148 protein-coding genes are annotated in these 180,180 nt (G+C 70.3%); 86 read left to right on the top strand and 62 right to left on the bottom strand.

Going from position 1 to position 180,180, the window contains the following annotated elements; all coding sequences use genetic code 11:
* On the top strand, nucleotides 1–1,470 hold a 1,470-nt coding region (locus tag K8612_RS24985; protein WP_306799720.1), incomplete at its 5' end, for an IS66 family transposase.
* Between the two features lie 508 nt (nucleotides 1,471–1,978).
* On the opposite strand, the gene K8612_RS24975 is transcribed toward K8612_RS24985, so the two are convergent.
* The 4 genes from K8612_RS24975 to K8612_RS24960 form a co-directional block, all read right to left on the bottom strand.
* Nucleotides 1,979–3,559, bottom strand: a complete 1,581-nt coding sequence (locus tag K8612_RS24975; protein WP_223764132.1) for a DUF1501 domain-containing protein — start codon at nucleotides 3,557–3,559, stop codon at nucleotides 1,979–1,981.
* Between the two features lie 11 nt (nucleotides 3,560–3,570).
* Nucleotides 3,571–4,608 carry a hypothetical protein gene (locus K8612_RS24970; protein ID WP_223764131.1) on the bottom strand — a complete coding sequence of 346 codons (1,038 nt, stop codon included), beginning with the start codon at nucleotides 4,606–4,608 and terminating at the stop codon, nucleotides 3,571–3,573.
* Nucleotides 4,608–6,290, bottom strand: a complete 1,683-nt coding sequence (locus tag K8612_RS24965) for a hypothetical protein (RefSeq protein ID WP_223764130.1) — start codon at nucleotides 6,288–6,290, stop codon at nucleotides 4,608–4,610. Before K8612_RS24965 ends, K8612_RS24970 begins: the two co-directional genes overlap by 1 nt.
* 316 nt (nucleotides 6,291–6,606) lie before the next feature.
* Nucleotides 6,607–6,840, bottom strand: coding sequence for a hypothetical protein (locus tag K8612_RS24960; protein WP_223764129.1), 234 nt, complete (start codon nucleotides 6,838–6,840; stop codon nucleotides 6,607–6,609).
* Nucleotides 6,841–6,856: 16 nt separating this feature from the next.
* Between K8612_RS24960 and K8612_RS24955 the strand changes: the two genes are divergently transcribed.
* Complete coding sequence (locus K8612_RS24955) at nucleotides 6,857–6,997, top strand: hypothetical protein (protein ID WP_223764128.1); 141 nt, start codon at nucleotides 6,857–6,859, stop codon at nucleotides 6,995–6,997.
* Between the two features lie 113 nt (nucleotides 6,998–7,110).
* Here the strand turns inward: K8612_RS24955 and K8612_RS24950 are convergent, their stop codons facing one another.
* The 6 genes from K8612_RS24950 to K8612_RS24925 all read right to left on the bottom strand — a co-directional run bounded on the left by K8612_RS24950 (nucleotide 7,111) and on the right by K8612_RS24925 (nucleotide 15,116).
* Complete coding sequence (locus K8612_RS24950) at nucleotides 7,111–7,422, bottom strand: MazG nucleotide pyrophosphohydrolase domain-containing protein (protein WP_223764127.1); 312 nt, start codon at nucleotides 7,420–7,422, stop codon at nucleotides 7,111–7,113.
* A 171-nt stretch (nucleotides 7,423–7,593) separates the two neighbouring features.
* On the bottom strand, nucleotides 7,594–9,000 hold the full coding sequence (locus K8612_RS24945; RefSeq protein WP_223764126.1) for an EH signature domain-containing protein: 1,407 nt from the start codon (nucleotides 8,998–9,000) through the stop codon (nucleotides 7,594–7,596).
* 11 nt (nucleotides 9,001–9,011) lie between these two features.
* The gene (locus K8612_RS24940; RefSeq protein WP_223764125.1) at nucleotides 9,012–9,746 is read right to left on the bottom strand and encodes a hypothetical protein; all 735 of its coding nucleotides are present in this window, start codon (nucleotides 9,744–9,746) and stop codon (nucleotides 9,012–9,014) included.
* Nucleotides 9,743–11,761: a hypothetical protein gene (locus K8612_RS24935; protein WP_223764124.1), complete on the bottom strand. Its 2,019-nt coding sequence runs from the start codon at nucleotides 11,759–11,761 to the stop codon at nucleotides 9,743–9,745. The genes K8612_RS24940 and K8612_RS24935 overlap by 4 nt, the downstream gene beginning before the upstream one ends.
* Before the next feature lie 3 nt (nucleotides 11,762–11,764).
* Nucleotides 11,765–14,602 (bottom strand): DEAD/DEAH box helicase, encoded by a 2,838-nt coding sequence (locus tag K8612_RS24930; RefSeq protein ID WP_223764123.1) that lies wholly within the window; start codon nucleotides 14,600–14,602, stop codon nucleotides 11,765–11,767.
* Nucleotides 14,603–14,738: 136 nt separating this feature from the next.
* The gene (locus tag K8612_RS24925; RefSeq protein ID WP_223764122.1) at nucleotides 14,739–15,116 is read right to left on the bottom strand and encodes a hypothetical protein; all 378 of its coding nucleotides are present in this window, start codon (nucleotides 15,114–15,116) and stop codon (nucleotides 14,739–14,741) included.
* A gap of 136 nt (nucleotides 15,117–15,252) precedes the next feature.
* Here K8612_RS24925 and K8612_RS24920 point away from each other — a divergent pair, with 136 nt between their 5' ends.
* From K8612_RS24920 to K8612_RS24910, 3 genes are all read left to right on the top strand, one after another.
* On the top strand, nucleotides 15,253–15,714 hold the full coding sequence (locus K8612_RS24920; RefSeq protein ID WP_223764121.1) for a GNAT family N-acetyltransferase: 462 nt from the start codon (nucleotides 15,253–15,255) through the stop codon (nucleotides 15,712–15,714).
* 254 nt (nucleotides 15,715–15,968) lie between these two features.
* Nucleotides 15,969–16,307 (top strand): UBP-type zinc finger domain-containing protein, encoded by a 339-nt coding sequence (locus K8612_RS24915; RefSeq protein ID WP_223764120.1) that lies wholly within the window; start codon nucleotides 15,969–15,971, stop codon nucleotides 16,305–16,307.
* Nucleotides 16,308–16,434: 127 nt separating this feature from the next.
* Nucleotides 16,435–17,076 (top strand): glutathione S-transferase family protein, encoded by a 642-nt coding sequence (locus K8612_RS24910; protein WP_223742737.1) that lies wholly within the window; start codon nucleotides 16,435–16,437, stop codon nucleotides 17,074–17,076.
* A 100-nt stretch (nucleotides 17,077–17,176) separates the two neighbouring features.
* Here the strand turns inward: K8612_RS24910 and K8612_RS39005 are convergent, their stop codons facing one another.
* Together K8612_RS39005 and K8612_RS39630 are read right to left on the bottom strand one after the other, a co-directional pair.
* On the bottom strand, nucleotides 17,177–17,308 hold the full coding sequence (locus K8612_RS39005) for a hypothetical protein (RefSeq protein ID WP_255672128.1): 132 nt from the start codon (nucleotides 17,306–17,308) through the stop codon (nucleotides 17,177–17,179).
* Between the two features lie 122 nt (nucleotides 17,309–17,430).
* Entirely contained in the window at nucleotides 17,431–18,729 is a 1,299-nt protein-coding gene (locus tag K8612_RS39630; protein ID WP_223764118.1) for an IPT/TIG domain-containing protein, read from the bottom strand.
* Nucleotides 18,730–18,920: 191 nt separating this feature from the next.
* Here K8612_RS39630 and K8612_RS24900 point away from each other — a divergent pair, with 191 nt between their 5' ends.
* The 3 genes from K8612_RS24900 to K8612_RS24890 all read left to right on the top strand — a co-directional run bounded on the left by K8612_RS24900 (nucleotide 18,921) and on the right by K8612_RS24890 (nucleotide 21,867).
* Entirely contained in the window at nucleotides 18,921–19,850 is a 930-nt protein-coding gene (locus K8612_RS24900) for a methyltransferase domain-containing protein (protein WP_223764117.1), read from the top strand.
* A 73-nt stretch (nucleotides 19,851–19,923) separates the two neighbouring features.
* On the top strand, nucleotides 19,924–21,243 hold the full coding sequence (locus K8612_RS24895; RefSeq protein WP_223742740.1) for an amidohydrolase: 1,320 nt from the start codon (nucleotides 19,924–19,926) through the stop codon (nucleotides 21,241–21,243).
* An 18-nt stretch (nucleotides 21,244–21,261) separates the two neighbouring features.
* Complete coding sequence (locus tag K8612_RS24890) at nucleotides 21,262–21,867, top strand: Crp/Fnr family transcriptional regulator (protein ID WP_223764116.1); 606 nt, start codon at nucleotides 21,262–21,264, stop codon at nucleotides 21,865–21,867.
* Here the strand turns inward: K8612_RS24890 and K8612_RS24885 are convergent.
* Nucleotides 21,845–22,489, bottom strand: a complete 645-nt coding sequence (locus tag K8612_RS24885; protein ID WP_223764115.1) for a DUF4386 domain-containing protein — start codon at nucleotides 22,487–22,489, stop codon at nucleotides 21,845–21,847. The two genes, K8612_RS24890 and K8612_RS24885, sit on opposite strands and share 23 nt — an antisense overlap.
* Nucleotides 22,490–22,729: 240 nt before the next feature.
* Between K8612_RS24885 and K8612_RS24880 the strand changes: the two genes are divergently transcribed.
* The 3 genes from K8612_RS24880 (at nucleotide 22,730) to K8612_RS24870 (ending at nucleotide 26,419) form a co-directional block, all read left to right on the top strand.
* Nucleotides 22,730–24,433, top strand: a complete 1,704-nt coding sequence (locus K8612_RS24880) for an invertase recombinase-like protein (protein ID WP_223764114.1) — start codon at nucleotides 22,730–22,732, stop codon at nucleotides 24,431–24,433.
* A 140-nt stretch (nucleotides 24,434–24,573) separates the two neighbouring features.
* Complete coding sequence (locus K8612_RS24875; RefSeq protein WP_223764113.1) at nucleotides 24,574–25,095, top strand: MarR family winged helix-turn-helix transcriptional regulator; 522 nt, start codon at nucleotides 24,574–24,576, stop codon at nucleotides 25,093–25,095.
* The gene (locus K8612_RS24870; RefSeq protein ID WP_223764112.1) at nucleotides 25,079–26,419 is read left to right on the top strand and encodes a S41 family peptidase; all 1,341 of its coding nucleotides are present in this window, start codon (nucleotides 25,079–25,081) and stop codon (nucleotides 26,417–26,419) included. Before K8612_RS24875 ends, K8612_RS24870 begins: the two co-directional genes overlap by 17 nt.
* 15 nt (nucleotides 26,420–26,434) lie before the next feature.
* On the opposite strand, the gene K8612_RS24865 is transcribed toward K8612_RS24870, so the two are convergent.
* Both K8612_RS24865 and K8612_RS24860 read right to left on the bottom strand, forming a co-directional pair.
* Nucleotides 26,435–27,298 (bottom strand): caspase family protein, encoded by an 864-nt coding sequence (locus K8612_RS24865; RefSeq protein ID WP_223764111.1) that lies wholly within the window; start codon nucleotides 27,296–27,298, stop codon nucleotides 26,435–26,437.
* A gap of 143 nt (nucleotides 27,299–27,441) precedes the next feature.
* Nucleotides 27,442–28,164: a hypothetical protein gene (locus K8612_RS24860; protein WP_223742747.1), complete on the bottom strand. Its 723-nt coding sequence runs from the start codon at nucleotides 28,162–28,164 to the stop codon at nucleotides 27,442–27,444.
* Between the two features lie 72 nt (nucleotides 28,165–28,236).
* Here K8612_RS24860 and K8612_RS24855 point away from each other — a divergent pair, with 72 nt between their 5' ends.
* Nucleotides 28,237–28,764, top strand: coding sequence for an ureidoglycolate lyase (locus K8612_RS24855; protein ID WP_223764110.1), 528 nt, complete (start codon nucleotides 28,237–28,239; stop codon nucleotides 28,762–28,764).
* Between the two features lie 9 nt (nucleotides 28,765–28,773).
* Here K8612_RS24855 and K8612_RS24850 read toward each other — a convergent pair whose 3' ends face one another.
* On the bottom strand, nucleotides 28,774–30,150 hold the full coding sequence (locus K8612_RS24850; protein WP_223764109.1) for a hypothetical protein: 1,377 nt from the start codon (nucleotides 30,148–30,150) through the stop codon (nucleotides 28,774–28,776).
* Between the two features lie 69 nt (nucleotides 30,151–30,219).
* Here K8612_RS24850 and K8612_RS24845 point away from each other — a divergent pair, with 69 nt between their 5' ends.
* Entirely contained in the window at nucleotides 30,220–31,029 is an 810-nt protein-coding gene (locus K8612_RS24845; protein WP_223764108.1) for a class I SAM-dependent methyltransferase, read from the top strand.
* A 4-nt stretch (nucleotides 31,030–31,033) separates the two neighbouring features.
* On the opposite strand, the gene K8612_RS24840 is transcribed toward K8612_RS24845, so the two are convergent.
* On the bottom strand, nucleotides 31,034–31,948 hold the full coding sequence (locus tag K8612_RS24840) for a DMT family transporter (RefSeq protein WP_223764107.1): 915 nt from the start codon (nucleotides 31,946–31,948) through the stop codon (nucleotides 31,034–31,036).
* Between the two features lie 123 nt (nucleotides 31,949–32,071).
* On the opposite strand from K8612_RS24840, the gene K8612_RS24835 reads away from it, so the two are divergent.
* The 3 genes from K8612_RS24835 to K8612_RS24825 all read left to right on the top strand — a co-directional run bounded on the left by K8612_RS24835 (nucleotide 32,072) and on the right by K8612_RS24825 (nucleotide 35,509).
* Entirely contained in the window at nucleotides 32,072–32,992 is a 921-nt protein-coding gene (locus K8612_RS24835; RefSeq protein WP_223764106.1) for a LysR substrate-binding domain-containing protein, read from the top strand.
* An 86-nt stretch (nucleotides 32,993–33,078) separates the two neighbouring features.
* Nucleotides 33,079–33,633, top strand: coding sequence for a MarR family winged helix-turn-helix transcriptional regulator (locus K8612_RS24830; protein ID WP_223764105.1), 555 nt, complete (start codon nucleotides 33,079–33,081; stop codon nucleotides 33,631–33,633).
* On the top strand, nucleotides 33,620–35,509 hold the full coding sequence (locus K8612_RS24825) for a chloride channel protein (RefSeq protein WP_223764104.1): 1,890 nt from the start codon (nucleotides 33,620–33,622) through the stop codon (nucleotides 35,507–35,509). The genes K8612_RS24830 and K8612_RS24825 overlap by 14 nt, the downstream gene beginning before the upstream one ends.
* Before the next feature lie 10 nt (nucleotides 35,510–35,519).
* On the opposite strand, the gene K8612_RS24820 is transcribed toward K8612_RS24825, so the two are convergent.
* Nucleotides 35,520–36,506: an NAD-dependent epimerase/dehydratase family protein gene (locus K8612_RS24820; RefSeq protein WP_223764103.1), complete on the bottom strand. Its 987-nt coding sequence runs from the start codon at nucleotides 36,504–36,506 to the stop codon at nucleotides 35,520–35,522.
* 106 nt (nucleotides 36,507–36,612) lie between these two features.
* Here K8612_RS24820 and K8612_RS24815 point away from each other — a divergent pair, with 106 nt between their 5' ends.
* The 6 genes from K8612_RS24815 (at nucleotide 36,613) to K8612_RS24790 (ending at nucleotide 41,997) form a co-directional block, all read left to right on the top strand.
* Nucleotides 36,613–37,236 (top strand): TetR/AcrR family transcriptional regulator, encoded by a 624-nt coding sequence (locus K8612_RS24815; RefSeq protein WP_223764102.1) that lies wholly within the window; start codon nucleotides 36,613–36,615, stop codon nucleotides 37,234–37,236.
* Nucleotides 37,237–37,408: 172 nt separating this feature from the next.
* On the top strand, nucleotides 37,409–38,230 hold the full coding sequence (locus tag K8612_RS24810) for a TadE family protein (RefSeq protein WP_223742757.1): 822 nt from the start codon (nucleotides 37,409–37,411) through the stop codon (nucleotides 38,228–38,230).
* Between the two features lie 2 nt (nucleotides 38,231–38,232).
* The gene (locus K8612_RS24805; RefSeq protein WP_223742758.1) at nucleotides 38,233–39,858 is read left to right on the top strand and encodes a pilus assembly protein; all 1,626 of its coding nucleotides are present in this window, start codon (nucleotides 38,233–38,235) and stop codon (nucleotides 39,856–39,858) included.
* Entirely contained in the window at nucleotides 39,858–40,946 is a 1,089-nt protein-coding gene (locus K8612_RS24800) for a pilus assembly protein (protein WP_223742759.1), read from the top strand. Before K8612_RS24805 ends, K8612_RS24800 begins: the two co-directional genes overlap by 1 nt.
* Complete coding sequence (locus K8612_RS24795) at nucleotides 40,943–41,800, top strand: hypothetical protein (protein ID WP_223764101.1); 858 nt, start codon at nucleotides 40,943–40,945, stop codon at nucleotides 41,798–41,800. The genes K8612_RS24800 and K8612_RS24795 overlap by 4 nt, the downstream gene beginning before the upstream one ends.
* On the top strand, nucleotides 41,797–41,997 hold the full coding sequence (locus K8612_RS24790) for a hypothetical protein (RefSeq protein WP_223742761.1): 201 nt from the start codon (nucleotides 41,797–41,799) through the stop codon (nucleotides 41,995–41,997). The genes K8612_RS24795 and K8612_RS24790 overlap by 4 nt, the downstream gene beginning before the upstream one ends.
* Before the next feature lie 16 nt (nucleotides 41,998–42,013).
* Here the strand turns inward: K8612_RS24790 and K8612_RS24785 are convergent, their stop codons facing one another.
* Nucleotides 42,014–42,748, bottom strand: coding sequence for a hypothetical protein (locus tag K8612_RS24785; RefSeq protein ID WP_223764100.1), 735 nt, complete (start codon nucleotides 42,746–42,748; stop codon nucleotides 42,014–42,016).
* Between K8612_RS24785 and K8612_RS24780 the strand changes: the two genes are divergently transcribed.
* Nucleotides 42,747–43,397 carry a hypothetical protein gene (locus K8612_RS24780; RefSeq protein ID WP_223764099.1) on the top strand — a complete coding sequence of 217 codons (651 nt, stop codon included), beginning with the start codon at nucleotides 42,747–42,749 and terminating at the stop codon, nucleotides 43,395–43,397. The two genes, K8612_RS24785 and K8612_RS24780, sit on opposite strands and share 2 nt — an antisense overlap.
* On the opposite strand, the gene K8612_RS24775 is transcribed toward K8612_RS24780, so the two are convergent.
* Nucleotides 43,378–43,998 carry a hypothetical protein gene (locus K8612_RS24775; RefSeq protein ID WP_223764098.1) on the bottom strand — a complete coding sequence of 207 codons (621 nt, stop codon included), beginning with the start codon at nucleotides 43,996–43,998 and terminating at the stop codon, nucleotides 43,378–43,380. The genes K8612_RS24780 and K8612_RS24775 overlap by 20 nt on opposite strands.
* A 161-nt stretch (nucleotides 43,999–44,159) precedes the next feature.
* Here K8612_RS24775 and K8612_RS24770 point away from each other — a divergent pair, with 161 nt between their 5' ends.
* Together K8612_RS24770 and K8612_RS24765 are read left to right on the top strand one after the other, a co-directional pair.
* Nucleotides 44,160–45,842 carry a DUF1800 family protein gene (locus K8612_RS24770; RefSeq protein WP_223764097.1) on the top strand — a complete coding sequence of 561 codons (1,683 nt, stop codon included), beginning with the start codon at nucleotides 44,160–44,162 and terminating at the stop codon, nucleotides 45,840–45,842.
* Nucleotides 45,843–45,847: 5 nt separating this feature from the next.
* A complete protein-coding gene (locus tag K8612_RS24765; RefSeq protein ID WP_223764096.1) occupies nucleotides 45,848–47,395 on the top strand; it encodes a DUF1501 domain-containing protein in 1,548 nt (515 codons plus the stop codon).
* Between the two features lie 50 nt (nucleotides 47,396–47,445).
* Here K8612_RS24765 and K8612_RS24760 read toward each other — a convergent pair whose 3' ends face one another.
* Complete coding sequence (locus K8612_RS24760) at nucleotides 47,446–48,531, bottom strand: aldo/keto reductase (RefSeq protein WP_223742767.1); 1,086 nt, start codon at nucleotides 48,529–48,531, stop codon at nucleotides 47,446–47,448.
* Nucleotides 48,532–48,625: 94 nt separating this feature from the next.
* Between K8612_RS24760 and K8612_RS24755 the strand changes: the two genes are divergently transcribed.
* Together K8612_RS24755 and K8612_RS24750 are read left to right on the top strand one after the other, a co-directional pair.
* The gene (locus K8612_RS24755) at nucleotides 48,626–49,033 is read left to right on the top strand and encodes a MarR family winged helix-turn-helix transcriptional regulator (RefSeq protein WP_223764095.1); all 408 of its coding nucleotides are present in this window, start codon (nucleotides 48,626–48,628) and stop codon (nucleotides 49,031–49,033) included.
* 87 nt (nucleotides 49,034–49,120) lie between these two features.
* Nucleotides 49,121–50,503 (top strand): hypothetical protein, encoded by a 1,383-nt coding sequence (locus tag K8612_RS24750; RefSeq protein ID WP_223764139.1) that lies wholly within the window; start codon nucleotides 49,121–49,123, stop codon nucleotides 50,501–50,503.
* A gap of 78 nt (nucleotides 50,504–50,581) precedes the next feature.
* On the opposite strand, the gene K8612_RS24745 is transcribed toward K8612_RS24750, so the two are convergent.
* Complete coding sequence (locus tag K8612_RS24745; RefSeq protein ID WP_223764094.1) at nucleotides 50,582–51,514, bottom strand: MBL fold metallo-hydrolase; 933 nt, start codon at nucleotides 51,512–51,514, stop codon at nucleotides 50,582–50,584.
* 114 nt (nucleotides 51,515–51,628) lie between these two features.
* On the opposite strand from K8612_RS24745, the gene K8612_RS24740 reads away from it, so the two are divergent.
* The 10 genes from K8612_RS24740 (at nucleotide 51,629) to K8612_RS24695 (ending at nucleotide 72,571) form a co-directional block, all read left to right on the top strand.
* Nucleotides 51,629–52,516, top strand: a complete 888-nt coding sequence (locus K8612_RS24740; protein ID WP_223742770.1) for a LysR family transcriptional regulator — start codon at nucleotides 51,629–51,631, stop codon at nucleotides 52,514–52,516.
* Nucleotides 52,517–52,555: 39 nt separating this feature from the next.
* A complete protein-coding gene (locus tag K8612_RS24735; protein WP_120587154.1) occupies nucleotides 52,556–53,143 on the top strand; it encodes an NYN domain-containing protein in 588 nt (195 codons plus the stop codon).
* 27 nt (nucleotides 53,144–53,170) lie between these two features.
* On the top strand, nucleotides 53,171–54,919 hold the full coding sequence (locus tag K8612_RS24730; protein ID WP_223764093.1) for a DUF885 family protein: 1,749 nt from the start codon (nucleotides 53,171–53,173) through the stop codon (nucleotides 54,917–54,919).
* Entirely contained in the window at nucleotides 54,916–55,794 is an 879-nt protein-coding gene (locus K8612_RS24725; protein ID WP_223764092.1) for an alpha/beta fold hydrolase, read from the top strand. Before K8612_RS24730 ends, K8612_RS24725 begins: the two co-directional genes overlap by 4 nt.
* Nucleotides 55,795–55,945: 151 nt before the next feature.
* The gene (locus tag K8612_RS24720) at nucleotides 55,946–62,704 is read left to right on the top strand and encodes a polyketide synthase (RefSeq protein ID WP_223764091.1); all 6,759 of its coding nucleotides are present in this window, start codon (nucleotides 55,946–55,948) and stop codon (nucleotides 62,702–62,704) included.
* Nucleotides 62,701–69,156 (top strand): non-ribosomal peptide synthetase, encoded by a 6,456-nt coding sequence (locus K8612_RS24715; RefSeq protein ID WP_223764090.1) that lies wholly within the window; start codon nucleotides 62,701–62,703, stop codon nucleotides 69,154–69,156. Before K8612_RS24720 ends, K8612_RS24715 begins: the two co-directional genes overlap by 4 nt.
* 28 nt (nucleotides 69,157–69,184) lie before the next feature.
* Entirely contained in the window at nucleotides 69,185–69,961 is a 777-nt protein-coding gene (locus K8612_RS24710) for an alpha/beta fold hydrolase (protein WP_223764089.1), read from the top strand.
* The gene (locus K8612_RS24705; RefSeq protein ID WP_223742776.1) at nucleotides 69,961–70,800 is read left to right on the top strand and encodes an alpha/beta fold hydrolase; all 840 of its coding nucleotides are present in this window, start codon (nucleotides 69,961–69,963) and stop codon (nucleotides 70,798–70,800) included. Before K8612_RS24710 ends, K8612_RS24705 begins: the two co-directional genes overlap by 1 nt.
* A 122-nt stretch (nucleotides 70,801–70,922) precedes the next feature.
* On the top strand, nucleotides 70,923–71,372 hold the full coding sequence (locus K8612_RS24700; protein ID WP_223742777.1) for a hypothetical protein: 450 nt from the start codon (nucleotides 70,923–70,925) through the stop codon (nucleotides 71,370–71,372).
* 149 nt (nucleotides 71,373–71,521) lie between these two features.
* Nucleotides 71,522–72,571 (top strand): LuxR C-terminal-related transcriptional regulator, encoded by a 1,050-nt coding sequence (locus tag K8612_RS24695; protein WP_223764088.1) that lies wholly within the window; start codon nucleotides 71,522–71,524, stop codon nucleotides 72,569–72,571.
* Between the two features lie 20 nt (nucleotides 72,572–72,591).
* On the opposite strand, the gene K8612_RS24690 is transcribed toward K8612_RS24695, so the two are convergent.
* Both K8612_RS24690 and K8612_RS24685 read right to left on the bottom strand, forming a co-directional pair.
* A complete protein-coding gene (locus tag K8612_RS24690) occupies nucleotides 72,592–73,281 on the bottom strand; it encodes an iron-containing redox enzyme family protein (RefSeq protein WP_223742779.1) in 690 nt (229 codons plus the stop codon).
* Nucleotides 73,282–73,368: 87 nt separating this feature from the next.
* Complete coding sequence (locus K8612_RS24685) at nucleotides 73,369–74,163, bottom strand: GNAT family N-acetyltransferase (RefSeq protein WP_223764087.1); 795 nt, start codon at nucleotides 74,161–74,163, stop codon at nucleotides 73,369–73,371.
* Nucleotides 74,164–74,370: 207 nt separating this feature from the next.
* Between K8612_RS24685 and K8612_RS24680 the strand changes: the two genes are divergently transcribed.
* The 7 genes from K8612_RS24680 to K8612_RS24650 all read left to right on the top strand — a co-directional run bounded on the left by K8612_RS24680 (nucleotide 74,371) and on the right by K8612_RS24650 (nucleotide 82,846).
* Nucleotides 74,371–76,035 carry a bifunctional aspartate transaminase/aspartate 4-decarboxylase gene (locus tag K8612_RS24680; RefSeq protein ID WP_223764086.1) on the top strand — a complete coding sequence of 555 codons (1,665 nt, stop codon included), beginning with the start codon at nucleotides 74,371–74,373 and terminating at the stop codon, nucleotides 76,033–76,035.
* A gap of 262 nt (nucleotides 76,036–76,297) precedes the next feature.
* Nucleotides 76,298–76,915, top strand: coding sequence for an RNA polymerase sigma factor (locus tag K8612_RS24675; RefSeq protein ID WP_223742782.1), 618 nt, complete (start codon nucleotides 76,298–76,300; stop codon nucleotides 76,913–76,915).
* The gene (locus K8612_RS24670; RefSeq protein ID WP_223742783.1) at nucleotides 76,902–77,282 is read left to right on the top strand and encodes a hypothetical protein; all 381 of its coding nucleotides are present in this window, start codon (nucleotides 76,902–76,904) and stop codon (nucleotides 77,280–77,282) included. Before K8612_RS24675 ends, K8612_RS24670 begins: the two co-directional genes overlap by 14 nt.
* A gap of 113 nt (nucleotides 77,283–77,395) precedes the next feature.
* The gene (locus K8612_RS24665; protein WP_223742784.1) at nucleotides 77,396–78,004 is read left to right on the top strand and encodes an ImmA/IrrE family metallo-endopeptidase; all 609 of its coding nucleotides are present in this window, start codon (nucleotides 77,396–77,398) and stop codon (nucleotides 78,002–78,004) included.
* Between the two features lie 2 nt (nucleotides 78,005–78,006).
* On the top strand, nucleotides 78,007–79,200 hold the full coding sequence (locus K8612_RS24660) for a hypothetical protein (RefSeq protein ID WP_223742785.1): 1,194 nt from the start codon (nucleotides 78,007–78,009) through the stop codon (nucleotides 79,198–79,200).
* Nucleotides 79,201–79,215: 15 nt separating this feature from the next.
* Complete coding sequence (locus K8612_RS24655; RefSeq protein ID WP_223764085.1) at nucleotides 79,216–81,423, top strand: ATP-binding protein; 2,208 nt, start codon at nucleotides 79,216–79,218, stop codon at nucleotides 81,421–81,423.
* Nucleotides 81,424–81,478: 55 nt separating this feature from the next.
* Nucleotides 81,479–82,846: a hypothetical protein gene (locus K8612_RS24650; protein WP_223764084.1), complete on the top strand. Its 1,368-nt coding sequence runs from the start codon at nucleotides 81,479–81,481 to the stop codon at nucleotides 82,844–82,846.
* 4 nt (nucleotides 82,847–82,850) lie between these two features.
* On the opposite strand, the gene K8612_RS24645 is transcribed toward K8612_RS24650, so the two are convergent.
* Both K8612_RS24645 and K8612_RS24640 read right to left on the bottom strand, forming a co-directional pair.
* Nucleotides 82,851–83,168, bottom strand: a complete 318-nt coding sequence (locus K8612_RS24645; RefSeq protein WP_223764083.1) for a hypothetical protein — start codon at nucleotides 83,166–83,168, stop codon at nucleotides 82,851–82,853.
* A 122-nt stretch (nucleotides 83,169–83,290) separates the two neighbouring features.
* On the bottom strand, nucleotides 83,291–84,478 hold the full coding sequence (locus K8612_RS24640) for a cyclic nucleotide-binding domain-containing protein (RefSeq protein WP_223742788.1): 1,188 nt from the start codon (nucleotides 84,476–84,478) through the stop codon (nucleotides 83,291–83,293).
* Between the two features lie 145 nt (nucleotides 84,479–84,623).
* On the opposite strand from K8612_RS24640, the gene K8612_RS24635 reads away from it, so the two are divergent.
* The 4 genes from K8612_RS24635 to K8612_RS24620 all read left to right on the top strand — a co-directional run bounded on the left by K8612_RS24635 (nucleotide 84,624) and on the right by K8612_RS24620 (nucleotide 89,444).
* The gene (locus K8612_RS24635) at nucleotides 84,624–85,610 is read left to right on the top strand and encodes a Rieske 2Fe-2S domain-containing protein (RefSeq protein WP_223764082.1); all 987 of its coding nucleotides are present in this window, start codon (nucleotides 84,624–84,626) and stop codon (nucleotides 85,608–85,610) included.
* Nucleotides 85,597–86,508: a fatty acid desaturase gene (locus tag K8612_RS24630; protein WP_223764081.1), complete on the top strand. Its 912-nt coding sequence runs from the start codon at nucleotides 85,597–85,599 to the stop codon at nucleotides 86,506–86,508. The genes K8612_RS24635 and K8612_RS24630 overlap by 14 nt, the downstream gene beginning before the upstream one ends.
* Nucleotides 86,505–88,031, top strand: a complete 1,527-nt coding sequence (locus K8612_RS24625; protein WP_223764080.1) for a phosphatase PAP2 family protein — start codon at nucleotides 86,505–86,507, stop codon at nucleotides 88,029–88,031. Before K8612_RS24630 ends, K8612_RS24625 begins: the two co-directional genes overlap by 4 nt.
* A 102-nt stretch (nucleotides 88,032–88,133) precedes the next feature.
* The gene (locus tag K8612_RS24620) at nucleotides 88,134–89,444 is read left to right on the top strand and encodes a DUF418 domain-containing protein (RefSeq protein WP_223764079.1); all 1,311 of its coding nucleotides are present in this window, start codon (nucleotides 88,134–88,136) and stop codon (nucleotides 89,442–89,444) included.
* Here the strand turns inward: K8612_RS24620 and K8612_RS24615 are convergent.
* Nucleotides 89,407–89,940 carry an SgcJ/EcaC family oxidoreductase gene (locus K8612_RS24615; RefSeq protein ID WP_223742793.1) on the bottom strand — a complete coding sequence of 178 codons (534 nt, stop codon included), beginning with the start codon at nucleotides 89,938–89,940 and terminating at the stop codon, nucleotides 89,407–89,409. The two genes, K8612_RS24620 and K8612_RS24615, sit on opposite strands and share 38 nt — an antisense overlap.
* Nucleotides 89,941–91,327: 1,387 nt before the next feature.
* Here K8612_RS24615 and K8612_RS24610 point away from each other — a divergent pair.
* Complete coding sequence (locus K8612_RS24610; protein WP_223764078.1) at nucleotides 91,328–92,356, top strand: FadR/GntR family transcriptional regulator; 1,029 nt, start codon at nucleotides 91,328–91,330, stop codon at nucleotides 92,354–92,356.
* Nucleotides 92,357–92,460: 104 nt separating this feature from the next.
* Nucleotides 92,461–93,732 carry a type I restriction enzyme HsdR N-terminal domain-containing protein gene (locus K8612_RS24605; RefSeq protein ID WP_223764077.1) on the top strand — a complete coding sequence of 424 codons (1,272 nt, stop codon included), beginning with the start codon at nucleotides 92,461–92,463 and terminating at the stop codon, nucleotides 93,730–93,732.
* Here K8612_RS24605 and K8612_RS24600 read toward each other — a convergent pair.
* Nucleotides 93,707–94,696: a cysteine synthase A gene (locus K8612_RS24600; RefSeq protein WP_223764076.1), complete on the bottom strand. Its 990-nt coding sequence runs from the start codon at nucleotides 94,694–94,696 to the stop codon at nucleotides 93,707–93,709. The genes K8612_RS24605 and K8612_RS24600 overlap by 26 nt on opposite strands.
* Before the next feature lie 16 nt (nucleotides 94,697–94,712).
* A complete protein-coding gene (gene coaA, locus K8612_RS24595; protein WP_223742797.1) occupies nucleotides 94,713–95,666 on the bottom strand; it encodes a type I pantothenate kinase in 954 nt (317 codons plus the stop codon).
* 178 nt (nucleotides 95,667–95,844) lie between these two features.
* On the opposite strand from coaA, the gene K8612_RS24590 reads away from it, so the two are divergent.
* From K8612_RS24590 to K8612_RS24580, 3 genes are all read left to right on the top strand, one after another.
* A complete protein-coding gene (locus K8612_RS24590) occupies nucleotides 95,845–97,152 on the top strand; it encodes a porin (protein WP_223764075.1) in 1,308 nt (435 codons plus the stop codon).
* Between the two features lie 162 nt (nucleotides 97,153–97,314).
* Nucleotides 97,315–98,322, top strand: coding sequence for a hypothetical protein (locus tag K8612_RS24585; protein ID WP_223764074.1), 1,008 nt, complete (start codon nucleotides 97,315–97,317; stop codon nucleotides 98,320–98,322).
* A 130-nt stretch (nucleotides 98,323–98,452) separates the two neighbouring features.
* Nucleotides 98,453–99,799: a hypothetical protein gene (locus K8612_RS24580; RefSeq protein ID WP_223764073.1), complete on the top strand. Its 1,347-nt coding sequence runs from the start codon at nucleotides 98,453–98,455 to the stop codon at nucleotides 99,797–99,799.
* 3 nt (nucleotides 99,800–99,802) lie between these two features.
* Here the strand turns inward: K8612_RS24580 and K8612_RS24575 are convergent, their stop codons facing one another.
* Complete coding sequence (locus K8612_RS24575) at nucleotides 99,803–101,089, bottom strand: AAA family ATPase (protein WP_223764072.1); 1,287 nt, start codon at nucleotides 101,087–101,089, stop codon at nucleotides 99,803–99,805.
* A 33-nt stretch (nucleotides 101,090–101,122) separates the two neighbouring features.
* Complete coding sequence (locus tag K8612_RS24570; protein ID WP_223764137.1) at nucleotides 101,123–101,818, bottom strand: glutamine amidotransferase; 696 nt, start codon at nucleotides 101,816–101,818, stop codon at nucleotides 101,123–101,125.
* Between the two features lie 239 nt (nucleotides 101,819–102,057).
* Here K8612_RS24570 and K8612_RS24565 point away from each other — a divergent pair, with 239 nt between their 5' ends.
* The 7 genes from K8612_RS24565 to K8612_RS24535 all read left to right on the top strand — a co-directional run bounded on the left by K8612_RS24565 (nucleotide 102,058) and on the right by K8612_RS24535 (nucleotide 109,077).
* Nucleotides 102,058–103,143, top strand: coding sequence for a M35 family metallo-endopeptidase (locus tag K8612_RS24565; protein WP_223742803.1), 1,086 nt, complete (start codon nucleotides 102,058–102,060; stop codon nucleotides 103,141–103,143).
* Between the two features lie 93 nt (nucleotides 103,144–103,236).
* Complete coding sequence (locus tag K8612_RS24560) at nucleotides 103,237–103,854, top strand: protease (protein ID WP_223764071.1); 618 nt, start codon at nucleotides 103,237–103,239, stop codon at nucleotides 103,852–103,854.
* Between the two features lie 114 nt (nucleotides 103,855–103,968).
* The gene (locus K8612_RS24555) at nucleotides 103,969–105,075 is read left to right on the top strand and encodes an isopenicillin N synthase family oxygenase (protein ID WP_223742805.1); all 1,107 of its coding nucleotides are present in this window, start codon (nucleotides 103,969–103,971) and stop codon (nucleotides 105,073–105,075) included.
* A gap of 72 nt (nucleotides 105,076–105,147) precedes the next feature.
* On the top strand, nucleotides 105,148–106,431 hold the full coding sequence (locus tag K8612_RS24550; RefSeq protein ID WP_223742806.1) for an MFS transporter: 1,284 nt from the start codon (nucleotides 105,148–105,150) through the stop codon (nucleotides 106,429–106,431).
* Between the two features lie 184 nt (nucleotides 106,432–106,615).
* Nucleotides 106,616–106,789 carry a hypothetical protein gene (locus K8612_RS24545; protein WP_223742807.1) on the top strand — a complete coding sequence of 58 codons (174 nt, stop codon included), beginning with the start codon at nucleotides 106,616–106,618 and terminating at the stop codon, nucleotides 106,787–106,789.
* A gap of 44 nt (nucleotides 106,790–106,833) precedes the next feature.
* On the top strand, nucleotides 106,834–107,403 hold the full coding sequence (locus K8612_RS24540) for a class I SAM-dependent methyltransferase (RefSeq protein WP_223764070.1): 570 nt from the start codon (nucleotides 106,834–106,836) through the stop codon (nucleotides 107,401–107,403).
* 42 nt (nucleotides 107,404–107,445) lie between these two features.
* The gene (locus tag K8612_RS24535; protein WP_223742809.1) at nucleotides 107,446–109,077 is read left to right on the top strand and encodes a fumarate hydratase; all 1,632 of its coding nucleotides are present in this window, start codon (nucleotides 107,446–107,448) and stop codon (nucleotides 109,075–109,077) included.
* 30 nt (nucleotides 109,078–109,107) lie between these two features.
* Here the strand turns inward: K8612_RS24535 and K8612_RS24530 are convergent, their stop codons facing one another.
* A complete protein-coding gene (locus K8612_RS24530; protein WP_223764136.1) occupies nucleotides 109,108–110,157 on the bottom strand; it encodes a type IV pilus twitching motility protein PilT in 1,050 nt (349 codons plus the stop codon).
* Between the two features lie 260 nt (nucleotides 110,158–110,417).
* On the opposite strand from K8612_RS24530, the gene K8612_RS24525 reads away from it, so the two are divergent.
* Entirely contained in the window at nucleotides 110,418–110,711 is a 294-nt protein-coding gene (locus tag K8612_RS24525) for a FruA-associating protein, FapA (RefSeq protein ID WP_223742810.1), read from the top strand.
* A 98-nt stretch (nucleotides 110,712–110,809) separates the two neighbouring features.
* Here the strand turns inward: K8612_RS24525 and K8612_RS24520 are convergent, their stop codons facing one another.
* Nucleotides 110,810–111,208, bottom strand: a complete 399-nt coding sequence (locus K8612_RS24520) for a MarR family winged helix-turn-helix transcriptional regulator (protein ID WP_223764069.1) — start codon at nucleotides 111,206–111,208, stop codon at nucleotides 110,810–110,812.
* A gap of 207 nt (nucleotides 111,209–111,415) precedes the next feature.
* Between K8612_RS24520 and K8612_RS39355 the strand changes: the two genes are divergently transcribed.
* Genes K8612_RS39355 through K8612_RS24500 form a run of 3 tightly spaced genes read left to right on the top strand, consistent with a single transcriptional unit; the run spans nucleotide 111,416 to nucleotide 117,244 of the window.
* A complete protein-coding gene (locus tag K8612_RS39355; RefSeq protein WP_306799717.1) occupies nucleotides 111,416–112,843 on the top strand; it encodes a TolC family protein in 1,428 nt (475 codons plus the stop codon).
* Nucleotides 112,844–112,869: 26 nt separating this feature from the next.
* Nucleotides 112,870–114,057, top strand: a complete 1,188-nt coding sequence (locus K8612_RS24505) for an efflux RND transporter periplasmic adaptor subunit (protein ID WP_223764068.1) — start codon at nucleotides 112,870–112,872, stop codon at nucleotides 114,055–114,057.
* Nucleotides 114,058–114,085: 28 nt separating this feature from the next.
* A complete protein-coding gene (locus K8612_RS24500) occupies nucleotides 114,086–117,244 on the top strand; it encodes a multidrug efflux RND transporter permease subunit (RefSeq protein ID WP_223764067.1) in 3,159 nt (1,052 codons plus the stop codon).
* A gap of 89 nt (nucleotides 117,245–117,333) precedes the next feature.
* Here the strand turns inward: K8612_RS24500 and K8612_RS24495 are convergent, their stop codons facing one another.
* Together K8612_RS24495 and K8612_RS24490 are read right to left on the bottom strand one after the other, a co-directional pair.
* Nucleotides 117,334–118,317, bottom strand: coding sequence for a hypothetical protein (locus K8612_RS24495; protein WP_223764066.1), 984 nt, complete (start codon nucleotides 118,315–118,317; stop codon nucleotides 117,334–117,336).
* Between the two features lie 148 nt (nucleotides 118,318–118,465).
* Nucleotides 118,466–120,037: a glucan 1,4-alpha-maltotetraohydrolase domain-containing protein gene (locus K8612_RS24490; RefSeq protein ID WP_223764065.1), complete on the bottom strand. Its 1,572-nt coding sequence runs from the start codon at nucleotides 120,035–120,037 to the stop codon at nucleotides 118,466–118,468.
* A gap of 193 nt (nucleotides 120,038–120,230) precedes the next feature.
* On the opposite strand from K8612_RS24490, the gene K8612_RS24485 reads away from it, so the two are divergent.
* Together K8612_RS24485 and K8612_RS24480 are read left to right on the top strand one after the other, a co-directional pair.
* The gene (locus tag K8612_RS24485) at nucleotides 120,231–121,517 is read left to right on the top strand and encodes an MFS transporter (protein ID WP_223764064.1); all 1,287 of its coding nucleotides are present in this window, start codon (nucleotides 120,231–120,233) and stop codon (nucleotides 121,515–121,517) included.
* 5 nt (nucleotides 121,518–121,522) lie between these two features.
* On the top strand, nucleotides 121,523–122,005 hold the full coding sequence (locus tag K8612_RS24480; RefSeq protein WP_223764063.1) for a GNAT family N-acetyltransferase: 483 nt from the start codon (nucleotides 121,523–121,525) through the stop codon (nucleotides 122,003–122,005).
* Between the two features lie 155 nt (nucleotides 122,006–122,160).
* Here K8612_RS24480 and K8612_RS24475 read toward each other — a convergent pair whose 3' ends face one another.
* The 4 genes from K8612_RS24475 to K8612_RS24460 form a co-directional block, all read right to left on the bottom strand.
* Nucleotides 122,161–123,393 carry an HlyD family secretion protein gene (locus K8612_RS24475; protein WP_223764062.1) on the bottom strand — a complete coding sequence of 411 codons (1,233 nt, stop codon included), beginning with the start codon at nucleotides 123,391–123,393 and terminating at the stop codon, nucleotides 122,161–122,163.
* 3 nt (nucleotides 123,394–123,396) lie between these two features.
* Nucleotides 123,397–125,028 (bottom strand): DHA2 family efflux MFS transporter permease subunit, encoded by a 1,632-nt coding sequence (locus K8612_RS24470; RefSeq protein WP_223764061.1) that lies wholly within the window; start codon nucleotides 125,026–125,028, stop codon nucleotides 123,397–123,399.
* 1 nt (nucleotide 125,029) lies between these two features.
* Nucleotides 125,030–125,650, bottom strand: coding sequence for a TetR/AcrR family transcriptional regulator (locus K8612_RS24465; RefSeq protein ID WP_223764060.1), 621 nt, complete (start codon nucleotides 125,648–125,650; stop codon nucleotides 125,030–125,032).
* Nucleotides 125,651–125,797: 147 nt separating this feature from the next.
* Nucleotides 125,798–129,070: a C45 family autoproteolytic acyltransferase/hydolase gene (locus K8612_RS24460; RefSeq protein WP_223764059.1), complete on the bottom strand. Its 3,273-nt coding sequence runs from the start codon at nucleotides 129,068–129,070 to the stop codon at nucleotides 125,798–125,800.
* Nucleotides 129,071–129,289: 219 nt separating this feature from the next.
* On the opposite strand from K8612_RS24460, the gene ada reads away from it, so the two are divergent.
* From ada to K8612_RS24440, 4 genes are all read left to right on the top strand, one after another.
* On the top strand, nucleotides 129,290–130,363 hold the full coding sequence (ada, locus tag K8612_RS24455; protein WP_223764058.1) for a bifunctional DNA-binding transcriptional regulator/O6-methylguanine-DNA methyltransferase Ada: 1,074 nt from the start codon (nucleotides 129,290–129,292) through the stop codon (nucleotides 130,361–130,363).
* The gene (locus K8612_RS24450) at nucleotides 130,360–131,043 is read left to right on the top strand and encodes a 2OG-Fe(II) oxygenase (protein WP_223764057.1); all 684 of its coding nucleotides are present in this window, start codon (nucleotides 130,360–130,362) and stop codon (nucleotides 131,041–131,043) included. The genes ada and K8612_RS24450 overlap by 4 nt, the downstream gene beginning before the upstream one ends.
* Before the next feature lie 248 nt (nucleotides 131,044–131,291).
* Complete coding sequence (locus K8612_RS24445) at nucleotides 131,292–132,611, top strand: hypothetical protein (protein WP_223764056.1); 1,320 nt, start codon at nucleotides 131,292–131,294, stop codon at nucleotides 132,609–132,611.
* Nucleotides 132,612–132,809: 198 nt separating this feature from the next.
* Nucleotides 132,810–133,874 carry a DUF3103 domain-containing protein gene (locus tag K8612_RS24440; protein ID WP_223764055.1) on the top strand — a complete coding sequence of 355 codons (1,065 nt, stop codon included), beginning with the start codon at nucleotides 132,810–132,812 and terminating at the stop codon, nucleotides 133,872–133,874.
* Nucleotides 133,875–133,954: 80 nt separating this feature from the next.
* Here K8612_RS24440 and K8612_RS24435 read toward each other — a convergent pair whose 3' ends face one another.
* A complete protein-coding gene (locus K8612_RS24435) occupies nucleotides 133,955–134,512 on the bottom strand; it encodes a cysteine hydrolase family protein (protein ID WP_171424248.1) in 558 nt (185 codons plus the stop codon).
* Between the two features lie 112 nt (nucleotides 134,513–134,624).
* On the opposite strand from K8612_RS24435, the gene K8612_RS24430 reads away from it, so the two are divergent.
* A complete protein-coding gene (locus K8612_RS24430) occupies nucleotides 134,625–135,608 on the top strand; it encodes a GlxA family transcriptional regulator (RefSeq protein ID WP_223764054.1) in 984 nt (327 codons plus the stop codon).
* Between the two features lie 38 nt (nucleotides 135,609–135,646).
* On the opposite strand, the gene K8612_RS24425 is transcribed toward K8612_RS24430, so the two are convergent.
* A complete protein-coding gene (locus K8612_RS24425) occupies nucleotides 135,647–137,065 on the bottom strand; it encodes a cytochrome P450 (RefSeq protein ID WP_223764053.1) in 1,419 nt (472 codons plus the stop codon).
* 21 nt (nucleotides 137,066–137,086) lie between these two features.
* Nucleotides 137,087–139,117, bottom strand: a complete 2,031-nt coding sequence (locus K8612_RS24420; protein WP_223764052.1) for a lipoxygenase family protein — start codon at nucleotides 139,115–139,117, stop codon at nucleotides 137,087–137,089.
* A gap of 242 nt (nucleotides 139,118–139,359) precedes the next feature.
* On the opposite strand from K8612_RS24420, the gene K8612_RS24415 reads away from it, so the two are divergent.
* A complete protein-coding gene (locus K8612_RS24415; RefSeq protein WP_223764051.1) occupies nucleotides 139,360–141,423 on the top strand; it encodes a lipoxygenase family protein in 2,064 nt (687 codons plus the stop codon).
* 6 nt (nucleotides 141,424–141,429) lie between these two features.
* Here K8612_RS24415 and K8612_RS24410 read toward each other — a convergent pair whose 3' ends face one another.
* Nucleotides 141,430–142,323, bottom strand: coding sequence for a 1,4-dihydroxy-2-naphthoyl-CoA synthase (locus tag K8612_RS24410; RefSeq protein WP_014395551.1), 894 nt, complete (start codon nucleotides 142,321–142,323; stop codon nucleotides 141,430–141,432).
* An 87-nt stretch (nucleotides 142,324–142,410) separates the two neighbouring features.
* Here K8612_RS24410 and K8612_RS24405 point away from each other — a divergent pair, with 87 nt between their 5' ends.
* From K8612_RS24405 to nth, 3 genes are read left to right on the top strand one after another with little or no spacing between them, the layout of a single operon-like run.
* Nucleotides 142,411–142,728, top strand: coding sequence for a putative quinol monooxygenase (locus K8612_RS24405; RefSeq protein ID WP_223742865.1), 318 nt, complete (start codon nucleotides 142,411–142,413; stop codon nucleotides 142,726–142,728).
* Between the two features lies 1 nt (nucleotide 142,729).
* Nucleotides 142,730–143,896, top strand: a complete 1,167-nt coding sequence (locus K8612_RS24400; protein ID WP_223764050.1) for an iron-containing alcohol dehydrogenase — start codon at nucleotides 142,730–142,732, stop codon at nucleotides 143,894–143,896.
* A 10-nt stretch (nucleotides 143,897–143,906) separates the two neighbouring features.
* Nucleotides 143,907–144,542: an endonuclease III gene (gene nth / locus K8612_RS24395; protein WP_223764049.1), complete on the top strand. Its 636-nt coding sequence runs from the start codon at nucleotides 143,907–143,909 to the stop codon at nucleotides 144,540–144,542.
* A 4-nt stretch (nucleotides 144,543–144,546) separates the two neighbouring features.
* Here the strand turns inward: nth and K8612_RS24390 are convergent, their stop codons facing one another.
* The 3 genes from K8612_RS24390 to K8612_RS24380 all read right to left on the bottom strand — a co-directional run bounded on the left by K8612_RS24390 (nucleotide 144,547) and on the right by K8612_RS24380 (nucleotide 146,887).
* On the bottom strand, nucleotides 144,547–145,332 hold the full coding sequence (locus K8612_RS24390) for a hypothetical protein (RefSeq protein ID WP_223764048.1): 786 nt from the start codon (nucleotides 145,330–145,332) through the stop codon (nucleotides 144,547–144,549).
* 114 nt (nucleotides 145,333–145,446) lie between these two features.
* Nucleotides 145,447–145,752 carry a hypothetical protein gene (locus K8612_RS24385; RefSeq protein ID WP_223764047.1) on the bottom strand — a complete coding sequence of 102 codons (306 nt, stop codon included), beginning with the start codon at nucleotides 145,750–145,752 and terminating at the stop codon, nucleotides 145,447–145,449.
* 109 nt (nucleotides 145,753–145,861) lie between these two features.
* A complete protein-coding gene (locus K8612_RS24380) occupies nucleotides 145,862–146,887 on the bottom strand; it encodes an AraC family transcriptional regulator (RefSeq protein WP_223764046.1) in 1,026 nt (341 codons plus the stop codon).
* Between the two features lie 96 nt (nucleotides 146,888–146,983).
* Between K8612_RS24380 and K8612_RS24375 the strand changes: the two genes are divergently transcribed.
* Nucleotides 146,984–147,781 carry a hypothetical protein gene (locus tag K8612_RS24375; RefSeq protein ID WP_223764135.1) on the top strand — a complete coding sequence of 266 codons (798 nt, stop codon included), beginning with the start codon at nucleotides 146,984–146,986 and terminating at the stop codon, nucleotides 147,779–147,781.
* On the opposite strand, the gene K8612_RS24370 is transcribed toward K8612_RS24375, so the two are convergent.
* On the bottom strand, nucleotides 147,778–148,095 hold the full coding sequence (locus tag K8612_RS24370) for a hypothetical protein (protein ID WP_223764045.1): 318 nt from the start codon (nucleotides 148,093–148,095) through the stop codon (nucleotides 147,778–147,780). The two genes, K8612_RS24375 and K8612_RS24370, sit on opposite strands and share 4 nt — an antisense overlap.
* A gap of 237 nt (nucleotides 148,096–148,332) precedes the next feature.
* Here K8612_RS24370 and K8612_RS24365 point away from each other — a divergent pair, with 237 nt between their 5' ends.
* Nucleotides 148,333–149,997, top strand: a complete 1,665-nt coding sequence (locus K8612_RS24365) for a M14 family metallopeptidase (RefSeq protein WP_223764044.1) — start codon at nucleotides 148,333–148,335, stop codon at nucleotides 149,995–149,997.
* A gap of 171 nt (nucleotides 149,998–150,168) precedes the next feature.
* Nucleotides 150,169–152,895, top strand: a complete 2,727-nt coding sequence (locus tag K8612_RS39350) for a CHAT domain-containing protein (RefSeq protein ID WP_373692134.1) — start codon at nucleotides 150,169–150,171, stop codon at nucleotides 152,893–152,895.
* Between the two features lie 12 nt (nucleotides 152,896–152,907).
* Here K8612_RS39350 and K8612_RS24355 read toward each other — a convergent pair whose 3' ends face one another.
* The 5 genes from K8612_RS24355 to aspS all read right to left on the bottom strand — a co-directional run bounded on the left by K8612_RS24355 (nucleotide 152,908) and on the right by aspS (nucleotide 159,360).
* The gene (locus K8612_RS24355) at nucleotides 152,908–153,789 is read right to left on the bottom strand and encodes a cupin-like domain-containing protein (RefSeq protein WP_223742843.1); all 882 of its coding nucleotides are present in this window, start codon (nucleotides 153,787–153,789) and stop codon (nucleotides 152,908–152,910) included.
* On the bottom strand, nucleotides 153,786–154,565 hold the full coding sequence (locus tag K8612_RS24350; RefSeq protein ID WP_223742867.1) for a cupin-like domain-containing protein: 780 nt from the start codon (nucleotides 154,563–154,565) through the stop codon (nucleotides 153,786–153,788). Before K8612_RS24350 ends, K8612_RS24355 begins: the two co-directional genes overlap by 4 nt.
* 518 nt (nucleotides 154,566–155,083) lie before the next feature.
* Complete coding sequence (locus K8612_RS24345) at nucleotides 155,084–156,073, bottom strand: cupin-like domain-containing protein (RefSeq protein ID WP_223764043.1); 990 nt, start codon at nucleotides 156,071–156,073, stop codon at nucleotides 155,084–155,086.
* A 61-nt stretch (nucleotides 156,074–156,134) separates the two neighbouring features.
* Entirely contained in the window at nucleotides 156,135–157,388 is a 1,254-nt protein-coding gene (locus K8612_RS24340) for a carbohydrate porin (protein WP_223764042.1), read from the bottom strand.
* A 154-nt stretch (nucleotides 157,389–157,542) separates the two neighbouring features.
* Nucleotides 157,543–159,360, bottom strand: coding sequence for an aspartate--tRNA ligase (gene aspS / locus K8612_RS24335; protein WP_223742846.1), 1,818 nt, complete (start codon nucleotides 159,358–159,360; stop codon nucleotides 157,543–157,545).
* 190 nt (nucleotides 159,361–159,550) lie between these two features.
* Between aspS and K8612_RS24330 the strand changes: the two genes are divergently transcribed.
* The 4 genes from K8612_RS24330 (at nucleotide 159,551) to K8612_RS24315 (ending at nucleotide 163,193) form a co-directional block, all read left to right on the top strand.
* On the top strand, nucleotides 159,551–160,648 hold the full coding sequence (locus tag K8612_RS24330; protein ID WP_223764041.1) for a hypothetical protein: 1,098 nt from the start codon (nucleotides 159,551–159,553) through the stop codon (nucleotides 160,646–160,648).
* Between the two features lie 24 nt (nucleotides 160,649–160,672).
* Nucleotides 160,673–161,968, top strand: a complete 1,296-nt coding sequence (locus K8612_RS24325; RefSeq protein ID WP_223764040.1) for a hypothetical protein — start codon at nucleotides 160,673–160,675, stop codon at nucleotides 161,966–161,968.
* 11 nt (nucleotides 161,969–161,979) lie between these two features.
* On the top strand, nucleotides 161,980–162,756 hold the full coding sequence (locus K8612_RS24320) for a hypothetical protein (RefSeq protein WP_223742849.1): 777 nt from the start codon (nucleotides 161,980–161,982) through the stop codon (nucleotides 162,754–162,756).
* 197 nt (nucleotides 162,757–162,953) lie between these two features.
* Nucleotides 162,954–163,193 (top strand): YHS domain-containing protein, encoded by a 240-nt coding sequence (locus K8612_RS24315; protein ID WP_223742868.1) that lies wholly within the window; start codon nucleotides 162,954–162,956, stop codon nucleotides 163,191–163,193.
* Between the two features lie 24 nt (nucleotides 163,194–163,217).
* Here K8612_RS24315 and recJ read toward each other — a convergent pair whose 3' ends face one another.
* On the bottom strand, nucleotides 163,218–164,933 hold the full coding sequence (recJ, locus tag K8612_RS24310) for a single-stranded-DNA-specific exonuclease RecJ (RefSeq protein ID WP_223764039.1): 1,716 nt from the start codon (nucleotides 164,931–164,933) through the stop codon (nucleotides 163,218–163,220).
* A 170-nt stretch (nucleotides 164,934–165,103) separates the two neighbouring features.
* Here recJ and K8612_RS24305 point away from each other — a divergent pair, with 170 nt between their 5' ends.
* The gene (locus K8612_RS24305; RefSeq protein WP_223742851.1) at nucleotides 165,104–165,688 is read left to right on the top strand and encodes an outer membrane beta-barrel protein; all 585 of its coding nucleotides are present in this window, start codon (nucleotides 165,104–165,106) and stop codon (nucleotides 165,686–165,688) included.
* Between the two features lie 66 nt (nucleotides 165,689–165,754).
* On the opposite strand, the gene secF is transcribed toward K8612_RS24305, so the two are convergent.
* The 6 genes from secF to K8612_RS24275 all read right to left on the bottom strand — a co-directional run bounded on the left by secF (nucleotide 165,755) and on the right by K8612_RS24275 (nucleotide 172,678).
* Nucleotides 165,755–166,921, bottom strand: coding sequence for a protein translocase subunit SecF (gene secF / locus K8612_RS24300; protein ID WP_223764038.1), 1,167 nt, complete (start codon nucleotides 166,919–166,921; stop codon nucleotides 165,755–165,757).
* Between the two features lie 31 nt (nucleotides 166,922–166,952).
* The gene (secD, locus tag K8612_RS24295; RefSeq protein ID WP_223742853.1) at nucleotides 166,953–168,725 is read right to left on the bottom strand and encodes a protein translocase subunit SecD; all 1,773 of its coding nucleotides are present in this window, start codon (nucleotides 168,723–168,725) and stop codon (nucleotides 166,953–166,955) included.
* Nucleotides 168,725–169,078 (bottom strand): preprotein translocase subunit YajC, encoded by a 354-nt coding sequence (gene yajC / locus K8612_RS24290; protein WP_223742854.1) that lies wholly within the window; start codon nucleotides 169,076–169,078, stop codon nucleotides 168,725–168,727. Before yajC ends, secD begins: the two co-directional genes overlap by 1 nt.
* 151 nt (nucleotides 169,079–169,229) lie before the next feature.
* Complete coding sequence (gene tgt, locus K8612_RS24285; RefSeq protein WP_223742855.1) at nucleotides 169,230–170,426, bottom strand: tRNA guanosine(34) transglycosylase Tgt; 1,197 nt, start codon at nucleotides 170,424–170,426, stop codon at nucleotides 169,230–169,232.
* Nucleotides 170,427–170,431: 5 nt separating this feature from the next.
* Nucleotides 170,432–171,520, bottom strand: coding sequence for a tRNA preQ1(34) S-adenosylmethionine ribosyltransferase-isomerase QueA (gene queA / locus K8612_RS24280; protein ID WP_223764037.1), 1,089 nt, complete (start codon nucleotides 171,518–171,520; stop codon nucleotides 170,432–170,434).
* Between the two features lie 51 nt (nucleotides 171,521–171,571).
* Nucleotides 171,572–172,678 carry a SpoIID/LytB domain-containing protein gene (locus tag K8612_RS24275; RefSeq protein ID WP_223764036.1) on the bottom strand — a complete coding sequence of 369 codons (1,107 nt, stop codon included), beginning with the start codon at nucleotides 172,676–172,678 and terminating at the stop codon, nucleotides 171,572–171,574.
* Between the two features lie 114 nt (nucleotides 172,679–172,792).
* On the opposite strand from K8612_RS24275, the gene K8612_RS24270 reads away from it, so the two are divergent.
* The 3 genes from K8612_RS24270 to K8612_RS24260 all read left to right on the top strand — a co-directional run bounded on the left by K8612_RS24270 (nucleotide 172,793) and on the right by K8612_RS24260 (nucleotide 174,357).
* Nucleotides 172,793–173,341 carry a hypothetical protein gene (locus K8612_RS24270; protein ID WP_223742858.1) on the top strand — a complete coding sequence of 183 codons (549 nt, stop codon included), beginning with the start codon at nucleotides 172,793–172,795 and terminating at the stop codon, nucleotides 173,339–173,341.
* A 38-nt stretch (nucleotides 173,342–173,379) separates the two neighbouring features.
* A complete protein-coding gene (locus tag K8612_RS24265) occupies nucleotides 173,380–173,715 on the top strand; it encodes a hypothetical protein (RefSeq protein WP_223742859.1) in 336 nt (111 codons plus the stop codon).
* A 63-nt stretch (nucleotides 173,716–173,778) separates the two neighbouring features.
* Nucleotides 173,779–174,357, top strand: a complete 579-nt coding sequence (locus K8612_RS24260) for a hypothetical protein (RefSeq protein WP_223742860.1) — start codon at nucleotides 173,779–173,781, stop codon at nucleotides 174,355–174,357.
* 13 nt (nucleotides 174,358–174,370) lie between these two features.
* Here the strand turns inward: K8612_RS24260 and K8612_RS24255 are convergent, their stop codons facing one another.
* The 3 genes from K8612_RS24255 to K8612_RS24245 form a co-directional block, all read right to left on the bottom strand.
* Complete coding sequence (locus tag K8612_RS24255; protein ID WP_223764035.1) at nucleotides 174,371–175,606, bottom strand: KamA family radical SAM protein; 1,236 nt, start codon at nucleotides 175,604–175,606, stop codon at nucleotides 174,371–174,373.
* Nucleotides 175,606–176,976, bottom strand: coding sequence for a KamA family radical SAM protein (locus tag K8612_RS24250; RefSeq protein WP_223742862.1), 1,371 nt, complete (start codon nucleotides 176,974–176,976; stop codon nucleotides 175,606–175,608). The genes K8612_RS24255 and K8612_RS24250 overlap by 1 nt, the downstream gene beginning before the upstream one ends.
* Before the next feature lie 116 nt (nucleotides 176,977–177,092).
* The gene (locus tag K8612_RS24245) at nucleotides 177,093–179,855 is read right to left on the bottom strand and encodes a serine/threonine-protein kinase (RefSeq protein WP_223764034.1); all 2,763 of its coding nucleotides are present in this window, start codon (nucleotides 179,853–179,855) and stop codon (nucleotides 177,093–177,095) included.
* Nucleotides 179,856–180,180: the final 325 nt, after the last annotated feature.

Raw genomic sequence — 180,180 nt, 5'->3', positions numbered from 1 at the left:
GAAGAGCTCAAGGCCGAGGTGAGCCGCATTGGCGGGGAGGTGGACGCCCTCAAGGGGCAGCTTGCGGCCCTGCAGCGCCACGTCTTCGGCCGGAGGACGGAGAGGCTGCCGCCGGTGGCGACGGAGCTGCGCGGGGACGCGGACTCGACGGCGGCCCGGGCCGAGGCCGCTAAGCAGAAGCGCCAGGAGCGAGCCGCCCGGAAAGCCGAGGAGGCCCCGGCGCGAGAGATTCGCCACGCGGTGCCGGCCGAGGAGCGCCACTGCCCCGCCTGCGGCAGCGAGGACCTGAAGCCCCTGGGCAAGGGCAAAACCTCGGTGGTGTACGAGTACGTGCCCGCGCGCTTCGAAAAGCAGGTGCACGTGCAGGAAGTCCTCGCATGCGCGTGCGGCCGGGGCGTCGTCACCGCTCCGCCTCCGGCCCGGGTGGTGGACCGGGGCGAGTACGGCCCCGGCTTCCTCTCCCACGTGGTGACGTCGAAGTGCGCGGATGCCATGCCCCTGCACCGGCTGGCCCAGCGGGTGGAGCGAAGCGGCGTGCCCATGAGTCGCAGCACGCTGACGGACCTCTTCCACCAGGCCGCCTCGGTGCTGCTGCCTCTGTCCCAGCACCTCTTGCGAGTCATTGCCGCCGCCGAGGTGGTGTGGGCGGACGAGACGCCGCTTCGCGTGCTGGACGTGAAGAAGACGAAGCAAGGCTACCTCTGGACCTTCCTCACCCAGACGCCCACGGGCGAGTGGCTCATCGGCTACCGCTTCAGCCTCGGCCGAGCCAGCACGACGCCCAAGGAAGTCCTGGGCGGCACCCGGGGCGCCCTCGTGGTGGATGCCTATACGGGCTACAACGCGGTGACGCTGCCGGAGGGCAGAAGCCGCGTCGGGTGTTGGGCGCACGTGCGTCGCCGCTTCTTCGACGCGCTGGCTACTGCCCCCGAGGCCCGCGAGGCGCTGGACTTCATCCTCGCCCTCTACCGCGTGGAAGCCCTGGCCCGCGACGCGGGCGTCGTGCGCACGGACGCGCACCGCGAGCTGCGCCAGCAGCAGAGCCTCCCCGTCCTCCTGGCGCTGCGCGCGTGGCTGGAGGCGCAGGCCGCGCGTCACCTGCCCAAGGGCCCCATGGGCCAGGCCCTCTCCTACGCCCTGAAGCAGTGGGACGCCCTGACGCGCTTCGTCTCCAACTCGCGTCTGCCCCTGGACAACAACCGCTCCGAGGCAGCACTGCGCAAGGCGGCGCTGGGCCGAAAGAATTTCCTCTTCGTCGGCCACGAGGCCGCAGGGGAAAACCTCGCCGGCCTCTACGCCCTCGTCGCCACTTGTGAGGCCAACCAGGTCAATCCCGAGGACTACCTCGCGGATGTCCTGCTGCGCGTCCAGACGCACCCTCACTCGCGCATCGGTGAGCTGCTACCCCACGAGTGGAAGCGGCGACATGCCGCCGACCCGCCCGAGTCACCCCTCCAGCCCAGTCCCTGAACAACTGACTCCTCGCGGCGCTCGCCGAGCACGGTCCGCGTCTGTCATCAAGCCTCGCGGCACGTCATTGGCCGGACGGTTACGGAGCACCACGCTCCCCTCCGCCTCTCCTGCTTGGGGGACCAGAAATGGCCGCAGTTGCGCGCCTGGAGCGAAGACGCCGTGGAACCTCGTGAGGTTTGTCCAAGGCGGAGGCACCAGCGACGCCACACGCCGTAGAAGTCCCAGCCCGGCAAAGAGCAGGTGCGTGGTGCCGTCCGGCAGCGGGCGTCTCATCCGCTAGGCGATGCGGCCATCATGCGCTCGTGACAACCGCTCCAGCGCCAGCGCGCCCCGCGCCCCGTAGCGGCATAGCCGCTCCAGGCCCTGCCTGCTGCGGGGTGCCGTCCTCCTTCTGAACGCCGGGGAACGGCGCCGGAAGGGACACCCCAGGGCAACAGTATTCACCGAAAAATAGAGCCCAGAGTGCCTTCCCTGCACCCTGGGCCCTCCACCCGTCCGGTCGGGACTACGCCTTCCGGAGCCCCACGACCTCGCCGTAGCCGCCGGGGATGAAGAACTCGTGCGTCTCCATGCCCAGGATGCGCAGCGCGGTCGTCACCGCGTCCGCGGAGCGGGGCACGCGCTTCGAGGCCTGGCCGTTCTCCTCGATGATGTCCACCGGGACACCGAGCCCTCGCGGGGTGTACGAGCCCACCTGCCGGTTCCCCGCCACGTTCCCGCCCGCGAAGCAGACGGACGTGTAGGGGTGGTGATCGTCCGGCAGGTAGTAGCTGCCGTCGCTGCTCCGCGAGGCCCAGCTCCGGCCGAACTCGCTCATCACCAGCACGAGCGTGTCGTCGAGCAGCGTCTTGCCGGGCTTGCCGGGCGCGGGCGCGGCCTTGAGCTCGCCGAGGAAGCGCGCGACGTTGTCCATCATCCCGCGGCCGTGCGCGCAACTGTAGCCATGGCCCAGGCCGTTGTGCGTGTCGAAGTCCTGCTGCAGCGAGACGTGCACCGAGGTGCAGAGGTCCGCCTTGAGCAGGCGCAGCGCCAGGTCCATGCGCGGGTCGAGCCCCGTGAGGTGGAAGTTCGCGAGGCCGAAGGTGTACGTGAACGACTGGTTGGACAGGTAGCTCGACAGGTACGCGGGGCGGTTCGAGGTCATCATCTCGATGCCCTTGGTCTTCTCCAGCACGGACACGACGTCCGTCGCCAGCACGCGCGACACCGACGACAGCGAGCCGTGCAGCCCCTCCAGGTAGGTGTCCACCTTCGCCGTCGAGCGGCCCAGGAGCTGCTGGGCGCGCGTCAGCGAGAAGCGCTCGATGGCCGTCGTCTTCAACGTGCCCCCGGTGGGCTTGCCGCGCGCGTCCAGCTCGGGCGCCTCGGTGCGCGCGTCGAGCCCCGTCCACCACGGGTTGTCCGAGGGCTTCGCCGAGAGCATCGGCTTGAGCGCCTCGATGGACGGCACGCGCAGGGGCGAGGCGTGGGAGGGCAGCCCCATGCCCACCGGCATGCCGCGCTCTCCGGTGACGACGACGAAGGGCAGCGGCCGGCTCTCGCGGTACTTCTGGTACAGGTGGTTCGCGATGACCGAGTGCACGGCGGGCGCCCGGTAGTCCGCGCCGGCGACACCGCACATCGAGGAGATGAACGCGCTCGAGTGGTCGTTGGTGCCCTGGTCGATGCCGTGCAGCACGCTGAGCTGATCCGCCAGCGCGAAGTGCGTGTAGCCGTACATGAGCGGGCTGTAGCTGCCGCGCGCTGCCGGGTCGGCGGGGTTCCACGACTGCCACGTCCGCAGCGGCTTGTAGGAGCCGTTCGGAGGCGCGAGGTTCACCAACTGGCTCGCCTGGAAGAAGACGGGCTCGCCGCTGTGGTTGGAGGGCGTGGGGACGCAGAGTGGGATGTCCGCGTCCTCCATCGGGGTGAAGTAGTACGCCGGCCGGTAGCCGCCGGGGATGTAGAGCACCACGAGGCGCGAGGGGACGTCGACGTCCGCGGCGTGCGCGGTGCTCGAACCGAGGAGCCCCGCGCGCTCGAGGAGCGCGAGCTGTCCCGCGCCGAGGGCCCACTTGAGCAGGGTGCGACGAGAGGTGTTCGGCATGGTGTCCTCGCTCAGTAGGTGATCCACATCGGGTGACGGATGAGCGCCGCGCAGACGCCAATCCAGGCGAGGCGCGTGCTCTGCGCCTCCAGCGGCAGGTAGACCTGCTCGTACAGCGCCTGGGCCTCCGCGTCCGAGGGCGGCTGGCCGAGCATGCGCAGGTGGAGCGAGCGCAGGTTCTTCTGCACCGCGTCCGGGTTGCTCTTGGAGGTGTCGGCGAGCGTCACGTAGCGCAGCACCGCCGGGTTGTTCTTCTTGTCCACGGCGCGCGCGCACCACGCCTGGGACATCTGCACCAGCGTCTGCGCGGCGGACGGACCGAAGCTTACGTCCCGCTTGCGGTACAGGAGCGAATTGCCGCCGCCGAGCGCCTCGAAGCGCTCGACGCTGCGCGAGTCGGAGACGTACTCGCCCGAGATGCCGGGGGCCCAGTCCCCGGGCCAGATGAAGAACTTGCCGCCGTTCGCCACGTACGGCTTGTTGCGCCAGTTGGGGTCGGTGGTGCTGACGAAGTCCTCGAGGGTGAGCCCGAGCTGATCCATCAGGCTGATGATCATCTCCTCGGCGGTGAGCCGGCGGACGCTGAACTCCTCCGCCACGGGGGCCTCCAGTTGCGCGGGCGTGGCCGGCAGGTTCCGGATCCAGTCCTCCACCTGCGCGATGGTCATCGTGACGCGGCCGCTGCTGACGAGCTCGTTGTACGGCTGCCCGGGCGGCATCTGGGGATAGCTGCCGGGGGCCACGCCGTTCAGCATCTGGATGAGCATGCTGTTCGCGGGGTCGCCGCGCTTCACGTACTTCTCGTTGTAGACGAGCCCGTTCTCGAAGGCGGTGAGCGAGGCGAAGAAGGGCTTGTTGCCGGTGAGGTGGCAGCCCTGGCACGCGGGCGCGAGCGCGAGACGGATCTCGTCGTTCTTGCTCACGGCCGCGCAGTTGTCGCCGCCCGGGTCCTCCGGCGAGTCACCAGGAGCGTCCCAGATATTTCCGACGCAGCTCACGGAGAGGAGCGCGACCGCGGCGCCCAGCAGGGTCGAACGCAACGTGTTCATCACAGGCCCCTCCGCAGCTCGGGCTGTTCGAAGAGGTATCGGATGAAGGGTCTCAGCTTCCGGTCGCCCGCGACGAACTCCCGCGCGAGCTTGTCGATGAAGCCCTTCTCCGTGGCCGGGTTCAGGTCACGGCCGATGAACAGCGAATACATCTTGCGCGCGACGCAGCGGTCGAACTCGCCGGAGCGCACGACGAGCTTCCCGAAGCCGAGCGGGCCCATGGTGCCGTCGCCGTGCTCGCCGAGCAGCGTGTACGTGTCGGGCATCGTGTCGAGCAGCACCGCCTCGGGGTTGGCCTTCACCTGCTCGGGGGTGACGGGCGTGAGGAGGGTGTTGGGGACGAACGCGTTCTTCCAGCGGTAGCCCGGCGAGGTGCCGGTGTACGGGTACTGCCCGGACAGCCACTCCTTGGTGATGCGGTAGCGGCCCACGCCCGGCATGAAGGGCCACGGGACGTAGAAGCTCTGGGCCGGGTTGAAGTCCCAGCGCTTGAAGGAGATGGCCGCGGGGTCGAGCGTCCGGTGGCAGTGCAGGCACGTGCCGCCGGTGCCGGGGTCCACCTCCAGGGGCGGGAAGTGCACGTCCGCGGGCGGTGGCGAGAAGCTCTGGCAGGCGAACATCTCGAGGAAGCGCGCGGCCCGGACGCGCTCGCGCGGGAAGGACGACAGCGAGCCGATCATGGTGAGCACGCCCGCGGTGGGGAGGCCCTGGGGCGCGTCGGTCGTGGTGCGCGGGTCGAAGCGGTAGGTGCGGTCGATGCTGCCGGAGCGCGCCCGGTTCGGGGTGAGCGAGAGGTGGAAGGGCTCCAGGTCCTCGACCACGAACTCGCGCCACGCCTGTGGATCATTCGGCGTGGGGTGCAGCGGGTCTCGCGGCGCGCTGTCCGCGTCGGGACGCCACCACGTGGTGTTCTTGTCCAGCGCGCTGGTGCCCATCTGCCGGCCGAAGCGCACGTACAGCGCGCGCAGCCAGTTGGTGCCGACCGAGTAGTTCCCGAGGAGGAGGTCCGAGAGCGGCCGGTCGTGCCACGCGAGGTGCGCGAAGAGGCGCGCGGGCTCCTCGTAGGGGTGCCGGCGCTGCACGCCGAAGTCGTGGTTGCTGTTGCCCTGGAGGCCGGAGAGCGGGCTGCACCACACCAGGTTCGGGCCGCAGCCGCACGCGGGGGGCAGCATGGGGTCGTAGTAGCCGCCGTTCGCGAGGCCGCAGTCGACCGGCTGGCCCTTGCTGTCGGTGACCTGGGTGACGTCGGAGCCGGCCTTGCCGAGCACGGTGACGGTGGTGCCCGGCGCCCACCAGGGCTCCACCTGGTGCACCTCGGGCACGGCGGGGTTGCCGTCGGCGTCCTGGTCCTGGCACTGCCTGGCCGGGTCCTTCGAATCGCCGAACTCGTGCACGGCGTAGTACGCGCCCGGGTGCGCGGTGTTGGCGCCGCACTTGAAGAGGTGGCCGGACATGTCGCCCTGGTAGGCGTCACCCGCCGCGCCGGTGGTGTATGCGCCCACCGCGAGCCACTCGTGGCCGAAGTTCACCATCCGCTCGTAGAACTTCGGCGAGGCGAGCGCGGCCTCGAGCGTGGAGCGCAGGATGGATTCCCGCGCCTCGGGCGTGGTCGCGGCCGCCATCGCCTCGTACTGCTCGACGGTGGGCGTCGTCCCCGTGAGACCGAGGACGAGGCGGCGCAAGATCCGCGTGCCGCTCATCTGGTCAGTGAGAGGGACGGCGGGGGGAGGTGCTTCGGGGCCACATTGTTGTGCGTGCGCGTCGACTCCGGTGAGCCCGGACGCCGCGAAGAGCACAGCCAGCAGGGCCGCGCGCTTCATGTGCAAGTGCCAGTGCATATGCACGAACAATACACCGGGCGCATGACTCCATGAGACAGGAAGCGCGCTCCGGGCTCAGAACGCCAGCGCTCGCGAGCGCGCCGCTGCCGAAGCACGCTTCGATTTCCCGTCTGGCTCGCTCCGGCGCGAAGAGGTTGTCGTTCGCGCCGTATGGACCTCAAGTGAAGTCCGTGGCCAGGGAGAGGGCGCGGGGGGGGGCCAGTTCCCGGGCGACGAAGGCATTCTTCTCCTCCAGAGCCAGGCGAAGTGGCGGCTGTTCCATCTTCGCCAGGGTGACCATCAGGGACGCCGCGTCCAGGAAGTCAGTGCGGGAGTAGCCGGGCTCCACCACCGTGACCTGGATGCCCAGCGGGGCCAGTTCGTCTTGAAGGGCTTCGCTCCGGCCCTCCACCGGCAAGGAGCTGGAGGTGGAGACACGCGGCTCGCTGGCCCTGAGCGACCAGATGGAGATCCTGGAGGCCGCGCTCGCGGACCTGGGGCTGGCGCATCTCTTCGAGTCGCAGGTGCAGTCTCTCATCGACCAGGGACGTCTGGTGCACGTGCTGTAGCCCTGGTGCCGCCTACTCCGGCTTCTTTCTCTACGACCCGAGCCGCGGACACCGGCCACCCGTGCTCAAGGCCTTCGTGGACTTCGTGCGGGGCCGGCCGTGAGCCGGCTTCATCACCAGGTGCGCTGCTGGTTGCGCGCGTTCTTCTCCCGGAAGGCCTGCTCCAGGTCCACGCCCGCGCGGTTGGCGATGGCCAGGAGGTAGTTGAGCACGTCCACCAGCTCCTCCCCCACGTGCTCGCGAGCCGTCGCCTCGGAGGACTTCTTCTCGTACTGGCGCACCGCCTTGAAGAGTTCGCCCACCTCCTCGCCCATCCGGAAGCAGTTGAGGACCAGGTCCTGCTGGAGCCAGCCGTGCAGCGACTCCAGGTCGTGGATGTATCGCTGGTAGTCCAGCATCGCGGCGCGCTCGGGGAGCTCGATCATGCCCCGTGTTCCGTCAGCGGAGGGTGGCTGTCAACTCCGAACGGCGACGGGAGACGCGCTGTATTCAGCCTGCGCGGAGGACCATGGTAGCGCCCCCCGCGCTCTGCATTCCCATGATGAAGACCGTCGACGGCACCTGGTGAGGAGCCATAACCTGCCACGTGCCGGGCGTCACCGGGCCCTGCGCACCACGGGTCGGGCCTGAGCGATTCCCAGCTCCAGAAGTTCCTGTTCGAAGCGGAGTTCCCACCCAGGAAGATGGGTCAACCGCTTCTCACAATGGGTCTCTTGCGTGTCCTTGAGGTCATTGTGGTGTTCCACCGGCTGGCCGTTGAGCATTTGCGCCAGCCGTCGATGCTCATAGACGTACGTGGCGTTGCCCTTGTCGGAAAACTCCACGGCCACGTACCTCTCGAACGACAACACAAACGCACTGATCTTTCCCCTCGGGAGTCGTCGGGCCCGCCGAAACGCGGCCTGCTGCTCCGCGGGCAGGTTCGCGAGCCGAGCCCTCAGTGCGTCATACGTCTCGGACGCCAGCCAGCAGGTCGTCCTCCGAATGGAGCCCAGATAATTCAACCAGAACCGCCGCCGGTCCTGCTCGTTCATCGCGCGTTCGAAGAAGAACTCCAGATCCTGTTGGATGAGCGCGGACAGGAACGCGTCGAAGGCATCTGGGGCGCGGGCACGGACCGACTGCCACGCCTGGGTCAGCGTCATGTGCCGGGGATCATCGAAAACACCGTCCCTGGCAATCAACCGCTCCTCCAGCCGGGTGAGGACGGCTGGCGCCATTCGTCCGGCCAGCCGGCACTCCAGGACCTTGGAGATGACTGCGATACGGGCTTCCATTGGCGCCGACACCGCGACGCCGTCCACGTTCCTGTGCGGCATCCAGGAGCGGCCCAGAGGGTCGTCCACGAGGAAGGCCATCGCCTGGGACAGGTCCTGACGCGTCTGGAGGCGTCCCTCCAGGTACTCCGCGATGACATGACCAGCGTAGGGACTGGTCTCCTTGATGCCGGAGTTCCGAAGCATCCCCACCACTTCCGCGAGTGCGTGGTCCCCCCAATGGCGTGCCAACGTGCTGGGGCCCTCGGCTCCCAATGCCGCCTCGACGGACATCGGCAACGCCCATCTCAGCACGCGTTTGTCCTCGACGCGCCGCCCTACCAACTGGGCCCATTTCCGCTGAGTGGCGGCATCCTCGGACGCGCTCCAGTCCCGGAGGCGCTGCCGTACCAGTCGCGGCACGCTGTCGGGGCTGCGCGTGAGAAACCAAGTCATGTGCTCCAGGCCCACCTCCCGCCACAAACCCGGCACCGCGCGCCGCTCCCTGCGGCTCAGCCCATCGAAATCCTGGGCCGTCACCTTCGCCAGCACGGCCCCGACATCCAGCACCTGCCGCAAACGGGCAAGCCGTCCCGGCTCGAGTTCGTCCGCACGCTGCTGGACGGACTCTGCGCGGAGGACGAGCTGATGCATCCCCTCCTCCACCTGCTGCTGGAAGGTCCCGAACGCGGCCAGGACGACCTTCTGCCGCGCCCCCACTTCGTCAAGCCAGTCATCCAGCCCCATTGAGTCCCCAATCACAGGCGCAGGTCGCCGCGAACACGAAGCACCAGCCGCCGGTTGGCGGGGTCACCCCCCTCCGTCCCGTTCCTGGGCGCGGTCTGCCCTCGTCCCGAAACCACGAAATTCGCATCCAGGCAGGTGCGCGCGTAGCTGGCGGCCGGAAGCTGATCTCTCACAGTGAAGAACACCTCCTGCGCACGGGAGGCGCTTGCACGGACGTTGTTCTCGAAACTGAACCGCGCCACGCCATTGCGGACGCCACACTCGCCGCTTGTGCCCAGGAAGGGACGGTCGTCCGTGTGTCCTTCCAGGATAATGGACGGCTCGGCGCCCGCGTCGCGCATTGCGTCCACCGCCGCACAGACGCGTTCGATGAGCGGCACCGCGCCCTGGCGGAACTGTTGCACGTACTCCGGAGGCGTGCGGCATTCCCCCAGACCGAACTGGAGGTTCTTGAATTCGATCTCCAGCGCATTGACCCCGCCATCCAGCCCACTCATCTCGATGAAGCCACCATCCAGATCGGTGTCCAGGGTCACCAACTCCGCTCTCAGCGCCACCAGTGACGCCTGCACGCCATCCTTCTGTGAATCCACCTTGCCAATGGCCACCTCCTTCTCACGGATGGCCTCCTCGCGCTGCTGGCGCGCGTCCAGGATGAAGATGACCGCGAGCAGCAGGAAGACCACCGCCACACCCGCCATCAGGTCCGCGAGTGAGCGGTCACTGCCCTCTCCTCCCGGGCTCATCGCCGCACCTGCTGCTTCAATGAATCCCTGAGCTGATTCACTGCGTCCGACAACTCCTCGACGCCCTGGAAGAACTCATTCGAGGAGCGGTTTAGCGCGGAGTCGACCTTGCTCACGACCTGCGTCCATTGGCTGCTCAACAATTGGACCTGCTTGCTTACGGATTCCTCATAGGTCCGCGTCAAGCCGTTGAGCACCGGCGTCACGCGCTCCAGGGCCTCGCGCTGGGCGTTCAGGAGCGTCTCCTCCTGCTTCACCACCCCCAGACGTTCCTGGGACAACTGATGGAAGGACCGGGCTGTGTCGATGAGTCGTTGCGCGACGCCCTCCATCTTCTCGGAGACCGCCCCTGCCTTGTGATGGGACTCACCGGCGCTTCGTGACGCGGTCGCCAGCCTGTCCACGGTCTCGTTGAGCTGCTTCGTCACGACGCGCAGGCTGTCCTGCGTTTCCTTCATGGCACTGGCGAACTCCGCGGCACGGGCCTGGAAGTGGCCCACGTCGGACTTGGACAGGTTCCGAAGCTCTTCCAGTTGGCTGTGCAGGGCGTTGGACTGATCCGCTGCGCTCAAGTGCATGTCCCGGGACACCGTCGCCGCGGCACGCACCATCTGGTCGGAACTGGTGCCCATTTGCGTAAGCACCCCCTGGAAGCTGCCCACGATGTTGGAGACGCTGCCCGCCAACTGATCGATGATCTGCTGGTTCTGCCGTCCCAGGTCGACGGAGGCGGTGGTGGTGCTCCTCAGCACCTGAGCGACCGCCTTCTCCATGTTGTCCCGAACGCCGTCGAAACTCCCCACCAGCTCGGACACCTTCGCGCCCAGGGCCTCCACGGCGCGCTGGTTCTCGCTGCCCCACTGCCGCGCCTGACTGCCCAGCATCTGCGTCATCGCATCGAGTTGCTTCTCCAACTGAGGGAGGACCGCCGCCAGCCCCGCCATCTGCCGGGCCATGTCCTGGGACTGTGTGTGGAACCCGCCGGACACCGTGTCGCGGAGCTGCTCGAGGATCCGTCCCAGGTCGTGTTCCTGCTGCCCGACCAGCGCCTGCTGGATGCCGTCCAGGTGCGCCTTGATGCTCGCCATCTCCAATTGCAGCGACGCGGTGAAGTTCGTGGAGATGGAGCGCTGGAGGTCCGTGGCGATGTCGCGCACCGCCTTCTCCACCGCGCTCAACTGCCGCGTGATGACGTCCCCGACCTCCTCCTTCATCATCTTCCCGAAGTGGGCCTGAACCTCCGTGCCAATCCCCTGGATCGACACATTCACGCTTTCGAGCTGTGAAAGTTGTTCGGCGAGTTCCCTCCGGGTCTGGACCAGTTCTGCCTTCAGCGAGCCCAGCGACTCCCCACGCGCCGAGGCCAGGGCGATTTCGTGCGCGTCGAGGGTCCTGGTGTACTTCTCGAAGCCCAGGCGCATCGCATCCATCTGCCCCAGGAGCCTGCGTTCGAAGGAGAATGCAACCATCTGGAAGAGCAGCGTTCCCACCAGGCCCGTCGCGGAGATGAAGAACTTGGCCCCCATCTTCCCGATGGCCTGGGAGAGCAGGTCCGATTGGGAATGGCCGCCCCCCGTGGTGGTGAGCGCCTCCTGGACGGGACCCACCAGCACGACGCCCAGCAGGCCGAAGGTCATCACCAGCGCGATGCCCGTCAGGTTCCGGCCGACTCCATGCCCCAGGGAGTGGCGAAACAACGCGCGGCAGGTCTCACGCAGCTCGCGTGACGGCGACGAACGCATGAGGACGGGCCCTGGGACCTCCTGCTTCCCGGGAGGGAAGACAAGTTGCTCGCGCACGGCCCGCCACAGGGCGCGGCTTTCGTCGCGGCTGCCCGGCTCCAGGAGACGTCCCGTCAGCAACGGCTCCAGCTTCTGCTCCAGCGTCTGGATGGCCTGGCGCAAGCGCCACCAGCGGACGACCACCGCGCCCAGGGACAGGAGCGCCAACAGCGCGATGATGAGCAGCGGAATGCGCAGGGACTCGTCCTGCAAGGCATGCATGATGATGGACATGGCTCAGCCTTCCCCCTCTTGAAACACACCTGAGTACTGCCGTGCCTCATCCGGAACGGGCGCCAGGAAGTCGCGTGCCAGCGAACGCTTGCGCTCCACGAGTTCGTGAAGCCGCATGTCGAAGCCAGCCTCGGGACGTCCCTGCCGGTGCAGCAGCGGATAGTGGACGTGGACGGGCCGGACCTGCCCGATGCGGTGGGCCCGGTCCGTGGCCTGGTCCTCCTTGGCGGGATTCCACCAACGCCCGTAATGGATGACGTGGTTGGCCGCGACGATGTTGAGCCCTGCGCCTGCGGCGAGCGGACTCAGCAGGAGGACTTGAAAGCCTTTCGCCTGGGAAAACGCGTCAATGGATTTCAGGGCCGAACGTCGGCTCTCTGGCTCCCCGTTAATGATGGGGACATCCGTCAGGCGGAAGCGTTCCTTGATGAGCGCCGACAGCAGCTCCTGCATTGCGCGGGAGAGGACAAACACCAGGGCCTTCTCCGCGTGCACGCCGCTTGACGCGGCCTCCACCCGTGCGAGCAATTCCAGGCAAAGGCGGGTCTTAGGGCTCTCCTCGAGCGCGGTGGCGGCGGAGAGCCCGCGTGAGTCCGCCAGAAGCGCCGGGTGCTGATAAAGCTTCTGAAGCGCGGACAGTGCCCATAACGCGCCACGCTTCGGAGCCTGCCGGGCGATGAGCCGCTCCTGCTCCTCCTGGAGCGCCGTCATCTCCACCAGATGGCTGTGATACCGCTTCTCCGGCAGGTCCTTGAGCGCCTCGGCCTTCTCTCGACGCATCAGCGTGCTGTCCCTGGACGGATACTTCAGCCGCGCCCGCAGGGTGGATGCACCATGCTCTCCGTCATGTTCCTCCCGGAAAGCGGCACGAGGGCCGAAGACCCGTGGCGCACGGAACTGGATGGCGTCGTAGATGGCCCAGACGTCGAACAGCTCGTTCTCCACCGGCGTGCCCGTCAGCGCGACGGCGAAATTGCGCTTGAGAGCCCGGGCGGCACGCGAGCGCAGCGTGTCCGGATTCTTTAGCAGATGGGCCTCGTCGAAGACGACGACGTCGAAGTCCACCTTCAACAGCGAGCGCTGATACGCCCCCAGCGTTTCGTAGTTGGTGATGATCAGCGTCCGCAGCGAGAGGAATTCGGTATTGAGTCCGTCCTCGCGTTTCACGGCCTGGAGTTCATTCCCGTGAAGGATGAATGCGGACTGCCAGAGGTCTTCCCGGAAGAAGCGGTTCAGCTCCTGCTTCCAGTTGTCCAACAGGATGGTGGGACAGACCACCAGCAGGGGCCGGGCGTTGCTTCTCGCAATGAGCCGGCTCAAGGTCAGGAAGCACGCGACCTGCAATGTCTTTCCAAGGCCCATGTCATCTGCGAGCAGGATGCCGGGGCTTCCAGAAACAGCATGGCGCCACAGCCACTCGAGTCCCTCCTTCTGATGTGTCTTGAGAGACACGCCTGGACGGAAGGCTTGCTCCAGCATCTCCCATGGCACGGGTGGTGCGTCGTCCGCCCCTGGGTCCGCGGACGACGAATCTTCCACGTCGCGGACGATGGCTCCGAGGCGGCCCCCAGGCTGGGGGGGGGCGTCGAGTGCCTCCTCGTCCACCTCCCCGGCAGGTGCTGAAAGGCCAAGCGCGATCCGGAGCTGACGCCCCAGCGCCTCACTTGGGGGCACCTGCTGTCCGCCCACGTTCAGGGGGGTGGGGGTGGCGCTGGCCAGCGCCGCATCGTTCCGGCCCAAGAGCTCCAGCGCAGCTTCACGCGAGTTCAACTGGAGGCGCTTGTCCGTCCCGTCGACGTGGAGGTTCAGGGAGAAGGACTCGGAGGAAGACAACGGTTCGAACCACTCCAACCCGGTGGCGTTGCGGCCTTCGCCCGGCTGGCGTCCCCGGAGGAGTTCGAAGCCCGCCACCCGGGGCGAGTACTCCGAGAGTTCCAGACTCGCGTCAAGGTCTCTCCCCTCTGGGATGAGATGTGACGGGTCCGCCATCTCGCGCGTGACGTCGGCCATGAGGCGTCGCTGAAGGGGACGGGCCCTGGCCAGTACCTCGTCCGTGTGTTCAGGAAGCAGGAGGGGGCGCCGAGCGTCTTCTCCCGCGATGCCGCCGGGGCGTACCGAGGACAGGGGGAAGTCCGCGCGCGTCCCATCCGCGAAGACGGCGTAGGGGCGAAGGGAGACAACCTCCGTGAGGTCGTCGTCATGCTCCCAACGCAATCCCAAGCGACTCACCGCGCGAGGCTCGAAGGTCTTGAGAAAGCCAGAGGGCGCGAATGGGATGCGGTTTCCAAGCAGCCCTGATACATCCTCCAGCACTCCTCGCAGCCGGACGACCACGGACAGTTGCTCCTGCGTCGAGGCATGTGTCGCGCGGTGAGCCTCGGAGCATGCCCAAGCCGCCGTGGGCGTCAGAGGGAGCGGCGTTCCTTCTGGCGGGCTGACCGTCCAGGGAAAGAGCTGTCCCGTGGCGGAGATGGGCTCGCCGTCGACGCGGACCTTGTAACGGGCACCGGCGCCTCCTGGGATTCCCACGACCTCCCAGCGGAGGGATTGCTGATGGATCCCCAGCAGGTCCATCAGCAGGTGCTGCGTCGAAGCCCATTCCTCACGTGCGTATTCACGCTCCTCCGCTTCGAAGCCCCCCTCCCCTGGACGACCCAGTGCAAGCCATTGCTGCTGGCTGAAGCACAGCCGCTGACCGTCAAGCCACCCCTTGGCGTTCCAGTCATCCCTTCGTAACCGGACCCGTTCGGCTAACTCGGGAGTCAAGAGGGTCAACGCAATGCACAGTCGGTCCGCATCCATGGACCAGCGCGGAAGCGAAGCACGGTTATCTGGGTTCACGGGCCTGCCAGGAGAGCTGTCCGTCCGTCCTTCGGTGACGTATCGCGTCCTTGACGTGCAGGACCATCACCCTGTTGGGGTATTGAGTTCCCGGACATTCCGCCACTAGCATCCGTCCCCCGAGTTCCCCCCTACCTCAGAGCCTGGTCCAGATTGCCCCCTTCGCCCTGCCGAAGAGCAGGGTGCGGGAGAGCGACATGCCGCCGAGGAAGCCGTCGTACTTGTCGATGGCCTTCCGGAACGCTTCGATGGTGTCCTGGAGGTCGATGTCACAGAGCGCGATGTCGACATCCAAGTGGATGCCCCCGACGAAGTCGAGATACAGCAGCCGCTCCAGGTCCGAGAAGTATTTGACGTCATCCCAATTGCCAGACAGCGCGGAGTTTCCCGCCCTGGCCAAGGGCTTTGACAGCCAGCCGCCGTTGTCGAGCTTCTCGATGGGGAGTACCTGATAGCCCGCCTGCTCCAACCGGCGACGCTGGTTGGCCCGCCGGGGGCGCTTGTCCACGAGCATCGGAGCGATACCTGTTCGCGCAGTTCTTCAAGCTGCGCAGCCGCCCGGACATGCAGCTCGTCGCCGCGAGGCGCGCCTTCACCCGCCTGCCCGGCGCACACCTCGGGGCCCGCTCGCGTTAAGGTGACCGGACACCATGGCCTCCTCTCCTCTCGACTGGCAGTGGAAGCGCTTCAACGAGCTCACGCTCGAGGAGCTGTACCGGCTGCTCGCGCTGCGCTCCGAAGTCTTCGTGGTGGAGCAGAAGAGCCTCTATCTCGATGCGGACGGCCTGGACGCCGCGTGCTTCCACCTGCTCGGGTGCGTCCCGGGCACGGGACAGTTGGGTGCCTACCTGCGGGCACTGCCGCCCGGCCTCAAGTTCCCCGAGGCGAGCCTTGGCCGCGTCGTCACCGCGCCGGCGCTGCGCGGGCAGCGGCAGGGCCGCGACCTGGTCGAGCGCGGCCTGCATTTCCTCTCCGAGCGCTTTCCGGGCGCGCCCGTGCGCATCGGGGCGCAGGCCTACTTGCAGCGCTTCTACGAGGGCTTCGGCTTCGTGGCCGTGAGCGACATCTATGACGAGGACGGCATCCCGCACCTCGACATGCGCAGGGACTGAAGAGATTAGAAGACGACGCGGCTGTCCGACATCATCCGGCGCAACACCAGCATCCGGAAGATCCAGAACGAAGTCTTCTACGTGAAGCAGCGCGAAGTGCTCGGCCCCCCGGCCCGCCGAGCACCACGAGCGGCGAGCCGGGCGCCCGCCCCGCGACCGACACGGCCCCACGCGCGTTGCGGCCAGCCCTCTCGCATCCCCATGTTCGACACCATGAGGCCCTCGGACGGAGGCCCCGACGCGGAGCGCGAGCCATGAAGAAGGCATGTCCCCACCTGGAAGCGACCGAGCATCACCGGACGGCTCCCATCCACCCCAGCGGCCACGGTTGCGCGGAGTGTCTGAAGGACGGAGGGGACTGGCTTCATCTCCGGATGTGCCTGACCTGCGGACACGTGGGCTGCTGCGACGACTCGCCGTCACGCCACGCGACCCGGCACTTCCACGAAAGCGCCCACCCGGTCATCAAATCGTTCGAGCCCGGAGAGGACTGGGCCTGGTGCTTCGTGGATGAGCAGTTCATCGAGCGGATCCCCACCTTCCCGGGTGAGTCGCCCCCGGTGCACTACTCGGCCCCCACGAGCGCGCCGTAGGCACCTGCCGCGCGGGACGGGCTGGGGGGTGGCACGCGGACAGAGTCCCTGACGATACCTGACAGACCCTTGTCACGCCGGGGGGATAGGACTTCCTCATCCACCCGTGCTGACCTGGAGGTCCGTCTTGAAGCTCTACTTCCACCCCCTGTCCGGAAACTCGCGCCGCGTGCTGCTCGTGGCCGCCCACCTCGACCTTCCCCTCGAGCGCATCGTGGTGGACCTCACCACGGGCAAGCAGCGCGAGGCGTCGTACCTGGGCATCAACCCCAACGGGCGCGTCCCCGTCCTGGACGACGGCGGCTTCGTGCTCTGGGAGTCGCGCGCCATCATGGTGTACCTCGCGGAGAAGACCCCGGGGCAGACCCTGCTCCCGACGGACGCGCAGGGCCGCGCCGACGTGAACCGCTGGCTGTTCTGGTGCTCGGCCCACATGGCCCCGGCGAACACCGTGCTCGTCCAGGAGAACTTCGTGAAGCAGCGCACCGGCCGCGGGCCGCCGGACCCCGCCGAGGTCGCGCGCGGCGAGGCCCTCTTCGCGCAGACGGCGCCCGTGCTGGACTCGCACCTGGCGGGCAGGACGTGGGTCGCGCAGGAGCGCCTGACGCTCGCGGACCTCTCGCTCGCCGCGTCGTTCGCCCTCGCGGCCCCGGCGCGCCTGCCCGTCGAAGGCTACGCGAACCTCCGGGCCTGGCTGGGGCGCGTGCAGGAGCTGGAGGCGTGGCAGCGCACCGCGCCCGCCATGCCGCCGCCGGCCGCCCGGGGCTGAGCAACCGCTCGCGGCGCTCCACCCGGCATGGGTGAGCACGGCGCCGTGCCTCAGCGCGGTTCCTGGGCGAACTGCTCACGATAGCGCCCCTGGAGCGTCTTCAGCTCCCCCACTGACGGAAGTAGGCGCAGGGATGGGGCGGCCGGAGAGGCTCCTGCGCCGAGCGCATGGCGTTGCAGGGCATGAGCTCGTAGATGAGCTCGACCTCGCTCGGAAGGTTGCTCGTGGACATGGGTCCCCCCTTCGGCCACGACTCGAATGGAGGCCGCGTCCGAGCACGGTGGGGGCTCCCTGACCGTCAGGAGGCCCCCTGGTGCAAGCGCATCCCTGCTGCCCCCTCGCTCGCGGCGGTCCCTACCGGGGCGCGCCCTGGGCGACCCAGTCGATGATGGCCTGCTTCTGCGCGGCCGACAGGGGGCTTCCCTTGGGCATGGCGCTTCCGGAGCACGCGGGGCTGCTGTTGGTCGCGAGGATCTTGTCGATGAGGAAGCTCTGCGCGCGCAGCGGGCCACAGGCCTGCACTCGCAGCCGCTGACCACACCCCTTGCTGCTGGTGGGGACGCCGACGAGCTCGTTGTAGGCGTTGCCGGCGGTGAGGTTCACCGGCGTGGAGGCGGTCGCATGACAGCCGCTGGTGGCGCAGGTCGCCGTGAAGATGGGTTGCACGTCCGACGCCAGCGTGGACACCTTGCTGGCCACGCCGAACGTCACGGGCGCGGACGTCTCCCGGCCCGGCGCCGGGTGGACGACGGTGACGGTGGCGGCGTTGCCGCCAGGCGCGGAGGCCACCAGCGCCGCGGGAATGGAGGCGCGCAGCTCGCTTGCGCTGATGAAGGTCGCCGCCACCGTCGTGCCGTTGAAGGAGAGGCTCGCGCCCTCCTTGAAGTTCATCCCCTTCACGGTGAGGGTGAACGTCCCCGAGCCCGCCACCGTGCCGCAGGGTGACAGCGAGGACACCGTGGGGAGCACCACGCCCGCCGCGGTGACGGTGAAGTCGCGGCTGGCGCTGACGCCGCCCCCTGGCGCAGGGGTGACGACGCGCACCTGGTGCGTGCCGGCCCGCGCCGTCACGGACGCCGCCACGCGGACCTCCATCCGCTGCGGACCGTCATGGGTCGTGGCCAGGGCGACGCCGTCCAGCTCCACCTGACTTTCATCCACGAAGCCACCGCCTCCCACGGAGAGCACCACCTCGCCCACCCCCTCCTGCACGGTGGAGGGCGTGAGGGTGTCGAGCGTGGGAACCGGGCGGGTGGGCACGCCGCCATCCGTGACGGAGGTGGACGGCTCCGGCGCACCGGCGCAGATCCACCCGGCGACGTCCCGCTGCGCGGCGGTGTCCAGGTACGGGCCGCCCTGGGGCATGCGTCCCTGCGCGTCCGGCTGAAGCTTGAGGGACAGGCGGCTGCGCTCCGGGTGGCCGGGCTCCACGAGCAGGAGCGAGGAGTCGCCAACCGAGGGCCGCTGCACGGTCGCCTGCCACAGCTCGCGCGCGTCACGGAACGTCAGGCCGCCCGCGCCGGTGTCGTGGCACCCGACCGTGCAACCGGTGGGGCGGTCCGCGGCGAAGTGCGCCGCGTAGACTTCTTCTAGCGTGCGGGGGGCGACGCCCTCACAGGCGCTCCCCGTGGAGGTGCCGGGATCGGGGAGCACCTCGGCGTCCCGCTGCTCGACACAGCCTGTCAGCCCCCACACTGTGAGGCACAGCAGCCATGCGACCTTAGAGGTGCGCGAGGTCACACCGGCCATGGGGGCGCTCCGGATGGATTCTCCCTGCATGACAGGAAGGACTCGCAACCCCTCGCGCCGGCCACACCCCTGGCGATCTGATACCGTGACGCCCCATGCCCTCCTCCGCCCCCGTCCCACCTGCCCCTCCCTGGTGGGTCGAGCGCGCCGAGGCGCTCCTGGCCACGAGCGATTTGCGGACGTTGGGACTTGGCGCGCAGTGGGAGCTCCTGGAGCGGTTCTCCTTCGTGCAGGAGAACGTGGAGCCGGAGCTGCTCCTGCTCGATGTGCGGGCCCGTCCGGAGCTTCAGGCGCTCTGGGCCGCGCTGCAGGCGCGGGCACTCCGGGTGACCGAGGCCTTGGATGCGGCCGGAGATGATGTCGCCCAGCAGCTTCGAACAGGGCTCCTCTCACCGGCGCGCTTCCGGGAGCAGTGGGAGGGGCTCGGCTTCATCGAAGCCACGGGCCGCGCGAGCACGGCGGCGGATGACTGGCTCGAGGGCCTGCTGCGCATCTCCCGCATCACCACCGGCCTGGACCGCCCCCCGTTCGGGCAGGTGAACCTGGCCTCGCGGGCCCAGCGCATCTCCGACTTCCTCTCCATCACGAGTCCGGGGCCGCGCGACACGGTCTACGACCTCGGCTGTGGCAACGGGAAGTTCGCCATCACCGTCGCCGCGAGTTCCTCCGCGCGGGTCAAGGGCGTGGAGTATGGACAGACGTACGTCGAGTCCGCGCGCCGCAACAGCCAACGTTTCGCGCTGCCCAACCTGGAGTTCATCCACGCGGATGTCCGCGACGTGGACATGTCCGACGGCACCGCGTTCTATCTCTACTTCCCCTTCTGGGGAGAGGTGGCGCACGCGGTGGCCCGGATGCTCGGGGACGTCGCGCGGAAGCGGGACATCACCGTGTACGCCTCGGGCCCCCGCCACGACTACGGCGAGCACTTCCTCGAGCAGGTGTCGCAGGGGGCGCTGCGTCTCGAGCCGCGGCGCCACGACTTCGCCGACGTGATGGTGCTGCGCAGCGCCGCCTTCGCTTGAGGGGCTTCCCGCGCGAAGCTCCGCGCAAGACGTGCTGTAGTGGGAGGTGCCCTGACGGTCAGGAGGCTCCCTGGTGAAAACGCTCCCCCTGCTTCCCCTGCTCTTCGCCTGCCTGACGGCGCCCGGCGGCCCCGTGCTCGCGGCGGCGCCCCCTCCCCCGGTCCTCGCGGGCCTGGACGCGCTGTACCCCGAACTGGACGCGCTCTACCGCGACCTTCACCAGACGCCCGAGCTGTCACTCCAGGAGGAGAAGACGGCGGCGAAGCTGGCCGAGCGCCTGCGCAAGCTCGGCTTCGAGGTGACCCCGAAGGTGGGCGGTCACGGCGTGGTGGCCCTGTTGCGCAACGGCAAGGGGCCCACGGTGATGCTGCGCACGGACCTGGACGGGCTGCCGGTGGAGGAGAAGACGGGGCTGCCCTACGCCAGCAAGACGAAGGCGAGGGATGGAAGCGGGACGGAGGTCGCGGTGATGCACGCGTGCGGGCACGACGTGCACATGACGTCATGGATGGGCACGGCCACGCTGCTGGCGCGGACGAAGGACCGGTGGCGCGGCACGCTGATGCTGGTGGGGCAGCCGGCCGAGGAGATTGGTGCGGGGGCCCGGCAGATGCTGGCGGACGGCCTGTTCAAGCGCTTCCCCAAGCCGGACTTCGCCGTGGCCATGCACACCGTGGCCACCGCCGCGGCGGGGACGGTGCGGTTCACCCCCGGCTATGCGCTGGCGAGCGTGGACTCGGTGGACGTCACCCTCTACGGCAAGGGCGGGCACGGTGCGTACCCGCACACCACCGTGGACCCGGTGGTGATGGCGGCCCGAACCGTCCTCTCGCTGCAGACGCTCGTCAGCCGGGAGAAGAGCCCGCTGGAGCCGGCGGTGATCACGGTGGGCTCCATCCACGGTGGCACCAAGCACAACATCATCCCGGACGAGGTGCGCCTGCAGCTCACGGTGCGCACATACAAGCCGGAGGTGCGCAAGGCGCTGCTGGCCGGCATCGAGCGCATCGCCAGGGCGGAGGCGATGGCGTCCGGAGCGCCCCGCCCGCCCGACGTCAACGTCACCGAAGGCACGCCCGCCACCTTCAATGACCCGGCGCTCACGAAGCGGCTGGTGGACGCGGTGGGCAAGGCGCTGGGCGAGAAGAACCTCAGCGAGACGCCGTCCGTCATGGGCGGAGAGGACTTCTCCGAGTACGGCCGCGCGGGCGTGCCCTCGGTGATGCTGTGGCTGGGCATCACCGAGCCCAAGCGCTTCGCCGAGGCCAAGGGCACGGAGGAGGCACTGCCCTCCCCGCACTCCGCCCTCTACGCGCCGGACCGCGAGCGCGCGCTGCGCACCGGCGTCACCCTGCTGACGACCTCCGCGCTGGAGCTGCTGGGCAGTCCCTGAGGCCGCGTGGTGCTTCCCTTGAAGAACAGGCTCGTCGACTACTTCCGCCGCATCGCTCCTCTGTCGGACGAGGAAGCCAGGGCCATCCTGGACAGCATGGCGGTGAAGCGCTGTCCGAAGGGTACGCACCTGCTCATGGCGGGGCAGGTCTCCACCGAGGCCTACTTCGTCCTCCAGGGCTGCGTGCGCCAGTACGCCATCGTCGACGGTGAGGAGCGGAGCAACGGGTTCTTCACCGAGGACGACTGGGTCCTCTCGATTCACAGCATGATGAACCAGACCCCGGCGGATCACTTCTGGGTCTGCGCGGAAGACACCACGGTGGTGGTGGGCACCGAGCAACGCGAAGGGGACCTGTATCGGCGCTTCCCCCGCTTCGAGAGCATCTCCCGCCAGGTGATGCAGAAGGTCCTGGCGGAACAGCAGGAGTGGTTCGCGTCCTATCTCAGGGATACGCCGGAGCAGCGCTACCTCAAGCTCTCGAAGACGCGGCCGGGCCTCCTCCAGCGGATCCCGCAGTACCAACTGGCCAGCTACATCGGCGTGAAGCCCGAGTCGCTGAGCCGGATCCGCAAGCGGCTCGCCACGCGTGGCCAGCCGGCTACGCCGCGACGGAAGGCGTGACCGTCCGGAACCCTTTCGTGATGAGCCAGCCTCCGAGCAGCAGCTCGAACAGGCCGCCGGGTCCGGAGAAGAGGATGCCCCACGGCAGCCCGAAGAGCTCGAGCACGGCCCCCAGCGCCAGGAGCCCGTAGCCCACCGCGCCCAGCAGCGGGAGCCACGCGGGAAGAAGCCGGGCGCGGTACAGCGACAGGCAGAACGCCACGCTGCCAGCTCCCAGGAGGATCATCGCGAGCTGGTATGCCCAGAAGTTCCCCTTCGAGAGGAGGTTGAGCAGCGTCGCCCGCTCCGGCGGTGCGGATTCTCCGAGCTGGAGGATGCACAGCAGGAACACCACTCCGACGGTGAGGGTCAGCGCCTCCATCACCCGCGTGCAGACGTACGCGACGGCGATGCCCGGGCTCCGTTGCCGGAGGATGGGAAAGAACAGCACGCCGATTCCGACGACCAGGATGGAGTTCAACAGGAGCAGCAGCGCGCCCCCGACGAACAGGGACCGCTGTGCGGCCAGTTGCTCCGGGTCCTTCAGGACGGCCGTGACGAGCGCGGTGCCGATGCCGTAGGCGAAGAACGGGAGGAGGAAGAGGCTTCCCAGGGCGCGGGAGTGAAGGCGGGTGATGCGCATCGCGAGGGCTCCAGGACGTTCAGCGACGTTGTGGCCTCGAGAGTAGGGAGGGGACGCACTCCCCCGCATTGACGAGGGTCAATAAACCCGGGGAGGGCCGCTGGGAGCACTCCCCGGCGATGGGAGGGGCACGGTCCGGCGTGGAGCAGGCCCCCGCCAGAGGCCGCTGAGCCCCTGCGGGTGATGGCTCTCCGGTACAGTGTGGTACGAAAGATCCAGTTCTGGAACCGGAGGCTCGCGTTGACGTTGTTTCGAGTGTGTCTGACTTCGCTGTTGGTGTTGGCCGTCGCGTGCGGCGGTGATTCGAATCCCGCGGAGACCCCCGATGCCGGGCAGACCCGGCCGGACGCGGGCGTCGAGACGCCCGACTCGGGCGAGCCGGTGCCCGACGCAGGCACCGAGACTCCTGACTCCGGCACGGAGACGCCTGACTCTGGCACCGAGACTCCTGACTCCGGCACCGAGACTCCTGACTCTGGCACGGAGACGCCGGATGCGGGCACGGAGACGCCGGACTCCGGCACGGAGACGCCGGACTCGGGCACCGGGACTCCGGACGCTGGCTCCGAGCCGACCGACGCCGGCACCGAGCCGACCGACGCCGGCGTGCCCACCGAGGTGAACGTCATCGACAACGGGGGCTTCGAGGAGTGGCCCGGGGCGCTTCCCGCGCGGTGGTCCGGGAGCACGACGAACATCGAAGAGGTCGTGCAGAAGGTCACGTCACAGCCCTACGAGGGCTTGAACGCGGCCCGGCTGATCAACACGTCGAGCACGCACAAGCGCTTCACCACCGTGGCGAAGTCCATGGCCGCGGGCCGCTACTCCTGCACCTACCGGGCGCGGGGCACCGGTGACGTCCGCAACGCCTGGTTCGGCACCGACTACTCCAGCTACTCGTCCTACACCTCCCTCAATACGCAGACGTGGACGCAGGTGAGCTACAACTTCAACCTGGCCAACGCCGTCTTCGACACCTTCGAGCTCATCTTCAGCGTCCGGAACACCAGCGGCGAGCACGTGCTCATCGACAACGTCCGCTGCGTGCGCACCCCCGAGCCCTGCGATGCGGTGAGCTGCGAGGCCTGGGCGCGGTGCGACAACGCCACCGTGACCTGCCAGCCGCTCTCCGGCCGCTGCGACGACGCCATGGACTGCAGCGAGTGGCAGGCCTGCGACGCGACCCACACCTGCGTGACCGCGGCGGACCGCTGCGTCCGCCACGCGGATTGCGCGGGGACCCCGGAGACGCCGGTCTGCGACACCGCCTCGCACCTCTGCGTGGAGGGCGACCCTTGCGCCGGCGTCACGTGCAGCAACCCGGCGACGAGCTGCAACCCCACCACGGGCGTGTGCGAGCTGGCCGAAGGCGCCTGCTTCACGACGTATGACTGCCGCGGCGCCCTGCCCGCCTGCGACCCGGCCACCCGCCGCTGCGTCGCGGCCGACCACTCCGCGAACATCATCCGCAACGGCGGCTTCGAGAACTGGAGCACCCGCCCCATCCCCTACTACGGGAACAACTACGTGCCGGATTACTGGTACGGCCTGGACAACGGCATCACGGACCCGGGCACGGAGATCAAGCCCTCGCGCCTCGCGCGCTACACGAGCGCGGTGCACGGCGGTTCCTCGGCGCTGCAGTTCGTGGTGCCCATCCAGATCGCGGAGCGCTTCACGACCGAGAAGTTCAACGTGCCGACGGGCAACTACTCCTGCTCGTACCGCGTGCGCGGCCACGGCAGCATCCGCCACCGCAGCTACTCGAGCGGCGGCTGGAGCCCGCAGACGGACTTCCTCACCGTGGACAGCGATGAGTGGCAGCCGGTGTTCTTCCGCTTCACCGGCAACGTGCGCGACTGGCGCCTGTTCTTCTACCCCAGCCGCAGCGTCGCCGACCGCGACCACCTCCAGGTCGACGACGTCGTCTGCACGAAGGACTAGGACGCGCCGTTGACAGGAAGGGAGCGGTGGGGCGTGAAGCCTCATCGCTCCCTGGCCTCCGGTCCGTCTCTCCCCTGACGCCGCGCGCTCCAACCTCCCCGGCTTGACGGCGACAATATCCGTAAGCAATAACGGAGTTCATGGATGACGTCGCGAAGCAGGGAACGGGCGCGCTTGGCTCGCGGCTGCGGCGGGTGGTGGAGCGGATGGACCGCGACGTCCACGCCATCTACCAGGCGGCGGGCGTGCGCTTCGAGCCGCGCTGGTACGCGGTCTTCACGTCCCTCCGGGACCACGGCCCGCTGACGGTGGGAGAGCTGGCGGAGCGGCTGGGCGTCACGCACGCGGCCGTCAGTCAGGTGCGCACGGCGCTGGAGCGCGAGCGGCTCATCACCGGCGAGGCCGACCCCGTGGACGGCCGGAGGCAGCGCTTGAAGCTCACCGCGCACGGCCGCAAGACCGCCGCGAAGCTCGCGCCGCTCTGGGCCGCCATCCAGACCGCGGCCACGGCGCTCCTCGACGAAGGAGCGCCCCGACTGCTCGCCGAGCTGAATGGATTGGAGCGCGCGCTCGACCACCGCGGCCTGCGCGCGCGGGTGGGTGACCTGCTGCACCTCGAAGACCCAGACGCACCAGGAGCGCCCCATGAGTCCAAGCGCTGACCGCCTGCTCCTCGCGGCGACCGCCCTGTGGCTCGTCGCGAGCCCCCTGCCCTCCTTCGCGCAACCTCCCGCCAGTGGCGCCGCCACGGCCCCAGCGCGGCTCACCGCCGCGGAGCGCGACGCGGCGCTGTCCTCCATCCAGGCGGAGCTCCAGCGAACCTACGTCTTCCCGGAGCAGCGCGCGGCGCTGGTCGAGCGTCTGGAGCGGGAGCGGAAGGCGGGCCGCTATACCGTCGACTCTCCAGCGGAGTTCGCCGAGCGCGTCAGCGCCGACCTGACGGAGGCCAGCAAGGACCGGCACCTGTACCTGGTGAACGACGCCGCGCGGTACGCCGCCGCGAAGGCGCCCAGGGCGCGGGAGACGGAGACCGACGCGTACTGGCGCCAGCGGGCCCTGCGCGAGCACCACGGCCTCACGGAGCTGCGCGTGCTGCCGGGCAACGTGCGCTACCTGAAGGTCTCCGGGTTCCACTGGGTCCAGGACGAGACCGGCACGGCCTATGACGACGCCCTGCGGTTCCTGAAGGACGGGGACGCGATCATCATCGACCTGCGGGACAACGGCGGGGGCGCCCACGCGGCGGTGCGCTACCTGGTCAGCCACTTCCTCGATGGGGACGTGCCGCTGTTGACCTTTGTCTCGGGCTCCCAGCCTCCCGAGCAGTCCAGGACGCTGGAGCACCTCCCCGCCGGGAGGTTGATGGGCAAGCCCCTGTACGTGCTGATCAACCCGCGCGTGGCCTCAGCGGCGGAGGAGTTCGCCTATCACGTCCAGCAGCTCAAGCTGGGGGAGCTGATCGGCGCCAGGACCGCGGGGGCCGCCAACAACAACGCGCTCGTGCCCGTCGCCCCCTGCTTCGTGCTCAGCGTCTCGCGTGGGCACCCGGTCCACGCGGTCAGCCAGACGAACTGGGAGGGCGTGGGCATTGCTCCGGACGTGGAGACACCTCCCGGGCAGGCCCTGGAGGTCGCGCAGTCCCGCGCCTTGAAGAAGCTGCTGGCGAACCCCGGCCTCGCTCCGGCGCTCCGCTCCGGATACGCCTGGGCGCAGACGACGGTCGAGGCCGGACTGCATCCGGTCTCCGTCCCGCCGCGGGCCCTCAAGCCCCTGGCTGGCCGCTTCGGGCCGAACGAGGTGTCCTGGCGCGACGGCGCGCTGTGGCTCCGCCGTGGAGGCCGGCCTCCCGCCCGGCTCACGCCCCTGACGGCGGAGGGGCTGTTCTCCGTGGAGGGCCATGAGTCCTTGCGCGCACGGCTGACCGGCAAGGCGCTGGAGCTGCTGTGGAGCGACGCGCCGGAGCCGGCCGTGTTCGCGCGCGGCTGAGGCCCCTCCCCCGCGTCATTTGACGTGGAATGGCACCTGCTGCTCGAACTCGCGGCTGGGGACCCCGACGACGGAGTACGCCGGAGACTGGATGGGCGGCATGGTGCGCAGGATGCGGCGGTGGAAGGTCGGGTAGCTGGCCTTGAACTTCCCCCCGTTCCACACGCGCAGCAGGTTGGCCGTGAAGAGGCCGTTGTGCACGCCGTCGCTGGAGAGCTGGTTGTCCTGGCAGCCCGAGATGAGCAGCACCGTGGCCTTGAGCGTCAGCCTGGGGTCGTCCTTGGGCAAGCCCTTCAGGATGGCGTCGTACATCGCCTTGTTGTCGCGGTACGTGCGGTGCTCGATGCCCAGGGGCATCTCCTTGAAGCGCCGCTCCGTGTGCTCCGTGCTCCGCAGCGAGTCCGCCAGCAGTTGCAGGCTGCCGCTGGCGCGCAGGGCCGCGTAGGCCACGCTGCTCACCGAGCCGCTGTGGCAACTGTCGGAGAGCATGAAGACCCGCACGCCCGCCTTGAGCTTCCCCATCGCCTGGTAGATCTCGTCGTCGACGAGCTCCCCGTCGTACAGACACCACGTCTCATCCAGGCCGTCGTCCTCGTCCCCGTTCAGGTCGGGGAGCTGGCCGCCGTGCCCCGAGTAGGTGAGCAGCAGCAGGTCGCCCGCCTGGAGCACCGACGCCGCCTCGCCCAGCTCCGCGAGCACCTTCGCGCGCGTGGCGTCCCGGGTGAGGAAGGGGCGGATGCGGCTGAACTCCTGCGCCTTCGCGATGCTGATCATGTCCTCGGCGTCCGCTTCGCACGCCTGCAACTGGCCATCCCAGCCCGCGTAGTGCTTCGGATCCACCGCGTTCAAACCGATGTTGATGGAATATCCCTGCGCCATGACAGTCCTTGCCTCCCTCCTTCACGGTGGAGACGGACGGCAGGGATGGCAGGAAGGAGGCGGGGCGCGCCGTGTCCTTCCGGCCCTGTCCCGGCCGGGAGCCCGGGGCTCGCCCCCTCCGCTGCGCGCGTGGCGGCGGTCGGTCAGTCGTCCGAGGGGACCGCCTCCCCCCAGGGGCCGTCCTTCAAGCGCAGGTGACGGCGCAGGGTGTTCGCCAGCCAGGTGACGTCGCCTTCGCTCTCGAAGCCGCTCACCAGCGTCAGTGTCCGGCCGTCTCGCGTCCTCGCGCGCAGGGCGAAGCGACGGAGGACGAGCATCCCCTTGCCGCCCTTGCGCGTGAAGGCGTGCACCGAGAGGGAGTCCAGCGTGCGCACGTCCACGGTCGCGGCGCCGGACAGCGGCAGCGGCTTCGAGAAGATGCGCATGCGGTCTCCCCGCACCTCCACCCAGGTGAGGTTGAGCGTCGCGGCGAGCGCCGGATAGAGGACCGCGAGCGCGACCACGCCCACCGCGCCCCACTGGAGGGCACTGAAGCTGGCGACCGTTTCGTGGAACCGGACGGCGAACAGGACCGCCGCGAGGAGCAGGCCCAGCATCAGGTACATCGCGTCGAAGGTCGGGGCGGTCCACCCGATGCGCAGGGCCCCGTCCTCGCGCTCCACGAGGAAGTTGGGGGGCGCCACGGAGACCGCGCCCCGGGCCTTGGCCGGCGCCTGTCCCTGAGGGGCGGCCGGGCCTCCCACGCGGCGGAAGTGGCCGTCGTCGCGCACGTGGTACGTCACACCGCAGCCCCGGCAGGTGAGAAGGACATGGCCGGGCGCCAGGCCCGGGAGTGACGTGCCGCACTGCTCACATTGCGCCTGCATCCACCGCCTCCCGGTCGCGCGAGCCTAGCCGGGAACGCGGCGCCGCAGCGCCCGCCCCCCTATAGTCCCCTCATGAAGGACGCTCCCGCCCCGCCCCGCTCCATCCTCGCCCTGCCCCTGACGCCGGAGGGCTTCGCTCCCTTTGGCGACGTCGTGTCCGCCGGGCTCAAGAGCGGCGCTTCGGCGAACCAGGGCACCGCGGTGCGCTTCGACTGGTCGGCGCGGCTGGAGAACGGCCGGCCGGGGGCGCAGCCCAACCTCGCGGTGTTCCGCTCCGTGCCGCAGCCGCTCCCCTTCACCGTGAAGCTGCTCGAACACCATCCCCAGTCCAGCCAGGCGTTCCTGCCCATGCGCTGCTCGCGCTTCCTCGTCTGCGTCGCGCCGACCGCGCCTTCGGGCGGGCCCGACCTGGACGGGCTCGTCGCGTTCGTCTGCGGCCCCGGCCAGGGCGTGAACTACCACCGGGGCGTGTGGCACCACCCCATCATCGCGCTCGATACGCCGGCCGAGTTCGCGATGCTGGCGTGGGAGGACGGGGGCGCTGAGGACTGCGTCGTGCGGCGGTTCTCCACGCCCGTCACCGTCGTCGTCGGGGGCTGAGCGGTCCCCCTACCCGTCCGTCCTCGGCTGACGCGCGAGCCACGCGCGCCACTCCTCGGCCGTCTCGTACTGCTCACCGGAGAGCTGCTTCAGCACCAGGACCGCGGGGTCCCGGTTGATGGGCGTCTGGAGCGCGGACATCTCCACCAGCCGCGCCCCCAACTCGCGGATCAGCCCGGCCCGCTGCGCCTTCAGCGCCTCCGGGGGCAGGTCGTCCAGCAGGTAGGTGAGGAGGTAGGTCGCCTTGTTGCGGTCGCCCGTCCTCGGCAACAGCACCGCGTCCGCCACGGTGGCCACGTCCAGCAGCGGCCGGGTCGCGGCCTGCTGCGTGGCCGTCAGCACGCGCAGCACGTTGTTGCGTACGCCGCCGCTCGGGTCGCGGATGAAGGGCCGCAGCCTGCGCACGGTCTCCTCGGCCGTGGGCGCATAGGCCAGCAGGAACGCGGCCCGGGCTCGCGCCTCCCCGTCCGACTCCTCGCGCAGGACCGCGGTCAGCGCCTCCAGGTGCCGGGGCACCTTCTCCAGGAACTCCGGCTCGAAGGCCGCGAGCTCCGGATGGCCGAACCCGCCCATGCAGTGCGCGACCTCGCAACCGGAGTCCTCCGCGAGCTGGCCCTGCGCCTGGAGCCGCTGAAGCCGCTGCTCGTACTCGCCCCACCGGGCGACCAGCCCCTCCGGGTCCGTGGGGTGGCCCTTGGGGTCCGGGAGGAAGCGCAGCCGGGCCGCGTCCTCGGCGTCCACCATGTCCATCACCACGAAGGCGCTGCCCTTGAGGTCGTCCGCGAAGAAGAGGGTCATCCCCAACTGGGCGAAGGCGAGGTGGTACTGCTCGCGCAGCGCGGCTTCCTTCTGCTTGAAGACCGCGGCGCTGTGCACGACGGGCTTGCCCACCTCCAGCCCCAGCACGCGCCGGACCGTCTCCCGGTCCACCCTCCGCGAACCGAACGCATCAATCCCCCTCAGCGTGAACGTCGGGAACGGAGGCTCGGTCGCCTTCGACAGGTTGGCGCGGGCCTCCGCGACGATGCCGCCCCACGCCGGCAGCGCGTGCAGCGCCGCCAGCTCCAGGTCGTATTCGAGGTGATCCGCGTCGTAGTAGCCGCCCTGGACCGCCCGCTTCAGCACCTCCACGGCCGCGTCCGTGTGGCCCGCGAGCGAGGCGCACCCCGCGGCGCGATAGAAGGACTCCGCGCGGTCCGGCCCCTCCCCGGCCGCCTCGCCGGAGGCGCGGAAGCGCTCCGCGCACCGTTCAAAGTCCAACGCCGCATAGGCCTGCTCGGCTTCCGCCGAGAGCTGCTGGGCCCGCGCGGCCGGGTCCGCCGGCTTCGGGGCATGCGCGCAGCCCGCCCCCAACGCGACCACGGTCAGCGCCATCACGACTCGCATCTGGACCCACCTTTCGGAAAAAGCGCGTATCTCATGCAAGCTGCGAGCAGGTTTCAAGGAGCGCCAACCATGGCCAACGCCATCTCGAAGACCGCGTACTACACCCTGGCCTGCCGGGCCGAGGACGCGCGCCAGCCACGACCGCTGTGCAATGACACCTTCGCCTTCCGCTTCATGGATGACGATGCGCGGCAGGTCTGGGCCCGCTTCCAGTCCTTCGACCGGGCCAACGCCAGCAACGCCGCGCGGCACCAGATCATCGACGCACAGGTGCAGGAGGAGCTGGACCGCGAGCCCAACGCGCGGGTGGTGGTGCTGGGCGCGGGCTTCGACACGCGGGCCTACCGCCTGCGCGGAGGCCGGTGGCTGGAGGTGGACGAGCCCGCCATCCTCACGCACAAGGACGCGAAGCTGCCGGTGACGGAGGCGAAGAACCCACTCGAGCGCCTCCCCATCGACTTCGCGTCGGAGTCGCTCGTCCGGAAGCTCGAACCCTACCGGGACGCGAGGCGCACGCACATCATCATCGAGGGCGTGCTCATGTACCTGTCCACCGCGCAGCGCCGCGACATGCTCGCCGTGCTCCGGGAGGTGTTCCCCCACCACGCCGTGTACTGCGACCTGATGCGCGAGAGCTTCCAGCGCGAATACAGCCGCGACCTGCACGCGGTGCTCGCCAGCATGGGCGCGTCCTTCCAGGACATGTCGGACACGCCGGAGGCCCTCTTCCTGGAGGCGGGCTACACGGCCGCGTCCTCCACCTCCGTCCCCCTGCGCGCGCTGGAGCTGGCCGGCAAGCGCATCCCGGCGCTCATCGTCCGGAACTTCATGCGGCCGGTCCGCGAGGGCTACCGCATCTGGAAGTTCGAGCGGCGCTGACGCCTCACTTCGCCTTCGGCGCCGAGGAGGACTGCCCCAGCGCCACGCTCCCCAGGATGAGGGTGCCCGCCACCAGCATGGTGGGCGTCAGCGGCTCGCCCAGGAGCAGCCACGCCCACGTCAGCGCGAACAGCGGCACCAGGTAGGTGACGACGGAGGCGCGCGGCGCGCCGATGCGCTGGATGAGCCGGTAGAACACCGCGTACCCCAGGCCGGTGCAGAGGACGCCCAGGGCCGCCGCCGCCAGCCAGGGCCGCGTGCCGATGGGCTCCGTGGGCCACGTGGCCACCGCGAAGGGCACCATCAGCACCGCGCCGCAGGCCAGCGTGGCGGCGGCGACCGCGGCGGCCGGCAGTCCGGCGAAGTGGCGGCGCACCAGGTTCGACCCGATGCCGTAGAGGAACGCGCCCGTGGTCCCCGCCGCCACGGCCCCGGCGACGCTCGCGCCCCCGGCCTTGCCGCTGGCCAGCACCACCACCCCGGCGAAGCCCGCGAACAGCGCCACCGCGCGCCGGGGCCCGATGCGCTCGCCGTAGAAGAGGAAAGCCACCAGGGCGGTGAAGAGCACCGCCATGCTGTTGGTGATGGCCCCGACGCCCGCGGGGGCCTGCCGCGCGGCCCAGGCGAACAGCGAGAAGGGCACCGCCGCGTTGATGACGCCCACCAGCGCCAGACGGGGCCACAGCGCGGGCCGCAGGGCCGAGCGCGCGCGCCAGAGGAAGGGCATCAGCACCGCCGCGCCCAGCACCAGGCGCAGCGCCACCAGCGGGATGGGGCCGAAGGCCGGCGCCGCGATGCGCAGGAACAGGAAGGACGCGCCCCAGATGGCGGCCAGCCCGCCCAGCTCCAAAGGCGTGAGCCACGCCCGGTTGAAGGTAGGAGTCACGGCCTGGGGATGGGTGAGACCGGATGCGCTCATGGCGACCCCCTCGTGCGAGGAAGGAATCAGACTTCTGTCTGGCCCTCTCTTCACGCCGCCGCCCTTTCTTCACAAGCGCATCCTTTCCGTGCCAGACATGAGCCAGATTTGAGGCTCGTCCCCATGCCCCTCCACACCGAACTGCTCCCCGCCCTGGCGGCCTTCGAGTCCGCCGCCCGCCACCAGAACTTCGCCCGCGCGGCGGAGGAGCTGCACCTGACCGCGAGCGCCGTCAGCCACCACGTCCGCAAGCTGGAGGACCGGCTGGGGGTCGCGCTCTTCCAACGGCACGCCCGGGGCGTGGCGCTGACGGCCGAGGGGCGCCAGCTCGCGGACGCCGCCAGCAACGCGCTGTCGGACATGGACCACGTGCTCGGGGGCCTCAAGCATTCCCGGGACGAGGACGCCGTGGTGCGCATCACCACGGTGCACTCGCTGACGTACGCGTGGCTCCTGCCGCGCATGCCGGACTTCACCTCGCGGCATCCGCGCATCCGGATCCACGTGGACACGGAGATGGCGCTCACCCGCTTCGACGAGGGCGGGCCGGACCTGGGCATCCGCTACGGCCAGGGGCCCTGGCCGGGCTTGAGCGCGCAGCCGCTCATGGACGACGCCCTGTTCCCCGTGGCCTCCGCGCGGCTGGCGGGCGTGGAGCACGTGCGCGACGCGGCGGACGTGGCGAAGCTCCCGCTCATCGCGGACCTCAGCCGCCAGGGCTGGCAGGACTGGTTCCGCTCGGCGGGCGTGCGCGGGACGCGGTTCGAGGAGCGCTACAGCTTCAGTGACACCACCGGCGCGCTGATGGCCGCGGTGCAGGGCCTGGGCGCGGCGCTGGCGCGCGAGAAGATCGCCACGCCCTACTTCGCGGACGGCCGGCTCCTCCGGCTGCCCGGCCCCGTCGTGCCCACCCGCGCCAGCTACTTCGTGGTGTACCCCTCGCACCGGCGCCTGCGGCCCGCCGCGCGCCTCTTCGTGGACTGGCTGATGGCCCAGCGAGACAGCGCGACGGCGCCGCCACCGCCACGCACGCCCCGGCGGTAATCCCGTCCCCGCCTCCAGGCAGCCGAGCAGCCGCCGCGCTTTCGCTTGTGCCCGCTGCCCCTGCACCGTAGGTTGCGGGCAGTTATATGGGCTCCCATACAAATCGAACGCCGGCGCCCCCGGACGTGTCCGGCGAGGTGCGCGCGGCCATGGACGGCGTGCGGCGGCTGGTGCGGCTGCTGCGGGTCTCCGCTCGCGCCTCCGAACGGCTGGTGGGCATCAGCGGCGCCCAGCTCTTCATCCTCCAGGAGCTGGCGGAGTCCGGGCCCTGCTCCATCAACACGCTCGCTGAGCGCACGCTCACGCACCAGAGCAGCGTGTCCGTCGTCGTCACGAAGCTGATCGAGCAGGGGCTGGTGAGCCGCCGCCGCTCCAACGAGGACGGCCGCCGGGTGGAGGTGGCGCTGGAGCCGAAGGGCCGCGCGCTGGTGCGCAAGGCGCCGCCCATGGCCCAGGCGCGGCTCATCTCCGGGCTGCGCGGGCTGAAGCCCGACGTGCGCGCGGGGCTGGTCCAGGGACTGGACGCCTGGGTGCGCGCCCTGGGGCTCGACGGGGACGTGGCCCCGCTCTTCTTCGAGGACGAAGCCTCGCGCCCTTCGCGGCGCCGCAAGACACAGGAGCACACCGATGAAGAAGCCTGATGTGGAACGCATCGAAGAGGGCCTGGGCGAGGGGGCGGAGGCGCGCTCCAGCCTCCCCGTGGCCCCGTCGATGGGCCCCGCGCTCGCCACCCTGCGCACCCCCGCCGCCTCCGTGGCGGTGGACTCGCGCACCGTGTTCATCAGCGCCATGGCCGTGGTGCTCGCGGCCGTGGCGGGCCTGGTGGCGCAGGGGCTGGGCGCCCTCATCCACTTCGTCACGAACCTGGCCTTCTTCGGGCGGCTGTCCGTGCAGCCGGTGTCTCCCGGCGACAACACGCTGGGTGGCTGGGGGGTGCTGGTGCCCGTGGCGGGCGCCCTCATCGTGGGGTTGATGGCGCGCTACGGCTCGCGGGCCATCCGGGGCCACGGCATCCCGGAGGCCATGGAGCAGGTGCTCTTCAACCAGAGCCGCATCCCGCCCCGCATGACGCTGCTCAAGCCGCTGTCGGCGGCGATCGCCATCGGCACCGGCGGCCCGTTCGGCGCGGAGGGGCCCATCATCGCCACGGGTGGCGCGCTGGGGTCGCTGCTGGGCCAGGGGCTCCACGTCACGGCGGACGAGCGCAAGGCGCTGCTCGCCGCGGGCGCCGCCGCGGGCATGGCCGCCACGTTCGGCGCGCCGGTGTCCGCCGTGCTGCTGGCCGTGGAGCTGCTGCTCTTCGAGTTCAAGCCCCGCTCCGTCATCCCCGTGGCCCTGGCCACCGCCACCGCCACCGGCGTGAGGATCGCCTTCATGGGCGGCGCGCCCGCGTTCGCCATCCCGGACCTGACGACTCCGTCCGGCGGGGCGCTCGCGTTCTACGGAGTGCTGGGCCTTGTCATCGGCGCCGCCTCCGTGGCGTGCACGCGCGCGGTGTACTGGCTGGAGGACCTGTTCGAGAAGCTGCCCCTGCACTGGATGTGGTGGCCCGCGCTGGGCGCCGTCGTCGTGGGCGTGGTGGGCTACTTCTCCCCGCGCACGCTGGGCGTGGGCTACACCAACATCGAGGACATCCTCTCCGGCCGCTTCGTGGGCACGGCGATGCTCGTCTTCTGCGCGCTCAAGTTCATCTCCTGGTCCGTCGCGCTGGGGAGCGGGACGTCCGGCGGAACGCTGGCGCCCCTCTTCACGCTGGGCGGCGGCCTGGGCTCCGGGCTGGGGCTGCTGGCCACGCAGGTGTTCCCCGGCCTGGGCGTGGACGTGCGCGTCGCGGCGCTGGTGGGCATGGCCGCGCTCTTCGCGGGGGCGTCCCGCGCGCTGCTCGCGTCGGTGGTGTTCGCCTTCGAGACCACGCGCCAGCCGCTGGGCCTCCTGCCGCTGCTCGCCGGCTGCGCGGCGTCCTACCTGGTGTCCGCGCTGCTCATGCGGCACTCCATCATGACGGAGAAGCTGGCCCGCCGCGGCGCCCGCATCCCCACGGAGCTGGGCGCGGACGCGCTGGGGACGGCGCTCGTGCGCGACCACGGCCTGAAGACCGTGGTGACGTTGCAGGCGGACATGCCCCTGGAAGAGGTGCGCGCGTGGCTCGCGTCCGACGCCTCGGGCTCCCACCACCAGGGCTTCCCCGTCGTGTCCCGGGAAGGGACGCTCGTGGGCGTCGTCACGCGCAGGGACCTGCTGGACGGCCACGCGACCGAGGGCCGGCGGCTGCGGGACGTGGTGAAGCGGCCTCCCGCGGTCGTCTTCGACGACAGCTCCCTGCGCGAGGCGGCGGACCTGATGATGGACGAGGGCGTGGGCCGTCTGCCCGTCGTCTCCCGCGCGAGGCCCCAGCACGTCGTGGGCATCCTCACCCGCAGCGACCTGCTCGCGGGCCACCGGCAGCGGCTGGCGAACGCCCGCACGCGGGAGCGAGGCCTGGGCTCCGCGCGTCCCCCTTCGCCCCGGACCGCGTGAGCGCTCCGGCTCAGGTCGTCGCGGCGACCGGGGCCGGGCGGGCCTTCGCCTCCTGCTCGCGGCGCAGCGCCGCGAGCGTCTGGCGGATGCCTTCCGCGTACGGCGTCTTGTGCACCGTGCCCAGCAGCCCCCGCAGCGCGGAGTCATCCAGCAGCACGGGGTTCGTGAGCAGGTAGTACATCTCCACCAGCTCGCGCATGAAGGGGTCGAAGAGGCCCGCCAGCCGCACCATCCCCTTCCCCAGCGTCATCGTCTTGGGCGCGTGGCCCGCCTGCGCGTAGATCTCCTTCACCATCTCGCGCTGGGTGGTGACGCCCGCGCCGGCCAGGTTCCAGAAGCGGCCGTACGCGCGCGGCTCGTCCATCAGCGCGGTGACGACGGGGCCCACGTCGTTCACGAAGACGAACTCATGCGGCGTGTCCAGCGGCCCGATGAGCGGGGCGCGCTTGCCCTGGCTCGCGGCGACGAAGGCCCGGTACAGGAAGCTGCGCTCCACGCCCGGCCCGTAGAAGTCCGGCAGCCGGAGGATGGTGCCCTGGATCCGGCCCGCGGCGTCCGCCTCCAGCAGCAGGTCCTCCTGCGCCTTGCGCATGCGGCCCTTGTAGGCGTTCGGCTCGCGCGGATGGGACTCCGTCACCGTCGCGGTGCGCGCCAGGCCGTACGGGTACACCGTGCCGATGAGCACCACCCGCTCCACGCCCTCCGCGATGGCCGCGTCCAACGTGCGGCGCATCAGCTCCGGGTGCAGGTGGAACTGCCAGTAGTTCACCCCCACCATGTAGATGAGGGTCCGCACGCCCCGCGCCGCGGCCCGGATGGAGGCCGGGTCGTCCGGATTCCACGTCACCACCTCCGCCCGGGGGTCCGCGCCGAACTCCCTGCGCAGGCTGCCCTCCGAGCGCCCCACCACCCGATAGGACCGCCCCTGCGCTTGCAGCGCCCGCGCCACGGACTGACCGATGACGCCCGAGGCGCCGAACAACGCAACCGTTTCCATGTCGCTCTCCTGGAAGATGAACAGCCGGACTTTTGATGAACACCGTTCAGTGAACACCGTTCATCTATTGCTATCCGTTCGGTCCGTCAAGGCCTACCCTGGTGACATGGGCATCACGGAGCGCAAGGAACGACAGCGGGCGGAGCTGCGGGAGCACATCCTGCGGGTGGCGCGGGACATGGTGATGAAGGAGGGGTTCGGGGCCCTCTCCATGCGCAAGCTGGCGGACGCGGTGGAGTACGCGCCCGCGACGCTCTACCTGCACTTCGAGAACCGCGACGCCATCGCGCGGGAGCTGTGCGTGCGCGGCTTCCAGGAGCTGCTCGCGGCGCTGGAGCCGGCGGCCGCCGTGAAGGAGCCGGTGGAGCGGCTGTCACGCCTGGCCCAGGCCTACCTGACCTTCGGCCTGGAGCGCCCGGAGACCTACCGCCTCATCTTCATGGAGGACGCCAAGCTGTCCGCGGAGCTCTTCCAGGACAAGCAGCACGGCGAGGGCCCCCGCTCCTTCGCGCTGCTGGTGAAGGCCTGCGAGGACCTGAAGGCGGCGGGCCGGACTCCAGAGGCCACGCCCGCGGAGCAGTTGGCGGAGGTCTTCTGGGCGGGGCTGCACGGCATCGTCAGCCTCAAGCTCACCTGCACCGGATTCCAGGGATCTCCCGCGGAGGTGCTGGCCGAGGCCCTCGTCGCCACGCTGGTGCGGGACCCGAAGCCCGGAAAACGCGCGCGGTAGCCTTCGCCTCACCCGCCAGGTGGCCCGCTGAAATCCGGGCGCGGCCATGTGCCCGATACCTTCTTTCTGGGTCCTGTATTGGATGCGGCTGTTTCATGGGAAGGGCTGGCGGGCGACCCGGCGACCGCCAACTGGCATCCCGATGACACGCTGTGTGAATATTGGACGTCCCATGAAAAGGTCCCCATCAACCCATCCCGGTGAGTCGGGTCAGGCGGTCGTTGAGTCCGCGCTGGTCATCCCGGTGATGGTGTTCCTCATCCTGGGCATCCTCCAGTTGGGGACGCTCCACCACGCGCGGCTGATGACGGAGTACGCCGCGTACCGGGCGGCGCGCGCGGGCATCGTCAACAGCGGCGACTGCGAGATCATGAAGGACGCCGCCTACGTGGCGCTGCTGCCCACCCTGGGTCCGCCCAGGTCCGGCGGCAAGGGCCGCGTGGACACGCTCATCAACGTGGCGCTGGTCCATGACGCGTACACGGACAAGAAGCTGGCGGCCCAGAACCAGCGCTACCAGCAGGTGAACCTGGAGCGCGTGCGCGTGGAGGTGCTCAACCCCCGGCGCAGCCAGTTGCCCATGCTCTTCTCCTCCTATGGCTCGCACCTGTCGGGCCTGGAGGTGGACTTCGACGACATCCGCAACGCGCAGGTCATCGAGGCCAACCTGCTCACGGTGCGCATCACTTACTTCTACGAGATGCGCATCCCGTTCGCGAACTGGCAGTTGCACGCCTTCTACATGGGCCGCGAGGCGCTCAACGGCCTGGCCATGCGGGGCCCCAACTTCACCACGCAGAAGGTGAACGGCGGCAGCCTCACGGACCACCTGGAGGACCAGGGCGCGGGCCAGAGCGCGGACCACCAGAAGATCCGCACGCTCGCCGACAGCAACGTCTTCGCCATCCCCGTCGTGGCCACCTATTCGATGCGCATGCAGTCCAACTTCCTCAACGGCACGCACGGCCCCACTTCGTGCGCGGTGGACGGCTAGCGATGTTCCGGATTCTGCGAAGACTGCGGCGCGACGAGCGCGGGCAGGCCATGGTGCTCGGGGTGGTGGTCATGCTGGTGCTGGCCGTCACCATCATGACGTCGGTGGGCATTGGCCAGGGCGTGTACGAGAAGATCAAGCTGCAGGACGCCGCGGACGCGCAGGCGTACTCGCTGGCGGTGAAGGAGGCGCGGGCCTACAACTTCCTCGCGTACACCAACCGCGCGATGATCGTGCACTACTCCGCGATGCTCACGCTGATGTCCTACGTGAGCCACGCGGTGTACCTGGACCGCACCATCGGCGTCGCGGCCAAGTACCTGCAATACATCCCCGGCATCGGCGCCATCTTCATGGCGGTCTCCACGGCGATAAAAACGTGGAAGGTCACGGTGGAGACCGTCTCACGATTACTCATCCCCGTGCTGACAGCGCTCAACATCGCGCTGTGGCTGGCCCAGGAGGCCATGCTCACGGGGACCCTCTTCGACCTCTACACCACGAAGGGACACGGGAACGTCATCCAACAGACCGACCCGCGCGCGGAGGTCACCGAAGACATGGACTCCGGACAGTCGTTCAACAACGCGTCCGTGTCCTCGCTGTTCGGCAACCCGAGCGACATCAACTACTCCAACGCCAAGAACTTCCTGCACGTGCTGGACGACGGCCCCTTCAGCAGCAGCCCCACCATGGGCGTGGACCCCACCGGCATGCTCGCGCGGGGGAAGCTGGTGACGGGCAACAAGCTGTCGGATCCGAACATGGCCAAGTACCGCCTGCTCATGGGCAACCTGGCCAACGGCGTGCGCCGGCGGTGGACGGCCGAGGGCGAGGGGCCCATCCTCATTGGCCGGCGCTGGGAGTTCAACCTGTGCGTCGTCATTGGCCAACTGCGCATCCGCAAGACGGCGGACAGCCAGATCAAGAGCTTCGACGAGAACTTCGAGAACAACCGCAAGGATCAGCTCTTCGCGTCGGACGACATCCGCATCGAGGTGCGCCCCACCTGCTTCCTCTTCGGCTGGAAGGACGTCTTCCGGCTGCGCTTCCGGGCGGCGGCGGACAACCGGGGCGGCTTCCACCAGGAATACGGCTCCAACAAGACGGATGACCACCACCCGTGGCTGGGCATCACGCCGTTCATCACGTCCGACACCAGCTTCGTCAGCCCCCGGCAGAACCACTTCGGCTACCCGTGCAACCTCATCGTCCTGGGCAAGGACATGGGCGCGGAGCGCAGCGGCAAGAAGCCCGTCTACGAGCTGGAGAACCTGAAGAACAACGCGTTCATGGAGGGCAGCGGGGACGGCAAGTACAACACCGCGGAGAACAACGACGAGGCCATCCGCGAGTCGTACCTGGACATGACCTGGGAGTACGTGGGCGGCAAGCAGGACGGCTACGCGGCGGACTTCCGCCAGCGCACGGGCGGCATGATGGCCATGGCCGTGGGCCGCGCCATCTACCACCGCCCCGGCGCGTGGAAGGAGGAGCCCAACTTCTTCAACCCGCTCTGGACCGCGCGCCTGGCGCCCGTGCAGACGCACTGGGACGCGGATCACCTCAAGTGGCTGGTGCCGGCCTGGGAGGACAGCGAATGGCTCATTCAAGGCATCAACTACTGATGCGCCCGGGCCGCCGTGCCCAGCGGGGCGCGGCGACGGTGGAGCTGGCGCTGCTGGCGCCGCTGCTCGTCGTGCTCGTCCTCTGGGCGAACTACTTCTGGGAGGTGCAGCGCGCGCGCCTCAAGATGGCGGAGATGGCCCGCTTCGTCGCCTTCGAGCGCACGGTGCGCCAGGACCTGTCCACCATCGCGGCGGAGGCGCGCACGCGCTACCAGGACCTGGACGGCTCCACCAAGACGGGCACGCTGGGCACGGCGTACCGCAACGGCATCACCCTCCAGGTCCAGGCCCAGAACGCGGACGCGCCGCTCGAGAGCGTGGAGATGTCCAAGATGGGCGGGCAGGCCGGCGTGGGCGGGCTGGCGGGCGCGGCCATTGGCGCGCTGGGCAGCTCGCCGGACAAGCTGGCCCAGGACATGGGGTTCGACCCGAGCGTCGGGGCGGTCCAGGCGGACGTGCAGGTCCGGCTGATCAACCACATCATCCCCCGGGAAGTGGCCCTCTACACGACGGGCTTCGACGGCAACCAGTTGGACCTGAACTTCCAGGAGCACTTCTACCTCTTCCACGACACGTGGAAGGCGTGGGGGCCGGGGGACGCGCCGTCACAGACGTACCCGCGCGTGGAGCAGCTCACGCATGACCGCTCCAGCAAGATCGTCTACGCGGGCGTCAGCGGCGGGGCGATGAACTCCATCTCCGCGGTGCTGTCCGTGCTGGGGCTCGATTTCCCCTTCTCCGACGAGTACATCCGCCAGTCCGTGGTCATCCGCGAGGTGACGGCCGCGGGCAACTTCAACGCGGTCCGGCCGACGCGCACGGTGCCCGGCGACGTGCTCCAGGCGGCCTACTGGCGCAACGACACCAGCTACTGCTACGGCAACTGCGAGCCCAGCGCCATCCGCACGAAGCGCGGCCTGCAGAACTCCGGAGGCCGGGACGACAACTGGCCCATGCGCTCGTACCGGTGCCGCGGGAACTTCTTCCAGGGCGCGGTCATCTCCAACCAGCCGGAGTCCGTCTACACGCAGTCCACGACGGCGGCGGCGGCGTACTTCCGCTACAACAGCGACGCCTGCATCCCATGAGCGGGCTGACGGACCGCACGGGCGCGCTCACGCGCTGGGTGGGCCTGGGCGGGTTGCTCGCGCTCGTGGCCACCGCCGCGCTCCTGAAGGACCCGCCGCCCCCGGCGCCGGAGTCCCCGGCGAAGCCGCCCTCCGCGCCCCAGGTCGCCCTGCCCCCGGCGCCGCCGTTTCCGGATGCCGGCGTGGGCCGGGTGCACCGGCTCATCCCGCCCTTCCCGGGTGTGGTGATGGTGCCCCTGGGCCGGCTGGTGACCAACGGCAGCCCCATGGAGATGGGCTACTTCGAAACGGAGCACCCGCCGGGCGAGGTGCTGGAGTTCTACGCGCGGGAGTTCCGCCTGCGGGGCCGCCACATCGTCACGCAGGACGACGGCGCGGGCGGCGGCTCCGTGAACTACTACGACGAGCGGCTGGGCGCGCTGGTGGCCGTCACCACCATCCGCGTGGGCGGCGCCGCGACGCGCACGCTCGTGTTCCCCTCCGTGGTGGAGGCGCGCGAGGGCATCCACCTGCAGGGCACGGCGCCCGCGTCGCTGCCGCAGCCGCCGGGCGCGGTGACGGTGCTGCGCGTGGACGAAGGCAACGAAGGCCCGGGCGCGGGCAGCACCACGCTCACGCAGGTGGCGCACGGCACGCCCCAGATGCTCGCGGAGTTCTACCGGGCGCAGATGCCCTCGCGCGGCTACGCGCCCGCGGACCGGAGCCTCGCGCGCGGCGTGGAGGTGCTCGAGTTCGAGCGCCCCGGTGAGCGGCTGTCGCTGACGCTGGCGCCGCTCGACAAGGACGGTCCCCCCGAATCCCTCATCACGTTCGTGCTCGAGCGTGCTCCCCTTCCCCAGGAGTCGAATCGATGAATGGCTGGTTGTCTCGTGGCTACCGGTGGCTGCGGCGTCCCCGCTCGCGGGGGCAGGCCATGGCGGAGTTCACGGTGCTGCTGATGGCGTTCATGTTCGGCGTCGGCGCCATCACCACGTTCGCGCCGGAGATGTTCGCGGCGCTCACCATCTACATCCGCGGCTTCTACTGCGTGCTGGGCTACCCGTTCGGCTGAAAGGGCGCCCCCCGCGTCAGGGCACGGGCACCCGGGGCAGCGCCAGCGGCACGGAGTCCAGCGCGGGCCGGGCGCCGGTGCCGCTCTTCTGCGCCGTCCAGGTGGCCTCCGCGTCGCGCAGGGACTCCACGCCGAACACGGGGACCCGGGCCGCCGTCACCACCGTCACCTGCTGGCCGGACTCCAGGCGGAAGGTCTGTTCGCGCCCCTTGCCGGCGAAGGGGCCGGCGGCCAGGTCGGTGTCGCGCTGGCGGACGGGCGTGCCCCGGAGCGCGGCGTGGTCCGCGACCAGGTCCACCGGGACGGCGACGGGCGTGTTGGGCGGCACGGTGATGGCCAGCCGCTCCACCACGGCGCGGCCCGTCCCGGCGCGGGACACCCAGGCGATGATGAGGGCGCGGGGCGACGTCTGGTAGTCCAGCTCCACCTGGTAGAGCGTGTCGCGCTCACGCGGCGTCTCGCCCACGATGGCGGCGCGCACCGGGAAGGTGACCTGCTTCGAGCGGACGGTGTATTCCACCCACGTGCCCACGACGGGCTGGAGCTGGCCGTAGAGCAGCAGGGACGGCACCAGGGCGCGCGCCTCCGCGAGGCGCTCGGGGGCGATGGGCGGATCCGCGGGCGTGGGCGTTCCCGCGCCGGAGGCGGCCACCGCCGGGGCGGGAGCGAGGCCCGCGTCGGGCGCGGCGGAGGTGGCCGGCGCGGAGGAGAGCAGCACGGCGGTGCACACGGGACACAGGAGGCGGCGCATGGGAACAGCACTATCGGTCCGGGGCTTCACGCCGGACAAGTCCGGGGGCCGCATGGGGCGGCTGCTGACGCTGCTCGCGTTGCTGCTCGTGGGCCTGGGGGCCGTGCCCGCGCGGGCGCAGGGCAGCGCGCCGGATGCGTTGTTCGGCCTGCCGCTCGTCCTGCGCGAGGGCGGCTGGGCGCGCTACGTGAACACGTCGCCGGACGGGCCCCCGGAGTTCGTCATCAAGCTGGGCGGCGCGGGACGCCACGAGGGCAGGCGCGGACGCTGGGTGCTCATCGAGCTGGACGTGCCCGCCACCGGGCGCGTGGGCTTCGACTTCCTGGTGGAGGGCGACCGCTTCAGCGCGAAGGGCGTGCTGCTCATGCGCCTGCGCGTGCCCGGCCGCCCGCCGAGCGACACGCCCGCGCCCTTCCATCAACCGGGCGCCGACCGCAAGCCCCACCCCCTGCGCGAAACCACGGAGACCCTCGCCGGCAGGAAGCTGACGGTGACGGAGTACTCGTACGCCGGAGGCATCACCGCCCAGTGGTCCCCCAGCGTCCCGGCGCTGGGCCTGGTGCGCGTCTCCGGCACGCAGTCCTTCCAGTTGGAGGCCTTCGGCGTGGGCGGAGACCCGTGGAAGGACGCTACCGCCGCCGGGCGGTGAGGCCCGCACCGGCGAGCGCGGCCCGCACCGCATCCTCGTCCGCGCTGGCGAGCCGCGCCGCCAGCAGCAGCCGCGTCCCGTGCCCCGCCTGGAGGCGCACGCGGGGCAGGTCCCCCGACTCCCGCTGGAGCGTGAACCACTCCAGCCGGGAGAACGGCGTGCGCCGCCCCAGCGAGTCGATGAAGCCCGCGGGGCCCAGGAACAGCGCGGGCACGCCATGCAGGCCCACGCCCGCGAGCCACCCGGCGACCCCCAGGCAGAACGTGGCGAGCGCGGGCCGCCCCCCTGAAGTGAAGAGCCGCAGGCCCACCAGCGCCAGCACGCCCATGGTCGCGAGCACCAGCGCGTAGGTGCCCATCTCCGCGCGCGAGCGCAGCGCCAGCAGCCTCCCGCCGCGCAGCAGCCCCACGAGCGCGCCCAGCGCCACCAGCGCCAGTCCCGCCGCGGCCACCGCCACGCCCAGCGCCATCATCCCGGGACGACCTCCCAGCTCCCGCGACTCGCGCGCGAGCCACGCGGCGCAGCCCGTGAAGAAGGCCAGCGTGACGCCCTGGAAGGCGGCCGCGGAGACGGGGCGCGTGGGGACCGGAGGACGACTCACCCGGTCCTCTCTACACCACCCGCGAAACCTCCTGCATCCCACGCTTCAAGGACTACCAGAAAAAGCTGCTTTAACTGAATTTACATACCTCCTAGAATCTTTTGAGACGTCGCGGCCCCGGCGTTCCGGGGTCTTTCCCCGCAGTCACCAGGAGGTACCGGATGCTTCGTCGCACCGCCCTGGCCCTCGCCCTGTGCGCTACGTCCTGCACACAGGCCGACGGGCCTTCCGCCACAGAGTCCCCTCCCCCCGAACAGCAGGAAGTCCTGGGCCGGGCCGAACAGGCCGCGGAGTCCCTGGAGACGCCGAGCGAGGCGAACAGCATCCGCTTCCTGGAGCAGTCCTCCTTCGGTCCCAAGCTGGCGCGCGGCGTCACCCCCGCGCCCGTGGGCACCGTGGAGCGCGTGATGTCCCAGGGCATCACCCAGTCGCTCACGGAGCAGTTCGCGCTCCAGCCCGCCGCGCCGTACGACGGGGAGAGCGCCCAGGACCTGGGCTCGCAGTTCTTCCAGCGCGCGGTGGCGGGGGAGGATCAGCTCCGCCAGCGCGTGGCGTTCGCGCTCAGCCAGATCTTCGTCGTCTCCCAGAACGGCATCCCGGAGTCCACCCGGACGCCCTACTCGGACTCGCGGGTGGCGCTCGCGGGGTACCTGAACCTGCTGTCGCAGCACGCCTTCGGCGACTTCCGCGCGCTGCTGGAGGCCGTGACGAAGGACCCCGCCATGGGCCGCTACCTGGACATGGCGAACAACCGGGCCTTCGACAAGCAGGGCAACCCCATTGACCCGAACGAGAACTACGCGCGGGAGATGCTCCAGCTCTTCACCCTGGGCACGGACAAGCTGAACCTGGACGGCACCCCGGCGCTGGACGCCAACGGCAACCGGCAGCGCGCGTACAGCGAGGAGCAGGTGAAGGCCTTCGCGCACGCCCTGTCCGGCTGGACGTGGAACGCCACCGCGTGTCCGGCGAAGGGCGCCGCCATCTCCACGCCCGACTACAAGAACCCGCTGATGCCCTGCAATGACAACCACGACACGAGCAGCCAGGTGCTCCTGCGGGGCGTGTCCACCGCGGCGGGCGGGACCATCACCACGCACCTGAACCAGGCGCTGAACAACGTCTTCAACGACCCCAACGTCCCGCCCTTCATCAGCAAGCAGCTCATCCAGCACCTGGTCACGAGCAACCCGACGCCCGCGTACGTCAAGCGCGTGGCCACCGTCTTCAAGAACGACGGCACCGGCGCGCGCGGCAACCTCCAGGCGGTGGTGCGCGCCATCCTGGAGGACACCGAGGCGCGCGGCGCCCAGCCGCCCCTGGCGCTGCGGCCCGGCTTCGGGCACCTGCGCCCGCCCGCGCTGTTCGTCACCCAGGTGGTCCGCTGGTTGGACCCCACGCTGGACACGGCGACCAAGGACCCGGGCCTGAAGCTCAGCAACTGGAGCAGGACGATGAACCAGTGGGTGCCGCGCGCGCCCTCCGTGTTCAGCTACTACCCGCCCAACGCGCCGCTGCCGGGCGCGGACGGACTGGTGGGGCCGGAGTTCGCCATCCTGGACACGGCCACCCTCACGGCCCGCGCCAACTTCCTCCACGAGTTCCTCTACACGAGCGCCGCCACCAACGCGGGCCTCACCGTGGACTACGACCTGCTGCCGTCCAGCAACGCGGAGCTGGTCGCGTACCTGGGCCGCTACTGGCTGCACGGCACGATGGCGCCGGAGCTGGAGCAGAAGCTGCTGACGGCCATGGGTGACAGCCGGGCGAACTCGCTCATCCGCAAGAAGAAGCTGGCGCTCTACCTGACGTTCCTCTCCCCCTCCTTCCAGATCCAGCGGTGAACGCCATGACCACCACCCGTCGCCAGTTCCTCCGGCGCGCCACGCAGGGCCTGGGCTTCCTGGCCGCCGCCGCCGCCCTCCCCCGCTGGGTGGGCAACGCCCACGCCGCCACCCTCAACGGCTACTCCGGCAGCCGCGTCGCCGTCTGCGTCTTCCTGCTGGGAGGCAATGACAGCAACAACATCCTCATCCCGCGCGAGGCGAACGCCTACGCGAAGTATCTGGCCGCACGGCCCACCCTCGGGCTGAAGACGGACCAGATGGACCTCATCAACCCCACGGACCTGGCCGCGGGCTCGTTCGCGCTGCCCAAGACGCTCTCGAAGCTGCGCGCGCACTTCGAAGCGGGCCGCGCCGCGTTCGTGTGCAACGTGGGCCCGCTGGTGCTCCCGCTGACCAAGGCGGACTACCTGGCCGGCGGCACCTCCGTCCCGGAGAACCTCTTCTCCCACAGCGACCAGCAGGACGCCTGGGCGAGCGCGCTGGCCAACCCCGGCTCCAGCGCCGTCACCTCCGACATCAAGGTGACGGGCTGGGGTGGCCGCACCGCGGACAAGCTCCACGGGCTCAACACCAGCGCGCCTCCGGACTACCCGGAGGTGACGTCGTTCGGAGGCAAGCCGCGCTTCTGCGCGGGCGTGGACCGCAAGCCCATGATGGTCGCCCCGGACGGCACGCTCGCGTTCCGCACCGTCACCACCCCGGCGTCGGACTTCGACCTGCTCCAGCAGGCGGCGCTGGCGGACGTGATGACGGCGCAGGACGGCAACGTGCTGGAGACGGGCTACGCGGGAATCTTCACCACGGCGCAGACCTTCTCCGCCGCCCGCGCCGCCGCGCGCGACGCGGCGTGGGCGCAACTGCCGCAGGCCACCCGTGACGCCATCGAGGGCTACTTCGTGCCCACGCTGCCGCCGGAGGACACCGCGAGGTGGACGCTGCACACGCAGCTCTACCAGGTGGTGCGCGACCTGGTAGCGGGCGCCATGCCGGTGAGCAACGCGGGCCTGGGCCTCAAGCGGCAGGTGTTCTCCGTGGGCTTCGGCTCCTTCGACACGCACCAGAACCAGGACGTGGACCAGCCGAAGCTCCTGGAGCAGTTGGACTTCGCGCTGGACGCCTTCCAGCAGGCGGTGACGCTGCTGGAGACGCAGGCCGCGTTCGGCTCCAACGCGCCGCAGGCCACGCTCTTCACCATGAGCGACTTCAACCGGACGCTGCTGGAGAACGGCGACAGCGGCACGGACCACGCCTGGGGTGGCCACGCCATCGTCCTGGGCAACCGCGTGGCGGGCCGGAAGCTCTACGGCACCTTCCCCAACCTGGACCTGTCGGGCTCGCTGGACGGCTCCACGGATGAGCGCGGGCGCTGGATCCCCACGCTCACGGTGGAGCAGTACGGCTGGACGCTGGCCTCGTGGCTGGGGCTGAACACCGCCGCCGAGCGCGACTACGTGTTCCCCAACCTCGCCGGCTACGTGGCGGACGCGGTGGCGCGCAGCTTCCCGGCGCAGGCGCGCAAGTACAAGGTCGGCTTCATGCTGGCGGACTGACGCCCGCGTGAAGGAAGCAGGCCGCGAGCCCCACAAGGCTCGCGGCTCCTTCAGTAGACCTTGTCGCCCTTCTCCACGCCGAAGGGGGAGGCCGGCATCTGGATGCCGTTCACGGACGTCCCGCCGTTGTGGATGGCCGGGAACATGGGCTCCATGCTCTGCGGGAACCCGAACGTGGGCTTCGTGAGCTCATCCAGCCGGCCCAGCTCCTGGGCCGTGAGCTTCACGTCGGCGGCCTTCAGGTTGTCCTCGAGCTGCGCGAGCCGCCGCGCGCCGATGATGGTCGAGCCCACGCCCGGCTTCGCCATGACCCAGGCCAGCGCCACGCGCGCCGGGGTGCTCTCATGCGCGCGGGCGATGGCCTCGAGCGCGTCGACGACGGTGTAGGTCTTCTCGTTCAGGTAGGGCTCGAGGAAGGCGCCCCGGTCTCCCTTCACCTGGCCCGCGTTCTTGCGGGTGTACTTGCCGCTGAGCGCGCCGCTCTTGAGCGGAGACCAGGGGGTGATGCCCAGCCCGTGCTCCAGGGCCATGGGGACCAGCTCCTGCTCCACGCTGCGCTCCAGCAGCGAGTATTCAATCTGCAACCCGATGAAGGCCGACCAGCCCCGGAAGCGCGCGGTGACGTTCGCCTCGACGACCTTCCAGGCGGGCGTGTCGGAGACGCCGAGGTAGCGGACCTTGCCGGCCCGGACCAGGTCCTCGAGCGCGGCCATCGTCTCGTCGATGGGCGTGTGCTTGTCCCAGTTGTGGAGCCAGTAGAGGTCGATGTAGTCGGTCTGCAGGCGGCGGAGCGAGTTCTCGCACGCCGAGATGATGGACTTGCGGCCGGAGCCGCCCCCGTTCGGGTCGCCGGGGTAGAGGTTGCCGCTGAACTTCGTGGCGATGACCAGGCGGTCGCGCCGGGCCGCGTGCCGGCCGACGTGGTCCCCGATGATCTTCTCGGAGTGGCTCTTCGTGTAGAAGTTCGCGGTGTCGATGAAGTTGCCGCCCAGTTCGATGAACCGGTCGATGATCCGCTGGGACTCCTCCACGCTGGTGCCCCAGCCAAGGTCTTCACCGAACGTCATCGCACCAAGGCACAGCGGGCTCACGCGCAGGCCGGAGCGGCCGAGCGTCACGTAGTGGTCGAGAGGCATGGGGTCTCCAGGGGATGTGTTACCGTTTCAGCGAGGCCGAATTGGTTCAGCCTTGAATTGATTTAATTTTGTACCAATTTCCGCGCAAGGGCCCATGTCGAGAATCGACCCGGCGAAGATCTGGTCGCTGAACTACAACCTGCTGATGTCGGTCATCGCGGGTGTCGCCCCCGACATCGCCGCGCTGGGGTTGGACACGAAGGAGCTGTTCGTGCTGGCGCAGGTGGAGGAGCACCCCTACCCGGCCGAGCTGGCGGCGACCCTGAGCATGCCGAAGCCGACCATCACGGTGTACGTGAAGCGGCTGGAGGCGGCGGGCTTCCTGCGCCGGGAGCTGGACACGGAGGACCTGCGGCGGCACCGGCTGCAGGTGACCCCGGCCGGGCGCAAGGTGACGGCGAAGGGGCTCGCGCTGTTGTCGGAGGCGTTCGGCGCGCGGCTTGGCCGCTTGAGCGCGGCGGAGCAGGCCGAGCTGCGGAGCCTGCTCGAGAAGCTGAGCTGACGGCGGCTTGAATCCGGGTGATCCCCTGGTGCGTAATTCCGGCCATGACGCCGGGGCGGTCTCCGCCCGGCCGGGAGTTCCCCATACATGCGGACGCGTCGCGCGGGTGAAGTGGTTCTGGGTGCACTGGTGTGCTGGATGCTCGCGGCCTGTGGCAGCGGCGACAAGGTGACGGTCCATGGGCATGTCACCAACAGCGCGGGACAGCAGTCGCAGGGGCTCACCGACGGCGCGCCCGCGCTGGCGGGGGATGGGACGGTCTCGGCGGCGGCCACGGTGCGGATCAGCCGCGTGGTGGCGGCTGGCGACCTGACGACGCTGGCGGAGGCGGACGTCGCGGCGGATGGCAGCTACACGCTGGAGCTGGACGACGAGGGGCAGCGGCTGATCATCGAAGCGGTGAGCGCGTCCGGCGCCACGGTGGGCTCCGCGCTGCTGGACTCCACGACGCCTCGGTCCGGAGAGGGCGCGCGCACGGCGCCGCCCATCACGAGTGAGTCCTCGCTGGAGGCGGAGGTCTTCGTCCAGATGGTGCGGGACGGGGACTCGCCGGACGGCGTGGACACGGTGGACCTGCGCGCGAGGCTGAACGCGGAGCAGGCGGCGGCGGTGCGCGGCCAGCTCAAGGCGACGGCGGCGGAGTCGGTGGAGGCGCTGGGCGCGGCGGTGCGCGCGGCGCAGGCGACGCGGATCAAGGCGTACGCCCGGGCGGGCGTGGTCGTCACGCAGGAGCGGCTCTTCAGCGCGTCGCTGGACGCGTCCGCGCGGTTGGACGCGTCGCTGGATGCCGGTGGGCAGTCCGCGGCGGACGCCTACGACACGTTCTTCGCGGCGGTGCGCGCGGCCACGCCCCAGGCGAACGACGCGCAGGACCAGCAGGCGGAGCGCGAGGCCAGCGTTTCCTATCGCATGGCGGTGGACGCGCGGCTGTCCTCGGGAGCGGGGATCGCGGTCGCGGACGCGTCGGTGCGGGCCGCCGCCGCGCTGGAGGCCCGGGCCACCGAGGCCGCCGTGAAGGCCCTGCTCCAGGGCGCGAACGCCGCCGACCTGACGGTGCAGCAGGCGAACACCGCCGCCACGTCGCTGCGCGCGAGCCTCTCTTCCGCCCCGTCCGCCAGCGCCGCCGCGACGGCCTGGACGGGCTACAACACCCAGCTCGCCACCGGCGGCAGCGCGTCCGTGATGGGCGCGCAGTTGGGGGTGACGGGCAGCAACCAGCTCGCCTTCGACTCGGCGGTGCACACGGGAGCGCAGGCAGGGGCGGTGCTGGAAGCCACGCTGGGCACGGTGCTGGAGCAGTCCGGCAAGGCCTCCGCCACGGCGCTCTCGGACGCGGTGGTCAGCGCCTTCGCCACCTATGACGCCGCGGTGCGCGGCGGAGCCACCGCCACCCTGACGGCCTTCGGCCCCAAGGCCACCACCGGCGTGGAGCTGCTGATCATCGCCGAGGGTTCCTTCCGCCTGCGGTAGTCGTGGCGCCCAGGGCCGCGTCCACCTGGACGTGGCCTGGGCACCCCGCCGCGCCCGGCCCCCGGGGAGCCTCACGCCTCAGTGCTGGTGGCCGAAGCGCACCTCCACCTCCGGGTGCGCCGCGACGAAGGCGCGCAGCTTCTTGAAGCTCTCCACGCTTCGCGGCCCGTCCTCCGTGAAGGTGCCCGGCTCCACGTCGTGCTCCCAGCCCCAGCGCGTGTGGCTGGCGTCACCCAACAGCAGCACCGGCCCCTTCGTGGAGCGCACGAGGTACGCGGTGCTGCCCGGCGTGTGCCCCGGCACCCAGAGCGCCCACACGGACCCATCCCCGAAGATGTCCACCGCGCCTTCGAAGAGGCCCTTCGGGTCGGCCGTGTAGTTCCACTCCGACAGCGGCGGCTTGCCCGCCAGCGCGCGGTCCGTGGCGCCCTGCACCACCAGGTTCCGGAAGGCGCGGAGGCCCGCCTCTCCCGGGCCGGTGTACACGGGCGTCCCCGCCGGCGCGTCCGCCATGCCGCTGATGTGGTCCGGGTGCAGGTGCGTGAGGAAGACGCCGGCGAGCGGCTGGGGCTGCTTCGCCAGCCACTCGCCCAGCGGCGCCAGCACCGTCATCTTCTCCAGGTGCATCGCGTTCGCCACGATGCCGCCCAGCGCCGAGCGCTCCGGCGCGTCCCGCAGCGCCGTCTCCACGCCGGTGTCCACGATGTACATCCCCTTCGTCGGGTGGCGCAGCGCGTGGAAGAAGACCTGCACGGGCTCGTCCCCGTCCTCCAGGTGCGCCGCCTTCGCCGCCGGGTGGTCCAGGTTGAGCAACCCGCCGCGGCCGGCGACCCAGTCGCACGAGGTGACCGTCTCCAGCTCCACCGGCCCGGGCACGGCCAGCTCCGCGAGCAGCGCGTCCGCCGGCCGCGTCACGCCGAGCGCGGACTTCTGGACGCCGTGCGAGGACGTGGCGCAGCCGGTGCCGAGACCGGCGACACAGAGGCAGAGCGCGAGCAGGGAGGACTTCATGGCGGACTCCTTCTTCCTTCCGGCGCGAAGGCACCGGGCGTTCGGGACAGGCGGCACGATGCGCGATGCGCGAGTGGATGGAAATCCGCGAAAACAGCATGATGCCATCCATTCATGGATATCTCCTGGGACGACGCCCGGCTGTTCCTCGCCATCGCGGAGACGGGCAGCTTCAGCGGGGCCGCGCGGCGGCTGCGCATCGGACAGCCCACGGTGAGCCGGCGCCTGGCCGCGCTGGAGTACGCGGTGGGCTCCGCGCTGTTCCGCCGGAGCGTGGAGGGCGCGGCGCTCACGGCGGCGGGAGAGCGGCTGCTCGTGCCCGCGAAGAAGATGGCGGAGTGGGCCGGGGAGCTGCACCGCGCGGCGGAGTCCGCGGACAGCGCCCCCCGGGGCATCGTGCGCGTGACGGCCACGCCCTACATGAGCTTCGACTTCCTGGCCCCCTTCGCCGCCTTCGTCGCCCAGAAGCACCCGGGCCTGCGCCTGGAGGTGCAGTCCCAGATCCAATACCTGGACCTGGCGCGCGGAGAGGCGGACCTCGCGCTGCGCGGACGCCCGCCCACCAGCGAAGACCTGAAGCTCGTGGACACGCTGGAGGTCCCCAACGCCGTCTTCGTGTCCAAGGCCCTCAAGGCCCGGCTGCCCAGGAAGGTGTCGCTCCAGCAGTTGCCCTGGGTGGCCTGGGCGCCCCCCTTCGAAGCCGTCCCGCCCAACCCCCAGTTGGAGTCGGTGATCCCCGGCTTCACCCCGTCCTTCACGGCGGACAACTACCTGGTGATGCTCGCGGCGGCGGAGGCCGGCCTGGGCGCCATGGTGATGGCCCGCATGGCGCACCGCTTCCCCCGCCTCACCCGGCTGGTGCCGCTGGAGCTGGACCTGGGGCCCTTCTCCCGGAGCCAGACCCACCTGGTGTGCGCGAAGTCCGCGCTGGACATCCCCCGGGTGCGGCGCGTGTCGGAGCTGCTTCAGGAGGAGTTCCAACGAATTCGCCTGGGTCGATGAAAACCCCCAACGGCCGGCAGCCCGCGTATTGTCCCCGCCATGCAATCCGTCCGCCCCGCCGCAGCCTCCTACGTCCTCATCGACGCCGAGAACGTCGACTGGGCCGTCTCCAACATCGTCGGGCGCAAGCCCGAGCCCCAGGACCGGGTGCAGTTCGACCGGCTGGTCGCCTTCTGCGACACGTACTTCCCCAAGCCCGTACGCTGCGTGGTGGTGCTCAACGCGCGCGGAGAGCAACTGCCGGACGCGATGATTGGCTTCGTGCGCGCGCTGAAGTCCGCGGGCTGTGAGGTGGCGCTGCTGCACGGCCGCCCGGACCAGAAGGTCGTGGACCTGGGCATCCTCAAGCTCCTGGAGAACATCCGCACCCAGCGCCCGCAGGCGGCGGTGGGCCTGGCCAGCCACGACGGCGCGGACTTCGCGGAGGCGCTCAAGCCGCTGCTGGAGGAGAAGCGGCAGGTCGCCGTGCTGGGCCTGCGCGAGTACGTGAGCCAGAAGTTCCGCGAGCTCACCCCGATGGGCCTGAAGGTCGTCGACCTGGAGCTCAACGCCCGCGTGTTCCAGCGCCCCCTGCCCCGCCTGCTGCCGGTCAACGTGGACGAGTTCGATCCTTCGCTGTTCGTCTAGTCGCGGTTCCTCCGCCGGAGTCCGACCATGTCATCCCAGTCCGTCCCCCAGCGCGGCGCCGCGTCCGCTTCGCTGCACGCCCTGCTGGAAGCGGAGTGGCAGTACTCGCTCCAGCAGTACCCCACCTACGCGTCGCTCCTGGGGGACCGGCGCTGGAATGACCGGTGGGATGACCTGAGCCTCGCCGCGCTGGAGGCGGACCACCAGCACAGCCACGCCGTGCTGCGCCGGCTCCAGGACGTGGACCGCGCCGCGCTGGACAGCGACGCGGACCGGCTGCACCTGGACCTCTTCCGCCGGATGCACGAGACCTGGATTGAAGAGTACGGGGTGAAGTGGCACCTCATGCCCCTCAACCAGATGGGCGGCCTGCCGGAGGGGCTCAAGCAGCCGCCAGGGCTCCAGACGGCGTACCAGCTCGCGGACACCCTGCGCTTCGAGACGGTGCGGGACTACGAGGACTGGGTGAAGCGGCTGGAGGGCTTCGGCGCCTACGCGGATCAGGTGGTGGCGCTGATGCGCGAGGGCATGCGCCAGCACCGCATCCACCCGCGCATCGTGCTCCAGCGCATCCCGCCGCAGTTGGAGCGGCAGGTGGTGACGGATCCGACGCGAAGCGGCTTCTACGGCCCCTTCACCCGCATGCCGGCGAACTTCTCTCCGGAGGACGCGCGGAGGCTCTCGCAGGCGGGCCGCGACGCCATCGCGAACACCGTGGTGCCCGCGCTGAAGCGCGCCCTGGACTTCGTCACCACGGAGTACCTGCCCGCCGCGCCGGAGGCCGTGGGCGTGTGGCAGTTCCCGGACGGCGAGGCGCTGTACACGGTGCTCGCGCGCCGGCACACGACGACGCGGATGACGCCGGAGGAGATCCACGCGGTGGGCCTGGCGGAGGTCCAGCGGCTGCGCGCGGAGATGGACGCGGTGATGGCGCGCACGGGCTACACCGGCACGCTCCAGGGCTTCTTCGAAGCGCTGCGCACGGAGCCGCGCTTCTACGAGCCCACCGGCGAGTCGCTGCTCGCGCGCTACCGGGCGCTGGCCCGCCGCATCGACCCGCTGCTCCCCCGGCTGTTCCGCACGATGCCGAAGAAGCCCTACGTCGTCGAACCCATCCCGGAGGCCATGGCCCCGGACGTGACGACGGGCTTCTACTTCCCGGCCTCCGCGGACGGCTCGCGCCCGGGCACCTTCCAGGTGAACCTCTACCGTCCGGAGACGCGGCCCGTCTGGGAGATGGTGCCCCTGACGCTGCACGAGGCCGTGCCCGGCCACCACTTCCAGGTGTCCCTGGCCTCCGAGCAGACGGACGTGCCGGACTTCCGCCGCTTCACGTCCTACGTCGCCTTCGACGAGGGCTGGGCGCTGTACAGCGAGTCCCTGGGCGACGAGCTGGGCCTGTACGACGACCCGCACGACAAGTTCGGCCAGCTCGCCTACGAGATGTGGCGCGCGGTGCGGCTGGTGGTGGACACCGGCCTGCACGCGAAGCGGTGGACCCGGAAGCAGGCGCTGGACTTCTTCATGGAGAACGCGCCGCGCCAGGAGCTGGACGTCACCAACGAGGTGGACCGCTACATCGCGTGGCCGGGCCAGGCGCTGGCGTACAAGGTCGGCCAGTTGCGCATGCGCGCGCTGCGGGACCGGGCGGAGGCCGCGCTGGGGGCACGCTTCGACGTGAAGGCCTTCCACGACGAGGTGCTGCTGACGGGCTCGCTGCCGCTGGACGTGCTGGAGGCGAAGATCGACGCGTGGGTGGCCCGGGAGTCCGCGTGAAGCGTCCGCTCGTCGCCGGGCTCCTGCTGGGGGGCGTGGCCCTGCTGGCGATGGCCGCCTGGGTCGCGGTGCGCAGCGCGCGCTACATCTCCCAGGAGGTGCACCCGCCCCGGCAGCCGGTGGGCGGTCCTCCGAACGACGCGGAGCTCGCCGGCCTGCGCGACGTGGCGTTCCAGGACCGCGACGGCCTCCCGCTCAAGGGCTGGTACCTGCCGCCGCGCGACGGGGCGCTCGTCGTCCTGGTCCACGGGCTGTCGGGCAACCGCACGCAGTTGTTGCCGGAGGCCCGCTTCCTGGCCCGGGCCGGGTACGGGCTGGTGCTCTTCGACCTGGGGGCGCACGGCGAGAGCGGCGGGACGGTGTCCACCTACGGCGACCGGGAGGCCGCGCAGGTGCGGGCGGCGGTGGACTTCGCCGCGCTCCAGCCGGAGGTGGACGCGAAGCGCATCGGCGCGCTCGGGTTCTCCCTGGGGGGCTACTCCGTGCTGAAGGCCGCGGCGGAGGACCCGCGCCTCAAGGCCGTGGTGGTGGAGGCCGCCGCCGTGGCGCCCGCGCAGGCGCTCCAGGACGAGCTGGGCCACTGGGGTCCCCTGGGCCTGTGGCCGGCGCTGGGCGTGATGAAGCGCGCGGGCGTGGACGTGAACGCCGTGCAGCCCGCGCGGCACATGGCCGCGCTCGCGGGCCGCCCCGTCCTGCTGGTGGCGGGCGAGTCGGATCCGTGGGTGCCGGACGCGGCCATGGAGGACCTGCTGCGCCAGGGGCAGGGCCCGTGGGAGAAGTGGCGCGTGCCGGGAGCGGGGCACGAGAGCTACCTCCCGGCCTCCCCTGAAGAATATCCACGCAGAGTGTTGGCGTTCTTCTCGCGCTTTCTCTGAATGTGGTGGTTGGGGAGCGGGCGAGGGGCCGTCCGGCGGTAAGAAATCTGCCCGGCCGCGATCATTCCATTCCAGGCATGGCATGCTCCATGCCCGGTTTGACCGTCTTTTCCCATCCTTCAATCGCAAACGCCTGGAACCTGACGGTCGGATGGCCCTGGGGGACAAGTCCGTGGACGCAGCGCTCATGCAGACCGTGGTGGCGCGTTTCACCGCGCAAGCGGCCCGGACACCCGACGCGGAGGCGGTCCGGTTCGAGGGAGCGGGGCTGACGTACGCGGCGCTGGACCGCCGCTCCAACCAGCTCGCGCACCACCTCCGGGGCCTGGGTGTCACCACGGACGTGCTCGTGGGCGTGTGCCTGGAGCGCTCGGTGGAGATGGTGGTGGCGGTGCTGGCCGTGCTCAAGGCAGGCGGCGCGTATCTGCCATTGGACCCGGCCTATCCCGCGCCACGTCTGGCTTTCATGTTGGAGGACGCGAAGGCGCCGGTGCTGCTCACCCAGGCGAAGCTGCGCGCGGGCCTGCCTGCCTTCGCGGGCCCGGTGTTGTGCCTGGATGAGTCCCCTGCCCTCTTCGCTCCGGAGGCCCCGGCCTCACCGGTGGACGCGTCCCGCCTGGAGGGGCTGGCCTACGCCATCTACACGTCCGGCTCCACGGGCACGCCCAAGGGCGTGGCCATGGGGCACCGGCCGCTCGCCAACCTCATCGCGTGGCAGTTGGGCCAGTCCCTCGCGGGGCCGGGCACGCGCACGCTCCAGTTCTCCCCGCTGTCCTTCGACGTGTCGTTCCAGGAGCTGTTCGGCACGTGGTGCTCCGGCGGCACGCTGGTGCTGGTGCGGGACGCGCTGCGGCTGGACGCCGTCCTGCTGTTGCGGCTGCTGGCGGACGAGCGCGTGGAGCGGCTGTTCCTGCCCTTCATCGCGCTGCAGAACCTGGCGGAGATCGCCACCTCGCACCAGCAGGTGCCGCCCGCCCTGCGCGAGGTCGTCACCGCGGGCGAGCAGCTCCAGGTGACGCACCACCTGCGCTCGTTCTTCGCCGCGCTGCCGGGCTGCGCGCTGCACAACCACTACGGCCCGTCGGAGACGCACGTCGTCTCCAGCTACGTGCTCCGGGGCGCCCCGGAGACGTGGCCCGCGCTGCCGCCCATCGGCAAGGCGGTGGACGGCTGCGAGCTGCTGGTGCTGGACGAGCAGAAGCAGCCCGTGCCCCAGGGCGAGTCCGGCGAGCTGTTCCTCGCGGGCGTGTGCCTGGCGAAGGGCTACCTGCACCGCGAGGCGCTGACGGCGGAGCGCTTCGTGCCGCACCCGCTCAAGCCCGGCACCGGCGAGCGCGCGTACAAGACAGGCGACCTGGCGCGCGTGCTGCCGGACGGCAACGTGGAGTTCCTGGGCCGCATCGACGGACAGGTGAAGGTGCGCGGCTACCGCATCGAGCTGGGCGAGATTGAAGTCGCGCTGGGCAGCCACCCGGCGGTGAAGCAGGTGGCGGTGGTGGCGCGCGAGGACGTGCCCGGCGACAAGCGGCTCGTCGCCTACGTCGTCCCGGACGGCACGCTGGAGCACGCGGCCGGGGCGCTGCGGCGCCACCTGTCCACCCGGGTGCCGGACTACATGGTGCCCTCCGCGTTCGTGCTGATGGACGCGCTGCCGCGCACGCCCAGCGGGAAGATTGATCGCCGGGGCCTGCCCGCCCCGCTGCCCACGCGGCCGGAGCTGCAGCAGGCGTTCGTCGCGCCGCGCTCGCCGCTGGAGCGCACGCTCGCGGACGCGTGGGCGCAACTGCTCCGCATCGACCGGGTGGGCGCGCACGACAGCTTCTTCGAACTGGGGGGCAACTCGCTGCTCGCGCTCCAGTGCGTGGCGCGGCTGCGGCAGGCGCACGGGCTGGAGCTCCCCATCGTCCAGTTGTTCCAGTCCCCCACCGTGGCGCAACTGGCGGCGGTGCTGACGGGGGATGCGCCCCGACCGTCGCTCAAGGAGTTGGCGGAGGCGCGGCAGGCGAAGCGGCGGCAGGCGGGGGGCGGCGCGGAGCCGGTGGCCATCATCGGCATGGCGGGCCGCTTCCCGGGTGCGCCGGACCTCGACACGTTCTGGAAGAACCTGGTGGGCGGCGTGGAGTCCGTCACCACCTTCGCGCGCGAGCAGGTGGACCCCTCCGTGCCCGCCGCCGAGCGCGACGCCCCCGAGTACGTGCGGGCGCGCGGCATCCTGGACGGCGTGGAGCTGTTCGACGCGGCCTTCTTCGGCATCACGCCGAAGGAGGCGCAGGTGATGGACCCGCAGCAGCGCCTGTTCCTGGAGACGGCGTGGGAGGCGCTGGAGTCCGCCGGCTGCGTGCCGGAGACGTACCCCGGCCTCATCGGCGTCTTCGCGGGCACGCACAACAACAGCTACGGGCCGCTGCACGTCATGCCCCGGCAGGACATCGTGGGCCGGGTGGGCGCCTTCCAGGCGATGGTGGCCAACGAGAAGGACTACGTGGCGACCCGCGTCGCGCACAAGCTGGACCTGCGCGGGCCCGCGCTGTCGCTCAACACCGCGTGCTCCACGTCGCTGGTCGCCGTAGCGCAGGCCTTCTGGGCGCTCCAGACGCACCAGTGCGACGTGGCGCTGGCGGGCGGCGCGTCCGTGACGGTGCCCCAGAAGTCCGGTCACCTGTACCAGGAGGGCGGCATGCTCTCCCAGGACGGGCACTGCCGCCCCTTCGACGCGGAGGCCACCGGCACCCTCTTCAGCGACGGCCTGGGCGCGGTGGTCCTCAAGCGCCTGTCGGACGCGCAGGCGGACGGCGACGTCATCCACGCCGTCCTTCGCGGCGTGGGCGTCAACAACGACGGCGCGGCCAAGGTGAGCTTCGCGGCGCCGGGCGTGGAGGGCCAGGCCACCGCCATCGCGACGGCGCACGCGAACGCGGGCATCGACCCGCGCACCGTCCGCTACGTGGAGGCGCACGGCACGGCGACGCCGCTGGGCGACCCCATTGAAGTGGAGGCGCTGTCGCAGGCGTTCCGCGCGCACACCTCCGACACGGGCTTCTGCGCCATCGGCTCGGTGAAGAGCAACTTCGGCCACCTCACCGCCGCGGCGGGCGTGGCGGGCCTCTTGAAGACGGTGCTCTCGCTGAAGCACCGCGAGCTGCCGCCGACGCTGCACTTCCAGGCGCCCAACCCGAAGATCGACTTCCCGCGCAGCCCCTTCTTCGTGCAGGCGAAGCGCTCCGCGTGGCCGGAGGGCACGGGCCCCCTGCGCGCGGGGGTGAGCTCGTTCGGCGTGGGCGGCACCAACGCGCACGTCGTGGTGGAGGAGGCCCCGGAGCGTCCCGCCTCCGGCCCGTCGAAGCCGCGCCAGGTGCTGACGCTGTCCGCGAAGACGCCCGCGGCCCTGACGCAGGCGGCGCTGCGGCTGGCCGCGCACCTCCAGGCGCATCCGGAGGACTCGCTCGCGGACGTGGCGCACACGCTGGCCACGGGGCGCAAGGCGTTCCCGTTCCGGCGCGCCGTGGTGGCGGGCACCCATGAGGAGGCGGTGCGGGCGCTGACGGCGGCCGAGCCGGAGGCCCCCGGACTGGAGTCCACGCCGCCCGTCGCGTTCCTCTTCCCGGGTCAGGGCTCGCAGCACCCGGACATGGCGCACGGGCTGTACCGCCACGCGCCGGCCTTCCGCGCCACGGTGGATGCGTGCGCGGAGGTGCTCGAGCCGCTGCTCGGGCGCGACCTGCGCGAGCTGCTCTTCCCCAGGGACCCGGAGTCTCCCGAGGCCGCGGAGGCGCTGCGCCAGACATCGTTCGCGCAGGCGGCGCTCTTCACGGTGGAGTACGCGCTCGCGCAGCTCTGGTGGAGCTGGGGCGTGCGGCCGGGCGCGCTCGTGGGCCACAGCGTGGGCGAGTTCGTCGCCGCGTGCCTCGCGGGCGTCTTCACGCTGGAGGACGCGCTGCACCTGGTCGCGAAGCGCGGCCAACTGATGCAGGCGCAGGCGCCGGGCAGCATGCTGTCGGTGCGCCTGTCCGCGGAGGCGGTGACGCCCCGGCTGACGGACGGGCTGGCCATCGCGTCGGACAACGGGCCGCGCCTGTGCGTGGTGTCCGGGCCCACGGAGGCCGTGCAGCGGCTTCAGGCCACGCTGGAGGCGGAGGGCACCGCGTGCCGGATGCTCCAGACGTCGCACGCGTTCCACTCGCCGATGATGGACGCCGCGGTGGCGCCCTTCCTGGAGACGCTGAAGGGCGTGCGCCTGTCCGAGCCGCGCATCCCCATCGTCTCCACGGCGACGGGCACGTGGCTGAAGGCCTCCGAGGCGACGTCCCCCGAGTACTGGGCGCGGCACCTGCGCGACACGGTCCGCTTCTCCCCCGCGCTGCGCACGCTCTGGGACCGGGGTGAGCACCTGCTGTTGGAGGTGGGCCCGCGCGTGACACTCGCCACGCTGGCGCGGCAGCAGGCCACGGCCGACCAGCGCTCGCGGGTGTTCGCCTCCCTGGGCGAGTCCACCGGCGACGCCGCGGACTGGACCGCCCTCCTGACCGCCGCGGGCCAGCTCTGGCGCCGGGGCGTGGCCCTGGACTGGCGGGCCTTCCACGCCGACGAGCAGCGCCAGCGCGTCACCCTTCCCACGTATCCCTTCCAGCGGCAGCGCCACTGGATCGACCTCGAGCGGGCGCCAGTGCCCGCCACGACACCCGCCACTGGAGTCTCCGTGAGCCCCGCCCCCGTTCCCCGTGCCGAGCGTCTCGTCCCCACCCTGCGCAACCTGTTCGAGGAGCTGAGCGGACTGGAGCTGGCCGACGCGGATCCGGGCGCGAGCTTCCTGGAGCTGGGGCTCGACTCGCTGGTGCTCACGCAGGGGGCGCTCGCGGTGCAGAAGCAGTTCGGCGTGAAGGTGACGTTCCGGCAGCTCCTGGAGGAGGTCTCGTCGCTGGGGCAGCTCGCCGCGTTCCTCGACGGGCGCATGCCCCCGGAGGCCGCCGCGCCGGCCGCGCAGCTCACCGCGAACATCCTGGGACAGCCGCACGTCTCCCCGTCCACGGGCGCCGCGTTCCCGGCCCAGGCCGCGCCTGCCACTGGCGGAATCCCCGCCCAGTTCGCGTCCGCTGGCGCCGCGTTCCAGGCCCAGGCGATGGCCGCGCCTGCCGGGAGCCTCCAGGCGGTCGTCGCGCAGCAGCTCTGGCTGATGACGCAGCAGCTCGCGCTCCTGTCCGGTCAGCCCGCGCAGGCCGTGGCTCCGCAGGCCGTCGCTCCAGCGCCCATCGCGCAGGCCCAGGCCGAGCAGGCTCCCGCCGCGCCGCCGCAGGCCGCCCAGCCCGCTCCCGCCGCGCCGGATGAGGCCGACCTCAAGGGCCCGGTGAAGTACGACGTGAAGAAGGCCTTCGGCGCCATCGCGCGCATCAGCCTGGCCCCGAAGGACGCGCTCACGCCCCGCCAGCAGACGTTCCTGGAGGACTTCACCCGCCGCTACAACGCGAAGACGCAGGGCTCCAAGCGCTACGCCCAGGAGCACCGGAGCCAGTTGTCGGATCCGCGCGTGGTGACGGGCTTCCGCCCGCTGCTCAAGGAGCTCATCTACCCGCTGACCGTGAACCGCTCCAAGGGCTCCAAGCTCTGGGACGTGGACGGCAACGAGTACCTGGACGCGCTCAACGGCTTCGGGTCCGTGATGTTCGGCCACGCGCCGGACTTCATCACCCAGGCCGTGCACCAGCAGGTGGACGACGGCTACGAGCTGGGGCCCATGCACCCCTTGGCCGGCGAGGTCGCGAAGCTCGTCTGTGAGTTCACCGGCGCGGACCGCGCGGCGCTCTGCAACACCGGCTCCGAGGCGGTGATGGGCGCGATGCGCATCGCCCGCACCGTCACCGGCCGCAGCACCATCGCCATCTTCACCGGCAGCTACCACGGCATCTTCGACGAGGTGCTGGTGCGCGGCACCAAGGGCCTGCGCACCGTGCCGGCCGCCCCGGGCATCATGGCGGGCGCGGTGCAGGACGTGCTGGTGCTGGACTACGGCACTCCGGAGTCGCTCGAAATCCTGCGCGCCCGCGCGGACTCGCTGGCCGCCATCATGGTGGAGCCCGTGCAGAGCCGCCGCCCGGACTTCCAGCCGCGCGAGTTCCTGCACCAACTGCGCGACCTCACCCAGAAGTCCGGCTCCGTCTACATCTTCGACGAGGTCATCACCGGCTTCCGCATGCACCCGGGCGGCGCCCAGGCCCTCTTCGGCGTGCAGGCGGACGTGGCCACCTACGGCAAGGTCGTGGGCGGCGGCATGCCCATTGGCGTCATCGCGGGCAAGCGCCCGTTCATGGACGCGCTGGACGGCGGCCACTGGCAGTTCGGCGACGACTCCGTGCCCACGGTGGGCGTAACGTACTTCGCCGGCACCTTCGTGCGCCACCCGCTGGCGCTCGCCGCCGCGAAGGCCGCGCTGCTGCACATGAAGGCCGCGGGTCCGGAGCTGCAGCGCAGCGTGAGCGCCAAGGCGGACACGCTCGCCACCACGCTCAACGCATTCTTCGACGAGGTGGGCGCCCCGCTGCGCATCAAGCACTTCGGGTCGCTGTGGAAGACGTTCGTCACGTCGGACGTGGCGAACGCGGACCTGCTGTTCTGCCTGCTGCGCAACAAAGGCATCCACATCTGGGATGGCTTCCCGTGCTTCTTCACCACGGCGCACTCGGACGCGGACGTGCAGCGCCTCGTCACCGCGTTCCAGGACAGCGTCACGGAGCTGCAGGACGCGGGCTTGCTGCCCGGCACGGCCCGTCCCCAGCCGCAGGCCCCCGCCGCCTTCGACTCCAACCAGCCCCCCGTCCCCGGCGCCCGCCTGGGACGTGATCCGCAGGGCAACCCCGCCTGGTTCGTCCCGCACCCCACGGTGCCCGGCAAGTTCGTCAAGCTGAGCGAGACCCGATGAAGACCCCCGCGACCCCGATCCAGGACCTGCCCGACGACTTCGATCCGTTCGCCGGGCCCGCGCTGCTGCTCACCGCGCCGTCCACCGAGCCCCAGCGCGAGGTGTGGACCGGCGTGCAGATGGGCCCGGACGCGTCGTGCGCCTTCAACGAGTCCATGTCCGTGCGGCTGCACGGCCCGCTGGACGTCGAGTGCCTGCGCTCCGCGCTCCAGGACCTGAGCGAGCGCCACGAAGCGCTGCGCACCACGTTCAGCGCGGATGGCCTCACGCTGTGCGTGGCCGCCTCCACGCCCTTCCCGCTGGAAGTCCTCGCGCTGGACGCGCTGCCGCCCTCCGAGCGCGACGCCCGCGTCCGGGAGCTCGTGGCCCAGGAGGTGGAGACGCCGCTGCCCCTGGAAGCAGGGCCGCTCCTGCGTCCGCGCCTGGCCCGGCTGTCCGCGCAGGAGCACCTGCTGACGCTGACCGCGCACCACATCGTGTGCGACGGCTGGTCCATGGCGGTGATGCTGCGCGACCTGGCGACGTTCTATTCGGCGCACGCGCGGCGCACCCCGTACACGCTGTCACCCGCGCCCACGTTCAGCGACTACGCCCGCGCGCAGGCCCGGCTTGCCACCACGCCGGAGTACGCCGAGCACGAGCGCTACTGGCTGAAGCAGTTCTCCGGCACGCTGCCGGTGCTGGAGCTGCCGTTGGACCGGCGCCGTCCGCCGTCGAAGACGTACAGCTCCCGGCGTGAGGACTGCGTGCTGGAGCCCGCGCTCGTGGAGCAACTCAAGCGCGTGGGCGCGAAGCACGGCGGCAGCTTCTTCACCACGCTGCTGGCGGGCTTCAAGGCGCTCCTGCACCGGCTGACGGGGCTGGAGGACGTGGTGGTGGCCATCCCCGCCGCGGGCCAGTCCGTGGCCGGGCTGAAGGACCTGGTGGGGCACTGCGTGAACGCGCTGCCCCTGCGCAGCAACGTGGCCGCGGAGGCGCCCTTCACGCAGGTGCTCAAGCAACTGCGCACCACGATGCTCGATGCCTACGAGCACCAGGAGTACACGTTCGGCACGCTGCTCAAGCAACTGGCGCTGCCGCGCGACCCCAGCCGCCTGCCGCTGGTCAACGTGCTGTTCAACGTGGACCAGGCCGTCACGGGCGAGCAGTTGGAGTTCCAGGGCCTCACCTGCACCCTGGCGAGCAACCCGCGCCACTACGAGAACTTCGACCTCTTCATCAACGCGGCCGAGGCCCATGGCCGCGTCGTGCTCGAGTGCCAGTACAACACCGACCTCTTCGATGGCTCCACCGTCCGCCGCTGGATGGCATGTTACGAAGAGCTGCTGCGGGGCGTGGTCGCCGACGCGGAAGCGCCCGTGTCGCGCCTGCCGCTGCTGCCCGAGGCGGAGAAGCAGCGCGTGCTGGTGGACTGGAACGCCACCGGGAAGCCGTTCGACCGGAGCGCGTTCGTCCATTCGCTCGTGGCCGCGCAGGCCCGGGCCACGCCCGACGCGGTGGCCCTGCGCGCGGGGGACGTGACGCTCACGTACCAGCAGCTCACCCAGCGCGCCCATCAGGTGGCGCACGCGCTGAAGCAGGAGGGCGTCGCGGCGGGGAGCCTCGTCGGCCTCTTCACGAACCGCGGCGCGGACATGGTCGTGGGCCTGCTGGGCATCCTCGAGGCCGGCGCGGGTTACGTCCCGCTCGACCCTGGCTTCCCGGCGGAGCGTCTGGCCTTCATGGTCGAGGACGCGAAGCTCTCCACCATCCTCACGCAGCAGGCCCTGGTGGCGTCCCTGCCGTCCACGAGCGTGAAGCCCCTGCTCATCGAGGACACGGCCTCGCAGCCCGAGTCCGCGCTCCCGACGCAGGACGTCTCGCCGGAGGCCGTGGCGTACGTCATCTACACGTCGGGTTCGACGGGCAAGCCCAAGGGCGTACGCGTGCCACACCGCGCGGTGGTGAACTTCCTCGGCGCCATGCAGGAGGCCCCGGGCCTGGGTGCGCAGGACGTGCTGCTGGCCGTCACCACGCTCTCCTTCGACATCGCCGTGCTGGAGCTGCTGCTGCCGCTCACCACGGGTGCCCAGGTGGTGCTCGCCTCGCGCGACACCGCCTCCGATGGCGCGCTCCTCAAGGCCGCGCTGGAGTCCAACGCCGTCACCGTCATGCAGGCCACGCCCTCCACCTGGCGCCTGCTGCTGGAGGCCGGCTGGCAGCCCCGCCCCGGCTTCAAGGCCCTCTGCGGTGGCGAGGCCCTTCCTCGTGAATTGGCCGAAGCCCTGCTCGCCCGCGTCGGCAGCCTGTGGAACATGTACGGCCCCACGGAGACCACCGTCTGGTCCACCACCTGGCGCGTGCAGCCTCCGCTCTCCTCCATCCGCATCGGCCGCCCCATCGCCAACACCCAGCTCTACCTCCTCGACTCGCACCTGGCTCCCGTGCCGGTGGGGGTCGCGGGCGAGCTGTACATCGGCGGCGACGGCGTGACGCTGGGCTACCTCCACCGCCCCGAGTTGACGCAGGAGCGCTTCCTGCCCAACCCCTTCCGCCCTGGCGAGCGCATGTACCGCACGGGCGATCTGGCCCGGTGGCTGGCCGACGGCACCGTGGAGTACCTGGGCCGCAATGACTCGCAGGTGAAGCTGCGCGGCTTCCGCATCGAGCTGGGTGAAGTCGAAGCGGCGCTCGCCTCGCACCCGTCCCTGGCCCAGGCCGTGGCCCTCGTCCGCGAGGACCGCCCCGGCGACCGCCGCCTCGTCGCGTACCTCATCGCGCGGCCCGGTCAGACGATCCCGGCGGATGAAGCCCTGCGCGCGCACCTCAAGCAGGGGCTGCCGGAGTACATGGTGCCGCAGCACTTCGTGGCCCTGCCCGCGCTGCCGCTCACGCCCAACGGCAAGGTGGACCGCAAGGCCCTGCCGTCGCCGCAGGTGGAGTCGCAGGAGGACGCCTTCGTCGCGCCTCGCGATGAGACGGAGCAGAAGCTCGCGGCCATCTTCGCGGACGTGCTGGGGCTGCGCCGGGTGAGCGTCACGGCGGACTTCTTCCGCCTGGGCGGGCACTCGCTGCTGGCGTCGCAGGCCCTCACGCGCGCGAGCCGCGACCTGGACGTCAGCCTCACGCTGCGCCGCATGTTCGAAGCGCCCACCGTGGAGAAGCTGGCCCGGCTGGTGCGCGGCGACGACGGGGCCGCGAGCCCCGCGCAGCGCATCTCCCCCCGCGCCGGCACCGCGCCCGCGCCGCTGTCCCTGATGCAGCAGCGGCTGTGGTTCCTGGAGCAGCTCAACCCCGGCACGGCCGTCTATAACCTCCCCTCCGCGTTCCGCCTCCATGGCGAACTCGACGTGGGCGCGCTGCGCTTCAGCTTCAACAAGCTGGTGGAGCGCCAGTCCGCCCTGCGCACCTTCGTGCGGTGGGACGAGGGCACGCCGGTGCAGCACGTGGCCCCGTCCCTGACGGTGGAGCTGGAGCCGGTGGACCTGGAGTCCGTCCCCGCGCACACGCGCGAGGAGGACCTGCTGCGCCGCCTCCAGGCGCTGGCGGACGAGTCCATCCCCATCACCGCCGCGCCGCTGTTCCGCCTGACGCTGTTCCGCCTGGGCGCCACCGAGCACGTCCTCTTCTTCATGCCCCATCACCTCATCTGGGATGGGTGGTCGTTCGACGTGTTCCTGCGCGAGCTGGACATCATCTACTCCGCGCTCACCAAGGGCCAGGACCCCAGGCTCCCCACCCTGCCCATCCAGTACGCGGACTTCACCGAGTGGCACCGGAACTGGCTCCAGGGCGAGGAGCTGGAGCGGCAGGCCCGCTACTGGAAGGGGAAGCTCTCCGGGAACCTGCCCGCGCTGGAGCTGCCCACGGACAAGCCGCGCCCCGCGCAGATGAGCCTCAAGGGCGGCACGGAGCCCTTCGTCCTCACCGGCGCGGAGGTGGACGCCCTCACGAAGCTGGGCCGCGAGTCCAACGCGACGCTGTACATGGTGCTGCTCACGGCGTTCAAGACGCTGCTGCACCGCTACAGCGGCCAGGAGGACCTGGTGGTGGGCACGCCCATCCGGGGCCGCTCGCATCCGGAGGTCGAGGACCTGCTCGGCTTCTTCGTCAACACGCTCGTGCTGCGCACGCAGCTCGCGCCGGAGCTGACGTTCCGGCAGTTGCTGGAGCGCGTGCGCACCACGTGCATGGAGGCGTTCGGCCACCAGGACATGCCCATCGAGCTGCTGATGCAGCAACTGGGCGTGCAGCGCGACCTGAGCCGCACGCCGCTGTTCCAGACGTTCTTCACCTTCCAGGACGTGCGCAACCGCGGCTCCAGCCTGGGGGACCTCACCTACGGCCAGGTGCACGTGCACGCGCACGCGACGCCGTTGGACCTGAGCTTCTGGGTGAAGGAGACGGCGAACGGCATCGTCGGCGGCATGGACTACAACACCGACCTGTTCGAGCGGGACACCGTCGTCCGCATGCTCGAACAGATCCGCACGCTGCTGCGCGCCGCGGTGTCCGACGCGGAGGTGCCGGTGTCGCGCCTGCCGCTGCTGCCCGAGACGGAGAAGCAGCGCGTGCTGGTGGACTGGAACGCCACCGGGAAGCCGTTCGACCGGAGCGCCTTCGTCCACACGCTCGTCGCCGCGCAGGCGCAGGCCACGCCCGACGCGGTGGCCCTGCGCTCCGGCGCCGTGACGCTCACGTACCAGCAGCTCCTCCAGCGCAGCCACCAGGTGGCGAACGCGCTGAAGCAGGAGGGTGTCACCGCCGGGAGCCTCGTCGGTCTCTTCACCGAGCGCGGTCCGGACATGGTGGTGGGCCTGCTGGGCATTCTTGAAGCGGGCGCGGGCTACGTCCCGCTCGATCCCGGCTTCCCGGCGGAGCGCCTGGCCTTCATGGTCGAGGACGCGAAGCTCTCGCTCGTGCTCACCCAGCGCGCGCTCCAGAGCACCCTGCCCTCCACCACGGCGAAGTCCCTCTTCGTCGAGGACACCACGTCGCAGGCGGACACGGCCCCCGAGGCTCCCGGTGTCACGCCGGAGGCCGTGGCGTACGTCATCTACACGTCGGGTTCGACGGGCAAGCCCAAGGGCGTGCGCGTGCCGCACCGCGCGGTGGTGAACTTCCTCGGCGCCATGCAGGAGGCCCCGGGCCTGTCCTCGCAAGACGTCCTGCTGGCCGTCACCACGCTCTCCTTCGACATCGCCGTGCTGGAGCTGCTGCTGCCCCTCACCACCGGCGCCCAGGTGGTGCTCGCCTCGCGCGACACCGCCTCCGATGGCGCGCTCCTCAAGGCCGCGCTGGAGTCCAACGCCGTCACCGTCATGCAGGCCACGCCCTCCACCTGGCGCCTGCTGCTGGAGGCCGGCTGGCAGCCCCGCCCCGGCTTCAAGGCCCTCTGCGGTGGCGAGGCCCTTCCTCGTGAATTGGCCGAAGCCCTGCTCGCCCGCGTCGGCAGCCTGTGGAACATGTACGGCCCCACGGAGACCACCGTCTGGTCCACCACCTGGCGCGTGCAGCCTCCGCTCTCCTCCATCCGCATCGGCCGCCCCATCGCCAACACCCAGCTCTACCTCCTCGACTCGCACCTGGCTCCCGTGCCGGTGGGGGTCGCGGGCGAGCTGTACATCGGCGGCGACGGCGTGACGCTGGGCTACCTCCACCGCCCCGAGTTGACGCAGGAGCGCTTCCTGCCCAACCCCTTCCGCCCTGGCGAGCGCATGTACCGCACGGGCGATCTGGCCCGGTGGCTGGCCGACGGCACCGTGGAGTACCTGGGCCGCAATGACTCGCAGGTGAAGCTGCGCGGCTTCCGCATCGAGCTGGGTGAAGTCGAAGCGGCGCTCGCCTCGCACCCGTCCCTGGCCCAGGCCGTGGCCCTCGTCCGCGAGGACCGCCCCGGTGACCGCCGCCTCGTCGCATACCTGGTGACGAAGCCGGGACAGGCCTACACGGACACGGAGCTGCGCAAGCACCTGCGCTCGCAGTTGCCCCAGTACATGGTGCCGCAGCACTTCGTGGAGCTGGAGGCGCTGCCGCTCACGCCGAACGGCAAGGTGGACCGCAAGGCCCTGCCGGCTCCGGCGGGCACCGCGCGTCCCGTCGAGGACGCCTTCGTCGCGCCGCGCACGCCGACGGAGCAGCACCTGGCGCGCATCTGGCGGGAGGTGCTCGGCATCGCGCAGGTGGGCGTGCACGACAACTTCTTCAACATCGGCGGTCACTCGCTCCTGTCCTTCCAGGTGGTGATGCGCGTGCGGAAGGAGCTGAACCAGGAGCTGCACCCGCGCACGCTGCTGCTCAACACGCTGGAGCAGGTGGCCTCGCAGCTCACGCCCGCGGCGCCAGCGCCCACGACCGCCGCCAGGGCGCAGCCCGTCGAGCAGACAAAGATTGCCACCCCGGAGACTTCTGTCCCCCTGGCGCAACGCTTGTTCAATAAGCTGAAGGGGAAACTGCCGGGGCGCTCGGACTGAGCGGCCCACCGAGGAGATTGGTTCAACCGTGACGCCCTGCTTCTTCGGCACCTCCGAACGACAGCTCTTCGGCGTGCACCACCCCGCGCAGGGCGCCGAGCGCTCCACCGGGGTGGTGCTCTGCTATCCCGCCGCACAGGAGTACATGTTGACGCACTGGGCCTTCCGGAAGCTGGCCGGGATGCTCGCGCGCGAGGGCTTCCACGTCTTCCGCTTCGACTACTACGGCACGGGGGACTCGGCCGGAGAGGGCCACGAGGGCCGCGTGGCCACGTGGGTCCAGGACCTCCGCAACGCCGTCAATGAACTGCAGGACGTGACGGGCGTGCAGCGCGTGGCGCTCGTGGGCCTGCGGCTGGGCGCGGCGCTCGCGGTGCGCGCCGCCGTGGAGGGACTGTCCACCGCCGCGCTCGTGCTCTGGGAGCCCCTGGTGGAGGGCGAGGCCTGGCTCCAGGAGCTGGAGCTGCTCCAGCAGCGCCGGGACACCCTCACCCTCTTCCCCCGGCCCGAGAGCCCGCTGGAGGTGCGAGAGGAGCTGCTCGGCTTCCCGTTCCCCCGCGCCCTGCGCGACGACATCCTCGCGCTGGACCTGGCCGCGCTGCCCGCGTGGCCGTCCACGCGCACGCACCTGGTGGTCAGCGCGCCCAAGCCCGGATACCAGCGGCTCCAGGAGCGCCTGGAGAAGACGGGCCTGCCCTTCCAGCACCACCTGGTGCCCGAGGAGGGCGCGGGCGGCCAGGAGTCCGCGCTCCTGTCCAACCGCATCCTGCAGACCATCACCACGCTCCTGAAGGAGGCCGCGTGATGCGCGAGCGCATCTGTACCTTCGGCCCCGAGCAGAGCCTGGTGGGCATCCTCACGGAGCCGGATCCGGCGAAGGTCCTGCCGGAGGCGCCCACGGTGGTGCTGTCCAACGTGGGCCTCAACCACCACGTGGGCCCGTACCGGCTGTGGGTGGAGCTGGCGCGACAACTGGCTGGGCGCGGCATCTCCACGCTGCGCTTCGACCTGTCCGGCCTGGGTGACAGCCGCCCCCGCCGCGAGGGCGGCGCCGACGAGTTCCAGCGCGCACGCGAGGAGACGCGCGCGGCGCTCGACCACCTGGAGCAGAAGAAGGGCCAGAAGCGCTTCGTGCTGATGGGTCTGTGCTCCGGCGTGGACAGCGCGCACGCGGTGACGGTGGAGGATCCGCGCGTGGTGGGCGCGGCCTTCATCGACGGCTACACGTACCGCACGCTGGGCTACCACCTGCGCTTCCACCTGCGCTACCTGAGCCCCCGCCGGTGGACGCGCTTCCTGCGCAAGCGCAGGCTGCCCGCCCAACTGCGCGAGGCCGGCGAGGCCGACGAGGTCTACACGCGCGAGTACCCGGAGCGCTCGCGGCTGACGCAGGACTACAAGCACCTGCTGGAGCGCGGCGTCAGCCTGTGCTTCGTGTTCTCCGGAGGCATGGGGCTGTCCTTCAACCACGAGGGCCAGTTCTACGAGATGCTCTCGCCGCTGAAGCTGGAGGGCCGCGTCACCTACGCCTTCTACCCGCGCGCGGACCACCTCTTCTCCGTGCCGGAGGACCGCACGGAGCTCATGCGCAAGCTCACCGCCTGGGCCGTGGGCACGGTTCCCCCACGTGCACTGACGGGCTGACGGCCGCCTGCCCGCACAGCAGGCGGGGACACGGCTCAAGGCCGGGTGTGCGTCGAGCGCTTGTTTCCCACCCGACGGTCGCCACCTTCGAAGCACACACGTTCTTCGAAGGAGAGCCACCCATGAAGCTCCCCCTGATGGCAGCACTGGCGACACTCGCGTTTTCCGGTCAGGCGTTCGCGCAGAGCCACACCGACCACGAAACGCCGCCCCTCCAGGAGCCGTCCACGGACGCGCCCCAGGACAGCGCGGAGCGCTGGGACAAGGCCACGGGCGGCTCGGGCGCCGCCTCGGAGGACCTCCAGTCCGCGGACGAGGTGGACGACAACGCCGTGGACCCGGGCCGCGTCGATGAAGGCGTGGGCGGCTCCGGCTCCACCGAGCAGGGGAGCAACAGCACCAGCGACCACTCGGCCGCCGCGGAGCCGGGGGCCCCGAACTCGGGCACCCCGGGCAACAAGGGGGCTCAGATGGAAGTGACGCCGCCGGCCTGGGACCAGAACAAGAACATGGGCAGCTCCGCCAGCCCCACCACGGGCACCCCGCCGGTGGAAGGCAGCGCGGGCAACTAGCGGCCTCCCCGCTTCGATAGACACCGCAATGACAGGCGCGGACGGGCTTCATGGGAGTGAAGCCCGTCCATACCCATTGTGGGGGACAGATTCCCGGGCCCTCCGACCGCTAAGTCCTTGCATGGACCGGTTGGAAGGAGGCCCGTCGGATGAACCTTACCGCGCACGAACAGGGGCTCGTGCTCGAGCTGACCCGGGCACTCTCCAGCTCGCTGGACCTGACCGAGGTCCTGGCCCGTGCCCAGGGAATCCTCACGCGGCTTCTGCCCTGTGACTACGCGGCCCTGTGCGTGTCCAGGCCGGAGCGGCCCGGGCACTACGAGTGGATGGGATTGGGTGCCCCGGGCATCCTCTTCACGCACTACCCGGAGCTGGCCACGGTGGGCGCCGCGCGCGCCACGAACCCGCTGTCGAGCAAGGAATTGAAGCGCAACCTCCTGTCCCTGCGCTGCCGGGAGATGGGGCTGCCCCTGGAGCACGTGCTGGCGGTGCTCCTGGACCTGAGCGAGGACTGGCACGGCGGCTTCACGCTGTACCGGGAGCACGCCCTGCCCTTCTCCGAAAGGGAGCAGGCCCTGCTGGAGGACCTGACGCCCTACCTGGCGAACACGGTGCGCAACTGCCGGCTGTTCGGACACGAGGCGATGCGGGGAGACCTGCTGGACGCCCTCTTCCGCCAGCAGGGCGCCGAGTGCGTCGTGGTGGAGCCACCGGAGCACGAGAAGCTGAGGACCCCGGGGGCCACGGAGCTCCTGCGGCGCTGGTACCCGGACGAGCTGAAGGCGGATGACTCCCGGCTGCCCCAGGCGCTGCGCGAGCACCTGACGCGTCTCCAGGCTTTGGGAGCGAAGCGGCCCCCGGGCATGGACACGTGGACGCGCTCCGGGGCGAAGCACGACCTGAAGGTGACGTTCGTGGAGCTGCCGGAGCAGCGCGGCCACCAGCCCTGGGGGCTGGTGTTGCAGGAGTGCTCGCGGGCCATCCCGCTGCCGGAGCCCTGGCGGCAGAAGCTCTCCCGGCGCGAGCTGGACGTGGTCCAGGGGGTCCTCTGCAACTGGACGAACGAGCTCATCGCCGAGGACCTGGGCCTGACGCTCAACACGGTGAAGACGCACCTGCGCAACATCTTCCCCAAGCTGGGCATCGAGAACCGCATGGACCTCCTCTACCAGGCCGCCTGGCGGCAGAAGCCGGGGTGAGGAGGTCCGGGCGCGCGGGCTCAGGGCTCCCGGAAGAACTTCGGGAACAGGGTGCGCGTGGTGCGGGCGGAGAGCAGCAGCGCGGCCTGCTCCTCCGGGGACGTGAGCTTGCGCAGCTCCGCCTCCAGGTCGGCCACGTGGTCGCCGTCCGCGGCGCCGTGGCCGCGCAGGAAGAGGACGGCCTTGTGGATGTTCGGGATGCCGCTCTCCGCGATGAGCCGGTCCACCGAGTCCGGGGCCCTGTTCACGGACAGGTACTCCAGCACGTAGGCCGTGCCCAGGAACGCGGTGGGCACGCCCGACTGCGTGGTGAAGCGGTTCCACTCCACGTAGGCGCGCACGGCGGGGCAGATGGGCGCGCGCTCCACGCGCTCCTCCGTCCAGCCCAGGGCCTTCAGGTCCTTGAGCAACCACTGCTCATGGCCCCGCTCCTCGTGCGCCTTCTGGAACAGCAGCTCCGCGAGCGCGGAGTTGCGGCCCTCGCGGTGCACGCGCTCGCCGGCCTCGGTGAAGAACCCCTCGCTCCAGCGCACGTACTGATACGTCTGGATGAGATAGTGGACGTAGTCGTCCTGGCGGATGCGCCCCTCGAAGAGGCGCCGGACGCCCGGCGTCGCGTCCAGCTCCCGCACGAGCATCCGGGCCTCGTGCCGCAGGGAGTCGAGCCAGTCCGTCTTCGCCGTCTGCTCATGCTTGGGCTGCTTGCACATACACGTCTCCTGACAGGGGCCCTTGGAAGGCCCGGTGGGTGTTGCGTTGAGGGTGAAGGGGGAAGGAAGGAGCGCGCCTGCCTGGGGTCAGGCGGCGTCGGCGTCCAGCGAGTCGAAGAGGTTCAGCGTCCGCGGCGGAATGGCATCCAGCGCGGCGACGAGCGGCACGGTGAAGCGGTTGAAGGCAGGGTCGAAGTGCGGCGGCGCGATGAAGCGCGCGCCCATCTTGTCCGCGAACAGCGACAGCACGGGCGGCATGCGCAGGCCGTCGAGTCCGCCCTCACGGGCCTGGGCGCGCTCCTCCGCGGTGAGCCGGGCGGCCAGGGGCTCCGCGGGCGGCGGGGGAAACTCCCGGGTCCGCACGCGGAAGCCGTTGCTCAGCCAGCCCCGGCGCGCGGCGGCCAGGAAGTAGAGGTCCGCCTCCTCCTGGCTGTCCGTCTCCATGTTGGCCGCGGCGATCCAGTGGGTGACGCCGCGCCGGCGGCTCTCGCGGTAGAGGCCCGCCTGGAGGCGCAGCACGGCGGAGTTCCGGTAGCTCCGGGTGACGCAGTAGCGCGTGGTCTCCGCGAACACGCGGCCCGGCGCGACGAGCTCCGACAGGTCGAGCTTCTTCTCGATGTCCAGCCCCACGACCGTGTCCGCGAAGGCCGCCACCTCCGCGTTGGGCGTCAGCAGGCGGGCGGTGGCCACCGGCTCCTCGCCCGCATAGACGACGACGTGCGAGGTGCTGCGGAGCGTGTCGAAGCAATCCGCTTCGCGCGGAGCCCGGGGCCGCTTGGGCCCCAGCATCCGCATCTCCTCGCCAAAAACCCGGTAACGGACGCGGAGCGCGTCATCCAGTTCGCGCTGCGCTGTGGCGACACGGCAACTCAATGAAGACATGGCGGGTCTCGCTTCCACGGTGCTTGCCGGACTTGTGTGTCCGGCCCCGACCTTTCATTCGTCGCAGCTCGGCCGAGTGCGCTCGCGGGTTGTCTTTTTTCGCTGAACCCGGCCAACCGCCCGCCACCTGCGCCCGCCCCACCCCGTGGCGCATGGCCCCCGTCCCCGCGAGTGGCTCACCTTGGACAGACGAAGGAGGAGGACACCATGACCGAGCAGACGCCCGAGGCCCCGGGAGCCTCTTCCGAGCGCACGCTGCAGAAGCTCAGCCCCTCCGAGCTGAAGGACGCGCTCCTCCAGGTCGAGGACGAGGCCGTGAGGACCCGCGAGGCGGTGATGCTCAACGCCGGCCGGGGCAATCCCAACTGGATCGCCACCACGCCGCGCGAGGCCTTCTTCCTCTTGGGCCAGTTCGCGCTCGCGGAGAGCCGGCGGGCCTGGGACGTCCCCGAGGTGGGGCTCGCGGGCATGCCCCGGTCCCCGGGCATCGCCAGACGCCTGCAGGACTTCCTGGAGGCGAGCGACGACGCGCCCGCCGTGCAGTTGTTGCGCGGCGCGCTGACGTACGGGGTGCACACGCTCGGCTTCAACCCGGACCGGTTCGTCTGGGAGCTCACGGACGCGGTCATTGGAGACAACTATCCGGTGCCGGACCGGATGCTCGCCCACGGCGAGCGCATCGTGCAGGAGTACCTGGCGCAGGAGCTGTTCGCGGGGCGGCCGCCCTCCGGGCGCTTCGACCTCTTCGCGGTGGAGGGCGGCACCGCGGCGATGACCTACGTCTTCCACTCCCTGAAGGTGAACGGCCTGCTGCGCAAGGGAGACACCCTCGCGCTGGGCGCGCCCCTCTTCACGCCCTACCTGGAGATTCCGCGCATGGAGGAGTTCGGCCTGCGCACGGTGGACATCCATCAGAGCGCCACCGCGAAGGACGGCTGCCCCACCTGGCAGTATCCGGACGCGGAGCTGCGCAAGCTGGAGGACCCGCGCGTCAAGGCGCTCTTCGTCGTCAACCCGTCCAACCCGGGCGCGGTGGCGATGCGCAAGGAGTCCGTCCACAAGCTGGTGGAGCTGGTGCGCAAGCGCCGGCCGGACCTGTTGATCATCACCGATGATGTCTACGGCACGTTCGTCAACGGCTTCCGCTCATTGGCCGCGGACCTGCCGCGCAACACGCTGCTGGTGTACTCGTACTCCAAGCACTTCGGCTGCACGGGCTGGCGGTTGGGCGTGGTGGCGCTCCACGAGGACAACATCCTGGATGAGGCGTTGGCGAAGCAGCCCGCGGCGGAGCGCGCGCGGCTGGAGGCGCGGTATGGCGCCGTCTCGCTGCGCCCGGGGCGGCTGAAGTTCATCGACCGGATGGTGGCGGACAGCCGGGCCGTGGCGCTGAACCACACGGCGGGCCTGTCGCTGCCGCAGCAGCTCCAGATGACGCTGTTCTCGCTGTTCACGCTGTTGGACAGGGACGGGGCCTACAAGAAGTACTGCCAGCGCATCTGCCAGGACCGGCTCCAGGCGCTGCTCGAAGGCATGGGCCTGCCGCTGCACGAGGATCCGCTGCGCACGGCCTACTACCAGACGATCGATCTGGAAGCCTGGTGCCGCGAGCACCTTGGCCAGGACTTCGTCCGCTTCGTCGAGGACCACCACGACCCGCTGGAGATCGTCTTCAGGCTGGCCCGGCGCTACGGCGTGGTGCTGCTCACCGGAAGCGGCGTTGACGGACCTCCCTGGTCGGCCCGTGTGTCATTGGCGAACCTGGAGGACAGCGCGTATTCACGGATTGGCCGGGACCTCCTGGATGAGGTGCGCCGCGCCATTGATGCGTGGAAGCAGGCGGGCGGAACGCCCTCTGGCGCGTCGCATTGAAACACGTCACGCCGGGATGAAACGGACCCTGGTCTCCCTGAAAGGAGACCAGGGTCTTTTTCGATCCTCGGGGGATCACGCGAGACCCTGTCCCCAAAGGCAGTACCACCTCCGAGGTACAGACACGGATCCTCGACCTCGCCAACCTGCCGGCTCGGAAAAGCGACATGTCGCCGTCGAACTCGACAGGGCTGTAGCGAACGTTCAGGCGAATCGCAGTCCAACCTGAAGCGGGGGCACGCATGCCGGTGAGGAGTGGGGGATGACCAGTCCATCACGACAACAAGTGGAGCAGCTTCACGAACGGATGCTGGGCCGGGACCCGACGGCGACCTACGACGTCTTCGAGACGTTCATGGATCCGCTGGTCCGGGGATTGAAGCGCTACCTGGGGTGCACGCATGACGACGCCAACGCCTCGGCCGCGGATGCCGTCTTTGCGTATCTGCGGCACCCGGAACGCTTCGACGCTCGCCAGTCCACGCTCTGGAATTTCCTGAACCAGATCGCCAGGCGTCGAGCCCATGACAGCCACAGGTCCAGGACGGCGCGGACAAAAAGGGAGAAAAACCCGCTGACGATTGTCGAAGTCCACCCACCAGCTCCGAAAGAGGGTGTGGAGGGTTTCGCGATTGCGAGGCAGTTGTTGAAGCGGCTGGAGGAACGCATCGAGAAGGCCGGTCTGCCGCAACGCGACATCGCCGGTATCCGCGTCATCGTCCTCCACGAGGGCCGCGTTCCTGCCGAGGAGATGGCGGAGGCCCTGGGGATGTCCCACCTGCCTCCCGGTGAGCGGCTGCACGAGGTGAGGCGCCACACCGAACGATTGAGGAGGCTTTTGCGAAGCCTCTGGATGGAGGATTCCGATGTCGACGCTTGATTGGCTGACGTACGCGGCGAAGCGCAGCACCACCGAGCAGGGACTCCTGGGCCAGGTGTTCGCGACCTACCAGTCCATCGAGGACTGCACGCCGGACACGCTCGCGGACGAACTGGGTTGCGACGAGAAGACACTCAAGCAACTGTCCTTGTGCCGCAAGCCGTCCGGGGACGGCTTCGCCGAACAGGTGAAGCTCCTCTGCGGCCGGTTCGGACTGGAGCCGTTCGCGCTCGCCAACGTCCTGCGGCAGGTGGAGATCATGGGCGGGGACTCCTCCAACGGGGATGCGGAGGCTGGCCTGCATCGCACCGGCACGCTCCAACTCGCCGCGCTCGACCTGCGCAAGAAGGACGATCCGGCCTCATGAAACCGGCCTGGCTGAGGGAGGCGGTGGAGGCCAGCGGCCTCCCTCCGTCAGAGGTATTTCCGCGTGACCTGGCGGCGGACGCATCCATGCTCCTGCCCGTGAGGCCCGTGGGATTGAAGGACCTGACCTCGGAAAAGGTGCGCCAGTGGTTGGCCCAGCGGGGGCGCACGGTGGAGGTCGGCTACCACCGCCGGATGCACGGTTGCATGGTGGCATGGGAGGGCAAGGGACTCGTGTTCTTCAACCGGGACGACGGCCCGGCGGTTCAGCGCTTCGCGGTGGCGCACGAGCTGGGTCACTTCGTCCTCGACCACCTCCTGCCGCGCAGGCGGGCACTCCACTTCTTCGGCGACGACATCCGGGACGTCCTGGACCAGAAGCGCCGTCCTACCCCGGAGGAGTCGCTGACCGCGGTGCTGGAAGGCGTTCCCATTGGCGTGCAGATCCACCTGATGGACCGGGGACCCACTGGCGACATCGGCAAGGGGGTGGTGGCTCGCTCCGAGCAGCGCGCGGACCGGCTGGCCCTGGAATGGCTCGCCCCCTCGAAGCTCGCTCGTCAGGTGATGCAGGAGGGCCCCGAAGACATGCAGCAGCAACGCTTGGAGCAGCACTTCGGGCTGCCGGATTGGATGGCGGAAACCTACGCGCGCATCCTGCGCCGCGAAGAGGGCCGCTCCCGTTTTTCCATTGTTTCATTCCTCGGTGAGGACGCAGGGTGACCATGGGCGGCCACGGGCGCTTTGACGACGACGAAGAAGATTTGACCGGTGATGAGGACTTCCGCGGCTCGTTCCGCGAGGACCTGGAGCGCACGCTGAATCTGGAGACGTGGGCGGAGGGCCTGGACCTCCAGGTCATCATGGAACGCTACCGGCGGGAGATTGGTGGCGCCATCCAGAAGGAGGACGAGCTCCGGTCCATCATCCGCCAGGAGTTGCTCCCCCGCCTCCAGACACGCCCCGGAGCCCCCGAGGGCGCTGGGCTCTACCAGTTGAGCCCCGAGCAACTGGCGGACATCCACTCGGGCCTGCTCTTCGCCGGCCAGGTGGAGGCGGTCAACGGCCTCTCCGTGACGCACGAGACGCTGCCCCTGGACATCACCCAGTTGAGCATCGCGGCCATTGGCTATGGCGGCACCGCGGGCACCTTCTCCCAGCGTCTGTTCCGCCGCGAGGTGACGGTCGACGCGCCGGACCCCTACCAGGAAGCTCTGTCCTATATCGAGATGCGCCAGAACCGCTCGCATCCGGGACGCGGTGGGCCAGACAGCCTGTCGCGACTCGCGCGGCGAGGCATCCGCGCATACGCGGAGCGCGCCATCCTGGTGGAGAAGCTGAAGGCCCCGTGGCGCATGGGTCAGGGCAATCCCTTCGCCCGTGAGCTCATCACTGGCTCCGGCTACAAGAGCCTGTTGAAAGCGTCGCTGGGGATGCTCGAACGAGTGATGAAGGACCATCCCCGTTTCGTCTTCGTCTCCGCACGGATGGACGACCGGGGCTTCCTCACCATGGGCCATGCGCTCAAGGCCGGCGAGTTCGTCATCCTCGAGTCGCTGAAGCAGGAGGGGAAGGACATCCTGGACGGATGGCAGTACGACCTCGAGGAGTACGACCTGGCGCGCGAATTCATCAACGCGTATTCACACAAGGTCGTGAAGGGCCTGTTCCGCGCCTCGGAGAACGCCCCACCCCGCATCTTCTACGCGCACGTCGACCATGCCCACATGGCCGCTTGCGTGGCCATCGCGGACAGCATGCTGCGCCCGGAACAGGGCTACCCCATGCTGCTCGACGTCGCGGAGTCCACGTGCCGTAGCGCCTTCGGCATGGATGGCTTCGAGGGCGTGGTCCAGGAGGCCTACGCGCTGGCCGACGCCCACCTTCAATACTTCAACGGTCGCAAGCCACGTCGCTGATGGGGGAACGACAGCATGTCTGACAATGGAAACACCAACGTACCCGGCCGCGGTCCCGCGCAGAATGGCGTGGCCCACAACGGCAGGCCCGTGAATGGCCACGCCGCCACCGCTCCCAATGGCCAGCGGCCAGTCGCGCCGTCCCCGCCGGGCGCCCGTCCGCCGGGCACTCCGCCCGCGAACATCCAGATGAACGGGCCGCGCCCGGCGCCCCACCCCGGTGCGCCACCGAAGCCTCCGGCCAGCGCGGTCTCCCCCACCCCGGCTCCGGCAGCCCGAGGCCCTGTTCCGCAGCCGCCTCCCTCGGAGGCGCCACACAACGGGGGCGTCCTGCCCCTGCCGGCCAGGGCCAAGGGCGAAATCGACGCGGCGAAGGAGCGGGCGGAGGCGCTCAAGGCAGACCCGGAGCTGGAGAACGCCGTGGGCTTCACCCACTTCGACACCAGCTCGAGCCACGACAACCTCGTCACCGTCCTGTCCACGAAGGAGGACCTGCACCGGCTGGCGTCGCAGACGCTGGTGCGCATCAAGTGCCGCGAGGACGACAAGGCCTACCTGGGCGTCGTCGTGCAGGGCCCCTTCGCGGAGCCGAACGCCGTTCCCGCGAACTCCACCATGGCCATTGGCGTGGTGACGCACGGCAAGAAGCTCACGTACACCTTCGAGTACCACGGTCGCGCGGAGGTGGAGATCCTCGGGGAGGAGGTCGCGGGCGTGCTCAAGCCGCACCGCTTCCGTCCCCGGCCGCAGAGCCCCGTCTTCGTGCTCGACGAGGAGGAGAGCGCGAAGGTGCTCGGAGTCAGTGGGGAGATGAGCATCGGGACCGTGGTGGGCTACGAGCGGATGGAGGCGCGCATCAACGCCCGCGACAAGTCGGTGCTGCCCCGGCACACCGGCATCATCGGGACGACGGGCGGCGGCAAGTCCACCACCGTGGCCACGCTCATCCACCGCGCGCAGAACTCCGGCATCGCCACCATCGTCTTCGACGTGGAGGGCGAATACACGCACGTGGACCGGCCCACCGACCATCAAGCCATGGTGGAGACCCTCAAGCGCCGGGACCAGAAGCCCGAGGGTGTGAAGGACTTGCACATCCATCACCTGGTCGGCCGTGAGAGCCGCAACCCGCGCCACAAGAACAAGCACGACTTCTCGTTGAACTTCTCCAGCCTGTCGCCCTACGCACTGGCGGAGATCCTCGACATGACGGAGCCGCAGCAGGAGCGCTTCCTCAAGGCCTACGACGTCACGAAGCTGCTGCTGGAGGACTTCGAGGTCTATCCCGTGACGGATGAGGAGAGGCGCGACGCGCTGGAGGTAGACGAACTGTCCACCGGCTACCCGAAGATGACCATCCAGCACCTGTTGGACGTGGTGAACGCGTACCTCTACAGCTTGAGCGACGAGGGCAAGGGGGACGGGAAGAATCGCGCGAGCCGCGCCGCGAAGGGCAAGGGGACGGTCGCGGAGGAGATCGAGGTGTTGAAGGAGGACGAAGGCCCGCCAGCCAATTCACTGAGGCTCTACAGCATCTTCAAGAACAACCCCGGCAATGTGATGCGGCGGGTGATGGGGCAGAAGAGCGGCAACGTCATCAGTTGGAGAGCATTGGCCAGCAAGATCCAGCGGCTGCGCCGGCTGAACATCTTCGACATGGGGACCACGGAGGGCGTGAAGTACGACACGATGCTCTCGCCAGGGCGGGTGTCCGTCATCGACCTGTCGGACACGGAATCCCCCCAGCTCAACAACCTGGTCATCGCGGACATCCTGCGCGGCATCCAGGAGCGGCAAGAGGCCAGCTACGAGAAGGCCCACCGCGAGGGAAAGGACATCACCCCGGTCCTCATCATCATCGAGGAGGCCCACGAGTTCCTGTCCGCCAGCCGCATCGCGCAGATGAAGACCCTCTTCGAACAGGTCGCCCGGATCGCCAAGCGGGGCCGCAAGCGCTGGCTGGGGCTCGTCTTCGTCACGCAACTGCCCCAGCACCTGCCTTCCGAGGTCCTGGCCCTGCTCAACAACTTCATCATCCACAAGATCACGGACGGGGCCGTCATCAACCAGTTGAAGAAGAGCGTGGGCAGCATCGACGAGAGCCTGTGGAATCGCGTCTCCCGGCTCGCCCCAGGCCAGGCGCTGATGTCGTTCAGCCACTTCACCCGGCCCCTGATGGTGGCCGTGGACCCCGCGCCCGTGAAGCGGCTGCTCGTCGACTAGGATTGCCCCAAACTCCAGGAACACCGGGAGGCAGGAGCGATATACAGCCAGCCTCATGTTCGGCTCCGCGCTCCTCGCCTCCGTCATCGTCGCCCAGGCTCCCGCATCCCCGGCCTCACGTGCCGCGGAAGAACTGGGCCTGGGCCCCGTCCTCGACTCCGTCGTTCACCAGGGCGTGACCTACGTCGCGCTCGGGCGTGGCGGCATCGCCGTGCTCAAGCTCGACGGTGCCTCGCCCCAGCTCGTTCGGCGCATCGAAGAGGGCCGGCGCTTCGTGCGGCTCGTCGTCGTGGGCCAGTCGCTCCTCGCCATCGAGCAGCGCGAGGAGGCCCATGCGTTCTCCCTCGCCACGCCGGAGCAGCCCCGGCCGGATTCGCTGGCCGCCGCGCTGGGCTCGGCGCGCGACCTCACCGTCGTCACCCAGGCGCCGCCGCCCCATGCCCCGCCCCCCACGGCCGCCCCCTCCTCCACCCGGCTCACCGTCACCGCCGTGCACGATGGCGACGTGACCCTCTCCGGTGGCGCCCTGGCCGGCCTGGGCGAAGGCAGCCGCGTCCGCGTGCGCACGCAGGACTCCCGCGAGGTGGTGCTGCGGGTCATCGAATCGCGCGAGGACACCGCCATCGCCCGCCTGGGCCGCGGGGAGAACGTGCGCGTGGGCGACACCGCCGTCGTCACCGACGCCCCCGCCACCGCGCGCCTCTTCTTCCCCGAGCCCGGCGTGCCGCGCCTGCGCTACGGCTTCCATGCCCGGCCCTTCCTCGCGCTGGACGCGAAGACGCGGGAGGGCCAGTCCGCTCGCGCGGGCGGCCTGCTCCTGGATGCGTTCATCGCGTGGCGGCCCGGGGACCTGCCCCTGGTGCTGAGCGCGCAGTTGGACCCCGTGGGCTTCGGCCTGGGCACCGGCCTGCGCCACTCGCCGGGCTCCGCGTACGTCGCCGCGGCCTACTCCACCGACTTCCTGGAGGTCGGCATCGGCATGGGCGCGCTGTTCGGACAGAAGGAGTGCAGCACCCAGTTCGACTTCGACCCCAACACCTACGAGCCCATCAACCCCAGGACCGTGTGCGACTCCAACGCGGGCGTGTCCTTCCAGCAGGTGCTGCGGCTGGGCGCGCTCGACGGGTTCCACCTCGCGTGGAACTCCGCCATCCTCTCGCGTGACAACCAGTTCCGCTTCGGCTCCGGGCGCGGCGAGGTCCAGGTCCCCCTCACCCCCAGCCTCTCCCTCTTCGGCGCGGGCGGCGGCTCGGCCAGCGGATGGAACTTCGGGGAGCTGGGCGTGCGCAGCTTCATCAAGGGCACCGGCGGCTCCGGCACCACCGTGCTCTCCGCCAGCCTGGGCGTCGTGTCGCTCTCCGACGGCACCGGCGAGGCCCTCACCGGCCCCTCCATCGCCATCGGCATCGAGCGCCGTCCCTGAAGCGTCAGTGGCCGGAGGCCGTGGACGCGGCGAACTCCTCCGGCACCATCGCGCCGGAGATGGGGAAGTCCTTCGGCGCCCGCTTCCACGCCTCCCCACCCGGCGGGCGGGCAGCCCCCCGAGGGAGCCGCCCCAGGCCCATGAGCGTCAGCGACACCAGGCCCAGCCCCACCACCCCCGCGGCCAGCTCGTCCACGAGGCCCACCCGGCGAAGGCCGCCCACCCCCAGCAGCGGCAGCGCGGCGATGGGCGTGGCCACCCACGCCAACCACGTGCGCCAGTTCGCGCGAGCCTGTTGCCTCAGTGCGTCGATTGAAGCCATCGGGGCATCCTTCCGGACAGGGAGGTTGTCCAGGAGGATGGGGATGGACCGGGGTCCAATGAAAGGCCCCCACACCGCGCTCGCCTGCCTCCTCACGGGCGGGGCTGGGGCCCTGTGCGCGTTCAGCCGCTCAGCGCCCGCACGCGCGCCGCGAGGTTCTGCGTGAAGAGCCGGTAGATGTGCAGCGAGGCCGCGTCGTGCGTGGCCAGGAAGTGCTGGAAGCTCTCGCGGGTGATGCGCAGCGCGCGCACCGCCGTCTTCGCGCGCACGTTCGCGGACACGGGACCGTCCTGCACGAGGGAAATCTCTCCCAGGAACGAGCCCGGCCCCAGCGTGTTGAGGTGCCGCGCGTTCGGCTCGTTGCCGGAGTAGACGTCCACGGTGCCCTCCAGCAGCACGAACAGCCCCGTGCCGGGAGCCCCCTTCTCCAGCAGCACCATGCCCGGCGTGGCCGTCACGGGCCGCGCCAGCCGGTACAGGTCCTTCATGTCCTCCAGCGGCAGCTCGCCGAAGATGGGGATGGCCTTGAGGAAGCGGTAGCCGCTGGCCTCCGGCAGGGTCGAGCCCGCGGCCAGCCGTGCGAGCAGCGCCTCCGCCTCCACGTCCAGGCCCATGCGCCGCAGGAGCCGCGCCTTCTCCGTCACCAGCACGGGATCCGCGCGCAGGTGCTCGGCGCTGCTCAGCGCGTCCGCCAGCACCGCGAGCGCCCGGTGCGTGAAGCCACCGGCGTCCAGCACCTTGCACGTGCGCAGCACGGCCTCGACGTAGCGAGGGTCCTCCGCGAGCACGCCGCCCAGGGCCTCGGCCTCCGCGTGGGCCTGTCCCAGCTCGTGGTAGAGGTCCGCGGCCTCGAAGGGGCGGCCCAGGCGGACCAGGCAGTGCGCCATGGACTCGCGGGCGCCCAGGCCCCGGTAGACCTCCAGCGCGCGCTCCAGCGCCCCGCCCCGCTCGAAGGCCGCCGCGGCGCGCTCCACCTCGCCCGCGCGCAGGTACGCCTCCGCGGCCGCCACGTGCTGACCGCCCTGGGCGTACAGGTCCGCCACGGACACGTCATCGCCGCTGCCGTCCAGCAGCCGCGCCGCGCCCGTGAAGTCACGCGCCCGGCGCAGCACGTCCACCAGCCAGTGGCGCTCCTTCACCGTCCCCTGCGCGGCCTCCTTGCGAAGCCGCTCGCGCTGCGCCGCGCCCAGCTCCTCGTAGAGCTGCGCCGCGCGCTCCGGCTCGCCTTGCGCCGCCAGGGACTGCACCACCTGGAGCGTGCCGCCCCGCAACGAACCGCCCCGACTGCTGCCCGCCGTATCGCCTGCCATGTCACACGTCCCTTCCCAGGCCCACCCCGTTGGGGCGGCGCGCCCGGTTCCACCAGCGCCTGACTAACCAGGAACCCGGGCGTAAAGCCAGTCTCGACCGGCGCCCCCGTGGCCCTGGAGACACCGGGTCCGGTAGGGTCCGGGCATGGTTGTTCCCGTCCTGGCCGGGGTGGCTCCGGACCGTCTCCCCGGGCCCTCGCGCCCGCGCTCCTGGTACCTGGTGACCCCGTCCGAGTCCCTGCGGCCCGGCCACGCGATGGGCGTCCAGGTGGGGGGCCAGGAGGTGGTGCTGTTCCGGAGCCAGCAGGGCCGGGTCCACGCCCTGTCCGCGCACTGTCCCCACCTGGGGGCCCACCTGAAGCACGGCACCGTCCAGGGCGAGCTCTTGCGCTGTCCGCTGCACCATTGGAGCTTCGACGGAGGGGGCCGCTGCCGCGCCGTGCCCGGCCGGAGCGACGTGTCCGCCCTGCCGGGGCCCCGGGCGTGGCCGGTGGAGGAGCGCTTCGGCGGGGTGCTGGTGTTCAACGGCCCCGAGGCGCTGTTTCCCCCACCCGACCTGGGAGGTGGGGAGCACGTCTGGGACGTGGGGCCTGCGGTGACGGTGGGCTGTCCGTGGCTGCCGCTCGCGGCGAACTCGTTCGACCTGGACCACCTGCGCACGGTGCACCACCGGGAGCTGTGGGACACGCCGGCCTGGGAGACCCCGGACCGGTACACCCTGCGGCTGCGCTACACGTCGCGCGTCATCGGCACGGGCGCGAGCGACCGGCTGATGAAGGCGCTGTCCGGCAACCGCATCCGCGTGGAGCTCACGCTGCACGGCGGGACGTTGATCTCCGTGAAGAGCGACCTGGGCCGGGCGCGGGGACTGCTGCTCGCGAGCCTGACGCCCGTGGCGGAGGGCACGTCGGTGCGGCTCGCCGTCGCGGCGAGGCCGGGGCGGATTCCAGGCGCGGCGGCGCTGGTGCTCGGGGTGTCGCGGTGGCTCTACACGTCGTTCCTGCGCCGGGACGTGGCCGTGCTGGACGGCATGCGCTTCAACGTCGCGACGGCGACGGCGGACCCGGTGATGCGCCAACTGCTCGACTTCGCCGTGGGCCTGCCCGAGGACGGGGACGATGCGCGCCGATGACACCCCGCCGATTCCCGCCGCGCTCAACGCGGGGCTCCTGGTCGTGGCGATGGGCGCGGGGGCGCTGTGCATGTGGACGGCGTCGCACGCGCAAGCCCTCTGGGTGCGGCTGGTGGCGGCCGGGGTGTTCTCCTACGTGAACAACACGGTGTTCTCGCTGCTGCACGAAGCGACGCATGGGGTGCTGCACCCGTCGCGGCGGCTCAACGACGGGCTGGGCCGGCTGGCGGCGACGTTCTTCCCCACGTCCTTCACGTTGCAGCGCGCCTTCCACCTCACGCATCACCGGTACAACCGCACGGCGCGCGAGCAGTTCGACTACCTGCACCCGGGCGACCACCGCGTCCTCAAGTATGCGCAGTGGTACGTCATCCTGACCGGCGTCTACTGGCTGTTCGTACCGCTGGGGGCGCTGGTGTTCGCGCTCGCGCCGGGCCTGTTGCGGAGGCTGCGAGGTCCGGGCACGCGCTACGGGGAACAGACGGGCGCGGACGCATACCTGGGGCGGCTGGAGGATGCACCGGGGACGGCCATCCGAGCGGAGGTGCTGGGAATGTTGGCGGTGCAGGCAGGGCTGGCATACGCGCTGGACCTGACGCTCGCGGGGTGGGCCCTCTGCTACGCGGCGTTCGCGGTGAACTGGAGCTCGTTGCAGTACGCGGACCACGCGTGGTCGCCGCTGGACGTGCGCGAAGGAGCATGGGACCTGAAGGTCGCGGCGCCGGTGCGCTGGGTGTTCCTCAACTATCACTACCACCGGGCGCACCACCGGTACCCGCATGTGCCCTGGCTCTACCTGGGCCGCTACGTGGACGAGGGGGCCGAGCGGCCCTCCTTCCTGCGCATCTGGCTGTCCATGTGGCGAGGCCCTCGTCCTTTCCCGGAGCAGACGAAGTGAGCGCGTCCGCGAAGAAGGGATTGAGCACGAAGGGTCCGCTCTTCGGCTGGCCCACGTCGGAGGAACTGAAGCGCACGGGCGCGATGACGGTCGGCTTGGCGCTGTTCTTCCTCGCGGTGTACGGCGGCGCGAGCTGGGTGACAGGCTTCTATTCCGGCGGCCTGCGGGTGGATCTGCCCTTCGAACAGCACATCCCCTTCATGCCCGGCTGGGCCGCCGTCTACGTCAGCATGGATGTGCTGCTGCTCGTGTCCCTGTTCATCTTCCGGACGTGGAGACAGATGCTCCCTTTCGCGCTGACGTTGTGCGCGGAGACGGTGCTCGGTGCGCTCTGCTTCCTCGTCCTGCCGGTGGAGGTGGCGTGGCCGCCGCGCGCCGTCACCGGAGTCTGGGCATCCGTCTTCCAGGCCGCGGACACGATGAACCTGGAGCGAAACTATCTGCCATCGCTCCACGTCGCTTTCGCCTGCACGGCGGCACTGGCCTACCGCGAGCGTTCAGGACCGGTGGCGAGCACCGTCTTCACACTCTGGGCACTGGCCATCGCCGCATCGACCTTGTTCATCCACGAGCACCACCTGGTGGACGTATTCGCGGGAGCCTTGCTCGCCTGGGGCACGTGGCGTGTCGTGGCGCCCCGGGTCCGGAAGGAAGCCTTCCTCGAAGCCGTGCGGGTGGAAGCCCTCTGCGCGAGGGAGCTGTACCGCTTCGCGCGCAGGCATCCGCGCTACGGGCTCATCGCGCTCGCGCTGTACCAGCAGTCCCTGGGGCGCTGGCGCAAGGCGCGAAGAGCGCGGGTGGGGTTCTGCTTCCTCCAGATGGTGGATGACGTCCTGGATGGAGACCGTCCCGTCGAAGGCGAACCGCTGGACGCCATCGACGCGCTCCTGCGCACGCTGGAGACCGGAGCGCCGGGCCCCGCGACGGAGTTCCACGACACCGCGATGTCGCTGGGCCGAGTGCTGCTCACGGAGCTGACCGGCCCAACGGCCCGCGAGCAGGTGCTGGAGCTGGTGCGCACGATGCGCCGGGACCGGGAGCGGGTGCGCGATGAGCGCTGGTGGGACGCGGCAACGCTCCAGACCCAACTGGGGAACACCTTCCGGCTGTCCGTGAGCCTGATGCTGCACGTCGCGGATGCCCAGGTGCGAGCCGAGGACGCCCCTTCCCTGCTCGCGGCGTTGGGTTGGTGCTCCGTGATGCGCGACCTGAGAGAGGACCTGGCACAGGGGCTCTTCAACGTGCCCGAGCACGTCGCCACGGAGGTGCGCGCCCAGGGACATCGTCCCGAGGACTTCGACTCGCTGCTCACGGCGCAAGCCGGACGGGCCTGGGTGCGCGGCGAGTACCAGCGAGCCCGCGCGCTGTTGGACCGCTCCGCGAACGAGCTGGCCCACCTGGAAGGCAGACAGGGTGTCGCGCTGCTGCGCCTCTTCCACAGGTCGGTGGAAGCCTTCTGGGCCCGGAAGCTGCCGCGTCGCATGCCCTTCCTGCGCGAAGCGCCGGTGCTCGGAATCTCCTGAGTCCTTCACACGGGGTCGTCCTCCCTGCGCGTGGAGTGAGGCCGCGCGGGACGACGTGGTGCATGCGTTGACGCGAAGCGAGCACAGGCATCTGCTGCACGCATGTCCGACTCCGCTCCTTCCACTTCCGGCGCCCGTCCGGTGGATGTCTCCGAACGGTTGCCGCTCCTGGACGTGCTGCGAGGCTTCGCGCTGTGGGGCGTCTTCGTGTCGAACAGCTTCGCCTGGTTCAGCGGCCGGGTCCTGATGCCCCGGGAGCAGGCCCAGTCACTGGCGGCGCCGCCCTTCGAGGCGGCCGTCACGGCGCTCTACCACTTCTTCGTGAACCAGAAGTTCGTCACGCTGTTCGCCTTCCTCTTCGGACTGGGGTTCTCCATCCAGTTGACGCGAGCCGAGGCCCGAGGGGCCTCCGTCGTCCCGGTCTATTCACGGCGCCTGCTGGTGCTGCTGGGCATCGGGGTGGTGCACCTCACGGCGCTCTGGGCGGGAGACGTGCTCTCCACCTACGCCCTGCTGGGCTTCGCGTTGCTCCTCTTCCGCGACCGTTCGGACCGGACGCTGCTGGTGTGGGTGGGGCTGTCGGTCGTGGTGGTGCCGTTGCTGGTGCCAGCGCTCCTCCACTTCGGCCCCATCCTGCTGAACGGAGCGCAGGCGGCGGCCGACGCGGCGAAGGCCACGGAGGCGATGGAGGCCCAGACGCGGGAGCAGTTGCTGCTGGGACTCCAGAGCGACTCACTGTGGACGACGCAGGCCGCGAACGCGCACTTCCTCCAGTACATGCTGCCCACGTTGAAGCGGCTGCTGTGGATGATCTTCATCCTGGGCCGGTTCCTGCTGGGGCTGCTCGCGGGGCGGCACCTGTTGCTCCAGGACGTGGAGCGCCACCGCGCCTGGCACCGGAGGATGCTGGGCTGGGGGCTGGTGCTGGGCGTGCTGGGAAATGGCGCGGGAGTGGTGGTGCAGCACCTGCGGCTCGCGGGGCTGTTGGACCCGTCGAAAGCCCACTGGATGTTCACGCTGTCCGCGATCCAGGAGATGGGCTACCTGGGCCTCGCCGCGGCCTACGTGGCCGCCTTCGCCCTGCTCTTCCAGAAGGAGCGCTGGCGCAGGTGGCTGGGCATCCTGGCCCCGGTGGGGCGCATGGCGCTCACCAACTACCTGATGCAGACGGTGGTGAGCCTCTGGCTGTATGACGGCTGGGGGTTGGGCCTCATCGGCAGGCTGCCTCCATCACGTTGCGTGGCGCTGACCCTGCTGGTGTTCGCGCTCCAGATTCCACTGAGCCACGCCTGGCTGTCACGCTTCCGCTTCGGTCCGGCCGAGTGGCTGTGGCGCTCGCTCACCTACGGCAAGCGCCAGCCCATGCGGCTCGCGCTCAAGCCGTCGCCGGCCGGCGTCCCCGACGTCCGATGAAGAACCCCGCGCCGAGCGCGGCGACCGCGACCAGCGCACCGAAGCCCATGGCGGCGTTCTTCACCTTGGTGAGCAGGGGGTTGTCGAACACGTTGGTGGAGTAGTGGAACGCGGCGATGAGCCACTGGTCGCCCTCCTTCACCAGGGTGCAGGTCCACCGCCCGTTGATGACGAGGTCCGTGCCGTCGTTCAGGATGTAGTGGTCCAGCGACGAGCCATACGCGACGCCCGCGTTGCCATACAGGCGCGTGAGCGCATCCACGTCGAACTTCGCGGTGACCTTCTTCACGACGCTGTTCGGGCCACCCAGCATCTCCGCGTAGTACGCGCGGATGGCGTCCTTCCCCACGCGAACGTCGTTGTTCATGGTGGAGAACACGACGTCCGGATGCAGGTGCGAAAGCAGCCGGTCCAGGTCCTGCTTGTTGAGCGCGTCCTCCATGTCCTGCTTGATGGCGCGCAGCGCCTGATGCGTCGCCTCATCGCCAGAAGCCACGGCCGCCGGAGCCACGGCATCCTGAGCCCCCGAAACAAAGGGGACCGCGACGAACAGCAACGCCAGGAGACCTACGAGCCGGGTGCGCACCATCGAAGCTCCATGAAGGAAGAGGACGGCGCGCATCCTAGGCAGGTCGCCAGAGGTTCGGTAACAACCCCATCGATTCAAGGGTCCGAGTGATGACGCGAGCCTCAAGAAGCGCGGCAGGGGGTCGCGACAGCGTGCATGCGCTGAAGCCAGCAGGATGACACGGAGGGAAGCGCCCACCCGGGCCAGCTCCCTCAAAACCTGTCCGACACTCCGCCCCACCTCCACGCCCGGCCCCGAGGCCGCACCCGCTCCGCAGCAGCGCGGCGTCAAACGTGAGCCCCTCAATTGGAGCCACGGACAGAGGCGTCCGCCTGGGCTCGGTTCCCGCAGAACCTGTCCGACAGTTGGACCAAGCAGCGCCTGGAGCCCGAGGCCACGCTGGACCGGCAGGGGCGCGACTTCATGCGTACGCAAACACCAAGGCATGGAACAGACAGTGGCGACCGCCTGGCCTTGGTTCCTCCAAAACCTGTCCGACAGTAGGCCCGCTTCCCACCGCAAAGGGCGCGAGACCGTGCTCGACTGGGAATCACATGATGTCGTGCATGCGCGGGTCCCAAGGATGGGCCATGAACCGAGGCGCCCGCCCGGGCATGGTTGCCTCAAAACCTGTCCATCTGTCGGACCGCGTTCCACCGCAAGGGGCGGGGCCGCACCTGACTGGGAGGCGCATGATGTCATGCGCGCGCGGGGCCCAAGGATGGGCCATGAACCGAGGCGCCCACCCGGGCCGGTTGCCACAGAACCTGTCCAACTGTCGGACCGCTTTCCACCGCATGGGCCTGAGGCCGCACAGGACTGGGCGGGGCTCGACGTCGCGTGTTCGCAAACACCAAGGTGGAGCGTGGACAGGGCTCCACCCGCCCGGGCCCCGTTGCGTCAAAACCTGTCCAACTGTCGGGCAAGTTCTCGCCCCATGGACCCGAGGCCGCAACGACCCAGAAGGTGAACGAAGTCGTGCGTGCACGAACCCCAAGGTGCGGCGCGAACAGAGACGCCCACCCGAGACCGATTGCCTCAAAACCTGTCCGGCAGTCGGACAGGTATCCGCCGCATGGAGCCGACGTCGGCTGGTTTGGGAACGCGCGACTTCGTGCGTGCATGAACACCAAGATGGGCGCGGACAGAGGCGCCCGCCCGGGGCCGGTTGCCTCAAAACCTGTCCGACAGTCGGACAGGTTTTCGCCTCCCGCCGCCCGGGGGCGGGCCCGGCAAGTCCGCGACGCGGAAGGTGGGCCCGCACGTCCATGTCAGACCCCTGTGGTGGGATGGCGACGCTGGAACGAGGAGGGGGATGGGGATGGAGCGGCGAGGACTCGTGGCGTACGTGGAAGCGCAAATCGAGCGCGATATCGCGCTGGGGCGGCTGCACCCGAGCGGGCAGTTTGGCTCCGAAGCGAAGCTGGCGCGTCGCTATGAGGTGTGCCGGGGCACCATCCGCGAGGCACTGCGGCGGCTGGCGGCGCGGGGCCTGGTGGTGCAGCGCCCCGGGCGAAAGACTCGCGCGGTGGCCCTGGATGAATCGCTGACGCTGGAGAACCTGGGGCTGGCGCTGCATGACGCGCGCTCCCCGCAGGCCCGGTGGCTTCTGGAGGGCTACTTCAGCCTCAAGCGGCAGGTGCTGGTGGAACTGCTGGCCGACTGCTGCGCGAGGGCCTCGGACCGCGACCTGGACCGGCTGGGGAGCGCGTGCTTCCGGCTCCAGGACGCGGCGCGCTGGGAGTCGGGGGCAACCTGCGCCCAGGCGGAATTCGAGTTGCTTCGGGAGGCGGCGCGCGTGGCGGAGCGGCCCGGGCATGTGCTCCTCGTCCAGTCCCTGCAACGGGCCTTCATGGGAGGCGCAGCCAGACTGCTGCCGCTCTTGGGCGGAGCCGCGCTGCGCGAGTGGGCCTCCCGTGCGATGGCAATCCTGCACGAGCGCGACGTGCGGGCGCTTCAGCACGAGCTGCCGGCGCTGATGAAGGATTGCGATGAGCTTGTGCTGAATGCCTTCTCCCCCGCTCCGCAGGAAACTGTGTACCCCGAGGCCTCGTGCGTCCGGGAGGAGTCTCTCGGTACTCATGAGCCAGCCACCTCGCAAGGCGATGCACTGGAGATGCGCCCCAGCACCGAGGCGGGTGCCGCCGGATTACCTACTCCCGCCGTCGCACAGGATGAAGCGCGCGAAGTACAGCCCTGTGGCGAGGCGCGTGGCCCTGGCGACCTGGCTTCATCCGTTGCGGAGGACGAGGCACTCGAGCTCCCGCTCCGCGTGGAGGTGCGGTCGCTGGGAGGACGTGACGAGCGTCCTCCAATCCCTCCTTCGACGCCGTCTCCCCCATAGGAGGTATGGCCAAGCGGAATCCAAACAGCTTGTAGTCGTGGACGTCGCCAGTCTGTTCTCACTGCTGGCACGGCCCGGGCTCGACGGGTTGCAGGGGGGATACCGTGGACGCGAATCAACTGCTGGAGCTGGTCAAGCGTTATCAGGACTCCAAGGCCTTCATCTCCAACGAAGAGACCGCCAAGCTGGCCCTGGTGGTCCCCTTCATCCGGCTGCTGGGCTACGACCCCGGTCTTCCCCGGGAGGTTCGCCTCGAATACGCGGCGGACTTCGTCCAGGGCGACGGCAAGAAGCTGCCGGACCGCATGGACTTCGCCATCTTCGACCAGACGGGACAGAAGCCCCTCATCGTCATCGAGACCAAGCCCCTGGGCACGGACCTCAAGTCGCGCGCCCAGCAACTGGCCCGCTACCTCTCCCAGCTCCCGGAGCTCCACTTCGGCATCATCACGGATGGGTGCCACTACCTGTTCTTCGGAGACCTGGAGAACCCCAACGTCATGGACCCGGAGCCCTTCTTCACGTTCTCCCTGGAGGACACGAAGTCGGACTGGGCCAAGGTCGCGAAGTTCCTCTCCAAGTTCAGCCGCGAAGCCTTCAACGCCACGACGCTCATCACCGACGCGGAGAACAGCCGCTACCGCCAGGGGATGATCGACAAGCTGTCCGCCGCCCTCAAATCCCCCGGCGAGCACGAGGGCTTCCTCAAGTGGCTCACCGAGGACATCTACAAGGGGAAGCGGACAACCGCCGTGATGGAGCGCCTCGCGGAGGTCGCGAAGGAGGCCATCGAGCCCACCCTCCTCCGCGTCATGGGCGATGACTTCCTCGACAAGCTCAAGGAGCGCATCCAGCGCCTGAACGAAGGCACCGAGGCGCCCGCCGCCAAGGACGGGCCCAACGTGGTGAAGGCGGACAGCGCGAAGCCTTTCGACACGGAGCCCCGTGCCCCGGGTGACGACAAGACCCGCGTCGCCGTGGAGACCACCGAGGAGGAGCTGACCTTCTTCGGCGTCGTCCGGGACATCTGCACCAAGAACGGCCACGCGGCGGAGGACGTCCTCTACCGGGACACCTCGAACTACTTCAACGTGTCCTACAAGAAGCCCACGAAGTGGTTCGTGCGGTTCTTCGGCAATGGCAAGCGCAAGTGCATCGCCACCTGGGTCCCGGTCGAGGAGGCGAAGACGCTCGCCGCGGGGTTCGAGGTCGAAGCGTCCCCCTCGGCGTTCGGCATCAGCCGGATCTACATCCAGACGATTCCTGAGGTGTGGGCGCTCAAGGCCCTGGTCGCCCGGAGCCTGGAGCTGTCCCTCACCGCCAAGGAGGAGGCGCCCGCGGAGCCCACCCTCAAGCTGGCAGTGGCTTCACCGTGAGCCCCTTGGACGCGAGGAACTCCGGGTTGAACACCTTGGAGGCGTAGCGGCTGCCGTGGTCGCACAGGAACGTGACGATGCGCAGCCCCTGTCCCTGGTGCCTGCGCGCCACCTCCCAGGCGGCCCGCACGTTCAGGGCCGCGGAGGTGCCCACCACCAGCGCGTCCTCACGCGCCAGGTGGTAGAGCATCTCCAGCATGTCCTGGTCCTCCAGGCGCATCGCTTCATCCACGCGCGCCTGCCGGAAGTTCTCCGTCAGCCGCATGATGCCAATGCCTTCCGTGATGGAGCTCCCCGCCGTCTCCATCTTCCCCGCGCGCACCTGGCAATAGAGCCCCGACCCCGGCGGATCCACCAACACCACTCGCAGGGCCGGGTTCTTCTCCTTCAGGTAGCGGCTCGTGCCGGACAGCGTGCCGCCGCTGCCCACCGACGCCACCAGCACGTCCACCCGGCCCTCCGCCTGCTCCCAGATCTCCGGCCCCGTCGTCTCGTAGTGGAAGTCGCCGTTCGCCGTGTTCTCGAACTGGTTCATCCACGCCCAGCCGTTCGCTTCCGCCAGCGCGCGCGCCTGGTGGAAGAAATGCGAGGGATTGGAGAACGGCACCGCCGGCACCCGCCGCACCTCCACGCCCATCGCCTCCAGGTACTCGTATTTCTCGCGCGCCTGGTTGTCCGGCATCGTCACCACCACGCGGTAGCCGCGCTCGCGGCCCAGCAAGCCCAGGCCGATGCCGGTGTTGCCCGCGGTGCCCTCTACAAGGGTTCCGCGCGGCTTCAACTGCCCCGTCGCCTCCGCGCGTTGGATCATCCCCTTCGCGGCCCGGTCCTTGATGCTGCCGCCCGGGTTCATGAACTCCGCCTTGGCGACGATGTCACAGCCCGTCCGGCGGCTGAGCGAGCCGATGCGCAACAGCGGCGTGTTCCCCACCGCGTCCCAGAGCGAACCCATCCGTGGTGCCATGTCCGTCCTCCCCCAGCTACAGCTTGCGCATCCGCACGCGGCGGACCTTGTGGTCGCTGCCCTTCACCAGGATGAGCCTCGCCCGTGAGCGCGTGGGCGCGATGTTCTCCGCCAGGTTGGGCCCGTTGATCTCCGCCCACACCGACGCGGCCCGGGCAATCGCCTGGTCGCGCGTCAACTCGGAGAAGCGCCGGAAGAAGGAGCGCTCGTCCCGGAACGCCGTCTCCCACAGGCGCAGGAAGCGCTCCACGTACCAGTGGCGGATGTCCGTCTCGCTCGCGTCCACGTAGATGGAGAAGTCGAAGAAGTCGGACAGGAACGTCTGCGGCAGCCGCCCGCCCTCCACCGGCCCCGTCTGCAGGACGTTGAGCCCCTCCAGGATGAGGATGTCCGGCTGCCGGATGGACTGCGCCTCCTCCGGCACGATGTCGTAGACGAGGTGCGAGTACACCGGCGCCGTCACCTCCTCGCGCCCCGCCTTCAGCTCCGCCAGGAAGCGCACCAGCGCGCGCCGGTCGTAGCTCTCCGGGAAGCCCTTGCGGTTCATGATGCCACGCTCGGTCAGCACCCGGTTGGGGTGCAGGAAGCCGTCCGTCGTCACCAGCGCCACGCGCGGATGATCCGGCCAGCGCGCCAGGAGCGCCTGGAGGATGCGCGCCGTCGTGCTCTTGCCCACCGCCACGCTGCCCGCGATGGCGATGATGAACGGCACCTTGCGCACCGAATAGCCCAGGAACGCCTGCTGCGCCGCCCAGAGCGACTGCGCTGACGCCACCTGCAGGTGCAGCAACCGCGACAGCGGCAGGTAGACGTCCTCCACCTCCTGGAGGTCCAGCCGGTCCCCCAGCCCCCGCAGCTTCTCCACCTCCTCCGCCGTCAACGTCAGCGGCGTGGAGGCCCGGAGCTCGCGCCACGCGTCGCGGTCCAAGTCGACGTACATCGATGCGGCGCGGGGTCTGGTCACGGACATGCCGCCAAGCATGAACCAGACCTTCCCGGGTCCGGCAAGTGAAGGTGACAACAGGTCTTCCCCGTGATTCTTGACATCAAGACTTTCCCGCCTCCAACGTGCCCGTCCGCTTCCGGGGCTCGCCCGACGGACGCGGGGGCACGCCGCCCTCCTGGAGCCCGTCCCCCAAGGTCCCTGCGTGTCCACGCTCCGCGCTCCCGCCCTCCTCGCCGCCACGGGCCTGCTGCTCGCCGCGCCCCGCGCTCACGCCCGGGCCGAGGAATCCGCATCCCCGCCTGCCTCCGAGCCCACCACGGCGGCGCGACCGCCGATCATCAGCATCTCCGAGGAGGGCTTCACGCTGTCCTCCGCGGACAAGGCCTTCGTGCTCAAGCCGCGCGGCCAGCTCCAGGGCGACGGGCGCTTCTTCCTGGCGGACACGGACCGCACCGGTACCAACACGTTCCTCGTCCGGCGTATGCGCCCCATCCTGGACGGGACGCTCTTCGGCTTCATCGACTTCCGCCTCATGCCGGACTTCGGCGTCGGGCAGTCCATCATCCAGGACGCGTTCATCGACTTCCGCCCGGGGGAATGGGTGCGCCTGCGCGCGGGCCGGTTCAAGACGCCGTTCGGCCTGGAGCTGCTCCAGTCCGACATGGACAACCCCTTCATCGAGCGCTCGCTCACGGTGGACCTGGTCCCCAACCGCGACGAGGGCCTGGAGCTGCACGGCGAGGGCGAGGGCGGCCGGTGGCAGTACTCGCTGGCGGTGGTGAATGGAGACCCCGACGGCGCCAGCACCGACGCCAACACCGACGACAGCTTCGACCTGGCCGCCCGCGTCTTCGCCCTGCCCTTCAAGGGCCGCGCGCCGTCCTTCCTCCAGGGGCTGGGCCTGGGCATCGCGGTGACGCGCGGCCTCCAGTTCGGCACCGCCACCAACACCGGGCTCGCGCCCTTTCGCAGCACGGGCCAGCAGGTCATCTTCAGCTACCTCGGCAACGCGGACACCGGCGAGCTGGTGACGGCCCACGGCCAGCACCTGCGGCTCGCGCCCCAGGGCCACTTCTACTGGGGGTCCTTCGGCCTCCTCGCGGAGTACGTGCGCTCGTCACAGGAGGTGCGGACCGCGGACGCGCGCGCCCGGCTGCACCACCACGCGTGGCAGACGGCGGTGTCGTGGGTGTTCGGGGGGAAGGCGTCCTTCGAGGGCGCGCGGCCCGCGAAGCCCTTCGACCCGAAGACGCTCACGGGCGGCGCGCTGGAGGTGGCGGCGCGCTACCACGCGCTGGACCTGGACGACGCCGCGTTCCCCCGCTTCGCCAACCCCGCGCGCTCGGTGAGCGAGGCGAAGGGCTTCGGCGTCGCCACGACGTTCGCCCTCAACCGGCGCGTGCGCTTCGCCCTGAACTTCCACCGCACGAACTACGTGGGCGGCGCCCCGGACGGCGGCGACCGCGCCCCCGAGAACGCGCTCCTGTCCCGCTGCCAGCTCACGTTCTGAGCCTCGGCCCGCGAGCCGTGGGCCTGCCGGTGACGCCGGGTGTCATCCGGCTTCGTCCTGGTGCGTCTTGATGCGCCCGCGTCAGGTGCACGACGCTCCCGCCGCCCGCGACGGGTGGCCCTTGCCCGGGGGCCGCACCCGCGGACTCCGCCGAGAGGACGCATGCCCGCGAACGAGTTCCCGCCGCGCCCCACGTCTGTCCGCCCCCCGTCCCTGTCGAAGGCGCTCACGCGCGTTGCGCTGCTCGCCCTGCTGGGCCTGGGCGCCCCCGTGGCCGCGCAGCAGCCCCAGCCGCCCGTCACGGAGGACGTGCCGCCGCCGGTGCAGCCGACCCTGCCCGACCGGCGCGTCTACTTCACCACCCTCAACGTGGTCCGCTACAACCCGCTGGGGCTCGAGTCGCAGAACCGGCTCATCTACCAGAAGCGCCTCTTCGACAGCCCCTCGCTGCTGCTGCGCGACACGTACGCCAGCGCCGGCGCGAGCCTCAAGCTGAGCCCCGCCTTCTTCAAGCTGGGGCCCACGGTGGAGTTGCAGCCGCTGGCCATCCTCAACCTCCGCGCCGGCTACGAGTACGTCCAGTTCTTCGGCACCTTCGGCAGCGTCCAGTCGTACCCGGACTCCTTCCAGCGCTACGACGACGACCTGCGCAGCGCGACCAACGACGCCGCGTACGGCACCTCCGGGCACCACTTCTTCGTGGAGCCCATGCTCCAGGCGAAGGTGAAGTCCGTGGCGCTGCGCACGAAGCTGGCCATCGAGTACTGGAACGTGTCGCTGCGCGACGGCGGCACCCGCGGCACGTTCTACGACCCAACGCTGGACACGCTGGTGCCCGGCAAGGGCTGGGTGCTCGCCAACGACACGGACCTCCTCTGGCTGGCCGGACAGTGGACGCTGGGCGCCCGGCTCTCCGCGGTGTGGCCCCGCTACGACGAGGACGCGAACGCGGTGGAGCCGCTGCCCGGCCGCAGCCTGCCCACGAACGAGCACATCCGCGTGGGCCCGCTCGTCGCGTATGCCTTTGACACCCGGCCGGGCGGCCTCATGAGCAAGCCCACCGTGCTGCTCATCGCCGGGTGGTACCTCAAGCATGAGAACCGGGTGAACGCCATGCCGTACCTGCTGGGCGGCTTCTCCTTCACCACGGAGCTGCTCTCCGGCCGCTGAGACACGGCGGCCCGGATCGTCCAGCCGTCAAACCCAGCCCGCCCCCGGGTGCAGTGTCCCCGGGGCCGGAGCGTTCCTACCTCGCACGGGCTGTCTGCCCTTGCGGACGGCGGGAGCGAGCATGGGTTCGATGCGGATGATTCGAGGCGGGCGCCTGCTCTGGGGCGTCGTGGCGGTGCTGGCGCTCGCGCGGTGCGCTCCTCCGGAGACGGCCGGGCCACCCCCGCGGCCGATGACGCAGCGCCAGGAGGCCAGCGCCTCGTGGAACGACTTCGCCTGGGTGAAGCACCTGGGCTCCAGCCGGCTCGACGAGGCCCACGCGGTGGCCTTCGACCGCGACGGCAACATCCTCGCGCTGTTCCTCTACCAGGGCAGCGTGGACCTGGGCGCGGGCCCCGTCGGCTCCGGGAACCCCGACAGCTTTGGCTTCGCGGTGGCGAAGTACACGACGGCCGGCGCGCTCCTGTGGACCCGCGCCTACGAGGGCGTGCTGCCCCCTGGCGGACAGAACTTCGTCAACGCGGTGGCGCTCACGGTGGACCGGGAGCGCCACGTCCTCGTCGCGGGGACGTCGAACGAGGCCATCGACCTGGGCGCGGGGCTCCAGCCGCCGGGGGCCTTCCTGCTGAAGCTGAGCAAGACGGGGCAGTTCCAGTGGGCCCGGCACTTCACGGGCAACATCTCCCCTCGGGACCTGGTCACCGACTCGCAGGACGGCATCGCCATGTCGGGCACCGCCTTCCGCACGGTGGACTTCGGCCTGGGGCCCAACTCCTCGCAGGTGACGGACGTCGAGACCGCCTTCCTCACGAAGTTCAACGCCACCGGCGCGGCGCAGTGGACCTTCCGCGAGCAGCTCATCCTGAGCGTCGGCGCCAGCGTCGCGGTGGATGAGGCGGACGCCTTCTACGTCGCGGGCATCCTGTACCCCGACCCGCAGGTCTGGAAGGTGGCCCCCTCGGGCACGGTGGCGTGGGCCCGGTCGCTGGTGGGCGCGTCGGGCGGAGCCGCCAGCATCGCCGTGCACGGCAACCGCGTGGTGGTGGGCGGCCAGTTCAGCAGCGCCTTCACGTTCCGCGGCCGGACCATCACGCCCCCGGTCCCGGGCGCGGGCTTCCTCGCCGCGTGGACCCGGGCCGGCGAGGAGCGCTGGGCGCGCGCCTACCCGCAGGCCGTCAGCGCGGTCGCCGTGGCGGAGGACGACGCCGTCGTCGTGGGCGGAGCATCCATCGAGCCGGACTCCGCCTCCGGCTACACGCTCTTCACCGCGAGGCTGGAGCGCATCGAGGGGCACCCGCAGTGGCGGCACACGTACAGCTCGACCGGGCGCCCGTACTTCACGGACGTGGCGGTGAACAAGCAGGGCGCGTTCGTGGGGATCAGCTACTTCTCCGGCACCCTCCACCTTGGCGGAAGGAGCCTGGTCTCGCGCGGCCTCACCGACGACTTCCTCTTCAAGGGGTCCACGGCGCCCTGAGCATCACCCGAAGCCCTGGGCGCGCAGCACCGCGCCCAGCGGCACGGAGCCCGCGCGGTACACGTCGAACCACCGCGCGGCCTCCTCCGGCGTGGGCTGCGTCCACCGCCAGCCGCCCCGTCCAGGGCCCGCCTCGCAGCGGATCAACGACGCGCGCAGTTGCTCCGCGTGGGCGAACTCCAGTTGCTCCAGCAGCAGCGGGTTCTGGCTGGTGACGAACGCCTGCCGCGCCCCCATGTCCCGCACGCACGCGCGCACCAGGTCCGGATGCAGGCCGTCCGCCAGCTCGTCCGCGATGACGAAGGCCTCGTGCACGTCCAGGTAGTAGAGGAAGGACAGCAGCCGCTTCTGTCCATGGCCCAGTTGCTCCTGCGCCACCGGCGTGCCGTCCGGACGCACGAACGCGAAGCGGAAGCCGCTGAAGCCCAGCCGCCCGCCCTGGGACAACGGCGTGGTCTCCGTCACGTCCACCGTGAGCGTGCCGGAGGCGAACCCCGCCAGCGTCACGAAGCGCGCGAGGAAGCCCTGGGGCAGCGCGTCGTGGCGCAGGAGCAGCGACGGGGGCACGGGCTCGCGCTCCACCTGCTCGCGCAGCCAGCCCGGCATCCACGTGGGCAGCGCCATGAGCCCCAGCGGGAACAGCTCCTCACCGCGCTGCTCCATCGCGTAGCGGATGGCGCCGATGCGCTCGAACATGCCCAGCGCCTCGTCGAAGCGCGGCGGCGCCAGCAGGAACGTCTCCCGGAGCAGGTCCTTCAGCCGGTCCTTCACGCCGCGCTCCAGGTACTGCGCGGCCATGAAGAGCAGCGTCCACACGGACCGGTCCAGCACCGACCAGTGCATGCGCTTGGAGAAGCCGGCCGCGCCCGCGACCTCACACGCGAAGCCCGTGGCGCTGGCGCGCATGACGAGCCGCGCGTCCTCCGCCGCGTCCCACCGCACCGTCGCCACGATGGACGGCATCAGCCCATGCGCCAGCGCCGCCGGCGGCAGCGCCAACGCGGCGCCAGGGCCGCCCTCCCCGGCGGTGGCGGGCAGGGCCGCGGGAGACTCGTTGCGCACGGCCACATCCACCGTGAGCGCGTCGAAGCGCAGCGCGTAGTCCAGCGCGAAAGGCTCCCGCAGGAGCCCGGAGAAGTCCGAGCACAGCACCGCGGACACCAGCTCCAGCAGCGTCGTGCGCCCGCTGCCCGTCGCGCCCACCACCACGTTCAGGGCAGGGCCGAACGTCAGCACCGTGTCCGGCGCGAGCCCTCGGTAGTGGTGGACGTGCAGGCGGGTCAGCTTCATGGCGTCCGGCCCTCCCCTTGCCTTGGACGGCCGTCAGCGTAGGCCCTTCGCCAGTTGATGCGCGAGCCGGTGGAGCAGCTCCGTGTTCTCCGCCTCCGCCGCCTTCAGCTTGGGCAGTTGCGCCTTCAAGGCCTCCAGGTCCTTGCCCCGCGCCGCCAGGTCCTCCGCGCCCAGCTCCAGCCAGCGCCCCAGCTCCCGCGCCGTCAGCTCCAGGTGGAACTGGAAGCCGTAGGAGCGCCCCAGGCGGAAGGCCTGCTGCGTGTACCGGTCCGTGGACGCGAGCAGCGTCGCGCCGGGCACCGGCGTGTACGTGTCCCCGTGCCAGTGCGCCACCGCGGTGCGCGGCTTCACGCCCGCCACCACCGGGTCCTTCAGCGCGTCCTGCGTCCAGCGCACCGGCCCCACGCCCACCTCGAAGCCGTTCTTCCCCGGCGACACCGTCGCCCCCGCCGCCGCGGCCAGGAGCTGCGCACCCAGGCACACGCCCACGCACGCGCGGTCATTCGCCAGCCGCTCTCCCAGCAAGGCCAGCTCCTCGTTCAGGAACGGATGGGCGTCCGCCTCGTACACGCCCATGGGCCCGCCCATCACCACCACCAGCGGCGCGTCCACGTCCTCGCGCTTCACCGTCCGGAAGCGCCGCACCAGCGTGAAGCCCGCCGCCTCCAGCGCCGGCCCCAAGAGGCCCGGCCCCTCGTGCTCCTCGTGCTCGAACACCACCGCGCGCATCGTCCGCCACCCCTTCCCCGGGTCCGGGTTGGTGCCACAGGCCATCCCTGCCGCGTGAAGACTAACGCTCCAGGACACGGTTGGCCGCGACGCGGCGTGAACCGGGATAACCGGCAGGCATTTATTTCACAGTATTTCGTGCCATCATCAGCGGGCCCGGTTTCCCCTATAAGCATGCGGACCCGGGCATTCCCCCCTGGGCGTTTTTCCGTCGCGTCGTTTCCGAAAGGAAGTTCCTCGTGAGCAAGAGCCTTCGCGGTTTCAAGTGGCTGATGGGCACGGTGGTCGGCGTCTCCCTGCTGAGCGGTTGCGGCGCTCCTCCGGCGGAGGGTGAGCCCACCCCGACCGAGGCCACGGAGCAGGCCCAGGGCGCCCTGACGGCGCGGGTCTCCGTGGGCAAGGCCTCCATGGCCGCCAGCGAGCGCGTGACGGTGGAGGTGACGCTGACGAACACCTCCTCCGCGCCGGTGAGCCTCTACAAGTGGGACGCGCCGGGCGAGGGCCTCAACGAGGGCCGCCTGTCGGTGTCCCGCGACGGCCAGCCGGTGGAGTACACCGGCGCGCACTTCAAGCGCGTGCAGGGCCGCGCCGAGGACCTCATCACCCTGGCCCCCGGCCAGAGCATCTCCGGCCCGGTCGCCGTGTCGGACGCGTATGACCTGTCCGTCTCCGGCACGTACACCATCCGCTACGAGCTGGAGGCGCGCGAGGGAGTGGCGGCGCTGTCGTCCAACTCGGTCAGCCTCTTCATCGAGGGCCGCCGCAACAGCCGCGAGGAGGCCGAGGCGATGCGCCAGGTGACGGCGCAGGGCCTGTCGTACTCCGGCGCGTGCACCAGCACCGAGCAGAGCGCCATCGCGTCCGCGTTCAGCGGCGCGCAGACCTACTCCAACAACGCGTACAGCTACCTGAGCGGGACGCCGTCCGCGACCAGCCGCTTCACCACCTGGTTCGGCACGTACTCGACCACCAACTGGAACACCATCAAGACGCACTTCAGCAGCATCAAGAACGCGTTCGCGTCCGCCGCCGTCGTCGTGGACTGCAGTTGCAACGAGAGCGGGACGTACGCGTACGTGTACCCGTCCTCGCCGTACAAGATCTACGTGTGCGGCGCCTTCTGGAGCGCGCCCACCACGGGCACGGACTCCAAGGCCGGCACGCTGGTCCACGAGATGAGCCACTTCACCGTCGTGGCCGGCACGGACGACTGGGCCTACGGCCAGACGGCCGCGAAGAACCTGGCCAAGTCCAACCCGACGCGCGCGCGCGACAACGCGGACAGCCACGAATACTTCGCGGAGAACAACCCCTCGCTGCCGTAAGGTGACGCGGGTCCGTTGACTTCGGGGCGCGGGCCGCATGGGCTCGCGCCCCTTTTTTCTTTTCGCCGTACCCGACACAAGGAGCGTCACGTCATGGGGCTGGGACGAAGAAACCTCGCATGGCTCGCGGTGCTGAGCGCCGCCGGTGTCACCGCCTGTACGCCGAAGCCCGCGGAAGCGCCCGCGCCACAGCAGGCCCCCGTCGCCGCGACGCCGCCGCCCGCGCCGCCCCCCGCCGCCGAGCCCGCGAAGGAGCCCACCGCCGTGACGACCCCGAAGCTGGAGTGCGCCCTCGGCGTCCCCCCGAAGGCGAAGCCGGGCGAGCCCATCGAGGTCCTCTTCAAGCTCACCAACCGCTCGGAGTCCCCCGTCTGGGTGCTCAAGTGGCAGACGCCGCTGGAGGGCATCCTGGGCACCGTGTTCGAGGTGACCCGCGACGGCGAGGAGGTCCCGTACCAGGGCCCCATGGTGAAGCGCGCCGCCCCGAACGCGGACAGCTACACGGCCATCGCCCCCGGGGCGACGGCGGAGAACACCGTGGAGGTGACGCAGGCCTGGGACTTCAAGAAGCCGGGCACCTACCGCATCACCTTCCGCGACGCGCTGATGGACGTGGCCACGCGCAAGGAGGACGTCCCCCGGCCGGGCGGCGCCTACCAGTCCACCCCCGTGACGTGCGCCCCGGTGGACGTCACCGTCGCCGCGCGCTGATGGGTGCCGTGAGGCGGTAGGGGGCGCTTCCAGGATTTCCCCGGAAGCGGGAGGGGCCTGCGGGCACGCTCCCCCTCCTCAGCCGGGCCCGGGCGCGATACACCTGGGCCCACCATGGCGGACACCCCCACGATGAACATCCCGACGGTCGACCTCTTGGACCTGGCGTCGGGTGAACCGGCGCGCCTGGAGCGCGCGGCGGCGGCCCTGCGCGAGGCCTTCGGCGTCTTCGGCCTCGTGTTCGTGAAGAACCACGGCGTGGACGCGCCGGCGCTGGAGCGCTTCTACGACGCGTTCTCCGCCTTCGTGGCCCGCCCGGACGCGCAGAAGCGCCCCCTGGGCCGCGCGGACCTCTGGTACCAGCGCGGCTGGACGCCTCCCAACACGGAGGTCGCCGTCGCCAGCAACGGGCAGCCGGACTTCAAGGAGTGCTACTTCGCGGCGCCCACGCCCACGGACCCGCAGTCCGCCATGGAGTTCCCGGAGCTGTACCCGGAGAACATCTGGCCGGACGACGCGCCGCCCTTCTTCCAGGAGGGCCTGCTCACCCTGGGCACCGCGCTGCACGAGGCCGGCCTCAAGCTCTTGCGCGGCGCCGCCCTGGCGCTGAACCTGCCTGAGGCCACCTTCACCGCCGCGTGCGAGCGGGCGCCCCACGTCACGCGCGCGCTCCAGTACCTGCCGCTGGGCCCCACCCAGGTGAACACCGGCATCCTCTGGGGCGAGGAGCACACCGACTTCAACCTGCTGACGCTGCTGCCCGGAGGCCGGTTCCTGGACCCGGCGGGCCGCCCCGCGGCGAAGCCGGATGACCAGAGCGGCCTGTACCTGCGCACGCGCGCGGCGCCGGACGCGCCCAACGGCCACATGGTGCGCGGCACCGCGCCCGCGGGCTGCATCGTGGCGCAGGTGGGCCAGCAGTTGGAGATCCTCACCGGCGGCACGTTCCTGGCCACGCCGCACGTCATCACCGCGCCGGGCGTGCCGGGGTGGCAGCGCCAGTCCGCCGCGCACTTCATGCACGTGCACACCAGCCAGGTGCTCTTCCCGCTGCCCGGCTTCCGCACGCCGGAGGCGGTGGCCAACTACGCGCCGCCGGTGCTCGCGGGCACGTACGACATCAAGACGCTGGTGGACATCGGCCTGGCGCCGCCCGCCGCGCTCGACAAGCTGGGCTACCGCCACTACGACCGGCTGAACCGGATGCGCGCGACCTCATAAGCCGCGCCGGGGCCCGGGCGCCCCTTGCCGCTAGCGGAGGGGGACGGGCTGCGTTACAGCGCAGCCACCTCCATGGCCACCCCCTCCGTCCTCGCCACGTCCGTCTTCCGTCACCGCGACTTCCGGCTGTACCAGGTGGCCCGCCTGTGCGCGGTGCTCGCGGCGCAGATCGAGTCGGTGGCCATCGGCTGGCAGGTGTACGAGCTCACCGGGAGCGCGCTCGCGCTGGGCTACACGGGCCTGGCCCAGTTCGTCCCCTTCCTCGCCTTCAGCCTTTTGGGCGGGCAGGTGGCGGACCGCTACGACCGCCGGCGCATCCTGGCCCTGTGCCAGGGCGTGATGCTGGTGTGCAGCCTGCTGCTGCTGTCCTTCACGCTGGGCCACATCGAGGACGTGCGCTTCGTCTACGGGGTGCTGGTGCTGTTCGGCACCGCGAGGGCCTTCTACGCGCCCGCGGGCTCCGCGCTCACGCCCTACCTGGTGCCGCCGGAGGAGCTGACGCGCGCGGTGGCGGTGAACTCCACCACGTGGCAGGTGGCCACCATCGCCGGCCCCGCCGTGGGCGGCCTGCTCTATGGGTGGCTGGGCGGCAAGGGCGTCTACATCACGTCCGCGTCGCTGTGCGCGCTCACGGTGGTGTGGATCCTCTCGCTCCAGGTGCGCACCGGCAGCGCGTCGCGCGAGCCCATCTCCTTGACGACGCTCGTCGCGGGGCTGCGCTTCGTGCGCCAGAAGCGGCTGCTCTTGGGCAGCCTCACCCTGGACCTGTTCGCGGTGCTGCTGGGCGGCGCGGTGGCGCTGTTGCCCATCTACGCGCGCGACGTGCTGCACACCGGCCCGTGGGGACTGGGGCTCCTGCGCAGCGCTCCGGCCGCGGGCGCGGCGGTGGTGGCGGTGCTGCTCGCGTTCCGTCCGCTGGGCGGCCACGCCGGGTGGAAGATGTTCGGCGCGGTGGCGGTGTTCGGCGCGGCCACGCTGGTGTTCGGCCTGAGCACGTCCCTGCCCCTGTCGCTCGCGGCGCTGGCCATTGGCGGAGCGGCGGACATGGTGAGCGTGGTGGTGCGCCACACGCTGGAGCTGGTCTCCACGCCGGACGACATGCGCGGCCGCGTGGGCGCGGTGAACATGATGTGCATCGGCGCCTCCAACGAGCTGGGCGAGTTCCGCGCGGGCTCGCTCGCCGAGGCCCTGGGCGCCGTGCACGCGGTGGTGATTGGCGCCGTGGGCACGCTCGTCGTCGTGGGCCTCTGGGCCTGGCTCTTCCCGGAGCTGCGCGACGTGGACCGGCTGGAGTCCGCCGCCCACCGCCCGCCCCGCCCGGAACAGGACGCCACCGAGTCCGCGCCCTCCGTCTGAGGCCGCCCGGGCGCCGGGTGAAGGCCGTGCCCCGCGGAGGCTTGACGCCGGGTGAGGGGGCTGTTGCCTGGAGGGCCACCGGTCGACGGGGCTTGTAGCCGGGAAGGACACAACCGGGGCGCGCCCGCCCCCACCTCCCGAGGAGGGTCGCCGGTGGTATGGTCCGTGCTTGGACTCACGTCCCATGGCGTACTACTTCCACGTGCTGGCACTCTGCGTAGGGGCCGCGATGTGCCTCGTGTTCGGCCGGGCGCTCATCGAGCCCGAGGCGCCCGCCCCCGCCCGCGTCAGCCCTCCGCCGGAGTCGAGCGCGCCCCGGGTGGTCCGCGCGGAGGCCAGCCACCCCCCTCGCAAGTAGGGCCCCACGAGCGGGCGCTCCCGCGCGATGATGCGCGCCTGACCGTGAGCGCGACCGGCTCCCTCCTCCTGCTCCTGCTCCTCTGGGCGGTGCCCCTCGTGGGGGTGCTGTCCATCGTCGTCTCCACGCTGCGCACCGGCGCGCCGCCCATGCCCAGCTCGCCCCGGGTGCGGCGGGCGCTCCTGGCCATGCTCCCGGGGGACACCCGGGGCACGGTGCTGGACCTGGGCTCGGGCTGGGGCGACGTGGCCTTCAGCCTGGCGGACCACTGCCCCCAGGCGCGCGTCGTCGCGTACGAGCTGTCCTGGCTGCCCTGGCTCTTCAGCCGGCTGCGCCAGCGGCTCTCCCCCCGCGCGAACCTCACGCTCGTCCGCGGGGACTTCTTCGCCGCGTCCTTCCAGGACGCAACCTGCGTCGTCTGCTACCTGTCCCCGGGCATCATGACGCGCCTGGCGCCCCGCTTCGCGGCCGAGCTGCCGCCAGGGGCCCGCATCCTGAGCCACACCTTCGGGCTCCGGGGTTGGAAGCCGGTGCACTTCGTGAGGCTCCAGGACCTGTACCGCACGCCTGTCTACCTCTACGAAGTGCCGCCCCACGCGCCGCCCCGTGAGTAGAGTCCCCCGCCGTCCACCCCTTCTCGAAGAGACCCGCCCGCGATGAGTGACTTCCAGTTCCAGGACATGCTGCCGCTTGGCAAGGACGAGACGCCCTACCGCCTGCTCACGAAGGAGGGCGTCTCCACGTTCGAGGCCGGCGGACGCAGCTTCCTCCAGGTGGAGCCGGAGGCGCTCACGCTGCTCACCCGCGAGGCCATGCGGGACATCTCGCACCTGCTGCGCCCGGGTCACCTCCAGCAGCTCAACAACATCCTCAAGGACCCGGAGGCGTCGTCCAACGACCGGTTCGTGGCGCTGGAGCTGCTCAAGAACGCGAACATCGCCGCGGGCGGCGTGCTGCCCTCCTGCCAGGACACCGGCACCGCCATCGTGATGGGCAAGAAGGGCCAGTACGTCCTCACCCGCGGCGGCGACGAGGCGGCCATCTCCCGGGGCGTGTTCGACACGTACCTCACGTCCAACCTGCGCTACTCGCAGATGGCGCCGCTGGACATGTACAAGGAGGTCAACACGGGCAACAACCTGCCCGCGCAGATCGAGCTCTACGCGACCGACGGCGACGCCTACAAGTTCCTCTTCATGGCCAAGGGCGGCGGCTCCGCGAACAAGAGCTACCTCTTCCAGGAGACGAAGGCCGTCCTCAACCCGCAGAGCCTGCTGGCGTTCCTGGAGCAGAAGATCCGCTCGCTGGGCACCGCCGCGTGCCCGCCGTACCACCTGGCCATCGTGGTGGGCGGCACGTCCGCGGAGTTCGCGCTGAAGACGGCGAAGTACGCCTCCGCGCGCTATCTGGATTCGCTGCCCACGTCCGGCAACGCGCTGGGCCGGGGCTTCCGCGACGTGGAGCTGGAGCAGGAGGTGCTCAAGCTCACCCAGCGCACCGGCATTGGCGCGCAGTTCGGCGGCAAGTACTTCTGCCACGACGTGCGCGTCATCCGCCTGCCCCGCCACGGCGCGTCCTGCCCGGTGGCCATCGCCGTGTCGTGCTCCGCGGACCGCCAGGCGCTGGGCAAGATTACGCGCGACGGCGTCTTCCTGGAGGCGCTGGAGACGGACCCCGCGAAGTACCTGCCGGAGACGACGGACACGGACCTGTCCGGCGACGTGGTGAAGCTGGACCTGAACCGCCCCATGAGCGACCTGCGCGCGGAGCTGTCGCGCTACCCCATCAAGACGCGCCTGTCCCTGTCCGGCTCGCTGGTGGTGGCGCGCGACATCGCGCACGCGAAGATCAAGGAGCGGCTGGACCGGGGCGAGGGCATGCCCCAGTACCTCAAGGACCACATGGTCTACTACGCGGGCCCGGCGAAGACGCCGGAGGGCTACGCGTCCGGCTCCTTCGGCCCCACCACCGCGGGCCGCATGGACGCGTACGTGGATCAGTTCCAGGCGGAGGGCGGCAGCTTCGTGATGCTGGCCAAGGGCAACCGCTCCCCGGCCGTCACGGAGGCCTGCAAGAAGCACGGCGGCTTCTACCTGGGCTCCATCGGCGGCCCGGCCGCGCGCCTGGCGCAGGACTGCATCAAGAAGGTGGAGGTGCTGGAGTACGCCGAGCTGGGCATGGAGGCCGTGTGGAAGATCGACGTGGTCGACTTCCCGGCCTTCATCGTCGTGGATGACAAGGGCAACGACTTCTTCGCGAACATCAACAAGCCGTCCGCGAAGAAGTAGGCCGAAGCGCTCAGCTTCCGGCGCGCGCGCTCACTCGAACTCGAGCGCGCGCTGGAAGTCCGCCGGGTTGGAGGCCGCGCTCTGCGCCGTCTCCAGCGTGATGTCGCCCGCGCGGTACAACTGCGTCAGGTGCTGATCGAAGGACTGCATGCCGAACATGTCGCGGCCCTTCTCGATGACGTCCTTCAGCTCCGCGGCGCGGTCGTCCCGGATGTACTGCTCCACCGTCTTCGTCTGCACCATGATCTCCAGCGCCACCGTGCGGCCCTTGCCGGTGGCCCTGGGCAGCAGGCGCTGGGAGATGGTCGCCTTGAGCGAGTCCGCCAGGCGCATGCGCACCATGGTCTGCTCCTCCGCGGGGAACACCGACACCAGGCGGTTGATGGTGCGCGACGCGTCCGTGGTGTGCACCGTGGACAGCACCAGGTGGCCCGTCTCCGAGGCCTTCAGCGCGATGTCGATGGTCTCCGTGTCGCGCATCTCGCCCACCAGGATGACGTCCGGGTCCTGACGCAGCGCCGCCCGCAGCGCGATGGCGAAGTTCGCCGTGTCCGGGCCGATCTCGCGCTGGGAGATGGAGGACTTCACGTTCTTGTAGATGAACTCGATGGGGTCCTCGATGGTGAGGATGTGCAGGCTCTCCGTGTGGTTGATGTGGTTGATCATCGACGCCAGCGTGGAGCTCTTGCCGGACCCCGTGGCGCCCGTCACCAGCACCAGCCCGCGCTCGTTGCCCGCGATGGTCTTCAGCACCTGCGGCAGGCCCAGCCCGTCGATGCTGGGAATCTCATCCGGGATGATGCGCAGGATGCAGGCCAGCGAGCCGCGCTGCCGGTAGATGTTCACCCGGAAACGCGCCACGCCCGGCAGGCTGTAGGACGAGTCGCATTCCTGCACACTGTCGATCTGCGCCTTCATCAGCGGATCGTTCATCACATGCAGCGCGACCTGCTTCGTGTGGTCCGCCTGGAGCTTTTCCATCTTCAACGGCCGCAGCACGCCGTTCACCCGGTAGATGGGCGGATCCCCAGGCCGGAAGTGGATGTCCGAAGCCCCGTTCTGGACGCCGACGGTGAGCAGCTTGTTCAGGGTGTTCTGGTCCAGGTAATCCCTCTCACTTCACGAATGGAGCGGAGGATTCTAGGAGAAGGGCACCCAATCCCTCCACGGTTGCAATCTGGGAAGCATTCCCCAGCCTCACTGTACTAACTTTCCCCGCAAATCATGGAAGGCGAGTACCCCGGGGGATGAAGGAACTGTCCTCGACTGCTCACCAGTGGCCGTCATCCTGCCCAGGCGGCCGGGATGCCCTGCCCCAAATCCGTGGCGAACATCCGGGCATGAACGCACGAACCGAGCAGGCCCCCCACTACGAAGAGCTGTCTTCCGCTGACTACGCCGCCCTGGAGGTGTGGGATCCCACCCAGGTGGTGATTACGCCGCGCATGGCGGCCCGGCTGTGGCTTCAGACGAGCCTGCGGCTGACCCGCGCCCAGAAGGAGCTGCACGACGCCATCTTCGCCAATGACTTCAGTGAAGAGGCGAAGGACCGCTACGCCGAGGCGCGGGCGGAGCTGGACTCGGCGGAGGCGTGGGCCCTGCACGTGGCCCGCAACATCCCGCGCCACCGGTAGTCGCGACGGACCACCTCCTTCCCCCCCGGACGTGGCGCACGGGTGGCGGCGGGGCGGCGGCGGGACGGGCATCGCGCCCGGACCTCCACCTCCCGTCGTCACCCGTTGTCGTTGGTGGGGGGCGGCGCGCAGGGCGCTTCGTCCTTGCGCGGCGGCTGCGCGGGCTCGTTGCCCAGGAGCTGGCACAGCCCCGTCTGGAGCTTGTCCAGGAGGCAGGACAGGATTTCGACCTCCGGCGGCGCCAGGAACGCCCGCGCCTGGGCATCCACCCACTGCGCGGCGAGCTCCAGGGCTTGTATCTCCCGGCGCCCCGCGTCGGTGATCTCCAGGCGCACGCAGCGGCGGTTCTCCCCCGCGCGGCGCTCCACCAGCCCATCCTCCTCCAACCGGTCCACCAGCCGGCTCACGGCGGGCGCGTCGATGAGCAGCCGCTCCGCGATCTGCGCCTGGCTGTGGATGCCGTGGATCCCGATGTTCTTCAGCACGAGCAGTTGCATCAGCGGCCGATCCGTCTGCTCACCCACTTTCTGGGTGAGCAGACGGACCACTGCGCGTCGCGTCGATGCCACTTGCTCGGCGATGGTCATGGGCGTAAGAGATGATTGCATTCAACAACGGTTGTCAATTACATCTTGACCGCGCGCAGGGAACCCGGGGTGGGTAGCACCACTCGCTCCTGCCGGAAAGACCCGCCGCTCCAGAGTATGGCCACCCCCAGCGCCCTCCTCGTCCTCCTCCTCGCGGCCGCGCAGCAGGCGCCGTCCGCGTCCCCGGCCCCGCAGCAGCCCCCGTCTGAGACCGGCGCGTCCGCACCGGCCCCCATCCCCTTCCAGCCGAAGGTGGAGGACCCCATGCTCGCGCCCGTCCCGCCCGCGCCGGAGCAGGTGAGGACGTGGGATGACGCCCTCACCCGGGTGCGCCAGCGCTCCACGGACCTGCGCAACGCGGAGGCCGGCGTGACGCGCGCGCAGGGCCGGTGGCGCCAGTCCCTGGGCCTGCTCTTGCCCAACGCGCGGGCCACCGCGGGCGTGGGCGTGGACGTGCTCCACCCGGACGTGCCCTCCGCCGCGGGCGGCGGCTTCGTGGGCGGCTCCAACACCGGCACCGGCGCGGCGGCCCCCAGCGCGCCCCTGGGCACGGTGTCCGCGACCCTCACCCAGTCCATCATCGATGTGGGCGCGTGGCGGGGCCTGTCGTCCGCGAAGGCGTCCGAGTCCGCGTCCGTGGCCAACCTCCAGGACGTGCAGCGCCGCCTCACCCAGGGGCTGGCGCAGGTGCTGGTGGCCACGGTGGCCGCCGAGCGCGCCGCCGAGATCAACCGCGTGGGCCTGCGTCAGGCGCTGGAGCGCTACGCCCTCACCCAGCGCTCCTTCGAGCTGGGCGCCGGCACGCAGTTGGACGTGGTGCGCGTGAGCCAGGACGTGGCGGTGGCCCGTCAGGCGCTGGTGGCCGGGGACGAGCAGCTCCGCCGCACGCGGGAGTCGCTGGGCCTGTCCCTGGGCGAGGACCACGGCGTGGGCGTCAACCCGGAGTTCAACCTGGCCGGGCTGGTGGAGCAGACGCGCCAGCAGTGCGCCCCCCTGCAGGACCTGGGAAACCGCCCGGACCTGGTGGCCCAGCGGGCCAACGTGGACGCGGCCCGGGAGAGCCGGCGCCAGGCCTCCGCCGGCTACCTGCCCACCCTGGGACTGAGCAGCACGCTGGTGGGCTTCACCACCGACCCCGGCTTTGGCCGCTTCGCCACCTGGAACGTGTCCGCGGTGCTGTCCGTCCCCCTCTGGGAGGGCGGCCAGCGCGGGGGCCTCGTGCGCGAGCGCGCCGGCATTGAAGAACAGGCCGCCCAATCCGCCGAGGCCACCCGCCGCAACGTGGGCGTGGAGGTTTCCCGCGCGCGGCGTGGAGTGGAAGTCGCCGAAGCCTTGTTGAAGACCGCCGCCGAGTCCCTGGAGCTGGCGGACCGGACGGACCGGCTCACGCGCCGGGCCTTCGAGGTGGGTCGAGGTAGCAGCTTGGAGCTGGTGCAGAGCGGAGCCGCCCTCCGCCAGGCCCAGCTCGCGTTGGTTTTGAGGGAATTCGAGCTCGTCCAGGCCCGCCTGGACGCGTTCCTGACGGAGGCCCGGTGCGACTGGTGACGAGGGTACGCCCCCTGAAGGCGCTGATGACGAAGACGGTGTGGGGCGCGGCGCTGGTGGCTGGCGTGGCCGGGTGCTCGGGCAAGCCGGAGGCGAAGGCCCCCCCGCCGCCGCGCGAGGTGCAGGTGGTGGCGCTGGCGCCGCACGAAGTGCGGGACACCGGGGAGTACCTGGGCTCGCTGCTGTCGCGGCAGAGCGTGTCGGTGCTGCCGCAGGTGAACGGCTACGTCCGGAAGATTTTGGTGAAGCCGGGCCAGAAGGTGGAGGCCGGCACGCCGTTGATTGAAGTGGACGCGCGCCAGGAGACCGCGGCGCTGGACAGCGCCCAGGCGCAGCAGAGCTCCTCCGCGGTGGAGCTGGAGCTGGCGAGGCGCACCCTGGCGCGCACGGAGTCCCTCAACCGCGAGGGCCTGGCCAGCGTGCAGGAGCTGGAGCGCGCCCAGGCGGCGGTGAAGGCGGCGGAGGCGGCGTCGCGCGCGGCGGGCGCGACCGTGGCCCAGCGCCAGGTGCAGTTGCAGTTCCACGTGGTGCGCGCGCCGTTCGCGGGCACCATGGGCGACGTGGTGGTGCGCGTGGGTGACTACGTGAGCGCCACCACGGTGCTCACGTCCGTGGCCCAGGCGGACGCGCTGGAGGTCAGCGTGTCCGTGCCGGCGTTCCGCGCGCGGTCGCTCAAGCCGGACACCCAGTTGGAGCTGTTGGACCGGCAGGGCAAGGTCATCCTCTCCAGCACCGTCTTCTACGTGGCGCCGCAGACGGACCCCCGCACGCAGTTGGTGGAGGTGAAGGCCGCCTTCCGCAACACGGTGGGTCTGCGCCCCAGTGAGCTTTTGCGGGCGCGGCTGGTGTACTCCACGCGGGACGCGCTCCAGATTCCGGCGCTCGCGGTGGTGCGCCAGAGCGGCCAGCCCTTCGCCATGGTGGTGGAGAAGAAGGACGGCAAGACGCTGGTGGAGCGCCGCCCGGTGGCGCTGGGGCAGTTGGGCGACATGTCCTACGTGGTGGAGGGCGGCCTGAAGCAGGGCGACCTCGTCGCGGTGTCGTCGCTGCACATGCTGCGCGACGGCATGCCCGTCATCCCCAAGCAGGTCACCCTCGACACGGACGCCGCCCCCCAGCCCACGGGCACCGTGCGGGCCGACGAGACGCCCACCAACGCCCGGCTGCCCCGCACCGCGTCCGGTGGCGGCGGCACCACCGGCGGCAGCCGCTAGCAGGCGAATTCAAGAGAGGCGCCACACCGTGTTCGTCGACTTCTTCATCCGCAGGCCTGTCTTCGCCATCGTCTGCTCCATCATCCTGACGCTGGTGGGCGTCATCGCCATCCCGACGCTGCCCATCGCGCAGTACCCGGACCTGGCGCCGCCGCAGGTCACCGTCACCAGCACCTACGTCGGCGCCAGCGCCGAGGTGGTGGAGTCCGCCGTCACCATCCCGTTGGAGCAGGAGCTCAACGGCGTGGAGGACATGCGCTACATCACCTCCACCAGCAGCAACGACGGCACCAGCACCATCACCGTCACCTTCGCCCCCACGCGCAACATCGAGGTGGCGGCGGTGGACGTGCAGAACCGCGTCAGCCGCGCCGCGGCCCGCCTGCCCGCGCAGGTGAACCAGACGGGCATCGTGGTGAACAAGGCCTCCAGCCAGATGCTGCTGACCGTGGGCCTGTCCTCCCCGGACAACCGCTACGACGCGAAGTTCCTCTCCAACTACGCGGACGTGAACCTCAAGGACGCCATCAAGCGCGTGCGCGGCGTGGGCGAGGTGCGCATCTTCGGTGAGCGCAAGTTCTCCATGCGCCTGTGGTTGGACCCCACGGAGCTGGCGCGCCGGAGCATGACGCCGCAGGACGTGGTGCGCGCGCTCCAGGAGCAGAACCTCCAGGTGGCCGCGGGCCAGGTGGGCCAGCCGCCGTCCAGCGACTCGCAGCCGTATCAGATCGCCGTGCGCGCCCGGGGCCGCCTGGTGGAGCCGGAGGAGTTCGGCGACATCGTCCTCCTGCGCAACACGGACGGCAAGGCCGTCACGGTGAAGGACGTGGGCCGCGTGGAGCTGGGCGCGGAGAACTACGGCACCCTGCTGCGCTTCAACGGCCGCACCGGCGTGGGCCTGGCCATCTTCCAGTTGCCCACCGCCAACGCGCTGGACGTGCGCGACGGCGTCATCAAGGAGCTGGACCGCCTGGCGCAGTCCTTCCCGCCGGGCCTGGAGTACCGCACCGGCACGGACACCACGCTCGCGGTGCGCGCCTCCGTCAACGAGGTCATCCACACCCTCATCGAAGCCATCGCGCTCGTCATCCTGGTCATCTTCCTGTTCCTGCACGGGTGGCGCAGCGTCTTGATCACGGCGCTCACCCTGCCGGTGTCGCTCGTCGGCACGTTCGCGTTCGTCTACCTGATGGGCTTCTCCATCAACACGCTGACGCTCTTCGGCCTCACGCTGGCCACGGGCCTGGTGGTGGACGACGCCATCGTGGTGATCGAGAACATCGAGCGCCTGATGGCGGAGCGCGGGCTCAACGCGTTCCAGGCGGCGCGCGAGGGCATGAAGGAGGTGGCCGGCGCGGTGGTGGCCATCTCCGTGGTGCTGGTGGCGGTGTTCATCCCGGTGGCCCTCTTCCCGGGCACCACGGGCTCCATCTACCGCCAGTTCGCGCTCACCATCGCCGCGTCGGTGGCCCTGTCCACCTTCTGCGCGCTGACGCTCACGCCCGCCCTGTCCGCGCGGCTGCTCAAGCACCACCACGGCCCCAAGTGGGTGTTCTTCCGCAAGGTGGACCAGGTGCTGGACTGGACGCGCGACCTGTACGGCCGGGGGCTGCGCAAGCTGCTGGTGCACCCGCTCATCGTGCTGGTGGCGTTCCTCGCCTGCATCGGCGCCACGGTGCTGCTGTTCCGCTCGGCGCCCACGGGCTTCATCCCGGACGAGGACCAGGGCTACGTCATCATCTCCGTGCAGGGGCCGGAGGGCATGTCCCTCAGCCAGACGGAGAAGGTGCTCCAGGAGGTGGAGGGGGTGCTCAAGGCCCAGCCGGAGGTGAACGTGATGTTCGCCATCGGTGGCTTCTCCCCCAACGGCAACGGCTCCAACTACGCCACCGTCTTCACGGCCCTCAAGCCGTGGGAGGAGCGCACGGGCAAGGACCAGTCCGTGGCCGCGCTGGTGGAGCGGCTGCGCGGGCCGCTGGGCAAGATTGGCAGCGCGCGCGTCATCCCCTTCCAGCCGCCGGCCATCCGCGGCGTGGGCAGCGTGGGCGGCTTCCAGTTCATCGTGGAGGACGTCGCCGGCAACCACTCGCTGGAGGACCTGGCCAACGCCACGCAGGAGATGGTGCAGAAGGGCAACGAGGAGGGCCGCCTGCGCGGCGTCTTCACCCCCTTCAACGCCAACACGCCCATCCTGGACGTGGAGGTGGACCGCCAGAAGGCCAAGGCGCTGGGCGTGCCCATTGAGCAGATCTTCGGCGTGATGCAGCTCTACATGGGCAGCCAGTACGTCAACGACTTCAACTACGCCAGCCGCACCTACCGCGTGTACGTCCAGGCCGAGCAGCAGTTCCGCGACAGCCCCCAGGACATCGGCTCCTTCTACGCGCGCACGGAAGGCGGGGACATGATCCCGCTGGAGTCGCTGGTGAAGGTGACGCCCATCGTCTCCGCGCAGGTCATCAAGCACTACAACCTGTTCCGCTCCGTGGAGATCAACGGCCAGGGCGCGCCCGGCGTGTCGTCCGGGCAGGCGCTGGAGGCCATGGAGCAGGTGGCCCGGGCGTCGCTGCCCCAGGGCATGTCGTCCGAGTGGACGGGCATCAGCCTGGAGCAGAAGGAGTCCGGCGGCCAGACGCTGATCATCTTCGCCCTGGGCATCCTCTTCGTGTTCCTGGTGCTGGCGGCGCAGTACGAGTCCTTCAGCCTCCCGTTCGTCATCATCCTGTCCGTGCCGCTGGCCATCATGGGCGCGCTGGGGTTGCAGGTGGCGCGCGGCTTCGCGAACGACGTGTTCTGCCAGGTGGGGCTGGTGATGCTCGTGGGCCTCGCGTCCAAGAACGCCATCCTCATCGTGGAGTTCGCGGAGCAGTTGCGCGAGCAGGGCCGGAGCGCGCTGGACGCGGTGGTGACGGCGGCGGAGGTGCGCTTGCGCCCCATCCTCATGACGTCCATCGCGTTCCTCCTGGGCGTGGTGCCGCTGATGACGGCGTCCGGCGCGGGCGCGGCGGCGCGCAACTCGCTGGGCACGGCCGTGTTCGGCGGCATGCTGGTGTCCACCATCGTCAACCTCATCTTCATCCCGGGCCTCTACATCCTCATGCAGAAGGTGCGCGGGGACGCGAAGCGCTCCAGCGGTGAGGAGGACGCGCCCCCGTCCCACGAGCCGGCCCCGGCCCACGCGCCGTGAGCTGAGCGTCATCGCTGAAGAACGCACCGCCCTCCCCTTCCGGTCCGCGAAGAGGAGGGCGGTGGTGTTTCCGGGGGACGGCGCGCGCGTCAGATTTCGTGCGCGGTCTGCTCGTAGACGAGCACGTGGCGGGAGACGGGCAGGAGGATGATGTTGAGCGTGCGCCAGTTGTCGCCGTTGGGGCCGGTGCTGAACTCGCGGAAGTAGCTCTTCACCTGCGCGTTCGCGGCGTCCTCGCCGTAGGTGTCCGGGATGGCCGGGTGCAGCCCCTGGAACTGCAGGTACATCGCGGACTGGAACGCCGCGTAGGTGTACGTGTCCGGGGACGGGTCGTTGCGGTAGCCCGAGTACTCGCTGCGCGCGAGCACCGCCGCCGCCGCCGCGTCCAGCGTCGCGGGCGTCGAGTAAGGCCACGCGAAGTCATACCGGTCGAGGAAGGAGAACATGTCCTCGCGGTACGCGTTGCCCCCGTTGAGCAGCGCCTGGAGGTTGGGCTCCAGGGGGAACGCCGCCAGCGTCACCGGGGCGCTGGCCGGCGCCGGGCTGGGGTTCGCCACGCACGCGCCGCCCACGCAGGAGGCCTGGAGGCGGTAGTTCTTGCCCAGGCCGTTGCTCCAGCCCACCACCACCAGGTACTCGCCCGCCTTGTCGAGGGTCGCGAGGGGAATCTTGCTCAGCTCGCCGTAGCCGGAGTCGTCGTCCTGGAAGAGGATGCGCGTGCCGTAGCTGCCGTTCGCGTCCTTGGGGCCGTACACGAAGAGGCCCGTGTCCACGCCCATGCCGGTGCCCAGGTGCGTCACCTCCAGCGCCACCTGCGTGTGCGCCGCGACGGTGAGCTTGAAGCCCTCGTAGGCCGCCGTCGAGCCGGTGTTCGACGACACCGCGCCGCCCACCGTCAGCGTGCCCAGGTAGTTCATGAAGCCGCCGGACAGCGAGGCCGGAGGCGACACCAGCGGCTGCGCCGCCACCGCCACCGTGTCGCCGTTCGCCGGAGCCTGCTCCGGCGAACCGCCGCAGGCGCCCATCAGGCCCACCGCGGCCATGCACCACACCACTGCCGTTCCACGCTTCATCGCGTCCGCCTTCGTTCAAGGAGGGCGGGAGGGGCCCGCCCGGAGAGTGAAGCGGCCCCTGTGACAGCTTGAAGCATGGAACTCAAGCAACAGATGAAACACAGGCGCCCCCGGTAAGACATGCGACAGGGGCGCCTGTCCCGGCCTCTTAGAAGCTGGCGGTGGCGGTGATGCTGCCGCCGGCGGCCGGGGTGGTGACGGTGTTGTTGCTGCCGCCCTGCCAGACGACGTTGCCGCTGCCGTCGCGCTTGAGGCACTTCCACTGCACGGTGGTGTTCGCGGGCAGCGCGTAGGTGCCGCGCCAGGTGGGGTACGCGGTGGGGCTGAGGATCTTGGAGGTGGTGGGGCTCCAGTTGTCGAGCTCCGCGACGCTGCCGGTGACGTAGACGTTCTGGCCCATCACGGTCGTGCCGTTGTTGCACACGAACTCCACGTTGGCGGTGGTGCCGGTGGGGGGCGGCGTGGTGCCGGTGGTCCACACGGTGTAGTCCGTTCCGGAGGCGGCCTGCGTCCAGCCGGTGCCGGGGCTCCAGGAGCCGGTGCCCAGCTTCACCGCCACCTTGCCGCCGATGATGGCCGCGTACAGGCCGGCCTCCGCGCGCTGGATGCTGACGGTGGACTCAGACGTGAGGCCCGCGCTCTTGCGGATGTCCATCAGCGTCTTGATGGAGCTGCCCAGGCCCCAGTTGAAGTAGTGCGCCCAGTAGACGGTGGGGATGCCCGGGTGGGTGAGCACGTAGGCGTAGCCCGTCATCACCTTGGCGCACGGCACCGGCCAGTGGTTCTGCCCGTTGCCGCACGTCTCGCTGGGGCCGGTGTCGTGGTTGTCCACGAAGGTGACGTGGCGGCTGGCCCACCAGCCGATGCCGCCCGCGGGCTTCCCGTCGGACGCCTTCAGGCGCGAGTAGTTGTTGTTGGTGAGCGCGTCGTTGAGCAGGCCCTTCGTGGCGAAGTCGAACGCGGCGCAGGTGCCCGTGGTCGCGTCCACCCAGTTGGTGATCTGCTGCTTCCAGTTGTTGGGGTTGTTCGCGTCGAAGTAGTTCGTGGGCCAGAACTCACCCACGCAGAACCACGGGTCCGTGGCGGTGACGTACTCCTTCACGTAGCCGCCGGCGAAGCCCTTCACGAAGTCGAACCGCCAGCCCGCGAAGCCCACGCCCTTCAGGCGGGTGCCCATCCACGTCTTCAGGTCCGCGCGCACGTTCGTCTGCGAGTGGTCCAGGTCGCGCGCCGCGGCGTAGCCCTCGCCGCTGTCCGCGTTGCCGCAGGCGCTGGCCCACTCGTCCCCCGCGGCCACCGCGCTGCAGCCGCTCCAGGTGGGGTTGGTGAAGTCCGCCCAGTTGGTGGTGCCCACGCGGTGGTTCACCACGATGTCCGCGATGGGCTTGACGCCCTGCGCGTTGAGCGCGGCCAGCGCCTGGGTGAGCTCCGCCTCCGTGCCGTAGCTGGAGTTGAGCACGTTGAGCTGCCGGGGCAGGTAGCCCTGCGTGGACGCCGCGTCGGAGGGCGGCGGCAGCCAGATCATCGTGAAGCCCGCAGCCTTCAGCGTGGCCGCGTTGTTCTTCACCGTGTTCCACCACCCGCCCGCGCTGGCGGAGTTCCAGTGGAAGCCCTGGATCATCACGTCGGTGCTGGCGCCATCCAGCGGCTTGGCCACGGCGGGAGCGGCGGCGAACAGGCCAGCCGTGGAGACGACCAGCAGTCGGGTCTTCAACGTCATCGGGGGACCTCGGGGTTGTGGGGGAAAGCGCGGGCAAGCTAGTCCCGCCTTCCGACATGAACCAGGACTCCCCGTTGAAGGGGACTCTCCCACCCCGTGCTTCCGAGGAGACGGCGCAGCGCGTTGCGCTGTGCAGGACGCCGGAGGTGTCTAGAATCCCACCCTCCCCTGTCCTGCCCTGTAGGTGTCGCCCTTGATTGAACAAGAGACTGCCCTTCCGGCCACCGCCTCCGCCGAGGAGCCGCGCTGGGCCTGGCCCCCGCTGTTCGGACTGCTGGAGGTGCAGTTCGGCGCCGCGGTGGGCTACCTCCAGACGGCGGTGCCGTACTGGCTGGCGAAGGACGGGATGCCGCTGGCGGAGATTGGCGTGCTGTCCGGCACGGCGTTCTCACCGCATGCGTGGAAGCTGTTGTGGGTGCCGCTCATCGACCTGGGGCCGTGGCGGCGCGTCTGGTACGGCGTGAGCACGCTGCTCACCGCGCTGCTGCTGCTGGCGTGCGCGGTGTTCCCGGAGCCCGCGCAACACCTGGGCGTCTTCACGCTGCTGCTCACCGCGTTGCAGGCGGCGGCGACGACGGCGCACGCGGCGCTCAACGGGCTGATGGCCACGACGTCCAAGCCGTCCGACAAGGGGCGCACGGGCGGCTGGCAGATGGCGGGCAACGTGGGCTCCACCGCGATGATGGGCGCGCTGGCCATCTTCCTGGCGACCCAGTTCTCCCGGCAGGTGGCGGGCATCGTGCTGGCCACGCTGGTGCTGGCGAGCGGCGCGGGCATCTTCTGGATCACCGAGCGGCATGACCCGTCCACCGTGCCCACCGGGCCGCTGCTCAAGGCGGCGGTGGACCGGGTGAAGAGCATCGTGATGGACCTGGTGAAGACGGCCTTCAGCCGCGACGGGCTCATCATGCTGGTGCTCTGCCTGGCGCCGGTGAGCTGCGGCGCGCTCACCAACCTCTTCAGCGCGATGGCGGGCGCGTACCAGGTGCCGGAGCACACGGTGGAGATGGTGAACGGCCCAGGCATGGCCGTCACCGGCGCGGTGGGCTCGCTGATGGGCGGCTGGCTGTCCGACCGGATGAACCGCAAGCTCGCGTACGCGCTGATGGGCGGGGCCACGGCGATGGCCGCGTTCGCCATGGCGGCGGGGCCCATGACGACGGACACGTACATCTGGGGCTCGCTCGCGTACAGCTTCGCGAACGGCGCGGGCTTCGCGGCCTTCGCCGGCATGGTGCTGGAGATGGTGAGCGACGGCGCGGCGGTGACGACGAAGTACTCGCTCTTCGTCGCGGCCTCCAACTTCGCCATCAGCTACACGACGGCGCTGGACGGGCACGCGTCGGAGTTCCGGGGCATCGGCACGCGCGCCACCATCGCGGCGGACGGGCTGATCACGCTGGTGGGCATCAGCATCGTGGCGGTCATCTTCGTGCTCTTCCTGCGCAAGAAGCCCGCCGCGACCGCCGCCGCCGCATGAGCGCCATGGCCCCTGCCTCCGTCGAGGTCGTCCCCTACCGGCCGGAGCTGCGCGAGCACTTCGCGCGGCTCAACCGGCAATGGATCGAGAAGGACTTCCGCGTCGAGGGCTCGGACGAGTCCTCGTTCGCGGACCCGCACGGGATGTTCGTGGCGCCGGGGGGCGAGGTGTTCTTCGCCCTGGTGGACGGACAGGTGCTGGGCACGTGCGCGCTCAGGCGCGAGGACGCGGACACGTTCGAGCTGTGCAAGATGGCGGTGGCCCCGGAGGCGAGGGGCCGCGACCTGGGTGACGCGCTGATGCGGGCCGCGCTGGCCACGGCCCGGGAGCGCGGCGCGAAGCGGATGTACCTCGTCACCAACAGCGCGTTGGGGCCGGCGCTGGGGCTGTACCGCAAGCACGGCTTCGTCACCACGCGCAGCGGCCCGGAGGTGTCGCGCGACACGGGCTATTCGCGCGCGGACGTGGAGATGGCCGTCGAGCTCTGACGGCCCGGCGCAGCTCCCGCGAGCAGTGCAGACGCCGGGCGCAGGTCGAAGCGTGGCCCCCGCGCGACAGAGTGAGCACGGCGCTCCCGTGCGAAGAAAAGCGCCGCGACCCTTGAGGGGCGCGGCGCTGGGGTGTGGAGCTTCGGGCTCGCGGCCTACTTCGTGTGCACCGTCACGTCGGCGGAGAGGCCGGCGCGCAGGGCCAGTCCTTGCGGCGGGTGCACCCAGGAGATGCGCACCGGCACGCGCTGCACCACCTTCACGAAGTTGCCGGACGCGTTGTCCGGCGGCAGCAGGGAGAAGCGGGCGCCGGTGCCTCCGGACAGGCTCTCCACCCTGCCCTCCAGCTTCTCACCGGAGAAGGCGTCCAGCTCCACCTCCACGCGCTGGCCGGGCTGCATGTGGCCCACCTGCGTCTCCTTGAAGTTCGCCACCACGTACGTCGTCGTGGGCACCAGCTCCGCCACGGCCTGGCCGGGGGTAAGCAACTGGCCCGCGTGCACGGACAGCTTGGACACCTGGCCGTCCGCCGGAGCGATGATGCGCGTGTCCTCCAACTGGAGCTTCGCCTGGTCCAGCGCGGCCTCCGCGCCCTTCACCCGCGCGTGCGCCAGCGACGCGTTGGCCTGGGCGGCGGCGATCTTCTCGTCGATGGGCGCGCTCACGTCGAGCTGGCCCCGGGCCTCCGCCACCTTGCTCTCCGCGGTGCGCCGGCCCTCCTCCGCCAGGGCGAGCTGCGCGCGGGCGCCCTCGAGCGCGGCCTGCGCCGTCTCGTGGGCCGTCTGCGCGTCATCCAGCGCGCTCTGCGCCACCACGTTCTGCTGACGCAGGCTCCGGGTCCGCTCCAGGTCCAGCGTGGCCTTGCGGGCCTGGGCCTCCGCGCGGGTCAGCGCCGCGCGGGCCGCCGCCACCTGCGCCTGGGCGCCGCTCACCGCGGACGTGCTCGTGGACACGAGCGCCTTCGCGCTGGACAGGCCGCCCTTCGCGCCGGCCGCCGCCACCGTGGCCTGCGCGTCCGCCGCCGCGGCCTGGGCGCGCGCGGACTCCAGCTCCGCCTCCGCCTGCTTCACGCGCGCTTCGTACGGGCGCGGGTCTATCTGGAGGAGCACGTCGCCCTGGTGCACGGTGGCGTTGTCCAGCACGGCCACCTTCACCACGGGACCGGACACGCGCGCGGACAGGGGCACTACGTCCGCCTCCACCTGCGCGTCGTCGGTGGTCTCCTGTCCGGCCGTGACGACCTTGAAGCCGCCGATGCCCAGCAGGAGGGCCGCCACGACACCGCCGAGGATGAGGAAGCCCCGCTTGCCGCGCTTCGCCTGCGCTCCGGCGGCGGGCGCGGGCGCCGCTTCGGGGACGAGCTGGGGTGCTGTCGTTGTCGTTGCCATGTCTCAAATCTCCACGTCGATGTGCGGTTTCTCGTGGGAGCCCCCGACGCTCGGGGGGGCCTTGAGGAAGTAGATGAGCGGCAGCACCACCACGAACATCAGCGCCGCCAGCACGAAGAGCTTGTCGAACGCGAGCACCATGGCCTGCCGCGACACGTTGCCCACCATCATCTGGAGGCTGGCCATGCTGGCGCTCGCGGCGTCCAGGCCGTGCTGCATGAGCCCCTTCTGGGTGGCGGCCATGCGGCTGGCCACCTCCCACCGCTCCGGGTTCAGGTGCGCGGCGATGGAGGCCTTGGACAGCACGGTGTAGCGCGACAGGAGCGTGGTGAAGATGGCCAGGCCCACGGACCCGCCAATCTGCCGCAAGAGCGAGTTGAGGCCCGTCGCGTCCGCCAACCGCTCGCGCGGGATGCTCCCGAGCGCCGTGGCGCTGAGCGGCACGAACATCAGGCTGAAGCCCACGCCCTGCAACGCGATGGCCGCGATGATGTTGCTGGAGCCCGTCGCGAGCGAGAAGTGGCTCATCTCGTACGCGCCGAAGCCCGCGAACACGATGCCCGCGCCCACCAGGATGCGCGCCGGCACCTTGCCGTACAGCCGCCCGACGATGGGCATCATCAACATCATCACCAGCGTGCGCGGCATCAGCGAGAAGCCGGACTGCGTCGCGGTGAAGCCCAGCAGCTCCTGCATGAACACCGGCAGCAGGAACATGCTGGCCATGAGCACCGCGAACACCAGCGCGCCCAACAGCGTGCCGGACGCGAACACCGGGTCCTTGAACAGCCGCAGGTTCACCGCGGGCGCCTCCGCGGTCAGCTCGCGGATGACGAAGGCGATGAGGCACGTGGCGGAGATGAGCGCGCAGAAGACGATGACGGGGGACTCGAACCAGTCATCCGCCTGTCCCTCCTCCAGGAAGTACTGGAGCGTGGCCAGGCCCATGCAGAGCAGCGTGATGCCGGACCAGTCCATGTGCTTGCGCTGCTTCTCGGCCTCCAGGCGCGCGGTGGCGCGCAACTGCTCGTCCTCCTGGACGAAGCGGGCCACCATGAAGAAGCCCAGGATGCCCACCGGCACGTTGATGAAGAAGATCCAGGACCAGTGCCAGTTGTCCACGATGTAGCCGCCCAGCGTGGGGCCAATGGCCGGGCCCACCATCACGGCCATGCCGAAGATGGCCATCGCGGTGCCCTGCTCCTTCGGCGGGAACGTCTGCCGGAGGATGGCCTGCTCGGTGGGTTGCAGCGCGCCCGCGCCCAACCCCTGCAGGAAGCGGAAGAGCACCAGCGTGGGCAGGTTCCACGCCAGGCCGCACAGGAACGAGCCCGCGACGAAGAGCACCAGGCACGCCAGGTACACGCGCTTCTGGCCGAACATGCGGCCCAGGAAGCCCGTGAGCGGCATCACCATCACCGTGGCGATGACGAAGCCGGTGGTGGCCCAGGTGATCTCCTGCACCGTGGCGCCCACCGCGCCGCGGATCTGCGGCAGCGCCACGTTCACGATGGACGAGTCGATGGCGCCCATCAGCGTGCCGAACGTCACCGACAGGGTGACGAGCCACTTGTTGACGGGGGCCCTGGGCGTGGCCTGAGCCAGGACCTCCGGTGTCGCGGCGGCTGTCGCCATGTCAGTCGACCTCGATGCCCTTCAAGAAGACGCGGAGGATCTCCTCCGCCCAGGCGGCTGCCGGAGGGTTCACGGCGTCGTCCTCGCGCAGGCGGTCCAGCGCGCCGCGCACCATTCCCATCAGGAGATTCGGATAGAACGCGCGCCCTTCCGCGCGCAGCTCCCCGGCCTGGATGCCCCGGTCGAGGATGACCGTCAGGCGCCGGGTGAGCTCCGCCAGGATGCGGCTCTTGCGCGCCGGGTCCTCCGGGAGCTGCACCAGGACGCGCACGAACGCGTCGCGCTCCGCCACGTGGGCGAACAGCGCCGTCACGAAGGCGCGCAGTTGTTCGCGCGCGGGCCGCTCCGCCACGGGCGCCAGGGCCGCGTCCAGCCGGTCCAGCATCACCTGGCGGCGCCTGGCGCGCAGCGCGTCCAGCAGGGCCGCGCGGTCGGTGAAGTGGTTGTAGAGCGTCCCCACCGACACGCCCGCCTGCTCGGCGATGGACTCCATCTTCGCCGCGTGCAGGCCGTCGCGAGCGAACACCGCCGCGGCCGCCGACAGGATGGCGTCCGCGGTGGCTTCCTTCAGACGAGAGCGCAGCCGTTTGACGGGGGCCTCAGATTTTGAATCTGGATTCATTTCTTGAAGAGAGATTTAACCCTCTCCACGCCGGAGTCAAATCGACCGGGTCCTCAGAGGGAGGGAGCGGCCGAACGCAAGAAGGGCCGGCGGGAGTGCGCTCCGCCGGCCCTTGCTCGGTGCTGCGGGATGTTCAGCGGCGGTGGCTCAGGGGGTGAGCATGCCCAGCTTGGGGGCGGGCAGGTCCACGGACAGCTCCTGGGTGAAGCCCTCGGTGGCGTGGAAGCCCTTGCCGCTGACCTCGCCCGCGCGGAACAGCGCCCAGCTCTGGAGGCCGCGCTGGAACGAGCGCGTCATGTGCCACAGCTCCAGGCCGCTGTTGGCGACGAAGAGGTACAGCGTCCGCTTCGGGTTCCAGGGGTTGGGCAGCGCCAGGGCGAGGCCGTCATCCGCGCGGCCGTACGTCTTGCCCTGCCAGCGGAAGAAGCGCCGGCCCAGCTCCACCGGCAGCTTCTTCTCCGCCGCCAGACGCGCCATGAGCCCGTTGTCCTCCAGGCCGCCGAAGACGATCAGGTCGCGGTCCGCCAGCTCCGCGTCCGTCACCTCCGCGTCCGGCTTGAGCGGGGCCAGGCGCTCCGGGGACGCGTCCGCCAACTGCTCGCGGTAGTTCGTGGCCAGCGTGCGCATGGACTCCACCTGGCGCGCGGAGCCGTACACGAAGAGGAGCTTGTCCCAGTCATCCAGCGTGTTGGCCAGGGTCTGGTAGCGCTCGCGGGCCACGGGGATGTCGTTGCCCACGTTGAACACCACGCGCACCGGCCGGTCCGGGACCTTCACGGTGAAGGTGTCGCTGGAGCCCTTCACCTCCACGCGCTCCAGCACGCTCCCCTTCTCCGTCTGCACCTCCACCAGCGTGGCGAAGCGCCAGGGCGTGCCGGACTGGTCCACCTTCAGCGTCACCTCGTAGCCCTCCTTCGCCTTCTGGGCGCGGGAGGTGAGGCGCGGCGCGGGCAGGCCCCCGCGCTCCACCCACTGCTTCACCCACGGCCCCACGTCCTGGCCCGCGGCCTCCGACGCGGTGCGGATGAAGTCCTGGGTGGTGAGCTTCTTGTTCGCGAACTTCGAGTGCACCGCGCCCATCACCCTGGCGAACTTCGCGTTGCCCAGCGTCAGCCGCAGTTGGTGCAGCAGGTACGTGCCCTTGATGCGAGGCACCGCGTACGTGCCGTAGCGGCCGTAGTCCGTGCGCGCGGCGGTGGGCACCACGTCGCCCTCGCGGGCGGTGATGTAGAGGTAGCGGGCGTTGAGCTCCGCGAGCGCGTCGCGCTGGGCGTCGAAGGCCTTGGACAGGTCATCCCCTTCCGGCAGGTCCTTGAGCTGGGTCCAGTACGCGGCGGACCCGCTGCCGAACCAGTTGTCCGCGTCCGTCGCGGGGAACACCGTGTTGGCCCAGAGCTTCTTCTCGTCGAAGGACAGCGCGTCCTTCACGCGAGCGAAGTCGCGCTTGGGCTTGTCCGCCTTGGGCTCCGGCTTCTGCTTCGCCTTCGCGGCCTTGAGCTGGTCCGCCACGTAGATGGGGCTGAAGGCGGTGTAGCCCAGGGACAGGTGCGGCGTGGCGCCGGGCAGGTCGGGAATCCAGCGGCTGCCGACCATCTTCTCGCGCAGCGTCGTCTTGCCGTAGTGGGCCAGGAACATCAGCTTCTCGGTCATCTCCGAGGTGGTGATCTTCCCGTCACACGCGTGCGGACGGTTGATGGGGCTGGACGCCATCATGCGCGTGGCGCTGTCCACGTCGAAGCCGCCCTTGCCGTACTTCGCGTAGAACTCCTGGAAGGCGATGTCGCGGTTCCAGGTGTTGAAGGCCAGGTCCACCGGGGCGTTGTTCGCGTTGGGGACGGACTCCTTGCGGACCTCCGGGTCGCGGTTGTTGTTGTTGGCCCAGATGAAGTCCTTGAGGTTTCCGGGCGTATCCGCGGCCTTGCCCTTGCTGCCGGTGCGCCACAGGCGCGTCTTCGCGGTGCCCAGGAGCAGGCACGCGCCCTCGTCCGTCTTGGTGTCCGCGAGCGTCCAGTCGTTGGTGTAGAGGCCGTTGTTGCGGTCCTTGAGGATGCGCTCCACGTCGTCGATGGAGTTCGCGTACTGCACGGCCTTGCGGATGCGGTTGCTCTGCGGGGTGCCGTCGATGTTGAAGGGCGTCTGGCCCACGGTCGTCTCACCGATGACGATGCCCGCGTCGTTGAGCATCCAGTCGGAGCCGCTGTGGATGCCGCCCGGGAAGGTCTGCATCACGAAGCGGTGGCCCTTGGTGGGCTGCACGTCCAGCACCACGTCCCAGTGGACGCCGGTGTAGCCGTTCCACATGAAGATCTGGCCCATGACGACGCGGCCGTCCTTCGTCGCGGACTTCGTGGCCACGAAGGACGAGCAGTGGTCGCCCTCCCCCGCGCGGCCGTTCTCGTCCTCGCCCTTGAGGAAGGTGCGGCCGGAGAGCGGGGACGCGGTGACGCGGTTGGCATCATCCAGTTGGCCCAGGTCCACGGCGGAGTTGAGGGCGACGACGTCGAGCACGTCCAGGTCGCGCTCCTTGCCATCCGGGCCCTTGAACTTCGCGCCGCCCACGTTGGCGCCGTCGGCGATGCCCTTCATCTCCTCCAGGAACTCGGCGTCGAAGCGGCGCAGGAACAGCGAGTCCGCGAGCAGGCGCACCTGCGCCCAGCCCTTCGCGGCGTCCGCCTTGTCCTTCTGGATGCCCAGCTTCTCGATGTAGCGGACGATCTCCTGCGACACGAGCTCGCCATACTGCCGGCCGCGCTCGTAGGGCTCGCCCTCGATGTGCACGTACACCCAGCCGCCGTCGTCGTAGCGGAAGCCCTTGCCGGCCCACCGCACGCTCTCCATGGGGATGTACTGGGTGACGTCGCTCACCTCCTCCAGCTTCACGTCGTCGAACCACGCGGTGCCGGTGGCCTTGCCGTTGTGGCCCAGGTGCGCGCGCACGCGGTCCGTGGACGTGGTGGCGAAGAACAGCACCTGCACCCGGCCGCTCTGGTCCGCGCCCTGGGGCGGAGAGCAGTTGGTGAAGGGGAAGCTCTGCATGGACAGACACGCGCCCAGCGCCGTGGGATAGCGGGCCTGCGCATCCGCCTGCACGCCCTGGGTGCGCACCCAGGCGGAGAGCCGGTAGAGGCGGCCCACCTGGAGCTTCACGGGCTCGGAGACGACGGTGGTCTCCGCGCCGCCCTGGGGGCTTTCGATGACGAGGCTGCGGCTGCCCTCCGACTTCGCGTCGGTGCGGGCGGACACCTTGCCCTGGCCGGATGCCGTCCAGCCCTGGGGAAGGCCGGTGGCGGCGGCGTTTTCAAAGCCCGCGTTGGGGACGGCGATGGACGCGGGGGCGGCCCAGGCGGAGGCCGAGGCGCACGCGGCCAGCGCGGGCCAGAGCAGACGGGAGCGTTTCCACATCAGACGCAGGTGGGACATGGCTTGCTCATGGGAAGGAGGAATGGGTGCGGCATCCTGTCACGTCGTACGCGGACGTGCCGCCACGCATTGCGAGGGGTTCACTCCCGGCGCGATGGGGGCGCGTCACGCCATGACGCCCTGTTCCATGGCGGCCCGAATTCGACCGCAAGGCGCGGAGTGCTGGCCTGGGGACCGGGGGTTAGGTTTCGCCTCGGAGTCAACGAAGGGAGGCGGAGCATGGCGACGAAGACGGAGGCGCTCGCGGCGGCGACGGTGGGCGACCCGCGCTGGGCGGCGGTCGTCGCCCGGGACGCGGCGGCGGACGGGCGCTTCTTCTATTCCGTGAGGACGACGGGGGTGTACTGCCGGCCGTCGTGTGGCGCGAGGACGCCGCGGCCGGAGAACGTGGGGTTCCACGCGACGGTGGCGGCGGCGGAGCAGGCGGGGTTCCGGGCATGCAAGCGGTGCAAGCCGGGGGAGCCCTCGCTCGCCGTGAAGCACGCGGACCGGGTGGCCGAGCTGTGCCGCTTCATCCAGGCCTCCGAGGAGCTGCCGAGCCTGGACGCGCTGGCGGAGCGAGCGGGGCTGTCGCCGTATCACCTGCACCGGGTGTTCAAGGCCGTGACGGGGCTGACGCCGAAGGGCTACGCGGCGGCGCAGCGGGCGGAGCGGATCCGCACGGGGCTGACGAAGCGCGGCTCCGTCACGGAGGCCATCTACGACGCCGGGTTCAACTCGAGTGGCCGCTTCTACGAAACCTCCAGCCAGGTCCTGGGCATGACGCCGACGAACTTCCGCGCCGGGGGCGCGAACACGGAGATCCGCTTCGCCATCGCGGAGTGCTCGCTGGGGCCCATCCTGGTGGCCGCGAGCGACCGGGGCGTGTGCGCCATCCTGATGGGGGATGATCCGGACGCGCTGGCGAAGGACCTCCAGGACCGCTTCCCGCAGGCGATGCTGGTGGGCGGGGACGCGAAGTTCGAGCAACTGGTGGCGAAGGTCGTGGGCTTCGTGGAGGCGCCACGCGTGGGGCTGGACCTGCCCCTGGACGTGCGGGGCACGGCGTTCCAGCAGCGCGTGTGGCAGGCGTTGAGGGAGATCCCGGCCGGCAAGACGGCGAGCTACACGGACATCGCGGAGCGGATTGGTTCACCGAAGTCCGTGCGGGCAGTGGCACAGGCGTGCGGCGCGAACGCGCTGGCGGTGGTGATTCCGTGTCACCGGGTGGTGCGCAATGACGGCGCGTTGTCTGGCTACCGGTGGGGCGTGGAGCGCAAGCGCGCGCTGCTGGAGCGCGAGGCGCAGCGGTGAGGGATTGGGAAGAAACGGGCCGGGAGCTGGATGCCCGCGGGTGCGCGGTGCTGGAGCAGTTGCTGACGCCTGATGAATGCGAGGCATTGGCGCTGCTCTACGACCTGGACGACGCCTTTCGCAGCCGCGTGGTGATGGCGCGGCATGGGTTTGGCCGGGGTGAATACAAATACTTCGACCATCCGCTGCCGGAGCTCGTGACGAAGCTGCGCACGGCGCTGTATCCGCACCTGGTGCCCATCGCGAACCGCTGGAACACGGCGATGGGAATCGACGTGCGGTATCCGGACGCGCACGCGGACTTCCTCGCGCGCTGCCATGAAGCCGGGCAGGTGCGGCCCACGCCCCTGCTCCTGCGCTACGGCGTGGACGACTACAACTGCCTGCACCAGGACCTGTATGGGGAACACGTCTTCCCGCTCCAGGTGGCCATCCTCCTCTCCGAACCCGGGCGGGACTTCACGGGCGGCGAGTTCGTGCTGACGGAGCAGCGTCCCCGCATGCAGTCCCGCGCGGAGGTCGTCCCGCTGCGCCAGGGAGACGCGGTCGTCTTCGCGGTGCACCACCGCCCGGTCCAGGGCACGCGGGGCACGTACCGCGTCAACCTGCGTCACGGTGTCAGCCGCGTGCGCTCCGGGCAGCGGCACACGGCGGGGATCATCTTCCACGACGCGGCATAGCCCCCGGTCAGTGCCACCCAAGGCATTGTGAATGACCCCATGGGCAGACATCACCCCGGCGGGGCCAATTTCACCCACACCGGGGGCTCTTGATCTGAACGCCCGAGATTGTTCATCCTGAGAAGGGGCGACGACGGTAACCGCCCCCGCGACGGCTCCCAATCCCTGTTCCATCTTCACGATCAGCTACGGACGGGGAGCAGCCTGAAGGAGTTCTCACCCAACCCCGACTGACTCAGGAGAACGCCATGTCGCCCCGCCTCTTCCATAAAGCGTTGATGACTCTATGGCTCACATCATCACCAGCAATCGCACAATCCGACCCAGCATCCCCTGAACAACAAACCGCCACACAAGGCACCGCCCTGACGTCCGACCAGGTGCGCGCACTCATCGACAGCGCCGTGCGCCAGGCGATCGAGGCCAACAACCAAACAAGCAGCCAGCTCAAGTTGCTCAGCAGCAAGGTCGATACGATTGAAAACCAGAACACGAACGAGGCCTTGTCGATCATCAAGGAGATCAGAGACAAAACAAACACAAAAAACCTCGAGAAGCTCTCTGACGACGAGAACGTGGACGTCTTCCAGCTCTCAAGAAACGCCGCCGTCAACCTATCCGCACAGAAATTCGATCCTGCCAGGGAGAAGATAAAATCAGACGCACGCACGATCGCAGCATCTCTGTCCGGGTTCCTGGCAGGACGGAAGAGCACGGAGACTGCCTGGGCGAAGAACGAGCAGACCTACGTAGAGACCATCAAATCTTCCCTACAGTCAGCAACCAGTATCTCGCTGAACTCCGCCATCGAGAGGCAGGTCTTCAGCGACATGGTCAAGCACATGGACCTCTTCTCCGGAGAAGACTCCATCGCGCTCAAAACAGCCCTGATCGGCGGCGGAGGAGTCACCAGCCTGATCAGCGGGATCTCGATCGCGGTCAGAGGTGATGAACCGATTTCCCGTGGCCAAGGCATCGCATTGGCATCTGGAGCCATCGCGTTATGCGCTGGCAGCATCTGGGAACTCCTTCAGAAGAACGAGACCGTCGACAAAATCGCCAACGCAGTCGCCAGAAATCAAGCTTTTGCCAACGCTGCACGCTCCATAGAGTCACAGGCAGCAGCACTTGCCCAAGAGGAAAACGAATGCCTCAAGGCAACAGAGAAGCTGACCGACGAGGTGGACATCGCTGAGTCACTGGCGGACTGCATGTCGATCACCTCCCGGCGCGTATTGGCGTACACCGCGGGCACCACTGTACTGAGAGGCTACCTGACTGCCGGAGGGATTGGAGGAATCCACCCCAACGCGAAGAACTCCGAAACCGTCAAAGGCTACATCGACTCCCTGGAATCAAAGACCCTCCAGCTCAAAGAGAGCTACGAGAAGATCAGCACCACCGTCAGGACCGATGGCGCGAGACTTCGAAGTCTCAGGAAGATTCAACCGGCCCGGACAGCGGCAACGCTTCAGATGGAGCAATTGCTCAAGGAGATGCGCGCCGCCGTAGGCATCGAGGACGCGTCGAGAGCTTCAGAGCCCATCACTGAACAAGGCCCGAAATAACAAACGCGCCGCCATCAACCTGGCAACAGGTCCCTGGCCCGGTCCGCGCGAAGCTGGAGCAGTACGCCCCCACGATTGGATTCGTGGACGGCTACGCCTCACCCTCACCCACCACAGGAGAGTCCAATGAAACGGATAGGGATGGTCATCGCGCTGTTCGTCTGCGTGACCGCAGCCTCTCAAGCTCGAGCCGCCGCCATGAAGCCAGCGGCGCTGCGCGAACGGATCAGCGTGTCGCTGGCCGCCGACAAGCGTGAGGTGGCGCTGACCCTGGCGAAGCAGGACACGGTGCTGCGAAAGGCTCTCGCTTCCCGCTTGAGCGGCGAGCACCTCTCCGTGGATCTGAAGCAGTGGCTGGGCGCCGTGTCGGCCCCGTCCTCCGTCACGGGCGTGGCGGAGCGAGCGGACCTGAACATCCGCCGGCTCAAGGGCATCGATCGGGAGCTCGACAGCCTGCTTCAGCTTCGTCTCGCCAGCGCGTCCATGCTGGCGGCATTGCAGCAAGGCGTTGAGCCCCTCTACGCGTACGAGCCGGATGGCGATGACGCCCAGTGGCGATTCATCGAGGCCTTCGATGGCCTGGGCCGCGTGCACCACCTCGACGTGCACCGCATGCCCGACCAGCCGGTGCTGGTGGTGGACCTCGACGCGCGCAGGGACCTGGCCGCCGGCATCAAGCTGATGCGCGAGCAGCTCGTGGCACTCGGGCAACGTCCCCTGCCCGCCCTGGACACGGCCGCCGCGGCGACCAGCACGCCGGTGACCATCCTCGATCGCATCTACCTGAACGACGACCAGGAGCCCTGGATCTCCGGCAACGCGGAGGTCTATGCCATCGTCAACGGTGTCGACCCCAGCCGTGACGCGCCGCAGGTGGACATCGTCGACATGCCCTATCTGGACGTGGCCGGCAGGACCTACTCCCCGAACCAGGTCCTCATCTTCTGGGAGCGTTACCGCTGGGCGGCGGCGAACGTCATCCTCATGGAGCACGACGACAACACCAGCTACCAGGAGCTGGTGAGCTACCTGTTCAATGTCGCGAGCCAGATCCTGACCGCCATGGGCCAGCCGGAGATTGGCGCCCTGGTGGCCCTGGGCAGCGGGCTGGTGGACCGCATGCCAGGCGAATGGTTCACCAACGACGACGACTACGTCGATTCGTTCTACACCCTGGAGAAGAACCACTTCTACACCGGCTACAGCGGAGCACGCGGCAACGCGGTGGTGTCGCTCAGGCCGTACGAGCTCGCGAGCCAGTAACCGTCGGCGGGCACGGGAAGCCGTACCGGCGCTGCTGGCCGGCGGTGGGGGGCGAGGTGGCCATGCTCGCCCCCTCCTGGTCAGCGCCCGGCCTGGGCCAGGAAGTCGGCGGTCGGCAGGACCCTGGCGTAGCCCATCCCCAACGCGGCCAGGAACGCGGCATGGACCTGGGGCGCGGGCACGTGCTGGCCCTGGAACTCCAGGCTCCGGGCCGCGCACGCATCCCCAAGCACGGTGACCGTGTAGCCCAGGTCCGCGGCCGCCCGCACGGTGGCATCCACGCACATGAGGGTCATCATCCCCACGACCACCAGGTGCTTCACCTCCAGGGCCCGCAGACGCTCCTGGAGGTCCGTCTCACGGAAGCTGTTGGGGAAGTGCTTGAGCACCACCGCTTCACCCTGTCGGGGCGCGACTCGAGGATGGATCTCCGCGCCCGGAGTCCCCGGCAGGAAGAAGGTGGCGCCGGGCTGCGGTGATTCGTGGCGGATGTGGATGACCGGAGCGCCGCGCTCCCGGAAGCGGTCCAGGGCCGCCCGGGCCTCCGTGGCCGCGGCATCCGAACGATCCAGCTCGAACCGCCCCCCGGGGAAATAGTCATTCTGGATGTCGATGAGCAGCAGTGCGGTGTTCTCCACGGACGTCCTCCTTCATTCGGGTCCTGGTGCGTCGCCCCGTCGAATACGCGGGCCCGCGCCCCGAGGGGAGTGTCCGGATTGACAAATCCGGGGCGGAAACCGACAAACGCACATGCCTGCCGGGTCCTCGTCGATTCGTGTCGCGGTGCTGGCCCTGGAGGGCTGCGTGGCCTCCAGCGTCTCGGGCCCGCTGGACGTGTTCGCCATGGCCAACCGCCTGAGCAGGGACCAGGGAGGCGGAGAACCCTTCACGACGGAGCTCGTGGCGCCCCTCCCCGGCCCCGTGCGCAGCTTCCATGGCCTGATGCTGGGCCCGGCGCGGGTGCCGGATCCGACGGAACGCTTCGACGTCGTCATCATCCCCGCGCTCGTGGGCGACCTGGAGCAATGCGTGGCGGAGCGCTCCACCCGGGACTGGCTGGCGGGACAGCACACGCGAGGCGCGAAGCTGGCGGCGGTGTGCGCGGGCGCCTTCCTGCTCGCCGAGGCAGGGATCCTGGAGGGCCGGGAGGCCACCACCCACTGGGGGCTGGCCCGGGACTTCGCGACCCGCTATCCGCGCGTGGCGCTCAAGCCGGAACTGCTCCTGGTGGACCATGGCGACGTGCTCACCACGGGCGGCATCACCGCCTGCCTGGACCTCTGCCTGCACCTGGTCGCGAAGCAGGTCTCCGCGGAGCTGGCCGCGCTTTGCGCCAGGATGCTCCTGGTGGAACCCGGCCGGCGGTTCCACGCCCCAGACAGGGTGCACGCCACGCCTCGCGACCACGGCGACACCGCCGTGCTGCGCGCCCAGGAGTGGCTGGAGGCCCACCTCTCGGAGCCGGTGACCCTGGCGGGAGCGGCCGGGGCCGCGAGCCTGGGCGAACGCACGCTGCTGCGCCGGTTCCGCAAGGCCACCGGCGATACGCCCCTGGACTACGTCCAGCGCCTGCGCATCGAGGCCGCCCGGCGACTCCTGGAGACCACGCCTCGAACCGTGGAGGACATCTCCCAGTCCGTCGGCTACGCCGACACCACGTCGTTCCGGCGCCGCTTCAAGGCTCGCACCGGACTGTCTCCAGGCTCCTACAGGAAGCGGTTCGCGCTGCGCTAGCGTTGCCGTGCGCCACTTCCACCGGGAGGGCCTCCGTTCTAGGCGCTCCGGGCGCGTGCGTCCTGGAGTGCCGTGGCTGTCCGCGCGGCGAGCCTCCCCGTGACGCCCTTCGGCAGCACCACGCCGAAGAAGAAGCCCTCCTCGAAGGGCTCCGTCGAATCCAGGTGGACCTTCACGCGGGAGGCAATCGTCGTCAGCGCCGTCTTCAGGAACACCATCGCGAAGTCCGCGCCCACGCACGCGCGTGGCCCTCGCCCGAAGGGGAAGAAGTGGCCGCTCCCCAGCGGGTCTCGCGTCGTGCCTCCGTCCAGCCAGCGCTCGGGCTTGAACGTGTCCGGGTCCGGCCAGTGCGCCGGGTCGCGGTGCAGGTGCTGGTTCGAGATCATGATCATCGACCCCGCCGGCAACGTGACCCCGGCGAGCTGCGTGTCCTTCGACGGCGTGCGCGTCATCACCCGGACCGCGGGCAGGATGCGCAGCGCCTCATAGGCCACCGCCTCCGCCCACTTCGCGGACTCCAGCTTCTGGGACGTCAGCGGCCCGTCCGCCACGAGCGCAGCCGCCTCGGTGGCCAGACGCGCGTCGGCCTCGGGATACTTGTTGAGCTGGTGGAACGCCCCCACCAGCGTGACGCTGGAGGAGAACGCGCCTCCGAAATACGTGCCCCCGAGCATGTGCGCCAACACCTGATCATCGATGCCCGGGGTCTCCCGCAGGTAGCGGGACATGACGTCCATGGCCCCCGGGTCCCGCCGCTTGCGAGCCTCACGGATGCGGTCCACGAAGTGCCCGTAGAAGCGGGCCTTCACCGCCTCGAAGTCCTTGGGCGGCTTCACGAACTTCAGCGGCAGCTTCGACTGGATGCGCGCGTCCGCCGCCCTCGCGAGCAGCATGAAGTCCTCGAACACCTGATCCGGCAGCTTCTCCCCCACCTGCGCCACCGAGAACGCATCGAACGTCATCCGGCGCAGCGCGGGCGTGAAGTCGATGCGGTCCTGCTTCAGCAGCGCGTCCACGGACTCGGAGATGGCCGCCTGCATGGGGCCCACCATGTCCGCCAGCGACTCCGCGGCCCACGGCCGGGCCGTGGGCTCCAGGGCGCGCTTCTGGACCCAGTCCCCGCGCAGCTCCGCCGTGAAGGCCGTGTCGTCCGTCGTGGACGGGCGGATCTGCTCGCTGATGTTCCCCTTCTCGAACTCCATCCGGCGCGGGGACTCGTAGACCTCCGCGATGAGCGCCGGGTCGTTGAGCACCAGCCCCGGATTGGGTCCCATCCAGATGAGCGTGACGCCGCCGTACTCGCGGCCATAGCGCGCGCAGACATCCCAGGGCGAAGCCCCCAGGAAGTCCCCGGCCGTGCCGAGGATCCCCGGCTGGGGGCCGGGCAGTGACGCGAACGGCTTGCGCTTCGCGCCGAAGAACAGGTTGAAGATGCCGCGAGAGAGGGCGTTGGGCACGGGCGGTGGCTCCTGACAGCGCTAGACGGTGATGCCGCAGGGGATGCGGTCGGCCTGCAGCACGGTGTAGGGCACCGCGCTCTGCGCGTTGCGCGCCTTCACGGCCTCGCTCTGCGCGCGCAGCCGGGAGTGGAAGCGGTCGCGGATGGCGATGAGCTCCGGCTCCTGGAAGTAGTCCTCGCGCCAGCCGCCCTCGTGGAGCAGGTACTCCTCGTCGTCCCCGAAGCTGGACAGCGCGCGGCCCACGGCCACCTGCCAGAGCATCTGCGTCTTGGAGGGAATCATCGCGTCGATGTCCTTCTCCCCCAGGACGCCCTTCTTGCGCGGCGGAGGCTGGCGCATGCACAGCGGCGCGTTGGGCACGAAGGCGTAGTGCTCGTACTGGAGGTAGTTCACCGCCGCGTGCTGGACGCTCACCGTGAAGAGGACCGTGGTGAGGATGTCCGTGAGGTCGGACACGCGCTTCAGCTCCGCGCACGGGAGCTTGTCCACGGGCAGGCCGTGCTCGGTGAGGTCCTTCCACCAGCGCTGCATGTCGGTGTCGTGCACCAGGTCCTCGTCGGACCTGTAGAAGTGCCCCAGCACGCCGCCCACGTACTCCTCCAGGGCGTCCCACAGCAGCAGCGCGTCATCCCGGTACGGGTAGTTCGGGAGCACCGCGGGGTCGAGCACGCCGCGCCGCTCGATGTCCGGGCGCGGCTGGTTGTCCGTGAGCTTCCAGGCCCGGTATCCCTTCTTGCCCAGGAACAGGTGCCCCTGGTCGGGGCCTCCGGTGGCGATGAGGTCGTCGAACACGCCGCCCTCCGCGAGCAGGCCCTTCCGCGCGCCCTCGTTGATGGCGAGCGTGTAGCGGAAGTGGCGGCGCAGCAGCTTGTAGACAGGGTGCGGGTCCGGGAGGTTGCGCATCGTCGCCACCACGAACGGCTCCGCCACGAAGTGGGTGCGCAGCGCGTGGCCCACCATCTGGTGCGCGTTGCCCTCGCTGCACCGCAGGTAGATCTTCGCCGCCAGCCAGTCGTGCGGACTGTCATTGGGCGTGAACACCGGATCCAGCTCCGGATCCCTCCCGAGCTGGATGGCGATGGGCCGCAACTGCCGCGTGTCGTCCAGGTACAGCAGGCACCGGGACGCGGGCGCCCACCGGCGCTCCTCGACGCCCGCCTTGTCCGTCTTCTTGAACATGGGCACGTCGCCCAGGATCTCGAAGTCGAGGAGGAACACGCGCTTGCCCGCCAGCGCCTGCTGGAGCGTCGTGCCGGGCGAAAGCTGCCCCTTCAGCGCGTCGTCCGTCACGGGCATGCCCTCCGGCAGCGCGGTGATGGACTGGATGTGGACGGGGCTGATGCCCTGGACGGCCTGACGGGCGAACTCCACGTCGTCCTGCCAGCGCTGGGCGAGCTTGGGAAGCTCCAGCCCCTTGAAGAAGTCGAAGATGTCGACCAGGCCGTTCCACGCCTTGGTGAGCACGGGCATGTGCAGCTTGATGGCCGCGAGCGTCTTCGCGATGACGACCTCGTAGCTGCCGTCCACGAGCCCCCGGTAGAGCTCGTCCTTGGGGAGCGGGCGCGCCTCCGAGATGTCGAGCGCGCCGGGCAGGCCCGCGGTCGCCTCCGCGGGGCGCCACGAATACATGCGCTGGCGGGCCTGGAGCAGCTCGTGCCGGGCGGCCTTCTCCCGCTCGTGCGGGACGTGCTGGGGCAGCCGCGCGGTGCCCTCCAGGACGTCCGCGGTCGTCTTCGCCAGGACCCAGCGGTAGTACGGGAAGAACCAGTGCTTCCCCGTCGCGGTGACGGTCACCGAATCCAACAGCCAGTCGCCGCCCACCCCGCCGCCCGCGTTGGAGAAGCGCAAGAGCAGCAGGTCGCCCAGGTCCTCCGCCTTGACGACATAGGCATCCACCGCCCCGGCCTCGAAGTCGTTGTGGAAGCGCTTGTCCAGCGTCTGCGGCGGGCTTTCGCCCTTCGTGCCCACCAGGACCACGGAGATGGTCGCGTTCGTTCCGGCACCGAGCTTCGAGTTCGTGCGAATCGTTAGCGTGTAATCGACAGTCATGGATTTCCCCACTAGCACGTCAAACCCAAGGTACGCCGATGAAGTCGCGGCGGACAAGCCACGGCTCGCGCCGGGCCGCTCATCGCAGGCGCGTGCCTTGGAGCCGATAGTGGATCGCCCCCAGGGATGAAGGCCCGGGCCACCGTGGTAGCTTCCGGCGCGATGAAGCGCGCTCCTGATCGTCCCCTGTGGGTGGGTGGTTCCGCCAAGACCTCACTGCATGGGATTGAGGCCCGGCGCTGATGCGGACCGCGTGGCGCCGGCTGTTGACCTCGCTGGGGTTCTCGTCGAAGGCCGTGGAGCCGCCGCTCCTGGAGGCGGAGGAGCTGGCCCGGTGGTACGCGGGGCTGGGGCTGAAGGAGCGGCTGGCGGTCAGCCGAAACCTGGTCCAGCAGGTGCGCGCGCCGCGAGCGCTCCGGGACGTGTCGGCCCTCCCCGCCGTCGTCACCGGCAGGTTGATGTTCGAGCATGACGGCCCCCAGGGCCCCATTCCCCTGCACCACATCAAGGTCGAGCTGTGGGACCGGGACTTCGGCACGCCAGACGACTTCCTGGGAGAGGGCTTCACGGCGGCGGATGGTTCGTTCGCCATCCGCTACGACCCGGCGGACGCGGGTGAAGGCGACCTGCCGGACCTGGAGCTGCGCTTCTTCGAGCCGCAGCACACGTTCCGCCAGGACGGCCGCGTGGTGGAGACCTGGAGGCGCATCGGTTCGGAGCGCGGACCGGATGACCACGCGGGGCGGGAGTACGACTTCGGGACGCTGCGGCTGCCCTACTGGGAATACGATCCGACGACGCCGCTGGCGCGCCTGCTGGTGGTGGAGGAAGGCACTCCGCCGACGGCGTACGCGCCCGGACGCGCGCTGGCGATGCTCAAGGCCGTCGCGCCCATCGAGCTGGTGAAGCGGCAGCACCAGTTGCAGATCCGCCTGGGACAGGCGCCAACCCTGGCGAAGATCCAGGCGGACTACCCGGAGACGACGACGGTCCGGATGGAGCGCGAGTCCCCAGGCTCCTCGCGGAGCGATGCGTGGTTCGGAGAGCGCCTGCTCAACGGGATGTTCTCCAGCGTCCTGGACCGCGACCCGGAGGTGCCTGGGGACGACCAGGCCTTCCGGCTGTACCTGCCATGGAACGCCTATGAGCAGGACGGCGTGCACTGCCTGCCGGACGTGGACCTCCGGCTGCGGCTGGTGGACGGCAAGCTGATGCCCCAGCGGATCATCCTGGGCATGCGGGAGCCCGGTGCGACGGCGCCCGGCTCACCCGTGACGCGCCGGACGTACACGCCCGCGGACGGCGCGGCCTGGGAGGCGGCGAAGCGGATGGCGCGGGTGAGCGCGACGCTGGACGTGGAGCTGGGCAACCACCTGGGGCAGTGCCACTTCAACGTGGAGCAGTACGCCATCGCCGCGCACCGCAACCTGCGCCGCAATCCCTTGCGCTGGCTGCTGATGCCGCACCTGCGCGAGGTGGTGTTGATCAACCACGCCGCCAACGGGTTCCTGGTGGGCCCCACGGGGTACATCTCGCGGGCCAGCGCCTTGACGGAGCGGAGCATCAACCAGCGGCTGGAGCACCTGCTGGGGAGCTACGACTGGAAGGGCTTCGCGCCCGCGACGCCGGTCTGCGAGGGGCACCGCTACGCGCACGCGGGACAGCTCTTCTGGAAGCTGCTCGGGGAGCACATCGACGCGTTCTTCGCGGAGCACGGCGCGGCGATTGAAGCGCAGTGGCAGGAGGTGCACCGGTTCTCCGACGACCTGGTCGCGCACTCCGCGCCCGCGTTCGTCTGCCGTTATCTCCGGGCGAAGGTGCCGGGGAAGGACGCGCCGTGGTTCGTGCGCTCGGAGCGCATGGACCTGGACGCGAAGGTCACCGAGCCCCGCGCCAGGGCGGTGAGCGCTGTGACGTGCACGCAGACGCCCCAGCCCGGCGAGGTGGAGGCGCTGAAGCACCTCTGCCGCTACGTCATCTTCTTCGCGACGTTCCGGCACGCCTGGGCGAACAACCTCCAGTGGGAGGACGCGGGCGAGGTCCTGTACTCATGTCTGGGATTGCGCTGGGGCAAGGGCGGCGCGCTGTCCCCGGAGGAGGACCTGGACGTCGCGCCGACCCCGGATGAGGCGACGGAGATGCTGTGGATCTCCTGGATGCTGTCCAAGACGAACTACGGCTTCATCCTGTCCAACGAAGAGGAGGACGTGCATCCCCGGCTGCTGGAGCTGCTCCGGGCCCATGCCGCGGACTTCGCGGCCCTGGGCCTGGACGTGCGGACGGTCAGCTCCCGCATCAACATCTGAGCGGCCTCAGTACGTCCAGGGGAAGCGCTTGAAGTCGCGCTTGCGCTTCTGCACGAACGCGTCGCGGCCCTCCTGCGCCTCCTCCGTGCCGTAGCCCAGACGCGTGGCCTCGCCCGCGAAGAGCTGCTGGCCCACGAGCCCGTCGTCCGGGAGGTTGAAGGCATACTTCAGCATCTTGATGGCCGTGGGGCTCTTGGTGTTGATCTCCGCCGCCCACTCCAGCGCCACCTTCTCCAGGTCCTTGTGCGGCACGGCCTTGTTGATGGCGTTCATCTGGAACGCCTCGTCCGCCGTGTAGGCCTGGCCCAGGAAGAAGATTTCCCGCGCGCGCTTCTGCCCCACCTGCCGCGCGAGGAGCGCGCTGCCGTAGCCCGCGTCGTAGCTGGCCACGTCCGCGTCCGTCTGCTTGAACATCCCGTGTTCCTTGCTCGCGATGGTCATGTCGCAGACGACGTGCAGGCTGTGCCCGCCGCCCGCCGTCCAGCCCGGCACCACCGCGATGACCACCTTCGGCAGGAAGCGGATCTGCCGCTGCACCTCCAGGATGTGCAGGCGTCCCAGGCGCGCGGGGTCCGCCGCGTCCTCGCCGGGCTCGTACTTGTAGCCGTCCTTGCCGCGGATGCGCTGGTCGCCTCCCGAGCAGAACGCCCACCCGCCGTCCTTCGGCGACGGCCCGTTGCCCGTGAGCAGCACCACGCCCACGTCCGTCATGAAGCGCGTGGCCTCCAGCGCCCGGGCCAGTTCGTCCACCGTCTTCGGACGGAACGCGTTGCGCACCTCCGGCCGGTTGAACGCGATGCGCACCGTGCCCTGATCCACCGCGCGGTGGAACGTGATGTCCTTGAACTTGTGGCCTTCCACCGGCTGCCAGCGGGACGCGTCAAAGAGGTCCGAGACCATGCGCTGTCTTGCTCCGAATTGGGGAGAGTGAACGGCCCGGAACCCTACCGGTTTCCGCTCGGGGACGCCCGCGCTACCGTGCGCGCCATGTCCACGAGCCTGCTCGTCGTCCATGTCCACGTGCACGTGCTGCCCCAGCACGTCGACGCCTTCCTCCAGGCCACCCTCGCCAACGCCCGCGAGAGCGTGAAGGAGCCCGGCATCGCCCGCTTCGATGTCTGCCAGGACAACGAAGACCCCACCCGCTTCGTCCTCGTGGAGGCCTACCGCACGCCGGACGCTCCCGCCGCGCACAAGGAGACCGCCCACTACCTCACGTGGCGTGACACCGTCGCCCCCATGATGGCCGAGCCCCGCGCCGCCCGCCGCTACACCAACCGCTTCCCCGACGACGCGGCCTGGTGACATGTCCACCGCCCCCTTCGAGTTCGCCACCGCCACCCGCGTCCTCTTCGGCCCGGGCCGCGTCCAGGAAGTCCCCGACCTCGTGCGAGGCCTCGGCGGGCGGAAGGTGCTGCTCGTCACCGGCACGAACCCCACCCGCGCGGAGCCCGTCCGCGCCGGGCTCGAACGGCTGGGCATCCCGTCCGCCTCCTTCCGCGTCCCGGGCGAGCCCACCGTCGAGCTGGCGCGCGAAGGCACCGCCGCCGCCGTGGACTCCGGCTGTGACGCCGTGGTCGCCATCGGCGGAGGCAGCGCGCTCGACGCGGGCAAGGCCATCGCCGCGCTCGCCGCCAACGGGGGCGACCCGCTGGACTACCTGGAGGTCATCGGCCGGGGACAGGCGCTGACGAAGCCGTCGCTGCCGTTCGTGGCCGTGCCGACCACGGCGGGCACCGGCTCGGAGGTGACGCGCAACGCGGTGCTGGGCTCGAAGGAGGCCGGCGTGAAGGCCAGCCTGCGCAGCCCGATGATGCTCCCCCGCGTCGCCCTGGTGGACCCGGACCTGCTGGAGCACGCGCCCGCGGACGTGCTCGCGGCGGGCGGCCTGGACGCGCTGTCGCAGCTCATTGAACCGTTCCTGTCCATCCGCGCCCAGCCGCTCACGGACGCGCTCGCGCGCGAAGGCATGCGGCGCTCGGCGCGCTCGCTGCGCAAGGCGGTGCTGCACGGCCCCGGTCCAGCGGAGCGCGAGGACCTGGCCCTCGCCAGCCTCTTCGGCGGCCTGTGCCTCGCCAACTCGGGGCTGGGCGCGGTGCATGGCTTCGCGGCGCCGCTGGGCGGGATGCTCGGCGCGGCCCATGGCGCGCTGTGCGCCGCGCTGCTGGGGGCCACGCTGGAGGTGAACCTGGAGGCGCTGCGCTCGCGCGCTCCGGGCCACCCCGCCCTGCCCCGCTTCCAGGAGGTGGCGGCGCTGCTCACCGGCCAGTCCAACGCCCGCGCCGAGGACGGCATCACCTGGGTGAAGGACCTGGTCCACGCCGTGCGCATCCGGGGCCTGCGCGACATGGGCCTCACCGACGCGGCCCTCCCGGAGCTCGTCACCAAGGCCCGCGCCGCCAGCAGCATGAAGGGCAATCCGCTGCCGCTCACGGACGCGGAGTTGACGGCGCTCGTCGAACGGTCGATGTGAGGATCCACCCATGAAACCCGCCGCCCTCGTCCCCGTGGTGCTCGAACGCCTGCGCGAGAAGTATCCCGACGCGAAGTACGAGCTGAACTGGAACACGCCCTTCGAGCTGCTGGTGGCCACCATCCTGGCCGCGCAGTGCACCGACGAGCGCGTCAACCGCGTCACCGCCGAGCTGTGGAAGAAGTACGACGGTCCCCAGGCGCTCGCGGACGCGGACACCGCGGAGCTGGAGGAGGACCTGAAGCCCACCGGCTTCTTCAAGCAGAAGACCAAGACGGTGCAGGCCATGAGCCGCGCGCTGCTGGACGCCCACCAGGGGGAAGTGCCTCCTCGCATGGAGGACCTGGTGGAGCTGCCCGGCGTGGCGCGCAAGACGGCCAACGTGGTGCTCAACACCGCCTTCCAGCAGGCCTCCGGCGTCATCGTGGACACGCACGTGGCCCGCGTCAGCCAGCGCCTGGGCCTGACGAAGCAGGAGAAGCCGGAGGCCATCGAGGCGGACCTGATGAAGCTGGTGCCCAGGGACGACTGGACCTTCTTCGGCCCCGCCGTGGTGCTGCACGGCCGCTACACCTGCGTGGCCAAGAAGCCCAAGTGCGCGGAGTGCCTCCTCAACGACGTGTGCCCCAAGCTGGGCGTGGCCTGAGCCGTCACAGGTGCGCGAGCACCGCCAGCGTCAGCACCCAGTCCAGTCCGAGCTGGAGGAAGTAGTAGGTGGAGCCGTCCAGCGAGGTCCCGAACCCGGTGCCCAGGTGGCCCAGGGGCCCCGCGAAGAACTTCATGCCCACCTCGGCCCCCAGGTTGATGGGGTTGCGCCGTGAGCCCTCGACCTCCAGGTAGGGGCCCACGAGCGCCCGGGCGTAGGGCGCGAACCAGTTCGTCACGAAGTGCTGATAGCCCACGGTGGCGTTCAGCGACGCCCGCCTGGGGTCCGCGCTCACGTTGAGGCCCAACGTCAGCCGCCGCGCCTTGAGCCCCATGGGCTGCACGTTCACGTCCAGCGCCAGGCCCATGCCGCCGTCGAACGGGACGCGCCAGCCGAACGCGAACTCCGTCGTCGACTTGTCGATGGCCAGCGCCTCGTAGCGGAGGTGCGCCGCGCCCGCCACGTCCCCGCGCGCGTCCTGGAGGTCCGCGAGCGCCAGCGTGGCCTCCTCCGAGTCCTCGTCGTACGCCTTGCGCAGCGGCGGCTCCGCGCCGTCCAGGTCGCCCCGCGACAGCCGGTCCTTGCCCTGCGACAGGCACGCGGACGTGGAGCCCATCGCGCACGCGAGCCCGAAGGCCCGGTCCGCCTCCTCCATCCGGTTGTCCACCTGGAGCTGCTTCGCCCAGGTCTCGCAGGCCCAGGCGCTCCCGGCGTCGCACTTCTCCTCCAGGGTGGGGGCGCGCGTCACCTCGCTCGTCGTCACGCACGCCACCGTCAGCAGGCACGGCAACAGGCACGGCCAACGGCCAGGGGACGCACGAGGACCACGGACGGGTGGGGCCGCAACCATGGTCCACATTCAAACACACCGCCGGGCCGCGGCGCGTCTGGCACGTTGCGTCTTTCAGCGCTCCGCGCTCGGCCTGTCCGTGCGGTGCGCGTCGGCCTTCTGCTGCTCGGAGGCCGTGTCTCCCGAGCCGCCCACTCCCTGCCGGAAGCCCTCAGCGGCCTCGCGGCTGGACTCGCGGACGATCTGCGCGGCCCGGCTGGCGCCGTGCTGGACGTCCTTGGCGGCCTTGCCCACCTCCTGCCCGGCCTGACGGGCGTTCTCGTTGACGGTCTGCTGCTGGTGTTCGTTGCACCCGGTCGTGAAGCCCACGGTGCCGATCACCCCCAGCACGACGAGCCCGTTGAAGCGGCGTGTCCACATGGTCGTCTCCCCCGAGGGTCCCGGCCCTCTGGGGTGAAACGTAGGCACGCCTGCTCCCCAACGAAGGCCTGGCTTCCCTCCCGGAAGGGCTCGGGGCGCCGCTTGCCTGTCAGCCCCCGGCCGCATGGGCCTTGCGGAAGGCCTCCGGGGACGTGCCCCACCAGCGCTTGAAGGCGCGGTGGAAGGCGACCGGATCCGCGTACCCCAGCAGGAAGGACACCTCCGCGATGGACATGCGCCGCTGGAGGTAGCCCTGGGACAGCTCGCGCCGCAGCCCCTCCACGATGCCCGCGTAGGTGCGGCCCTCCGCCGCCAACTGGCGCTGCAAGGTCCGGGAGGGGACGCGCAGGGCCCTCGCCACCGAGGCGAAGGAGAAGTCGCCTCCCGCCAGCGTCCGCCGCACCTGCTCCCGGACCCGGTCCGACAGGGTGTCCGCGGCGGGCAGCCGCTCCAGGGCGCGGCGGGCGTGATGCTCGAACACGGCGTTGAGCAGCGCGTCCGCGTGGACGAAGGGCCGGTCCGCGTCCCCGGCGGCGAACTCCAGGTCGTTCGCGGGGGCGTTGAACTCCAGCGGGCAGCCGAAGAGGGCCTCGTGCTCGCGCGGATCCGCGGGCGGCGCGTGGACGAAGCGCGCGCGCAGGGGCCGCACGTCCACGCCGGTGAAGACGCGCACGCCCGTGGCAAGCTGCACCAGCGCGATCTCCGCGAGGTGCCGGTGCGCGGGCCGCCATGAGGGCCCCACGGGGGTGAAGCGCATCCGCACGCCGCGCGGCGTGTCCTCCACGACGAAGCGCTCTCCGTCGCCCCAGACGCGCTGGTAGCGGCAGCCGCGCACCATGGCCTCGCGCAGGTTGGCGCTGGTGAGGATGACGAGCGACGCGGGGTCGTCCGCGTCCATCACGTCCAGGCCCGCCATGTGCAGCCCCAGGTTGTCATCCCCGGTGAGCGCCACGGCCCGCTCCAGGATGTCGTCCAGCACGGCGTAGGGGATGCGCGCCTCCGGGTCGCCCAGGTCCGACCCGCGCAGCCCCACCTCCGCGCAGAGCCGCTCCGAGGGAACGCCGCGCTTCGCCGCCGCGAGCAGCCCCTGCCGGGCCAGGCGGGCGGAGAGCGAAGGAGGAGCGGAGGACGCCACGGGCCGCAACGCTAGCGACCGCCTGGCGCACGCGGCAAGCCGTTCTGGCGCCAGCGGTCAGTGCACCCGACCCGCGCGGGCGGCACCTTGTCCCGCATGGACTCCACCGAGCACCCCGCCCTGCTGCCCCGCCTGCACCTGTTCGAGCTGATGGATCAACCCTGGTATCCGCGCGCGGCGCGCAACCTGTCCACGGACTACCTGCACACGGTGTCCACGCGGATGGGGCTGTTCGACGCGGCGGTGGACGTGCTCGCGAAGGGGCTCCAGGCGTCCGGCACGGACACGCTGGTGGACCTGTGCTCCGGCGGCCAGGGGCCCGTGCCCGGACTTCAGCGCCTGCTGGAGGCGCGCCACGGCCTGAAGACGCGGGCGGTGCTCACGGACCTGTACCCCAACGCGGAGGCCGCCGGGCAGGCCCGTGCGGAGGGCGCCACGTACCTCTCCCGGCCCGTGGATGCGCGGCGGGTGCCGGAAGACCTGCGCGGCATGCGGACGCTCTTCAACGCCCTGCACCACATCCGGCCGGAGGAGGTGCGCGAGGTGCTAGAGGACGCGCAGCGGCGGGGCGAATCATTCGCGGCCTTCGAGGTCGTGCACCGCACGCCGGGCGGAGTGCTGGGCACGCTGCTCGTGCCGCTGCTGGTGCTGCTCTTCACGCCGTTCATCCGGCCGCTGACGCCGCTGCGCCTGCTGTTCACCTACGCGGTGCCTCTGGCGCCGCTGGCGCTCGCCTGGGACGGGCTGGTGTCCACGCTGCGGGCCCACCGGCCGGAGGAGCTGAAGGCCCTGACGCGGAGCCTCCAGCGCCCCGGCTACACGTGGGAGGTGGGCGAGGTGCGTGAGAAGGGCAAGGGCGCCGTCACCTACGTGCTCGGGATGCCCGCGCGCTAGACGGGGATGTCCTCCCACGGCTTCGTGGGGTTGCGCGCGCGGAAGGTCTCGATGCGCGCGCTCACCTCCCAGCTCGTGGTCGTGTCCCGCAGGTGCTCCAGGTACAGGCAGCGCCTGGCGACGGCGTCCAGGTCGAAGGCCCAGTACATGCTCATCAGCGGGTTGATCCACAGCCTGCTGCCCTGCGTGCGCGACGTGCGGTGCTGGTCGCCGCAGTCGCCGTCGATGGCGCCCACCACCGGCAGCGACACGATGCTCGGCCGCCGGGCCATCTCCTCGGAGGAGAACATGACCGCCTCGCGGTAGCGGTCCACCTCCGGCATCCCCGGCAGCAGCGCGGTGACGCCCAGGTAGGCCCCGCGCCCGCGAGCAGCACGTGGTCCGCGCGCTGGAGCCGTTCGAACAGCGGGGATGTGGCCAGGTCCATGGAACGCCCCCTCATGCTGCCTTCGCGGCCGGTTTCATATGGGACACCGCCTCGGTGCGGCAATGCGGCCCACTTCACGCGTGCTTGACGCGGCAGGGCCGGAGCGCTCGGATGCGCGGCACCTATGCCCACTCCCAAGCTGCTCACCCGCGCGGAAGCCACCGACTATCAGGAAACGTCCCGCAGCGCCGACGTGGTCGCCTTCGTCGACGCCCTGTGTGCCCAGACCAAGCTCGCGAAGCGCGTGGACTTCGGCCAGAGTGGTGAAGGCCAGCCGCTCATGTCGCTCATCCTGAGCGACCGCAACTGCTTCACGCCGGAGCTGGCGAAGAAGCAGAAGAAGCTCATCGTGATGGTGGAGGCCAACATCCACGCCGGTGAGGTGGAGGGCAAGGAGACCCTCCAGGCGCTCGCGCGCGACCTCACGCTCACGTCCCTGGGCAAGAAGCTGCTGGACCGGCTGTGCATCGTCTTCGTCCCCAACTTCAACCCGGACGGCAACGACCGCATCAGCAAGGGCAACCGCGCGCTGGACCTGAAGAACCTGGAGGGCCAGGTGAACCCGCCCGGCGGCGTGGGCATGCGCTACACGGGCGAGGGCTGGAACCTCAACCGCGACAACATGAAGCAGGAGGCGCCGGAGACGCGCGCCCTGGCGAAGCTGTACCAGACGTGGTGGCCGCACCTCTTCGTGGACTGCCACACCACGGACGGCAGCATCCACGGGTTCGACCTCACCTTCGACATCCCCCACGGCAACGCGGAGCTGCTGCACACCTCGCGCGACTACAACCGCGAGCTGGCCGAGCGCGTGTCCGCCGCGGTGAAGACGAAGCACGGCTTCGACAGCTTCTGGTACGGCAACTTCCGCAAGGAGGGCGACCCGCGCTCCGGCTGGCACACCTACCCCGCCCTGCCCCGCTTCGGCAGCCACTACCGCGGCCTCCTGGGCCGGCTGGACGTGCTGCTGGAGACGTACAGCTACATCGACTTCCCCCGCCGCTGCGCCGTCATCCGCGCGTGGGTGCTGGAGCTCATCCGCGACGCCGCCCGCTACGCCAAGGAGTACCGCCGGGTCACCGACTTCGAGGAGGCCGCCATCATCGCGCGCGGAAAGACCCCGGACGTGCGCGAGTGGGTGGGCATCAACTACGGCGTCGCGCAGCGCGCCACGGACGGGGCGCTGGTGTTCGACTACCCGGCCTACGTGAAGGAGGGCGACACCGCCGCCATCCTCTCCTTCGACGAGGCGAGCATCCAGGAGCGCCGCTACCCGGGCAAGCGCAAGAAGGTCTACAAGACGCCGCACCACCGCACCTTCGTGCCCACGCAGGCCGTGAGCACGCCGGCCGGCTACCTGGTGCCCGCGTCGCTCGCCGCGCGCCTGGACGGCCACGGCATCCGCTACGAGAAGCTGGCCAAGGCGCAGCGCTTCCAGGTGGACAGCTACCGCATCGCCCGCAAGGAGGAGACCTTCAGCCCGGACGTCGCCGCCAACGTGCCGCCCCCCGGCCAGGACGAAGTCCCCTTGAGCCAGAAGCCCAAGCCGGTGCGCTTCGAGACCATCCTCACCGTGGCCCCCGAGCGCTCCGAGCAGGACTTCCCGGCCGGCACCCTGCTGGTGGGCACCGACCAGCGCACAGGCACGCTCATCACCTACCTGCTGGAGCCGCACTCGGACGACGGCTTCTGCCGCTGGCAGTTCCTGGATGACAGCCTGAAGGTGGGCGAGCTGTACCCCATCCACCGGCTGGTGGAGTCCACGCGCGCCCCCCAGAAGGTGGAGTAGGCGTCACACCGCCGGACAGTGCCTCGCCCCCGGGTCTGTCATGCCCGGGGGCATTGGCCGTAGACTGGTGCCCGCAGGACCCGCGGAGATGGTGCGGGGGCACGCGGGAGGCCCCGGATGACTGGCATGCGGCAAACGTCCCGAGGCGCGCGCCTTCCGGGACGGACAGGCGTGGCGCGCGTCTGGGGGCTCGTGGCCCTGGCGCTCTGCATGACCGCGGGCTTCGTCGCCATGCGCGTCTGGAAGCAGCGGGACGCCGGGCCGGAGACGCCGGCGCTGTGGCTCGCGGACGCGACCCACCGCTCCCTGGAGGTGCGGCTGAGCCTCCCCGGCGCGGACGTGTACCGCCCCCATGCGCCCCCCCGGCGGGACGCGCTGGCCCCGCCGGTGCCCCTGGGCGCGCTGTCCCGCCTGGAGGAGCGCGGCGACGTGCACGGCGTGGGCGTCAGCTACCTCCTGCATGGCGACACGGAGCAGGCGCTCGCGTACCTCCGGCGCGCGCCGCCCTCGCTGGACCGCGACAGCGACCTGGCCGCCGTCGCCATCCTGCGCGGCCGTCACGACGAAGCCCTGACCCTGCTGGACGCCACGCTGGAGGCCATGCCCGCGCACCCGCAGGCGAGCTGGAACCGCGCCCTGGTGGCGCGCGAGCTGGGGCTGACGCTGCTCGCCGCCACGGCGTTCGAGGCGGTGGCCGCGAAGGGAGAGCCCGGCTGGAGCGACGAGGCGCGCGAGCAGGCGCGGACGCTGCGCGGCCGGTTCCAGGCCCGGGCGGAGGCCTGGAAGGCCACGCGCGAGGCATTCCACGCCCGGCTGCGCTCGCCCCAGGCGCCCCTGCCGGTGGAGGCCGCGGCCCGCTTCCCGGGGCTCGCGCGCGAGAGGTTCTACGAGCTGCTGGCGACCGCGGAGGGCTCCGGGCAGGTGGAGTCCCTGCTGCCGCTCGCGAAGGTGCTGGACCACGCGGCCGGCGGGGGCGCGGTGCTGGAGGACACGGTGCGGAGGCTGGCGATGGCGGACTTCGCGCGCCGGGCGCCGCTCGCGAAGGAGTACGCGAAGCTGGTGCAGGACGCGCACCCCAACCCCGCGAGCCTCATCGAACGGCTGCGCCAGGAGCCCACGGCGAAGGACCTGCTGCTGGGCGCGCTGCTGCGCACGCCGGGCGTGGCGCGCACGCACGAGGAGCTCCGCGCCCTGACGGCGGGAGAGACGGACCCCTGGATCCTCTCGCGCGTGGCGCAGGAGGCCGCGCGGCTGGACGACCTGTCGGGACAGGGGACGCAGGCCGGGGACCGGCTGCGGGAGGCGCTGGGCGAGTGCCGCGCGAAGAAGCTGCCCCTGCGCTGCGTGGATCTGCTCATCCGGTTGAGCAGCCGCGCGACCGCGTCGAACCGGCTGGTGGAGGCGGAGGAGTCCGCGAGGGCCGCGTGGCAGGAGGCCGCCGCGCTGGGCGAATGGGAGCGCGAGGGACAGGCGCTGGTGATGCTGGCCAACGCGACGCGCTTCCAGGTGCGGGTGGCGCTGTCGCGTGCATACCTCAGCGAGTCCCTGGCCCGTCAGCCCGATGACTGCCTGGCGCGCACCCAGGCGCACCGCAACCTGGCCTCGCTGGCGCTGATGCGCTTCCGTCCGCAGGAGGCGCGGCAGGAGCTGGAGGAGTCGCTGGCGTGCGGCCAGACACCCGGGCTCCAGGGCGCGTGGATCCTCGCGGACCTGGCGCGGCTGGCGCCCCGTCCGTCCGACGAGGCGCGCCTGATGGCGGAGCTGGCGCGGGTGAGCCCGCTCCGGGAGAACGCGGGGCGGCGCGTGCTGGCCACGCTCATCCGGGGGCGCTTCACGGTGGACCGCGACTGGCGCGAGGGCCAGCGGGTGCTGCGGCAGACCATCGCGGAGGCGGAGCCGCTCCTGCCGGTGAACGCGGACGCGCGCGACGCCAGGGCGGTGGCCTTCCAGACGCTCGCGGTGAGCGCGGGCCACGCCGGGGCCTTCCGGGAGGCCATGGACGTGGTGGCCGAAAGCCTCCAGGTGCCCGTGCCGGAGGGCTGCGTGCTGGCGGCGGCGGTGGAGGCGGAGCGCACCGTGACGGTGGTGCGCGGGTCCCGGGGCCAGGTGCAGGGGCACTATGACGCCTCGCGCACGGTGCCCCTGCGCGACGACCTGACGGGGCTGGTGCCCGGCGAGCTGGTGGAGCTGCTGCGCGACTGTCCGCGCGTGGCGGTGCTGGCCGCGCCGCCGCTGGACAGCCGCGCGGGCATCCTGCCGGCGGACCTGGCCTGGAGCTACCGGGTCGGGACGGGCCTGCCCGCGGCGTCCCCCGCGAAGCCGCCCCTGCACGTCGTGGTGTCGGACGTGGAGCCGCCCCTGACGCTGAAGCTGGCGCGGCTGCCCTCGGCGGCGGACGCGGACCTGGCGGGCGCGCAGCGGCTCTTGCGGCTCAAGGGCGCGCAGGCCACGCCCGAGCGCGTGCTGGAGGCGATGGAGGACGCCACGGACATCGACATCCACGCGCACGGCGTGGTGGACCGCGCGCTGTCGGACGCCACCGTCATCGCGCTGTCGCCGCAGCAGGACGGGCGCTACGCGCTCACCGCGGAGGAGCTGCGGCGCCGGCAACTGCGCGGCGCCCCCCTGGTGGTGCTGGGCGCCTGCAGCGCGGCCCGCCTCCCGCCCATCCTGCATGAGACGTCATCGCTGCCGCAGGCGTTCGTCGCCTCCGGAGCGCGGGCCGTCTTCGCCGCCACGGCGGAGATCCCCAACGACGCGGGCGCCTTCTTCCGCGCGGTGCGCGAGCGCATCCAGTCCGGTGAGGAGCCCTCCCAGGCGCTGCGGGCCGAGCGCCTCGACTGGCACCAGAAGCACCCCCACATGCGCTGGGTGGACAAGGTGCTGCTGTATCAGTAGCGCCCGCGCCCTTCAGTCGCGAGGAGGCAGCGGCGAAGGCCGTGGCTCCGCGTCGGCGTCCCACGTCACGTTCGGCTCCGGCAGCGCGAAGGCCTCGAACGACACGGCGACGCCGCCCCCGGGAGCGCTGAAGCCGTACCACCAGCCCACCGGCAGCAGCAGCCACTCCCCCGGCGACAGCGTCACGTCCAGGCGCAGGGGCGCGTCGTCAGGCTCTGGCGACGCCAGGGCCACCCGCCGCAGCTCGAAGGCCGGGACGAGCTGGAGCCGCCGCTCCCCGTGCACCTGCGCCAGCAGCACGTTGCGCCGCGCCGCGCGCAGGGGGACCTCCGCGCCGGGCGGCTCCCACCACAGGCGGGGCTCGCACGCGCGGGCCTCCTCCGCCGTGAAGCCCCGAAGCGGCGTCAGCCCCCGGGCCAGGGGGGCCAGCCGCGAGTCCTCGAACAGGGGCACGCAGCACGCGTGCCGCGCCTCGCGCTCGCCCAGCAGCGCGGCCACGCTCCCGGGGCGCCAGGCCTCCGGCTCCAACGACGCGCTCCACTCCGCCCGCAGCACCACGGGCAGGTTGTCGAAGTAGTAGCGCTCGAAGAACGCGGCGGGCGTCAGCGCGTCATGCCGGTCCACGCGCGGCGGCCCCTCCGTCTGCTGGAACAGCTCCGCGTACACGTCCAGCAGCCCCTCCAGCTTCCGCTGCATGCCCACCGCCCGCAGCGCGCCCGCGACGAAGGGCTCCTGCTGCTCCACCTCCACCGCCCGCCGCGCCTGCTCCGCGGGCACCCCGGCCTTCTCCAGCGACGCCACCAGCTCCTTGGGCGCCGTGCCGCGCACCAGGTTCTCCACCAGCCACCGCCGCCACTCGGGGGTCAGCGGAGAGACTTCGCTCGAACCGCTCATCGGTGCTCCTCCGGAGGCGTGGCGCCCAGCCAGCCCTCCCGCCAGCAGGTGTTCATCCCAGGCGTCTGTTCGAAGCTCACGAACGTCACCGACAGGCTCGGCTCCAGCGCCCGCAGCGCGTGCCACCACCCCACCGGGAGGAAGAGCGTGTCCCCCGGCCCCACCTCCACCGTGTGCAACGCCACCCGCGCGAAGTCCGGGAAGCGCCCCACGTCCGGCGCCAGCACGTCCACCGCGCTGTAGAAGCCGCGCACGTTGGCCATCCACGGCGTCTCCCACGACGGCGCCAGCCACACCTGCTTGCGTCCCCACACCTGACAGAACAGGACGTTGAGGTGATCGTGATGCAGGTTGGACAGCGTCCCCGCCGGCCCCAGCCAGAGGTGGACGCGGTCGGGCTCGCGCAGGTCCGGCTGGATGTAGCCCTCCGGCGCGCGCAGGTCCTCCAGGAGCGGCCGGAACGCGTCACGCAAGAGCAGACTGTTCCGAGCCACCAGATACATGTCGTTCGCCGGCGCGCCGTCGAACCGTGCCAGCAATTCCCGCAGCGGCACGTCCCGGCGCAGGCGGTCCGCGTGCAGGTCCGGCATCGCCTGGGCGTCGCGCCCCGCCATCACCTCCACCGTCTCGTCCCCGAAACGCTCGGCCATCCACGCGGGCGTCCACCGCGTCCGCGCCGGCCAGTCCTCCATCAACCCCTCAATGACAACCGGCCGGTTGCGCCGGTAATAGTCATTGAAGAATTCCGCTGGCGCCAGCCGCGACCGCCGCTCCACGCGTGGACCGGGCAATGCCTGTCGTCGCGACGCCGACCGCGTCTCCAGCAACGATTCAAGCAATCCCAGACGTGTCGTGAATTCACGCGCCCGCGTCACCGCCAAATGTCCCTCCGCGGCCCGAATCGTTTCCCAGACAACCCCAGGCGCGACTCCCTCCGCCTCCAGACGGGCCCCGAGGCTCGCGGCGGACACCCCACGCGCAAGGTTCTCCGCGAGCCACGTTTTCCATACAGGGGGGAGCAAAGACGTCATCGCCCGCCCCCCTGAATCGGGCTGAACCTTTTGGGTCGTCCACATCCACCCCGAGCGGACTCCATGACGCCTCCCGAAAACTCATACAGAATCGTCCCGAACCCCAATCCCCCGTGTGACCCCGCGCAGGAGGACCCCAGCCGCAAGCGGACGCCCGCGGCCCCGCCGCCCACGCCGCCGCCGTCCACCCCGCCCCTTCCTGAAACGCCGAAGGACGAAAACCTCAACGGCTGACGAGCAGTCATTGAAGCGGTGGGCACACCTCAACCGAAGGTGTGCCACCGCGCGTTCCCGCCCGGCACCTCCAGCGACTGGAACGTCAGCGACACGCTCACGTCCAGCGCCAGCACCTGGTGCCACCAGCCCACGGGGATGAAGAGCATCTCCCCGGGGCCCACCACCACCTCGTGCACGTGCGCGGAGGCGAAGTCCGGGAAGCGCTCCAGGTCCGGCGCCGCCGCGTCCACCGGGCTCCACACGTGCTCGCGGTTGTACACGCGAGGCGTCTCGAAGGACGGCACCAGCCAGAAGCGCTTGCGCCCGTGGACCTGGCAGAACAGCACCGAGTCCACGTCGTGGTGCAGCGCCGTGTGCGTGCCCGCCGGGCCCACCCACAGCTTGAGGCTGCCGTGCTGCCGCTTCGGGTACACGAAGCCCGGGGCCGGCCGCAGGTCGTCCAGCAGCCCCCGCAGCTCCGGCCGCTCCAGCGCGAAGTTGCGCGCGGTGAGGTACAGGTCATTGGAGGGCCCGCCGTGCTCCAGCCGGTGGAGGAAGTCCGCGAGCTTCATCACCGTGCGGCACGCGTCCGGCGACATGTCGTGGTCCGCGCGGGCTTCACGGCCCGCCATGACCTCCACCTCCACGTCGCCGTAGTCCCGCGCCAGGGCCTCCGGCCGCCAGCGCTCCAGCAGCGGCCAGCCCTCCAGGAAGTCCTCCAGGACGACGGGCCGGTGCGCGCGGTAGTAGCGGGCCTGGAACTCCTCCGCGGACACGCCCCGCCGCCGCTCCACCGTCCGGCGGGACTGCGCATGCAGCGCCGCGCGCACGTCCAGCAGCGACACCACCTCCGCCCCCAGCGCCCCGCGCGAGCCCCCGGCCTTCACCGCCGGGTGCCGCCGCGCGCACGCCACCTCCGCGCGCGCCTCCTCCGGGGCCACCCCTCCGGCGACCAGCGCCCGGGTCAGCGCCTCCTCCGGCACGCCCCGCAGCAGGTTCTCCGACAGCCACGCATCCCACGAGGGTGACAGGGCCATGGCCCCACTCTAGGCCACCCGCGAAGCGGCACGGAAAGGGGGCCCTCCGCCCACATGGGCCCTACAGCGTCAGCGCGCCCTTGAGCCCCAGGACGAGGATGTTGCGCGCGGCCTCGTCACCGCCGGGGCGGATGTATTGGAAGTTCGGCCGCAGCACGAGCCACGGCGTCGCGTGGAGGCTGTAGTACAGCTCGCCCAGGTACTCCGTGCGAGGTATCGGCGTGTCCGGGGCCTGCGCCTGCTTCAGCCGCTGCGCGGTGACGTAGCGCCCGTTGGAGTGCGTGGCGCCCAGCGCGAAGCCCACGTCGTCATCCGCCCGGCCGAAGACGCCCGTGTAGCCCAGGCCCAGCGTGTACTGGCCATCCACCGCGGAGGTGTCCCGGTCCGCGTGCGTCAGGCGCACGAAGACGTTGAGCCCCTGCGCCTTGTTCTCCGAGCCCGCCACGTGCGTGAGCTGCTGACGCGCGACGAAGTAGAGGCCGTATCGCCCCTCGCGCTCCACGCCCTCCAGCAACACGTCCGGCGCGTTGGACGTGTCGTACCAGGCGCCCACCTTGTAGAGCCCCTCCAGCAGGTCGCCGTGGAACTTCGGGTTCCAGCCCAGCTCCAGGGGCAGCAGCACGCCCGTCGCCCCGTTGAAGCGCCCCACGTAGAAGGCCTCCTCCAGGTTGCGGGGGTTCACCTCGTACGCGGCCACCTGCACGTAGGCCACCTTCGCCAGGTCCACGCGCAGCCGGGTGCCCCACTGGCTCACCGGCCAGTTGAACCAGTAGTTGCCCACGATGTTGCCGGGCTGCGCGCCGCAGAAGGACAGGTTCTGGAAGTCGCAGGGGAAGTCCGCCGAGTCCTCGCCCATCGTGACGCGGCCCAGCTTCAGGTGCACCCGCCCGTCCCAGAAGAGCTGGTCCCACCAGAGCTGCGTGAGGCGCCCCACGTTGCCGCGCCCGTACACCTCCTGCACCAACTGGAGGTTGCCCAGCGCCATGTCCGCGTTCAGGTTGTTGCCGTTGCGGTGCGTGAACGTGAACTGGAAGGTGCCGCCCTGGAGCCCCGCCAGCTCCTCCAGGTCCAGCCCCAGCCCCACGTTGAGCTGGCCCGCCTGCCGCAGCGCGTGTCCCTTGCCGCCGCGCGCGTTGTAGGCGAGCTCCGTCACGTAGCGGATCTGGATGGCCACGCCCAGCTCGTAGAGCAGGCCGCGCACCCCGCTCCAGTCACCGGTGAGGCCCGGGGGCATCTTCGTCTCGGCCGCGAAGGCCGGCCCCGCGCATAGCAGGGCCCACGCCAGCGCCCACGCCCCCCAAGCCCGTCCCCGCATCCCGCGCCCTTTCCCCTGCCCGCCACCGGTCCTCAATGGCCACGGCCACCGGGATGTCCAGCCGTGCCGGGGGGCCGTCCGTCGGCTTCCAGCCACTCCCCAGGCCCTTGGGAAGGGCCCGGGGTGCGGCGAGCAACGAACCGGCAGGGTCCCGCTACTTCTGGGGCAGCGGCACCGAGCGCACGTGCAGGTCGCGCAACTGCTTCTCGTCCACGTCGCCGGGGGCGCCCGTCATCGTGTCCGTGCCCGTCTTCGTCTTGGGGAACGGAATCACGTCGCGCAGGGACTCCGCGCCGGTCAGCAGCATCACCAGGCGGTCCATGCCCAGCGCGATGCCGCCGTGCGGGGGCGCGCCGTACTTGAGCGCGTCCAGAAGGAAGCCGAACTTCACGCGCGCCTCCTCCTCCTGGATGCCCAGCGCCTTGAACACCTCGCCCTGCACCTTCGGGTCATGCAGGCGGATGGAGCCGCCGCCAATCTCGAAGCCGTTGAGCACCACGTCGTAGCGGTGGCACTTCACGCGGCCCGGGTCGGTCCCCAGGTACTGCACGTCCTCGTCGTGCGGGCGGGTGAAGGCGTGGTGCGCCGCGGCCCAGGTGTTCGTCTCCTCGTCGAACTCGAAGAGGGGCGGGTTCACCACCCAGAGGAACTTCCACTGGCCGCCGCTGCCGTACTCGGGGATGAGCCCCAGCTTCTTCGCCACGTGCACGCGCAGGTTCGCCATCACCGTGTGCACCAGCGACTCCTTCCCGAACTGGAACAGGATGAGGTCGCCCGTCTTCGCGTTCACGGCCTGGTTGATGGCCTGCCGCAGCGCCGGCGTGATCGTCTTGGACAGCGGGGACTGGGTCCACTCACCGCCCTCGCCCACCTTCGCGCGCGCCAGGCCCTTGGCGCCCGCCTGCTTCGCGAAGTCCTCCAGCTTGTCGCTCTCCGCGCGGGACAGCGCCTTCTCCGCCGGGACGACCATCGCCTTGACGATGCCCTTGTCCTGCACCGCGTCCCACATCATGGGCACGCCGCCCGCGGCGCCGTGCTCGCGGATGACGTCCGTGAGCACCACGTGCTCCAGCCCGAAGCGCAGGTCCGGCTTGTCGTTGCCGTACTTCGCCATGGACTCGTAGAAGTCCATGCGCATGAAGGGCGTCGGGATGTCGATGCCCAGCACCTCGCCCCACAGCTTCTTCAGCAGGCCCTCGATGATGGTGAAGATGTCGTCCTGGGTGACGAAGCTCATCTCCACGTCGATCTGCGTGAACTCCGGCTGCCGGTCCAGGCGCAGGTCCTCGTCGCGGAAGCACTTCACGATCTGGAAGTACCGGTCGAAGCCCGCGACCATGAACAACTGCTTGTACAACTGCGGGCTCTCCGCCAGCGCGTAGAACTTGCCCGGGTTCAGGCGGCTGGGGACCAGGAAGTTGCGCGCGCCGCCCGGCGTGTACTTGCCCATGAAGGGCGTCTCCAGCTCCAGGAAGCCGTTGCCCACCATGTACGAGCGCGTGAGCGCGTTCATCTTCGAGCGCGTCATCAGCGTCTTCTGCAAAGGGCCCCGGCGCAGGTCCAGGTAGCGGTGGCCCAGGCGCTTCTCCTCGGACGTCTCCACGTTGTCCTCGATGAGGAACGGCGTGGGCTCCGAGCGGTTGAAGATGGTCAGGTCCGAGGCCTTCACCTCGATTTCACCCGTCTTCATCTTCGGGTTCACGTTCTTGCCGCGCGACAGCACCTTGCCCTTGATGCCGATGCAGAACTCCAGGCGCAGGTGCCCGGCCAGCTCATGGGCCTCCTTGCTGTCCGGCTCGAACACCACCTGGGTGAGCCCGTCGCGGTCCCGCAGGTCGATGAACACCGCGCCGCCGTGGTCGCGGCGGTTGTGCACCCAGCCGAAGAGGACCACTTCTTCGCCAACGTTCGCGGCCGTGAGCTGACCGCAGGTGTGGGTACGCTTGACCTCGGAAATGAACGGGACCGCCATGGAGACCGCCTGCGTTTGGTTCGGGAAGGAAGGCCGGGCACCATAGCGGATCGTGGAAACGACGCGTCAAGGAATCCATGGCCCCGGCACCCCCGTGTTTTCACCGCCATCTCCCTCGGAGGACGGGCGCGTGAGCAGGCAGGCGCGCACGTCCCCGCAACCCGCGGCCGCATCCCGGGTTGAAGCCTCCATGCAGGGGGAACTGGAGACCCGCCGCCGGCCCGGAGGCCTGCGCGCGGGGTGGGTGCTGCTGGCGCTCGTGGGGAGCCTGGGGGCGGGCACCGCCCGGGCGGAGGCCGCGGAGAGCTCCGTCACGCTCGAGGCGAGCGGAGGCCACGGCTATGCCCTCTGGAGCCTGCTGGGCGACGTGGGCGTGGGGGAAGCGACCTTCCTCACGCTGGGCTACAGCGGCGTGCGTCCGGAGTCCGGCACCGCGGCCACCCACCAGCTCTCCGTGGGCGTGGACCACCTGGCGGGCGCGCACTGGCTGCTGTCCGGCGCCGTCAGCCTGGGGCTGGCCAAGTCCTCGGACACGGAGCTCATCCAGGAGCGCCCCCGCCTGGACGTCCCCGGCCTCACCGCCCGGACGGGCTACGGCAGCCAGGCGGTGCAGTTGGGCGCGGCCTGGGACTCGGCGGGCTTCGGCACCTGGGAGTACGGCCTGGACGCGGGCGTGGGCGTCAGCCGCAACCCGCTGCGCCGCCAGTTGCTCACCGTCTCCGGCGGCGCCGCCACGCAGCGCTACACCCAGGAGGACATCCTCTGGATGGCCCGCCCCACGCTGGGCGCGAGGCTGCTCTGGAAGGGCCGGTGGGAGCTGGGGCTGCGCGGGGCCTTCGCCTTCTACAGCGAGGACCCGCTCACCGCGGGCCAGTTCACCGACGCGGAGACGGAGCAACTGGAGGCCCGGTTGGAAGGCCTGGCCGCCGCCCGCGGGGCCCTGACCGTCCTGCGCCGCCGCCAGTTGCGGGACCTGGGCGCGGCCGTGGCGCGGCGCCTGGGAGAGGTCAACGCCACCACCGGCTTCCCCTCCGCGCCGGTCCGCTGGGACGTGAAGCCATCCCTCTCCTGGCGCCTCAGCCCCGCCCTCCGGGGCCAGCTCTCCTACGCCTTCACCCAATACGTGCCGGGCGAGGGCGTGGCCCACGTGGTGGCCACCCGGTGGACGGTGCGCCCGGGCGACGCGGTGCGCCTGTGGGCCTCCGTGGCCCTCCAGCGGGACGTGCCGGAGGGCCTCCCCGCGCAGGACTCCGCCCTGCTCACACTCGGAGGGGAATACACGTTCTGAGCGGTCCGGAGTAAAACGGGCGTCATGCTCCGAACAGTCATCACCGCCGCCGTCGGGCTGACCCTGGCCACGGGCTGCGCGCCGGACAGCGAGGCCCCCGTGAAGGTCTCCGTCCTGTCACGCTCCAGCAATGGCCAGTACGTCCCCACGCAGGTCGAACTCACCACCATCGAGGACGTCGTCGGCCTGAAGGGCACCGTCGGCGACCTCCAGGGCGGTGCACGCATCGTCATCGACCTGAACGACCCCGCGCTCCAGAACGCCACGGAGGCCACCGTCGCGGACGTGCTGCTCAAGAAGCCCGGCCACGACGTGAAGGCCAGCTACATCACCCAGAAGGACGAGAAGACGGGCGAGGACGTCCTCTGGCCCGCGGACTTCCACTCCTGGAACATGGTGACCTCGTATTACAACCTCGAGCGCGCCAACGAGTACTTCCGCACCGTCGCCAACGTGAAGGTCGCGTCCTTCGAGCCCGCGCCGAGGCTCTACTACTTCCCGGAGTTCATCCAGGCGCAGGCGAGCAAGGAGCCGGCGCGCGACAACGCCATCTTCTACCCGGTGCTCCAGTCCTTCCTGGTGCTGCCGTTCGACAAGATCCAGCGCGCCCCGCTCCCCCTCAACGCGGCGGTGATGGCGCACGAATATTCGCACCTGGTGTTCAACCGGCTGGCGTACGCCGGCCAGAACCTGCCCGTGGCGCTGTCCAACTGGTCCTCGGAGAACCCCAGCCAGGGCGCCAACGTGCTCAAGTCCTTCGACGAGGGCCTGGCGGACTACCACGCCTACGGCGCCACCTGCCGCAGCGTCAGCGGGTGTGACCCGCGCTTCATGGCGCCCTCCTTCGACGGGGGCCCCTACGCCGGGGTGACGGACGCGCGCGACCTGTCCCGCGGCGACCGCTGCATGAGCGCGCTGCTGTACGCCCGCGTGCAGCAGCAGGACGTGAACACCTTCACCGCCGACGGCGCCGAGTACCAGGTGGGCACGCTGCTGGCGACCGCGCTCTACCAGGCGGGCCGCTCCACCGGCCAGGAGGCCCAGCTCCAGCGCGACATCGTCTCCGCGTACTACGACACGGACCCCGCGAAGCCGGGCATCTTCCAGTACACCCAGTTGGTGCTGGGGGATCAGTCCCAGTTCTCGCTGGCCGTCCCCGCCGCCGCCATCATCTCGCACATCTCCGACCTGGAGCTGCGCAAGGCCGTCTGCAACGAGTTCATGGACCACCTGCAGATCCCGCGCGAGCTGCTCCTCGGCGCCAACCTCTGCCCGGCGAGCGCCGCGGGCGGCACCACCTGCCCCAGCATCTTCCAGTGAGGCCCGCTCCCTTGAACACCTGGCTCAAGGCCTGCCTCGCTGGCAGCCTGCTCTTCACCCCCGCCGCCTTCGCCCAGAGCGCGGACGACGACGACCCCTACGCCTACCCGGAGGAGGAGGCCGACCGCGCCCAGCAGAAGGCGCGCCAGGAGGACGACGACGCCTACGAGCGCCGCCGCAAGCTGGTGGACGAAACGGACGAGTTCCGCGAGGCCGCCGAGGCCACCAACGACGACGGCTTCCGGGGCATGTCCCGCCTGGACGACCCCAACCTGGGCGTCGCGGTGGAGCTGGTGGGCGGCCTGCTGTTGATTGACAGCGCCCGCGGCGACTTCTCCGACAACAAGCCCGGCCTGGGCGTGCGCGCCACCTGGGAGTTCGGCCGCAACTTCTTCACCGAGAACGCGACCCTGCGCGAGGCCCTCTTCGCGGACCTGCGCTGGCTCTACGGCAGCCTCAGTGACGGCACGGAATTCATCAAGGGGGACACGCGGCTTCACTACTTCACGCTCGCGCCGGCCTGGCTGTTCCAGTTCGGCGACTCGCCCTTCGGTCTGTTCCTCCAGGCCGGGGGTGGACTCGCCTACCAGGCCACCGGCATCACCGTGGGCGAGGACGAGACGAAGGTGAACGGCCTCAAGCCCGTGGTGCAGTACGGCCTGGGCATCCGCGGCCGGCCCGCCCTGTCGCGCACGCTGCACCTCACCTTCCGCGTCGAGGCCATGGGCCTGCGCCGCGGCTACGCCAACGACTTCTTCCTGGGTGGCAGCGCCGGCGTCGGCTTCTGAAGCCCCTCCCGGCCCCATCCCCTCGGCCCCCGCGCCCTTCCCCCGGGAAGCGGTGGCGGGGGCTGAACTTTTTCCCCTCCTTCGCGGCCCGGACACGCCCTCCTGGTTGGTATTCCCAGGAGATGGACCGCTGGCATGCCCCCTGCTTACATTCGCGTCCGGTGGGGGAGTCAGGGGCGTCGGGCTGGAGGTGGATGATGAACGGCGGACAGGAACACGGGCAGGGCAACACCAGGCACTGGGATCCGGTGTGCGGCAGGCACCTGGAGGCCCCGGAGGGCCAGCCCTCGTCGGAGTACAAGAGGCGCCGGTACTTCTTCTGCTCGGAGGGCTGCCGCACCGCCTTCGAGCGTCAGGCGGAGCGCTTCCGCCTCAACGAGCTGGCGCGGGCCGGCGCGCTGATGTCGCCGGGCCGGGTGCGCTGGGGGCTCGCGTAGCGCGGGCCAGGCCAGGGGGCGGCGTCAGGCGGCCTGACGCACGTCCTTGAGGCGCAGGGACAGCTTGCGCTGGCCGCGGAAGGTGTCGAAGCCGGCCTGGAAGGCCAGGTCCACCGGCCCCTCCACCAGCGACACGCGGTCCGCCATGCCGAAGCCGATGGCGTCCAGCTCCGGCGCGTCCACGAGCGCCAGCTTCAGGTGCCCCGCGCCAGGCGCCCCGGACTTCGCGGGCAGCACGCGGGGCCGGGCCTGCTGGCCGCGCAGCACCAGCACCGGCTCCGGGTTGCCCTGACCGAAGGGCCCCAGCCGCTGCAGCGACTCCACCGCCGTCGCGTCCAGGTCGCGCGGGTTCACCACCGCGTCCACGCGGCAGCGCGGAATCATGTCCTCCGGCGTCAGGCGCTGGAGGGCGATCTTCGCGAAGGCCTCGCGGAAGGCGGGGAGCTGCTTCGCGTCGATGGTGAGGCCGGCCGCGTGCTTGTGCCCGCCGTAGCGCATGAGCAGGTCCGAGCAGCCGGTGAGCGCGTCGTACAGGTGGAACGCCTCGATGCTGCGCGCCGAGCCCTTCCCCACCCCGTCCTTCACGCCCACCATCACCGTGGGCCGGTGGAAGCGCTCCACCACGCGCGACGCCACGATGCCGATGACGCCCGGGTGCCAGCCCTCGTCGAAGAGCACGAGCCCCCGCGAGTCCTTGTGCTCCTCCGCCTGCGCCAGCGCCTGCGTGAGGATGCTGCTCTCAATCCCCTGCCGCTCCGCGTTCGCGCGGTCCAACACCTGCGCCAGCGAGCGCGCCGCCTCCACGGAGTCCGCACAGAGCAACTGCAGGCCCAGCGACGCGTCATGCAGGCGGCCCGCGGCGTTGATGCGGGGCCCCAGGCGGAAGCCCACCTGCCCCGCGGTGACGGTGGCGTCCGGCTCCAGGCCGGCCACCTCCTTCAGCGCGCGGATGCCGGGGCGGCGGCCCTGGGACAGCTCCTGGAGGCCGTGCGCCACGAGGATGCGGTTGGCGCCGGTGAGCGGCACCACGTCCGCCACGGTGGCCAGCGCCACCAGGTCCATCAGCGCCTTGAGGTTGGGCTCCTTGCGCGTGGCGAAGTAGCCGTCGTCGCGCAGGCGCTTGCGCAGGCCCATGCAGAGGTTGAAGGCCACGCCCGCGGCGCACAGCACCTTGGTGGGGTACTCGCAGCCGGGCTGGTGCGGGTTGAGCACCGCGGTGGCGGGCGGCAGCGTGGGCGGCACCGTGTGGTGGTCCACCACCACGACGTCCAGGCCCATCTCCTTCGCGCGGGCAATCTCCGCCACGGAGGTGATGCCGCAGTCCAGGGTCACCAGCAGGCGCGTGCCGTCCTGCGCGATGCGCTCCACCGCGCCCAGGTTGAGGCCGTAGCCCTCGTCCAGCCGGTGCGGGATGTACGTGGCGGGGGCCACGCCCAGCTCCTTGAGGAACAGGTACATGAGCGACGTGGAGGACACGCCGTCCACGTCGTAGTCCCCGTAGAGCGTCACCTTCTCCTTGAGCCGCACCGCGCGCAGCACGCGCTCCACCGCGGGGCCCATGCCCTTCATCCGGAACGGGTCCGGCAGGTCCGCCAGCCGGTCCGACAGGAAGGCCGACGCCGCCTCCGGCGTGCGGTAGCCACGGTGCAGCAACACCCTCGCCGCCAACGGGTGCAGCGACAGCTCACCCGCGAGCGAACCGACCTCCTGCTCGACGACATCTGGAAGCAACCACCGCATGGTGAAGGACAGTACCTCAGACGTCCGACCAAGGCAGTCCAACCCGCCCACTCACACCGCCCTCCTGCACGCGTGTTCAGACGTGCGCTCGACTGCCTCCCTGCCCCCGACCTGCACGGCGGGTGCGCGGTGCCCAGCTTGAGTGCACACCCGTGGACAGGGAGGTCCGCATGCTTCGCAGGTTTCTCCAGGGCGGTGCCCTGATGGCCGCCGTGTTGTGCGCCGGGCCCGCGCTCGCGCAGAAGAAGCAGGGGGACGTGAACGTCTTCCTGCGCGGCGGCATTGGCGACTACACGGGGGACCTGGGCGACCTGGCCAGCACCGGTCCGCTGTGGGGCCTGACGCTCAACCTCCAGCCCACCACCTTCCTCGGCTTCGAGGTGGGCTACGAGGGCTCGCAGAACAAGGTGAGCGACAGCCGCCTCTTCGACGCGCCCTCGCTGGTGCGCAACGGCGGCAGCGCGCTGGTGAAGGTGTCTCCGCCCTTCCTCACCGCGGTGCGCCCCTTCGCGGGCGTGGGCCTGGGCCTGTCCTACGTGGACGTGCGCGGCGCGGGCGCGGGGCTCTACGACTCGGACTTGATGGAAGAGGTGCCCCTCGCGGTGGGCCTGGAGTTCAACACCGGCGGCCTCACCGCGGGCGTGCGCGGCACGTACCGCCTCCTCATCGACCAGGACTTCGCGAACGTCACCTCGACGGACGACAACGGCGGCGGCCTGATGGACGCGTCGCTGACGCTGGGCGCGCGCTTCTGAAAAAGCGAAGGCCCTCGCTCCCACGTGGGGAGGAGGGCCCTCGTTGCTTCAAGACCGGCCAACAGCTCAGGCCGTCTTCGGCTCCTGCTTGGCGCCGCCGCCGTGACCCTCGCGGGCGTGCGCGCGCTCGTCCAACCAGATGACCAGCGGGCTGGCGATGTACACGGACGAGTACGTGCCCACGAGGATGCCCACCAGCATCGCCATGGCGAAGTCGAAGATCTCGCCCACGCCGAAGATGAGCAGACCGACGAGCGACAGCGCCGTCACGCCGGAGGTGAGGATGGTGCGGCCCAGGGTGTCGTTGACGGCGATGTTGATGATCTCCGGCAGCGGCTTGCCCTTGTACTTGGCCATGTCCTCACGGATGCGGTCGTAGATGACGATGGTGTCGTTCACCGAGTAGCCCACCACCGTGAGCAGCGCGGCGATGGACGTCAGGTTGAACTCACGCCGGCTCACCAGGTAGTAGCCCGCCACCATGATGACGTCGTGCACCATGGAGATCAGCGCGCCCGGACCGAACTTGAAGTCGAAGCGGAACGCCACGTAGATGAGGATGGCGATCATGGAGTACAGCAGCGCCATGATGCCGCGGTTGCGCAACTGCTTGCCCACCTGCGGACCCACGTAGTCCACGCGGCGCTGCTCGAAGTTGGGCTTATCCAGGCCCGCGCTCAGCGCGGAGAACACCTTGTCCGCCATGCCGCTCGCCACGACCTGGTAGTCGTAGCCGGTGCCGCCCTGGTTCGCGCCCAGGTCACGCACCTCCTGCACGCCGATGCCCGCGCCCTCGACGGCCTTCTTCACCGCCTCCACGGACATGGGCTGCGCGGAGCGGAAGTTCACGATGCCGTTGGCCATGTCGGCGTAGACGTTGCGCGTCTCGCCCAGGCCCTGGATGGCCGTCTTCGCGCGCTCGGCGTTCTCCTCCGTGAGCTGCGTGACGCCGCCCATGCGCAGGAGGAAGGAGTTCTCGTCCGCCGAGCCGATGCCCTGGACGCTGACGTCGTGCAGACCGCCGGCCTGGGCCTTCTCGCGGACCTGCGCCGCCGTGGTGGGCGTGTTGTACTTCAGCTCCACCACCGTGCCGCCGGCGAAGTCCACGCCGAAGTTGAACCCCACCGCGGCGATGCCGACGATGATGGCCAGGTTGATGATCGTGGAGATGAAGAGCGCCGGCTTGCGCTTTCCAATGAAGTCGATGTGCGTCTTGTGCTTGAGAATCTGCATGGCGGATTTCCCGAAGGCGCTCTGAGGCCCGTTAGACGGACACCGACTGCGCGTTGCGGCCGTGGACGAAGTAGGTCGTGATGACGCGCGTCACCACGATGGACGTGAACAGCGACGCCAGCAGGCCCACGATGAGCGTGGTGGCGAAGCCGCGGATGGGGCCCGTTCCCGTGAAGAACAGGATGAAGCCCGCCAGCAGCGTCGTCACGTGCGCGTCGAAGATGGTCCAGAACGCGCGGTCGTAGCCCTGGTCCACCGCCGCGCGCGCGGACTTGCCGTGCGACAGCTCCTCGCGGATGCGCTCGTTGATGAGCACGTTCGCGTCCACCGCGATGCCCAGCGTGAGCACGAAGCCCGCGATGCCCGGCAGCGTCAGCGTGGCGTTGAAGAACGCCAGGCCCGCCAGGATGAGCAGGCCGTTGAGCAGCAGCGCCACGTCCGCGATGAGGCCGGACTTGCGGTAGTACACCGCCATGAAGACGACCACGAGCGCCAGGCCCACCAGCGCCGCCAGGCTGCCCTTCTTGATGAGCTCGTCGCCCAGCGTCGCGCCCACCTGACGGATTTCGCCCACCGTCACCGGCGCGGGCAGCGCGCCCGCCTTGAGCACCAGCGCCAGCGTCTGCGCCTCGCCCAGCCACTCCTCGAAGCTGCGCCCGCTGGCGCGGCCCATGGTGATGCGCGCGCGGCCGCCGCCGATCTTCTCGTTGATGCGCGGCGCGGTGTGCACGTTGTCGTCCAGCACGATGGCCATCCGGCGGCCCACGGCGGCCTCGGTCAGCTTCTCGAACTCGCGCGAGCCGGCCGGGTCGAAGGCGATGTTCACCTCCGGCTCGTTCATCTGGCTGACGGACGCGTCCGCGCCCGCCAGGCTCTCACCCGTGAGCGGAACGTTCTTGTCCAGCAGGTAGCTGCGGTACGCGATGCAGTCGTTCTTCTTCACCGGGTTCGCCACGCACTCGGTGACGACGTCGCGGCCCTCCGGCGTCTTGTCCTTCGCGTACGCGAGCAGCGCCTCGCGGTTGGGCGAGGACAACTGCGGGAAGCCCTCGTCCTCCACCAGGGTGATCTTGCTCTCCGGCGGGGGCGGGTGCTGCTGGTACATCTGCGCGAACACCTGCGGGTTGGTGTCGTCCACCATCCGGAACTCCAACTGCGCGGTGGTGCCCACCAGCTCCTTGGCCTGCTCCGGGTTGCTGCGGCCGGGCAGCGAAATCTGGATGGAGTCCGTGCCCAGCTTGCGCACGTCCACTTCCGCCACGCCCCACTTGTCGATGCGGCGGCGGATGACGAGCATCGCCTGGTCCACGGCCTCGTCGCGGAAGCGGTTCACCTGGCCCTCGTCCGGCTTGAGCACCAGCGTGCCGCCGTTGCGGGACTCCACGGTGAAGTCGGTGAAGGTGGCGAGCACCTCCTTCTGGATGGCGTCCATGGTGCCCGGGTCCTTCGCGGTCAGCACCAACTGCAGCCGCTCCGGATCCGTGTCCGCCGTCACCTCACCCAGCTTCTTGTCGTTGACGTAGGTGGCGATCTGCTGCCCGCGGCGCTCGGTGCGCTTCTGCAGGGCCGTCTTGGTGTCCACCCGCATCACCATGTGGATGCCGCCCTGCAGGTCCAGCCCCAGGTTGAGGCGGTACTTCGCGGGGGGCGCCCACTTGGGCAGCCGCTGCTCCAGCACGGCGATGTTGTTGCGCTCGCTGCGGTCCAGGACCACCAGCGAGTAGTACGTCGGCACGAGGAACCAGATCGTCCCCAGCGTCACCGCGACGATCATCCCGAACTTCCACCACCAGCCGCGGTCCATTACTTCTCCTCCTTCTTCTCAGCGGGGGCGGCCGCCGGGGCGCCCGCCGCCGGAACGGTGCCCTTCGCACTGACAGCCGTCTTGAGCACGCGCACGCGCACCCCGCTGGCGATCTCCAGCGTCACGGTGGAGTCGTCCACCTGGTGGATGCGCCCGAGGATGCCGCCGGACGTCACGACGTCATCGCCCTTCTTGAGCCCCGCGAGCAGGTTGCGGTGCTCCTTGAGCTGCTTCTGCTGGGGGCGGATCATCACGAAGTACATGATGGCCACCAGCACGGCGAGGAAGCCGAAGGTCCCCAGGGGGGAACCGCCGGCCCCGGCCTGCGCGAGAATCAGGAAACTGTCAGCCACGCACTGCCTCGTCGTTTGGAAGGAAGGATTCGGAAACGTGGCCCCGACCCGGCGTACGGGTGGGGGCAAAACATCCGAAAGGGTGGCCTCTTAGCAAGGGCGCCCCATGTGAGCAAGTGAACGCCGGAAGCACGGCAAACCCTTTGCCCGCTCACCGACCGCTTTTGCGCTCGGCCTCCTGCGCCTGGGCCCTGGCCCGGAAGTCCCGGGCGAACGCCGCGAAGCGGTCCTCCGCGATGGCCCGGCGCACCTGGGCCATCAGGTCCAGGAAGTAGTGGAGGTTGTGCAGCGTGTTGAGCCGCATCGCCAGGATTTCTCCCGCGGCGAACAGGTGCCGCAGGTAGGACCGGCTGAACGTGCGGCAGGTATAGCACGAGCACGCCGGGTCCACCGGGCGGGGGTCCTTGGCGTAGGCCGCGTTGCGGATGACCAGCTTGCCCTCCGAGGTGAAGAGCAGGCCGTTGCGGGCGCACCGCGTGGGCAGCACGCAGTCGAACATGTCCACGCCGTGCTCCACGCACGTCACCAGGTCCAGCGGCGTGCCCACGCCCATCAGGTAGCGCGGCTTGTCCCGGGGCAGCAGCGGCGCGGAGTAGGCCACGCCCGCGTGCATCGCCTCGGGCGCCTCGCCCACGGAGTAGCCGCCCAGCGCGTAGCCGGGCAGGTCCACCGCGCACACCTCCTCCGCGTGGCGCTTGCGCAGGTCGTCGTGCAGACCGCCCTGCACGATGCCGAAGAGCGACGAGCGCTCGCGGCCCCACGCCTTCACGCACCGGTGCAGCCAGCGCGTGGTGCGCGCCAGGGACTTCTCCAGGTAGGCGCGGTCCTCGGTGGACGGAGGGCACTCGTCGAACGCCATGATGACGTCCGCGCCCAGCGTCTCCTGGATTTCAATGGAGCGCTCCGGCGACAGGAAGTGCCGCGAGCCGTCCAGGTGCGACTGGAACGCGGCGCCCTCCTCGGTGATTTTGCGCTTCTCCGACAGGCTGAACACCTGGAAGCCGCCGCTGTCCGTGAGCATGGGCCGGTCCCAGGAGATGAAGCGGTGCAGGCCGCCCATCTCCCCGACGAGCGCGTCCGTGGGGCGGAGCATCAGGTGGTAGGTGTTGCCCAGGATGATCTGCGCATCCAGGGTCTTCAGGTCGTCCGGGCCCACGCCCTTGACGCTGCCCACGGTGCCCACGGGCATGAAGATGGGCGTCTCGATGGGGCCGTGCGGCGTGTTGAGCCGGCCGCGGCGCGCCTTGGTGCCGCTCTGGTCCTCGTGCAACAGCTCGAAGCGCACCAGCCCCGGGGGCACGCGGGTATCGCCCTTCTCGCCCTTTTCCCTGCCCTGCTCGTCGACCACGGCACTCACTCCTTCACCAACATGGCATCGCCGTAACTGAAGAACCGGTAGCCCGCGCGCACGGCCTCCTGGTACGCGGCGAGCGTGCGCTCACGGCCCAGGAGCGCGCTCACCAGCATCACCAACGTGGAGCGCGGCAGGTGGAAGTTCGTGAGGAGCACGTCCACCTGGCGGAAGACATAGCCGGGCCGGATGAACATCGCCGTCTCGCCCGGCCCGCTGCGCAGCCGGCCCGTGTCCGGGCCGGTGGCGGACTCCAGCGTGCGCACCACGGTGGTGCCCACGGCGACCACGCGGCGGCCCTCCGCCTTCGCGGCGTTCACGGCGTCAGCGGTGGCCTGGGGCACGGTGAAGCGCTCCGGGTGCATGTGGTGCTTGTCCAGCACCTCCTCGCGCACGGGCAGGAAGGTGCCGGGCCCCACGTCGAGCGTCACCTCCGCGCGCTGGACGCCCTTCGCCGCGAGCTTCGCGAAGACCTCCTGCGTGAAGTGCAGGCCTGCGGTGGGCGCGGCCACGGCGCCGGACGCGCGGGCGTACACGGTCTGGTAGCGCTCGGCGTCCGAGGCCTCGGGCTCGCGGGTGATGTACGGAGGCAGGGGCAGCCGCCCCGCCGCGTCCAGGAGGCTGGCGAGCGACGTGCCCGGCGCGGCATGGAAGCGCACCCGGTACTCCCCTCCCCCCAGGGCCTCCAGGACTTCGGCGGACAGGCCCCCGGCGAAGGTGACGGATTGGCCGGGCTTGAGCCCCTTGGACGCCTGCCCCAGGCAGACCCACTCCAGCGACTCAGGGGCACCGCCAAGCGCCGCGGAGGTGAGCGTGGCCGCGGCGGCGGGGCGGACGACCAGCAGCTCCACCCGGCCGCCGGTGCCGCTCTTCTGGCCCAGCAGGCGCGCGGGGATGACGCGCGCGTCGTTGAGGACGAGCAGGTCCCCTTCGCGCAGCAGGTCCGGCAGGCCGGTGAAGTGCTGGTGGCTCCAGGCGCCGGTGGCGCGGCTGACGACCATCAGGCGCGACGCGTCCCGGTCGGGCAGCGGGGCCTGGGCGATCTGCGCCTCGGGGAGCTCGAAATCGTAGTCGGAGAGGAGGGACGACACGGGGTTGGCGCTTGTAGCAGCCCCCGCGCCCTCACGGAACCGGCGAGGGCGTCAGTAGAGCTGTTGGAACTCGGCGCCCGGGTAGTAGTGGGAAAGGATTTCCCGGTACGTCTTGCCCTGGTCGGCGAGGGCCTTGGCGCCCCACTGGCACAGCCCCGCCCCGTGGCCGAAGCCACGTCCGGTGAACACGTAGTTCTTGCCGGACGCTTCCACGTCGAAGTCCAGGCTCTTGAGGCGCGTGTAGCCCAGCTTGCGGCGGAACGTCACGCCGTCCACCGCGGTGCCATCCGGCAGCGTCACGCGGGTCACCCGGTGCGTGGGCGTGCGGCCGGTGACGCGCATGCCGCCCGGCGCGGACTTCAGCGCGCCGCGCAGCTCCCCCTCGGAGAGGGTCGCGGACCAGCGGCTGGCGGGCAGCTTCCCGCAGGGACAGTCGACGGGCTGCAGGTACGGCAGGTTCCGCTGGAGCGCGTCCTGGCCGGACTCGGTGCGCCCGCCGCAGGAGGCATGGAAGTACGCCTCGATGGGGGCCAGGTCGTACGTGAGCACCTCGCCCCGGGTGGCCTCCACGGCGGCGCGCGTCTTGGCGTCCTCGCGGTTCACGCCGCCGTACACCTGGTGGAGCACGCTGCTGCCCATGTGGAAGGCGGCGCCATACGCGTCCAGCTTCTTCTGCAGCGCGTACGTCCGCGCGGCCACGGCCTGGGCCTTGAGGGCCTCCAGCGGGAAGGACACGGGCATCTCGCTGCCGAGCACCGCCGCCAGGTAGTCCTCCAGGGGGATGACGTTGATGAGCTGGAGGCTGTTCTTGAAGAGGCGCACCACGACGTCGCCGCGCACCTGCGCGCTGCCCGCCTTCAGGGGCTCGTTGCCGGGGCCGCCCGCGTCGGTGGCCTCCAGGCCGCCCCGGAAGCGGATGGAGTCCTCGAGGACCGGAGCCCCGTTGACCTCCAGCTTGCCGTTGCGGCGGCGCACGGTGGCCTGTCCCGACGTGACGGCGACATAGGTGCCGTCCTCCGCGTCGGGGCCGAAGCCCAGGCCCCGGCCGCTCACGCGGACCTCGTCGCCAGGGTCGTCCATGGCAATGCGCATCGTCTCCACGGCGAACGCCCGCGACGACGCGAGCAGGAGCAGCAGCAGTGCCACACGTTGCAACATGGTCCAACAGTCTAGGGGCGGGGCGATCCGCCTCAAGAAATCGGCCGGAAGCCAGGACATGTCCCTGGTAGGAGCCCACGAAATCCCCGGGCGGATGCCGCAGAATGGAGCCCCGTGACCGCCTCCGTCCCCGACGTCGCCCGCCTGTCCCCCGAGGCCCTCTCCGACGCCCTCCGCGCGCTGGAGCCCCGCGCGGCCGCCGTCTTGGTCCGCCGGCTCGTGGAGCGCCGGCCCCAGGCGGAGTGCGCGGCCTGGTACGGGATTTCAAGCGACGCGTTCTCGGCGCTGCTGCTCCGTTCAGCGGTGGCCCTGGCCCGCCAGTTGGGCCAGCCCTCGAGGCCCCCGGAGAGCCCGGAGGAGGCCACCGCCTGGGAGCGGATGCTGGCCATGGCCGTGGAGAAGGACACCGCGCCCGTGCCGGTGCCGCTCGCGCCGGTGGCGTGGTTGTGCCGGCGGCTGCACGCGCTCGGCCCCGAGGTCGAGGCCGCGCTGGACAGGGCCGCCCAGGCCGACGCGGACTCACCCGGACGGGCGAGGGAGGAATGGCTGCGGAGGCTGGCCGTGGCCGCGCTCCTGGCCCTGACGGCCTGGCTCTACTGGAGCCGCCCCCCTGAGCCGGAGCCCCGCCCCGAGCGCCGCATGCCCTCCCCCGAGCGCCGCTGACTGGACGCGGCCTCGAGCAGGCGCGTATGGGTAGGGCCATGCGAGCGACCCGGTCATGGCTGGCCCTCCTCACGGCAGGAATCGCGCTGGCGGGCTGCGCGAAGCACGTGGACACCCGGGTGGCCGGGGACGACGACGCGGCCATCGACGGCATCGAGGCCCGCCTCGACGAGCTCCGCGCCCGCGAACAGGGGGACGACCTCACCTGCGCCGAGCAGTGCGACGTCTCCGCGCGGACGTGCGCCACGGCGGAGCAGCTCTGCGGCCTCGTGGAGCAGCACGCGGACCGGGACGACCTCCCGCCGCGCTGCGCCAGGGCTCGCGAGCAATGCGCGGGCGCGAACGACGGCTGCACGCGGTGTCAGGCGCCCTGAAGAAGCGGCCATGCGCTGGCTCTGACTCCATGCCTATGATGGCCCGGATTGAGGAGCCTCCCCATGACCACCCGCCTCTCGTTGATGCTCGCTGCCTCGTCGCTCCTGCTGGCGACCCCTGCCCTCGCGGAGGAGGAAGGCCTGACGCCGGAGAAGGTGGCGGCCATCCAGCGCGATGAGGCCGCGGCCCAGGCGAAGGTCAACGAGGACTACGGCAACCGCAAGCCGTCGGAGATGAGCAACGCCGAGCGCGGCCAGGCCATCCGCGACCAGCAGAAGGAGTCCGCCAAGGTCATGGAGAAGCACGGCGTCTCCGCGAAGGAGTTCGCCACCTTCACCGCCCGGATGACGCCCGAGGACAACCAGCGCGTCGCCAACGAGGCCAAGCGGCTCGACGACAAGGCCAAGGCCGAGAAGGAAGCCGAGGCGAAGAAGCGCAAGGGCGACGGCGAGGTCCACATCCAGCAGGGCTTCAGCGACGCGGACCCGGTGGAGCTGGAGTCCGCGGACGGCGCGGAGCCCTCCGTCGACGTCGACGGCAGCCTGGACAGCACAGCGGGTGCGCCAGCCGTGGAGATTGGCGACACCGCCGGCACGCCCACCAAGTCCATCAGCCGGAAGTCGTCCAAGCGCCGCAGGTAGCCCCGAGGAGCCCTCAGCGGCCTCGGGAACCTGGCTCCCGCGACCGCGCCTGCCACACCTCGTCGTACGGGCAGGAGCAGTCGGTCTCCTCCGGCTCCGGGTACGCGTACGTCTCGCCCTTGTAGTTGCGGAACAGGGTCTCCCGCTCGCCCCGCTCGATGACGTAGTCGGGCTGGAGGGTGACCTTCCCTCCCCCACCCGGCAGGTCCACCGCGAGGTGCGGCACCGCGAGCCCGCTGGTGTGCCCGCGAAGCTGCTGGAGGATCTCCAGCCCCTTGGCGATGGGCGTGCGCAGGTGCTCGCAGCCCTCCGCGACGTCCATCTGGTGCAGGTAGTACGGGCGCACGCGGCTGCGCAGGAGCACGTGCGACAGCTCCTTGATGATGCGCGCATCCGAGTTGAGCTGCCGCATCAGCACCGCCTGGTTCTCCACCGGCACGCCATGGTCCACCAGCCGCTCGCACGCCTCGCGCGCCTCCGGCGTCACTTCCTTGGGGTGGTTGAAGTGGGTGATGACGTAGACGGGCGCGTAGCGGCGCAGCAGGCGCGCCAGCGAGTCCGTGACGCGCATGGGCAGCACCACCGGCACCCGCGTCCCGATGCGGACCATCTCCACGTGCGGAATCTCGCTCAGCGGCGCGAGCAACGACTCCAGCCGCTCCTCGCTCAAGAGGAACGGGTCTCCCCCGGAGATGAGCACGTCGCGCACCTCGGGGTGGCTGCGCACGTAGTCGATGCCCCGGCGCATCTGGTCCTTGGTGAGCTCCGCCTCACCGCCCTTGGTGATGCGCCGCCGCGTGCAGTGGCGGCAGTAGACCGAGCACGTATCCAGGGCCAGGAACAGCACCCGGTCCGGATACTTGTGGACGATGCACTCCTCCGGGCGCGTCTTGTCCTCGCCGAGCGGATCCTCCAGCTCCCCGGGCCGCACCCGGGCCTCCGCGCGCACCGGAATGGACTGCATGCGCACCGGACACAGCGGGTGCTCCGGGTCGATGAGGGACAGGTAGTACGGGCTGATGCCCATCCGGAACAGCGAGGACGTCTCCTGCACCCCGGCGCGCTCCTCCGGGGTCAGGCGCACGTAGCGCTCCAACTGCTCCAGGTTGCGCACCGAGTGCCGCTGCTGCCAGCGCCAGTCCGTCCACTCCGCGTCGGTCGCGGAGGGGAACAACCGGGCCCGCCCCTCGGCACTGAGCGAGGGACGGGGGGACGACAGGGGCGCTGTCGCGCCCACGGAGGAGTCCATCACGCCGCCTTGGGCTGATCCCGCCACCACGCCTGGCCGGACTCCGGCAGCGTGTCGATGGGATCGAAATACTCGTACTTCCGCTCAAGTGCGTCGGCGTCGTTCGCTTCCACGCTCGTGCGGTAGTTCTTGGTCCAGTAGGAGATGCCGCGCTCGCGGTCGTACTCCGCCACCTGGTGGATCCACCGCTTCCCCACGAACGGCACGTCGCAGACGATGCGCGGCGTGGCGAAGCCCGGCATGTAGCCCATGATGTCGTGCTGGAGCTTCTGTGCCTGCGCCACCGACAGCCGCCAGTGCTCGCTGTTGGGGATCATGTCGCACATGTAGAAGTAGTACGGCAGGATCTTCGCGTGGTCGAGCAGCGTGAAGCACAGGTCCAGCAGCGCCTTGGGGCTGTCGTTCACGCCGCGCAAGAGCACGCCCTGGTTGCGCACGTCGCGGAAGCCCATGTCGAGCAGCTTGCGCACCGCCTTGCCCACGAGCGGCGTGAGCTGCTGCGCGTGGTTCACGTGCGTGTGCAGCGCCAGGTCCACGCCGCGCTCCACGGCCTTCTTCGCCAGCCGGTCCAGGCCCGCCAGCACGCTGTCCTGGAGGAAGTGCTGCGGCAGCGCCATGAGCCCCTTGGACGCCAGGCGGATGTCGCGGATGTTCGGGATGTCCATCAGCGCGCTGACGAACGGCTCCAGCGCCTGGATGGGCAGGTTCGCGATGTCGCCGCCGGACACCACCACGTCGCGCACGGTCGGCGTGCGGCGCAGGTAGTCCAGCATCTGCTCGTAGCGCTCCTTCTGCCCCGTCGCGAACTTGTGCTTGGACACCTGCGGGACGTCGTTGCCCACCAGGTCCATGCGCGTGCAGTGGCCGCAGTACTGCGGGCACGTGGGCAGCATCTCCGCCAGCACCTTCGTCGGATAGCGGTGCGTCAGGCCCTCGACGACCCACATGTCCGCCTCGTGGAGGCTGTCCCGGCTGGCGCGCGGGTGGTTGGGCCAGTCCGTGCGGCGGTCGGCGAGCGCCGGCAGCATGTACTTGCGGACCGGGTCGTTCCACAGGTCGTCCAGGTCCATGGTGTTGAGCATCTGGGGCGGGACGAGGATGGACATCGTCGCCCGCTCCTTCTGGTCCAACTCCATGCTCGCGGCCAGGTCGTCCGGCAGCAGCGCCCCGAGCGTCGCCCGCAGCTCGCGCAGGTTCTTCACGGTGTGCTTGCGCTGCCACACCGAGCTCTCCCACTCCGCCGCGGTGACGTCCTTGTAGCCCGGGATGCGCCGCCAGTCGGGCTCCACGAACTCCTTGCGAAGGGGATAGGTGAACGGCTGCTGCGCGGGGCCAGCGTCGGGCTTGCCTCGAGTGGACGTCATGCTCATGAACACATCACCTCAACGTAAGGAGCGTCGTGGGCGAGGCGTCATAGCCTGCCCCCCGACATCCCTGCTCAACAATCGCCAGGGGAACAAGATGCCCCATGGCGCAGTGCGTCCGTTCACTCCACCTTGACGTTGATGAGCTTCGCCACGTTCTCCGTGTCGATGACCACCACCTGGGGCTTGGTCGACTTGCCGTTGAGCTTGAAGACGACCTTCCGCTTGCCTACCGGCAGTTGCAGCGGATTGCCCAACGGCACAGGGCTCACACGTCCGGTGTTCTTTCCGTCCACCCAGATCTGAGCGCCCGCCGGCGAAGTGCTGCAGGCGAACTTGCCCAGCGCCGCGGCGGCGGGTTTCGGCTTGGGTTCCGGAGGAGGCTTCGGGGTCGCCACCACGGGCGGAGGCTTCGGCTTCGGCTCGGGCGGCGGGGGCTTCGGCTTCGGCTCGGGCGGCGGCGCTTCCTCCACCATGTCCACGGCGACACGCACCTCGGTGTCGCCCTTGGACGTGAAGTCGCCGGAGAACGGCTTGTAGCCCGCGCGCTTCGCCGTGAACGTGTACGTCTTGCCGATCTCCAGGTCGCCGAGCTTCGCGCCAGGCAGCTTGCCCAGGGACTTGCCGTCGACGGAGATCTCCGCGCCCTCCTGTCCTTCGAACAGGGCGGTGAACGTCTTCGCCGCGGGAGGCTCGGCGGGCTTCTCCGGGGGCGGCTCCGGCGTCGTGGGCGGAGGCGTGTTGTCCACCACCTGCGGCGGCTGCTGGGGCTCCGGAGGCTTGGGTTCCGGCGGCTTCGGAGGCGGCGCATCCGCCTTCAGGCTGAGGAGGATGGGGGCCGCCGCCTGCCCCGCGGTGACCTCAATCTGCTGCGTCACGGGCTGGAAGCCCGGAGCCGAGGCGGTCACGTTGTGGATGCCCGCGGACAGCTCGATGACCTGGTTGGCGTTCACGGCCTCGCCGTCCACGAGGACGGTGGCGCCCACGGGCGCGACGAAGTTCACGGAGCCCGTGGACGAGCCACGGACCACGAAGACCACCGCGACGAGGAGGAGCAGCGCCGCGCCCACGGCCATGCCGATGATGGCGGGCTTGGGCAGGGGCTTCTTCGGACCGGCGGGCGCCTTGGCCTTCTCGACCTTGGCGGCCGGGGCCGGCTTCGCCATCTTGGAAGCCTTCTGGGGGATGGTCGCCGGACCATCGGCCTCGTCGTCGTAGGGCGGCTCCTCGGAGTCCTGCCCTTCGTCGCCGTAGTCGTCCTGGCCGTCGCCCTCGTACTCGTCGCCCTGGTCGTCGTAGGCGCCGTCCGGGTCCTCTTCGGCCGCCTGGGCGCGCAGCCCGTTGTGGCGGGAGCCCACCGGGACGGTGATGTTGCCCGTGGTCTCCTCTTCCTCGGGGTCCAGCACCGGGGCCGCCGAGCCACCGCGCGAGCGCGAAGGCGGCGCCGTCGGAGCCGGACCGATCATGGTCGCGCCCGCGTAGGCCTCACCGCCCTCGTCCCCGATGATGACCTGGGACTTGGGGCCGCTCTTGCCCTTGCCGCCTCGTCCTTCGTCCTGAGCGTAGGGAGAGGCGCTCGTGTGATGTCCGGCCCGGTCGATGGGGTTCTCCGAGCGGCCGGTGATGCTGTCGTCCACGACGACGCTGCTGTCCGCGATCCGCGTCTCCGGGGCGCGGAACGTGTGCGTGGAGTCGACGATCTGCGTCTTGTCCGCGGCGCCATCCATCTCCGCCAGCTCTTCAGCGCTGGGCGGCGGGATGTAGCCAGGCGCGGGCTGCGCGGGCGCCGTGGAGGCGCGGCCCACGGGAGAACCCGTGGCGGACGGAGGCGGCGACCTCTTCTGCGCGGTGGCACGCGGAGGCGCGGCCACCGGAGGAGGCAGCGTCACACCCGAGTGTTCAATCTGGTCCGGGCGCTCGACGGAGGCATAGCGCTCCATCTTCTCCGCTTCCCGGAGCATGTCCTCGGCGAAGGCCTCCTTCATGAAGCCGGACAGGTGCTTCGACGAGTAGATGGCGTCCCCCGCGAGGAGGAAGCGCATCAGGTCCTCCTGGAGGTCCGAAGCCCACTGGTAGCGGTCCTCGGGCTCGCGCGCGAGCGCCTTGAGGACGACCTTCTCCAGCCCCGCGGAGATGTTCGGGTTGAACTCGCGCGGCAGCGGGATGTCCGCGTTGCGCACCTTCTCCAGCGTGGAGAAGTCGGACTCGCCCACGAAGAGCTTCTCGCCCGTGAGCATTTCGTAGAGCAGCACGCCCACGGCGAAGATGTCGCTGCGCCGGTCGATGGGCATGCCCCGGACCTGCTCCGGGCTCATGTAGCCGAACTTCCCCTTGAGGATGCCGGCCTGCGTCTTCTGCGAACGGTTGGCGGCCTTGGCGATGCCAAAGTCGATGATCTTCACCTCGCCTTCGTACGAGACGAGGATGTTCTGCGGAGAGACGTCGCGGTGGATGATGTGCAGGTCCTGGCCGCGCGCGTCCTTCTTGCGGTGCGCGTAGTCCAGGCCCTCGCACATCTTGGAGACGATGAACACCGCCTGGGCGGTGGGCATGATCTCCTTGCGGCGGCGGTAGCGCTCCAGGAGCGTGCGGACGTCACGGCCCGCCACGTACTCCATGGCGATGAAATACGTGTCCTCGTGCTTCCCGAGCTCGTGGATGTGCACGATGTTGGCGTGGTTCAGCTGAACGCTGATCCGCGCCTCATCGATGAACATCGTGATGAACTCGTCATCCTCCGCCATCGTCGGAAGGATCTTCTTGATGGCCAGGATGCGCTCGAAGCCTTCGACGCCAAAAGCCTTCGCGATGAAGACCTCGGCCATACCGCCGACGTTGACGCGCTCGAGGAGCAGGTACTTCCCAAAGAAGGTCGGCTTCTTCATCTCGCGGGGCTGCCCGGCGCCGGCGAGTACGGACCGCAGCAGGCGGTGCGCAGACCGGGGGGAGCAATGACTCTAGATCCAGTGGGAACGGCGGTCAAACATCCACGATAACGCGATTCCCCAAGGAATCCGAGAACTTGGCGTCCCTTCGCCCTAAATCCGACCCACCCGCCTTCCGGCGCGGCCCCAACATCGCCTCCGGCGAGCGCGTCTCAGCGCTCAAGCCAGGTGCGGCGGCCCAGATCACTAGCCCGCAAAGACAAAGCCCCCGGCGCCTTGCGGCACCAGGGGCTTTCAAAAAGAATCCGGCAGCGACCTACTCTCC

The sequence above is a fragment of the Corallococcus sp. AS-1-6 genome, from assembly GCF_020037015.1.
In the GTDB taxonomy this organism is placed as follows: Bacteria; Myxococcota; Myxococcia; order Myxococcales; family Myxococcaceae; genus Corallococcus.
Note: the sequence above shows the minus strand (reverse complement) of the source record. Positions and strands in the feature narration are given on the sequence as shown.

Bases quoted from the DNA above. Each gene is read 5' to 3' on its own strand.
- K8612_RS24660 (WP_223742785.1), top strand. From the start codon at position 78,007: ATGGGCGGCCACGGGCGCTTTGACGACGACGAAGAAGATTTGACCGGT.
- K8612_RS24650 (WP_223764084.1), top strand. From the start codon at position 81,479: ATGTTCGGCTCCGCGCTCCTCGCCTCCGTCATCGTCGCCCAGGCTCCC.
- K8612_RS24780 (WP_223764099.1), top strand. From the start codon at position 42,747: ATGGGAACAGCACTATCGGTCCGGGGCTTCACGCCGGACAAGTCCGGG.
- K8612_RS24885 (WP_223764115.1), bottom strand. From the start codon at position 22,489: ATGCGCATCACCCGCCTTCACTCCCGCGCCCTGGGAAGCCTCTTCCTC.
- K8612_RS24555 (WP_223742805.1), top strand. From the start codon at position 103,969: ATGGCGGACACCCCCACGATGAACATCCCGACGGTCGACCTCTTGGAC.
- K8612_RS24670 (WP_223742783.1), top strand. From the start codon at position 76,902: ATGTCGACGCTTGATTGGCTGACGTACGCGGCGAAGCGCAGCACCACC.
- K8612_RS24520 (WP_223764069.1), bottom strand. From the start codon at position 111,208: ATGCAACTGCTCGTGCTGAAGAACATCGGGATCCACGGCATCCACAGC.
- K8612_RS24480 (WP_223764063.1), top strand. From the start codon at position 121,523: ATGGCCCCTGCCTCCGTCGAGGTCGTCCCCTACCGGCCGGAGCTGCGC.
- K8612_RS24790 (WP_223742761.1), top strand. From the start codon at position 41,797: ATGAATGGCTGGTTGTCTCGTGGCTACCGGTGGCTGCGGCGTCCCCGC.
- K8612_RS24750 (WP_223764139.1), top strand. From the start codon at position 49,121: ATGCGGACGCGTCGCGCGGGTGAAGTGGTTCTGGGTGCACTGGTGTGC.
- K8612_RS24550 (WP_223742806.1), top strand. From the start codon at position 105,148: ATGGCCACCCCCTCCGTCCTCGCCACGTCCGTCTTCCGTCACCGCGAC.
- K8612_RS24375 (WP_223764135.1), top strand. From the start codon at position 146,984: ATGGACTCCACCGAGCACCCCGCCCTGCTGCCCCGCCTGCACCTGTTC.
- K8612_RS24385 (WP_223764047.1), bottom strand. From the start codon at position 145,752: ATGTGGACACGCCGCTTCAACGGGCTCGTCGTGCTGGGGGTGATCGGC.
- K8612_RS24975 (WP_223764132.1), bottom strand. From the start codon at position 3,559: ATGCCGAACACCTCTCGTCGCACCCTGCTCAAGTGGGCCCTCGGCGCG.
- K8612_RS24735 (WP_120587154.1), top strand. From the start codon at position 52,556: ATGCAATCCGTCCGCCCCGCCGCAGCCTCCTACGTCCTCATCGACGCC.
- K8612_RS24420 (WP_223764052.1), bottom strand. From the start codon at position 139,117: ATGACTGTCGATTACACGCTAACGATTCGCACGAACTCGAAGCTCGGT.
- K8612_RS24755 (WP_223764095.1), top strand. From the start codon at position 48,626: ATGTCGAGAATCGACCCGGCGAAGATCTGGTCGCTGAACTACAACCTG.
- K8612_RS24575 (WP_223764072.1), bottom strand. From the start codon at position 101,089: ATGAAGCTGACCCGCCTGCACGTCCACCACTACCGAGGGCTCGCGCCG.
- secD (WP_223742853.1), bottom strand. From the start codon at position 168,725: ATGGACCGCGGCTGGTGGTGGAAGTTCGGGATGATCGTCGCGGTGACG.
- K8612_RS24685 (WP_223764087.1), bottom strand. From the start codon at position 74,163: ATGTCTTCATTGAGTTGCCGTGTCGCCACAGCGCAGCGCGAACTGGAT.
- K8612_RS24400 (WP_223764050.1), top strand. From the start codon at position 142,730: ATGTCCACCGCCCCCTTCGAGTTCGCCACCGCCACCCGCGTCCTCTTC.
- K8612_RS24915 (WP_223764120.1), top strand. From the start codon at position 15,969: ATGAAGAAGGCATGTCCCCACCTGGAAGCGACCGAGCATCACCGGACG.
- K8612_RS24245 (WP_223764034.1), bottom strand. From the start codon at position 179,855: ATGAAGAAGCCGACCTTCTTTGGGAAGTACCTGCTCCTCGAGCGCGTC.
- K8612_RS24645 (WP_223764083.1), bottom strand. From the start codon at position 83,168: ATGGCTTCAATCGACGCACTGAGGCAACAGGCTCGCGCGAACTGGCGC.
- K8612_RS24740 (WP_223742770.1), top strand. From the start codon at position 51,629: ATGGATATCTCCTGGGACGACGCCCGGCTGTTCCTCGCCATCGCGGAG.
- K8612_RS24410 (WP_014395551.1), bottom strand. From the start codon at position 142,323: ATGGTCTCGGACCTCTTTGACGCGTCCCGCTGGCAGCCGGTGGAAGGC.
- K8612_RS24640 (WP_223742788.1), bottom strand. From the start codon at position 84,478: ATGGCAGGCGATACGGCGGGCAGCAGTCGGGGCGGTTCGTTGCGGGGC.
- K8612_RS24445 (WP_223764056.1), top strand. From the start codon at position 131,292: ATGTCGCCCCGCCTCTTCCATAAAGCGTTGATGACTCTATGGCTCACA.
- K8612_RS24800 (WP_223742759.1), top strand. From the start codon at position 39,858: ATGCGCCCGGGCCGCCGTGCCCAGCGGGGCGCGGCGACGGTGGAGCTG.
- aspS (WP_223742846.1), bottom strand. From the start codon at position 159,360: ATGGCGGTCCCGTTCATTTCCGAGGTCAAGCGTACCCACACCTGCGGT.
- K8612_RS24305 (WP_223742851.1), top strand. From the start codon at position 165,104: ATGCTTCGCAGGTTTCTCCAGGGCGGTGCCCTGATGGCCGCCGTGTTG.
- K8612_RS24560 (WP_223764071.1), top strand. From the start codon at position 103,237: ATGGGGCTGGGACGAAGAAACCTCGCATGGCTCGCGGTGCTGAGCGCC.
- coaA (WP_223742797.1), bottom strand. From the start codon at position 95,666: ATGTCCGTGACCAGACCCCGCGCCGCATCGATGTACGTCGACTTGGAC.
- K8612_RS24900 (WP_223764117.1), top strand. From the start codon at position 18,921: ATGCCCTCCTCCGCCCCCGTCCCACCTGCCCCTCCCTGGTGGGTCGAG.
- K8612_RS24765 (WP_223764096.1), top strand. From the start codon at position 45,848: ATGACCACCACCCGTCGCCAGTTCCTCCGGCGCGCCACGCAGGGCCTG.
- K8612_RS24715 (WP_223764090.1), top strand. From the start codon at position 62,701: ATGAAGACCCCCGCGACCCCGATCCAGGACCTGCCCGACGACTTCGAT.
- K8612_RS24635 (WP_223764082.1), top strand. From the start codon at position 84,624: ATGGTTGTTCCCGTCCTGGCCGGGGTGGCTCCGGACCGTCTCCCCGGG.
- K8612_RS24970 (WP_223764131.1), bottom strand. From the start codon at position 4,608: ATGAACACGTTGCGTTCGACCCTGCTGGGCGCCGCGGTCGCGCTCCTC.
- K8612_RS24745 (WP_223764094.1), bottom strand. From the start codon at position 51,514: ATGAAGTCCTCCCTGCTCGCGCTCTGCCTCTGTGTCGCCGGTCTCGGC.
- K8612_RS24495 (WP_223764066.1), bottom strand. From the start codon at position 118,317: ATGAAGCGTGGAACGGCAGTGGTGTGGTGCATGGCCGCGGTGGGCCTG.
- K8612_RS24470 (WP_223764061.1), bottom strand. From the start codon at position 125,028: ATGGCGACAGCCGCCGCGACACCGGAGGTCCTGGCTCAGGCCACGCCC.
- K8612_RS24680 (WP_223764086.1), top strand. From the start codon at position 74,371: ATGACCGAGCAGACGCCCGAGGCCCCGGGAGCCTCTTCCGAGCGCACG.
- K8612_RS24265 (WP_223742859.1), top strand. From the start codon at position 173,380: ATGCGAGCGACCCGGTCATGGCTGGCCCTCCTCACGGCAGGAATCGCG.
- K8612_RS24850 (WP_223764109.1), bottom strand. From the start codon at position 30,150: ATGCGAGTCGTGATGGCGCTGACCGTGGTCGCGTTGGGGGCGGGCTGC.
- K8612_RS24795 (WP_223764101.1), top strand. From the start codon at position 40,943: ATGAGCGGGCTGACGGACCGCACGGGCGCGCTCACGCGCTGGGTGGGC.
- K8612_RS24920 (WP_223764121.1), top strand. From the start codon at position 15,253: ATGGCCTCCTCTCCTCTCGACTGGCAGTGGAAGCGCTTCAACGAGCTC.
- K8612_RS24935 (WP_223764124.1), bottom strand. From the start codon at position 11,761: ATGTCCATCATCATGCATGCCTTGCAGGACGAGTCCCTGCGCATTCCG.
- K8612_RS24845 (WP_223764108.1), top strand. From the start codon at position 30,220: ATGGCCAACGCCATCTCGAAGACCGCGTACTACACCCTGGCCTGCCGG.
- K8612_RS24475 (WP_223764062.1), bottom strand. From the start codon at position 123,393: ATGGCAACGACAACGACAGCACCCCAGCTCGTCCCCGAAGCGGCGCCC.
- K8612_RS24690 (WP_223742779.1), bottom strand. From the start codon at position 73,281: ATGTGCAAGCAGCCCAAGCATGAGCAGACGGCGAAGACGGACTGGCTC.
- K8612_RS24585 (WP_223764074.1), top strand. From the start codon at position 97,315: ATGCCCGCGAACGAGTTCCCGCCGCGCCCCACGTCTGTCCGCCCCCCG.
- nth (WP_223764049.1), top strand. From the start codon at position 143,907: ATGAAACCCGCCGCCCTCGTCCCCGTGGTGCTCGAACGCCTGCGCGAG.
- K8612_RS24950 (WP_223764127.1), bottom strand. From the start codon at position 7,422: ATGATCGAGCTCCCCGAGCGCGCCGCGATGCTGGACTACCAGCGATAC.
- K8612_RS24835 (WP_223764106.1), top strand. From the start codon at position 32,072: ATGCCCCTCCACACCGAACTGCTCCCCGCCCTGGCGGCCTTCGAGTCC.
- K8612_RS24700 (WP_223742777.1), top strand. From the start codon at position 70,923: ATGAAGCTCCCCCTGATGGCAGCACTGGCGACACTCGCGTTTTCCGGT.
- K8612_RS24940 (WP_223764125.1), bottom strand. From the start codon at position 9,746: ATGAGCCCGGGAGGAGAGGGCAGTGACCGCTCACTCGCGGACCTGATG.
- K8612_RS24785 (WP_223764100.1), bottom strand. From the start codon at position 42,748: ATGCGCCGCCTCCTGTGTCCCGTGTGCACCGCCGTGCTGCTCTCCTCC.
- K8612_RS24810 (WP_223742757.1), top strand. From the start codon at position 37,409: ATGAAAAGGTCCCCATCAACCCATCCCGGTGAGTCGGGTCAGGCGGTC.
- K8612_RS24815 (WP_223764102.1), top strand. From the start codon at position 36,613: ATGGGCATCACGGAGCGCAAGGAACGACAGCGGGCGGAGCTGCGGGAG.
- K8612_RS24820 (WP_223764103.1), bottom strand. From the start codon at position 36,506: ATGGAAACGGTTGCGTTGTTCGGCGCCTCGGGCGTCATCGGTCAGTCC.
- K8612_RS24580 (WP_223764073.1), top strand. From the start codon at position 98,453: ATGCGGATGATTCGAGGCGGGCGCCTGCTCTGGGGCGTCGTGGCGGTG.
- K8612_RS24440 (WP_223764055.1), top strand. From the start codon at position 132,810: ATGAAGCCAGCGGCGCTGCGCGAACGGATCAGCGTGTCGCTGGCCGCC.
- K8612_RS24345 (WP_223764043.1), bottom strand. From the start codon at position 156,073: ATGGCCCTGTCACCCTCGTGGGATGCGTGGCTGTCGGAGAACCTGCTG.
- K8612_RS24255 (WP_223764035.1), bottom strand. From the start codon at position 175,606: ATGGACTCCTCCGTGGGCGCGACAGCGCCCCTGTCGTCCCCCCGTCCC.
- K8612_RS24925 (WP_223764122.1), bottom strand. From the start codon at position 15,116: ATGCTCGTGGACAAGCGCCCCCGGCGGGCCAACCAGCGTCGCCGGTTG.
- K8612_RS24600 (WP_223764076.1), bottom strand. From the start codon at position 94,696: ATGGCACCACGGATGGGTTCGCTCTGGGACGCGGTGGGGAACACGCCG.
- K8612_RS24945 (WP_223764126.1), bottom strand. From the start codon at position 9,000: ATGGGGCTGGATGACTGGCTTGACGAAGTGGGGGCGCGGCAGAAGGTC.
- K8612_RS24430 (WP_223764054.1), top strand. From the start codon at position 134,625: ATGCCTGCCGGGTCCTCGTCGATTCGTGTCGCGGTGCTGGCCCTGGAG.
- K8612_RS39355 (WP_306799717.1), top strand. From the start codon at position 111,416: ATGGCCACCCCCAGCGCCCTCCTCGTCCTCCTCCTCGCGGCCGCGCAG.
- K8612_RS24830 (WP_223764105.1), top strand. From the start codon at position 33,079: ATGGGCTCCCATACAAATCGAACGCCGGCGCCCCCGGACGTGTCCGGC.
- K8612_RS24875 (WP_223764113.1), top strand. From the start codon at position 24,574: ATGGATGACGTCGCGAAGCAGGGAACGGGCGCGCTTGGCTCGCGGCTG.
- K8612_RS24695 (WP_223764088.1), top strand. From the start codon at position 71,522: ATGAACCTTACCGCGCACGAACAGGGGCTCGTGCTCGAGCTGACCCGG.
- K8612_RS24325 (WP_223764040.1), top strand. From the start codon at position 160,673: ATGCTCCGAACAGTCATCACCGCCGCCGTCGGGCTGACCCTGGCCACG.
- K8612_RS24405 (WP_223742865.1), top strand. From the start codon at position 142,411: ATGTCCACGAGCCTGCTCGTCGTCCATGTCCACGTGCACGTGCTGCCC.
- K8612_RS24620 (WP_223764079.1), top strand. From the start codon at position 88,134: ATGTCCGACTCCGCTCCTTCCACTTCCGGCGCCCGTCCGGTGGATGTC.
- K8612_RS24260 (WP_223742860.1), top strand. From the start codon at position 173,779: ATGACCACCCGCCTCTCGTTGATGCTCGCTGCCTCGTCGCTCCTGCTG.
- K8612_RS24535 (WP_223742809.1), top strand. From the start codon at position 107,446: ATGAGTGACTTCCAGTTCCAGGACATGCTGCCGCTTGGCAAGGACGAG.
- K8612_RS24770 (WP_223764097.1), top strand. From the start codon at position 44,160: ATGCTTCGTCGCACCGCCCTGGCCCTCGCCCTGTGCGCTACGTCCTGC.
- secF (WP_223764038.1), bottom strand. From the start codon at position 166,921: ATGCAGATTCTCAAGCACAAGACGCACATCGACTTCATTGGAAAGCGC.
- K8612_RS24720 (WP_223764091.1), top strand. From the start codon at position 55,946: ATGGCCCTGGGGGACAAGTCCGTGGACGCAGCGCTCATGCAGACCGTG.
- recJ (WP_223764039.1), bottom strand. From the start codon at position 164,933: ATGCGGTGGTTGCTTCCAGATGTCGTCGAGCAGGAGGTCGGTTCGCTC.
- K8612_RS39005 (WP_255672128.1), bottom strand. From the start codon at position 17,308: ATGTCCACGAGCAACCTTCCGAGCGAGGTCGAGCTCATCTACGAGCTC.
- K8612_RS24355 (WP_223742843.1), bottom strand. From the start codon at position 153,789: ATGAGCGGTTCGAGCGAAGTCTCTCCGCTGACCCCCGAGTGGCGGCGG.
- K8612_RS24505 (WP_223764068.1), top strand. From the start codon at position 112,870: ATGACGAAGACGGTGTGGGGCGCGGCGCTGGTGGCTGGCGTGGCCGGG.
- K8612_RS24330 (WP_223764041.1), top strand. From the start codon at position 159,551: ATGCAGGGGGAACTGGAGACCCGCCGCCGGCCCGGAGGCCTGCGCGCG.
- K8612_RS24705 (WP_223742776.1), top strand. From the start codon at position 69,961: ATGCGCGAGCGCATCTGTACCTTCGGCCCCGAGCAGAGCCTGGTGGGC.
- ada (WP_223764058.1), top strand. From the start codon at position 129,290: ATGGCGACGAAGACGGAGGCGCTCGCGGCGGCGACGGTGGGCGACCCG.
- K8612_RS24855 (WP_223764110.1), top strand. From the start codon at position 28,237: ATGAAGGACGCTCCCGCCCCGCCCCGCTCCATCCTCGCCCTGCCCCTG.
- K8612_RS24525 (WP_223742810.1), top strand. From the start codon at position 110,418: ATGAACGCACGAACCGAGCAGGCCCCCCACTACGAAGAGCTGTCTTCC.
- K8612_RS24865 (WP_223764111.1), bottom strand. From the start codon at position 27,298: ATGGCGCAGGGATATTCCATCAACATCGGTTTGAACGCGGTGGATCCG.
- K8612_RS24655 (WP_223764085.1), top strand. From the start codon at position 79,216: ATGTCTGACAATGGAAACACCAACGTACCCGGCCGCGGTCCCGCGCAG.
- K8612_RS24805 (WP_223742758.1), top strand. From the start codon at position 38,233: ATGTTCCGGATTCTGCGAAGACTGCGGCGCGACGAGCGCGGGCAGGCC.
- K8612_RS24610 (WP_223764078.1), top strand. From the start codon at position 91,328: ATGGGGATGGAGCGGCGAGGACTCGTGGCGTACGTGGAAGCGCAAATC.
- K8612_RS24275 (WP_223764036.1), bottom strand. From the start codon at position 172,678: ATGTTGCAACGTGTGGCACTGCTGCTGCTCCTGCTCGCGTCGTCGCGG.
- K8612_RS24250 (WP_223742862.1), bottom strand. From the start codon at position 176,976: ATGAGCATGACGTCCACTCGAGGCAAGCCCGACGCTGGCCCCGCGCAG.
- K8612_RS24315 (WP_223742868.1), top strand. From the start codon at position 162,954: ATGAACGGCGGACAGGAACACGGGCAGGGCAACACCAGGCACTGGGAT.
- K8612_RS24760 (WP_223742767.1), bottom strand. From the start codon at position 48,531: ATGCCTCTCGACCACTACGTGACGCTCGGCCGCTCCGGCCTGCGCGTG.
- K8612_RS24415 (WP_223764051.1), top strand. From the start codon at position 139,360: ATGCGGACCGCGTGGCGCCGGCTGTTGACCTCGCTGGGGTTCTCGTCG.
- K8612_RS24545 (WP_223742807.1), top strand. From the start codon at position 106,616: ATGGCGTACTACTTCCACGTGCTGGCACTCTGCGTAGGGGCCGCGATG.
- K8612_RS24465 (WP_223764060.1), bottom strand. From the start codon at position 125,650: ATGAATCCAGATTCAAAATCTGAGGCCCCCGTCAAACGGCTGCGCTCT.
- K8612_RS24675 (WP_223742782.1), top strand. From the start codon at position 76,298: ATGACCAGTCCATCACGACAACAAGTGGAGCAGCTTCACGAACGGATG.
- K8612_RS24825 (WP_223764104.1), top strand. From the start codon at position 33,620: ATGAAGAAGCCTGATGTGGAACGCATCGAAGAGGGCCTGGGCGAGGGG.
- K8612_RS24860 (WP_223742747.1), bottom strand. From the start codon at position 28,164: ATGCAGGCGCAATGTGAGCAGTGCGGCACGTCACTCCCGGGCCTGGCG.
- K8612_RS24730 (WP_223764093.1), top strand. From the start codon at position 53,171: ATGTCATCCCAGTCCGTCCCCCAGCGCGGCGCCGCGTCCGCTTCGCTG.
- K8612_RS24630 (WP_223764081.1), top strand. From the start codon at position 85,597: ATGCGCGCCGATGACACCCCGCCGATTCCCGCCGCGCTCAACGCGGGG.
- K8612_RS24570 (WP_223764137.1), bottom strand. From the start codon at position 101,818: ATGCGCGCGGTGGTGTTCGAGCACGAGGAGCACGAGGGGCCGGGCCTC.
- K8612_RS24340 (WP_223764042.1), bottom strand. From the start codon at position 157,388: ATGCGGGGACGGGCTTGGGGGGCGTGGGCGCTGGCGTGGGCCCTGCTA.
- K8612_RS24460 (WP_223764059.1), bottom strand. From the start codon at position 129,070: ATGTCCCACCTGCGTCTGATGTGGAAACGCTCCCGTCTGCTCTGGCCC.
- K8612_RS24490 (WP_223764065.1), bottom strand. From the start codon at position 120,037: ATGACGTTGAAGACCCGACTGCTGGTCGTCTCCACGGCTGGCCTGTTC.
- K8612_RS24840 (WP_223764107.1), bottom strand. From the start codon at position 31,948: ATGAGCGCATCCGGTCTCACCCATCCCCAGGCCGTGACTCCTACCTTC.
- K8612_RS24365 (WP_223764044.1), top strand. From the start codon at position 148,333: ATGCCCACTCCCAAGCTGCTCACCCGCGCGGAAGCCACCGACTATCAG.
- K8612_RS24870 (WP_223764112.1), top strand. From the start codon at position 25,079: ATGAGTCCAAGCGCTGACCGCCTGCTCCTCGCGGCGACCGCCCTGTGG.